This is a genomic window from Variovorax sp. KBW07 (assembly GCF_003852515.1).
Lineage (GTDB): Bacteria > Pseudomonadota > Gammaproteobacteria > Burkholderiales > Burkholderiaceae_C > Variovorax.
Genome location: NZ_QAJK01000024.1, coordinates 6,564 through 170,232, shown reverse-complemented (window position 1 = coordinate 170,232; position 163,669 = coordinate 6,564). Strand labels below are relative to the sequence as shown.

Annotated in this window: 153 protein-coding genes, 4 tRNA genes, 1 other RNA gene, 1 pseudogene and 1 riboswitch; of the genes and pseudogenes, 78 read left to right on the top strand and 81 right to left on the bottom strand. The window is 66.5% G+C overall.

Annotation, left to right across the window (positions count from 1 at the left end; genetic code table 11):
- Nucleotides 1-50: 50 nt before the first annotated feature.
- Nucleotides 51-1,151, bottom strand: a complete 1,101-nt coding sequence (locus tag DBV14_RS05345; RefSeq protein WP_260396821.1) for an acyltransferase — start codon at nt 1,149-1,151, stop codon at nt 51-53.
- A 314-nt stretch (nt 1,152-1,465) separates the two neighbouring features.
- On the opposite strand from DBV14_RS05345, the gene DBV14_RS05340 reads away from it, so the two are divergent.
- The 8 genes from DBV14_RS05340 to DBV14_RS05305 all read left to right on the top strand — a co-directional run bounded on the left by DBV14_RS05340 (nt 1,466) and on the right by DBV14_RS05305 (nt 10,882).
- Nucleotides 1,466-2,482 carry a MurR/RpiR family transcriptional regulator gene (locus tag DBV14_RS05340; protein WP_124458148.1) on the top strand — a complete coding sequence of 339 codons (1,017 nt, stop codon included), beginning with the start codon at nt 1,466-1,468 and terminating at the stop codon, nt 2,480-2,482.
- The gene (locus DBV14_RS05335) at nt 2,479-3,435 is read left to right on the top strand and encodes an isoaspartyl peptidase/L-asparaginase family protein (protein ID WP_124458147.1); all 957 of its coding nucleotides are present in this window, start codon (nt 2,479-2,481) and stop codon (nt 3,433-3,435) included. Before DBV14_RS05340 ends, DBV14_RS05335 begins: the two co-directional genes overlap by 4 nt.
- 47 nt (nt 3,436-3,482) lie before the next feature.
- Nucleotides 3,483-5,375 (top strand): dipeptide ABC transporter ATP-binding protein, encoded by a 1,893-nt coding sequence (locus DBV14_RS05330; protein WP_124458146.1) that lies wholly within the window; start codon nt 3,483-3,485, stop codon nt 5,373-5,375.
- Between the two features lie 71 nt (nt 5,376-5,446).
- Nucleotides 5,447-7,000, top strand: a complete 1,554-nt coding sequence (gene gsiB, locus DBV14_RS05325) for a glutathione ABC transporter substrate-binding protein GsiB (protein WP_124458145.1) — start codon at nt 5,447-5,449, stop codon at nt 6,998-7,000.
- 80 nt (nt 7,001-7,080) lie between these two features.
- On the top strand, nt 7,081-8,001 hold the full coding sequence (gsiC, locus tag DBV14_RS05320) for a glutathione ABC transporter permease GsiC (protein WP_124458144.1): 921 nt from the start codon (nt 7,081-7,083) through the stop codon (nt 7,999-8,001).
- A 10-nt stretch (nt 8,002-8,011) separates the two neighbouring features.
- Nucleotides 8,012-8,938 (top strand): glutathione ABC transporter permease GsiD, encoded by a 927-nt coding sequence (gsiD, locus tag DBV14_RS05315; protein WP_124458143.1) that lies wholly within the window; start codon nt 8,012-8,014, stop codon nt 8,936-8,938.
- Nucleotides 8,939-8,950: 12 nt separating this feature from the next.
- Nucleotides 8,951-10,051 carry a P1 family peptidase gene (locus tag DBV14_RS05310; RefSeq protein ID WP_124458142.1) on the top strand — a complete coding sequence of 367 codons (1,101 nt, stop codon included), beginning with the start codon at nt 8,951-8,953 and terminating at the stop codon, nt 10,049-10,051.
- A 12-nt stretch (nt 10,052-10,063) separates the two neighbouring features.
- Nucleotides 10,064-10,882 (top strand): M55 family metallopeptidase, encoded by an 819-nt coding sequence (locus DBV14_RS05305; RefSeq protein ID WP_124458141.1) that lies wholly within the window; start codon nt 10,064-10,066, stop codon nt 10,880-10,882.
- Nucleotides 10,883-10,910: 28 nt separating this feature from the next.
- On the opposite strand, the gene DBV14_RS05300 is transcribed toward DBV14_RS05305, so the two are convergent.
- Nucleotides 10,911-12,500, bottom strand: a complete 1,590-nt coding sequence (locus DBV14_RS05300; RefSeq protein ID WP_124458140.1) for a methyl-accepting chemotaxis protein — start codon at nt 12,498-12,500, stop codon at nt 10,911-10,913.
- A gap of 422 nt (nt 12,501-12,922) precedes the next feature.
- On the opposite strand from DBV14_RS05300, the gene DBV14_RS05295 reads away from it, so the two are divergent.
- Genes DBV14_RS05295 through DBV14_RS05265 form a run of 7 tightly spaced genes read left to right on the top strand, consistent with a single transcriptional unit; the run spans nt 12,923 to nt 19,500 of the window.
- Complete coding sequence (locus DBV14_RS05295) at nt 12,923-14,701, top strand: nitrite/sulfite reductase (RefSeq protein ID WP_124458139.1); 1,779 nt, start codon at nt 12,923-12,925, stop codon at nt 14,699-14,701.
- Complete coding sequence (locus tag DBV14_RS05290) at nt 14,698-15,096, top strand: DUF934 domain-containing protein (RefSeq protein WP_124458138.1); 399 nt, start codon at nt 14,698-14,700, stop codon at nt 15,094-15,096. The genes DBV14_RS05295 and DBV14_RS05290 overlap by 4 nt, the downstream gene beginning before the upstream one ends.
- Before the next feature lie 21 nt (nt 15,097-15,117).
- A complete protein-coding gene (locus DBV14_RS05285; protein WP_124458137.1) occupies nt 15,118-15,756 on the top strand; it encodes a phosphoadenosine phosphosulfate reductase family protein in 639 nt (212 codons plus the stop codon).
- A 42-nt stretch (nt 15,757-15,798) separates the two neighbouring features.
- Entirely contained in the window at nt 15,799-16,752 is a 954-nt protein-coding gene (cysD, locus tag DBV14_RS05280; protein ID WP_124458136.1) for a sulfate adenylyltransferase subunit CysD, read from the top strand.
- Nucleotides 16,752-18,101, top strand: coding sequence for a sulfate adenylyltransferase subunit 1 (locus DBV14_RS05275; RefSeq protein ID WP_124458135.1), 1,350 nt, complete (start codon nt 16,752-16,754; stop codon nt 18,099-18,101). Before cysD ends, DBV14_RS05275 begins: the two co-directional genes overlap by 1 nt.
- Before the next feature lie 41 nt (nt 18,102-18,142).
- The gene (fdxA, locus tag DBV14_RS05270) at nt 18,143-18,472 is read left to right on the top strand and encodes a ferredoxin FdxA (protein ID WP_093240594.1); all 330 of its coding nucleotides are present in this window, start codon (nt 18,143-18,145) and stop codon (nt 18,470-18,472) included.
- On the top strand, nt 18,430-19,500 hold the full coding sequence (locus DBV14_RS05265) for an NAD(P)/FAD-dependent oxidoreductase (RefSeq protein ID WP_124458134.1): 1,071 nt from the start codon (nt 18,430-18,432) through the stop codon (nt 19,498-19,500). Before fdxA ends, DBV14_RS05265 begins: the two co-directional genes overlap by 43 nt.
- On the opposite strand, the gene DBV14_RS05260 is transcribed toward DBV14_RS05265, so the two are convergent.
- Nucleotides 19,497-20,819 (bottom strand): aspartate aminotransferase family protein, encoded by a 1,323-nt coding sequence (locus DBV14_RS05260; RefSeq protein ID WP_124458133.1) that lies wholly within the window; start codon nt 20,817-20,819, stop codon nt 19,497-19,499. The genes DBV14_RS05265 and DBV14_RS05260 overlap by 4 nt on opposite strands.
- 115 nt (nt 20,820-20,934) lie before the next feature.
- Here DBV14_RS05260 and DBV14_RS05255 point away from each other — a divergent pair, with 115 nt between their 5' ends.
- Nucleotides 20,935-21,693, top strand: a complete 759-nt coding sequence (locus DBV14_RS05255; RefSeq protein ID WP_124458132.1) for a TetR/AcrR family transcriptional regulator — start codon at nt 20,935-20,937, stop codon at nt 21,691-21,693.
- On the opposite strand, the gene DBV14_RS05250 is transcribed toward DBV14_RS05255, so the two are convergent.
- Nucleotides 21,680-23,632, bottom strand: a complete 1,953-nt coding sequence (locus DBV14_RS05250) for an adenylate/guanylate cyclase domain-containing protein (RefSeq protein WP_124458131.1) — start codon at nt 23,630-23,632, stop codon at nt 21,680-21,682. The genes DBV14_RS05255 and DBV14_RS05250 overlap by 14 nt on opposite strands.
- Before the next feature lie 141 nt (nt 23,633-23,773).
- A riboswitch (TPP riboswitch) is annotated at nt 23,774-23,881 on the top strand.
- Nucleotides 23,882-23,957: 76 nt separating this feature from the next.
- Here DBV14_RS05250 and DBV14_RS05245 point away from each other — a divergent pair.
- Nucleotides 23,958-25,295 (top strand): cytosine permease, encoded by a 1,338-nt coding sequence (locus tag DBV14_RS05245; protein WP_124458130.1) that lies wholly within the window; start codon nt 23,958-23,960, stop codon nt 25,293-25,295.
- On the opposite strand, the gene thiD is transcribed toward DBV14_RS05245, so the two are convergent.
- Nucleotides 25,240-26,088 carry a bifunctional hydroxymethylpyrimidine kinase/phosphomethylpyrimidine kinase gene (thiD, locus tag DBV14_RS05240; protein ID WP_124458129.1) on the bottom strand — a complete coding sequence of 283 codons (849 nt, stop codon included), beginning with the start codon at nt 26,086-26,088 and terminating at the stop codon, nt 25,240-25,242. The genes DBV14_RS05245 and thiD overlap by 56 nt on opposite strands.
- 143 nt (nt 26,089-26,231) lie before the next feature.
- Between thiD and DBV14_RS05235 the strand changes: the two genes are divergently transcribed.
- From DBV14_RS05235 to DBV14_RS05205, 7 genes are all read left to right on the top strand, one after another.
- Nucleotides 26,232-27,326 (top strand): FAD-dependent oxidoreductase, encoded by a 1,095-nt coding sequence (locus DBV14_RS05235; protein ID WP_124458128.1) that lies wholly within the window; start codon nt 26,232-26,234, stop codon nt 27,324-27,326.
- Between the two features lie 5 nt (nt 27,327-27,331).
- Complete coding sequence (gene thiS / locus DBV14_RS05230) at nt 27,332-27,529, top strand: sulfur carrier protein ThiS (protein WP_185545925.1); 198 nt, start codon at nt 27,332-27,334, stop codon at nt 27,527-27,529.
- Between the two features lie 24 nt (nt 27,530-27,553).
- Complete coding sequence (locus tag DBV14_RS05225; RefSeq protein ID WP_124458126.1) at nt 27,554-28,363, top strand: thiazole synthase; 810 nt, start codon at nt 27,554-27,556, stop codon at nt 28,361-28,363.
- 5 nt (nt 28,364-28,368) lie between these two features.
- The gene (locus DBV14_RS05220; protein WP_124458125.1) at nt 28,369-29,298 is read left to right on the top strand and encodes a thiamine phosphate synthase; all 930 of its coding nucleotides are present in this window, start codon (nt 28,369-28,371) and stop codon (nt 29,296-29,298) included.
- A 5-nt stretch (nt 29,299-29,303) separates the two neighbouring features.
- On the top strand, nt 29,304-31,499 hold the full coding sequence (locus DBV14_RS05215) for a TonB-dependent siderophore receptor (protein WP_124458124.1): 2,196 nt from the start codon (nt 29,304-29,306) through the stop codon (nt 31,497-31,499).
- A 101-nt stretch (nt 31,500-31,600) separates the two neighbouring features.
- Nucleotides 31,601-31,676: transfer RNA gene (locus DBV14_RS05210), tRNA-Asn, on the top strand.
- Nucleotides 31,677-31,827: 151 nt separating this feature from the next.
- Nucleotides 31,828-31,903, top strand: a tRNA-Asn gene (locus DBV14_RS05205).
- 89 nt (nt 31,904-31,992) lie between these two features.
- On the opposite strand, the gene DBV14_RS05200 is transcribed toward DBV14_RS05205, so the two are convergent.
- Entirely contained in the window at nt 31,993-32,310 is a 318-nt protein-coding gene (locus tag DBV14_RS05200) for a YnfA family protein (RefSeq protein ID WP_124458123.1), read from the bottom strand.
- Nucleotides 32,311-32,697: 387 nt separating this feature from the next.
- Between DBV14_RS05200 and DBV14_RS05195 the strand changes: the two genes are divergently transcribed.
- Nucleotides 32,698-33,099: a GreA/GreB family elongation factor gene (locus DBV14_RS05195; protein WP_124458122.1), complete on the top strand. Its 402-nt coding sequence runs from the start codon at nt 32,698-32,700 to the stop codon at nt 33,097-33,099.
- A gap of 39 nt (nt 33,100-33,138) precedes the next feature.
- On the opposite strand, the gene DBV14_RS05190 is transcribed toward DBV14_RS05195, so the two are convergent.
- On the bottom strand, nt 33,139-33,381 hold the full coding sequence (locus DBV14_RS05190; protein ID WP_260396820.1) for a hypothetical protein: 243 nt from the start codon (nt 33,379-33,381) through the stop codon (nt 33,139-33,141).
- A 372-nt stretch (nt 33,382-33,753) separates the two neighbouring features.
- On the opposite strand from DBV14_RS05190, the gene DBV14_RS05185 reads away from it, so the two are divergent.
- Complete coding sequence (locus DBV14_RS05185; RefSeq protein ID WP_124458121.1) at nt 33,754-34,635, top strand: CsgG/HfaB family protein; 882 nt, start codon at nt 33,754-33,756, stop codon at nt 34,633-34,635.
- Between the two features lie 65 nt (nt 34,636-34,700).
- Here the strand turns inward: DBV14_RS05185 and DBV14_RS05180 are convergent, their stop codons facing one another.
- Nucleotides 34,701-35,105: a GFA family protein gene (locus tag DBV14_RS05180; protein ID WP_124458120.1), complete on the bottom strand. Its 405-nt coding sequence runs from the start codon at nt 35,103-35,105 to the stop codon at nt 34,701-34,703.
- An 87-nt stretch (nt 35,106-35,192) separates the two neighbouring features.
- On the opposite strand from DBV14_RS05180, the gene DBV14_RS05175 reads away from it, so the two are divergent.
- On the top strand, nt 35,193-36,197 hold the full coding sequence (locus DBV14_RS05175; protein ID WP_124458119.1) for a YafY family protein: 1,005 nt from the start codon (nt 35,193-35,195) through the stop codon (nt 36,195-36,197).
- 24 nt (nt 36,198-36,221) lie between these two features.
- Here the strand turns inward: DBV14_RS05175 and DBV14_RS05170 are convergent, their stop codons facing one another.
- The 5 genes from DBV14_RS05170 to DBV14_RS05150 all read right to left on the bottom strand — a co-directional run bounded on the left by DBV14_RS05170 (nt 36,222) and on the right by DBV14_RS05150 (nt 40,947).
- A complete protein-coding gene (locus tag DBV14_RS05170) occupies nt 36,222-36,524 on the bottom strand; it encodes a hypothetical protein (protein WP_124458118.1) in 303 nt (100 codons plus the stop codon).
- A 25-nt stretch (nt 36,525-36,549) separates the two neighbouring features.
- Nucleotides 36,550-38,037 carry a Do family serine endopeptidase gene (locus tag DBV14_RS05165; protein WP_124458117.1) on the bottom strand — a complete coding sequence of 496 codons (1,488 nt, stop codon included), beginning with the start codon at nt 38,035-38,037 and terminating at the stop codon, nt 36,550-36,552.
- A gap of 90 nt (nt 38,038-38,127) precedes the next feature.
- The gene (locus DBV14_RS05160) at nt 38,128-39,468 is read right to left on the bottom strand and encodes an ATP-binding protein (RefSeq protein ID WP_124458116.1); all 1,341 of its coding nucleotides are present in this window, start codon (nt 39,466-39,468) and stop codon (nt 38,128-38,130) included.
- Nucleotides 39,465-40,124 carry a response regulator gene (locus tag DBV14_RS05155; protein WP_124458115.1) on the bottom strand — a complete coding sequence of 220 codons (660 nt, stop codon included), beginning with the start codon at nt 40,122-40,124 and terminating at the stop codon, nt 39,465-39,467. The genes DBV14_RS05160 and DBV14_RS05155 overlap by 4 nt, the downstream gene beginning before the upstream one ends.
- 52 nt (nt 40,125-40,176) lie before the next feature.
- Nucleotides 40,177-40,947, bottom strand: a complete 771-nt coding sequence (locus DBV14_RS05150) for an IclR family transcriptional regulator C-terminal domain-containing protein (protein ID WP_124458114.1) — start codon at nt 40,945-40,947, stop codon at nt 40,177-40,179.
- Nucleotides 40,948-41,080: 133 nt separating this feature from the next.
- Here DBV14_RS05150 and pobA point away from each other — a divergent pair, with 133 nt between their 5' ends.
- Nucleotides 41,081-42,262, top strand: a complete 1,182-nt coding sequence (pobA, locus tag DBV14_RS05145; protein WP_124458113.1) for a 4-hydroxybenzoate 3-monooxygenase — start codon at nt 41,081-41,083, stop codon at nt 42,260-42,262.
- Here pobA and DBV14_RS05140 read toward each other — a convergent pair.
- Genes DBV14_RS05140 through DBV14_RS05120 form a run of 5 tightly spaced genes read right to left on the bottom strand, consistent with a single transcriptional unit; the run spans nt 42,232 to nt 46,698 of the window.
- Nucleotides 42,232-42,666, bottom strand: a complete 435-nt coding sequence (locus DBV14_RS05140; RefSeq protein WP_124458112.1) for a nuclear transport factor 2 family protein — start codon at nt 42,664-42,666, stop codon at nt 42,232-42,234. The genes pobA and DBV14_RS05140 overlap by 31 nt on opposite strands.
- Complete coding sequence (locus DBV14_RS05135; protein WP_124458111.1) at nt 42,663-43,067, bottom strand: SRPBCC family protein; 405 nt, start codon at nt 43,065-43,067, stop codon at nt 42,663-42,665. The genes DBV14_RS05140 and DBV14_RS05135 overlap by 4 nt, the downstream gene beginning before the upstream one ends.
- A gap of 16 nt (nt 43,068-43,083) precedes the next feature.
- Entirely contained in the window at nt 43,084-43,443 is a 360-nt protein-coding gene (locus DBV14_RS05130; protein ID WP_124458110.1) for a VOC family protein, read from the bottom strand.
- Entirely contained in the window at nt 43,422-44,333 is a 912-nt protein-coding gene (locus DBV14_RS05125; protein ID WP_124458109.1) for a helix-turn-helix transcriptional regulator, read from the bottom strand. Before DBV14_RS05125 ends, DBV14_RS05130 begins: the two co-directional genes overlap by 22 nt.
- 34 nt (nt 44,334-44,367) lie before the next feature.
- Complete coding sequence (locus DBV14_RS05120) at nt 44,368-46,698, bottom strand: xanthine dehydrogenase family protein molybdopterin-binding subunit (protein ID WP_124458108.1); 2,331 nt, start codon at nt 46,696-46,698, stop codon at nt 44,368-44,370.
- A gap of 207 nt (nt 46,699-46,905) precedes the next feature.
- Here DBV14_RS05120 and aat point away from each other — a divergent pair, with 207 nt between their 5' ends.
- Genes aat through DBV14_RS05105 form a run of 3 tightly spaced genes read left to right on the top strand, consistent with a single transcriptional unit; the run spans nt 46,906 to nt 49,269 of the window.
- Entirely contained in the window at nt 46,906-47,661 is a 756-nt protein-coding gene (aat, locus tag DBV14_RS05115; protein WP_124458107.1) for a leucyl/phenylalanyl-tRNA--protein transferase, read from the top strand.
- Entirely contained in the window at nt 47,658-48,407 is a 750-nt protein-coding gene (locus DBV14_RS05110; protein ID WP_124458106.1) for an arginyltransferase, read from the top strand. Before aat ends, DBV14_RS05110 begins: the two co-directional genes overlap by 4 nt.
- 31 nt (nt 48,408-48,438) lie before the next feature.
- Complete coding sequence (locus DBV14_RS05105; protein ID WP_124458105.1) at nt 48,439-49,269, top strand: IclR family transcriptional regulator; 831 nt, start codon at nt 48,439-48,441, stop codon at nt 49,267-49,269.
- Between the two features lie 96 nt (nt 49,270-49,365).
- Here the strand turns inward: DBV14_RS05105 and DBV14_RS05100 are convergent, their stop codons facing one another.
- The 8 genes from DBV14_RS05100 to DBV14_RS05065 all read right to left on the bottom strand — a co-directional run bounded on the left by DBV14_RS05100 (nt 49,366) and on the right by DBV14_RS05065 (nt 58,997).
- Nucleotides 49,366-50,586: a serine hydrolase gene (locus DBV14_RS05100; RefSeq protein WP_124458104.1), complete on the bottom strand. Its 1,221-nt coding sequence runs from the start codon at nt 50,584-50,586 to the stop codon at nt 49,366-49,368.
- 117 nt (nt 50,587-50,703) lie between these two features.
- Entirely contained in the window at nt 50,704-52,242 is a 1,539-nt protein-coding gene (locus DBV14_RS05095; protein ID WP_124458103.1) for a 2-isopropylmalate synthase, read from the bottom strand.
- A 50-nt stretch (nt 52,243-52,292) separates the two neighbouring features.
- Entirely contained in the window at nt 52,293-53,996 is a 1,704-nt protein-coding gene (gene leuA / locus DBV14_RS05090) for a 2-isopropylmalate synthase (RefSeq protein ID WP_124458102.1), read from the bottom strand.
- A gap of 212 nt (nt 53,997-54,208) precedes the next feature.
- A complete protein-coding gene (gene pssA / locus DBV14_RS05085; protein ID WP_124458101.1) occupies nt 54,209-55,033 on the bottom strand; it encodes a CDP-diacylglycerol--serine O-phosphatidyltransferase in 825 nt (274 codons plus the stop codon).
- A 182-nt stretch (nt 55,034-55,215) separates the two neighbouring features.
- The gene (ilvC, locus tag DBV14_RS05080) at nt 55,216-56,232 is read right to left on the bottom strand and encodes a ketol-acid reductoisomerase (protein ID WP_093240696.1); all 1,017 of its coding nucleotides are present in this window, start codon (nt 56,230-56,232) and stop codon (nt 55,216-55,218) included.
- 52 nt (nt 56,233-56,284) lie between these two features.
- Nucleotides 56,285-56,557, bottom strand: a complete 273-nt coding sequence (locus DBV14_RS05075) for a DUF4282 domain-containing protein (RefSeq protein ID WP_124458100.1) — start codon at nt 56,555-56,557, stop codon at nt 56,285-56,287.
- Between the two features lie 55 nt (nt 56,558-56,612).
- Nucleotides 56,613-57,104 (bottom strand): acetolactate synthase small subunit, encoded by a 492-nt coding sequence (ilvN, locus tag DBV14_RS05070; protein ID WP_124458099.1) that lies wholly within the window; start codon nt 57,102-57,104, stop codon nt 56,613-56,615.
- Between the two features lie 108 nt (nt 57,105-57,212).
- Nucleotides 57,213-58,997, bottom strand: coding sequence for an acetolactate synthase 3 catalytic subunit (locus DBV14_RS05065; protein ID WP_124458098.1), 1,785 nt, complete (start codon nt 58,995-58,997; stop codon nt 57,213-57,215).
- 281 nt (nt 58,998-59,278) lie between these two features.
- Here DBV14_RS05065 and DBV14_RS05060 point away from each other — a divergent pair, with 281 nt between their 5' ends.
- From DBV14_RS05060 to DBV14_RS05035, 6 genes are read left to right on the top strand one after another with little or no spacing between them, the layout of a single operon-like run.
- Nucleotides 59,279-59,845, top strand: a complete 567-nt coding sequence (locus DBV14_RS05060) for an RNA polymerase sigma factor (protein ID WP_124458097.1) — start codon at nt 59,279-59,281, stop codon at nt 59,843-59,845.
- Nucleotides 59,842-60,267, top strand: coding sequence for a DUF3619 family protein (locus DBV14_RS05055; protein WP_124458096.1), 426 nt, complete (start codon nt 59,842-59,844; stop codon nt 60,265-60,267). The genes DBV14_RS05060 and DBV14_RS05055 overlap by 4 nt, the downstream gene beginning before the upstream one ends.
- A gap of 58 nt (nt 60,268-60,325) precedes the next feature.
- Nucleotides 60,326-61,138 (top strand): DUF3106 domain-containing protein, encoded by an 813-nt coding sequence (locus DBV14_RS05050; protein ID WP_260396819.1) that lies wholly within the window; start codon nt 60,326-60,328, stop codon nt 61,136-61,138.
- Nucleotides 61,139-61,150: 12 nt separating this feature from the next.
- Entirely contained in the window at nt 61,151-61,717 is a 567-nt protein-coding gene (locus DBV14_RS05045; protein ID WP_124458094.1) for an RDD family protein, read from the top strand.
- A complete protein-coding gene (locus DBV14_RS05040; RefSeq protein WP_124458093.1) occupies nt 61,714-62,121 on the top strand; it encodes a diacylglycerol kinase in 408 nt (135 codons plus the stop codon). Before DBV14_RS05045 ends, DBV14_RS05040 begins: the two co-directional genes overlap by 4 nt.
- 31 nt (nt 62,122-62,152) lie before the next feature.
- Nucleotides 62,153-62,743 (top strand): TIGR00730 family Rossman fold protein, encoded by a 591-nt coding sequence (locus DBV14_RS05035; RefSeq protein ID WP_124458092.1) that lies wholly within the window; start codon nt 62,153-62,155, stop codon nt 62,741-62,743.
- A 52-nt stretch (nt 62,744-62,795) separates the two neighbouring features.
- Here DBV14_RS05035 and DBV14_RS05030 read toward each other — a convergent pair whose 3' ends face one another.
- Together DBV14_RS05030 and DBV14_RS05025 are read right to left on the bottom strand one after the other, a co-directional pair.
- Nucleotides 62,796-63,134: a P-II family nitrogen regulator gene (locus tag DBV14_RS05030; protein WP_019652991.1), complete on the bottom strand. Its 339-nt coding sequence runs from the start codon at nt 63,132-63,134 to the stop codon at nt 62,796-62,798.
- Complete coding sequence (locus DBV14_RS05025) at nt 63,131-64,828, bottom strand: NAD+ synthase (protein ID WP_124458091.1); 1,698 nt, start codon at nt 64,826-64,828, stop codon at nt 63,131-63,133. Before DBV14_RS05025 ends, DBV14_RS05030 begins: the two co-directional genes overlap by 4 nt.
- 19 nt (nt 64,829-64,847) lie before the next feature.
- On the opposite strand from DBV14_RS05025, the gene DBV14_RS05020 reads away from it, so the two are divergent.
- Together DBV14_RS05020 and DBV14_RS05015 are read left to right on the top strand one after the other, a co-directional pair.
- Nucleotides 64,848-66,002 (top strand): GNAT family N-acetyltransferase, encoded by a 1,155-nt coding sequence (locus DBV14_RS05020; RefSeq protein WP_124458090.1) that lies wholly within the window; start codon nt 64,848-64,850, stop codon nt 66,000-66,002.
- A 71-nt stretch (nt 66,003-66,073) separates the two neighbouring features.
- On the top strand, nt 66,074-66,826 hold the full coding sequence (locus DBV14_RS05015) for a hypothetical protein (RefSeq protein WP_124458089.1): 753 nt from the start codon (nt 66,074-66,076) through the stop codon (nt 66,824-66,826).
- Between the two features lie 39 nt (nt 66,827-66,865).
- On the opposite strand, the gene ppa is transcribed toward DBV14_RS05015, so the two are convergent.
- Nucleotides 66,866-67,393 (bottom strand): inorganic diphosphatase, encoded by a 528-nt coding sequence (gene ppa / locus DBV14_RS05010; RefSeq protein ID WP_007834256.1) that lies wholly within the window; start codon nt 67,391-67,393, stop codon nt 66,866-66,868.
- Nucleotides 67,394-67,648: 255 nt separating this feature from the next.
- Here ppa and DBV14_RS05005 point away from each other — a divergent pair, with 255 nt between their 5' ends.
- The 6 genes from DBV14_RS05005 to DBV14_RS04980 all read left to right on the top strand — a co-directional run bounded on the left by DBV14_RS05005 (nt 67,649) and on the right by DBV14_RS04980 (nt 75,401).
- On the top strand, nt 67,649-70,162 hold the full coding sequence (locus DBV14_RS05005) for a sodium-translocating pyrophosphatase (protein ID WP_124458088.1): 2,514 nt from the start codon (nt 67,649-67,651) through the stop codon (nt 70,160-70,162).
- 1 nt (nt 70,163) lies between these two features.
- Entirely contained in the window at nt 70,164-70,532 is a 369-nt protein-coding gene (locus DBV14_RS05000; RefSeq protein WP_124458087.1) for a nuclear transport factor 2 family protein, read from the top strand.
- Between the two features lie 118 nt (nt 70,533-70,650).
- Nucleotides 70,651-72,048 carry a TolC family protein gene (locus DBV14_RS04995; protein ID WP_260396818.1) on the top strand — a complete coding sequence of 466 codons (1,398 nt, stop codon included), beginning with the start codon at nt 70,651-70,653 and terminating at the stop codon, nt 72,046-72,048.
- Nucleotides 72,049-72,050: 2 nt separating this feature from the next.
- Entirely contained in the window at nt 72,051-73,034 is a 984-nt protein-coding gene (locus DBV14_RS04990; protein ID WP_185545924.1) for an HlyD family secretion protein, read from the top strand.
- 19 nt (nt 73,035-73,053) lie between these two features.
- Nucleotides 73,054-74,238 (top strand): ABC transporter permease, encoded by a 1,185-nt coding sequence (locus tag DBV14_RS04985; RefSeq protein ID WP_124458085.1) that lies wholly within the window; start codon nt 73,054-73,056, stop codon nt 74,236-74,238.
- Nucleotides 74,238-75,401 carry an ABC transporter permease gene (locus DBV14_RS04980; protein WP_260396817.1) on the top strand — a complete coding sequence of 388 codons (1,164 nt, stop codon included), beginning with the start codon at nt 74,238-74,240 and terminating at the stop codon, nt 75,399-75,401. The genes DBV14_RS04985 and DBV14_RS04980 overlap by 1 nt, the downstream gene beginning before the upstream one ends.
- 12 nt (nt 75,402-75,413) lie before the next feature.
- Here the strand turns inward: DBV14_RS04980 and DBV14_RS04975 are convergent, their stop codons facing one another.
- Nucleotides 75,414-76,061, bottom strand: a complete 648-nt coding sequence (locus tag DBV14_RS04975; RefSeq protein ID WP_124458084.1) for a TetR/AcrR family transcriptional regulator — start codon at nt 76,059-76,061, stop codon at nt 75,414-75,416.
- 129 nt (nt 76,062-76,190) lie between these two features.
- Between DBV14_RS04975 and DBV14_RS04970 the strand changes: the two genes are divergently transcribed.
- On the top strand, nt 76,191-77,036 hold the full coding sequence (locus tag DBV14_RS04970; protein WP_124458083.1) for a metal-dependent hydrolase: 846 nt from the start codon (nt 76,191-76,193) through the stop codon (nt 77,034-77,036).
- A 19-nt stretch (nt 77,037-77,055) separates the two neighbouring features.
- Here DBV14_RS04970 and DBV14_RS04965 read toward each other — a convergent pair whose 3' ends face one another.
- The 8 genes from DBV14_RS04965 to DBV14_RS04930 all read right to left on the bottom strand — a co-directional run bounded on the left by DBV14_RS04965 (nt 77,056) and on the right by DBV14_RS04930 (nt 84,637).
- Nucleotides 77,056-77,643 carry a hypothetical protein gene (locus DBV14_RS04965; RefSeq protein ID WP_124458082.1) on the bottom strand — a complete coding sequence of 196 codons (588 nt, stop codon included), beginning with the start codon at nt 77,641-77,643 and terminating at the stop codon, nt 77,056-77,058.
- 238 nt (nt 77,644-77,881) lie between these two features.
- On the bottom strand, nt 77,882-78,121 hold the full coding sequence (locus DBV14_RS04960; RefSeq protein ID WP_124458081.1) for a hypothetical protein: 240 nt from the start codon (nt 78,119-78,121) through the stop codon (nt 77,882-77,884).
- On the bottom strand, nt 78,108-78,482 hold the full coding sequence (locus tag DBV14_RS04955) for a hypothetical protein (protein ID WP_124458080.1): 375 nt from the start codon (nt 78,480-78,482) through the stop codon (nt 78,108-78,110). The genes DBV14_RS04960 and DBV14_RS04955 overlap by 14 nt, the downstream gene beginning before the upstream one ends.
- Before the next feature lie 17 nt (nt 78,483-78,499).
- Nucleotides 78,500-79,411: a hypothetical protein gene (locus tag DBV14_RS04950; RefSeq protein WP_124458079.1), complete on the bottom strand. Its 912-nt coding sequence runs from the start codon at nt 79,409-79,411 to the stop codon at nt 78,500-78,502.
- Nucleotides 79,395-81,323 carry a beta-ketoacyl-ACP synthase III gene (locus tag DBV14_RS04945; RefSeq protein ID WP_124458078.1) on the bottom strand — a complete coding sequence of 643 codons (1,929 nt, stop codon included), beginning with the start codon at nt 81,321-81,323 and terminating at the stop codon, nt 79,395-79,397. The genes DBV14_RS04950 and DBV14_RS04945 overlap by 17 nt, the downstream gene beginning before the upstream one ends.
- A 4-nt stretch (nt 81,324-81,327) precedes the next feature.
- On the bottom strand, nt 81,328-82,278 hold the full coding sequence (locus tag DBV14_RS04940; protein WP_124458077.1) for a fatty acid desaturase: 951 nt from the start codon (nt 82,276-82,278) through the stop codon (nt 81,328-81,330).
- Complete coding sequence (locus tag DBV14_RS04935) at nt 82,262-83,071, bottom strand: sterol desaturase family protein (RefSeq protein ID WP_124458076.1); 810 nt, start codon at nt 83,069-83,071, stop codon at nt 82,262-82,264. Before DBV14_RS04935 ends, DBV14_RS04940 begins: the two co-directional genes overlap by 17 nt.
- Before the next feature lie 9 nt (nt 83,072-83,080).
- Nucleotides 83,081-84,637, bottom strand: coding sequence for a phospholipase D family protein (locus tag DBV14_RS04930; RefSeq protein ID WP_124458075.1), 1,557 nt, complete (start codon nt 84,635-84,637; stop codon nt 83,081-83,083).
- Nucleotides 84,638-84,821: 184 nt separating this feature from the next.
- On the opposite strand from DBV14_RS04930, the gene DBV14_RS04925 reads away from it, so the two are divergent.
- Nucleotides 84,822-85,376, top strand: a complete 555-nt coding sequence (locus DBV14_RS04925) for a peroxiredoxin (RefSeq protein WP_124458074.1) — start codon at nt 84,822-84,824, stop codon at nt 85,374-85,376.
- A gap of 62 nt (nt 85,377-85,438) precedes the next feature.
- Complete coding sequence (locus DBV14_RS04920) at nt 85,439-86,872, top strand: aldehyde dehydrogenase family protein (RefSeq protein ID WP_124458073.1); 1,434 nt, start codon at nt 85,439-85,441, stop codon at nt 86,870-86,872.
- A gap of 25 nt (nt 86,873-86,897) precedes the next feature.
- Here the strand turns inward: DBV14_RS04920 and DBV14_RS04915 are convergent, their stop codons facing one another.
- A complete protein-coding gene (locus DBV14_RS04915) occupies nt 86,898-87,833 on the bottom strand; it encodes a ZIP family metal transporter (RefSeq protein ID WP_124458072.1) in 936 nt (311 codons plus the stop codon).
- 11 nt (nt 87,834-87,844) lie between these two features.
- A complete protein-coding gene (locus DBV14_RS04910) occupies nt 87,845-88,480 on the bottom strand; it encodes a superoxide dismutase (protein ID WP_221621874.1) in 636 nt (211 codons plus the stop codon).
- A gap of 272 nt (nt 88,481-88,752) precedes the next feature.
- Between DBV14_RS04910 and DBV14_RS04905 the strand changes: the two genes are divergently transcribed.
- From DBV14_RS04905 to glp, 4 genes are read left to right on the top strand one after another with little or no spacing between them, the layout of a single operon-like run.
- Nucleotides 88,753-90,036 (top strand): serine hydrolase, encoded by a 1,284-nt coding sequence (locus DBV14_RS04905; protein ID WP_124458070.1) that lies wholly within the window; start codon nt 88,753-88,755, stop codon nt 90,034-90,036.
- Between the two features lie 54 nt (nt 90,037-90,090).
- Nucleotides 90,091-91,257 (top strand): GTP 3',8-cyclase MoaA, encoded by a 1,167-nt coding sequence (gene moaA, locus DBV14_RS04900; protein WP_124458069.1) that lies wholly within the window; start codon nt 90,091-90,093, stop codon nt 91,255-91,257.
- Nucleotides 91,258-91,274: 17 nt separating this feature from the next.
- On the top strand, nt 91,275-91,916 hold the full coding sequence (gene mobA / locus DBV14_RS04895; RefSeq protein ID WP_124458163.1) for a molybdenum cofactor guanylyltransferase MobA: 642 nt from the start codon (nt 91,275-91,277) through the stop codon (nt 91,914-91,916).
- Nucleotides 91,913-93,235, top strand: coding sequence for a gephyrin-like molybdotransferase Glp (gene glp / locus DBV14_RS04890; protein WP_124458068.1), 1,323 nt, complete (start codon nt 91,913-91,915; stop codon nt 93,233-93,235). Before mobA ends, glp begins: the two co-directional genes overlap by 4 nt.
- Before the next feature lie 19 nt (nt 93,236-93,254).
- Here the strand turns inward: glp and rnhA are convergent, their stop codons facing one another.
- Both rnhA and DBV14_RS04880 read right to left on the bottom strand, forming a co-directional pair.
- On the bottom strand, nt 93,255-93,704 hold the full coding sequence (gene rnhA / locus DBV14_RS04885; protein ID WP_116907394.1) for a ribonuclease HI: 450 nt from the start codon (nt 93,702-93,704) through the stop codon (nt 93,255-93,257).
- Nucleotides 93,705-93,770: 66 nt separating this feature from the next.
- On the bottom strand, nt 93,771-94,541 hold the full coding sequence (locus DBV14_RS04880) for a class I SAM-dependent methyltransferase (RefSeq protein WP_260396816.1): 771 nt from the start codon (nt 94,539-94,541) through the stop codon (nt 93,771-93,773).
- Here DBV14_RS04880 and gloB point away from each other — a divergent pair.
- Both gloB and DBV14_RS04870 read left to right on the top strand, forming a co-directional pair.
- A complete protein-coding gene (gene gloB, locus DBV14_RS04875) occupies nt 94,540-95,325 on the top strand; it encodes a hydroxyacylglutathione hydrolase (protein WP_124458067.1) in 786 nt (261 codons plus the stop codon). The genes DBV14_RS04880 and gloB overlap by 2 nt on opposite strands.
- Nucleotides 95,322-96,932 (top strand): transglycosylase SLT domain-containing protein, encoded by a 1,611-nt coding sequence (locus DBV14_RS04870; protein WP_124458066.1) that lies wholly within the window; start codon nt 95,322-95,324, stop codon nt 96,930-96,932. Before gloB ends, DBV14_RS04870 begins: the two co-directional genes overlap by 4 nt.
- 64 nt (nt 96,933-96,996) lie before the next feature.
- On the opposite strand, the gene DBV14_RS04865 is transcribed toward DBV14_RS04870, so the two are convergent.
- The 8 genes from DBV14_RS04865 to dnaX all read right to left on the bottom strand — a co-directional run bounded on the left by DBV14_RS04865 (nt 96,997) and on the right by dnaX (nt 104,589).
- Complete coding sequence (locus DBV14_RS04865) at nt 96,997-98,208, bottom strand: low temperature requirement protein A (protein WP_124458065.1); 1,212 nt, start codon at nt 98,206-98,208, stop codon at nt 96,997-96,999.
- Nucleotides 98,209-98,296: 88 nt separating this feature from the next.
- Nucleotides 98,297-99,127, bottom strand: a complete 831-nt coding sequence (locus tag DBV14_RS04860) for an ABC transporter permease (RefSeq protein WP_124458161.1) — start codon at nt 99,125-99,127, stop codon at nt 98,297-98,299.
- Complete coding sequence (locus DBV14_RS04855; RefSeq protein ID WP_124458064.1) at nt 99,127-99,942, bottom strand: ABC transporter ATP-binding protein; 816 nt, start codon at nt 99,940-99,942, stop codon at nt 99,127-99,129. Before DBV14_RS04855 ends, DBV14_RS04860 begins: the two co-directional genes overlap by 1 nt.
- A gap of 60 nt (nt 99,943-100,002) precedes the next feature.
- On the bottom strand, nt 100,003-101,040 hold the full coding sequence (locus DBV14_RS04850; protein ID WP_124458063.1) for an ABC transporter substrate-binding protein: 1,038 nt from the start codon (nt 101,038-101,040) through the stop codon (nt 100,003-100,005).
- Between the two features lie 148 nt (nt 101,041-101,188).
- Nucleotides 101,189-101,581 carry an MAPEG family protein gene (locus DBV14_RS04845; protein ID WP_124458062.1) on the bottom strand — a complete coding sequence of 131 codons (393 nt, stop codon included), beginning with the start codon at nt 101,579-101,581 and terminating at the stop codon, nt 101,189-101,191.
- Nucleotides 101,582-101,675: 94 nt separating this feature from the next.
- On the bottom strand, nt 101,676-102,266 hold the full coding sequence (recR, locus tag DBV14_RS04840; RefSeq protein ID WP_124458061.1) for a recombination mediator RecR: 591 nt from the start codon (nt 102,264-102,266) through the stop codon (nt 101,676-101,678).
- Nucleotides 102,267-102,273: 7 nt separating this feature from the next.
- On the bottom strand, nt 102,274-102,606 hold the full coding sequence (locus DBV14_RS04835; RefSeq protein WP_007836669.1) for a YbaB/EbfC family nucleoid-associated protein: 333 nt from the start codon (nt 102,604-102,606) through the stop codon (nt 102,274-102,276).
- 102 nt (nt 102,607-102,708) lie between these two features.
- Nucleotides 102,709-104,589 carry a DNA polymerase III subunit gamma/tau gene (gene dnaX / locus DBV14_RS04830; protein ID WP_124458060.1) on the bottom strand — a complete coding sequence of 627 codons (1,881 nt, stop codon included), beginning with the start codon at nt 104,587-104,589 and terminating at the stop codon, nt 102,709-102,711.
- 178 nt (nt 104,590-104,767) lie between these two features.
- Here dnaX and ffs point away from each other — a divergent pair.
- An RNA gene (ffs, locus tag DBV14_RS04825) (signal recognition particle sRNA small type) lies at nt 104,768-104,864 on the top strand.
- A gap of 257 nt (nt 104,865-105,121) precedes the next feature.
- The gene (locus DBV14_RS04820; protein ID WP_124458059.1) at nt 105,122-105,454 is read left to right on the top strand and encodes a YegP family protein; all 333 of its coding nucleotides are present in this window, start codon (nt 105,122-105,124) and stop codon (nt 105,452-105,454) included.
- Between the two features lie 51 nt (nt 105,455-105,505).
- On the opposite strand, the gene DBV14_RS04815 is transcribed toward DBV14_RS04820, so the two are convergent.
- The 3 genes from DBV14_RS04815 to DBV14_RS04805 are packed head-to-tail and all read right to left on the bottom strand — an operon-like array spanning nt 105,506 to nt 112,613.
- Complete coding sequence (locus tag DBV14_RS04815) at nt 105,506-106,768, bottom strand: TIGR03862 family flavoprotein (RefSeq protein ID WP_124458058.1); 1,263 nt, start codon at nt 106,766-106,768, stop codon at nt 105,506-105,508.
- Nucleotides 106,765-110,025: an exodeoxyribonuclease V subunit beta gene (locus tag DBV14_RS04810; RefSeq protein ID WP_124458057.1), complete on the bottom strand. Its 3,261-nt coding sequence runs from the start codon at nt 110,023-110,025 to the stop codon at nt 106,765-106,767. Before DBV14_RS04810 ends, DBV14_RS04815 begins: the two co-directional genes overlap by 4 nt.
- Nucleotides 110,022-112,613 (bottom strand): PD-(D/E)XK nuclease family protein, encoded by a 2,592-nt coding sequence (locus tag DBV14_RS04805; RefSeq protein WP_124458056.1) that lies wholly within the window; start codon nt 112,611-112,613, stop codon nt 110,022-110,024. Before DBV14_RS04805 ends, DBV14_RS04810 begins: the two co-directional genes overlap by 4 nt.
- Before the next feature lie 181 nt (nt 112,614-112,794).
- Here DBV14_RS04805 and trxA point away from each other — a divergent pair, with 181 nt between their 5' ends.
- Nucleotides 112,795-113,127, top strand: a complete 333-nt coding sequence (trxA, locus tag DBV14_RS04800; RefSeq protein ID WP_042578306.1) for a thioredoxin TrxA — start codon at nt 112,795-112,797, stop codon at nt 113,125-113,127.
- A gap of 182 nt (nt 113,128-113,309) precedes the next feature.
- A complete protein-coding gene (gene rho, locus DBV14_RS04795) occupies nt 113,310-114,575 on the top strand; it encodes a transcription termination factor Rho (RefSeq protein WP_013540932.1) in 1,266 nt (421 codons plus the stop codon).
- 54 nt (nt 114,576-114,629) lie between these two features.
- Here rho and DBV14_RS04790 read toward each other — a convergent pair whose 3' ends face one another.
- Nucleotides 114,630-115,697: an oxidoreductase gene (locus DBV14_RS04790; protein ID WP_124458055.1), complete on the bottom strand. Its 1,068-nt coding sequence runs from the start codon at nt 115,695-115,697 to the stop codon at nt 114,630-114,632.
- A gap of 189 nt (nt 115,698-115,886) precedes the next feature.
- On the opposite strand from DBV14_RS04790, the gene DBV14_RS04785 reads away from it, so the two are divergent.
- The 3 genes from DBV14_RS04785 (at nt 115,887) to DBV14_RS04775 (ending at nt 119,311) form a co-directional block, all read left to right on the top strand.
- Nucleotides 115,887-116,156 carry a type B 50S ribosomal protein L31 gene (locus tag DBV14_RS04785; RefSeq protein WP_093240817.1) on the top strand — a complete coding sequence of 90 codons (270 nt, stop codon included), beginning with the start codon at nt 115,887-115,889 and terminating at the stop codon, nt 116,154-116,156.
- A gap of 81 nt (nt 116,157-116,237) precedes the next feature.
- Entirely contained in the window at nt 116,238-117,968 is a 1,731-nt protein-coding gene (locus tag DBV14_RS04780) for a hypothetical protein (protein ID WP_124458054.1), read from the top strand.
- Nucleotides 117,965-119,311 carry an MATE family efflux transporter gene (locus DBV14_RS04775; protein WP_124458053.1) on the top strand — a complete coding sequence of 449 codons (1,347 nt, stop codon included), beginning with the start codon at nt 117,965-117,967 and terminating at the stop codon, nt 119,309-119,311. Before DBV14_RS04780 ends, DBV14_RS04775 begins: the two co-directional genes overlap by 4 nt.
- A gap of 38 nt (nt 119,312-119,349) precedes the next feature.
- On the opposite strand, the gene phoR is transcribed toward DBV14_RS04775, so the two are convergent.
- From phoR to pstS, 7 genes are read right to left on the bottom strand one after another with little or no spacing between them, the layout of a single operon-like run.
- Nucleotides 119,350-120,687: a phosphate regulon sensor histidine kinase PhoR gene (gene phoR / locus DBV14_RS04770; RefSeq protein WP_185545923.1), complete on the bottom strand. Its 1,338-nt coding sequence runs from the start codon at nt 120,685-120,687 to the stop codon at nt 119,350-119,352.
- A 44-nt stretch (nt 120,688-120,731) separates the two neighbouring features.
- On the bottom strand, nt 120,732-121,424 hold the full coding sequence (phoB, locus tag DBV14_RS04765; RefSeq protein WP_007836652.1) for a phosphate regulon transcriptional regulator PhoB: 693 nt from the start codon (nt 121,422-121,424) through the stop codon (nt 120,732-120,734).
- Nucleotides 121,425-121,449: 25 nt separating this feature from the next.
- Nucleotides 121,450-122,151 carry a phosphate signaling complex protein PhoU gene (phoU, locus tag DBV14_RS04760; RefSeq protein WP_124458052.1) on the bottom strand — a complete coding sequence of 234 codons (702 nt, stop codon included), beginning with the start codon at nt 122,149-122,151 and terminating at the stop codon, nt 121,450-121,452.
- Nucleotides 122,152-122,166: 15 nt separating this feature from the next.
- Nucleotides 122,167-122,949 (bottom strand): phosphate ABC transporter ATP-binding protein PstB, encoded by a 783-nt coding sequence (pstB, locus tag DBV14_RS04755; RefSeq protein ID WP_124458051.1) that lies wholly within the window; start codon nt 122,947-122,949, stop codon nt 122,167-122,169.
- A 13-nt stretch (nt 122,950-122,962) separates the two neighbouring features.
- Nucleotides 122,963-123,847 (bottom strand): phosphate ABC transporter permease PstA, encoded by an 885-nt coding sequence (gene pstA, locus DBV14_RS04750; protein WP_124458050.1) that lies wholly within the window; start codon nt 123,845-123,847, stop codon nt 122,963-122,965.
- Nucleotides 123,844-124,929 carry a phosphate ABC transporter permease subunit PstC gene (gene pstC / locus DBV14_RS04745; RefSeq protein WP_124458049.1) on the bottom strand — a complete coding sequence of 362 codons (1,086 nt, stop codon included), beginning with the start codon at nt 124,927-124,929 and terminating at the stop codon, nt 123,844-123,846. The genes pstA and pstC overlap by 4 nt, the downstream gene beginning before the upstream one ends.
- A 33-nt stretch (nt 124,930-124,962) precedes the next feature.
- Nucleotides 124,963-126,000, bottom strand: a complete 1,038-nt coding sequence (gene pstS, locus DBV14_RS04740) for a phosphate ABC transporter substrate-binding protein PstS (RefSeq protein WP_124458048.1) — start codon at nt 125,998-126,000, stop codon at nt 124,963-124,965.
- A 248-nt stretch (nt 126,001-126,248) separates the two neighbouring features.
- Between pstS and DBV14_RS04735 the strand changes: the two genes are divergently transcribed.
- Entirely contained in the window at nt 126,249-127,769 is a 1,521-nt protein-coding gene (locus DBV14_RS04735) for a Ppx/GppA phosphatase family protein (RefSeq protein ID WP_124458047.1), read from the top strand.
- Nucleotides 127,770-127,818: 49 nt separating this feature from the next.
- Here the strand turns inward: DBV14_RS04735 and DBV14_RS04730 are convergent, their stop codons facing one another.
- From DBV14_RS04730 to DBV14_RS04720, 3 genes are all read right to left on the bottom strand, one after another.
- Nucleotides 127,819-128,280, bottom strand: a complete 462-nt coding sequence (locus DBV14_RS04730) for a histidine phosphatase family protein (protein ID WP_185545926.1) — start codon at nt 128,278-128,280, stop codon at nt 127,819-127,821.
- 19 nt (nt 128,281-128,299) lie between these two features.
- On the bottom strand, nt 128,300-130,438 hold the full coding sequence (gene ppk1 / locus DBV14_RS04725) for a polyphosphate kinase 1 (RefSeq protein ID WP_260396815.1): 2,139 nt from the start codon (nt 130,436-130,438) through the stop codon (nt 128,300-128,302).
- A 179-nt stretch (nt 130,439-130,617) separates the two neighbouring features.
- The gene (locus tag DBV14_RS04720; protein ID WP_124458044.1) at nt 130,618-131,526 is read right to left on the bottom strand and encodes a GNAT family N-acetyltransferase; all 909 of its coding nucleotides are present in this window, start codon (nt 131,524-131,526) and stop codon (nt 130,618-130,620) included.
- A 144-nt stretch (nt 131,527-131,670) separates the two neighbouring features.
- Between DBV14_RS04720 and DBV14_RS04715 the strand changes: the two genes are divergently transcribed.
- The 5 genes from DBV14_RS04715 to DBV14_RS33330 all read left to right on the top strand — a co-directional run bounded on the left by DBV14_RS04715 (nt 131,671) and on the right by DBV14_RS33330 (nt 135,290).
- Nucleotides 131,671-133,350, top strand: coding sequence for an FAD-dependent oxidoreductase (locus DBV14_RS04715; protein WP_124458043.1), 1,680 nt, complete (start codon nt 131,671-131,673; stop codon nt 133,348-133,350).
- 73 nt (nt 133,351-133,423) lie between these two features.
- Nucleotides 133,424-133,687 carry a UBP-type zinc finger domain-containing protein gene (locus tag DBV14_RS04710; RefSeq protein WP_124458042.1) on the top strand — a complete coding sequence of 88 codons (264 nt, stop codon included), beginning with the start codon at nt 133,424-133,426 and terminating at the stop codon, nt 133,685-133,687.
- A gap of 113 nt (nt 133,688-133,800) precedes the next feature.
- Entirely contained in the window at nt 133,801-134,505 is a 705-nt protein-coding gene (locus tag DBV14_RS04705) for a glutathione binding-like protein (RefSeq protein WP_124458041.1), read from the top strand.
- Nucleotides 134,506-134,541: 36 nt separating this feature from the next.
- Nucleotides 134,542-134,618, top strand: a tRNA-Pro gene (locus DBV14_RS04700).
- Nucleotides 134,619-134,864: 246 nt separating this feature from the next.
- Complete coding sequence (locus DBV14_RS33330) at nt 134,865-135,290, top strand: hypothetical protein (protein WP_185545922.1); 426 nt, start codon at nt 134,865-134,867, stop codon at nt 135,288-135,290.
- A 42-nt stretch (nt 135,291-135,332) separates the two neighbouring features.
- Here DBV14_RS33330 and DBV14_RS04690 read toward each other — a convergent pair whose 3' ends face one another.
- Entirely contained in the window at nt 135,333-135,884 is a 552-nt protein-coding gene (locus tag DBV14_RS04690) for a hypothetical protein (protein WP_260396814.1), read from the bottom strand.
- A gap of 457 nt (nt 135,885-136,341) precedes the next feature.
- On the opposite strand from DBV14_RS04690, the gene DBV14_RS04685 reads away from it, so the two are divergent.
- Nucleotides 136,342-136,418, top strand: a tRNA-Arg gene (locus tag DBV14_RS04685).
- A 285-nt stretch (nt 136,419-136,703) separates the two neighbouring features.
- On the opposite strand, the gene DBV14_RS04680 is transcribed toward DBV14_RS04685, so the two are convergent.
- The 4 genes from DBV14_RS04680 to DBV14_RS04665 form a co-directional block, all read right to left on the bottom strand.
- Entirely contained in the window at nt 136,704-139,250 is a 2,547-nt protein-coding gene (locus DBV14_RS04680) for a TonB-dependent receptor (RefSeq protein WP_124458040.1), read from the bottom strand.
- Nucleotides 139,251-139,350: 100 nt separating this feature from the next.
- Nucleotides 139,351-140,331 (bottom strand): FecR domain-containing protein, encoded by a 981-nt coding sequence (locus DBV14_RS04675; RefSeq protein ID WP_260396813.1) that lies wholly within the window; start codon nt 140,329-140,331, stop codon nt 139,351-139,353.
- On the bottom strand, nt 140,328-140,855 hold the full coding sequence (locus DBV14_RS04670) for a sigma-70 family RNA polymerase sigma factor (protein WP_124458039.1): 528 nt from the start codon (nt 140,853-140,855) through the stop codon (nt 140,328-140,330). The genes DBV14_RS04675 and DBV14_RS04670 overlap by 4 nt, the downstream gene beginning before the upstream one ends.
- 29 nt (nt 140,856-140,884) lie before the next feature.
- Nucleotides 140,885-141,643, bottom strand: coding sequence for a hypothetical protein (locus tag DBV14_RS04665; RefSeq protein ID WP_124458038.1), 759 nt, complete (start codon nt 141,641-141,643; stop codon nt 140,885-140,887).
- 162 nt (nt 141,644-141,805) lie between these two features.
- Between DBV14_RS04665 and DBV14_RS04660 the strand changes: the two genes are divergently transcribed.
- The 3 genes from DBV14_RS04660 to DBV14_RS04650 all read left to right on the top strand — a co-directional run bounded on the left by DBV14_RS04660 (nt 141,806) and on the right by DBV14_RS04650 (nt 145,212).
- On the top strand, nt 141,806-142,147 hold the full coding sequence (locus DBV14_RS04660) for a hypothetical protein (protein ID WP_124458037.1): 342 nt from the start codon (nt 141,806-141,808) through the stop codon (nt 142,145-142,147).
- Between the two features lie 298 nt (nt 142,148-142,445).
- Nucleotides 142,446-144,626 carry a TonB-dependent siderophore receptor gene (locus DBV14_RS04655; RefSeq protein WP_124458036.1) on the top strand — a complete coding sequence of 727 codons (2,181 nt, stop codon included), beginning with the start codon at nt 142,446-142,448 and terminating at the stop codon, nt 144,624-144,626.
- A 208-nt stretch (nt 144,627-144,834) separates the two neighbouring features.
- Complete coding sequence (locus DBV14_RS04650) at nt 144,835-145,212, top strand: transcriptional repressor (protein WP_185545921.1); 378 nt, start codon at nt 144,835-144,837, stop codon at nt 145,210-145,212.
- Here the strand turns inward: DBV14_RS04650 and DBV14_RS04645 are convergent.
- The 6 genes from DBV14_RS04645 to DBV14_RS04620 all read right to left on the bottom strand — a co-directional run bounded on the left by DBV14_RS04645 (nt 145,209) and on the right by DBV14_RS04620 (nt 151,034).
- Complete coding sequence (locus tag DBV14_RS04645; protein ID WP_124458034.1) at nt 145,209-145,481, bottom strand: hypothetical protein; 273 nt, start codon at nt 145,479-145,481, stop codon at nt 145,209-145,211. The two genes, DBV14_RS04650 and DBV14_RS04645, sit on opposite strands and share 4 nt — an antisense overlap.
- A 126-nt stretch (nt 145,482-145,607) precedes the next feature.
- Complete coding sequence (locus tag DBV14_RS04640; protein WP_124458033.1) at nt 145,608-145,823, bottom strand: hypothetical protein; 216 nt, start codon at nt 145,821-145,823, stop codon at nt 145,608-145,610.
- 45 nt (nt 145,824-145,868) lie between these two features.
- The gene (locus DBV14_RS04635) at nt 145,869-147,668 is read right to left on the bottom strand and encodes a hypothetical protein (protein ID WP_124458032.1); all 1,800 of its coding nucleotides are present in this window, start codon (nt 147,666-147,668) and stop codon (nt 145,869-145,871) included.
- Between the two features lie 272 nt (nt 147,669-147,940).
- Nucleotides 147,941-148,975 (bottom strand): sterol desaturase family protein, encoded by a 1,035-nt coding sequence (locus tag DBV14_RS04630; protein ID WP_124458031.1) that lies wholly within the window; start codon nt 148,973-148,975, stop codon nt 147,941-147,943.
- 8 nt (nt 148,976-148,983) lie between these two features.
- Entirely contained in the window at nt 148,984-150,363 is a 1,380-nt protein-coding gene (locus DBV14_RS04625; protein ID WP_124458030.1) for a sensor histidine kinase KdpD, read from the bottom strand.
- Nucleotides 150,360-151,034 carry a response regulator transcription factor gene (locus DBV14_RS04620; RefSeq protein ID WP_124458029.1) on the bottom strand — a complete coding sequence of 225 codons (675 nt, stop codon included), beginning with the start codon at nt 151,032-151,034 and terminating at the stop codon, nt 150,360-150,362. Before DBV14_RS04620 ends, DBV14_RS04625 begins: the two co-directional genes overlap by 4 nt.
- Before the next feature lie 185 nt (nt 151,035-151,219).
- Between DBV14_RS04620 and DBV14_RS04615 the strand changes: the two genes are divergently transcribed.
- Nucleotides 151,220-151,597 (top strand): hypothetical protein, encoded by a 378-nt coding sequence (locus tag DBV14_RS04615; protein ID WP_124458028.1) that lies wholly within the window; start codon nt 151,220-151,222, stop codon nt 151,595-151,597.
- Nucleotides 151,598-151,613: 16 nt separating this feature from the next.
- On the opposite strand, the gene DBV14_RS04610 is transcribed toward DBV14_RS04615, so the two are convergent.
- From DBV14_RS04610 to DBV14_RS04595, 4 genes are all read right to left on the bottom strand, one after another.
- The gene (locus tag DBV14_RS04610; protein ID WP_221621873.1) at nt 151,614-152,333 is read right to left on the bottom strand and encodes a DUF4198 domain-containing protein; all 720 of its coding nucleotides are present in this window, start codon (nt 152,331-152,333) and stop codon (nt 151,614-151,616) included.
- A 34-nt stretch (nt 152,334-152,367) separates the two neighbouring features.
- Nucleotides 152,368-154,815 (bottom strand): TonB-dependent receptor, encoded by a 2,448-nt coding sequence (locus DBV14_RS04605; RefSeq protein WP_124458026.1) that lies wholly within the window; start codon nt 154,813-154,815, stop codon nt 152,368-152,370.
- Between the two features lie 145 nt (nt 154,816-154,960).
- Nucleotides 154,961-155,998: a FecR domain-containing protein gene (locus DBV14_RS04600; protein WP_124458025.1), complete on the bottom strand. Its 1,038-nt coding sequence runs from the start codon at nt 155,996-155,998 to the stop codon at nt 154,961-154,963.
- Complete coding sequence (locus DBV14_RS04595) at nt 155,988-156,497, bottom strand: sigma-70 family RNA polymerase sigma factor (protein WP_124458024.1); 510 nt, start codon at nt 156,495-156,497, stop codon at nt 155,988-155,990. Before DBV14_RS04595 ends, DBV14_RS04600 begins: the two co-directional genes overlap by 11 nt.
- Before the next feature lie 379 nt (nt 156,498-156,876).
- On the opposite strand from DBV14_RS04595, the gene DBV14_RS04590 reads away from it, so the two are divergent.
- Nucleotides 156,877-159,243: a TonB-dependent siderophore receptor gene (locus DBV14_RS04590; RefSeq protein ID WP_124458023.1), complete on the top strand. Its 2,367-nt coding sequence runs from the start codon at nt 156,877-156,879 to the stop codon at nt 159,241-159,243.
- A gap of 120 nt (nt 159,244-159,363) precedes the next feature.
- Here the strand turns inward: DBV14_RS04590 and DBV14_RS04585 are convergent, their stop codons facing one another.
- The gene (locus tag DBV14_RS04585) at nt 159,364-159,747 is read right to left on the bottom strand and encodes a hypothetical protein (protein ID WP_124458022.1); all 384 of its coding nucleotides are present in this window, start codon (nt 159,745-159,747) and stop codon (nt 159,364-159,366) included.
- Between the two features lie 247 nt (nt 159,748-159,994).
- Here DBV14_RS04585 and DBV14_RS04580 point away from each other — a divergent pair, with 247 nt between their 5' ends.
- A complete protein-coding gene (locus tag DBV14_RS04580; RefSeq protein WP_124458021.1) occupies nt 159,995-160,441 on the top strand; it encodes an HIT family protein in 447 nt (148 codons plus the stop codon).
- A 136-nt stretch (nt 160,442-160,577) separates the two neighbouring features.
- A complete protein-coding gene (locus DBV14_RS04575; protein ID WP_124458020.1) occupies nt 160,578-161,231 on the top strand; it encodes a hypothetical protein in 654 nt (217 codons plus the stop codon).
- A 12-nt stretch (nt 161,232-161,243) separates the two neighbouring features.
- Here the strand turns inward: DBV14_RS04575 and DBV14_RS04570 are convergent, their stop codons facing one another.
- The gene (locus tag DBV14_RS04570; RefSeq protein ID WP_124458019.1) at nt 161,244-161,513 is read right to left on the bottom strand and encodes a hypothetical protein; all 270 of its coding nucleotides are present in this window, start codon (nt 161,511-161,513) and stop codon (nt 161,244-161,246) included.
- A gap of 127 nt (nt 161,514-161,640) precedes the next feature.
- Here DBV14_RS04570 and DBV14_RS04565 point away from each other — a divergent pair, with 127 nt between their 5' ends.
- The 3 genes and pseudogenes from DBV14_RS04565 to DBV14_RS33755 all read left to right on the top strand — a co-directional run.
- Nucleotides 161,641-161,928 (top strand): hypothetical protein, encoded by a 288-nt coding sequence (locus DBV14_RS04565; protein ID WP_124458018.1) that lies wholly within the window; start codon nt 161,641-161,643, stop codon nt 161,926-161,928.
- 129 nt (nt 161,929-162,057) lie between these two features.
- The gene (locus DBV14_RS04560) at nt 162,058-163,203 is read left to right on the top strand and encodes a DSD1 family PLP-dependent enzyme (protein WP_124458017.1); all 1,146 of its coding nucleotides are present in this window, start codon (nt 162,058-162,060) and stop codon (nt 163,201-163,203) included.
- Nucleotides 163,204-163,340: 137 nt separating this feature from the next.
- Nucleotides 163,341-163,669 (top strand): annotated as a pseudogene (locus DBV14_RS33755) (hypothetical protein); the annotation flags it as partial.

Below are 163,669 nucleotides of genomic sequence, written 5' to 3'. Positions count from 1 at the left end.
GAGGGGAGCACCCGGTGTCCTTCGCACGAGCCCCTGAAAGCCGCGCAAATTCAGCGCTCTTTACGCAGCAAAAATCCCCGAAGCCTCGCATTCACAGGCTCCGAATAAAACCGAGCAACACCCCAAGCCACCACCACCGAGACTGCGACAAAGAACGCCAGCGCCGGAAGCTTGTAGACCTCCCCCATCGCCCCGCGCGGCACGAAGCTGCGCATCAACCCCAGCACGATGATGTGGAACAGGTACAGCTCGTAGCTGTGCCGCCCCAGCCATCGCAGCCCTGCCAGCGCCCTGCTCCGCAACGCCCAGCCCGGCACACGCTCGTCGTGCGCGCCCACCAGCAGCACCGCCGTCCCTGCAGCGATGGCCGTGAAGCCCAACACCTCGTTGCCGTGAATCCCGCGCAGGTACGTCACCGCCACAAGGCATGCCGCCGCCAGCTGCAACTGCCGCCCGCCCCAGCCCCGCAGGCTTGCGCGCCGCGCCAGCAACGCCGCGCAGCACCCGAACGCCACGGCGTCGAAGCACGCCAGGTAGCCGTACATGAAGTAGATCTCGTCGTCCGCATGAAAGCCCCGATAGATCGGCCCTGCCACGATCGCCAGCACCCACACGGCCACGATGGCCCACGGCCGCTTCAGCCCGATGCACAGCAACGGGAACGCGAGGTAGAACACCTCTTCCACCGACAGCGACCAGTAGATGTTCATCGCATAGTTGAAGTACCACGCGTGCTGCATCAGCACGTTGTGCCAGAAGCCCAGCACCGACAGCACCGCCACCGGGTAGCCCACCTCGGGCCAGCCCGGCTTGGCGACGTTCATGAACGCAGGCTGCTTCAACACCAGCCCCAGCACGACGATCACCGCCAGCGCAACCACCAGGCACGGCACGATCCGCGCGAAGCGAAACGCATAGAAGCTGCGCAGGTCCACGTTGCCCAGGCTGCCATGGCGCCGCAGCGTGGTCGAGGTGATGAGGTAGCCCGAGACCACGAAGAACATGGTCACGCCGTAGTTGCCATTGCGCGCCACGGCCCTGATGAATTCGACCGGCAGTACGGCGGCCAGCGGACTGTCGACCAACGAATACGACAGGTGGAAGTGCAGCAACAGCACGAGCGAAATCGCGATCCCGCGGAGCACGTCGATCCTGAAATTCCGGCCCTGAACCAACGAGGCAAGTGCGGCAGATGCGGCGGCAGTACTGCCGTTGGCGGCCGTGGACGGCGGGCGAAGCGATGACATGGGGAAAACACCTAGGAAGCGAACGCCGACGAGCTTAAACGAGCGCGCCACGAGGGAAACCGCGCGCCTGTCGCCTCCGCGCGCCTCGCAAAAAGCCCCCTCGGCGCTGGCCCGCAATTTGCAATATCGACTCAAAATGACAGAAAATTTTCTTAACTGACTTATATTTGTAAACTAGTTTTCATAAACGCACCCTTCCGGGGTGCCCCACTCCACGCATGAGCACCAACGTCGACACCCCAGGCACCACCGTGGCCCAGCGCATCGCGCAGGCATTGCCACGGCTGACGCGATCGCACCGGCAGGTGGCCGACTACGTGCTGGAGCACCCGCTGCAGGTGGCCACGCTGCCCATCGACGAGCTCGCGGCTGCGGTGGGCGTGTCGGTGGCCACGGCCAACCGCTTCGCACGCGCGCTGGACTTCGACGGCTACGCCACTTTCCGCGCCGAGCTCGTGCGCGGTTTCGAATCGCTGGTGGCGCCAGTGGAGCGCCTGCGCGGCAACCTGGAGCACCCGACCACGGTGGCCGAGGTGTTCGCCACCGCGCTCGACGAGAGCCGCCGCAACATCGAAGCCACGCGACAGACGCTGGACTACACCGCCTGCGAAGCCGCGGTGGAACGCATCGGCAAGGCGCGCACGGTCTACATCGCGGGCTTCGGCGCCAGCGGCTGGCTCGCGGGCCTGCTGCAGCACGGGCTGGACAGCAGCTGCCGCGACGTTCGCCTGCTGCCCGGCGTGAGCGGCGTCACGCACGCGGCCCGCTCGCTGATGCACGCGGGCCCGAAGGACGTGTTCATCGGCCTGACTTTTCCGCGCTACCTGACCGACACCGTGATGCTCGCGCAGATCGCACGCGAGCAAGGCTGCGGCGTGATCGCGCTCACCGACCGCCCGACCTCGCCGATGGCGCCGCTGGCCGACGTGGCGCTGTATTGCCAGACCGAAACCAGCTACCGCCCGAACTGCGAGACCAGCGTGCTGGCGCTGGTCGAGGCGCTGACCAGCGCGGTGGCGCTGCGCGCGCCCGACCCGGTGCAATCGGCCCGCCGCACCTTGCAGGTGTTGCGCCCCTGGCTGCACGGCGCCAACGGGCTGCCGCGCATCGACGGCCCCTCCGCACGCTCGGCCGGCCTGTCCGGTACATCCGGCATGTACGGCACCTCCAGCACCTCCGCCGATGGCGCCGCCCTGAATGGCGCCAGCAAGAAAAAGAAGAAAGCTTCCCGATGAAGAACACCACGCCCGTTATCGCCATCCACGGCGGCGCCGGCACCATCAGCGCCTCGACGACCAGCCCCGAGCAGGCGCAGGCGTACCACGACGCCCTGAAGAACATCGTGAGCGCCGCGCAGGCCATGCTGCTGAAGGGCGCCTCCGCGCTCGACACCACCTGCCTGGCCGTTGAAATGCTCGAAGACTGCCCGCTCTTCAATGCGGGCTACGGCGCAGTGTTCACGCACGACGAAACCCACGAGCTCGATGCCGCCGTGATGGACGGCGCCACGCTGGCCGCCGGCGCCATTGCCGGCGTGTGGCACGTTCGCCGCCCGGTGCGCGCCGCGCGTGCCGTGCTCGAAGACGGCGCCCACGTGCTGCTGGCCGGCGCGGGCGCCGAAGCCTTTGCACGCGACCGCGGGCTGGAAATGGTCGAGCCCTTCTTCTTCTCGACCGAGGCGCGCCGCCAGCAGCTGTACCGCGTGCGCGACACCGGCCGCGTGGTCACCGACCACGAAGGCGCCGCCATGACGCCGCCGCTCGACGAAGACAAGAAGTTCGGCACCGTGGGCGCCGTGGCGCTCGACATGCACGGCCACCTGGCCGCCGCCACCTCGACCGGCGGCATGACCAACAAGCGCGTCGGCCGCGTCGGCGACACGCCGCTCATCGGCGCCGGCACCTATGCCGACGACCGCACCGCCGCCGTGTCGTGCACCGGCAGCGGCGAAATGTTCATCCGCGTTGCCGCGGCCCACGACGTCTGCGCCCGCATGGCCTACGGCGGTGCCACGCTCGAAGCCGCCACGCATGCCGTGGTGCAGCAGTCGCTGCCCGCCATCGGCGGCACCGGCGGGCTGATCGCCATCGACCGCCACGGCAACCTGAGCCTCGCCTTCAACACCGAAGGCATGTACCGCGGCCACGCACGCGGCAACGAAGCGCCGCACACGGCCATCTTCGCCTGACGCCGCACAGCACGCACGCCGCAGCCCCCTCTTTTCCTCGCACTCCCATGTCCACCCCTGCCCTCGCCCTGCCGGACGGCCGCGTTCTCGCCGTCGACGACCTTACCGTTCGCTTCTCGACTTCCGAGCGCACGGTCGATGCCGTCAAGAAACTGTCTTTCCACGTCGACCATGGCGAAACGCTCGCGGTGGTGGGCGAATCGGGTTCGGGCAAGTCCGTTACCTCGCTCGCGCTGATGCGGCTGGTGGAGCATGGCGGCGGCCGCATCCTGGGCGGCAGCATGGCGTTTCGCCGCCGCAACGGCGAAGTGCTCGACCTGGCGCAGGCACGCGACGGCACCATGCGCGGCATTCGCGGTGCCGACATCGCGATGATTTTCCAGGAGCCGATGACCTCGCTGAACCCGGTGTTCACCGCCGGCGACCAGATTGCCGAAGCCATCCGCATCCACCAGGGCAAGAGCAACGCGGCCGCGCGCGCCGAGGCGCTGCGCATGCTGGAGCTGGTGCGCATTCCCGAAGCGCGCAACGTGCTCGACCGCTTTCCGCACCAGCTGTCGGGCGGCATGCGCCAGCGCGTGATGATCGCGATGGCGCTGTCGTGCAAGCCGCAGCTGCTGATTGCCGACGAGCCCACCACCGCACTCGACGTGACCATCCAGGCGCAGATTCTCCAGCTCATTCGCGAGCTGCAGAAAGAGATGCGCATGGGCGTGCTCTTCATCACGCACGACATGGGCGTGGTCGCTGAAATTGCCGACCGCGTGCTGGTCATGTACCGCGGCGACAAGGTCGAAGCCGGTACGTCGGACCAGGTGTTCGCCTCGCCGCAGCACCCCTACACGAAGGCGCTGCTGTCGGCCGTGCCGAAGCTCGGTGCCATGCAGGGCACCGACCTGCCCGCCAAGTTCGAGCTGCTGCGCACCGAAGGCAACACCGGGACCGAAACCGAAACCGTGCCCTCCGGCACCGACACCGCGCCGCAGACCACCGTGCGCGACGAAGCCGGCCCCATCCTGCGCGTGCGCGACCTGGTGACGCGCTTCGACGTGCGCAGCGGCATCTTCGGCCGCGTGAAGCGGCGCGTGCATGCGGTCGAAAAAATCAGCTTCGACCTGTACCCCGGCGAAACGCTGGCGCTGGTCGGTGAGTCGGGCTGCGGCAAGTCGACCACCGGCCGCTCGCTGCTGCGCCTGGTCGAAAGCCAGAGCGGTGCCATCGAGTTCGGCGGCCAGAACATCCGCGAGCTGCCCACGCGCGAGCTGCAAGCGCTGCGCCGCAACATCCAGTTCATTTTCCAGGACCCGTTCGCATCGCTCGACCCGCGCGTGACGGTCGGCTTCTCGATCATGGAGCCGCTGCTCATCCACAACATCGCCAAGGGTGCCGAGGCGCAGAAGCGCGTCGACTGGCTGCTGCAGAAGGTCGGCCTGCCGCCCGAAGTGGCGCAGCGCTATCCGCACGAGTTCTCGGGTGGCCAGCGCCAGCGCATCGCAATTGCGCGCGCACTGGCCCTGAACCCGAAGGTGGTGGTGGCCGACGAATCGGTGTCGGCGCTCGACGTGTCGATCCAGGCGCAGATCGTCAACCTCATGCTCGACCTGCAGCGCGAGCTGGGCGTGGCTTTTCTTTTCATCTCGCACGACATGGCGGTGGTCGAACGCATCAGCCACCGCGTGGCCGTGATGTACCTGGGCCAGATCGTCGAGATCGGCCCGCGCCGCGCGGTGTTCGAGGCACCGCAGCACGCCTACACCCGCAAGCTGATGGCGGCCGTGCCGGTGGCCGACCCGTCGCGCCGCCACAAGCCGCGCGCGCTGCTCGAAGGCGAGATTCCCAGCCCCATTCGCGCGGTGGGCGACGAGCCCGACGTGCCGCCGCTGGTGCAGGTCGCGCCCGGCCATTTCGTTGCACGCCACGCCATCGGCGGGGCTTTCTGAAGCCAAGTTTTTCTCAACCCGCAGGCGTTTCCTTCTCCTGCTTTTTTCCACGAACCGACTGGAGTTCTTCCATGAAGCAATCTTCTTCCTCCCTGCGATGGGCATCCGCACTGCTGGGCCTGGCCGCCATTGCCGCTTCGGGCACGGCGCTGGCCGCGAAAGACGTGGTGCTGGCCATCGGCTACCAGCCGGAAACGCTGGACCCGTACAACACCAACACCACCATCACCACCGCAGTGACCAAGACCTTCTATGAAGGCCTGTTCCAGTTCGACAAGGACCTGAAGGTGCAGAACGTGCTCGCCGAGAGCTACGACGTGTCGAAGGACGGCCTGGTCTACACCATCAAGCTGCGCACCGGCGTCAAGTTCCACGACGGCACCGACTTCAACGCCGAAGCCGTGAAGGTCACGCTCGACCGCGTGCTCAACCAGGACAACAAGCTGCTGCGCTACAACCAGTTCAACCGCGTGGGCAAGGTCGAGGCCGTCAACGCCAGCACCGTGCGCATCACGCTGAAGGAGCCCTTCGGCCCCTTCATCAACTCGCTGGCCCACGCATCGGCCGCGATGATCTCGCCCACCGCGCTGAAGAAGTGGGGCAACAAGGACATCGCCTTCCACCCCGTGGGCACCGGCCCCTTCGAGTTCGTCGAGTGGAAGCAGACCGACGCCGTCAAGGCCAAGAAGTTCGACGGCTACTGGAAGAAGGGCTTCCCCAAGATCGACAACCTGCAATGGAAGCCGGTGCTCGAGAACAACACGCGCGCCGCCATGCTGCAGACCGGCGAAGCCGACTTTGCCTTCCCCATTCCCTACGAGCAGGCCGAGCTGCTGAAGAAGAGCGACAAGCTCGAAGTGGTGGCATCGCCCTCGATCATCACGCGCTTCCTGGCATTCAACATGCTGCAAAAGCCGTACGACAACCCGAAGGTGCGCGAAGCCATCGGCTACGCCATCAACAAGGAAGCGCTGTCGAAGGTGGCCTTCGGCGGCTATGCCTTCCCCGCGCAAGGCGTGATGCCCCAGGGCGTGAAGTTCGCCGAGAAGATGGCGCCCATTCCCTACGACGTGAAGAAGGCCAAGGAACTGCTGGCCGAAGCCGGCTACCCGAACGGTTTCGAGTCGGTGCTGTGGAGCGCCTACAACAACACGACCAGCCAGAAGACCATCCAGTTCGTGCAGCAGCAGCTCGCGCAAGTGGGCATCAAGCTGCAGGTGCAGGCGCTCGAAGTGGGCCAGCGCACCGAGCAGGTCGATGCATGGCCCGATCCCAAGACGGCCAAGGTCCGCATGTACTACACGGGCTGGTCGTCGTCGACCGGTGAAGCCGACTGGGGCCTGCGTCCGCTGTTCGCTTCCGAGTCGTGGGCACCGAAGCTCAACAACATGTCGTTCTACAAGAGCGACGTGGTCGACACGGCACTCGCCAAGGCGCTGGTGACGGTGGACGACAAGGAAAAGGCTGCGCTCTACAAGACCGCGCAGGACGAGATCCGCAAGGACCTGCCGCGCGTGCCGCTGGTCACCGAGCAGAACCTGTCGGCGCACGCCAAGCGCCTGTCGGGCGTGTTCGTGATGCCCGACGCCAACATCAACATCGACGCGATGTCGGTGTCGAACTGATCGAGCGCTCTTCGTTTCCTGACTGACTGTCCCGCGGGCGGCGGCCTCCTGCCGCCGCCCGCCCGAGACAACCGTACCCCATGCTGAATTACTTCCTCAAACGACTGTTGGGCCTGATCCCGACACTGCTCATCGTGGCAGTGCTGGTGTTCCTGTTCGTCCACATGCTCCCCGGCGACCCGGCGCGCCTTGCCGCCGGACAGGACGCCGACGAGCAGACCGTGGCCATGGTGCGCCAGGAGCTGGGCCTCGACAAGCCGCTGCCACAGCAGTTCGTGAGCTTCTTCACCCACATGGTGCAAGGCGACTTCGGCACATCGATCCGCACGCGGCGGCCGGTGTCGACGGAAATTGCCGAGCGCTTTTTCCCGACGGTGATGCTGACCATCACCAGCATGGTGTGGGCGGTGATCTTCGGCATGGGGATCGGCATCGTTTCCGCGGTGTACCGCAACAAATGGCCAGACCGGCTGGGCATGACGCTCGCCGTGTCGGGCATCTCATTTCCCGCATTTGCCCTGGGCATGCTGCTGATGCAGATCTTCTCGGTCCAGCTCGGCTGGCTGCCCACCGTGGGCGCCGCCACCTGGAAGCACTACATCCTGCCCTCGATCACGCTGGGAGCGGCCGTCGCGGCCGTGATGGCGCGCTTTACGCGTGCGTCGTTCGTCGAAGTGATCCAGGAAGACTTCGTGCGCACCGCGCGTGCCAAGGGCGTGCACGAAACCAGCGTGGTGTTCAAGCACACGCTGCGCAACGCGCTGATTCCGGTGGTCACCATGATGGGCCTGCAGTTCGGCTTCCTGCTGGGCGGCTCCATTCTTGTGGAGGCGGTCTTCAACTGGCCGGGCCTGGGCCGCCTGCTGGTGGACGCGGTGCAGATGCGCGACTACCCCGTCATCCAGACGCTGGTGCTGCTGTTCTCGCTCGAATTCATCCTGATCAACCTCGTGGTCGATGTGCTGTACGGCTACATCAACCCGACCATCCGCTACAAGTGAGCAAGCAGCCATGACGCAAGCTACCGGCGTGCCTGCCGAATCCATAGTTCCACTGTCCCCCGTTGCCGTTGCGCTGACCGCCGGCAAGGTCCGCACGCCCTGGGGCGAATGCTGGCGCCGCTTCAAGAAACAGCCCGTGGGCATCGTGGCGGCCATCTTCGTGCTGCTGCTGGTGTTCGTCGCGGTGTTCTCGCCGTGGATCGTGCCCTTCGACCCCGAGAACTTCTTCGACTACGACATGCTGAACAGCGGGCCTTCGGCCACGCACTGGTTCGGCGTCGATCCGCTGGGCCGCGACATCTTCAGCCGCATCCTGGCGGGCACGCGCATTTCGCTGGCGGCCGGCTTCCTGTCGGTGCTGGTGGGCGGCTTCATCGGCACCACCTTCGGCCTGCTCGCGGGCTACTACGAAGGCTGGTGGGACCGCATCGTGATGCGCGTCTCCGATGTGCTGTTCGCCTTCCCCGGCATCCTGCTGGCGCTGGGCGTGGTGGCCATCCTGGGCAGCAGCATGACCAACGTGGTGGTGGCCGTGTCGGTGTTCAGCGTGCCGGCCTTTGCGCGCCTGGTGCGCGGCAACACGCTGGTGCTGAAGCAGCAGACCTACATCGAGGCCGAGCGCAGCATCGGCGCGTCGGACTGGACCATCATCGTGCGGCACATCCTGCCGGGCACCATCTCGTCGATCGTGGTGTATTTCTCGATGCGCGTGGGCACCTCGATCATCACGGCGGCCAGCCTGTCGTTCCTGGGCATGGGCGCGCAACCGCCAACGCCCGAGTGGGGCGCCATGCTGAACGAAGCGCGCGCCGACATGGTCACGTCGCCGCACGTGGCGCTGTTCCCGAGCCTGGCCATCTTCTTCACCGTGCTCGCCTTCAACCTGCTGGGCGATGCACTGCGCGACGCGCTCGATCCGAAGATCGACCGCGAGTAAATTCTCTCTTTCATGCCCTCCACTCCGCAGATCACGCAGCCAGCCACCCTGCCCTTCATCGGCCACCTGCTCCAGGGCGAACGCAACACCATCACCGACGTCGCGGGCGTCACGGTCGGCCACAAGACGCTGGACGACGGTGGCGTGCAGACCGGCGTGACGGTCATCCGGCCGCATGCCGGCGACACCTTCCGCGACAAGGTGCCGGCCGCCGCCGTGGTGCTGAACGGTTTCGGCAAGAGCGTGGGGCTGGTGCAGCTCGCCGAGCTGGGCGTGCTCGAAACGCCGATCGCGCTGACCAACACTTTCTCGGTCGGCACGGTGGGCACGGCGCAGATCCGCCAGTGCGCGGCGGCCAACCCCGAGACGGGCCGGGCGCTGCCCACGGTGAATCCGCTGGTCTTCGAGTGCAACGACGGTTTCCTGAACGACATCCAGCGGTTGGCCGTGACCGAGGCCGACTACCTGCAGGCCTTCGACAGCGCCTCCACCGATTTCGCGCAGGGCTCGGTCGGCGCGGGGCGCGGCATGTCGAGCTTCCAGCTGAAGGGCGGCATCGGCAGCGCATCGCGCCGCGTGTCGTCGCGCGACGGCGGGCTGCACACGGTCGGCACGCTGGTGCTGGCCAACTACGGCCGCCAGCCGCAGATGCTGCTGGCGGGCCATGCGGTGGGCGAACGGCTGGCGGCGCTGCAGGCCGCGCGCGGCATTCCGCCCTCGGCCGCTTCGAACGAGCCCGAGAAGGGCTCGATCATCATCGTCGTCGCCACCGACGCACCGCTCGATGCGCGGCAGCTGCGCCGGCTGGCGCTGCGCGCGGGCGCGGGGCTGGCCCGCACGGGCTCGGTCTTCGGCCATGGCAGCGGCGACATCGTGCTGGCTTTTTCGACCGCCTACACCGTGCCCGACCGCGTCGAGCGGCCGATGCCGGCCGTGGCGATGCTGCACGACGGGCTGCTCGACGGGCTGTTCCAGGCCGCGGCCGACAGCACCGAGCAGGCCATTCTTCATGCGCTGTGGCGCGCCACGCCCGTCACCGGGCGCGACGGCAACCACCGCGCCGCGCTCGGCGAACTGCTGCCGGCGTCTTCCCTTCTTTCACCTCTCGCCTGACACTTCGCGCCCATGAAAGTCCTGATCTCCACCGACATCGAAGGCGTTGCCGGCGTCTACCACCCCGAGCAAACGCGCCAGGGCAATCCGGAATACGAGCGCGCCCGCCTGCTGATGGCACACGAGGCCAACGCGGCCATCTCGGGCGCCTTCGACGCCGGTGCCACCGAGGTGCTGGTGAACGACTCGCACGGCGGCTTTCGCAACATGCCGCCCGACGTGCTCGATGCGCGTGCGCGCGTGGTGCAGGGCAAGCCGCGCTACCTGAGCATGGTGGCGGGTGTCGAAGAAGGCGTGGACGCGGTCTGCATGGTGGGCTACCACTCGCGCGCGCAGGGGCGCGGCATCCTGGCGCACACCATCAACGGCTTTGCCTTTGCCGGCATCTGGTTCGGCGGGCAGGAACTGGGCGAAGCCGGGGTGTACGGCGCGCTGGCCGGCGAATACGGTGCCCCGGTGGTCATGGGCAGCGGCGACGACGTGTTCATCGCCGAGAACCGGCCGCTCTTTCCGCACGCGACCTTCGTGCAGACCAAGCGCGCCACGGGCAACACCAGCGGCGTGTCGCTGTCGCCCGAGCAGTCGCGCCATGCGATTCGCGCGGGCGTCGAAGAAGCGCTGGCCGCGCGCGCCGGGGCCACGCCCCTGGTGTTCAGGGGCCCGCAGGTGGTCACGCTGCGTTGCCAGACGCCCGCGCTGGCCGACCTGTTCTGCCAGTGGCCGAGCTTCGAACGCATCGACGGCGTGACCCTGCGCTTCACAGCCGACAAGGTGGAATCGGCCGTGCGCATGCTGAACTGCTGCTCGGCCATGTCGACGATGCTGCGCTGAAGCGCCTCGCCGACCCCTTCTCTCGTATTTATCCCGCGTAGCCCAGGGCCGGCGCCGTGCTGCGGCCACCCTGTTCCAGCTTGAACTCGCCGACGATCTTCGACAGGCTGCCCGCCTGCTCCTGAAGCGACTGGGCGGCGGCCGAAGCCTCTTCGACCAGCGCCGCGTTCTGCTGTGTCGCCTGGTCCATCTGCGTGATGGCCTGGTTGATCTGCTCGATGCCCGAGGTCTGCTCCTGGCTGGCCGCGCTGATCTCGCCCATGATGTCCGTCACGCGCTTCACGCTGCCGACGATCTCGTCCATGGTGCGGCCCGCATCGGCCACCTGCCGGCTGCCCTCCTCGACCTTTTCGACGGAGTTGCCGATCAGCGTCTTGATCTCCTTGGCCGCGGCGGCCGAGCGTTGCGCCAGGCTGCGCACTTCGGAAGCCACCACCGCAAAGCCGCGGCCCTGATCGCCCGCACGCGCGGCTTCGACGGCCGCGTTCAGCGCCAGGATGTTGGTCTGGAAGGCAATGCCGTCGATGACGCCGATGATGTCGACGATCTTCTTGGACGACGCATTGATCGAGCCCATCGTGTCGACCACTTGCGACACCACGCTGCCGCCCTTCACCGCCACTTCCGACGCCGACGTGGCCAGCTGGTTGGCCTGCCGCGCGTTGTCGGCGTTCTGCTTCACGGTGGACGTGAGCTCTTCGATGGACGCTGCCGTCTGCTCCAGCGAACTGGCCTGCGCTTCGGTGCGCGACGACAGGTCGTGGTTGCCCATGGCGATCTGCGTGCTGGCCGTCGAGACGTTCATCACCACGCCATGCACCTGCATCAGCGAGCCTTGCAGGGCCGAGCGCATCAGGTCCAGCGCGTGCAGCAGGCGGCCGGTTTCGTCCTTGGCGTAGCTCGATTGCGGGCTGCCCGTCAGGTCCATGTCGGCAATCGACTGGGCAATGGTTTCGGCGCTGCGCAGCGGCTGCGTGATGCTGCGGGCCAGCAGCCAGGCCAGCAGCGCGCCCAGCACCAGGCTCACGGCGGAGCAGACGATCAGCAGCGTGCGGGTCTGCGCCTGCAGGTCGTTGGCGCGGGCGGCGGCGGCGTCGAGCTGCTCGCGCTGCATGTCCACCACCTGCTGCACGCCGGCCAGGTAGCTGGTCGAGGTGGGCTGGAACTGGGCGTCGAAGGCGCGATTGGCGCCCGCCAGGTCGCCCGCCAGCTTGAGCTTGCTCACTTCTTCCCGCGAGGCCAGGTAGGCCTTGCGCAGGTTGCCGACCTTCTCGAACAGCTCGCGCTCCGCGGGCTTGACCAGCTTGGTCTCGATGAATTTCTGCAGCTCGTTGGTGTCCTTGATCGACTTGGCCGTGGCCGGCGCGAAGTAGTCGATCAGGCTGGCGTCGCTGCTCTTGGCAATGGCCGCCGCGCGCTGCACGCCCGAGGTGGTGTGGCGCAGCCAGTCGGAGCCCGCGCGCTCGGTCTTCACGTTGTCCTGGATCATGGTGTCGATCTCCAGGCTCAGTTGCTGCAGCTTCAGCACCGCGGCGACGCTGGTGGCGAGAAAGAGCGCCAGGATGGCGCCCAGCACGATGGCGAGGCGCTTGCCAATTGAGACGTTGCTCAAGAACATGATCTGACTCCAGAAACTCAAGGGGGACGGAACGACGGGCGCAAGGCAGGGGCAGCGCCGCCGGAATCGGGACAAGGAGCGGCACGATGGCCGCTCTCCATGGCTGGATATCGGCAGCCCGGGTGAAAACTTTAGGCAACGTCGGCCATGGCTTGCCGCGGCTCACCCCACGCCAGCCGGAACGCCGCCCTGTTCCTAGAATTCCCGGGTCGGCCGGCGCCGTTCCGGCGTCCGCGCCTTATCCGGAATAAGCATCCAACCGCCCGGAAACCCGCATGGATGCTGGTGAATATGCTTATCCGCATAAGGCGCGAACCAAAAAATAGTTTGCTTCCATAAGGGGCGCTTTCAGAATCTCGGCTTCTTGCTGGGGCGCCCCGTTTCACGATCGGCACCGCACTTCTCCAAGACACACACGCACGATGTACCAATACACAGAATTCGATCGCCAGTTCGTTCACCAACGGGCCGCCCAGTTCAGAGACCAGCTCGAGCGCTGGCAAAAGGGCCGCCTGCACGAGGACGAGTTCCGCCCGCTGCGGCTGCAAAACGGCTGGTATGTCCAGCGCTACGCGCCGATGCTGCGCGTGGCCGTGCCCTACGGCGAGCTTTCGAGCCGCCAGCTGCGCGTGCTGGCAAAGATCGCCCGCGAATACGACGAGCCCGAAGCCGAGGTCTACAAGAAGGCCATCGAGACGCAGGGCCTGCTGGGCAGCCACAAGCTGCCGACCCACTACGCCCACTTCTCGACGCGCCAGAACGTCCAGTACAACTGGATTCCGCTGTCGAAGTCGGCCGACGTGATGGACCTGCTGGCTTCGGTCGACATGCACGGCATCCAGACCAGCGGCAACTGCATCCGCAACATCACCAGCGACGAACGCGCCGGCATTGCCGTCGACGAAATTGCCGATCCGCGCCCGTTCGCGGAAATCATGCGCCAGTGGAGCACGCTGCACCCCGAGTTCGCGTTCCTGCCGCGCAAGTTCAAGATTGCCATCACCGGTGCCACCGAAGACCGCGCCGCCACCGGCTGGCACGACGTGGGCTTGCACGTGGTGAAGAACGAGGCCGGCGAAATCGGCTTCCGCGTGCAGGTGGGCGGCGGCATGGGCCGCACGCCGATCATCGGCACCGTGCTGCGCGAGTTCCTGCCCTGGCAGCAGATCATGAATTACCTCGAAGCGGTGATTCGCGTCTACAACCGCTATGGCCGCCGCGACAACATCTACAAGGCGCGCATCAAGATCCTGGTGAAGGCCGAGGGCCAGCGCTACATCGACGACGTGGATGCCGAGTACAAGCAGATCCTGGAGCACGACGGCGCACCGCACACCATCACGCAGGAAGAGTACGACCGCGTGGCCGCCTCCTTCGTGCCGCCGACGCTGGCCACCCGCGTGCTGCAGAGCGCCGAGAAGACCGATGCCGAGCTGCGCACCCACGCCGCCGAAGACGTGCAGTTCGCGCGCTGGCTGGCCCGCAACGTGGCACCGCACAAGAACCCCGCGCTGCGCGCCGTCACGCTGTCGTTCAAGCGCCTGAAGCAGGCGCCCGGCGATGCCTCGGCCGACCAGCTCGACACGCTCGCGCTGCTGGCCGACCGCTTCTCGGCCGGTGAAGCCCGCGTGACGCACGACCAGAACGTGGTGCTGCCCTGGGTGCATGCCGAAGACCTGCACGCGCTGTGGCTCGCCGCCCGCGCGGCCGGCTTTGCCAGCGCCAACGTGCACCTGCTGACCGACATGATCGCCTGCCCCGGCGGCGACTTCTGCGCGCTGGCCAATGCGCGCTCGATTCCCATCGCCGAAGCCATCACCGAGCGCTACCAGGACCTCGACGAGCTCGACGACCTCGGCGAGATCGACCTGCACATCAGCGGCTGCATCAACTCCTGCGGCCACCACCACAGCGGCCACATCGGCATCCTGGGCGTCGACAAGGACGGCAAGGAGTGGTACCAGGTCACGCTGGCCGGCTCCGATGGCTCCGCGCTCAGCGGTCCGTCGCAGGCCGGCAAGGCGGTCGGCCCCTCGTTCTCGGCAGCCGAAGTGCCGGGCGTGATCGAGGCCGTGCTCACGACCTACCGCGACACCCGCACCTCGGGCGAGACCTTCATCGACACGCTGCGCCGTGTCGGGCACGACCCGTTCAAGGCCGCGGCCAACGGTGCGCGATTCAAGGTGGAGGAGGCAGCATGAACAAGACGCTCAATATTCTTTCCGCCGAAGAACACATCGACGACGGCGACCCGAAGGTCCTGCAGCTGGCCAACGATGCCGACCCGCTCGCCATCGAGGTGTGCCTGGCGGACATCGAGCGCATCGACCTGAACTTTCCGAAGTTCACCGATGGCCGCGCCTACAGCCAGGCCTTCCTGCTGCGCCGCCGGCTGGGCTTTACCGGCGACATCCGCGCCACGGGCGACGTGCTGATCGACCAGCTGGTGCAGATGGAACGCACCGGTTTCTCCAGCGCCGTGCTGAAGGAAGGTGTGGACGCCTCCGACGCGCAGCGCCAGTTCGACCGGTTCAACGCCTTCTACCAAGGCGATGCGGTGAAGACGGCACCGCACTTCGTGACCGCCGGCAACTGAGACCGCACCGGAGCCTTCGACATGAGCATCGCCACGGACATCGACACCGACTTCGCACGCATCAACACCGACCTCGGCCGCAATGCCGAGGGCCTGGTGGACTGGGCCATCGGCCTGGGCCAGCCCGCGATCATCACGACCAATTTCCGCCCTTACGAGGCGGTGATCCTGCACATGGTCACGCGTGCCAGGCGCGATGTTCCCGTGGTCTGGATGGACAACGGCTACAACACCGAAGCCACCTACCGCTTTGCCGACGAGGTGACGAAGCAGTTGGGCCTCGACCTTCACATCTACCTGCCGCGCCGTTCGCGCGCGCATCGCGAAGCGGTGGAAGGCCCGACGCCCGCGCTCGACGATCCGCGCCATGCCGCCTTCACGGAAGAAGTGAAGCTGGAGCCCTTTGCCCGTGCGCTGCGCGAAACGGCGCCCAAGGTGTGGTTCACCGCACTGCGGGCCACCGACACGGCCGTGCGCGCGCAGATGGACCCGGTCAGCGTCAACCCCGACGGGCTGATCAAGGTCGCGCCGCTGTTGCACTGGTCGTCCAAGGACCTGTACGAATACTGCGAGAAGCACGGCCTGCCGAACAACTTCGACTACGTGGACCCGACCAAAGGCGAAGACAACCGCGAGTGCGGACTGCATCTCGCGCACTGAGCGCCAACGCTTCACCGCTTCTTCGCATTCAGCACACACCCCATGAACGCCCGAACCGAAACCGAACTGCTGCTGCCGCCCATGCACTCTCCCGCGCGCCTGTCCAACACGCACCTCGATGCGCTGGAAGAAGAAACCGTCTTCATCCTGCGCGAAGTGGCGGCCGCCTTCGAGCGCCCCACCCTGCTGTTCTCGGGCGGAAAAGATTCGCTGGTGCTGCTGAAGTGCGCGGAAAAAGCGTTCGGCGCGGGCCGCATTCCGTATCCGCTGCTGATGATCGACACCGGCCACAACTTCCCTGAAGTGACGGCCTACCGCGACCAGCGCGCCAAGGAACTGGGTGCCGAGCTGATCGTGCGTAACGTCGAAGATTCGATGAAGCGTGGCACCGTGCGCCTGGCCCACCCCGGCGAATCGCGCAACGCGCACCAGTCGGTCACGCTGCTCGAAGCGATTGAAGAATTCCGCTTCGACGCGCTCATCGGCGGCGCCCGCCGCGACGAAGAAAAGGCGCGCGCCAAGGAACGCATCTTTTCGCACCGCGACTCGTTCGGCCAATGGCAGCCGAAAGACCAGCGGCCCGAGTTGTGGACGCTGTTCAACACGCGCCTGGCTCCGGGCGAGCACTTCCGCGTGTTCCCGATCTCGAACTGGACCGAACTCGACGTGTGGCAATACATCGAGCGCGAGCACGTGGGCCTGCCGTCGATCTACTACACGCACAAGCGCGAAGTGGTCGAGCGCCGCGGCCTGCTGGTGCCGGTGACCGAACTCACCCCGCCGCGCGACGGCGAAACCGTGCAGGTGCGCGACGTGCGCTTTCGCACCGTGGGCGACATCACGACCACCTGCCCGGTCGAAAGCCTGGCGGCCGACGCGGGCGACGTGGTGCTGGAAACGCTGTCGGTCGATGTCAGCGAACGCGGCGCCACCCGCATGGACGACATGACGTCCGAAGCATCCATGGAAAAACGCAAGAAAGACGGTTACTTCTGATGAGCGCGACGACTGCTGCTACCCCTGTGAACACCGCCGCCGCCAATGCGCACGGCGACACCGGCACCGCCCTGCGCTTCATCACCTGCGGCTCGGTCGACGACGGCAAGAGCACGCTCATCGGCCGACTGCTGGTCGACAGCAAGACGGTGCTGCAAGACCAGCTCGCCGGCGTTCAGCGCGGCGGCGAAACCGACCTGGCCCTGCTGACCGATGGCCTCTCGGCCGAGCGCGAACAGGGCATCACCATCGATGTGGCCTACCGCTACTTCTCGACCGCCAAGCGCAAGTTCATCATCGGCGACGCGCCGGGCCATGAGCAGTACACGCGCAACATGGTCACCGCCGCCTCGGCCGCCGATGCCGCCGTGGTGCTGGTCGATGCGACCAAGCTGGCCTGGGCCGCCGAGGTGGAAGACGGCACCGTGGTCAAGCGCGAGCTGCTGCCGCAGACGCGCCGCCACACGCTGCTGGCGCATCTGCTGCGCGTGCAGTCGATCGTGTTCGCGGTCAACAAGCTCGATGCCATCGACGACGCGGCCCTGGCCTTCGAGCGCATCTCGACCGCGCTGAACGCCTTTGCCGAAGCGGCCGGCGTGCAGGTGGCCGGCATCGTGCCGATCTCGGCGCTCAAGGGCTGGAACGTGGCCACGCGCCATGCCGACTGGGTCGGCTACGAAGGCCCGAGCCTGCTCTCGCTGCTCGAAGACCTGCCCGTGACCGCGCAGGACGAGGCCGTGCCCTTCGCCTTCCCGGTGCAGTGGGTCGAGAAGTTCTCGGCCTCCGCCGACACCTCGCAGGGCCGCCGCGTGTTCTGGGGCCGTGTCGCCTCGGGCCATGTGGAACCCGGCCAGCGCGTGACCGTGCTGCCGAGCAACCAGACCGCCACCGTCGCCCAGGTGCTGAGCCATACGCGCCAGCCGAAGACGGTGCATGCGGGCCACAGCGCCGGCATCGTGCTCGACCGCGAGGTCGACGTGTCGCGCGGCGACTGGCTGCTGGCGCCCGGCGCCTTCGAGCCGGTGCGCGAAATTACCGCCACCGTGGCCTGGCTCGACGACGAGCCGCTGGTCGCGGGCCGCGTGTACTGGGCGCTGCAGGGCCATCGCTGGGTCAAGGCCAAGGTGGCGCGCATCGTCGACCGCGTGAACATCACCACGCTCGAATCCGAACCCGCCACGCAGCTGGAAGCCAATTCCATCGGCGACGTGGTGCTTGCATTGCAGCAGCCGCTGGCGGTGCTTCCCTTCACGCAATCGCGCGCGCTGGGCTCTCTTGTGCTGGTCGATACGGCCTCCCACAAGACCGCTGCGGCCGTGCTCGTGCAGCCCGCCGCCGCAAGGGCCTAAAATCAGGGGTTTTCCCCGACCAAACTGACGTTAAAAAACAAATGACCCACGTCGTCTCCGAAGCCTGCATCCGTTGCAAATACACCGACTGCGTGGACGTTTGCCCCGTCGACTGCTTCCGCGAAGGTCCCAACATGCTGGTGATCGACCCGGACGAGTGCATCGATTGCGCGGTCTGCATCCCCGAATGCCCGGTCAACGCGATCTACGCCGAAGAAGACCTGCCGGCCAACCAGATCGCCTTCATCAAGATCAATGCCGAGCTGGCCGTGGCCGACGGCTGGAAGAGCATCACCAAGCGCAAGCCCGCGCTGCCCGATGCCGAAGAGTGGAAAGACAAGACCGACAAGGTCGGGGAGCTGGTGCGCTGAACCAGCCCACCGCGCCCATCGAAACCGACGCGCTGATCGTCGGCGCCGGCCCTGTCGGGTTGTTCCTGGCCTTCCAGCTGGGCCTGCTTGAAATTTCCTGCCACATCGTCGATGCACTGCCCGCCGCGGGCGGCCAGTGCGTGGCGCTGTATGGCCACAAGCCGATCTACGACATTCCCGGCACGCCGGTGACCAGCGGGCGTGAACTCGCGCAATCGCTGCTGCAGCAGGTGGCGCCGTTCAAGCCGCAGTTTCACTTCGGAGAACAGGTGGCCACGATGGCGCGGCAAGACGACGGGCGGCTGCTGATGACCACGTCGGCGGGCACATCTTTTCTTGCGAAAACCGTCTTCATCGCCGCGGGTGTCGGGGCCTTCGTGCCCAAGCGCATCGCCATCGAGGACATCGGCCGCTTCGAGGGCCAATCGCTCTTCTACCACCCCGATTCGCTGGACCGCTTCGCCGGTCAGGCGGTGGTGGTGAACGGTGGCGACGACATCGCGTTGGAAACCGCCATTGCCCTCGTTGCAACGGCCAGGCAGGTCACGCTGGTTCACCGGCGCGACGGCTTCCAGGCCGACGAAGCCATCGTGGCATCGATGCGCGCCTTGGTCGCGGCCGGCAAGCTGGCCTTCAGGGTCGGGCAGCCGACCGCCTTCGACGGCAAGCAGCTGCAAATCACCACGCCCGACGCCACCACCGTCGACCTGCCGCTCGACGCGCTGGTCGCCTGCCTCGGCATTTCGCCGCGCCTGGGCCCGATCGCCGACTGGGGCCTGGAGCTCGAACGCAAGCAGGTGCCTGTCGACACCGAAAAATACGAGACGCGCGAGCGCGGCGTGTTTGCCGTGGGCGACATCAACACCTACCCGGGCAAGAAGAAGCTCATCGTCTGCGGCTTCCACGAAGCCACGCTGGCCGCCTGGGGCGCCACGGCCATCGTGTTCCCCGGCAAGGCCGTGCCGCTGCAGTACACGACCACCAGCACCCGCCTGCACGAGTTGCTGGGCGTGACCGTTCCGCGCTAGGCAGCTGCAGCGGCGTTCGCGGCGGCCGGCAACAGCGCCCGGTATTCGCCGATGAAGCTGCCGATGGCGGCAACGAAGCGGTCGATGTCCTCGTCCGTCACCGGCAGCGACAGCACCACGAAACCGCGTGGCGAGGTGTAGATGCCCTGCCCTATCAGGTGAAAGAACAGCAACTGTCGCAGCCGCCCGTCGACCGCCGCCAGGTCGTCGGACCGCAGCACTTCGCCCTGCACGAAATGCGCGTTCATCAGCGAGCCCACGCCGGTGAACTGCATGGCCACGCCCTCTTTGGCGCACAGCGCGTTCAAACGCGTGCGCATGGCGTCGCCCCGGTCGGCCAGTGCGCCCGCCGCCTCGGGCGTGAACAGCTTCGTCAGGCCCGCATGGCCGGCCGCCATCGTCATCACGTTGTTGTTGAAGGTGCCCGAGTGCGCGAGCGGCCCCGTGCGCGGGTCGAACAGCGCCATCACGTCGCGGCGGCCACCGAATGCGCCGAACGACATGCCACCGCCGATGTACTTGCCCAGCGTCGTCAGGTCGGAGCGGATGCCCAGCTTGTTGGCTAAACCATGCGGCGCGAGCCGCGAGGTCATGACTTCGTCGAAGACCAGCAATGCACCAACGCGCGTGGCCCCGTCGCGCAACGCCTGCAGAAAGTCGAGCCGCCCCGGAATGCAGCCGCCCGCGCCCTGCATCGGCTCCACCAAAACGGCGGCGATCTCCGGGCCGTGCCTGTCGATCTGCTCACGCGCGGCCTGCACGTCGTTGTAGGGCAGCACCAGGAAGTCGAAGGGCACGGTCGTCGGCGACGGCTTGGCGCCAAAGCCCAGCACGCCGCCGTGATAGCCGCCCGAGAACACCACGATCTTGCGGCGCCCCGTGAAATGCAGCGCCGCTGTGAGCGCCATCAGGTTCGCCTCGGTGCCCGAGTTGGTGAAGCGCAGTTGCTCGACCTGCGGAAAGCGCTCGCAGATGGTCTGGGCCAGACGCCCTTCGAGCAGGTTGTGGCCCGTGAGATTGATGCCACTCTTCATCGCCTCGATGACGGCATCGCGGATCTCGGGCGCCGAGTGGCCGTAGACACCGGCCGTGTACTCGGCGATGAAGTCCGCATAGCGATGCCCGTCGGCGTCCCACAGCGCGGCGCCCTCGCCTTTGGCGATGGTCAGCGGAAACGGTGCGTAGAACAGCACCGAGCGGCTGTTGGCGCCAGGCATGTAGCGCGCCTGTTCTTCGAACTGGCGCAGGCTGGTCGGGTTGCTGTCGGTAAAGCGCCGGTGTGCTGCGGCAAGGGCCTGGTCGATCGCGGTGTCGGTCATGGGAAGTGTCCTCTCGATGATGGCGTGCCCAAGCGCTTGCGGCACGATTAATTGATCAATGCTCAATTAATATTGTTTATACGATCAATTGATCGACTGCACAATGGCGGCTTCCATGAAGAAAACACCCGCCACGCCAGCCAAGCCCACCAAGCCCCCGCCCAGGACGGCCGGCCGCCCCGTTGGCGGCGGCGCGCTGACGAAGCAGCGCATTGCCGAAGCGGCGCTCGAGCACATCGACGAATTCGGCCTCGGGGCTTTCAGCATGCGCGAGATCGCGGCACGGCTGGGCGTGTATCCGGCCACGGTGCACTGGCACGTGAGCACGCGCGAAGCGCTGCTGGCCGAAGTGGCCGCCACGGTCATGGCCGAAGTCACGCCGCCAGCGGGAAAACTGAGCTGGCAGGCATGGATCGCCGAGCTGTTCCGCCGCTGCCGCGCCACCGTGCGGCGTCATCCGAATGTGGCGCAGTTGCTGGGCGCGCAGCTGGTGTCCAACGGCAGCCTGCCGACGGAGCTGGTCGAGGGCGTGCTCGCGGCGCTGGTCGAAGCAGGCTTCGAAGACGAATCGCTGCTGGAGGCCTACAACTGCGTGATCGCGGCAATGCTGGGTTTCGTGACGATGGAGTTCTCGCCCCTGCCCTCCGACAACACGCAGGCCTGGGCCGAAGAGCTGCGTGAGCGCGTCCACACGATTCGTCCGCTCGACCACCCGGTGCTCACGCGCCACCTGCCGCTGCTGGCCAACAAGGCCTTCATCGTGCGCTGGGACAACGGCAGCACGGTGCCGCTGGACAGCAGCTTCGAGCGGCACGTGCAGATCACCATCGACGGGCTGGAAGCCTTCGCCCGCAGGATCGTCAAGGCAGCGTAGGTTCCGTCAGTTCGTAGAGCACCATCCGCGTCTGCCGCCCGCGCAGCTCGACCAGTTCCTCGATGCGGCGCGCCGGCAGCCGCCCTTGCAGCCCCGCGAACGTGGCCTCGGAAATCAGCGTGCGCGTGCCCAGCTGCTTGTTGATGCCTTCGATGCGGCTGGCCACGTTGATCACGTCGCCGAGCGCGGTGTACGACAGCCGGTCGCTGGAGCCGAGCACGCCCGCGATCACCATGCCCGTGTGGATGCCGATGCGCGTGCTGAACTCGTTCAACCCTTCACCCCGCCACTTGCGGTTGAGCGCGCCCATCTCGGCATGCAGTTCGAGCGACGCCACGCAGGCGTGGTACTCCGCATCGGGCAGGTCGGCCGGCGCGCCCCACAGCACCATGATGCCGTCGCCCATGAACTTGTCGACCACGCCGCCGTGCCGTGCGAACACGCGCGTGGCAAGGTTGAAGTACTCGGTCAGCTGCCGCATCAGCACGTCGGCCTCCATCGACTCCGAGATGCTGGTGAAGCCTTCCACGTCGGTGAACATCGCGGTGATGCGGCGCGGCGAACCGCTGGGCGCGAGCGTGTGGCCCTCGGCGATGAGCTGCTTGATGACGTCGACCGGCACGAACTTGCTGAAGGCCTTCAGGCTGCGCGCGGAATCGTCGAGCGCCTGGTTGAGGTGCTGGATCTCGAGCACCCGGCTCTTTTCGAGCGGGAGGTTGTCCAGCTCCAGCCGGCCGATGCGGCGGGCGGTGCGCGAGAGGTTTTCGATGGGCGCGGTGACCAGCTTCGACAGGCGCAGCGAAATGAAGAGCGCCATGGCCAGGAAGCTCAGCGTCAGGATCAGCGACCACAGCACGTTGCGGTGCAGCACGCCGAGCAATGCGTCTTCGGGCTCCCAGCTGACGAGCCGCCAGCCCGTGCCCGCGATGACCGACGTCTGCACGCGGTAGCGCTCCCCGTCGTGGTCGAGCGTGAAGGCCGTGTCTTCGGTCCAGCCCCTGCTGCCGTTGGCCAGCATGTGCGCATGCAGCGCGCCGAGCACGCCGCCTTCGGGGTCTTCCAGCACGCGGACCGCGTGGGGCTGGTCGCCGCGTGCGATCACGTGGTGGTCGGCGCTCAGCATTGCGCTGTTGCCGTGGCCGGTGCCGCCGAACATCCGCACCAGGTTCGAGAGATGCCCCAACGACACGTCGGCCGCCACCACCAGCGTCTGGGGCCGGCCTTCGTCGTCGCGCCGGTGGCTGGGCCGCGCGTGGCTCACGCCCAGTTCCTTCTCGGCGGGCAGCAGGAAAGGCGCGGTCCACACCGCGTGCCCGGCCTTCTCGGCCTGCACGTATTCGTCGTCCTGCGTCGGGTCGTCGTCGCTGCGAAAGGCCTCGATGCGGGTCGTTGCATAGCGCTGCCTCGGGTCGCCGTCGTTGCCCTCGGCATCGGGCGGCTGCTTGTATTCCCACGTCTCGGTGCTGAAGGTGGCGTCGCGCAGCACCTGCCGCACAGCGGGGACGGGCTGGCGCAGCGCCTCCAGTTCGTGGCCGTCGTCGCTGGTCACGCCGATGCTGTCGATCTCGGGCGTCTGCTCCAGTGCGGTCCAGAGCAGCTCGGCGGTCTGGTCGCCGTCATCGCCCGCGGGATGCAGGCTGGGCGTGTGGGCAATGGCCCGCACCAGCGCTTCGGTCTTGGCGAGGAAGGCCAGCACGTTGTCTTCGACCCGGTCATGGTTGACCTTGTGCGCCGACTCGCCGACCCTGGACACCAGTTGCTCCGCGCCCCAGTAGCCGAAGGCCACCAGCAGCAGCGACTGCAGCAGCGCGACGGCGCAGATGATGGTGCCTACGTCGACCCTGAAGCGGCGCAGGCGCGCGCGCGGGGTATCGGGACCGGCCGGCGCGGCGCCCGCTGCCGCCGTCACTGTGGCGGGGTGCCTGAAATCATCTGCCATGGGGTTCCTCTCTCACGCATCCGGAAAAATGCGCCCTCGTTGTTCGCCGCGATTTTCCTCCTGCGGCCGCATGCAATGACATGGTTGGCAGTGCGCTTTCCGGCAGGGGATAAAATCCGGCCCGCGCCGCGGTTCGCCGTGGCGCATTGCTAGGGGTGTCGAGCCGGAATCCGTTCCGGGGCTGACTGAGAGAGTCCCTTTGAACCTGACTGAGGTAATCCTCGCGCAGGGAAGCTGGTCCGGCGGCCTGTCGCGTTGTCTCGCGCGACGGCCGAGCCGCTGGAGCCTCGCCCACCTGCCAAACCTTTTGCACTGGAGCAAACGGATGGCACACGACGACAACAACGAATCTTCCCGCGCCAACGAGGCGCTGACGCCGCTGCACGCCTCCAAGCGCGTCTTCGGCTGGCACGACCACGCCTCGCTGTGGTTCAGCCTGGGCGTCGGGCTGCTGGTGATGCAGATCGGCGCCTACCTGGTGCCCGCGGTGGGCACGCGCGACGCGGCCATCGCGATCGTGCTGGGCTCGTGCCTCGGCGCCGGCCTGCTGGCCTGGACCGCGCGGCTGGGCTGCGAAAGCGGGCTTGCCAGCGCGGGCCTGATGCATGCCACCTACGGCAGCGCCTTCGCGCGGCTGCCGGTGCTGCTCAACATCGTGCAACTGGTGGGCTGGACCACCTTCGAACTGGTGATCATGCGCGAGGGCACGCAGGCCATCGGCCAGGTGGCGTTCGGCGCGTCGCTCGGCTCGTTCTGGGGCGGCGTGCTGACCACGCTGCTCTGGGGCGCGGTGCTGCTGGCGCTGCTCGCGGGCTCGATGGTCAAGCTGGTGCGGCGCTTCGTCAGCCGCTTCGGGTTGCCGCTGGTGGTGCTGTCGCTGCTCTGGCTGACGTGGCAGTTCGCGACGCGGCTGCAGGCCAAGGGGCTGGACGCCTTCTGGGCACGGCCGGGCGACGGCAGCATGGGGATGTTCGGCGCGCTCGACCTGGTGATCGCGATGCCCGTGTCATGGCTGCCGCTGGTGGCCGACTACGCGCGGCACGGCAAGCGCAGCGCGGCCGGCGGCTTGGGCAGCGCGTTCAGCGGCACCTGGATCGGCTACGCGCTGGCCAACATCTGGTGCTATGCGCTGGGCGTGATGGTGGTGAGCGTGGCCGAGCCGGGCGTGAGCCTGGTCACCGCGCTGCTGCTGGCCCAGGGCGGGTTGGTGGCGCTGGGCCTGATCCTCATCGACGAGCTGGACAACGCGTACGGCGATGTCTATTCGGGCTCGGTTTCCACCCACAGCCTGCTGCCGCGCTGGAGCGTGCGGCGCTGGGGACTGCTGCTGGCCACGCTGTGCATTGCGCTGGCGCTGGTGCTGCCGATGCACACGCTCGAACCCTTCCTGCTGCTGCTGAGCTCGGTGTTCGTGCCGCTGTATGGCGTGATTCTCGGGCGGCTTGGGAGCGGCCAGGCGGTGGTGTCGGTCGGCGGGCGCCAGGTCGATTTCGGCGCGGCGCTGATCTGGATCGCGGGCATTGCCGCGTACCACGCGCTGGCCAAGTGGGCGCCGCAGTTCGGCTCTGCCCTGCCGACGCTGGCCGCAACCTTCGTGCTGGCCTGGCTCAGCCGCCCGTCGCGGGCAGGCGGTGCGTCGGCACTGGCGCAAAGCCGTGGTTGAGCGGACCATGGCCCGTGCCGACCTGCACGTTCGCACCGGCGGCCATGGCGCCGAGGATGTACGCGCGCGCCTTCTCGACCGCCTCGGGCAAGGCCAGGCCCAGTGCCAGGTGCGCCGCAATGGCGGACGACAGCGTGCAGCCCGTGCCATGCAGGTTGCGGCTGGCGATGCGTTGCGACGCCAGCCGCTTGCGCGTGCCATCGCGCTGCAGCAGCACGTCGACCACGTCGTCGCCCGGCAGGTGCCCACCCTTGAGCAACACGGCCTGTGCGCCGAGCGCCAGCAGTTCGTCGGCGGCGCCATCGAGTGCATCGATACCCTCGATGGCGTGGCCGATCAGCAAGGCCGCCTCGTCCAGGTTAGGCGTGACGACCAGCGCGCGCGGGAACAGTTCGCGCACCAGCACCTGCACCGTTTCGGCGGCGATCAGCCGGTCGCCGCTGGTGGCGACCATGACCGGATCGAGCACCACGTTCTTCAGCTGGTAGCGGTCGATGGCCCAGGCCACCACCTGCACCACTTCGGGCGAATGCAGCATGCCGAGCTTGACGGCATCGACGCCGATGTCTTCGATCACGGCCTGGATCTGGGCTTTCAGGAAATCGGGCGGCACGCCGTGAATGCCCGAAACGCCCAGCGTGTTCTGCGCGGTGAGCGCGGTGATGGCCGTCATGCCATAGCAGCCGAGGGCTGCGAAGGTCTTGAGGTCGGCCTGGATGCCGGCGCCACCGCCGCTGTCGGAACCGGCGATGGAGAGCACGCGTGCGTAGCGCTGGGGAAGTCCTTGGGTCATGCTGAAAATTATCGGCGACTGGCCTTGCCTTGTTTCTCTCGCCCCTTCCGGGGGAGGGTCGGGGTGGGGGCACGCGGCGTGTCTATTGGACGCTCTGGCTGCCCCCATCCCAGCCTTCCCCCAGGGGGGGAAGGAGCAAGACCATGAGCCTGCCATTTCAATCGGCCGTCGTTCTTGGCGCGGGCCTCATGGGGCGGCTGCTGGCGGTCACGCTGGCGCGGGCCGGCTGCAAGGTCGCGCTGTTCGAAGCAGGCAGTGCCGATGCGGAAGGCGCGGCCGCGCGCGTGGCCGCGGCCATGCTCGCGCCGTTGGCCGAATCGGCCGTGGCGCCGGTGTCGGTGGTGCGCATGGGGCAGCACGCGCTCGGGCGCTGGCCCGAGCTGCTGGCCTCGCTGGCGCAGCCGGTGTTCTTCCAGCGCGAAGGCACGCTGGTGCTGTGGCACCGGCAGGACGCCGCCGAAGCCTCGCGGCTCGCGCGCGTGCTGGCCAACACCGGCGCGCAAGTGCCGGAGCTCACGCCGATGCAGACGCTCGACGCGGCGGCCATCGCCACGCTGGAGCCTTCGCTGGGCCAGCGTTTCGCGCAGGGACTGTTCCTGCCGGGCGAAGGCCAGCTCGACAACCGCGCGCTGCTGGCGTCGCTGCTCGCCACCTTGCAGGCCAGCGCGAACGTCAGCCTGCACTGGCAATCGCCTCGCGCACCGGCGGACTTTTCGCCCGGCACGCCCGGCCAACCCGATTGGGTGATCGACTGCCGCGGCCTCGGCGCCAAGCCCCAGTGGAATGCACTGCGCGGCGTGCGCGGCGAAGTCATTCGCGTGCACGCGCCCGACGTGACGCTGCAACGCCCCACCCGCCTCGTGCATCCGCGCTACCCGCTGTACATCGCGCCCAAGCCCGGCAACCTCTTCGTGATCGGCGCAACCGAGATCGAATCGGACGACATGTCGCCCGCCAGCGTGCGTTCCACGCTCGAACTGCTGAGCGCGGCCTATGCCGTGCACAGCAGTTTTGCCGAAGCACGCATCGTGGAGATCGCCGTGCAATGCCGCCCCACGCTGCCCGACAACCTGCCGGCCATCCGCCAGGTGCAGCCGCGCGTGCTGCAGGTCAACGGCCTGTACCGGCACGGCTTCATGATCGCGCCCGCCCTGCTCGACGCCACCATGGAGCTGCTTGCGCACGGCCATGCCGCACTCGCGCGCAGCTTCGGCATGGCGACTTCCGACAACGCATGACGACGATGAACATCCTGATCAACGACAAGCCCTTCACGCTGCCCGACAGCGCGACGCTCACCGACGCGCTGGCCGCGCTGGAGGCCACGCCGCCGTTCGCGGTGGCGGTGAACCGCGAGTTCGTGCCGCGCTCGGCCTATGCGGCGCGCACGCTGCAACCCGACGACCGCATCGAGGTGATTCGCCCGGTGACGGGCGGCTGATTGAAAACGATGGAGACAGACAACATGACCACGAACGACCCCCTGGTGCTCTACGGCGAGACTTTCCAGAGCCGCCTGTTGCTGGGCACCGCGCGCTATCCCTCGCCTGATCTGCTCGAAGCTGCGGTGAAACGCGCCAGGCCCGCGATGCTGACGGCCTCGCTGCGCCGTCAGACGGCCAGCCAGGGCTCAGGCAACAGCGAACTGGGCAACGGCTTCTGGGAGCTGCTGCGCCGCCTCGGCGTGCCGGTGCTGCCCAACACCGCCGGCTGCCACAGCGTGCAGGAGGTGGTCGCCACCGCGCAGATGGCACGTGAGCTGTTCGACACGCCGTGGATCAAGCTCGAGCTGATCGGCGACGACTACACGCTGCAGCCCGACACGCTGAACCTCGTCGATGCCGCATCGCAGCTGATTCGCGACGGCTTCAAGGTGCTGCCCTATTGCACGGAAGACCTGGTGCTGTGCCAGCGGCTGGTCGATGTCGGCTGCCAGGCCGTGATGCCCTGGGCCGCGCCCATCGGCACCGGCCGCGGGCCGATCAACCCCTATGCGCTGCAGGTGCTGCGCGACCGGCTCAAGGTGCCGATGCTGGTCGATGCCGGCCTGGGCCTTCCGTCGCACGCCTGCCAGGTGATGGAGTGGGGCTACGACGGCGTGCTGCTCAACACTGCCGTGGCCCTGGCCCAGGACCCGGTGGCCATGGCCGGCGCTTTCGCCGATGCGGTGCAAGCCGGCCGCACGGCGTACCGCGCCGGCGCCATGGCCGCGCAGGACGCCGCCCAGCCCAGCACGCCCGTGCTCGGCACCCCCTTCTGGCACCACGCACCGTGAGCACCATGAGCAACACGACCACCATCGCGCACGCCATCGTTGCGGCGCACGGGTTGCGCTTCGGCGCCATCACCGCGGCGCCCGTCAGCGCGGCACCGAACTTTTCTTCGGACGACCCGGTCTATCGCGGTGCCAGGCAGGCCTGCACGGCGCTGGGCTTCATCGAGATCGACGCCGAATGCCTGGCGCGTGCCTGGCGCGCACAGACCGAACGCCTGAGCCAGTTCGACGCCGCGCTATGGCCCGACAACCCGGCCGACTTCGGCATGCGGCCGTTTCCGCCTGCCGTGCGCGACGACGCGTTTCCGCCCTGCCCCGAACGCCTCGGCCTGTATGCGGTGCTGCCCGATGCAGCGTGGGTCGGCCGCATGGCGCGCGCCAGCGTGCCGACCGTGCAGTTGCGCTTCAAGTCCGACGACGCTGCGGCCATCGAGCGCGAGGTGCAAGCGGCCGTCGAGGCCGTGCAAGGCACCGGCGCCCTGCTCTTCATCAACGACCACTGGCAAGTGGCCATTGCGGCTGGCGCCTACGGCATTCACCTGGGCCAGGAAGACCTCGATGCGCTCTCGCCCGAACAGCTGCAGCAGCTTCGCGCTTCGGGCCTGCGCCTGGGTGTCAGCACGCACGGCTACGCCGAGATGGTGCGCGCCGATGCCGTGAGCCCGAGCTACATCGCGATGGGCGCGGTGTACCCGACAACGCTCAAGAAGATGGCGACCGCGCCGCAAGGCGTGGCACGGCTCGCCGCGTATGCGCGCCTGCTGCGCGGCTACCCGCAGGTCGGCATCGGCGGCATCGATGCCGTGCGGCTGCCCGAGGTGCTGGCCACCGGCGTCGGCTCTGTCGCCGTGGTGCGCGCGCTGGTCGCGGCCGAAAACCCCGAGGCCACGGCCGCGCAATGGATGGCCGCGCTGGGCGCCGCCGCAGGCAACTGAACAGAATGAACCAACGACACGCTTCCCTTTCTCCTTCGCTCACGCGGCCTCTCTTTCCCGATTCGCCAGCCTCACCTGTCTCGTCCGTTTCGCGCGCGATTGCCGTCGTGCTGCTGGCGGCGGCTTGCAGCGCGCACGCGCAACAAGCCGCGCTGCCCGAAGTCACCATCAATGAAGGCGCAGCGGCACCGCAGGCGGATGTCAGCGGCTTCGGCGACGTGCCGCTGCGCGAGCTGCCGATCTCGGCCACGGTGATCGACAGCAAGCAGCTGCGTGCCAGCGGTGCGCGCCGGCTCGCGGACCTCACGCAGTTCGACGCCTCGGTCACCGACGCCTACAACTCCGCAGGCTATTGGGACTACCTGACGGTGCGCGGCTTCGTGCTCGACAACCGCTTCAACTACCGCCGCGAAGGCCTGCCGATCAGCGCCGAAACGTCGATACCGCTCGACAACAAGGAACGCGTCGAAATCTTGCGCGGCACCAGCGGCATCCAGGCCGGCACCAGTGCGCCGGGCGGGCTGGTCAACTACGTCGTCAAGCGCCCGACCGAGCAAGACCTGCGCACGGTGCGCATCGAGACCACCAGCCGCGGCAGCGTGCTCGGCGCGCTCGACCTCGGCGGCCGCTTCGGCGAGAACCGCCAGTTCGGCTACCGGCTCAACGTGGCGAGCGAAAACCTCAAGCCGCTGGCCCACAACCTCGACGGCAACCGCAACATGTTCTCGCTGGCCGCCGACTGGCGCATCACGCGCGACTCGGTGCTGGAGTTCGAGGTCGAGCAAAGCCGCAAGACGCAACCGAGCCAGAACGGCTTCAGCCTGCTGGGCAACGTGCTGCCCGCGCCGGTCGATCCGCGCATCAACCTGAACAACCAGCCGTGGTCGCAGCCCTCGGTGTTCAAGGCGCTCACGGGCACGGTGCGCTTCAGCCAGGCGATCAACACCGACTGGCGCTGGAGCGCGCAGATCGGCCAGCAACGCCTGAAGACCGACGACCGGCTGGCTTATGCCTTCGGCTGCGGCGCCGAGGGCAACTACGACCGCTATTGCTCGGACGGCACCTTCGACGTGTATGACTTTCGCAGCGAGAACGAGCACCGCACGCAGACCGCGGGCAGCCTCAACCTGAAGGGCAACGTGATGACCGGCAGCGTGCGGCACGAACTGGGCTTCGGCCTGCTGCAAAGCCGCGTGCGCAACCGCTTCCAGGACCAGGCCTACAACTACGTGGGCACGGGCAACATCTGGGCGACCGCCGTGCTACCGGCCGACCCACGGCTGACCGATGTCAACACCAACCGCGACGAGCGCTCGACCGAGCTGTCGGTGCAAGACGCCATTCGCTGGAACGACCGCTTCACGACCTGGGTCGGCGTGCGCCACACGCGGCTGGACCGCGACAGCGTTCGCACCGACGGCTCCCGCCCCACGGGCTACAAGGACGGCATCACCACGCCGTGGATCGCGGCCAGCTACGCCATCCAGCCCGGACTGCTCGCCTATGCGAGCTGGGGCAAGGGCGTCGAATCGCAGGTGGTGCCGAACAAGAGCTCGCAATACAGCAACGCGGGCGACGCGCTGCCCGCGCTGAGCTCGAAGCAATGGGAGCTGGGCATCAAGGGCGGCAACGACAAGTTCAACTGGCAGCTTGCATGGTTCGACATCTCGCGGCCCATGACCAACATCGATGCCTGCAACCGCCTGGGCATCACGCCCTGCGATGCACGCTATGACGGCCGCGCGGTGCACCGAGGCCTGGAGGCCGGCGCGCAGTGGAGCGAAGGGCCCTGGCGGCTGGGCGGCAGCGTGACGCTGATCGACGCCAAGCGCAGGGGCAGCCTGGTCGAGCCGACGTCGAACGGCCAGTCGCCCACCAACGTTCCCAAGCAGGTGCTGCGCGCGCAGGCGGGCTATCGCATCGCGGCCATTCCGGGCCTCGAAGTGGCGGGCCAGCTGTCGCACGAAGGCCGGCGCAACGTGCTGTCCGATGGCTCGGTCACGCTGCCTTCGTGGACGCGTGTCGATGCGGTGCTGCGCTACGACACCAAGCTGCGCGGCGTGAACACCAGTTGGACGCTGGCCGTCGACAACCTGTTCGACCGGCGCTACTGGAAAGAGTCGCCCTACCAGTTCGGGCACGTCTATCTGTTCCCGGGTGCGCCGCGCACGTTGCGGCTGGGGTTGAGCGTGGCGCTTTGATCGGAGCCGACGGCCGTACGGTCATGTGCGCCAGAAATTTATTGGCGCCGTGGCGCGCGGTTGAGAAGGCTCAAAAAATCACGCTATAATCTAAGGCTTGTTCCTCGATAGCTCAGTTGGTAGAGCGCCGGACTGTTAATCCGTAGGTCCCTGGTTCGAGCCCAGGTCGAGGAGCCAAAACAAGCCGCAAGGCAACTGAAGGCCCGCTACTCACAAGGTAGCGGGCCTTTTCATTTGCAGCTTCACCACGAACATCGCTTCGCCTCTTAAAAAATGAAGTGGTCGAGTGAAGAATCGCCAAATCCATTGCATATAATTTAAGGCTTGTTCCTCGATAGCTCAGTTGGTAGAGCGCCGGACTGTTAATCCGTAGGTCCCTGGTTCGAGCCCAGGTCGAGGAGCCAAAAAACAAGCCGCAAGGCAACCGAATGCCTCGCTACTCACAAGGTAGCGAGGCATTTTCTTTGGTGCCTTCGTAAATCCCGGGCCCGGCCTATCGCGGCTGGAATGCGATGAGCCCCATGCCCGCCAGGCACACCGCGACACCCGCCACGTCCCACGGCGTGGGGCGTATGCCGTCCACTGCCCAGAGCCACGCAATCGCCACGCCGATGTACACGCCGCCATACGCCGCGTAGACACGGCCGGCCGCTGCTTCGTGCAGCGTGAGCAGCCACGCGAAGGCCGCGAGGCTGAGGGCCGCGGGCACCAGCAACCACGCCGAACGATCCTGCTTGAGCCAGAGGTACGGCAGGTAGCAGCCGACGATTTCGGCAAGCGCCGTTGCAACGTAGAGAAGAAAAGTCCGCATCCGCCGATTGTGCGGGGCCGCCGCATGCGAGCACTGCTCACGCTGCTCGCGCTCGCTGGCAAGGCTTATCGGCAAGGCACGTGAGGCCATTGCTTGATGGCCTCCGCCGGCACACCTACACTCGTTCGAATGGTCCTTCCGTCCTCGTCCCGCAAACACCCTGCCTTCGCAGCCCTGCCCCTGGCAGTGGCCGGTCGTCGCGCGGGTGCTGCCGCCGCGGCGACCACGGCGGTCTTCCGACGCACCTCCGCACTTTCCTGAGCCCGGCGGTCCGCTACTTTTCTTCTTGTTGCGCGAACCATTGACCGCCGGGCACCCTCCGCGCGGTAGCGACTTCGCCTGTTCCATCGAACCACGGGGCGGCGTCGCATTCAATTGGAGTGCTACATGCTTGCAACCATTCACGGGGAGCGCACGCTCACCGAACTCGACGCCGCACGCCTGAACAAGCTGAGCGTCAACCAGTTGCCTTCGGGGCTGGCCGATCTGCTGGACATCGCGGAGGTCCTGCCTTCGCGCGAGGTGCCGGCGAACATCGTGACGATGTACTCGCAGATCGAGATCGAAGACCCGGCCACGCAACAGGTCCAGAAGATCACCTTGTGCTACCCCGGCGACGCGGAGCCGACGGCCGGATTCATCTCGGTGCTGTCGCCCGTGGGCATCGGCCTGCTCGGCGTGAAGGCCGGCACCCTGGCCCGCTGGCAGATGCCCAACGGCGCGGAAGGCGCGGCGCGCGTGGTCGCCATTCTTTTCCAGCCGGAAGCCAGCGGCGACTACACGACCTGAGCACGCCCCCCAAGCCCCCAGCCACGGGCACGCGCTTTTTCAGTGCTGCATGACGGCGTTGGTGCGGCTCTTCGCGTTGTCGATGGTCGCGCTGACCGAACTCGTGTTGACCGCCAGTGCCACCAGCACGGAGCCGACGAAGGCCGGATCGGCCGCGCCGCTGAAGCCCGAGGCACCGGCGATGGCCAGGGCCTGCTGCACCTGTTGGCGGGTCAGTTCCGCAGCCGCTTCTCCCACCAGATTCTTCTTGGTCGCCACGCCGAACTCCTGAAGTGAAGGCAAGACTGTAACTTTCGGGACAGCGTCGGCAAGCCCTCGCACAGGGAAGCGGCACGCCATTGTTACGTGACTGTTTGCAAAAGTTTCCTGAGTAATAATCGCCACGCTCCATCTGCCGCCGCCCTCCGGGCAACTCCGCGTGTCCGGCTTCGACGGCTGGAGCGATCGAGGACCGGGTTGCCGGCAACCCGTGCGCACGCGCATGCACCCATGACTTTTGGCACTGGCGTGCCGATCCGCGGAGCCCTATCGTCGCGCGGCCGCAAGCGGCGCGACGGATCGGGAGGACCACAAGCCATGCAATTGCAGCTTCGATCTTCGACACGAGACGCCCGCCGCGGCGCTCCGTATTGTTTTCACTTGATAGATCGGGACATGGCTTTTTCTAAACTCTCTCTCGCAAGCGCACTCGCCGGCCTGCTGGTCCTCTCGGGCTGCCAGACCATGGACATGCAAATGGGCAACCAGTCGGCCAAGACCGTGGCCACCGGCAGCGCAGCCGGTGCGGCCACCTCCGGCGAAAGCAGCGCACTCGAGCGCTGCGACTCCCCACTCGGTACGGTCTCGCTGGTCGAGAACGTCAATGCCGGCTGGTACACCGTGCTCACCGGCGAATACAAGCTGCCCCCCACCGCCAACCTGCTGCGCCTGCTGGTGCAGCAATCGAACTGCTTCGTGGTGGTCGAGCGCGGCGCGGCCGGCATGAACGCCATGACGCGTGAACGCGCGCTGATGCAGTCGGGCGAAATGCGCGGCGGCAGCAACTTCGGCCGCGGCCAGATGGTGGCTTCCGACTACGGCCTGTCGCCCGAGATCGTGTTCAGCAACAGCGACGCGGGCGGCCTGGGCGGCGCGCTCGGCGGGCTGGTGGGTGGCGGCCGCGGCCGTGCCATTGCCAACATCGGCGCGAGCCTGCAGACCAAGGAAGCCAGCGCACTGCTGACCCTGGTGGACAACCGCTCGGGCGTGCAGGTCGCGGCGGCCGAAGGCAGCGCTTCCAAGACCGACTTCGCGGGCTTTGCCGGCCTGGGTGGCCTCTCGGCCGCCGGCGGCATCGGCGGCTACACGCGCACTCCGCAAGGCAAGGTGATTGCCGCTGCGTTCATGGACGCCTTCAACCAGATGGTCCGTTCGCTGCGCAACTACAAGGCACAGACCGTGCGCGGCCAAGGCCTTGGTGGCGGTGGCCGCCTGGGCGTGGACGGCGCGGCACCGCCGTCGCAGACCTCGGCTCCGCAACCGCGTCGCCGCAAGTAAGAAGAGAAAAGAAGGGACGCCGAAGGCCTGCCGCAGCAGCGGGCCTCGGCTCTGTTCTTCAGCGCTCAGAGGTAGCGGGTTTCGGCCGGCGGCTGGAACCAGTTGTTGTTGCGCCCGTCCATGTACATGACGGGCGCCGTTGCCCACTCCTGCACCGTCGCGTCGTCCAGGCAGGCCACGTTCACACTGACATAGGCTCCGCCGATCTCCGGCACGTTGCCCCGGCCGAACGACCGTATGCCGCAATGCCGGCAGAAGAGGTGCTCGGCGACGCCGGTATTGAACCGGTAGCTCGTCAGCTCTTCTTCGCCCGACAGCAGCGTGAAGGCCTCCGGCTTCACGATGGCGCCCCATCCCCGGGACTTGGTACAGATCGAGCAATTGCATTTGCCGGTGCCTTCGGCAAGGTCGATCAGCGCCTGGAAGCGCACCTTGCCGCAGTGGCAGCTGCCGTTGTATGTCTTCTTCATGGGTCGTGTCCGTGTGATTGAAAGAAGCGCCAAGGCTACGGGCCATTGCGGACAGATACTGTCCTCGATCACCGGCATCATGCGCACATGCTGTCTGCTTCCGCACGCCTGATCCGGCTGCTTTCGTTGTTCCAGGCCCAACGCGCCTGGACCGGCTCCGCGTTGGCCACGCGGCTCGAAATCACCGAACGCACCCTGCGCCGCGACGTCGACCGCCTGCGCAGCCTGGGCTACACCGTCGATTCCACATCGGGCGTGGCCGGCGGCTACCGCCTGGGCGCCGGCACCGCCCTGCCCCCGCTGCTGCTGGAAGACGAAGAAGCCATCGCCGTAGCACTGGGCCTGGGCAATCCGGCGGGCACGCCCGGCGACATCGAGAACGCATCGATGCGCGCGCTGGCCAAGCTCGAACAGCTGATGCCGCAGCGCCTGCGCCGCCGACTCGACAGCGTGCGTGCCTCCGTGGTGCCGATCGTTCGCGACAAGTCACCGGTGCGCCTGAAGGCCGTCACCCTGCTGGCCGAAGCCTGCACCGACCGCCTCGTGCTGCGCTTCGGCTACCGCGACCACAACGACGCCGCCACCGCGCGCACGGTGGAGCCGCATCGCGTGGTGCAGACGGGCCATCGCTGGTATCTGCTGGCCTGGGACACGGCGCGCGAAGACTGGCGCACCTTTCGCCTCGACCGCATCGTCGAGCCCGTGCCCACGGGCGAGCGCTTCACGCCGCGCAGGCTGCCGCACGGCGACGTGGCCGCCTACATGGCCCATGCGCTCGACGTCTCGCCCTACCTGCACCATGCGAGCGTCGTGGTGCACGCAACGCCGCAGGCGCTCGAAGCGCACATGCGCTGGATCGGGGGCACACCGGAGGCCGTCGGCGAGGGCGCCACGCGCATCGCGACAAGCGCCAATTCGCTCGACGCGCTGGCGGTGTGGCTCGGCTGCCTGGAATACGACTTCGAAGTCGAATCGCCACCGGAACTGGTCGGGCACCTGTCGCGCGTTGCCGCACGGCTTGGCGAGGCGGCGCGCAAGAGCAGTACTGGCAGCCTCGATGGCAGCAAGGTGCGAAAGAAAAAAGCGTCCTGATCAGTGGCCGTCGCCGTCGCTGCGTCAGCGCAGTGCAAACGCCAGCGTGACCGCGCCCAGGGCCAGCAGCGCGAGCCCGGCAATGAAGACCATCTCGCCCCAGGCCTCCAGCCGCAGGCCCGACCGGCGTGCGCGCATGGAGATGAAAGACAACAACGCGCTGGCCAGGAAGACCAGCGCATCGACGGCAAGCAAGCGGTCGATCAGCAGCCGCATGTCGTCGCGTGGCCCGAGGTGGCCGATCGACATCACGGTCATGCACACGCCGATCATCGTGGCCGACGTGGGCAGGATGTGGGCCGAGAGGCCGCCGGCGGACGACGTCATGCTGCGCGAAGCCCGGGAGCCAGCCTTATCCAATTCGGACCGGCACGAAGATCTTGTCTTCGCCGCGCTGGATCAGCAGCGCCACCGACTTGTTGGTCGCCTTCGCCACCACCTCGCGCACCTGCTCCAGGCTCTGCGCGGGCGTGCCGTTGATGGCCAGCAGCACGTCGCCCGCCTGCACGCCGGCCTGGGCCGAGGGGCCCGCCGCGTCTTCGATCAACAGGCCGCTGTCGACGCCGGCCTCGCGCTTCTCCTGCGGCTGCAACGGACGCAGCGCCAGGCCCAGCTTGCCCTGGCCCACCGAGGCGTCGGCCTTCGCGACCTGCGCCGGCTTGTCGCTGGCATCGCCGAGCTTGGCCTGCAACTCCTGCCGCTCGCCCTGGCGCCACACTTCGAGCGTGACCTTCTTGCCTGGGGCCTGCTGGCCGATGACCGCCGGCAGGTCGCCGGACGACACGATGCTCTGCCCGTCGACCTTGCGGATCACGTCGCCCGCCTTCAGGCCGGCCTTGTCGCCGGGGCCGCCCTTCTCGATGTTCGAGACCAGCGCGCCTTCGGGCTTGTCGAGCTTGAACGAATCGGCAAAGGCCTGGTTCACTTCCTGCACGGCCACGCCGAGCCGCGCGTGCGTGGCCTTGCCGGTGGCGACGATCTGGTCTTTCACCTGCACCGCCACGTCGATGGGAATGGCGAACGACACGCCCTGGTAGCCACCGCTGCGGCTGTAGATCTGCGAGTTGATGCCGACCACCTCGCCGCGCGTGTTCAGCAGCGGGCCACCCGAGTTGCCGGGGTTCACGGCCACGTCGGTCTGGATGAAAGGCACGTAGCTGTCGTCGGGCAGCGAGCGGCCCTTGGCGCTCACCACGCCGGCCGTGACCGTGTTCTCGAAGCCGAAGGGCGAGCCGATGGCCAGCACCCATTCGCCGACCTTCAGGTCCTTGGTGTTGCCGAGCGCGAGCACCGGCAGGTTCTTGGCGTCGATCTTCAACACGGCGATGTCGGTCTTGGCATCGGCGCCCAGCACCTTGGCGCGGAACTCGCGGCGGTCGGTCAGCTTGACGGTGACCTCCTTCGCGTCTTTCACGACGTGGGCGTTGGTGATGATGATGCCGCTGGGGTCGACGATGAAGCCCGAGCCCTGCGCGCGCACCGGCACGTCGCGTTGCTGTTGTTGCTGGCCGCGCGGCCCCATCTGGCCCTGGAAACGGCGGAAGAACTGGAACATCGGGTCGTCCGGGTCCATGCCTTCGATCTCCGCGGCGGCCTGGTCGTCCGAGGCCTTCATGGTGCCTGTCACGCTGATGTTGACCACGGCCGGACCGTCGCGCGAGGTGATGGTCGAGAAGTCGGGCAGCGTGACCATGGCCGCGGGCGCCACAGCCGTGGCGTTGGTGGTCGGCGCATTCACGGCACGGGCGCTGGTGTAGGCACCGGCACCGACGGCGCCGATCACACCTGCGCTGGCCAGTGCGATTGCCAGGGCGCGGGGGGAAGTCAGACGGGTGTTCATGGGTCGGTTCCTTTCAATGCGTATCAACGCAAACACGATGAAAGGAATGTCGTTGCGCTGACTTAAGCGCCGCTTAAACGGACCCGGGTTCTACGCTCCTTCCTTGGGAGAGGGAGCAAACACCACCCGCACTCGCAAGCCACCCAGGCTGGGCGATGCATCGAGCACCACCGTGGCGCCATGCAGCTCGGCAATCGACTTCACGATGGCAAGGCCCAGCCCGCTGCCCGGCGCCTGCGTTTCGCCGGAGCGGTAGAAGCGGTCGAGCACGCGCTCGCGCTCGGACTCGGGCAGGCCGGGGCCGCTGTCGTCCACGCTGAGCTCGATGGCGCCCTCGCGCCGGGTGATGCCGATGTCGACCCGCCCTTCGATGGGCGTGTACTTGACCGCGTTCTCGAGCAGGTTGCGCAACATCATGCGCAAGGCCTCGGGCTGGCCGCTGACCACTGCCGCATCGTCGTGCGAAATGCCGATGTCGATGCCCCGCGCCTGCGCCGCCGCCACGGCGTCGGACACGGCCAGGCGCGCGATCTCGGCCAGGTCGACATGCTCGGGCCTGGCACCGGCGGCCATGCTGGCTTCATGCCGGGCCAGTGCCAGCATCTGCTCGACCAGCCGCGTGGCGCGGTCGATGCCCGCGACCAGCCGGCTCACCGCGACGTCGCGCGATGCGCCGTCGGGCGCGCGCTGCAGGCCCTGCACCTGCAGCTTCAACGCCGCGAGCGGCGAGCGCAGTTCGTGCGCCGCATCGGCGACGAAGTGCTTCTGCGCATCGAAGGCATGGCGCACCCGGTCGAACAGCAGGTTCAGCTCCTGCACCAGCGGGCGCACCTCCTCGGGCAGATCTTCTTCGCTCACCGGCGAAAGGTCGTCGGCCTGCCGCGAGGCCACCTGCTTGCGCACGCGCGCCACCGGCGCCAGCGAACGGCTCACGACCCACCACACCACCAGCATCAGCAATGGCGCCATCAGCGCCACCGGTGCGATGGTGCGCAGCGCCAGCGTGCCGGCCATGCTGCGCCGCGCCGCCATGTCCTGCGCCACCTGGATCACCAGCCCGCGCGTCTGCATCGAGAACACGCGGTAGGTGGTGCCGCGCGCACGCACGTCGGCAAAGCCCAGCACCGCGAGCTGCGGCAGCGCGGCCTGCTCGGCGGACTCGAAGATGCGCACGCCGTCGGCGGTCCACACCTGCACCACGAAGTCGAAATTCTGTTCACCGCTGCCGATGCCACCGACCGCCGCGCTCGGCGGCAGGCCGGCGCGCAAAGACATCGCCATCTGCTGCATGTGGTAGTCGAAGATGTCGTCGGCCTCGCTGAGCACGGTGCGGTACGCCACCAGCGCCTGAGCGCCCGCCGCCAGCACGATGGCCGCGAGCAGAAACCACAGCAGCCGTGCGCGCAGCGACCCGGTCAGGCTGCGCCTCATACCTTCGGCACCATGTAGCCCACGCCGCGCACATTGCGGATGAACTCGGCGCCGAGCTTCTTGCGCAGGCCGTGCACATACACCTCGACAGCGTTGCTGCTGATCTCGTCCTTCCAGCTGTAGAGTTTTTCTTCGAGCTGGGCACGCGACAGCACCATGCCGGGACGCGCCAGCAGCGGCTCCAGCACAGCCCATTCGCGCGCCGAGAGCACCACGGGCTGGCCGCCCACTGACACCTCGCGCGTGGCCGGGTTGATGCTCACGCCCATGTGCTCGTACACCGGCTCGGCACGCCCGGCCGCGCGGCGCAGCAAGGCGCGGATGCGGGCCAGCAGTTCGTCGAGGTCGTAAGGCTTGAGCACGTAGTCGTCGGCGCCGGCATCGAGCCCTTCGATGCGCTGCTGCACCGAGTCGCGTGCGGTGGCAATCAGCACCGGCATGCGCTGCTTGCGGGCGCGCAGGTTGCGCAGCACCTCGAGGCCGTCGCGCCGGGGCACGCCCAGGTCGAGCATCACCAGGTCGTATTGCTGCGTGCGCAGGGCGGACTCGGCGGCCTCGCCGTCTTTCACCCAATCGACCGCGTACTGCTCTGCGCGCAGCAGGTCGAGCACGGCTTCGCCGATCATCACGTCGTCTTCCAGGAGCAGGAGTCGCATGGTTGTGTTCCGTTGTCAGGCTTCGAGGCAGGGGCGGCCGCGGAAGTTCAGTTCAGAGCAGCGAGCGGACTTCGCGCGCCGCCTCGAACAGCAGCGGCAGCATGTCGCGCAGCAGGGCCTCTTCCTGGTAGCGCGTGCCCGACAGCACCACGTTGAGCGCGGCCACCGTGTGGCCCTGCATGTCGCGCAACGGCACCGCCAGCGCCTGCACGCCCAGCTCGTGTTCTTCGCTGGCAAAGCAATGGTCGTCCTTGCGTGCGCGCGCGACAAGCTGGCGCAGGCCGCGCGCCTGGGTCACGGTGTGCGGCGTGAGCCGTGCGAGATGGCGGCCCTTGAGCCACTGCGTGAACTGGGTGGGCGGCAACGCGGCCAGCAGCACGCGGCCGGTGGAAGTGGCGTGGGCCGGCAGCCGCGCGCCCAGGTGCAGGCCGTAGGCCAGCACGCGCGTCGGCGTGCCGTAGCTGCCGCTGCGCGCAACGATGACCACCTCTTCGCCATCGAGCACCACTGCGGAGAACGATTCGCCGGTCTGCGCCGCCAGCCGGTTCAGCGTGGGCTGCAATGCGCGCGGCAGCCGCGACGACGCCAGGTAGCTGCCCGAAAAGCGCAGCACCTTCGGTGCCATCCAGAAATAGCTGCCGTCGGTTTCCAGGTAGCCCAGGTGGGCCAGCGTGAGCAGGTGCCGGCGGGCCGCGGCCCGCGTGAGGCCGGCGCGCTCGGCGGCCAGGGTGGCATTGAGGCGCTGGCGTTCGGTGTCGAAGCTTTCCAGCACCGCCATTCCCTTGGCGATGCCTTCGATGAAATCGGCTTTGGCGATGGTCATTCGTGGCTGTGTCGAAGTGTTTGCGCGATCATCGCGCACGCGTTCGCATGATCGCACAGAGCCTCGCGGTTTGCCGCCCCAAGAAGCCGGGCGCGCCCTACGCTCGGCCAAACCCTTTCGGAGACACGAACCCATGCGCACCCAGGTCGCCATCATCGGCGCAGGCCCCGCCGGCCTTCTGCTCGGACAGCTGCTGCACAAGGCAGGCATCGACAACGTCATCGTCGAACGCCAGAGCGGCGACTATGTGCTGGGACGCATCCGCGCCGGCGTGCTGGAACAGGTCACCATGGACCTGCTGGCACGTGCCGGCGTAGACACCCGCGCCAGGGCCGAAGGCCTGCCGCACGAAGGCATCGAACTGCTGTTCAAGGGCGCGCGCCATCGCATCGACATGCACGGCCTCACGGGCGGCAAGCAGGTCACGGTGTATGGCCAGACCGAGGTGACGCGCGACCTGATGGAGGCGCGAGAAGCAGAGGGCCTGGCCACGGTCTACAGCGCAGCCAACGTGAGCCTGCACGATTTCGATTCGGCCAGGCCGCGCGTGCGCTACGAGAAAGACGGCCAGGCGCACGAGATCGAATGCGACTTCATTGCCGGCTGCGACGGCTACCACGGCGTAAGCCGCGCCAGCGTGCCGGCCGATGCGATCCAGACCTACGAGAAGGTCTACCCCTTCGGCTGGCTCGGCGTGCTGGCCGACGTGCCGCCGGTGTCGCACGAACTGATCTACGCCAACACGGAGCGCGGCTTTGCGTTGTGCAGCATGCGCAGCGCCACCCGCAGCCGCTACTACGTGCAGGTGCCGACCGAAGAGCGCGTGGAAAACTGGAGCGACGAAGCCTTCTGGAACGAACTGCGCTCACGCCTGGACCCCGAGGCCCGCGAGCGCCTGGTGACGGGCCCTTCGCTCGAAAAGAGCATTGCGCCGCTGCGCAGCTTCGTCGCCGAGCCGATGCGCTTCGGCTCGCTGTTCCTGGCGGGCGACGCCGCGCACATCGTGCCGCCGACCGGCGCCAAGGGACTGAACCTTGCGACCGCCGATGTGGGCTATCTCTCGCGTGCGCTCGAGATTTTCTACAGCGAGAAATCGGCCTCCGCGCTCGACCGCTATTCCGATCTGTGCCTGCGCCGCGTCTGGAAGGCCGAGCGCTTCTCGTGGTGGTTCACGTCGCTGATGCACCGTTTTCCCGAGACCGGCGCCTTTGGCCAGAAGATCCAGGAAGCCGAGCTCGACTACCTGGTGCATTCGAAGGCGGCGGCCACCGCGCTGGCGGAAAACTACGTGGGGCTGCCGCTCGAAGACTTCTGAGGCTGCGCCGCCAGCACTTCGTCGACGAGGCGTTGGTCTTCGTCGTAGATCCAGCATTCGGAGAGCCTGTCGTCTCTCACCGCGTAGCGCAGCAGGCGCTCCAGCTCGATCGCCCTGCCCCCATGTTCGAACTGCTCGACGGCGACGATCAGCCCGAAGTGCTCGCCGGCCAGCACATCGCGAATCGACAGCAACCGGCGGTTCGTTCGCTCCTTCACCTGCTTGAGCACGGCAAGGCAGGCCGCCTTGCCGCGGTGTGTGCCGGCCAGTGGACTCCGGCCGAAGTAGTGGAAGACGACTTCGTCGTGGTAGCAGTCGAAGATGGCCTTCAGGTCGTTGGCGACCCAGGCATCCGCGTAGCGTTGCACGACGGCATGGATCGCGCGCGAGGCTGATGTGCTCATCCGGCCTGCGTCTCCAGCGTCTTCTTCATCGCAGCGCCGCCCTGCGCCATCATCGGCTCGATATAAGCGGCAAGCCCGTCGGGCAGCACGTCGGTGATCCACACGAAGCGCGAGCGGCCCTCGCCATGCGCGAACACCTGGGCCGACGCGTGGTGGTGGCTGGCCTTGCCGTCGGTCACCGTATAGGCCAGGCGGTGGTTCGCTTCATCGATGCCCACCAGCAGTTCGCGTGCCACGAGGCCGTTGGCAAAGTGGACGATGCGTGCGCCCTGCCCGTCCAGCTGGCAGCCGGTCAGGAAGCCGGGCGCCAGGCGGGTGTGCACGGCGCCGAAGTCGCGCAGCGCGTCCCAGACCTGCCGTGCATCGGCCTCGACGATGAATTCCTTGTAGATGGTTGCCATGGTGCTTCTCCGTGCCTCAGGGGCAGACGGCCTCCACGTTGTTGCCGTCGGGGTCGATCAGGAAGGCCGCGTAGTAGGTCGGGCTGTAGTCGGCGCGTGGACCGGCGCCACCGTTGTCGGTGCCGCCGGCTTTCAGGCCCGCCTTGTGGAAGGCGGCAACGGCCTTGTGATCTGCCGCGCGGAAGGCGATGTGCGTGCCAGGGCCCTTCGCATCCTTGGCCGCATAGAGCCACAGCGCGGGCGCATCCGCCGGGCCGATGCCGGCATAGCTGTCGTCGTGGGAGCCCAGCACGTGGCCGAGCGGTGCGAGCGCCGCTTCGAAGAAGCGCCGGCTCGCGGCGAGGTCTTTGACTTTCAGTCCGATGTGGTCGTACATGGCGATGACTTTCTGCTCGATGAATGGATCAGGCGGTCATCATCGAGAAGGGCCGTCATGCGGTCTTGGAGAATCTTGCGGTCGCCCTTGGCGGCCTGCCGGAAGCCACGCGGCGACACCCCCGCGGCGCGATGGAAAGTGCGCACGAAGTTGCTCAGGTCGGCAAAGCCCACGTCGAAGGCCACGTCGGTCACGTGCCGGTCGCCATCGGCCAGCAGGCGCGCGGCATGGCGCAACCGGGAGCGCACCAGGTACTGGTGCGGCGTGACGCCGAGCACCTGCGAAAACAGGCGCAGGAAATGGAACGAGCTCAAGCCGGCGTCGGAGGCCGCGCCGTCGAGCCCGATGTCGTCGTGCGAGTGAGCGTCGATCCACATGGCGGCATCGACCGCACGGCGGCGGTCGCGCGCTCCGGCCAGTTGCGGCACCGGCTTGCCGCGCCCTGCCACCACTTCGACGAAGCGGCTGGCAAACCACATGCCCAGCTCGTCCAGCCCGACGTCGCTCTGGCCTTCGGCCGCAACCTGAGCGAGTTCGCCGAGCACCATGAGTTCGGGGAGCGGCGGCAGGCCCGCGGTGCGCCACGTTCGCTGGTCGCCGCCGATCAGGTCGACAAAGCCCGGCGACAGGTGAAACGCCAGGCACTCGTCGCCGCAGATGTGGTGGTCGTGCGTGCACACGTATTCATCGCCCGGGCAGCCCACCAGCACCGAGCCGGCGACCAGCTCGTACGCGTTGCCGCGTGTGCGATAGCCGAAGCTGCCCTTGCGTACGTAAGAGACCGAGTAGCCCTCATGCAGCTCGGTGAAGGGCTTGGCGCCAGGCCCCGCGTCGCAGCGATAGCTGGACACGCGGATCGGGTCGGTCTGCAGTTCGGTGGTGACGAGCATGGCGCGCCCCCTTCGGACACCAGGTCGTTGAAACTCAGTCGACAGTCTGCATGGCTTGCCATACCCGCGACGGGCTCAGCGGCATGTGCAGGCGTGGGGCGCGCGTGGCCAGGCCGTTGCGCGCGAAGGCATCGGCCACCGCATTCACGATGGCCGGCGTGGCGCCGATGGTGCCGAGTTCGCCCACGCCCTTCACGCCCAGCGGGTTGTTGGCGCACGGCGTCGATTCGTCCATTTCCATGTTGAACATGGTGTTGACGATGTCGGCACGCGGAGCGGCGTAGTCCATCAGGCTGCCGGTGACGGGCTGGCCGGTTTCGTGGTCGTACACGACCTGCTCGTACAGTGCCTGCCCAATGCCCTGCACCGCGCCGCCTTCGAGCTGGCCGCGCACGATCATGGGGTTGATCACGCGGCCCACGTCGTTGACGGAGCTGTAGGCCACCACGCTGATCTCGCCGGTGGGCGGATCGATCTCGATCTCGCAGATGTGGCAGCCGTTGGGCCAGGTCGGGCCGGCCACGGTGCTGGTGGAGTCGATGAAGATCTCGCGCTCGGGCTGCTTGCCGGCCAGCGTGAAGAGATCGAGTTCGAGGTCGGTGCCGGCCACGGTGAACACGCCGCGGCTGTAGGTGATGTCGTCGAGCGCGGCCTCGAATTCCTGCGCGGCAAGCTCGCGTGCCTTGTCGATGGTGCGCTCGGCACCGATGCGCACGGCCGAGCCGCCTGTGAAGAGCGAGCGCGAGCCGGCACTGCCGAAGCCGTCGCCGCGGTCGGTGTCGCCGAGCACCACGCGCACCTTGTCGATCGGCACGCCGAAGGCATCGACCGCCAGCTGCGCCAGCGAGGTGGCAATGCCCTGCCCCATGGCATTGACGGCGGAGAACACCTCGATCACGCCGTCGGCCTGCACCGAGACCGTGACGCGTTCTTCGAACACGTTGCCGCCGGTCCATTCGAGAAAGGTGGCGATGCCAAGGCCGCGGTGCTTGCCATGACTCGCTGATTCGGCCGCGCGGGCCTCGAAGCCCTGCCAGTCGGCCAGCGTGAGCGCCTGGTCCATCACCGACTCGAAGTTGCCGGTGTCGTAGGTCTGCGCCATCGGGTTCTTGTACGGCATCTGCTCGGGGCGGATGAAGTTGCGGCGGCGCAGCGCGACGCGGTCGATGCCGGTCTGGCGCGCAGCTTCGTCCATCAGGCGTTCGATGGTGAAGATGGCTTCGGGACGGCCCGCACCGCGGTAGGCGCCTGTGGGCGCCGTGTTGGTGAGCACGGCCTTGAAGTGGAAGTCGATGGTCTGGATGTCGTACACACTGGTCTGCACCCAGGGGCCGATCAGCAACTGGATGGCCACGCCGGTGCCGGTGGCGTAGGCGCCCACGTTGGCCAGCGTCTTGATGCGCAGCGCGAGGATCTTGCCGTCGGCATCGAGCGCCATTTCGGCGCGCGCCTCGATGTCGCGGCCATGCGCGCTCGAGAGGAATTCTTCGCTGCGGTCGGCCACCCACTTGACCGGGCGCTTGACCTGCAGGGCCGCGAACGCGACCGCGATGTCTTCGGGGTAGGCGCCGGTCTTCATGCCGAAACCGCCGCCCACGTCCCCCACCACCACGCGCACCTTGTCCTTGGGCAGGCCAATGGCCGCGCACACGGAATCACGCACGCCGGAAGGCATCTGGGTGCTCATGCGAATGGTGAGGCGACCCGTCTCGCCGTCGTGCGCCGCAAGCACGGAGCGCGGCTCGATGGTGAGCGCGACCACGCGCTGGTTGTTCACGTCGAGCGCAACCACGTGGCTGGCCTTTGCAAAGGCGGCCGTTGCGGCTTCGCTGCTGCCATGACGCATCTCTGCTGCAATATTGCCGGAGGCCTCTTCGCACAGTTGCGGCGCGCCTTCGGCGGTGGCGCTGGCCAGGTCGACCACCATGGGAAGGTCTTCGTAGTCGATCACGATAGCTTCGGTGGCATCGCGCGCCTGCTGGATGGTGTCGGCTATGACCGCTGCCACGGCCTCGCCGACGAAGCGCGTGCGCTCGTGGGCAATGGCATGGCGCGGTGGGCTGGCGCTGTCGGAGCCGTCCGCGCGCTTGAAGCCCGCGGCGCCCGGCAAGGGCTTGACACCCGCCTCGGCAAGGTCGGCGCCGGTGATCACTCGCAGCACACCGGGCATGGCCGCGGCCGCGCTCGTGTCGATCGAGAGGATGCGTGCGTGCGGGTACGAGGAACGCAGAAAAACGAGGTGCGCCTGTTCGGGGAGCGTGACGTCGTCGGTGTAGTGTCCGGCGCCTGCCAGCAGGCTTTCGTCTTCGAGACGGCGCACCGCCTGGCCGCTGCCGAAGCGCGTGGGATTGGGTTCAGTGGTCAACGTGGTCCTCTTGTGCTGATCCCCGGCGTGTGCGTGGGCCTGCCTGATCTGCGTGGGTACTGCTGCGAATGCAAGCCGTGCACTATAGAGTTTTCGGCGGGTTTTGTGGTGCCGTGTCGTGTGGGCCGAACCCTCGTGGCGGTGTCGGCCATATGAGATTTTCGCCCAACCGGATAGGGGTTGGCGAAGCCGTGTATACCTACGCCCATGCGACAACTGCCTTGGCTCGAACCCGGAGACGCCCTGCCCGATCCCGCTTCCGCGTGGGGTGTGGCCGACCCTGTACCGGGCTTGCTGGCGGCCGGCGGCGCACTCGATGTCGATACTCTGATGCAGGCTTACGGCAACTGCGTCTTTCCGTGGTTCAGCGAAGACCAGCCCATCCTGTGGTGGAGCCCGGACCCGCGCATGGTGCTGCAGGTGGCGCAGTTCAAGCTGCACCGATCGCTTCGCAAGACCTTGATCCGATTTACGGAAACGCCGGGTTGCGAGGTGCGCATCGACCACGATTTTTCGTCGGTCATCGATGCCTGTTCGCGCTCGCCCCGCGTGGGCCAGTCGGGCACCTGGATCGTGCCCGACATGGTGAAGGCCTATACGAATTTGCACGAAGCCGGCCACGCCCACAGCGTCGAGACATGGATCGACGGCAAGCTCGCGGGCGGCCTGTATTGCGTGGCGCTGGGCCGCGCGGTGTTCGGCGAATCAATGTTCACGCGCCAGCCCGACGCCTCGAAGATTGCCCTTGCCGCGCTGGTGTCGCTATGCCGCCACTTCGGCGTGCAGATGATCGACTGCCAGCAGAACACCGCGCACCTGGCCAGCCTCGGCGCCCACGAGATGGCGCGCAAGCGCTTCGTCGCGCATGTGGCAACGGCACGCAAACAAGAGGCTCCACGCTGGCGATTCGAGCCCGTATACTGGACCGAACTCCTGTCCGCGCGACCTCCTTTTTCGACGTGACGCACCTCAAGGACCTCCCGCTTCACACGCTGCAGTTCTATGCGACGGCGCCCTATCCCTGCAGCTACCTGCCGGATCGCCAGGCCCGGTCGCAGGTGGCCACGCCCAGCCACCTGATCCACAACGACGCCTATTCCGACCTCGTGCTCAGCGGCTTCCGGCGCAGCGGCATGTTCACCTACCGCCCCTACTGCGACGGCTGCCGCGCGTGTATTCCGCTGCGGGTGCTGGCGAACGAATTTCGCCCCACGCGCAGCCAGCGGCGGGCCGTGAAGCAGCATGCCAACCTGCAGGCGCGCGTGCTCAAGCTGTGCTTCATGCCCGAGCACTACCAGCTCTACCTGCGCTACCAGAACGGTCGCCACGCGGGCGGCGGCATGGACCACGACAGCATCGACCAGTACACCCAGTTCCTGCTGCAAAGCCGCGTCAATTCGCGGCTGGTGGAGTTTCGCGAAACGCTGCCCGACGGCAGCGCGGGCGCGCTGCGGATGGTGTCGATCCTCGACGTGCTGAACGACGGCATCTCGGCCGTCTACACCTTCTATGAGCCGGACACGAGCGCCGGCTACGGCACGTACAGCGTGCTCTGGCAGATCGAGCAGGCGCGCAAGCTGGGCCTGCCGCATGTCTACCTGGGCTACTGGATCGAGCACAGCGCCAAGATGAACTACAAGGCGCGCTTTTCCCCCCACGAAGTGTTGGTGGATGGTCACTGGCAGGCACCGGGCGATTTCACAAGGTAAAATTGGCGCCCGGTCATCACCGCACAGCGCCATGAGAAAAAACCAATCCGACGTTCCCGCCGTTCCCGTGATCCAGGTGATCGAGCGGATGTTCTCGCTGATCGATGTCCTGGCATCGCGCGAGGAAGCTATTTCGCTGAAGGAGATCAGCGAAAAGACCGGGCTCCACCCCTCGACCACGCACCGCATCCTCAACGACCTCGCGGTCGGCCGCTTTGTCGACCGGCCCGAGGCCGGCAGCTACCGGCTCGGCATGCGCCTGCTGGAACTGGGCAACCTTGTGAAGGGCCGGCTCAACGTGCGCGACGCCGCCCTGGGCCCGATGCGCGAACTGCACAAGCTCACCCAGCAGCCGGTCAACCTGAGCATGCGCCAGGGCGATGAAATCGTGTACATCGAGCGTTCGTACAGCGAACGCTCGGGCATGCAGGTGGTGCGCGCCATCGGCGGGCGGGCCGCCCTGCACCTCACCTCGACCGGCAAGCTGTTCCTGGCCGCCGACGACCCGCAGCGGGTGCGCAGCTACGCCACGCGCACGGGCCTGGCCGGCCACACGCGCAACAGCATCACGCAGCTGCCGGCGCTCGAACGCGAGCTGTCGAAGGCGCGGCAGTACGGCATTGCCCGCGACAACGAAGAGCTGGAGCTGGGCGTGCGCTGCATGGCCGCCGGCATCTACGACGACCAGGGCAAGCTGGTGGCGGGGCTGTCGATTTCTGCCCCGGCCGACCGACTGGACGAAGGCTGGTTGCCCAAGCTGCAGGCCACGGCCAACGAGATCTCGGGGGCGCTCGGGTTCAAGGATGGGGCACCGGTCACGCCGCCGCCCGCGAACGGCGGTGCTTCGACGACGGGCACCTGATCGGCGCGCCGACCAGGCCATCAAACCCGATCGGCTCCGCCAAATGAAAAGGCCCGCGTTGCGGGCCTTTTCTGTTTGTCCTTCCCGGTGGCTCTCTCAGCCGGCAACCTGGTAGCTGGCCGCACGGGAAGCCGCCGGCGAACCGATGGAATGCGTGGCTTCGACCCAGCGGCGCACGCGCTCCGCATCGGCAATGCGGCTGAACTTGCCGGCCGAATCCAGGAACACCATGATCAGCTTGCGTCCGGCGACCTTCGCCTGCATCACGAGGCACTGGCCGGCTTCGGAGATGTAGCCCGTCTTCTGCACGCCGATTTCCCAATCGGGGCTCTTCACGAGGCGGTTGGTGGTGTTGAACTGCAGCACGCGGTTGCCGACTTCGACCTGGTATTCAGGCGAGGTGGAAAGCGAACGCACGGTGGCGTCGGAGTAAGCGGCATTGACCAGCAGCGCCAGGTCTTGCGCGCTCGACTGGTTGCGGCTCGACAGGCCGGTGGGCTCGACGTAGCGTGTGTCCTTCATGCCGAGCATCTTGGCCTTGGCATTCATGATGCTCACGAACGTGGTCAGGCCACCCGGGTAGGTGCGGCCCAGCGCGTGCGCGGCGCGGTTTTCGCTCGACATCAGCGCCAGGTGCAGCAGTTCGCCGCGCGACAGCGTGGAGCCGACCGTCAGCCGCGAACGGCTGCCCTTTTCGGTGTCGACGTCGTCCTGGGTGATGGTGATGAGCTCGTCGTTCGGCAGATGGGCTTCGCTGATCAGCAGGCCGGTCATGAGCTTGGTGAGCGAGGCAATCGGCAGCACAGCGTGGTCGTTCTTGCTGAACAGCACTTCGTGCGTGTCCTGGTCGATGACCAGCGCCACGCTCGACTTCAGGTCGAGCACGTCCTCGGTGCCATGCAGGCCGGCCATCTGGCCGAAGGACTGGCGCGCGGGCGCCTCGACGCGAACCACCGAGCGGCGCTGCACGGCCACCACGGTCTTGCCGTTCTTCTTGCGGATGGTGGCAACCACGTTGCGCCCCCCGCGAACGACCTTTTCTACTTTTTCATTTTTCTCGGCCCGGCCGCCGCGCTGGGCGACGGCAGCAGTGCGCGCACCCTTGGCGGACGCGTTGCGCTTGACCTCGACCGGCACCGGACCCTTCGCCTTCTTGGAGGCGGCGGCGTTGGCGGTCTTGGCGGCAGCGGGCTTTTCTTTCTTTGCGGCCTGGGCGCCAGGCAGCAAAAACGCCGTGGCGCACAGCGCGACGGCGATGAATTTGAACGCGGGTAGAAACCGCTGGCTGGAAACTCGGCGGAGACGGGCTTCAGGCATTAATAAATCTCCAGCGGCGACAAACGAGGACCGCAGTGTATCGAAATCAAAAAAGACACGCAATATCAGTTACTTGCATCCTCTTCTTCAATCGAATACCAAGGAACGCCTGAAAACCTAACCTTGCGCTGCCACTCTCTCAGCTTGGCTCTGTAACTTGTTGAGCGCACTCAAATAAGCCTTTGCCGAGGCGACCACGATGTCTGGGTCTGCACCCACACCGTTGACCACCCGCCCTGCGTTTTGTAACCGGACTGTAACTTCTCCCTGGCTTTCCGTCGAGCCACTGATGGCGTTTACAGAGTAAAGAACCATTTCGGCGCCGCTCTTGACGTGCGACTCGATGGCCTTGAGGGAAGCATCCACCGGGCCATTCCCGTCGGACTCGCCGGTCACTTCCTTGCCCTGGACGGTGAACACGACTGTCGCCTGGGGGCGCTCGCCGGTTTCGCTGTGCTGGGAGAGAGAGACGAAAGCAAACTGCTCACCAACGTTCGACACCTCTTCCGCGCTGACGAGCGCGAGGATGTCTTCGTCGAAAATTTCAGACTTGCGGTCGGCCAGCTCCTTGAAGCGGGAAAACGCGGCATTGATGTCGGCTTCGCTGGCCATGGTCACGCCCAGGTCGTTCAGGCGCTGCTTGAAGGCATTGCGGCCGCTGAGCTTGCCCAGCACGATCTTGTTGGCCGTCCAGCCCACGTCTTCGGCCCGCATGATCTCGTAGGTGTCGCGCGCCTTGAGCACGCCGTCCTGGTGAATGCCGGAGGCATGCGCAAAGGCATTGGCGCCCACCACCGCCTTGTTGGGCTGCACCACGAAACCGGTGGTCTGGCTCACCATGCGGCTCGCGGCCACGATGTGCTGGGTGTCGATACGCAGGTCGAGCCCGAAGTAGTCCTTGCGGGTCTTGACCGCCATGACCACCTCTTCGAGCGAGCAATTGCCCGCGCGTTCGCCCAGACCGTTGATGGTGCATTCGACCTGGCGGGCGCCGCCGATCTTCACGCCGGCCAGCGAATTGGCCACGGCCATGCCGAGGTCGTTGTGGCAATGCACCGACCAGATCGCCTTGTCGCTGTTGGGCACGCGCTCGCGCAGCATCTTGATGAAGTTGCCGTACAGCTCGGGAATGGCGTAGCCGACGGTGTCGGGCACGTTGATGGTGGTGGCGCCTTCGTTGATGACGGTTTCGATCACGCGGCACAGGAAGTCGGGGTCGCTGCGGTATCCGTCTTCGGGGCTGAACTCGACGTCGGCCACCAGGTTGCGCGCAAAGCGCACGGCCAGCTTGGCCTGCTCATGCACCTCGTCGGGCGACATGCGCAGCTTCTTTTCCATGTGCAGCGGCGACGTGGCGATGAAGGTGTGGATGCGGCCACGCGCCGCGCCCTTCAGAGCCTCGGCAGCGCGCGAGATGTCGCGGTCGTTGGCGCGAGAGAGGCCGCACACCGACGCATCCTTGATGGCATCGGCAATCGCCTTGACGGCCTCGAAGTCGCCGTTCGAGCTGGCAGGGAAGCCGGCTTCGATGACGTCGACCTTGAGCCGCTCCAGCTGCTTGGCGATGCGCATCTTTTCGTCGCGCGTCATCGAGGCGCCGGGCGATTGCTCGCCATCGCGCAAGGTGGTGTCGAAAATTATGAGTTGGTCAGCCATCGTGAATCTCCTTTGTTCGTTTCCACCTTGCGCACCCCGTGGAGGGAGCGTCAGGCGACTTCAACCGCCGATTGTGCGCTGCGCGCGCCCCGGCTCCGCGCCCGCTCCACGCCCGAGACGATGGCCTTCAGAGACGCAGAGATCACGTTGGCATCGATGCCGACGCCGAACAGGGTCTGCGATTCGTCGACGCGCAGCTCGAGGTACGCCACCGACTTCGCATCGGCGCCGGCGCCGATGGCGTGCTGGTGGTAGTCCATCACGCGCACCGTGTGGCCGGTGGCCTTGCTCAGCGCCTGCGTGAAGGCATCGATGGGCCCGTTGCCGCGGCCTTCGATGGCGCGGATCTCGCCGTCCCATGGCAGGTCGCCACGCAGCACCACGGAGGCATTGGCGCCCTCGCCTTCTTCCTCGATCACGCGGTGCTGCAGCGAATGGGCGGTCTCGATGCCGTATTCGCGCACGAACAGGTCCCAGAGGTCGGCCGCGGTGAGTTCCTTGCCGGCCACGTCCATCACGCGCTGCACGGTCTGCATGAATTCCATCTGCAGGCGGCGCGGCATCTCGATGCCGTACTCGCTTTCGAGCAGGTAGGCCATGCCGCCCTTGCCCGACTGGCTGTTGACGCGGATCACGGCTTCGTAGCTGCGGCCCACGTCCTTCGGATCGATCGGGAGGTAGGGCATGTCCCAGATGTCGCCTTCCTTGCGCGCAGCAAAGGCCTTCTTGATCGCATCCTGGTGCGAGCCCGAGAACGAGGTGTAGACCAGGTCGCCCACGTACGGATGGCGCGGGTGCACGGGAATCTGGTTGCAGTGCTCGACCGTGGCACGGATCTCGTCGATGTTCGAGAAATCGAGTTCCGGCGACACGCCTTGCGTATAGAGGTTGAGCGCGACGTTCACGAGGTCGAGGTTGCCGGTGCGCTCGCCGTTGCCGAAGAGGCAGCCTTCGATGCGCTCTGCGCCGGCCATCAACGCCAGCTCGCCCGCGGCCGTGCCGGTGCCGCGGTCGTTGTGCGGGTGCACGCACAGAATGATCGAATCGCGGCGCGCCAGGTTGCGGTGCATCCACTCGATCATGTCGGCAAAGATGTTCGGCGTGGAATGCTCGACCGTCGTGGGCAGGTTGACGATGCACTTGTGCTCGGGCGTCGGCGCCCAGACTTCGGTGACCGCATCGACCACGCGCTTGGAAAACACGACATCGGTGCCCGAGAACATTTCAGGCGAATACTGGAAGGTCCACTTCGTGGCCGGCTGCTTGGCAGCGAAGTCGTTGAACATGCGCGCATGGCTGCTGGCGAGCTCGACGATCTGGTCTTCGTTCATGCCGAGCACCACGCGGCGCATCACCGGGGCCACTGCGTTGTACAGGTGCACGATGGCACGCGGTGCGCCCTGCAAAGATTCGAAAGTGCGTGCAATGAGGTGGTCGCGTGCCTGCGTCAACACCTGGATCGTCACGTCGTCGGGAATGCGGTCTTCTTCGATGAGCTTGCGCACGAAGTCGAATTCGACCTGCGAAGCGGAAGGAAAGCCGACTTCGATTTCCTTGAAGCCGATGGCCACGAGCGTCTCGAACATGCGCATCTTGCGGGCGATGTCCATGGGCTCCACCAGCGCCTGGTTGCCATCACGCAGATCGGTCGACAGCCAGATCGGGGCCTTGGTCAGCACGGCATCGGGCCAGGTACGGTCCTTGAGGCCGATCGGGGCGAATGCGCGGTATTTGGCTTGAGGTTGCTTGAGCATGTCGATTTCTCTGTAATGGTTGGTAATCAACCAGCAACCCCAAAAAACAAACGGCCCGTTGCTGGTGCGAACGGGCCGTGGTGAGGGATTTGCGCGTGCGCTACCGTCTCCGCCCGTGAGGGAGGGCTAGTAGGGCCAGCAGCGAAATCTTGGTCATGAGGGTTGCGAATGTAGCACAGCCTTTGCGGGCTTGTGAAGGCCCGCGGGCTCGCTCAGTTATGCAGGCCGCGTTCGTCGGGCTCTTCGGTCGACGTGCTGATCACGCTGGCCGGCTGGCCCTTGGCCTTGCGCCATCCGTAGACCACATAGCCGCTCAGGCCGTAGATGACGAAGAGACCGAACAGCACCGTCGGCGGATGGATGTTGATGACCGCGATGCCCAGCGCGATCAGCACGATCGCGGCAAAGGGCACGCTCTTCTTCATCTGGATGTCCTTGAAGCTGTAGAACGGCGCGTTGGTGACCATCGTCAGGCCCGCATACAGCGTGAACGCGAAAGTGACCCAGGTGATCTGCGTCCACGAGAGATACAGCACCTCGCCGCCGCGCTTGCCCCACTCGTCCACCAGCCAGATGAAGCCAGCCACCAGCGCTGCCGCCGCGGGCGAAGGCAGGCCCTGAAACCAGCGCTTGTCGACCACGCCGGTGTTGACGTTGAAGCGCGCCAGCCGCAGTGCCGCGCAGGCGCAGTACACGAAGGCCGCGATCCAGCCCCAGCGGCCCAGGCCCTTGAGCGACCACTCGTAGGCGATCAGCGCGGGCGCGGCACCGAACGACACCATGTCGGACAGCGAATCCATCTGCTCGCCGAACGCGCTTTGCGTGTTGGTCATGCGCGCGACGCGGCCATCGAGGCTGTCGAGAATCATCGCGGCGAACACGCCGAGCGCCGCGAGATCGAAGCGCGCGTTCATGGCCATCACGACCGAATAGAAACCGCCGAACAACGCCGCCAGCGTGAACAGGTTCGGCAGGATGTAGATGCCTTTGCGGCGTTTGCGCGGCTGCACCTCGTCGGGAACCGTATCGTCATGCATTGAATTTGCCTCCGTCCCTCGTGGGCACTGCGCGGTCAGCTATCCATTCGATAGCGTCTTGGTCTGTGGGTCGCATGGTTCGCAGTGTAGTTCAGGGGATGCTTTGCCCCCGTCAAACAAAAGGGCCACCGCGACGGGTGGCCCTTGGGAAACGGGTGCCGAAGCACCCTTTGCCAGCAAGATCAGTTGCGGGTCTGGTCGACCAGCTTGTTCTTCTTGATCCAGGGCATCATCGCGCGCAGCTTTTCACCGACAACTTCGATCTGGTGCTCTGCACCCAGGCGACGGCGGCTGATCAGCGTGGGCTGGCCGGCGGCGGCTTCGAGCACGAAGCTCTTTGCGTATTCGCCGGTCTGGATGTCCTTCAGCACTTGCTTCATGACCTTCTTGGTCTCGTCGGTCACGATGCGCGGGCCCGTGACGTACTCGCCGTATTCGGCGTTGTTCGAGATCGAGTAGTTCATGTTGGCGATGCCGCCTTCATAGATCAGGTCGACGATCAGCTTGAGCTCATGCAGGCATTCGAAGTACGCCATTTCGGGCGCATAGCCAGCTTCCACCAGCGTTTCGAAACCAGCCTTGATCAGCTCGACCGTACCGCCGCACAGAACCGCTTGTTCGCCGAACAGGTCGGTTTCGGTTTCTTCGCGGAAGTTGGTCTCGATGATGCCGGCCTTGCCGCCGCCGTTGGCGGTGGCGTAGCTCAGCGCGAGGTCACGCGCCTTGCCGGTCTTGTCCTGGTGCACGGCCACGAGGTGAGGCACGCCGCCACCTTGCGTGTACGTGCTGCGCACCGTGTGGCCCGGAGCCTTGGGAGCGACCATCCACACGTCGAGGTCGGCGCGCGGCTGCACGAAACCATAGTGCACGTTGAAGCCGTGCGCGAAGACGAGCGAAGCGCCTTCCTTGATGTGCGGGGCCACGTCGTTCTTGTAGACGTTGGCGATCTGCTCGTCGGGCAGCAGGATCATGACCACGTCGGCCGACTTCACTGCGTCAGCGACTTCGGCGACCTGCAGGCCGGCCTTGCCGACCTTGTCCCACGAAGCGCCGCCCTTGCGCAGGCCGACCACGACCTTGACGCCGCTGTCGTTCAGGTTCTGCGCGTGCGCATGGCCTTGCGACCCATAACCGATGATTGCGACCGTCTTGCCCTTGATGAGGCTGAGATCCGCGTCCTTGTCGTAGTAAACCTTCATATGCGTCTTTCCTATTTAATCTCTGGCACCCCCTCGCGGGGGTGCCGTTCACTCACAGTTGGCCGGAAGAATTCCGGTCCTTCATTTGCTGGTTGATGGACACGAGGTTGTCGTGAATGCGGAACAGCAGGATCAGCAATTCGCTGTAGACGCGAACCATGATCGCGCCGAAGACCAGAATGGCGAGGCCGGCAAGCACCCCTCTGAGGCCGCCGCTGAAAAGCGTGCCGACCCCGGTAATCAATACCCCGATCAATCCCAGGAAATACAGTACCCGGATGACGATAGGGGTCACCATCTTGTCGAAGCCCAGCAAGTCTTGCATTACCTTCTCCTCATGTCGTGTTGATAAACGATGAAACTGAGGGGATCTTCACCCCCTACACGCGCAGGATGCGCTCGCCGCGCCCGATGCCGCTGGCACCGGTGCGGACAGTCTCGAGGATAGCGCTACGGTCGATCGCTTCAAGAAAAGCGTCGTTTTTACCGTGATCGCCGGTGAGTTCGATGGTGTAGCTCTTGTCCGTCACGTCGATGATGCGGCCGCGAAAAATCTCGGCCATGCGCATCATTTCCTCGCGCTCCTTGCCCACCGCGCGCACCTTCACCATCATGAGCTCGCGCTCGGTGTAGGCGCCTTCGGTGAGATCGACGACCTTCACGACTTCGATCAGGCGGTTCAGGTGCTTGGTGATCTGCTCGATCACGTCATCGGAACCGGTCGTGACGATGGTCATGCGCGAGAGGCTCGGGTCCTCGGTCGGCGCGACGGTCAGCGATTCGATGTTGTAGCCACGGGCCGAAAAAAGGCCCACCACGCGGGAAAGAGCACCCGGCTCGTTTTCCAGCAGCACTGCAATGATGTGTTTCATGTTTGCGTGACTCCTCTTTTCGCCGCCCTCCCCCGCGCACGGTAATGCGCGGGCTTGGCGGGCAATAGATTCGTCAGTGAAGAGTTAAGCGAATGCGCCGAAGATCGGTCAGAGATCTTCGGAACCCAACAGCATCTCGGTGATGCCCATGCCGGCCTTCACCATCGGGAACACGTTCTCGGTGGGGTCGGTACGGAAGTCCATGAACACCGTGCGGTCCTTGAGCTTGCGTGCTTCGCGCAACGCGGGCTCCACGTCTTGTGGACGCTCGATCAGCATGCCGACGTGGCCATAGGCCTCGGCGAGCTTCACGAAGTTCGGCAGTGCATCCATGTAGCTGTGGCTGTAGCGGCCGGAGTATTCGATCTCCTGCCACTGGCGCACCATGCCCAGGTAGCGGTTGTTGAGCGAGCAAATCTTGATCGGCGTGTTGTATTGCAGGCAGGTGGAGAGTTCCTGGATGCACATCTGCACCGAGCCTTCGCCGGTGATGGTGAACACTTCCGAATCGGGCTTTGCCAGCTTGATGCCCATGGCGTACGGAATGCCGACGCCCATGGTGCCCAGGCCACCCGAATTGATCCAGCGGCGCGGCTCGTCGAAGCGGTAGTACTGCGCGGCCCACATCTGGTGCTGGCCCACGTCCGACGTGATGTACGCGTCGGCGTCCTTGGTCATGTTCCAGAGGGTCTCGACCACGTACTGCGGCTTGATGACGTCCTTGTTGTCGCGGTCGTACTTGAGGCAGTCGCGCGAACGCCAGGCCTCGATGGTCTTCCACCAGTCGGCCAGCGCACCGGCGTCGGGCTTGGTGGTGCTCTCGCGGATCATCGAGATCAGCTCGGTGAGCACGTCCTTCACGTCGCCGACGATCGGGATGTCGACCTTCACGCGCTTGGAGATGCTCGACGGATCGATGTCGACGTGAATGATCTTGCGTTCGTTCTGCGCGAAATGCTTGGGGTTGCCGATCACGCGGTCATCGAAGCGCGCGCCCACGGCCAGCAGCACGTCGCAGTTCTGCATCGCGTTGTTGGCTTCGATGGTGCCGTGCATGCCCAGCATGCCGAGGAACTTGCGGTCGCTCGCCGGGTAGGCGCCCAGGCCCATCAGCGTGTTGGTGACCGGATAGCCCAGCATGTCGACCAGCGTGCGCAGTTCGTTGCAGGCATTGCCCAGCAGCACGCCGCCGCCGGTGTAGATGTACGGACGCTTGGCCGCCAGCAGCAGCTGCAGCGCCTTGCGGATCTGGCCGCCGTGGCCCTTGCGCACCGGGTTGTACGAGCGCATCTCGACCTTGTCGGGATAGCCGGCGTAGGGCACCTTCTTGAAGGAAACGTCCTTGGGCACGTCCACCACCACCGGGCCCGGACGGCCGCTGCGTGCGATGTGGAAGGCCTTCTTCATCGTCATGGCCAGATCCTTCGGATCCTTGACGAGGAAGTTGTGCTTGACGATGGGACGGGTGATGCCGACCGTGTCGCATTCCTGGAAAGCATCGAGGCCGATGGCTGCCGTCGGCACCTGGCCCGAGATGATCACCATCGGGATCGAGTCCATGTACGCCGTGGCGATGCCGGTGACCGCATTGGTCAGGCCGGGGCCGGAAGTGACCAGCGCCACGCCCACTTCGCCGGTGGCGCGCGCATAGCCGTCGGCCGCATGAACGGCGGCCTGCTCGTGGCGCACCAGCACGTGCTGGATGGTGTCCTGCTTGTAGAACGCGTCGTAGATGTAGAGAACCGCGCCGCCGGGATAGCCCCAGACGTACTGAACGCCTTCGGCCTGCAGTGCCTTGATCAGCACTTCAGCGCCCATGAGCTCTTGCGTGGTGTTGCCGGCGCCTGAGGACGCAGCGGCTGCGGAAATGATTTCCGCCTTGGAGATTTCCATGATCAACCTTTGTTTATTTCGGGAACGAAATACCTTGGGTGCCCCTTGCCAACCCTTGTGAGGCCGCGCCAGGACTTGAGGCCATGGCCATGAGCGGACTGATGTTCCGCCGGACCTTGACCCGTTTGCCTTTTGACTTGCAGGGCGGATTATGACATTTCCGGGCGTTCAGATTCGCTTCAGCTGTCGTGTAAAGACACAAAGGCATAATCCCCGGCGGTAAACATACGCGATCGCCAGACACATCTTCCCCACGCGGCGCCCCTTGCGCCCCTTCTCGCTTGGCCACTGAACAAGAACTCTCCGACTTCCTGAAAAGCGTCGAACGGCGCGCTTTCAAGCGCTCGGTCTATCACGTGCGGGACGAAGAAGCGGCGCTCGACATCGTGCAGGACAGCATGATGAAGCTGGCGCAGCACTACGGCGACAAGCCGACCAACGAGCTGCCGATGCTGTTCCAGCGCATCCTGTCGAACTGCACGCTCGACTGGTTCCGCCGCCAGAAAACCCGCCGCGCCCTGTTCTCGAACCTCAGCGACTTCGATTCCGTCGACGACGACGGAGATTTCGACCTGCTGGAGAACTTCGTCTCGCCCACCGACTCTAGGGAAACGGAGAGCGCCGAAGACACGACCCGCCGCGCCCAGGTCTTCCACGAGATCGAGGAGCAGATCGCCGCATTGCCGGGCCGTCAACGCGAGGCTTTCCTGATGCGTTACTGGGAGGAAATGGACGTCGCAGAGACGGCCGCCGCGATGGGCTGCTCCGAAGGCAGTGTCAAAACCCATTGTTCGCGAGCCGTTCACGCTCTGAGCAAGGCGCTCAAGGCCAAGGGAATATCGCTATGAACACTAAGGTTCCAACCTCATCGTCAACCGCCGCCGAAGACCAGTTCGGACAGCGCCTGGCTGCCCGCCTGTCGAGCGGCAACAGCGAGCTGCCGCACGACATCGGCGAACGCCTGCGCGTGGCGCGCGCCCAGGCCGTGGCCGCGCGCAAGCTGCCGCCGCAGTTGCGAACTGCGCCCGTCGTGGTGCAGTCGGGCCATACCGCCGTGCTGGGTGGCAGCTGGTGGACCCGCATCGGTTCGGTGGTGCCGCTGATCGCGCTCGTGGCCGGACTCATCACCATCAGCGTGATGCAGGACGACGACCGCGCCAGCGAACTGGCCGAAGTCGATTCCGCGCTCCTGACCGGCGACTTGCCGCCTGCCGCCTATACCGACCCTGGTTTTGCCCAATTCCTGAAGGCCGACAGCGCCTCCGACTGAACTTCTCACCGAACGAATGCGACGCCGCTCCACCCCCAGCGCGAACACCCCCCGCCCGTTGCGCCCGCTCCCGGCGGGCGCAGTCGTTTGGGCGGGCGCGCTTGCAGTCGCCGCCTTCGGCCTCACGCTGGCCCAGGCCCACGCCCAGATCCATCCCGAGGCATCGGCAAAGGCCACTGGCGCAGCGGCATCGGCAACCTCTTCCGCGGCGGCCACGAGCCCCAAGGCCGTGTCGCCCACCAAGCCGCTCTGGAGCGAGCTCACCGCCGAGCAGCAGCAAGCGCTGAAGCCGCTAATTCCGCACTGGAACACCCTGAACTCGGGGCAAAAACGCAAGTGGCTGGTGCTGTCGCGCAACTACGCGAGCATGTCGGCCGAAGACCAGGTCACCCTGCACAGCCGCATGATCGAATGGGCGGCCCTGAGCAACCAGCAGCGCGCCCAGGCTCGCCTGAACTTCGCCGAGGTCAAGCGCATTCCCGCCGACGAGCGCAAGGTCAAATGGGAGCAGTACCAGGCCTTGAGCGAAGAAGAAAAGCGCAAGCTCGCCGAGAGCGCCCCGGCAAAGCCCCGCGGCGCGGCCATTCCGGTGCGCCCAGTTTCCGCGCAAAAGCTCGTTCCCGTGCCAGCCGTCACGCCGAGCGGGCAGCACACGCCAAGAAACCTGCTGGCACCGCCGCCGGCCCCGACAACGGCACCGGCGACGATCATGGTGGCCTCGCCCCCGGAGCGCGCCCCCGCAAGCACAACAAGCGCCACGATGCCTCCGGCGCCCTCCCCGGCGGCGAGCGTCACACCCCAGCCGGTGCCGGCCGAAGCCCAGGTGCCAGCGCCTTCCTCGGCGACCGAGCCGTCTTCCTCCGCCCCCTGACCCAAGGCTTCGATGGTTTCCAGTACGCCCGAGGCTTCGGGACCAGATCAGCCCGCTCCCGCCTCCATCACGAGCAGCACCTTTGCTTCAACGGTGCCCGGCCTCTGGCGCCGCATGGCCTGCTGGCTCTACGAGGGCATGCTGCTGTTCGCCGTGGCCATGACGGCCGGTTGGCTTTTCAGTGCGCTCAGCCAGATGCGCAATGCCGTCGATGAAACACGCCGCCCGCTGCTGCTGGCCTACCTGTTCGTGGTGTTCGGCGTGTACTTCATCTGGTTCTGGAGCAAGGGCCAGACGCTGGGCATGAAAACCTGGAACATCCGCATCGTCGACACGCAAGGCCGCCCGGTCACCCAGTTGCGCGCCTTTTTCCGCTACGTGCTGAGCTGGATCTGGCTGCTGCCGCCCCTAGCACTTCACCCCCTGATGGGCGTGCCCGTGGTCGAAACGCTGGTCCTGCTGCTCGGCTGGATCGCCGTCTGGGCCCTGCTCGCACGTTTTCACCCCGACCGCCAGTTCTGGCACGACGCCTGGGCCGGTACGCGGCTCATCACCTCCAAACCGATGAGCCGCCGATGAGTGCCTTGCCCGACCTGCCCGATCCCGCCGTCAACCCGCAGAAGGCCCGCAAGGGTTTCGAGCGCGTCTGGCATGCCACGCTGATCTCGCTGCACGGCCTGCGTGCCGGTTGGAGCGAACCCGCCTTTCGCCAGGAAGCCATCCTGTCGATGGTGATGATTCCGGCGGCCTTCTGGCTCGGGCGCAGCTGGGTCGAAGTGGCACTGCTCGCGGGCAGCGCCATCCTGGTGATGATCGTCGAGCTGCTCAACACCGCCGTGGAAGCCGCCATCGACCGCATCGGTCCCGAATGGCACGACCTTTCCAAGCGCGCCAAGGACATGGGCAGCGCCGCCGTGCTGCTGTCGCTCACGCTGTGCGGGGGCATCTGGGTCGCCGCGCTGTGGCAACGCTTCATGTCATGAGAAGGCCCGCGGGCTGCGGCATGATGGCGGGATGAATCCTGAATTTTCGATCTGTGTGTATTGCGGCTCGCGCCCCGGCGAGCGCCCCGAGTTTTCCCAGGCCGCGCAAGCGGTCGGCCAATGGATCGGCCAGCACGGCGGCCAACTGGTCTACGGCGGCGGCCGCACCGGCCTGATGGGCACGGTGGCCGAGGCCACACGCACCGCCGGCGGCCGCGTCGTCGGCATCATTCCCAAGGCACTGGTCGACAAGGAGCTTGCCAACCCGCTGTGCGACGAGCTGCACGTGGTCGACACCATGCACGAGCGCAAGGCCATGATGGGCGAACGCGCCGACGCCTTCGTGGCGCTGCCGGGCGGCATCGGCACCTTCGAGGAACTGTTCGAGATCTGGACCTGGCGCCAGCTCGGCTACCACGACAAGCCGACCGGCATCCTCAACACCGCCGGCTACTACGACGGACTGCTGGGCTTCCTGGCGCACAGCGTGCGCGAGGGCTTCATGGGCGAATGGCAGATGGAACTGATTCGCACCGGCACCGATGCGACCGAACTGCTGACGGCCCTGCGCGCCGAGGTGCCGCTCCATCCGCGCGAAGACAGGCTGTCGGAAAACCTCTGACGCCTGCCTTCAACGAACGACAAAGCCCCCCGCGAGGGGGCTTTGTGCCTTGTCAGACTGCGTTTTCGTTTTCTTCGCCCGTGCGGATGCGCACGATGCGCTCCACGGCCGTGACAAAGATCTTTCCGTCGCCGATCTTCCCGGTGCGCGCGGAATTCACGATGGCTTCGATGCAGCGCTCCACGTCGGCCTCGTTGACGACCACTTCGACCTTCATCTTGGGCAAAAAGTCGACCACGTATTCAGCGCCGCGGTAGAGCTCGGTGTGCCCCTTCTGGCGGCCGAAGCCCTTGACTTCGGTCACGGTCAGGCCGGTGACGCCCACTTCGGCCAAGGCCTCGCGCACGTCCTCGAGCTTGAAGGGTTTGACGATGGCGGTGATCTGCTTCATGGGTTTTGTGCTCCGGCGGTTTCGTTGAATTTGCTGGTGATAGGGTAACGCCAATCCTTGCCGAAGCTTCGATGGGTGACCCGGATGCCTACCGGCGCCTGGCGCCGCTTGTATTCGTTGACCTTGATGAGCCGCGCAACCCGTTCGACCACCGCGCGGTCGTAGCCCGCGGCAATGATCTCGTCGATGCTTTCATCGTCCTGCATGTAGCGTGCCAGGATGCCGTCGAGGATGTCGTAGGGCGGCAGGCTGTCTTGATCGGTCTGGTCCGGCCGAAGCTCGGCGCTGGGAGGGCGCGTGATGATCCGCTCGGGAATCGGCTCGGTGCCGGTGCCGTAGGGGTCATGGGCATTGCGCCAGCGCGCCAGGGCGAACACCGTGGTCTTCAGCAGATCCTTGATGACCGCGAAGCCACCCGCCATGTCGCCATAGAGCGTGCAGTAGCCGGTGGCCATTTCGCTCTTGTTGCCGGTGGTGAGCACGATCGATCCGAACTTGTTCGACAGCCCCATCAGCAGCGTGCCGCGAATGCGGGCCTGGAGGTTTTCCTCGGCGGTGTCCTCGGGCAGGCCCTTGAATTCCTCGGCCAGCGCGCCCTTGAACGACTCGAAGGTGTGCCTGATCGAAATTTCGTCGTAGCGCACGCCCAGCCGCCCTGCCATGTCGCGCGCATCGATCCAGCTGATGTCGGCGGTGTAAGGCGAAGGCATCATCACCGCGCGCACCTTGTCCTTGCCCAGTGCATCGACGGCAATGGCAAGCACCAAGGCGGAGTCGATACCGCCCGAGAGCCCCAGGATGGCGCCCGGAAAACCGTTCTTGCCGATGTAGTCGCGCACGCCGAGCACCAGCGCGTCCCAGAGCTGCGCTTCGGCGTCGCGCGGGGCCGCGATGGCGCCGGGCTCGGCCACGAAGCCGATGCCGCCTTGCGGTGCGCGCCCCAACTGCGCAAAGACCACGCCCTCCTTGAAGCTCTGGGCCTGCATGGCGACCGCGCCATCGGCCTGCAGCGCGAACGAGGCGCCATCGAACACCACCTCGTCCTGCCCGCCGACCAGGTGCGCGTAGACCAGCGGCAGGCCCACCGCACGGGCCCGGTCGGCCATGCGCGCCACCCGCTCGCCTTCCTTGCCCACGTGATAAGGCGACGCATTGATCACCGCGAGCACCTCGGCGCCGCTCTCGCGGGCCAGCTCGGCCGGCTGGTCGAACCAGGCGTCTTCGCAGATCAGCAGGCCGACCGAAACGCCGCCCGCCTCGAACACGCAGGTGCCCTGCCCCGGCGTGAAGTAGCGGCGCTCGTCGAACACCTGGTAATTCGGCAGCTCGCGCTTGGCGTAGGTTTCGAGGATGCGGCCCTCCTTGATGACGCTGGCCGCGTTGTGCCGCATCTGCACCGCCACCGAGCGGCTGCGCAGGCTGCCGCCCGTTGGATGCCCCACCACCACGACCATGTCTTTGAGGTCGGCCAAAGCAGCGGCAATGCCTTTCACGGCATCATCACAGGCTTCGGTGAAAGCGGGACGCAGGAACAGGTCCTCGGCCGCGTAGCCGGCAATCGAGAGTTCCGGCGTCAGCAGCAGGCGCGCGCCTTGCGCATGCGCCAGCCGCGCGGCATCGACGATCTTTTTCGCGTTGCCGACGAGGTCGCCCACCACAAAATTGAGTTGCGCGATGGCAAGCTTGAGCGTCATACAGAAGGAAGAAAAAGGCTTGAACGATTATGTCATTCGGGTTCTGGCGTCGCCGTCGGACGTGAGCCCGCAAGCCTGGAACGCGCTGCTGGCCGGCGAGGCCGAGCCCTCGCCTTTCATGCGCCACGAATACCTGTCGGCGCTGCACGAAAGCGGCAGCGCCTCGCCCGCGAGCGGATGGACGCCGCAGTTCGTCACGCTGTGGCGCGGCGAGCAGCTGGCAGCCGCCTGCCCGTTCTACATCAAGGACCATTCGTACGGCGAATACGTCTTCGACTGGGCCTGGGCCAACGCCTACGAACAGCACGGCCTGGCCTACTACCCCAAGGCCGTGGTCGCCGTGCCCTTCACCCCGGTGCCCGGCACGCGCCTGCTGGCGCGCGATGCGCAGAGCCGCACGCTGCTGGTGCAGGCGCTGGTCGCGCTGTGCAAGCAGGAAGAACTGTCGTCGCTGCACCTGCTGTTCGGCGCCGACGCAGACATTGCAGCCTGCACCGAGGCCGGGCTGATGCTGCGCAACACAGTTCAATTCCACTGGACGAACGCAGCCTACCCCGACTTCGACGCCTTCCTCGCCAGCCTGGCCCACGACAAGCGCAAGAAGATCCGCCAGGAGCGCCGCAAGGTGGCCGATGCCGGCGTGAGTTTTCGCTGGTCGCGCGGCGCCGATATCTCGAAGGCCGACTGGGACTTCTTCTACCGCTGCTACGAGCGCACCTACCGCGAGCACGGCAATCCGCCCTACCTCACGCGCGACTTCTTCCAGCGCATGGCCGACACGCTGCCCGAGGCCTGGCTGCTGTTCATTGCCGAACGCGACGGCAAGCCCATGGCCGCCAGCCTGATCGCACTGTCGACGCAGGCGGACGAGCCGCTCGTCGCCTACGGCCGCTACTGGGGCGCCCTGGAACGCGTCGATTGCCTGCACTTCGAGGCCTGCTACTACCAGCCGCTGGCCTGGTGCATCGCGCACGGCGCCAAGCGCTTCGAGGGCGGCGCCCAGGGCGAGCACAAGATGGCGCGCGCCTTGATGCCCGTGAAGACCACCAGCGCCCATTGGCTCGCGCATCCGGCGTTCTCCGATGCGGTCGAGCGCTTTCTCGAACGCGAAGGCGCGGGCATCCAAAACTACATGGACCACCTGGGCGAGCGCAGCCCGTTCAAGGCAGCCTGATCGGGCCGCCAAATCGCCTCCCGGGGCTGCTATAAACGCGCCCAATATCAAGACAACAAGGAGGGATTTCGATGCCATTCGTCGGACTGGGGCTGCACGTCCTCATCGCACTGTTCTTCGCCGTGCACGCCATGCGCCACGGCAAGCAGATCTACTGGCTGATCATTCTTTTCAGCTTCCCGCTGCTCGGCAGCATCGTGTACTTCGTGGTCGAGTACCTGCCGGCCTCGCGCATGCAGCGCACCGCGGGCAAGGTGGCCAACGCGGCCATCGGCTTCCTCGACCCCGAGCGTGAATACCGCGCCGCCGCCGATGCCTACGACCTGGCCCCCACGGCACAGAACAAGCTGCGGCTCGCCAAAGCGGCCCTGGATCGCGGCCAGGCAGCCGATGCCGTCGGGCACTACCGCGACGCGCTGAAAGGCCCCTTCGCTTCCGACCCCGAACTGCAGTTCGGCCTGGCCAGTGCGCTGATCGCCGAGGGCGGCCCGGCCTCGGCCCGCGAGGCGCAGCAGGCGTTGCAAAGCCTGCGTGCGGTGCGCGACGACTACCGCAAGGACGAAGTCGCCGTGCTGAACGCCCGCGCGCTCGCCGCCGAGGGCCGCACGCCGGAAGCGCGCGAAGCCTTCGAGGCTGCGCTGAACAGCTACAACACCGTGGAAATACGTGCCCGCTTCATTGCGTGGCTGGCCCAACAAGGCGACACCGCTGGCGCGCAGCGCCAGTGGAGCGAGCTCCAGCAGGCGGCGCGCCATTGGAACTCGCATGCGCGAGACGTCAACCGCGAATGGATGCGGCTGGCCGCAGAAGCGGTCCGGGCCTGACAGCCCGGAGCATCCGGGCCGTCCTTCAAGCGAAGAAAGTTACTTCTTGTACGCGGCGATGCCATCGAGCACTTCCTTCTTGGCGGCATCGATGCCTTCCCAGCCCAGCACCTTGACCCACTTGCCTGCTTCCAGGTCCTTGTAGTGCTCGAAGAAGTGGCTGATGGCCTTCAGGCGCATCGGGTTCACGTCGTCGACCGACTTCCAGTGGCTGTAGATCGGCAGCACCTTGTCGGTGGGCACGGCCAGCACCTTGCCGTCGACGCCGGCTTCGTCTTCCATCATCAGGATGCCCAGGGGGCGGCACGGCACCACCACGCCCGGCAGCAGCGGGTACGGGGCGATCACCAGCACGTCGACCGGGTCGCCGTCGCCCGACAGCGTCTGCGGCACGTAGCCGTAGTTGGCCGGGTAGTACATGGCCGTCGTCATGAAACGGTCGACGAAGATCGCGCCCGATTCCTTGTCGACTTCGTACTTGATCGGGTCGGCGTTCATGGGGATTTCGATCACGACATTGAAGGCGTCGGGAACGTTCTTGCCGGGGGAGACTTTGTCGAAGGACATGACGTTTTTCGAGTAGTTGAAAAGTATGAGGGGGACGGGGACAAACCCTGAGTTTACTTTCCGTGTCACCGGGCGGTCGCACACGCCCGCGTTTTTGCCTGTAAATTGCAACCGTTGGCCAATCGGCTCCTCACCTTCGGGTGCAGCGAGCTTCGAGGAAGCAACGCGGCGGAGAACATGGTCCCGTACGCGTTGTGCGCAGGGCCCATGCTGTCCGTCTCCACAAGTCACAACGAACGAATGGAGAAGCAAAGCATGATCGGCAACACCCCCCTGATACTCGCCATCGTCTGCGGCCTCGTGGCCGTCGGCTACGGTTTCTGGGCCCGAAGTTGGATTCTCGCCAAGGACCCGGGCAACGCCCGGATGCAGGAAATTGCCGCCGCCATCCAGGCCGGCGCCTCGGCCTACCTTGCCAAGCAGTACACCACCATCGCGGTGGTCGGCGTCATCCTGGCGGTGCTCATCGCCCTCTTCCTCGACCTGACCACGGCGGTGGGTTTCGTGGTCGGCGCGGTGCTCTCGGGCGCCTGCGGCTTCATCGGCATGAACGTGTCGGTGCGCGCCAACGTGCGCACCGCGCAGGCGGCCACCAAGGGCATCGGCCCGGCGCTCGACGTGGCGTTCCGCGGCGGCGCCATCACCGGCATGCTGGTGGTCGGCCTGGGCCTGCTGGGCGTGACCGGCTTCTACTGGTTCCTGGCCGGCAGCGCACCCAAGGCTGACCACGGCCTGGCCGCCATCCTCAACCCGCTGATCGGCTTTGCCTTCGGCTCGTCGCTGATCTCGATCTTCGCGCGGCTGGGCGGCGGCATCTTCACCAAGGGCGCGGACGTCGGCGCCGACCTGGTGGGCAAGGTCGAGGCCGGCATTCCTGAAGACGATCCGCGCAACCCGGCGGTGATCGCCGACAACGTGGGCGACAACGTCGGCGACTGCGCCGGCATGGCGGCCGACCTGTTCGAGACCTATGCGGTCACGCTCATCGCCACCATGGTGCTGGGTGCACTGATGGTCACTGCGGCGCCGCTGAACGCGGTGCTGTACCCGCTCGCACTGGGCGGCGTGTCGATCATCGCGTCGATCATCGGCTGCTTCTTCGTGAAGGCTTCGCCGGGCATGGTCAACGTGATGCCGGCGCTCTACAAGGGCCTGGCCGTCGCGGGCATCCTGTCGCTGATCGCGTTCTGGTTCGTCACGAGCTGGATCATTCCCGACAACGCCATCGCCGCGAGCGGCAGCCAGCTCAAGCTGTTCGGCGCCTGCTTCGTGGGCCTGGCGCTCACGGCCGCGCTGGTGTGGGTGACCGAGTACTACACCGGCACGCAATACAAGCCGGTGCAGCACATCGCGCAGGCCTCGACCACGGGCCACGGCACCAACATCATCGCGGGCCTGGGCGTCTCGATGCGCTCGACGGCCTGGCCGGTGATCTTCGTGTGCATCGCGATCCTGGCTTCCTATTCGCTGGCCGGCCTGTTCGGTATTGCGGTGGCTGCAACGTCCATGCTGAGCATGGCCGGCATCGTGGTCGCGCTTGACGCCTACGGCCCCATCACCGACAACGCCGGCGGCATCGCCGAGATGAGCGAGCTACCCGACAGCGTGCGCGCCGTGACCGATCCGCTCGACGCGGTCGGCAACACGACGAAAGCCGTGACCAAGGGCTACGCCATCGGCTCGGCCGGCCTCGCCTCGCTGGTGCTCTTTGCCGACTACACCCACAAGCTGGAGAGCTTCGGGCTGAACATCAGCTTCAACCTGAGCGATCCGATGGTGATCGTCGGCCTCTTCATCGGCGGCCTGATCCCCTACCTGTTCGGCGCGATGGCGATGGAAGCCGTGGGCCGCGCGGCCGGTGCGGTGGTGGAAGAAGTGCGCCGCCAGTTCCGCGAGATCCCCGGGATCATGGAAGGCACCGGCAAGCCCGAGTACGGCAAGGCCGTGGGCATGCTGACCGGCGCGGCCATCAAGGAAATGATGATCCCCTCGCTGCTGCCGGTGGTGGTGCCGATTCTTGTCGGCCTGCTGCTCGGGCCGAAGGCGCTGGGCGGCCTGCTGATGGGCACCATCGTTACCGGCCTCTTCGTCGCGATCTCGATGTGCACGGGCGGCGGTGCATGGGACAACGCCAAGAAGTACATCGAAGACGGCCACCACGGCGGCAAGGGCTCCGAGGCGCACAAGGCAGCCGTCACCGGCGACACCGTGGGCGACCCCTACAAGGACACCGCCGGCCCGGCCGTCAACCCGCTGATCAAGATCATCAACATCGTGGCGCTGCTGATCGTGCCGCTGGTGGTGAAATTCCACGCCGGCGATGCGGCGGCGGCCGTGCCGGCCAAGGTGGAGATGCCACCGGCCGTGAGCGCTCCGGCGGCAACCGCACCGGCCACGCCGGCCGCTGCCGTCGCGGCGGCCGGGGTCGCAGCGGCCGAAGCCGCCGCGGTGAAGGTCGAGAACGGCGTGGTGAAGTTCTACTTCGCCAGCGCCAGCGCCGAGGTGGCGCCCAACGCCAAGGAGGCGCTGGCCGACGTCATCAAGGCGGTGCAGAGCGGCAGCACCGTGCTGGTGAGCGGCTACCACGATGCCAGTGGCGACCCCGCGAAAAATGCCGAGCTGGCCAAGCAGCGCGCCATGGCCGTCAGCGACGCGCTGAAGGCCGCCGGTGCGCCCGAAGACAAGATCGAGCTCGCCAAGCCCGAGCAGTCGCAGGCCGACGGCCCGGCCTCCGAGGCCCGCCGCGTGGAGGTCAAGGTAAAGTCCTGAAATGCCCACACCCGAACGACTCGAATCCTTCATCGCCGCCGTCGAAGGCGGCGCGCATGCCAAAGTCATCGAGGACTACTACACCGAAGACGCCACCATGCGCGAAAACCAGGCCGAGCCGCGGCGCGGCCGCAGCACGCTGGTGGCACAGGAATCGGCTGTGCTCGACCGCACCGAAACGGTGGTTTCCACCTGCGTGCGGCCGGTGCTGGTGAACGGGGACCACGTGGCCATCCACTGGATCTTCGAATTCACCTTCAAGGGAGGCGCCCGCATGCGCATGGAAGAAATTGCCTGGCAGCGCTGGGAGGGCGAGCGCATTGCCGAAGAGCAGTTCTTCTACGACCCGGCACAGAGAAAGCCGGCCTGACCCGCGGATGATCGAGCTGACCATGCCGCAAAGAGACTCCTCCTTGGCGGCCGCGGCGACCCGCCCTGTCGCCCATTCTTTTTCTTTCTTCGTCCGCCCTCTTCTCTTTCCCTTGCTGGTGTCGCTGCTGCCCCTGGCAGTGGGCGGCGCCAGCGCCTTCGCCCAGGCGCGCACTGACAACAACGCGCTGGCGCTGAGCTTCGATGCGGCCCGCGCCCGCATGGTCGACCGCTCCGACAAGCTGGCCGCCGCGCGCGCCGCGGTCGAGTCGAAGGAACTGCAGAGCGAAGGCGTCAAGGGCCTGGGCGGTCCGTCGGTCAGCATCTCTGGGCTGGCCTATGCCTACAACGCCAACCTGAACCTCGACCTCGACCCGCTCAACCAGAAGCTCGGGCAGATCGGCTCGTCGCTGCCGCCGTCGATCCAGGGCTTCATCTCGCGCGTGCCGATTCCGCAGTTGCCCAACAGCTACACGCTCAACCGGCACGACACCGGCGCCAATGCGTCGATCTCGGCGGTCTGGCCGATCTACGTGGGCGGCGCGACCGACGCGGTGCGCGGCTTCGTGTCGGCGCAGGCGCGCGAAGCGCAGGCCGATGCCGAGCAGGCCGGCCACGAGGTCGACACGCTGCTGGTGCAGCGCTATTTCGGCGCCCAGCTCGCGCAGCGCGCGGCCACGCTGCGCGCCCAGGCCGAGCGCACCATCGCGCAACACGATTCGGCGGCGCAGAAGATGCTCGCGGCCGGCGTCATTTCGCGCGTCGAGCGCCTGCAGGCCAGCGCCGCGTACGAAGAAGCCCGGCGCAACGCGCGCAAGGCCGAGAACGACGCGGAACTGGCTGCCGTGGCACTGGCGCGCACGGTGCGCGCCGAGGGCAGCGTGGCGCCGCAGACGCCGTTGTTTCTCATCAGCACGCCCATCGAGCCGCTCGGCTACTTCATCGATTCGGCGCTCACGCGGCACCCGGGCCTGGGCAAGGTCGCGGCCAAGAAGTCGCAGGCCGAGCAACTGCATGAAGGCGAGGAAGCCTTGCGCCGCCCGCAGGTCATTGCCTTCGGCACGCGCGAACTCAAGAGCGGCAACGCCGACTGGGTGGCCGGCGTGGGCGTGCGCTGGACCCTCTACGACTCCATCGACCGCAACGCCCTCTCTGCCTCTTCGCTGAAGCAGATCGAGCAGGCCGAACGCACCGATGCGCAGGCGCGCAGCGACATCTCGCTGCTGGTCGAGCGCAACTGGCGCGCGCTGGAAAACGCGCGCCGCCAGTACCTGGAAATGAAGGCCTCGGTCGAGCTGGCGCAGGAAGTCGTCAAGCTGCGCACCGCCGGCCTGCGCGAAGGCACGAGCACCACGCTCGACCTGATCGACGCCGAAACCAACCAGGCCAAGGTGCTGACCGAGCGCGCGCAAGCCGCCAACGACTACGTGCAGGCGCTTGCGCAACTGCTCGAAAGCGCGGGCCTTTCCGACAAGTTTTCCGAGTACATCGCGCGCGCCGACGTGAGGGTGAATTGATGATGAGTGCCAAGACCCGAAAACTGATTGCGATCTTCGTCGCCCTGCTGGTGCTGGCGCTGCTGGTCTGGGGCTTCTGGCGCGCGTCGCAGCCCGCGCCCGAAGTGTTCCAGGGCCAGATGGAGGCACGCGAAACCGACGTGGCCGGCAAGGTCACCGCGCGCATCGCCGAAGTGGCCGTGAAGGAAGGCGACCGCATCCAGGCCGGCGCGGTGCTGGTCCGCATGGACAGCCCCGAAGTGCGGGCCAAGCTCGCGCAGGCCACCGCCGCGGAACAAGCCGCGCAGGCCGTGGCCGACAAGGCGCAGAACGGCGCCCGGCCGCAAGAGGTCGAGATGGCGCGCATGCAATGGCAACGCGCGGAAACCGCGGCGCAACTGGCGCAGACCTCGTTCCGCCGTGTCGACGGACTGGCCCGCGAAGGCCTGGTGGCCGACCAGAAGCGCGACGAAGCCGAGGCCAACTGGAAAGCCTCGCGCGATGCCGCCATTGCGGCGCGGGCGCAGTACGACATGGCGCGCAGCGGTGCCCGCCCCGAAGACAAGGCCGCGGCCAGCGCGCAGGCGCGCCAGGTCGCCGGCGTGGTGGCCGAAGCGGAAGCCGCCAAGGCCGAGACCGAATTGCGCAGCCCCGTGGGCGGCGAAGTGGCCAAGGTGCTGGCCAAGGTCGGCGAGCTGTCGCCGCAGGGCGTGGCCGTGGTCACCGTGGTCGACCTGAGCGACCAGTGGGTGGTGCTGAACGTGCGCGAAGACCGGCTCGCCCGCTTCGCGCTCGGCAACGAGTTCGACGCGCGCCTGCCCGCGCTGGCCGAAGACAAGCGCACGGCGCGCTTCAAGGTCTACTACAGCGCCGTGATGCCCGACTTCGCGACCTGGCGTGCCACGCGCGGTGGCGCCGGTTTCGACGTGCGCACCTTCGAGGTTCGCGCGCGGCCGCTGAAGCCCATCGAGGGCGCGCGGCCCGGCATGAGCGTGCTGGTCGACTGAGCTTGCACGGGACCGCCCGATGAGCCTCAGAGGCTTTTCCGCAGCCAGTGCACGGCGCGAGTTCGCGCTGCTGCGCACGCGTCCGTGGGATCTGGCCATGATCTCCTGGGTGCCGCTGCTCGCGGTCTTTCTGATCTGGTGGATTTTTTCCGCCGGCCTGCCCGAGCGACTGCCCATCGGCGTGCTCGACCAGGATCATTCGGCCCTCTCGCGCCAGCTGGTGCGCTTTCTCGATGCCACGCCCGGCCTGCGCGTGGTGCAGCAGTACAGCGACGAAGGCGCGATGGCACGCGCGTTGACCAGCGGCGACGTCGACGCCGCCGTGCAGCTGCCGCGCGACCTGAGCCGCGACGTCAAGCAGGGCCGCGTCGGCCAGGTCGTGCTGCTGCACAACGCGCAGCTGGGCACGCACTCGAGCCTGATCCAGCGCGACGTGCGCACCGCCGTCGCCACGGTGTCGGCCGGCGTCGAGCTCACGGTGCGCAACAAGCGCGGCGAATCGATGAAGTCCGCGCGCGTGAGCATGGACCCGATCAAGGCGAGCATGGTGGCGCTGTTCAACACATCGACCGATTACGAGCAGTTTCTGGGTGCGGCGCTGATTCCGGCGCTGCTGCACATCCTCGCGATGACGGCGGGTGCATGGGCGGTGGGCCGCGAACTGCGCGACCGCAGCCTTGCCGAGTGGCTGGGCACCGCGCCGCGCTGGCACGAGGCGCTGGCCGCGCTGGCGGGCAAGCTGGTGCTGCCCTTCACCAGCCTGTCCGTGGTGGCCGTCACGGCCATGCTGTGGATCACGGCCGGACGCGGCTGGCACCCGGTCGGCTCGGTGGGCTGGACGCTGTTCGCGCTGGTGGTGTTCCTTGCGCTGTCGATTGCGCTCGGTGCTTTCGTCTCCAGCCTCACGCGGTCGTTGCGCACCGCGCTGTCGGCCACGGGCTTCATCACGGCGCCGGCCTTCGCATTCGGCGGCGTGGGCTTCCCTCTCGTCGCCATGCCCTTCTTCGCGCAGGCCTGGGCCACCCTGCTGCCCTACACGCACTACATCCGCGTGCAGATGGAACAGTTCCAGATGGGTGCGCCGCTGGCCTATTCGGCGGCCACGCCGCTGTGGATGGTGCTGGGCACCGCCGTGCTGCTGGCCGCGTCGGCTGGCGCGCTGGTGCGTGCAGCGGCGGCGCCCGACTCGTGGGGTGGCCGCTGATGGCGACGACAACAACGACCGACGCGAGCCGCACCCGGCTGGGCGCAGCCTGGCGCGACACCGCGCTCGCGGTCCTGCGCGACAAGGGCGTGCTGCTGATCATGCTGCTCGCACCCATCATCTACGGCTTCTTCTACCCGTGGCCCTATGGCACGCAGGCGGTGACGCGCGTGCCGGTGGCCGTGGTCGACCAGGACCACAGCGGGCTGTCGCGGCAGATCGCGCGCTTTGCCATGGCCAATCCGCGCCTCGACGTGCGGATGGTCACGGCCGACGTGCGCGAGGCGCAGCAGGCGCTGTGGCGCGGCGAGATCGAGGGTTATGCGCTGCTGCCGGCCGAACTCAAGCGCAACGTGCTGCGCGGCACCTCTGCGGTGGTCACCATCGAGGGCAACGGCGCCTACGCGCTGCTGAACAAGGCGGTGCTGTATGGCTTCTCGGAAGCGGTCGGCACGGTCTCGGCGGGTGTCGAGATTCGCAAGCTGCAGGCCGGTGGACAAAGCGCCGTCCAGGCGGCGCGCAGCCGCAGCCCGCTCAACACGCAGCTGGTTGCGCTGTTCAACCCGACCGAGGGCTATGGCAGCTACGTGGTGCCGGCGGTGGCGCTGCTGATCCTGCAGCAGACGCTGCTGATGGGCGTAGCCATGCTGGCCGGCACATGGGCCGAAGCCGGCCGGCTGCGCGCCTCCGCGAGCGCCTGGCTGGGGCGACTGGGCGCACTCTCGGCCTTCGGTTTCCTGAGCGGCCTTTTCTACTTCGGCTGGGTGTTCTTCCTGCAGGACTACCCGCGCGGCGGCAATCCGTGGGGAGCGCTGGTGCTGCTCGCGTTCTACGTGCCCGCGATCTGCACGCTCGGCCTGCTGCTGGGCTGCTGGTTCCGCGACCGCGAGCGGGCCTTGCAGGTGCTGCTGTTCACTGCATTGCCCATGGCGTTTCTCTCGGGCTTCTCATGGCCGGTCGAGGCCTTGCCGGGGCCGTTGCAGGCGCTGAGGTGGCTCTTTCCGAGCACGGCGGGCATCCAGGCCTCGCTGCGGCTCAACCAGATGGGCGCGCCGCTGCATGACGTGCTGCCCTACCTGGGCGTGTTGCTGGCGCTGGCGCTCGCGGGGCTGCTCACGCTGTGGCTTGCGGCCACGCCACGCGCTGCCGCCAAGCGCTCTTAGGCTCTTAGCCGCTCAGCGCCGGCTCTCGTCGGCCACCGCGCGCACCAGCCGCGTGGCGGGCCCGACCAGTTCGCGCAGGTCGCCCGCGCGGTCCTGCTCGATGGACTGCAGCACCAGTTCGTTGATGCCGCCGACCACCGTCATCGCCATTTCGTTCGTCAGGTGTGCGGCGGGGCCTTCGGCGTTGCTGTTACCGCCGCTGCTGTTGATCGCCATCTGGATGAAGCTCGCAATCTCGTCGTTCACCCGGCGCCGCACCACGAGGCCGGGCATGCCCAGCCCGAGAATTTCGACGAAGAGCGTGCGCAGCAACACTGGGTCTTGCGCCAGATAGTCGAAATACGCGGTCATCGCCTGCTCGACCTGCGCATGCCAGGGCTGCACCGGGTCGAAGGCCTCGCTCACGGCCTGCAGTGCGAGCCGGCTCGCGGTTTCGTACAGCGCGATCAGGCACTCGGTCTTGGTGCTGAAGTGTTCGTAGAAAGTGCGGCGCGACACGGCGGCTTCGCGCACGATGTCGGCAATGGTGGTCTCGGCGTAGCCCTTGACCGCCACGGCATGCGCCATGCCCTGCAGCAGCCTGGCGTAATGCTCGTTCGCGGCGCCTTCAGCGGGCTTGGGCGGCTTGGCGATGGCGGTCTTTTCGATGATGGCGCTCATGAACGGCACATTTTCCTACGTTTCGGTACTTGACAGTACCAACTCGCGATTGCACCATGGAGGCACTCGGTACGCAGTTGTACCAACCATTCATCCCACGCATCCCGTGTTTTTTCGAGGATTGTTTTCATGACTGAACTCGTTGTCCGCCGCCTTCTGATCGATCTGCAATCGCCGTTTGCCCGCGACTGGTGCGGCGGCGATGCATTCTCGACCGCTTTCTTCAACGCCCTGTCGATGAGCTTTCCTTTCGGCGAGCAGTTTTTCATCGATGCCGTGCGCGACGCCGTGGCCACGCTGCCGCCCGAGGTGCAGGAAAAGTACCGCGCCGACGTGCGCGGCTTCATCGGCCAGGAAGCCACGCACCGCCGCATTCATTCGCTGTTCAACGCGCACCTCGAAAACCAGGGCCTGATCGACAGCTGGAGCGCACGTGCCAGCAAGCGCCTGACCTTGATGGAAGGCGCCGACCCGCGCCACGCGCTGGCGGTCACGGCAGCCACCGAGCACTTCACGGCGATGTTCGCCGAATGGCTGCTGGCCCGCCCCGAAGTGCTGGACGGTGCCGAGCCACGGCTGCGCACCATGTGGCTGTGGCACAGCGCCGAAGAGCTGGAGCACAAGTCGGTCGCCTTCGATGTCTACAAGGCGGCGGATGGCTCCGAAGCGTGGCGCACGCGCTGGTTCCGCCGCGTGACGCTCATGTTCCTCGGCGACCTGATGCGCCAGACCGTCGACAACCTGCGGCACGAAAAGCAATTGTGGAAATGGTCGACCTGGAAGAGCGCCGCGCGCATCTTGCTGGCCCGCGACGGCCTGCTGCGCGGCAACCTGGCCGGCTGGCGCAGCTACCTGCGGGCGGACTTCCACCCGGCGCAGCAAGACAGCAGCCTGTCGGCGCGCTGGCTGGTGGAGAACCGCGCGCAGTACACGCCCGTGGGCGCGGCACCCGAGGCGGCCGCAGCCGCCCGGTAAGCCCGACAAATTCAGGAGTTCAGAAGAAGGTGGCGCGCGCCGGGCCGCCGTTGCCGGCTTGCTGGTGCTCGGGGCGCAGCGTGAGGTCGTGCAGCGTGTCGAAGTCCGACGGAGCGTCGGGCACGCGCATCACCACTTCGAGCTCGTGCATCGACGTGACCCAGCGGCCAGCCGGCGATTCAGCAGGCTCGTCGTTCGCGAACACGCCGTCGCGGATGTAGAGCGTCTCGCCTTCCGGGCGCTCGCCATGCAACTCGATCAAGCGCGCGATCGAGAAGTTGTACGTCACGAGTTTTTCGCGCGTCTTGCGGTCCTTGCCACCGCAATTGAACGAGCCCTCGGCGGCAATGACGATGCAGGAGCCGTCCACGCCACCGTCGATGTCGATCTCGTTGCCCGAACGCCAGATGGCGTTGGGCAGGCGCACCCGCACCTTGTCGATCACCAGATCGCGCTGTTTGTTGAGGCTGCCCAAGGGCGGAACCAGCGAGCGCAGTTGTCGCAAGCGCTCGGCAAAGTTGTCGTCCATCAGGAATTCGACATGGTGGGTGGCGCTGCCGGACGAGCGCTTGACCACCTGCATGACAACATGGCGCGGCTTGCTCATGGCTGAACCCCTTTGCGAGCGTTGAGATCCGCGCCCATTACGAGGCGCCAATGGCTTTGCTGCAAATTCATTGGAAATCGACTACAGATTAGTACTTTTCAATACATGCAAGTGCATGCATCATTTGTGTCTAACTGTATATCTATTGGCGCGGATGTGGAAGCCAATCAGCGACAAGCCCGCGAGGAAATGTCTCCAAAACGTCTCCCTGCCGTGGTAGCAAGGAGCGCATGGTTTTTTATTCCGCCGCGGCCAGTGCTTCGTCGAGCGCCTTGCACGAAGGCGCGCAGACGGTCTGCGACTTTCCGAGCACCTGGCGCGTGCGCAGTTGCGAGCGAACGCGGTGCTTGCCGCACATGAAGCAGGACATGGTCGCGCCACTGAACGATGCCGAGGCGCGGAAAGGCGACCCCGGGGTCTTGGTCTTGTAGCGCAGGCCGTCGGCCACCACTGCTGTCTTCACTTCACCCTTCGCCATGCGTCTTGTCCTTGCTGTTCGGTTCGGCACTGCGCGTCATCGCGCGTGCAATGGCTTCCCTGGCGCTGACTTCAGCCGCGAGAGAAGCGTCCAACGCCGAGCGGCACAGCCCGGCGTGTTGATAGTTGATATTTTCGTAGACCTCGGAGGCAGCCGGATAGGCATCGAGCAAGCGGCCCAGATCGGCGCCGGGCGCGACATCTTCGAACTCGTGCACCAGGTGCTCGACCACCGAGCGGTATTGCTCGGCACCGACGGGCACGGCGCTGTGTTCGAGCCTTTCAAGCAGTTGAGCCAGCACCTGGGTCACTGCCAGATCGGTCTTTGGAGACGGATTTCGGGTCGTGTTCATGGTTTGCATCTGGGGGCAGCATACGCCTATGCAAGTGGCTGCTCGTACAGGGATGTCTCGGTCTCCCCTTCTTTCTGGGCCGCCTGCATCCGCTGGAGCAGGCTGTGGAGCATTTCGGTAGACAGCCCGTGGATCACAAGGCGGTGCCCCGCGCGCAGGGTCGACAGCGGCACCAGCGGGTGCTTGTTGTTGACCAGGATCAGGTGTTCTGGCGCATTCAGCAGCGTCGCCGTGTAGATGCCGATGGTTTCGTCCAGTTGCAAGGAATTGGCCGCGCGCCAGAAATCGTTGTCGGTCAGCATCAGCTGGTAGAGCGGCGTGAAGAGCTCGATGGCGCTTTGCAGGTCCAGGAAGTTGAGCTTGCCGTGCGGCATGTCTTCCAGCCGCAGGCCCGGCTCCTTGATCATCGAGAAATCGACCTTCTCGGCCTTGCACAGCGTCAGCCCCTTGTCGCGCAGCGCCGTGTTCAGGCGAATCACGAAATTGAAGAGGTTCAGGTCGTGCTTGAGGAACATCTCGTCCTTCAGCGCGTCGATGTCCGCCGGCTCCAGCGGATTCGTGGCAATGGGCGCGGGCGAATTGCGCCCGATGAAAGCCAGCACCTGCGAGCCCAGGTGAAAGTGCCGCAGGATCAGCCAGTTGGCCTCGGGCGACACGAAGCGCGTCAGCCCCCAGGCCAGGAAGCGGTGCAGCAGCTTCGAGTGCGACCAGTTGCGCGGCACGAACACCTTGACGATCTGGATCAGGATGATCGTCAGCCGAGCCAGGGGCCGCAGGAACGGCAGCAGGTACTGCCGCGAGCCCGAGCTCGAATCGGCCAGCCACGCCGACTTGACGTTGTCGGGCAGCGGCGTGCTCTGGTCGAGGTAGAGCGCCAGCCATGGGCTGGGGTCGCGTTCGTCGTGTTCCTGCGTCAGAAATTCAGGCGTTCGGCTCATGAGACATTCGTTCGGTGATGTGCTGGAACTGCATCAAATACAGCGCGGCCGTGTTGCGCGCCGTGTCGATGATCTGACGGGCCGCGCGGGCCTGCCCTTCCACGGCCATGACCATCTCGACCGCCACGAGCCAGCGGCTCAGGTGATTTTCGTCGTTGTGGCCGTGGTACTCGAGAAAGCGGAAGGCATCGGGCGGCAGCTTCAGGCCCGCCTTGATGAGCGGCAACAGCGCCGGCACGATGCGCTGGCCCGTTCCCTCGATGATGTAGATGGCGCCCAGCAGGCCGATCGGGTCGCGCGTGGCGGCCAGTCCGTGCAGGTACGCGTTGAGCGCCTCGCCGCCCGGGTTGCGGCGCAATTCGCCGATCTGCCGGACGGTGCCGCCGGCCTTCCTGTAGTCGTCGAACAGGATGTTGAAGTCGTTCTGCTCCTCGCCCGCATGCACGTCGATCAGCGACGCGAGCATTTGGTAGGGCTCGCTCAGCGAAGCCGCGCCCTCGCGCATCCACAGGCTGCCTTCGCGCACCTGCGGCACCCACTGCTCCATCCAGTTCAGGTAGTCGGGCAAGGCGAAGCGGCGCTCGCGGATCTGGCGGATCAGCGGCGTGCGCCAGACGCGCGAGCGGTAGTCGTGCCAGATGGCGGCCAGTTCTGTCAGCAAGGCGCCGAGGCCCTCGGGCGCGGCGGCCGGATCGTGCGGGGGCGCGATGACGAGGTCGTCGTCGGGCATTGCCGCCGCAACCACCGTTGCGCGGGGCGCCACGGCTGTCGGCACCGCATCCACCGCTTCGACTTCGAGCAGCATGTACGCCGCCATGAAGCGGCCCGACTCCGGCACGTAGCAGAAGATCTGCTCGCCCGGCTTCAGCGCCTTGGTGTGCAGGAACTCGGCCAGCATCACGAGGATCGACGCGGCGCCGGTGTTGCCGCGCCACGCCAGGTTGCTCCACCAGCGCTCACGCGGAATCGACAGGTCGGCCTTCGCCATCAGGTCTTCGACCACCGGGATGAATTTTTCCGAAGAGTAGTGGCACAGGAAGTGATCGATGCGCTTCGGATCGACCCAGCCGTCGCGCACCAGCCCCGCGTATTCGTGGATACCGATGTCGAACAGGTGCGGCAGCAGTCGAATGTCCTGCCGCAGCGACAACGCGCCGGCCGCTTCGGCCTCGGCCCAAGAGCCGAAATCGAGGTGGCCGCGCGAGCGGTCTTCGGTCAGGCCGAGCTGCATGCAGACCGGGTAGTCGCCCGAGAAGGCACGCTGGTGCACCCACTTCAGTTTCAGGCGCAGCCCCGGCACGCCGGCCAGTGCCGGCGAACCGTCGGACAGCAGCAGTGCGCCCGCGCCATCGGACAGCATCCAGCGCAGGAAGTGCGAGTCGAAATCTGTCTCGTAGCCGCGCGCCGCAAAACGCGAGCGCTTGAACAGGCGCGACGGCATCTCGCTCGCCACCGCCAGGGCCGTGCGGTGCGCGCCCAGCTCGATGCCCTGCGCCGCCGTCTGGATGGCCGACACGCCGGCCGCGCAGATGCCATGCACCGAGTGCGTTTCCATCGGCTGCGCCGCGAGCTCGCCCTGGATCATGTTGGCGAAGCCTGGCATCAGCGTGTCGCCGCCCGACGATCCGCTGGCCAGCAGCGAAACGCGCGACAGGTCGGTTGCGCCGCGCTGCAGGCAATCGCGGATGGCACCGGCGGCCAGCTGCGCGTTGGTGTGCTGCGTCACGCCTTCGGCATCGATGGCGTAGTGCCGCGTGAGGATCCCGTTTTCAGCCAGGATGCGCCGCTTGATGCGCTCCGACATGCGGTTGAGCGGCGCGATGTACGCGTCCATGCGCTCGTTGGGAATGGGTTCGCCCGGCATGAAATAGCCGGCGCTTTCAAGGTAGACGCGTTGGAATGAAACGGGCATGGGTTCAGGTGATTGAAGAATCGGGAGGCATCAGCGAGCGGCTGCGAAAGCGCGGCCACACGGCCCCCAGCACGAAGACCCGCACCATGTACGGCACCAGCCCGCCCTCGTTGAGCACAGGGGCAACCTGCGCGCGGTAGCGCGTGTGATGCAGGTGCGTGAGCTCGGACCAATGGGCATGCGGGTTCTCGTGGTGTGCGGTGTGCAGGCCGATGTTGAACAGCAAGGGGTTCACCAGCCCCTCGAAATTGCGCGCGTAGTTCAGTCCGCTCCCCGGGGTATCGCCCGGCGCCCCTTTGCGCGGCGTCTTGCGGCCGTCGGCGTGCGCGTGCTGCAGGTAGTTGGTCGCCAGCAGCCAGTGCAGGCCATGCAGCTGCGGCACGATGACGAACAGCAAGGCCTTGCGCCAGTCGAGCGCCAACAGCACCGCCCAACTGGCCAGCCACAGCGCGTACTGCGCCACGCAATAGCGCCAGGCACCGCGGTGATGAATGCGCAGCCGGGCCAGCCATGAAAAAAACACCGGCACCAGCACCCACACCGCCTGGAACGGATGCAGCAGGTAGCCCCACAAGTGGTTGGTGTCGCCGCCGAAACGGTAGGTGCGCGCCACGTCTTTCGGCCCGTGCCGGTGCCGATGGTGGTTGGCCACGTGCGCGGGCCAGAACACGAAGGTCGGGTGCCCCTGCAGCAGCGTGATCCAGAAGTCGGTCAGCCGGTTCATTCGCCGGCCGCGCCACATGCGCAGGTGCACGTGGTTGTGGTGAATCACGCCGATGCCGAGCGTAAGAAACAGCACCAGCGCATACAGCCACGGGTTGAAGCCATGCACCCATTGCCACGCCACGAGCGCGGGCAGCAGCACCAGGTAGGCCAGGCTCTGCCAGTCGCGCCAACGGCGCAAGCGAGGCAGACGCGGCGGCAAGCGGCGGCGCGCGTCAGGCGGTCGCGCCATGCTGCCCGGGTTGGGGTTGCTGTTGTTGTTGCCGCTGCTGCTTTTCGCGGAAGGCCTGGAAAAGCGGCTCGGCCGCATCGGCCGCGATGCGGGTGCGAAATAGCCGGTCCATGAAGGTGAACTGGAAGCCGTAGTTGCCGTTGTGCACGGCATGGTGCAGATGGTGCCGGCGGCTCGCGGCGAACCAGTGGCTGTACGACACGCGCGTGAAGAAGTCGTAGTTCGAATGCCCGATGCAGTTGAAGAACAGACTGAACACCGGCACCGCCGCCAGCGACCAGAAGCTGAAGTCGTGCACCACCATCGGCAGCAGGATCACGTTGCCGAGCATCAGCGCCTCGACGGGATGAAAGCTGTACGTGGCCCACGGCGTGGTCACGAAGGAACGATGGTGCGGCCCATGAAAACGCCGCAGCCAGCGCGTGTGCAGCAGCCGGTGGTTGACCCAGAAATGCACGTCGTTCCATACCGCGAGCACGAGGATTTCAACCGCGATCTGCCGCCAGCCCGCATCGGGATCGAGCCGCGCCCAGCCCAGCTGCAGCAAGCCCCACGGAAACACCATGCCCAAACCGAAGATCAACACCGAGACGATCGACTGTCCCAGTTCACGCCGCAGTTGCCCCGGCTGCAGCGGCCGCGGATCGAGCGCGCGCCCGATGCCGAGCGCCGGAAGCACCCGCCGGGTCAGCAGCCATGTGAGGCCGCCGAAACCGAAGTAGATGCCGCCAAAAAAAAGCACGCCCCACAGCATGACCTGGAGGGCGGGCAACGAAGTGAAAGTCTGCGCCATCCCCCGAGGCTACAACAGCATCTCAGGAACGATGGGCGAAATGAGCCGGTTGTAGAAGCGCTGGAAGAATCCCGACTCGGGTTCGGAGGTCAGGATCACCTCTCTCTCGCCGTCGTTGGTGAGCCATTGCAGCGTGCCGTTGTCCTTGGCCAGCCGCAACCGGTACGAGTTCTGCAGCTTGCTGATGTTGATGATGCGCAGCATCTCGCGCGCCAGCTGCGGGCTGTCGACCACCAGCCCCATCTCGGTGTTCTGGCTGGCCGAGCGCGGGTCGAGGTTCATCGAGCCGATGAAGATGCGCGTGCGGTCGATGGCCGCCGTCTTGGCATGCAGCCGCCCGAGCGACTTGCCGAACATGCCGAAGCGCTCGCCCGCGCTGGTGCGCTGCGGGCTCAGCTCGTACAGGTCGGCGCCGCTTTGCAGCAGCCGCTCGCGGTAGCGCGCGTAGCCGGTGTGCACCAGCGGCTCGTCGTTGGCGGCCAGCGAGTTGGTCAGCAGCGTGAGCTTGACCTTGCGCTTGGCCAGGTCCTCGAACGCCGCCATGCCGCGCTCGCCCGGCACGAGGTACGGCGAGGTCAGGTCGACCTCTGTCTTGGCGTCGAGCAGCAGGGCCCAGACCTTCATCGTGACGCTGGTGGCAATGGCCTCGTCGGCCGTCATGGTCGCGGGCTTGGTGGGCGGATCGGCAATGGCGCGGGCCTCGCCCCACAGCAGGCCCATGCGGCCGCCATCGAGCTCTTCGGCAATGGGGCCGTAGCCCAGGATGTCGGACGGCGGCAGCACGATCTTCGGCGGCGGCGCGGCCATGCCGACCCAGCTGTCGAACTCGGCGCCACCGGGCATGCGGCCGCCCTCGCCCGTCACGATCTCGGCAATGGGCCAGACCTGCACGCTGTTCCAGTAGGCATCGAAGATCGATTCGAGCTGCGGCACCACCTTGCCGACCACCAGCGCGTCCATGTCGATGAAGTTCTGCGCCTCGCTCAGCACGAAATACTCGTCGGCGATGTTGCGCCCGCCCACCACGGCCATCACGCCATCGGCAATGAAGAGCTTGTTGTGCATGCGGTGGTTGAGCCGGTTGATCTCCCACGGCGAGGCCACGAAGCGCGAGAGAAATCCGTTGCGGCCGCAACAGAACGGGTTGAACAGCCGCACCTCGACATTCGGCGTTTCGGACAGTGCCAGCAGCAGTTGCTGGCTCTTGGCGGTGTACAGGTCGTCCACCAGCACCCGCACCTTCACGCCGCGCTGGGCCGCCTCGCGCAGCGAGCGCAGCAGCAGCCGGCCCACCGCGTCGTTTTCCAACTGGTAGTACTGCACCACCAGCGAGCGCTGGGCCCGCTCGGCAAGCTGGATGCGCGCATCCAGCGAATACACCCCCAGCGGCATCAGCCTGAAACCCGAATGCTCGTCGGGCGGCGTGGAGGCCGCGGCAATCCTGGCGAGCTTGGTCGAGGGGTCGGCCGTGGTGGCAAATTCAGCGGGCCGCTCCCGCGCCGGCGGCAGCGAACCGCAGGCGCCGAGCAGCGCGATCAGGAAGCCCGAAAAAGCGATGCGCGCCATGCATGCGATTCGTGGCAGTGAAAGCGAGGCGTTCATGACGATGGTTCCGATGGTGCGATGGTGCAGTGGGTCAGCCGTTGATTCAAGTACGCTGGCTGGCAGGTGCTGGTTTCAGCCGGTTTCAGATACCCCTGGCGACAGATGCCGAGCCTAGAATTCGCCCTTAACGTTCCGGAGTTGCATCATGGCCCGATCGATCCTCTCGCGCATCGCCCTGATGACTGTTTTTACAGCCCTCGCCCATCCGGCCTGGGCCGCCCTGGACATCGGCGACCCCGTGCCCCGCTTCACCGCCAACGCCGCGCTGGGCGGCAAGACCTTCCGCTACTCGCTGGCCGATGCGCTGGCCAAGGGCCCGGTGGTGGTGTATTTCTTTCCGGCCGCCGATTCGAACGACTGCTCCATCGAAGCCCACGCCTTCGCCGAGGCGGTCGACAAGTTCGCCGCACTGGGCGCCACGGTGATCGGCGTGTCGGCCGACGACATCGACACCCTGTCGAAGTTCTCGGTCAAGTCGTGCCAGAGCCGGTTTCCGGTGGCGTCCGACGAAGCCAAGACCGTGATCAACGGCTTCGACGCGCTGATGCAGACCCGGCCGGACTTTGCCAACCGCCTGTCCTACGTGATCGCGCCCGACGGCAAGGTCGCCTACTACTACCAGAACCTGAACCCCGACAAGCACGTGGAACGCATGCTGAACGCGGTACGGGCGCTGCCGAAAGCCACGGCGGCCAAATAAGGGCAGAAAGACGGCCGGCCCCGCGGCCACGGGTTTGGCGTGCTTCGCGCAAAATCTGGCCCATGCAGCTCAACTACATCGCCAACGCGGACGTTCCGTCCGCCTCCGGCCGCACCCTGCCGGTCATCGACCCGTCGGACGGCCAAGCCTTCGACGAAATCCAGCGCAGCAATGCCGCCGACATCGACTCCGCCGTGCGCGCCGCGCGCGACTGCTTCGAGGGTGTCTGGCACAAGGTCAGCGCCGCCGACCGCGGCCGCCTGCTCTACAAGCTTTCGCAAAAGATCGCCGAGCACGTCGACGAGCTCGCGCTGATCGAGCAACGCGACTGCGGCAAGCCCGTGAAGCAGGCGCGCGCCGACGCAGTGGCGCTGGTGCGCTACTTCGAGTTCTATGCCGGCGCCTGCGACAAGCTGCACGGCGAAACCATTCCGTATCAAGACGGCTACAGCGTCTTCACCTGGCGAGAGCCGCACGGCGTTACGGGCCACATCATTCCGTGGAACTACCCGATGCAGATCTTCGGGCGCAGCGTGGGCGGCGCGCTGGCGGCGGGCAACGTGTGCGTGGTCAAGCCGGCCGAAGACGCCTGCCTTTCGCTCATTCGCGTGGCGCAACTGGCGGCCGAGGTCGGGTTTCCGGCCGGCGCGCTGAACATCGTGACGGGCTACGGCCATGAAGTGGGCGACGCGCTCGCGCGGCACGAAGGCATCGACCACATCAGCTTTACCGGCAGCCCGAAGATCGGCACGCTGATCCAGCAGGTGGCGGCCGAGCGGCACTGCCCGGTCACCCTGGAGCTGGGCGGCAAGAGCCCGCAGATCATCTTTGCCGACGCCGACCTGGACGCGGCCATTCCGGTGATCATCAATGCCATCGTGCAGAACGCCGGCCAGACCTGTTCGGCAGGCTCGCGCGTGCTGATCCAGCGCGACATCTACGAGCCGCTGCTCGAGCGCCTGGGCCATGCCTTCGAGGCCCTGCGCGTCGGCCCCGCCGCGATGGACCTCGACGTGGGCCCGCTGATCCGCCAGACGCAGCAGCAGCGCGTGTGGGATTTCCTGAGCGATGCGCAGCATGCCGGCATCCCGATGGTGGCGCAGGGTGTCGTGGTCGAGGAAGCGCCCGAAACCGGCTTCTACCAGGCGCCCACGCTGCTGCGCGACGTGCCGGTGAACCACCGGCTGGCACAGGAAGAAGTGTTCGGCCCGGTGCTGGCGGCCATGCAGTTCGCCGATGAAGACGAAGCGGTGGCGCTCGCCAATGCCACGCAATTCGGGCTGGTGGCCGGCGTGTGGACTACGGACGGTTCGCGCCAGTTCCGCATGGCCAGGCGGGTGCGCAGCGGACAGGTGTTCATCAACAACTACGGCGCTGGTGGCGGCGTCGAGCTGCCCTTTGGCGGCGTGAAGTCGTCGGGCTACGGCCGCGAAAAGGGCTTCGAGGCGCTGTACGGCTTCACCACGCTGAAAACCGTCGCCATCAAGCACGGCTGAGCCTGAACCCCGGCGCGCGCCGGGGTCAGCCCAATGCCGTGTCCAGCAGCATCATCAGCACGAAGCCCAGCATCAGCCCGCTGGTGGCAAAGGATTCGTGCCCCTTGCGATGCGATTCGGGAATGATCTCGTGGCTGATCACGAACAGCATCGCGCCAGCGGCAAAGCCCAGCCCCCAGGGCAACAGCATCACCGATTGGCCAACCACGGCCGCGCCCAGCACGGCGCCCAGCGGCTCGACCAGCCCCGAGGCCATGCCGATCAGCACGGCAAACACCCGGCTGTAGCCGGCGGCCAGCAGTGCCACCGCCACCACCAGGCCTTCGGGCACGTCCTGGATGGCGATGCCGGTGGCCAGCGCATCGGCCCGCAAGCCGTTGTTGGCCGCATAGCCGACGCCGATGGCCAGCCCCTCGGGCACGTTGTGCAACGCGATCGCGAATACGAAGAGCCAGGTGCGGCGCAGCTGCCTGGCCGACTGCCCTTCGCGCCCCTTGATGAAATGCTCGTGCGGCAGCACGCGGTCCATGGCCATGAGCACGATGCCGCCCAGCAGAATGGCCGAGCCGATCACACCACCCGCCGCCCAGGGGCCGCCGCCGAACACACCCACGTTTTTCGCAGCCTCCAGCCCCGGGATGATCAGCGAGAAGGCACTGGCCGCCAGCATGACGCCGGCACCGAAGCCGAACAGCGTGTCCTGCAGCCGCTCGGGCAGCTTCTGCGAGAACACCACGGGCAGCGTGCCGAGCGCGGTGGCCAGCGCCGCCACCGAGCCACCGAGCAAGGCGTTCCACACCATCGGGTCGGCGCGCACGAACTGCCAGAACTGCGACACCAGCACCAGCACGCCGGCGGCGACTATGGCCAGGCCGACCGCTTCGCGCACCGGCCGGGCCGGCTTCGGCCGTGCCGCCGCGGCCAGGGCCTGCACCTGCTGCTGTTGCGGCTCGTCATTCATGGTGCCGTCCTTCAGCCGCCGGTGGCCGCGGCGTAGCGCCGGGCCACCTCGGCCCAGTTCACGACGTTGTAGAAGGCCGCGATGTATTCGGGGCGACGGTTCTGGTACTTGAGGTAGTAGGCGTGCTCCCACACGTCCAGCCCCAGGATCGGCGTGTTGCCGGAGCCGATGCCCAGCATCAGCGGGCTGTCCTGGTTGCCGCTGCTTTCCACGGCCAGCTTGCCGTCTTTGGCGACCGACAGCCAGGCCCAGCCGCTGCCGAAGCGCGTGAGCGCGGCCTTGGTGAAGGCTTCCTTGAAAGCGTCGAAGCCGCCCAGGTCGGTGTCGATGGCCTTGGCCAGCGCGCCGGTGGGTGCGCCGCCGCCGCCCTGCCCGGCCGGCGCCATCACGGTCCAGAACAGGCCATGGTTGGCGTGGCCGCCGCCGTTGTTGCGCACCGGCGCGCGCAGCGCTTCAGGCAGCTTTTCGACGCCGGCGATCAGCTCCTCGACCGACAGGCCCTCGTGCGGCGTGTCTTTCAGGGCCGCATTCAGGTTGTTGACATAGGTCTGGTGGTGCTTGCTGTGATGGATTTCCATCGTCTGCGCGTCGATGTGGGGTTCGAGCGCATCGAAGGCATAGGGCAAGGCTGGCAGGGTGTACGGCACGGTTCGGAAGCTCCTTGGTTGGAAGAGCCCTTTGCGTCGTCGACGTGCTGCGTACTCAGGCACCCAGATGATAGTAATTCGCATTGGCGGCGTCAAGACATCCACCATGGCGATGACGCAAACCAGCCAGTTCCTCCCCCGAATCCGTCATCGGCCGATACACTGCCTCGCGCCTCCGGCTGCCAGCCGCGCACCCGAGGCAAGCAGATCCCCAGGCGGCGCCAAGACCGTCGTGCCGACTTTCCATCAACGACAGGACGGAGACAAACACCATGAAGTTCTTCAAGCGCACCCTGCGCACGGCCGTGCTCGGCCTGAGCCTTGCGGGCCCCCTGCTGGCCGCGGCGCAATCGCTGCCGACCGCCAAGCCGGAACAGGTCGGCCTTTCCAGCGAGCGCCTGCAGATGCTCACCGACGTGCTCAAGGCCGACGTGGCCGCCGGCAAGATTCCCGGCGCGGTGCTGCTGGTGGCGCGCCAGGGCAAGGTGGCGTGGTTCGAGCCCATCGGCAAGCTCGACCCGGGCACCGGCGCGCCGATGCAGCGCGACGGCATCTTCCGCATCTATTCGATGAGCAAGCCCATCACCACCGTGGCCGCGATGATGCTGGTGGAAGACGGCCGCCTGAAGCTGGACGACCCGATCGCCACCTACCTGCCCGAATACGCCAGGATGACGGTCGGCGTCGAGAAGCCCGGCGCCGACGGCAAGCCGGTGCTCGACACCGTGCCCGCGCGCCGCCCGATCACCGTGCAAGACCTGATGCGCCACACCTCGGGCCTGACCTACGGCTTCTTCGGCCCGGGCCTCGTCAAGCAGGCCTACAACGCCGCCAACCTGGGCGTGGGCGATCCGACCAATGCCGAGTTCTCGCAGCGGCTCGCCAAGCTGCCGCTGGCCTACCAGCCGGGCACGACCTGGGAGTACAGCCACTCCACCGACATCCTCGGCAGCGTGGTCGAGGCGGCATCGGGCCAGTCGCTCTACCAGTTCGAGAAAACCCGCCTGCTCGACCCGCTGGGCATGAAGGACACCAGCTACTACGTGCCCGAGCCGGCGCGCCAGCAGCGCATTGCCGAGCCGCTGCCCACCGACCGCAGCTTCGGCGTGGGGGCCGACCTGAACGATCCGCGCGTGGTGCGCAAGCTCGAATCGGGCGGCGGCGGGCTGGTGTCGACGGCCGCCGACTACGCGCGCTTCCTGCAGATGCTGCTGAACGGCGGCACGCTGGACGGCAAGCGCTACCTGGGCCCGCGCACGCTGGCGCTGATGACGGCCGACCATTCGAACGCAGGCGCCGGCATCGTGCCCGGCCCGCTCTACCTGCCCGGCGCCGGCTACGGTTTCGGCCTGGGCTTTGCCGTGCGCCGCAACGACGGCGAAGCGCCCTACCCGGCCGCGGGTGGCGAATACAACTGGGGCGGCGCCGGCGGCACCTACATGTGGGTCGATCCGAAGAACGAAATGTTCGTCGTGCTGATGCTGCAGTCGCCCAAGTACCGCGTGCACTACCGCAGCCTGGCGCGCAACATGGTTTACGCGGCGGTACTGAAGTAGCCTGCACCCGATGGGCCCTTGGTCGATGGCGCAAAATCGGCCTTGGCCCCCACCATGAAGAACAGCAGCCACAGCACCGTCATTCCGATCGCCGAGGTCGGCCACCAGCGCCCCGCCGTCGCGGTGCCCGACGTGGCCGTGCCCGCCACCGGGCTGTTGCTCGACCGGCTCGGCCGGCCCCTGACCGACCTGCGCATCAGCGTGACCGACCGCTGCAACTTCCGCTGCAGCTACTGCATGCCGAAGGACGTGTTCGACAAGGACTACAAGTACCTGCCGCACAGCGCGCTGCTGAGCTTCGAGGAAATGACGCGGCTGGCCCGCCTGTTCGCGGCGCACGGCGTGCGCAAGATCCGACTGACCGGCGGCGAGCCGCTGCTGCGCAAGAACATCGAAGGGCTGATCGGCCAGCTCGCCGAGATCCGCACGCCCGGCGGCGATCCGCTCGAGCTGACGCTCACCACCAACGGCTCGCTGCTGGCACGCAAGGCCGCCGCGCTCAAGGCCGCGGGCCTGCAGCGCGTGACGGTGAGCCTCGACAGCCTGGACGACGCGGTGTTCCGCCACATGAACGACGTCGATTTTCCGGTGGCCGACGTGCTGGCCGGCATCGACGCCGCGCGGGCCGCGGGCCTGGGCCCGATCAAGGTCAACATGGTGGTCAAGCGCGGCACCAACGAGCAGGAGATCCTGCCGATGGCGCGCTACTTCCGCACGCACCACGGCGGCAGCGTGGTGTTGCGCTTCATCGAATACATGGACGTGGGCGCCACCAACGGCTGGCGCATGGACGAGGTAATGCCCTCGGCCGACGTCATTGCGCGCATCGCCGGCGAATTTCCGCTGGTGCCGCTCGAAGCCACCACGCCCGGCGAAACCGCCCAGCGCTGGGCCTATGCGGACGGCGGTGGCGAGATCGGCGTGATCAGCAGCGTGACCCAGGCTTTCTGCCACGACTGCAGCCGCGCGCGCCTGTCGACCGAAGGCAAGCTGTACCTCTGCCTCTTCGCCAGCGCCGGCCACGACCTGCGGCCGCTGCTGCGCGGCACCGCGAGCGATGACGACATCGCCTCGGCCATCGGCCACATCTGGCAGGGCCGCGCCGACCGCTACTCCGAGCTTCGCGCACTGCGCAGCCCCGGCGACCCACACCAAGACAACAACGGCAATGCCAACGACAAGGCGCCGCGCCGCGTCGAGATGAGCTACATCGGCGGATGACGCAGGCGACGAACGCCATGCCCGCGCATGCCATCGCCCCTGCCGACATCACCGGCCTGCTGCTGGCCGGCGGACGCGGCTCGCGCATGGGCGGCGTCGACAAGGGCCTGCAGCGCTGCAACGGCGAGCCGCTGGCGCTGCAAGCGTTGCGGCGGCTGGCGCCGCAGGTCGGCACGGTGATGGTCAATGCCAACCGCAACCTGCCAGAGTACGAAGCCTTCGGCGTGCCAGTGTGGCCCGACAGCCTGCCCGACTACCCGGGGCCGCTCGCCGGCTTCCTGACCGGCCTGGCGCACTGCAGCACGCGCTGGCTGCTCACCGTGCCCTGCGACACGCCGCTGTTCCCGCTCGACCTGGCCGCGCGGCTCGCCGGAGCGGCGGCGGCGAGCGATGCCGAGATCGCCATGGCCAGCGCGCCGGAAGCCATGGCCGGCAGCGACGCGTCACCCGTATTGCGCGCCCAGCCCGTCTTCTGCCTGCTGCGCATCGACCTGCACGACAGCCTGCGCCGCTTCACCGAGTCAGGCGGCCGCAAGGTCCACGCATGGACTGCGCAGCACCGCTGCGTGACCGTGCCCTTCGACCGCCCCGGCGACGCACCCGACGCCTTCTTCAATGCGAACACACTGGCCGAACTGCAGGCCCTCGAAAACCGATGAGCCGCATCGCCGACATTGCCGCCGCCCTCTCGGGCTATGACGCCGGCGACCTGGGCGTCGACGCCGTCCATGCCTTTCTCTCGCAACTGACTGCCTCGGCCGTGGTGACGCAGCGCGAGAGCGTCTCGCTGTGCGACGCCCTGGGCCGCGTGCTGGCCGAAGACATCGTCTCGCCCATCAGCGTGCCGCCCCACGACAACTCGGCGATGGACGGCTACGCCTTCGACGGTGCCGTGCTGCCGGCCGACGCGCCCATCGACCAGTCGATCGACCTGCGCGTGGCGGGCACGGCGCTGGCCGGCTCGGCCTGGCGCGGCGCGCTGGGCGCTGGCGATGCGGTCCGCATCATGACCGGCGCGATGATGCCGGCCGGGCTCGACACCGTGATCCCGCAGGAGTTCTGCAAGGTCGATGGCGACCGCGTGAGCTTCCCGGCCGGGGTGCTGCGCCGCGGCGACAACCGTCGCTTTGCCGGCGAAGACCTGATGAAGGGCCAGCCCGCGCTGCGCCGCGGCGAACGCATGTCGCCCGCCGCGCTCGGCATGGTCGCCAGCCTGGGCCTGCCGGGCGTGCCCGCGCTGCGGCGGCTGCGCGTGGCGTACTTTTCGACCGGCGACGAAATCCTGAGCCTGGGCGATGCACCGCGCGAAGGCGCCGTGTACGACAGCAACCGCTACACCGTGTTCGGCCTGCTCACGCGGCTGGGCTGCGAAGTCATCGACCTCGGCCTGGTGCGCGACGACCCCGCCACGCTGGCGGCCACGCTGCAACGCGCCGCGCGCGAAGCCGATGCCATCGTCACCAGCGGCGGCGTGAGCGCGGGCGCGGCCGACCACACCCGTGACGTGATGCAGCAGCTGGGCGACATGGCGTTCTGGCGCGTGGCGATGCGCCCCGGCCGGCCGCTGGCGGTGGGCCTGATCCCGCGCGATGCCGCGTCATCACCCGGCGCTCAACCGGCCGTGCTGTTCGGCCTGCCGGGCAATCCGGTGGCGGTGATGGTCACGTTCCTGGCCTTCGTGCGGCCGGCGCTGCTGCGCATGATGGGTTGCCACGAGGCCGCCTCGGCGCCGCCGCCACTGCTGCGGGCCCGCAGCGCCGGGGCGATCCGCAAGAAGCCGGGCCGCACCGAATACCAGCGCGGTTTCGTCAAGTCCGTGATGGGCGCGCTGCCCGAGGTGTGCGTGGCGGGCAACCAGGGCTCGGGCGTGCTGAGCTCGATGCTCGACGCCAACGGCCTCGTGGTGCTGCATCACGACCAGGGCCCCGTCGCGGCAGGCGACGAGGTGGACGTGATGATGTTCGAAGGCGTGATCTAACCAGCCGGTCGGACGCGCCTCAGATCCGGCCGAGCGCCTTGTCGACGCCCTTGTTGGCGAGCATGTCCGCGCGCTCGTTGCCCGGGTCGCCCGAGTGGCCCTTGACCCAGCGCCATTCGATCTGGTGGCCGCCCTCGGCCACCAGCTTGTCGAGCCGCTGCCAGAGCTCGACGTTCTTCACCGGCTGCTTGCTGGCGGTCATCCAGCCCTTGGCCTTCCAGCCGCGAATCCATTCGGTGATGCCCTTGCGCACGTACTGGCTGTCGAGGTAAAGCAGCACCTTGCAGGGCCGCTTGAGCGCGGCCAGGCCTTCGATGACGGCCGTGAGTTCCATGCGGTTGTTGGTGGTGTTGAGTTCACCGCCGAACAGGTCTTTCTCGGTAGCGCCCGACTTGAGCCACGCGCCCCAGCCACCCGGGCCCGGGTTGCCCTTGCACGCGCCATCGGTGTAGATCACGACTTCATTCAAACTGGCTTTTCCTTCTGCTTTCGATTCGGTCATTCAATTCAATCAATTCGTTCTTTTGTTCGTTCTTCAATTCTTGCCGGCTTCGCTGCGATGCACCTTGCCGGCAATGGGCACGGGCGCCGTGGCACGGGCGCCCGCGCGGCGCCAGTCGGCACTCAGCAGCCGCATGCCGCGCACCCGCTTCACCGCGACCAGGAAATAGGCCGCGCCAAAAATGGGCCACCAGCGCTCGCCGGCCGCGTCCATCCAGCGCGAGCGCTCCAGCCAGGCCTCGCTGCGCACCGAGGGCCGGTAGATGCCGAAGCGCCCAGACTCCACCTCGAAGCTCAGCAGCCGCAGCCAGTCGCGCATGCGCCAGTAGCCGATGAACTCCCCGCCCTCGGGCAGGAACAGGTCGCCGATGCCCAGCTTGCGGTAGATGTGCGCACGGCGCTGCCGCATGCCCCAGAGGCTGGTCGGGTTGAGCCCGCAGATCACCACGCGGCCCTCGGGCACCAGCACCCGCTCCACCTCGCGCAGCGTGGCGTGCGGGTCGGGGCTCAGCTCCAGCGCATGCGGCATCACCACCAGGTCGAGGCTGTTGGCCGCGAACGGCAGCGCCGCGAAGTCGGTCAGGAGCGTCGCCTTGCCGGCCCGGGCCGGGTCGTCCAGCGCCAGCCAGCGATGCGGCATGCGGTTGGCACGCAGCCCGTCGACCTCGGCCGCGCCCAGCTGCAGCGCGTGGTAGCCGAAGACATCGGCCACCGCCTGGTCGAACTGGGCCTGCTCCCACGCCAGCAGGTAGCGGCCGGGGGGGGTCGCGAACCAATCCTGCAAACCTATAATTTGACCGCTCATGACCCTCGTTCCGCTGCCCGCCTTTGCTGACAACTACATCTGGATGCTGCACGACGGGTCCAACGCGATCGTGGTGGACCCGGGCGATGCCCAACCGGTGTTCGACGCGCTGGCGCGCCACAAGCTGCAGCTGGCCGCGATTCTAGTCACGCACCATCACGCCGATCACACCGGCGGCGTGGCCGCGCTCCATGCGGCCACCGGCGCCCCGGTGTGGGGTCCGGCGAGCGAGCGCATTCCCGAGCCTTTCACGCCGATGTCGCAGGGCGACACCGCTGAAATCGAAGTGCTCGGCCTACGCTTCCAGGTCATCGACGTGCCGGGCCATACCGCCGGGCACATCGCGTACTTCCTGCCCACAACGGCCGCACAGGCACCGCTGCTGTTCTGCGGCGACACGCTGTTCTCGGGCGGCTGCGGCCGCCTGTTCGAAGGCACGCCCGCGCAGATGCTGGCCTCGCTCGACGCGCTCGCGGCGCTGCCCGGCGACACGCGCGTATGTTGCGCCCACGAATACACACTTGCTAACCTGCGTTTCGCCCGAGCGGTGGAACCCGGCAACGACGATCTGACTCACTACAACGCGCGCTGCGAAAGCCTGCGCGCACAGGGGCAGCCCACGCTGCCGTCGCAACTGGCGACCGAACGCCAGATCAACCCCTTTCTTCGCAGCCGCGAAGCCACTGTCCTTAGAGCGGTGCGTGCCCACGCCGAGCTTTCCGCCGATGCAGGCGAAGCCGACGTGTTTGCCGCACTGCGCCAATGGAAAAACGACTTCCGATGAAATTTATCGCTGCCACCTGCCTTGCAGGTTCACTGGTGCTTGCGGGCTGCGCAAGCACGAACAACAGCTCTTCTCCCTCCTCCACCTCCCCCCAAGCCGCAACCGGCACCCGAGCCGCCGGCAGCGCCTCCCCGGTCTACCCGCGCGACGCGCTCTCCCCCCTCTCCAGCGGCCAGGCCCATTCGCAGAGCGTCGTCACGCTCGCACCGCCCACCGACATGTGGGACCGCATCCGCCGCGGATTCAAGATGCCCAACCTCGAGAGCGACCTGGTGCGCGACCGCGAGCAGTGGTATGCCAGCCGGCCCGACTACATCCAGCGCATGACGGAGCGCTCGAACAAGTACATGTTCCACATCGTCGAGGAACTCGAGCGCCGCAACATGCCGACCGAGCTGGCGCTGCTGCCGTACATCGAGAGCGCGTTCAACCCGCAGGCCGTGTCCAGTGCACGCGCCGCGGGCATGTGGCAGTTCATGCCGGCCACCGGCACCGATTTCGACCTGAAGCAGAACATCTTCCGCGACGACCGCCGCGACGTGCTGGCCTCGACCCGCGCCGCGCTCGACTACCTGCAGAAGCTCTACGGCATGTTCGGCGACTGGCAGCTCGCCCTGGCCGCCTACAACTGGGGTGAAGGCAGCGTGAGCCGCGCCATCGCCAAGAACCAGCGGCTGGGCCTGCCCACCACCTACAGCGACCTGACGATGCCGGCCGAAACGCGCCTGTACGTGCCCAAGCTGCAGGCCGTGAAGAACATCGTGGCGAATCCGCAGGCCTTCAATGCCGAACTGCCGCTGATTGCCAACCACCCCTACTTCCAGACCGTCACGCTCACGCGCGACCTCGACGTGGAGCTGGCGGCCAAGCTGGCCGACGTGCGGCTCGACGACTTTCGCGCGCTCAATCCCGCCGCCCACAAGCCGGTGCTGATCGCGGCCGGCACGCCGCAAATCCTGCTGCCGTGGGACAACGCGGCCGTGTTCCAGCGCAACTTCGACGCCTACTCGCAAGGCCAGTACGCCAGCTGGACCGCCTGGGTGGTGCCCAGCACCATGACGGTGGCCGACGCAGCCCAGCGCTCGGGCATGAGCGAAGCCGACCTGCGCGCGCTCAACAACGTGCCGCCGCGCATGCTCATCAAGGCCGGCTCGACGCTCATCGTGCCGCGCGGCGCCCGCGTCAAGGAAGACGTGGCGGCCGTGGTGGCCGATGGCGGCCACCTGAGCTTCCAGCCCGAGATCGTCAACCGCCGCACCACCGTGAAGGCCGGTCGCAACGACAGCGTGGCCACCATCGCGCACCGCTACAAGCTCGCGCCCGCCAGCGTGGCCGAGTGGAACGACGTGAAGCCCAACCACGCGTTCAAGCGTGGCTACAGCGTGGTGGTGTACCTGCCGATTCGCGCCGCGGCGGCCACCCGTGTCGGTGCCGGCGTGAGCGTGGCCGCGCGAGCCCGTCCGGTGACGCCGGGCAAGCGTGGCGGCGCCCCCGTGAAGGCGGCGGCGGCACCGCGTGGCAACAACATTGCGAAGGTGCCGGCCAGCAGCAAGCAGCAGGTCGTGCGCGAGAAGCGCGGCGGCACGCCGGCAAAGAAGAAACGCTAGAACGCTGAAGCGCTGAAAGGCGAAGAAAGAAAAGCCTGCCGGGCATGGCCTCGGCAGGCGGCTTTCAGTGCGGGTGCGGCTTCGAGGAGGCTTCAGTGGCCTGAGCCGCCCATGCCCTGCGGCGCACCACGGCCTCCAGCGTTGCCACGGCGATCATCACCACGGTCGTGAGCGTGCCCACCACCAGCACCGACAGGTGCGACGCAAAGACCGCCAGCACCGCGAGCAGGCCCAGCCCGTACAGGTGCGATTGCGGCAGGAAGCCGCGCACCACGCGCTTGAACAGCGCATTGCCGAACAGGTAGAGCGCAGGCCCGCCGAGCAAGGGCCCGAGGTACTTCCACTGCGCGTGGTGCGAGCCTTCGCCGATCACCAGTTCGTCGGCCACCGCCGACACGATGATGCCGGCCACCAGAATCACGTGGGTGTAGTGGAACTTGGCGCCCACGCCGCCGGGGTCGCTCGAATGCTCGATGACGTGCGTGGCCTCCTTGGCGCTGGTGTCGAAGTACATCCACCACATGGCAAGGCTGCCGGCAAAGCTCACGAGCAGCGCGAACAGGTCCACCGCATGCCATTCGGCGTGGTGCCCGAAAGCAATACCGGTGGCCAGCACCGATTCGCCCAGCGCCACGATCACGAACAGCTGGCAGCGCTCGGCCAGGTGGCCACCGTCGATGGTCCACTCGGCAGTCGACGAACGGCCCAGCCCTGGAAACCGCAGGCCGATCATCGGCGCGATGTATTCGCACAGCACGCCGCCGAACCAGAGCAGCAGGCGCGTCTGCCCTTCCGCAAAGCCGCCGCCGATCCAGAACACCGCGGCCACGCAGTTCCAGGCCAGCAGGCGCCGGAAGTTGGGCGCCAGCGCATGGTCGCGCCCCACCGCCACCAGCATGCAGAAGGTGCGCCCGACCTGTATACCCGCGAAGCACAGTGCAAACACCAGGCCGCGCTCGGCAAAGGCGCCGGGCAAGGCCGAGGCCATGACCAGCGCCAGCAGCATGATCCCGAACAGCATGCCCCGGATGCGCAGCGCGCCGGGGTTGAACCAGTTGGTGGCCCACGCCGTGTATTGCCAGCCGAGCCAGACCGCGAACCACATCACCAGCGTCTGGAGCGCGCCCAGCAGGGTGAGATGGTCCAGCAGGTAGTGGGACAGTTGCGTGACTGAAAACGCGTAGACCAGGTCGAAGAAAAGCTCTTCGTTCAAGACCCTGGCCGACTCGCCACGCGTGCGCAAGGTGCTCGCGTGCTGGTTCTTGTTGTGGTTCAAGATTCACCCCCGTAAGTCGTTGTCGCGCCTCCCAGCGCACGGGCGCGATCATCGCACGATGGGCAACTCGAGCCGATACGCCCAGGCGCTAGAGCTTTTCGGTTTCGCCGCTCTTGGGCTGCCACTTCATCAAGCGCTTTTCGACCACGCCCACGATGGCGTCGAGCACCAGCGCAAAGGCCGTGAGCACCACGATGCCGGCGAACACGGTGTTGACGTCGAAGGTGCCCTCGGCCTGCAAGATGAGGTAGCCCACGCCGCGCGCCGAGCCCAGGTACTCGCCCACCACCGCGCCCACGAAGGCCAGCCCGACCGATGTGTGCAGGCTTGAAAACACCCAGCTCGTCGCGCTCGGCAGGTACACGGTGCGCAGCAGCTGCCGCTGGTTGGCGCCCAGCATCTTCGCGTTGGCCAGCACCACCGGACTCACTTCGCGCACGCCCTGGTACACGTTGAAGAACACGATGAAGAACACCAGCGTGACGGCCAGTGCCACCTTGCTCCAGATGCCCAGGCCGAACCACAGCGCGAAGATAGGCGCCAAGATCACGCGCGGCATCGAGTTGGCCGCCTTGATGTACGGGTCAAGGATCATGCTGGCCGTGGGGGCCAGCGCCAGCCAGAGCCCGCAGGCCAGGCCCAGCACGGTGCCGATGCCGAAGGCCAGCACCGTCTCCAGCAGCGTGGTGCCCAGGTGCAGGTAGATGTCGGCGTTGCCCTTCAACCCTTCGGGAAACAGCGCGTTCGGCGGCACCTCGAACGGCAGGAACCAGCTCCAGATGCGCCCCGCCACCTGGATCGGCTCGCCGACGAAGAAGGCGAACTGCTGGTTGCGCGACGCCAGGTGCCAGCCCACAAGAATGAGCACCAGCAGCGCCAGTTGCCAGAAGCGCGCGTTGCGTTCGTTCAGGCGCGGCATCATGCGGCCTTCTTCAGTTGCTGCGCGTAGCCCTTGAGCACCTCGTCGCGCAGTACTTCCCAGATCTGGGTGTGCAGCTCCACGAAGCGCGGCTGCGTGCGCACCTCGGCCACGTCGCGCGGACGCGCAAGATCGATGGCGAACTCGCCGATGGGGTGCGTGGCCGGGCCGGCCGACAGCACCACCACGCGGTCGCTCATTGCAATGGCCTCGTCGAGGTCGTGCGTGATGAAGAGCACGGCTTTTTTCTTCGCGCTCCAGAGCTCGAGCACCTCGTTCTCCATCAACTGGCGCGTCTGGATGTCGAGCGCACTGAAGGGCTCGTCCATGAGGATGACGTCGGGGTCGAGCACCAGCGTCTGCGCCAGCGCCACGCGCTTGCGCATGCCGCCCGAGAGCTGGTGCGGATAGCGGTCGCCAAAGCCCGAGAGCCCCACGCGGGCGAGCCACGCCTCGGCCTGTTTGCGCGCCTCGGCGTCGGGCACGCCGCGGTACTGCAGGCCCACCATCACGTTGTCGATGGCGCTGCGCCAGGGCATCAGCGCTTCGGTCTGGAACATGTAGCCGGCACGCGCATTGACGCCCGAAAGCGTCTGCCCGAAAACCTTGACCGTCCCCGACGAAGGCTCCAGCAGGCCCGCGCCCACGTTCAGCAGCGTCGACTTGCCGCACCCCGTGGGGCCGACCACCGAGACGAATTCGCCGGCCTTGATGCGCAGCGTGGTGTCGGCCACCGCGGTGTAGCGCTGGCCCGGGTCATCCTTCGAGTGGAAGGTGCAGCTTATGGAAAGGAGTTCGAGTGCGTAGTCGGACATCGGACATCGGACAGGGCATTAAAAAACCCGGCCTGAGCCGGGTCGCGGGGACGTTCGGAATCAGGCTTTGAACCTGTCTTTCGCGCGCCTTGCAAAATCGTTGGTGTAGGTCTTGGTCAGGTCGATCTTGTCGGCCTTCACGGAAGTGTCGAAGCTCGCGATGGCGGCAAGGGCGGTCTTGGGACCGTCGGTCGGCACCATGCCATCGGTGGCAATGGCTTCGCGCACCTTGTCGAAAGACGCAAGGTACAGCGCGCGGTCGCCGAGCAGATAGGTTTCGGGCACCGTCTTGATGATGTCGCCCGGCCCTGCCGTCTGCAGCCACTTGAGCCCGTGCACGATGGCATTGGCCAGCGCCTGGCAGGTGTTGGGGTTCTTCTGGATGAACTCGCTCGACGCGTAGAGGCAGGCTGCCGGCATGGTGCCGCCGAACACCTGTTGCGTGCCCTTGAGCGTGCGCGTGTCGGTGATGATCTTCACGTCGCCCTTCTGCTCGAGCATGGTCATCACGGGGTCGGTGTTGCTGATGGCATCGATCTGGCCCGAGCGCAATGCTGTGAGCGCGCCGGCCGCCACGCCCACGCCGATGAAGCTCACGTCGTTGGCCTTCAGGCCGCCGCGCGAGAGCATCAGGTTGGCCACCATGTTGGTCGACGAGCCCGGTGCCGAGACGCCGATCTTCTTGCCCTTGAGATCCTGGATGCCGGTGTAGCCCGGCATGTTCTTGGTCGACACGCCCACCGCGATCTGCGGCGCGCGGCCCTGCAGAACGAAGGCCTGGAAGAACTGGTTCTTGGCCTGCAGGTTGATGGTGTGTTCGTAGGCGCCCGAGCACACATCGGCCGAACCACCGACCACGGCCTGCAGCGCACGCGCACCGCCGGCGAAGTCGGAAATCTCGACGTCGAGGCCTTCGGCCTTGAAGTAGCCGAGCTGTTCGGAGATGGTGAGCGGCAGGTAATAAAACGCCGCCTTGCCGCCGACCGCGATGGAGACCTTTGTCTTTTCCAGCTTCGCCTGTTGCGCAAAGACACGCGGCAAGGCGATCGTTGCGGCAGCGATGGCGGAAGCGGAAATGAGGGTACGGCGGTGAAGCATGAAACGGTGCCTGTAACGGGGCTTGTTGGCTCTGTGATTCCTGTGAACTGAATCGAGCTTAGGGGCGCCCTCACCTACCTGCATCGGGGTGATCCCGTGCGGGTTTTCACGTAAGCACGAAGGCCTCCCGCGGGCCCTCTGCATGCGCCTATCGCGCGATGAAAAAGATCGCGATGTTGACGAGAAACGCGAGCGCCCAGACCGCGCTGCGCGCAGCGGGAATGCCCTTGATGTACAGCGCCAGGTAGATCACGCGCAGCACCACGTAGGCCACCGCGAGCATGTCGAGCCGCGCCTGTGCCGCGCCGAGCTGATGCGCAATGACCACCGCGCCGATGAAGAACGGCAGGCCCTCGAAGCTGTTGGCCTGCGCGCTGTTGGCACGCGCGCGCCAACCGCTCTGCTTCGCAGCCCAGTCGCGCGGGTGCATGTTGTCGCGCGGGCCGAAGCTGCCGGCCTTGGCGATCCATGCGGCCAGGTACGGCAGGCCGCAGGCAATGAACACGCACCAGTAGGCTACCGTGAGCAATGAAAAAGTCATGTCGAAGTGTCTCCGTTGCGCGGCGGGCGCGATGCCATTTGTGATGCCCTTTTCCGATGCCTTTCAGGGCATTGCGGGGCACTGCGGAGCAGGTCTATCGGCGGTCCACCAGCGCGTGCGCGATGGTGCCGAGGTCGACATATTCCAGCTCGCTGCCGGCCGGCACGCCGCGCGCAAGGCGCGTGACGTTGAGCCCGCGCTGCTTGAGCGTTTCGCCGATCACGTGCGCGGTGGCTTCGCCTTCCGCCGTGAAGTTGGTGGCCAGGATCACTTCGCTTACCGTGCCGTCGAGCGCGCGGTTGAAGAGCTTCTGCAGCCCGATGTCCTTGGGCCCGATGCCGTCGAGCGGGCTGAGCTTGCCCATCAGCACGAAGTAGTAGCCGCGGAATGCGCCGGTGCGTTCGAGCGCGGCCTGGTCGGCCGGCGTCTCGACCACGCAGAGCTTGCTGCCGTCGCGCCGCGAGTCCATGCAGACACTGCAGATCCGCGCTTCGGTGAAGGTGTTGCACAGCTCGCAATGCTGCACGTTGCCGGCCGCCTGCTGCAACGCGCGCGCCAGCAACTGCGCGCCGTCGCGGTCGTGCTGCAGCAAATGAAACGCCATGCGCGAGGCCGACTTGATGCCGACACCGGGCAAGCGGCGCAGCGCATCGACCAATGCGTCGAGCGAACTGGCGTCGGCCATCAATGGCTCAGAACGGCAGCTTCATGCCGGGCGGAAGGCCTGGCATGCCGGCTGTGAGCTTGCCCATCTTCTGCTCGCTGGTTTCCTCGGCCTTGCGCACGGCGGCGTTGAAGGCGGCGGCCACCAGGTCTTCGAGCATGTCCTTGTCGTCGGCCAGCAGGCTCGGATCGATGGTGATGCGCTTGACGTCGTGCTTGCAGGTCATGACGACCTTGACCAGGCCAGCGCCGGATTCGCCTTCGACCTCGATGTGCGCCAGTTCTTCCTGCGCCTTCTTGAGGTTGTCCTGCATTGCCTGCGCCTGCTTCATGAGGCCGGCCAGTTGTCCTTTGTTGAACATCGTTGGTCCTGTATTTGGTTGGAAAGTGGAGGAAGGATAAGAGAGATGGCGGTCGCACCGAACAGCCACAAGGGCTGGCATGGGATTGTTGCCTTGGTCGGGTCAGGCCGGTTTCAGCGTTCCGGGCACGATCTTCGCATCGAAGTCGCGCATCAGCGCCTGCACTTCGGGGTCGTTGTGAATGGCCTCCTCGGCCACGCGCTGGCGCTCGTCGGCGGCCTGCTTGTTCCGGCGCGCCGGGCTGTCGGTCACGCCACCGATCTCGATGACCAGCTTGACCTCATGGCCGAGGCCATTCAGCGCGGCGGTGAGTTTTTCGCGGCTGGAAGGCTGGTTGAGCGTTTCGCGCTCGATGCGCAGCATCCACTGGTCGGTGTCGCGCGCCACCAGTTGCGACTGCAGGGCCAGCTCGCGTGCCAGCGCCGCAATGGCTTCGGCGGCAATCAGCTGCGTGACCGTGGCGTACCAGAAGTCGCCGTCTTCGCTGGTCTGGATGGGGGTGAAGGTTGCACGCGCCTCTTCGGCGCGGGGCGCATCGCGCGCGCCGGGCGGCGGTTGCACGCGAATCGGCACGCCGACGACCTTGGCTGCGGACGACGAATCGCCGGCCTCGTTGCGGGGCGCGGCCTGCCGCATGGGTTCGTCGACGACCGACAGGCGCTGCCCGGCCGGAACCGGGGCGGATTGAGCGGCTGCCGGGGCGGGCACCGGTGGCGTCGGAGCTGGCGCTGCGGGGTGCTCGGCCGCGGGGCGAACCGCTGCTGGTGCAGGCGCTGGAACGGGCTGAGCGACGCGCGCCGGGGGGGCCGGCGCCGCGACCGCAGCTTCATTCAGAGTTTTTTTTTCCGGGGTGGCCGTCGAAGCAGCCGCGTTGGAAGGCTTGAAGGCCAGGAGCCGCAACAGCACCATGGTCAGCGCGGCGTATTCGTCGGGCGCCAGGCCCAGCTCGCCACGGCCGTGCAGGCACAGGCTGTAGAGCAGTTGCGTTTCGTCGGCCGGCATGAGTGCGGCCAGGCGCGCGGTGTCCGCCGCGTCGGGGTCGGTCGCCGAATCGGCAGATTCGGCCCGCGAAGGCACGGCCTGGAGCACCGCCATGGCCTGCAGCACCGCCGTCATCTCTTCGAGCGTGGAAGCGGCGGACATGCCGTCGCGGCGCAGCGCCTCGGAGGTGTCGACCACCGTCTTGCCGTCGCCCTGCGCCAGCGCTTCGATCAGGCGGAACACGTGGCCGCGATCGACGCTGCCGAGCATCTGGCGCACGCCGGTTTCGATCAGTTCGCCGTTACCGAATGCAATCGCCTGGTCGGTGAGCGACAGCGCGTCGCGCATCGAGCCGCGCGCGGCGCGTGCCAGCAGGCGCAGTGCCTGCGGCTCCGCCGGTACCTGCTCGGTCTGCAGCACGCTGGTCAGGTGTTCGAGCACCGTCTCGGGCGCCATGGGCCGCAGGTTGAACTGCAGGCAGCGCGACAGCACCGTGACCGGCACCTTCTGCGGGTCGGTCGTGGCCAGCACGAACTTGAGGTATTCGGGCGGCTCTTCGAGCGTCTTCAGCATCGCGTTGAACGCGGTGTTGGTGAGCATGTGCACTTCGTCGATCATGAAGACCTTGAAGCGCCCCTGCACCGGCTTGTAGACGGCTTGTTCGAGCAGCGACTGCACTTCGTCGACGCCGCGGTTCGAGGCTGCGTCGAGCTCGGTGTAATCGACGAAGCGGCCGGAATCGATGTCGCGGCAGGCCTGGCATACGCCGCACGGCGTGGCCGTGATGCCGCCCTGCCCGTCCGGGCCCTGGCAGTTGAGCGACTTCGCCAGGATGCGCGAAACCGTGGTCTTACCCACGCCCCGCGTGCCGGTGAAAAGGTAGGCGTGGTGCAGGCGCTGCGTGGTCAACGCGTTCTCGAGCGCCTGGACCACATGCCCCTGGCCGACCATCTCACCGAAGGTTTTCGGACGGAACTTGCGAGCGAGCACGAGATAAGACATTGCGGGCATTCTAAAAGGCGCAGCGGCCCTCTCCGGGCCGACCCTGCAATCAAAAGAGCTTGTCTTTTTCGTGAGACGGTGGAGGCAGGCCTTGCCTGGGCCCCGATGCCGCTCCCCCTGAAAGGGATTGGCGAAGCGGCACGAAAGTGCGCGCGGCGTGCGGGTTAGAATGCAGGCTGACGGGCCTCCCTGCATGGTGAAGTGGCCAACCGGGTCAGGTGGGGAACCAAGCAGCCCTAACTGCGTAGTCAGTGCCAGGGGTAAGGCTCGTCAACCTAACATCAAAAGCCGCGAGTTCCCGGGAACTCGCGCGCATCAAGTGCGGCAAGCACCGCTCTGCAGAACCTCGCTAGATCGTCGCGACCCGCGAGTTCTGCCGTTCGTGAACAAATTCGTCGTCCTTCCAGATTCCTCGAGGCCAGGCTTGTCCACTGCGCCCTCACGGAATAGGCTCTGCGCGGATTCGATTTTGAATCTGGCAGGAGAACCGGCGGCGTCGACGCTGCGCTCTCCATCACAGGAGCATCCAAAAATGGCAGGCTGGTTTGAATTGAGCAAAAGCACCAACGGTCAGTACTTTTTCGTTCTCAAGGCAGGCAATGGCGAGAGCATCTTGACCAGCGAACAGTACGTCGCCAAGGGCTCGGCGGAAAACGGCATTGCCTCCGTACAGGCCAACTGCTCGGCCGACGACCGCTATGAAAAAAAGACTGCCACCAACGGAAAGTTGTTCTTCAACCTCAGGGCTGCGAACCATCAGGTCATCGGCACGAGCCAGATGTATGCCTCGGAGCAGTCGCGCGAAACGGGCATTGCCTCGGTCAAGGCAAACGGCACGACGAAGACCGTCAAGGACAACACCTGACAGGGACATGCAAGCCCGGACAGGGCTTGCAACGTTTCTCCCGGCCGAAGATCAGTCGGCCCGGGGCGCCCGGAGGCCCAGCCGATCGACAACCCCGCGCGCAGCCGCCGCGCCACTCGCCATCGACGCCGTCAGCAGATAGCCGCCGGTCGGCGCCTCCCAGTCCAGCATCTCCCCTGCCGCGAACACGCCGGGCAAGGCGCTCGCCATGAGTTGCGCGTCGAGCGCCTCGAAGCGCACGCCGCCCGCCGTGCTGATTGCTTCGTCAACCGGCCGCGTCGCGACCAGCTTCAGCGGCACCGCCTTGATCGTGGCCGCCAGTTGCGCCGGGTCTTGCATGGCCTCGCGGCTGAGCGCCTCGTGCAGCACGCCGGCCTTGATGCCTTCGAGCCCGAGCCGGCTCTTGAGGTGGCTGCTCAAGGAGCGTGCGCCGCGTGGGTGCTTCACAGCGGCCAGAACCTGTTCGGCCGTCCGGTCGGGCAACAGGTCCAGCAACAGCGTCGCGCTGCCCTGTGCGGCAATCTCGTCGCGCAACAGCGCCGACGCCGCATAGATCAGGCTCCCCTCGATGCCCGTGGCAGTCGCCACGAACTCGCCCTTGCGCGCAAAGCGGCGCCCCTGGCTGTCGGTGAACGAAATGGCGACCGATTTGAAAGGCTGGCCCGCGAAGCGGCTGGAGAAATGCTCGCTCCAGCCACTGCCATCGAAGCCGCAATTGGCGGGCAGCAACGGCGCGATATCCACGCCCTGCGCCTCCAGCCACGGCGCCCAAGCACCGTCCGACCCCAGACGCGCCCAGCTTGCGCCGCCCAGTGCCAGCACCACGGCATCGGCCTTCACCGCGACTTCGCCCGCCGGCGTCGCGAACCGCAAGGCAGCGGCATCGAACGCCCCATCCCCAGCACCCAGCCAGCGATGGCGCATATGAAACCGCACACCCGCCGCACGCAGCCGCTGCAGCCACGCGCGCAGCAGCGGCGCAGCCTTCATGTCGGTCGGAAACACGCGGCCCGAGGTGCCGACGAACGTCTCGATGCCGAGGCCGGTCGCCCATTCGCGCACCTGCTGCGGGCCGAACTGCACGAGCATCGGCTCGAGCTGCGCGCGGCGCTCGCCGAAGCGGCTCATGAACACGTCGAAGGGCTCGGAATGCGTGAGGTTCAGGCCGCCGCGGCCGGCCAGCAGGAACTTGCGGCCCACGGAGGGCATGGCGTCGTACAGGTGCACTTGCGCGCCGGACGCGCTCAATACTTCGGCCGCCATCAGGCCGGCGGGTCCGCCGCCGATCACGGCGACGACAGGAGAAACAGTCATTCGAGATTTACCAGTTCGCCCTGCCCGGTGAGGAACGCGACGCGCACCGTGGCACCGGGGTAGGCATGTTGCACTGCCGCGCGGTAGCGCTGCATCTGTGCGATCAGCGCCGCGTCCCGTTCGGGGCGCGCGGCAGATTTGTAGTCGAGGATCCACCAGGCACCGCTGGCGCGCTCGCGCACCAGGCGGTCGATGCGCAAGGTCTCTCCTTCATGGACCAGCGTGACTTCGTTGCCATGCCAGTCGACCCTGCGATCGTCCCACACCCAGGCACCGGCGCCGGCGCGGATGCGTTCGGCCAGCGTCGCGGCACCGCGCGCCTGCTGGGCATCGAGCATGAATTCGCGGGCCGCGGCGCGCACATGGGCCGGCGGCAGCGGCTCGCCCGGCACCGCCCATTCGAGCAGCCGGTGCATGGCCTGGCCAAAGGCCGCGGCGCGCGCATCGACCGTGGCATCGGCTGCTTTCTTGGCGGAAGGCTGCTCGGTGGCGGACTCGGGCAGCACAGGCATCCGCTTCATCGCGAAGCTGGCCACACCCGTCTCGATGGGCGGCGCGACCAGCGGCTCATCGGCCTCGGTGGGCTCGCACAGCGGCTCCAGCCGCGTCCACCAACTGCCTTCGTTGGCACCACGCGCCGGCCGAACCGACGACAGCACCAGCCGTTCGCGCGCCCGCGTTGTCGCGACGTACAGGCCGTTGAGTTCTTCGCGATGGCGCGCGCGCTGCTCTTCTTCGAGCAACGGCGCCGCGCAGAGGGGCGGCGTTTTCTCGCTCGCGAGAAAGACGAAGCGCGTGGGCGCGCTGTCGCTGCCCTTCCATTCGACCAGCACGCCCATGGTCTGCGCACGCGGCGGCGCGGCATCGCAATCGAGCATCAGCACGGTGTCGGCTTCCAGGCCCTTGGCGCCGTGCACGGTCAGCAGTTGAACGGCATCGGGCGCGGCCACGGAGGGCGCACGCACGCCACCAGCACGCAGGGCTCGCACCAGCGCATAAGGCGTGGCAAAACGCGCGCCGTCGATATCGAGCGATGCCGAGAGCAAGCCGCGCAGATTGGCCAGCGCGCCCTGCCGCATGGAGGCAGGCACGGCGGCGCCGAATTTCGCGAGCACGTCGCCATCGTGAAAGATGGCGTCGAGCGCATCGTGAGGCGGTATGGCCATCAGCCAGCGCTGCCATTTCTTGAGCTTGACCCCGGCGTCGACCAGCACCGGCGGCAGGCCTTCACCCTTCTGGATCAAGCCGAACCAGCTGGCCGACGGCCGCTCGCGTTGGCGCAGCGCCAGTTGCACCAGCGCCTCGTCGTCGATGCCGAACAGCGGCGACTTGAGCGCCTGCGCCAAAGACAGGTCGTGCGCGGGCGACACCAGCGCATCGATCAGCGCGACCATGTCCTGCACTTCGGGGGCGTCGTGCAACTCGTTCTTCTCGGGCTGCTGCACGGGAATGTGGCGCTGCCGCAATGCGTCCTGCATGGCGGACAGGCGGCTGCGGCGGCGCGCGAGCACCATGATCTGCCGTGGCGGCGTGCCGTCGGCAATGCGTTGCACCACCCAGCGCGCGGCCTGCTCGCACTCTTTCTGCAGCAGCTGTTCTTCAGGCAGCACGCGCGGCGTGACGAGGCTGTCGCGCCAGTGCAGCATGCCGTCGTCGGCAGGCGCCGCTTCCACGGCAGAGCCGAGCGCGTCGCGGTCGATGGCGGGCAGCTTGAGCAGTTCGCCCTCGTCGCCACGCTCGGTGGTGTGGGCGCGATAGCCGTCGAACTCACCGGCCTCCTGCGCGGCCAGCATCGCCTGGTTGACCAGGCCGACGACCGCGCGTGCATTGCGGTGCGTGTGGTCGCAGTTGAGCAGCTCGCCGTCGAGCCCTTCGCGCACGAATTTCTTGGCGGCAATGAACACCTGCGGCTCGGCGCGGCGGAAGCGGTAGATGCTCTGCTTCGGATCGCCCACGATGAAGACGCGCGGCGCCCGGCCCTGCGCGCCGGTGTACGCGCTGAGCCAGCCATACAGCGCCTGCCATTGCAGCGGATTGGTGTCCTGGAACTCGTCGATCAGCAGATGGGCGATGCGTGCGTCGAGCCGCTCCTGCACCCAGCCCGACAGGGCCGACTGGCCCAGCAGCAGTTGCGCGGCCTGCTCGACATCGTTCATGTCGACCCAGCCATGCGCGCGCTTCACCTCGGCGAAGGTTGCGATCAGGATGCGCGTGAGCCGCGCCATGCGCTGCTGAAAAAGCCATGACGCGTGCTGGGCCTGTGCGGCACCGTGCTCGATGGCATGGCCCTGCGCGATGCGCACCTGTTCCAGCCCGGCGAGCTTTTCGCTGAACTTGCGCGCCTCGCCCTTTTGCGTCAGCAGCGCATCGAGCACGCCCTGCGCATGGCGCGCGCTGATGGCCTGCTCCAGCTCGCTGCCCTTGGCCGAGAAAGTCGGCGCGCTGGCACGGCCCAATGCCCGCGCGGCAGCCCAGAGGGCGTCGCAGATGGCCGGCGTATCGAACAGCACCTCGGCCGGATCGGCCGCATCGGCATACGCGGGGAACAGCAGGCCGGCGGGCTGCACGCCGCTGTCGACGACGTCGTTGGCATCGGCGAGCAGGAACTCGACGCGCTTCGACAGCGCTTCGCCGAGTGCCTTGGCGGTCTGTGAACGGCCATGCGTGGCGACGACGGCGTAGTAGTCGGCCAGCGCGTTCTTGTCGGCGGTGACCGCCTCGAAGAAGGGCCGCCAGGTGTGGCTGCGCGCCTCGGCATCGTCTTCGAGCAGTTCGTAGTTTGACGGCAGGCCCAGCTCGCGCAGCACCGCCAGCGGTGCATTGCGCAGCAGGCCCGCAAACCAAGCGTGGAAGGTGCGGAACTGCACCGGCCGGCCGCCTTCGAGCAGGCGCCTGTAGAGCCCCTTCAGGCGCGGCACCGCGGCGAGCGCGGCAGCGGGATCGACACCGCGCATCACCAACTGCTTCACCAGTTCTTCGGGCGGTTGTTCGGCGAACTGCTCCAGCCACTGGTCGAGCCGCTCGCGCATTTCGCCGGCCGCCTTCTTGGTGAAGGTGATGGCCAGTATCTCGTGCGGCTCGCAGGCCGATTCGCCTTCTTCGAGCAGCGCGCGCAGGATGCGCGACACCAGCATCCAGGTCTTGCCCGCGCCGGCGCAGGCCTCGACGGCGACCGAGCGGCGCGGGTCGCAGGCGACGGTGTAGAAGGCTTCGCGCGCGACGTGCTTGCCGTTGTGTTCGTAGGCTGCGCCGCTCATTTCGTTTCGCCTCCACCTGCCGGGCCACCCCGGGGAGCCTCATCGCTCCAGAAATCCTTGCGGCACAGGCCGCGTGCGGCGCAGTAGTCGCAGACCCCGCCCTCCCCCAGCGGCGGCAGCGGCGCGCCCTGCGCGATGCGGGTGAAGTCGCTGATGATGCCTGCCACCAGCGCGTCCCGTGCCTCCACCACCGCGGGCTGCTCGACGGTCTGCGTGCCGGAGGATTTTTCGCCCACGTTCACATAGGCCGCGCGCAAGGTGTCGTCGGCCACCAGGGCCGCGTAGAAGGCGAGCTGCGTGTCTTCGGTCGGGTCTTTCACTCGCTCCTTGGAGACGGTGGCGGACTCAGTCTTGTAGTCGATCACGAAGGCCTTGCCATCGGCGGTGCGATCGACGCGGTCGAGCCGGCCGATCAGGCGCAGCTCGCCCAGCGGCTGCTCTTTCCAGGGCTCGGCTTCGACGAAGACCGCGCCGCCCGCCTCGTGCCGCACGAGCCATTCGAGGTAACCGTCGCGCACCGCCGGCCACGCAGCGGCGAACGGCAGGAATTCGGCGTCCGACAGGCCGAGTTCGCGCGTCGCACGCTGGGCGGCGTCCTCGATGCGTGCGATGCGCTCCTGCGCATCTTGCGTCGGGGTTTCGAGCAGCGCCTCCTGGAAATGCCCCAGCACGGCGTGCAGCCAGTTGCCGAAGTCGCGCTTGTCGATCTCGGCATCGAGCTCGTCGGCGCTGCGCAGGCCCAGTTGCCGCAACGCGAAGAAGCGATAGGGGCAACGGCGCAGGTCTTCGTAGACGCTGGTCGAGATGTTCTGCAAAGGCAGCAATGCGCCCGAAGGCGTCGGGTAGGCGGTGGGCTGCACCGGAACCTCGCGCGGCGTGCGCGGGTCGGCGGTGGGCTGCAGGGCATGGTCCAGGTGCAGCGCCTGCACCAGGGGGCTCGGGCTTACCGGCTCGCCGGTGGCGTCGGACTGGCGCCACAAGATTTCGCAAGAAGGGTTGTGCAGCGCCGCGGCCCAGGCAGCGCGCTGCGCAGCTTCGAGCACCTCGCGCGAAGGCAGGCCCAGGTCGGCGCGTTGGGCTGCGCTCCAGTTGCCGGGCGGCTCGGGCGATGCGGGCAGGCGCCGATCGTCGCACCCGGGAATGACCACGGCGCCGAATGCGCGCCCCAGCAGTTGATAGAGCGGCAAGACCACGACCTTCGGTGCCTGGTCACCCGCGGGCGGCACGAAGCTCGCGTCTTCGAGCACGTCGCGCACCCAGGCCGTGAACTCGGCGAGCGTGTGACGGCCGCCGGGAAAATCGCCGTCGTCGCCATGGGCGTCGGCATCGAGCCACAGCGCGCCGATCACCTTGCCGCCGGCGAGGTCGTCCGCGAGCGGCTCCCATTGCTCGCCGGCCTCCAGCAGTTCGCGCAGCGCGCGAAGCCATTCGGCCAGCGGCCGGGAACGGATCATGGGCGCGCGGCGCGCCTCGATGGCCTCGGTGAAGGACAGCAGCGCCACGTCTTGCGGCTTCTCGCTGCGTGCCGCCAGTGCGCACCAGGCCGACCACTCGCGCACGCCCTCTCGGCGAAGGCGAACTTCGAGCGATTGCACGGCCATCGCATCGCCGCCGGCGCTGCTCTTGAGCCATTCGAGCACCTGGTCGCTGCCGGCGTCGTGCGTGCAGGCGCGCAGCGCGCTCATCAGCGTGGCAGCGGCACGGGTGGTGGAAAGCTTCCAGCCGGTTTCGTCGTGCGTGACGATGCCCTGGGCCTTCAGCTGGGCGCTGATGCGGCGCGTGAGCGCGCGGTCGGTCGCGATCAGCGCGACCGGCGCGCGCCCTTCGGCAAGGTGCTGCAGCACGCAGGCTGCGGCCAGTTCGGCCTCGTCTTCGGGGTCGAGCGCAACGTGCGAAGCCGCGGGCTCCGCCGGTGCATTCGAGGGCACCAGGGACAGGTGAAAGGCGCGGTCGCCCCACAGGTTGCAGAGCGATTGCGTCAGGGGATCGGTCTGGAAGCCTTCGAGCACGATCAGCGCATCGACCTGATCGCGCGTGGACTCGCGCATCAGCACATCGGTGGCAAAGCCCGAGTTCGCGACCCAGGCGACGGCGATGCGGATCAGTGCGCTTTCGGTGCGAAACCACTCGGACTCGCTGCCGGCATCGGCCACCTGAGACGCGCGCTGCGCCCATTCGGCACCGCGTTCTTCGGGCGAGACGGCTGCCGCGAGCGGCGCCAGTTGGTAGGCCAGCTCGACCAGCCGGCCAGCCAGGGCGAAGCGCTCGGCGTTGAAGCCGGACTGCGACAGCAGGGCCTGGGCCGTGACGAGGTCGCGCGCCATGTCGTGCGCAATGTCGTAGCCGGTCGGAACGAACCCGCCCGCGCTGCGTGCCCAGTTGTGGGTGGTTTCGAAGCGCGGCACGAAGCCGGGGCTGCCGCAACGCGCCCACATGCCCCGCGCCACGCCCATCAGCTGCGCATAGGGCACCAGCACGACGGTGCGGGCGGCGTGCAACTGGCGCTCGGCGAGCGCGCGGACGATCCGCGCGACAACGCCGTCGGCGGGATCGCACCACAGGGCCTGTACAGGGTGGCCTTCGTTCATGTTCTATCGAGGGGTTGGAGAGCGCGCGTGGAGGTGACCGGCAAGGGGCTTTGGTGAAGCTTCGTGAGGCTTTGGCTATCGTCGCCATAGCGTCCGCGCATGGCACCCCGCCCCTTGGTTTCTGTCACAATGACCTGCACTTTAGCTGCACCGAAACTCCCTGCGCACAAGGACCCATTACATGGCCAGCGAACTCATCAAACACATCTCCGATTCCTCTTTCGAGGCCGACGTGCTCAAGTCCAGCCAGCCCGTGCTGGTCGACTACTGGGCCGAATGGTGCGGCCCCTGCAAGATGATCGCCCCGATCCTCGACGAAGTCTCGGCCACCTACGAAGGCAAGCTGCAGATCGCCAAGCTGAACGTCGACGAGAACCGCGACATCCCCGCCAAGTTCGGCATCCGTGGCATCCCCACGCTGATGCTGTTCAAGGACGGCCAGCTGGCCGCCACCAAGGTCGGCGCAATGAGCAAGGCGCAACTCACGGCCTTCATCGACCAGCAACTCGCCTGAGCGACATTTGATCCGGCCGACGCGCAATGCGTTGGCCGGAGCGTTTTTTACTGTCATAATCTCCCACAGATCACCGGCCCTTACTGGCAACCGGTTCGAGTTCCCCGGTTAGTGAAGCAGTTCTCGCTTCACATCAAACCTCCCCCCGTTTTCCGTTCGATTACCCCGCGAGGGGTCATTCCATGCACTTAAACGAACTCAAGGCACTCCACGTGTCTGAAGTCCTCAAGCAAGCTGAAGCGCTTGAGATCGAAAACGTCGGCCGCATGCGCAAGCAGGAGCTGATGTTCGCGATCATCAAGAAGCGCGCAAAGGCTGGCGAACAGGTCTTTGCCGACGGTGTGCTCGAAATCCTGCCCGACGGCTTCGGCTTTCTGCGCAGTCCCGACACCAGCTTCACGGCCAGCACCGACGACATCTACATCTCGCCCAGCCAGGTGCGGCGCTTCAACCTGCACACCGGCGACATGATCGAAGGTGAAGTGCGCACGCCCAAGGACGGCGAGCGCTACTTCGCGCTGACCAAGCTCGACAAGGTCAACGACGGCCCGCCCGAGCAGAACAAGCACAAGGTGATGTTCGAAAACCTGACGCCGCTGTTCCCCAAGGAACAGATGAAGCTTGAACGCGATGGCGTCAAGGGCGAAGAGAACATCACGGGCCGCATCATCGACATCATCGCCCCCATCGGCAAAGGCCAGCGCGCCCTGCTCGTGGCGCCGCCCAAGAGCGGCAAGACGGTGATGATGCAGCACATCGCCCACGCGATCAGCGCCAACTACCCCGACGTCCACATGATGGTGCTGCTCGTCGACGAGCGCCCTGAAGAAGTGACCGAAATGCAGCGCACGGTGAAGGGCGAAGTCATTGCTTCGACCTTCGACGAGCCTGCCGCCCGCCACGTGCACGTCGCCGAAATGGTGATCGAGCGCGCCAAGCGCCTGGTCGAACTCAAGAAGGACGTGGTGATCCTGCTGGACTCGATCACCCGCCTTGCCCGCGCCTACAACAACGTCGTGCCCTCGTCGGGCAAGGTGCTCACCGGCGGCGTCGATTCCAACGCGCTGCAGCGCCCCAAGCGCTTCCTGGGCGCCGCGCGCAACGTGGAAGAAGGCGGCTCGCTGACCATCATCGGCACCGCGCTGATCGACACCGGCAGCCGCATGGACGAAGTGATCTTCGAAGAGTTCAAGGGCACCGGCAACTCCGAAATCCACCTCGACCGCCGCCTGTACGAAAAGCGCGTGTTCCCGTCGATCCAGCTCAACCGCAGCGGCACGCGCCGTGAAGAATTACTGCTGGCCCCCGAGATCCTGCAGAAGACCCGCATCCTGCGCCAGCTCATGTACAACATGGACGAGATCGAGTCGATGGAGCTGATGCTCAAGAACATGAAGGCGACGAAAACGAATGTCGAGTTCTTCGACATGATGCGTCGCGGCGGCTGAGCTTCAGGCTCTCCCGCAAAAGCGCGTCGGCCCCCACGGGCCGACGCGCTTTTTTCATGGGCGCGAGGTTTGAATGGCGCGGCCTTCGAGGGCACTCTGGCGGCCGATGTCGAGCAACTCCATCAGCGCGACAGCCTGCTCGGGCGGCACGGGGTTCGGGCCTGTGCCAAGAATGGCGTCGCGCACGGCGGCGTAGTAATCGACGTAGTTGCCGGCCCGCGTTGGCACAGCGCGAAAGTGCGGTGCCCCGTCGCTGCCGATCAGCGTGAGTTCGCCATCGAGCGGATCGGCGCCCCACCCTGCCGCCGGTGGCCGCTGGCCTGCACGCAGCGCGTCTTCCTGTGTATCGACGCCATGCTTGACGTAGCTGCCGCGCGTGCCGTGCACGATGTAGCGCGGCGCCGCATGGGCGGCCAGTGTGGTGGCATGCAAGACCACCCGCAGCGGTGCGTGCGGGCCGCTTTCGTAGCGCAGCACGGCATGGAAATAGTCTTCGACCAGCGCGCCATCACGCAGCACCGCCGTGTCGAGCTGCAGCGTGTCGGGCCGGCCGAACAACTGCACCGCCTGGTCGACCAGATGGGCGCCCAGGTCGACCCACAGCCCCGATCCCGGCACCGCCTGCTCACGCCAGCGCTCCCGCACCTCAGGGCGGAAACGGTCGAAATGCGACTCCAGATACACAGGGCGGCCCAACTCGCCGCTGGCGAGCACATCCTTGAGCGTCAGGAAATCGGCGTCGAAGCGCCGGTTCTGGTAGACCGCCAGCACGCGATTGTTGCGCTTAGCCAACAATTCAAGCTCCCTGGCTTCGGCCACATCGAGCGTGAAAGGCTTGTCGACCACGACATGCTTGCCCGCCTCCAACGCGGCCTTGGCAACCGGATGGTGCTGGGCATTCGGCGTGGCGACCACGACCAGGTCGATGTCGGAACGGGCCACGAGCGCCGCCACATCGGGCACCACGGCCACGCCCGGCCGATCGGCATGGACCTTGTGCGGCTGCGAACTCGCCACCGCCGCCAGCTCGAGCCCTGGAACGGCCGAAAGCACCGGCGCGTGGAAGGTCTGACCGGCAAAACCGTAGCCGACGAGGCCGGCGCGCAAGGGGTTGGAAGTCATCTGGAGGGGTGGGTTTGCTCGAAAATGGGGCAGTATGCGATAATCGAGGGCTCCGCGAAAAGTGCGGCTGGGCAACGTCGCCCGGCTTCCTGCAGACATCGCTCTGCGGGACGGCGCGCCAGAATGCTGGCACACCGGTGGCTCTCGCATCGACCGCGCATTGATTCCAAAAGCGCAAAAGGAAAGACCATGGCAAAAGAAGGCATCCACCCCAATTACCGCGAAATCCTGTTCGTCGACATGTCGAACGGCTTCAAGTTCGTGACCCGTTCGTGCGCGAACACCAAGGAAATGGGCACGACCGATGACGGTCGCGAGCTGCCCCTTTTCAAGCTCGACACCACGAGCGAATCGCACCCGTTCTACACCGGCACGCAAAAGTCGGTCGACAACATGGGCGGTCGCGTCGAGAAGTTCCGCAACCGCTTCGGCAAGACCACCGGCGCTGCTTCGAAGTAAAGCAAGCGCTTTTGCGTCGAGGGCAGCCCGGTTTACCGCGCTGCCCTTTTTCTTTCCGAATCCTGCCTTTCGCCTCGCCTCTTGAACCAACCGACCCCTGCAATCGTTGCCCAGAACGCCGTGCGCCGGCTGCCGCGCATCGCGCTGCTGCTGCTGTGTGCGGCCTATCTGCTGCCGGGCCTGGTCGGTCGGGGCCCCTGGAAGAGTGCGGACATCACGGCCTTCGGCTACATGGCCGAGCTGGCCCGCAGCACCGAAGGCATTGCGCGCTGGTTCGACCCGCTGCTGCTGGGCATGCGCCCGGAAACGCCCGCGCTGATCCCCTACTGGATCGGCGCCCTGGCCATCAAGATTTCTCCGTCGTGGCTGAACCCCGACCTGGCCGTGCGCATTGCCTTTGCGCTGCTGCTGTGGGGCACGTTCACCGCCACGTGGTACGCCGTCTACTACCTTGCCCGCACGGCCCGCGCCCAACCCGTGGCGTTTGCCTTTGGCGGTGAAGCCCGCCCGACCGACTACGCACGCGCCATTGCCGATGGCGGCCTGCTGGCGCTGATCGCCTGCCTCGGGCTGGCCCAGCTCGGCCACGAAACCACGCCGGCGCTGGCCCAGCTGTACTTCGCCTCGCACCTGTTCTACGGCGTGGCCGCGCTGCCCTATCGGCGCGTCGGTCCGGTGATCGGGCTGGTCGTGGGCACGCTCGGCATCACCTTGAGCGGCGCGCCCACCGTCGGCCTGGCATTGGCCGCAGGCAGCGTGCTCTACATCGCCTACGAGCGTCGGCGCACGGCGAAGCTGGGTGCCGACACCAGTGCCGACGACGGCCCCGGCTATACCGGCGCCGCGCTGGCCACCATGGCGGGCGTCACCGTGCTTGCCGCAGTGCTGGTCTTCGCCCTGGGCTTGCCGCAATGGAAGATCACGGTGGATGGCAACTCGCTGTTCAACGAGATCCGCAGCCAGGGCAAGCTGCTGCTGTGGTTCACCTGGCCGGTCTGGCCTTTTGCGATCTGGACGCTCTGGCGCTGGCGCCGGCAGCTTTCCGCGCGCCACGTGGCGCTGCCGCTCTGGTTCGCGCTGGTGCCGCTGGCCGCCACCTGGACCACCGACTATTCCGACCGCTCGCTGTTGCTGGCTCTGCCCGCCTTCGCGACGCTGGCCGCCTTTGCCCTGCCGACCTTCCGCCGCAGCGCACTGGCACTCATCGACTGGTTCAACGTACTTCTTTTCAGCACGCTCGCCGCGCTGGGCTGGATGTACTGGATCGCCATGATGACCGGCAAGCCGCCCAAGCCCGCAGCCAGCGTGGCCCGGCTGGTGCCGGGCTTCGTGCCCGAGTTCTCGGCCATCGCGTTCGTGCTCGCGTTGGCCGCGACCATCGCCTGGTGCTGGCTGGTGCGCTGGCGCACCGGGCGGCACCGCGCCGCGCTCTGGAAGACGCTGGTGCTGCCCGCCGGCGGCACCGCGCTGTGCTGGATGCTGCTCATGACGCTGTGGCTGCCGCCCATCGACTACGCGCGCAGCTACGTGCCGCAGGTGCACGCGGTGGCCGAACGCGTCGGCCAGCCGAGCTGCATCGCCGAGCTGGCGCTGAGCCGGCCGCACATCGCGGCGCTCCGCCACCATGGCAACTTCAACGTGCAACCGCTGCTGCTGGGCACCAATTGCCCCTGGCTGCTGGTGAGCCCCGACACCATCGAACGCCTGCACACCATCATTCCGTTCGACCAGTGGCGTTTCAGCGGCACCCTGCGCCGCCCCAGCAGCCCGGCCGACGATCTGCTGCTCTACCAGAAGATCACGCCCCAGTGAGCAGGGGCGAACGGAGCCTGATCGCGCGGCACGCGGGCACGGTGCTGGTCGGGCAGCTCGCCGTGATGGCCTTCGGCGTGACCGACACCATCATCGCGGGCCGCTATTCCGAAAACGCGCTGGCAGCCCTCTCGGTCGGCGCCGCGATCTTCGTCAGCGTGTACGTCTCGCTGATGGGCGTGCTGCAGGCGCTGCTGCCGGTCTGGGCCGAGTTGCACGGCGGTGGCCGGAGCAGCGAAATCGGCCGCTCGGTGCGGCAATCGCTCTACCTCGCGGGCATCGCCATCGTGGTCGGCATGGCGGCATTGCTGTCACCCGGCGCGTTGCTGCGGTTGACGCAGGTGCCCGCGGAAATGCGCGGCGAGGTCGAGATGTACCTCACGGTGCTGGCCTTCGCCCTGGCGCCGTCCCTGTTGTTTCGCCTTTTCAGCACGCTCAGCCAGAGCCTGGGCAAGCCCCAACTCGTGACCTGGCTGCAATTGGGATCGCTGGTCGTGAAGCTGCCGCTGTCGATCTGGTTCACCTTCGGCGGTGCGGGCCTGCCGGCAATGGGGCTGGTGGGTTGCGGCTGGGCGACGCTGTGCGTGAACTGGGCCATGCTCGCCTGCGCGGTCTGGTTGTTGCGCAGCAGTCCCTTCTATCGAGGTTATCGGCTCTGGGAGCGCATCGAGAAGCCCGACTGGCGACAGATCAGGCAATTCGCGCGGTTGGGCGTCCCTGGCGGCCTCGCGGTGCTGGTGGAAGTGACCTCGTTCACGCTGATGGCGCTGTTCATCGCGCGCCTGGGCACGGTCTCGGCAGCCGCGCACCAGATCGCCGCGAACCTGATGGCCGTGGCCTACATGATCCCGCTGTCGCTCTCCATAGCGACCAGCGCCCGCGTGAGCTTCTGGCTCGGCGCAGGCGACGCCGCCAAGGCCCGGCACACCTGCCGGCTGGGATTCGAGCTGGCAGTGCTGTGCGCCCTGCTCTTCGCGACGGCGCTGGTCACCCTGCGCTTCCCGCTGGCCAATGTGTACTCGGACAACCCGGCTGTCATCGCGATGGCTGCGGCGCTGATGCTGCCGGTGGCCGCATTCCATATGGCCGATGCAATGCAGACGCTCTGCGTGTTCGTGCTGCGCTGCTACCGGGTCACGATGGCACCGCTGGTCATCTATTGCACGATGCTGTGGGGCCTGGGCCTGGGCGGCAGCTATTTGCTGGCGTACCACGGACTGGGCCCGTGGGAGGCCATGCAATCGCCACGGGCGTTCTGGATCATGAGTTCTTTGGCGCTGGCAGTGACCGCCTTGCTGTTCATCACGCTGCTGCGCTGGACGATGGCCAAGCGGGCCACCTGACCCGCCCAGCGGGCCGACCTGCGTCGCCAACTCCGCGTTTACTTCGCCAGCACCCGCGCTTCGCGCACCCGCGCAGCCGGAAACAGCAGCGCAAAGCGCGAGCCCTTGCCCACCGTGCTTTCGATGCGCAGCTCGGCACCGTGGCGCTGCGCGATGTGCTTGACGATCGCCAGGCCCAGCCCCGTTCCGCCCGTCTCGCGCGAGCGGCTGCGGTCGATGCGATAGAAGCGCTCGGTCAGCCGCGGAATGTGCTCGGCCGCAATGCCCGGCCCCGTATCGCGCACGGCGTATTCGCCACGCCCGTCGGGCAGCACCTTCCAGCTGACGGCCACTTCGCCGCCACCGGGCGTGTAGCGGATTGCGTTGCTCAGCAGGTTCGACATCGCGCTTTGCAGCTCGGTCGGCGCGCCCGACATTTCAGACTCGGCATCGATGGTGAACGACAGCCGATGGCCCAGAGGCGCCAGCCGGCCCGAGAGCCCGCGCCCTTCGTCCTCGCACTGCGCCAGCAAGGCGCGTGTGCGAATCCACTGGTTGCCCGAAGGCGCCGCGCTGCCTTCGAGCCGTGACAGCGTGAGCAGATCGTTCACCAGCGTCTCCATGCGGTGCGACTGCTGCCCCATCAGCGCGAGGTAGCGCGTGCGCTCGTTCGCATCGAGCGGCAGGTTCTGCAGGGTTTCGACAAAGCCGGCCAGCACCGTCAGCGGCGTGCGGATTTCATGCGACACGTTGGCCACGAAATCGCGCCGCATCGCCTCGGCCTGCTCGAGCGCGGTGATGTCGCGGGTCAGCAGCATCCGGCGGTTGCCCGCGTAGGGGTGCACCTGCACCGACAACCGCACCGGATGGCTGCGCTGGTGCGCATGGCCGGGCCCGGAGGCATCGATGACCACGTCGCGGCTGTAGTTCCACGAAGCCAGGTAGGCCACGAAGGCCGGATCGCGCACCAGGTTCGCCAGGTGCTGCAGCAGGTCGCGCTCGGCGTCGATGCCGAACTGGCTGGCCGCCGTCTGGTTGCACCATTCGATGCGGCCCTGCTCGTCGAGCAGGATCACGCCGTTCGGCGACGCCTGGATGGCGGCCAGGAATTCCTGCAGCCGGTCTTCGGCCTGCCGGGTCTGCTGCTCGCGGTCGCGCAGCAGCTTGCGGATGCGTTCGGAGAGTTCGCCCCACACGCCCGGCCCGCGCGTCGGCAGGCCCGCGGCGTCGTTGCGCAGCACCCGCAGCAGCCGTTCGGCGCGCCAGGCATCGAGCCCCAGCCACAGCACGGCGCCCAGCCAGGCACCGAGCCAGCCGAACTTCCAGCCGAAAAGGCCAACAGCGCCCGCCGCCACTGCGAGGGACGCTATTAAAAAAGTAGCAATTCGGAAGGGCATGGCGGGCGATTATCCGCGCCCGCCGCCAAGGGATGCCACGGCGCTCAAACCGTGACTTGGGCGGTCAGGCGGTAGCCCGCTCCCCGGACGGTTTCCACCATCGGCGCGGCTGCGCCCAGCGACTCGCGCAGGCGCTTGACGTGCACGTCGACCGTGCGCTCTTCGATGTAGACGTGGTCGCCCCACACCTTGTCGAGCAGTTGCGCCCGGCTGTGCACGCGCTCGGCGTGCTGCATCAGGTAGGCCAGCAGCTTGAACTCGGTCGGGCCGACCTTCAGCGCCCCGCCCTGCCACGTCACGCGGTGGGTGGAGGTGTCGAGCGCCAGTTCGCCGATTTCGACGCGTTCGGTCACCACTTCGGGTGCCCGGCGGCGCAGCACCGCACGGATGCGGGCCAGCATTTCCTGGGTGGAGAACGGCTTGGTGATGTAGTCGTCGGCACCGGCGTCCAGGCCAGCCACCTTGTCGGGCTCGTCGCCGCGCGCGGTCAGCATCAGGATCGGAATGGCCTTGGTGCGCGGGTCCTTGCGCCATTGGCGCGCAAGCTGCAGGCCGCTCTGGCCCGGCAGCATCCAGTCGAGCAGGATCAGGTCCGGCAGGAAGGCATCGATCTCGCGTTGGGCTGCAGCGCCATCTTCCGACCAGATCGGCTCGAAGCCGTTGTGGCGCAGGTTGACGGCGATCAGCTCGGCGATCGACGACTCGTCTTCGACGATCAGGACTCGGGGTTTCTTCATGCTTTCTTTGAGTCTTTTGCCGCGCTTACTGCAGCGCGGATTCGATTTCTTGCATCGAAGTGTGCCGCACATCGGCACCCTTGACGATGTAGATGATGAACTCGGCGATGTTCTTGGCGTGGTCGCCGATGCGTTCGATGGCCTTGGCCAGGAACAGCAGGTCGAGGCTGGCGGAGATGGTGCGCGGGTCTTCCATCATGTAGGTGACCAGCTTGCGCACAAAGCCGTCGAACTCCTTGTCGATCAGGTCGTCGTCCTTCAGGATCGACAGCGCAGCGGCCGTGTCCAGGCGCGCGAACGCGTCGAGCGCGGTGCGCAGCAGGCCCGAGGCCAGGTCGGCGGCAATGCGCAGCTCGGTGGTGGGCAGCGCGCGGGCCGAACCGCTCTCGATGATCGACTTGACCATGCGCGCGATCTTGTTGGCTTCGTCGCCCACGCGCTCCAGGTTGGCGGTGGTCTTGGAAATAGCGATCAGCAGGCGCAGGTCGCGAGCGGTCGGCTGGCGGCGCGCGATGATCGACGAGAGTTCGCGGTCGATGTCGATTTCCATCGCATTGACGCGGTGCTCGGTTTCCATCACGCGGTCGGCGGCTTCGGGGTCGAACTGCAGCAGCGCATACACCGCCGTGTGGATCTGCGACTCGACCATGCCGCCGAGTTCCATCACGCGCGACGAAACGCCGTTGAGTTCGCTGTCGAACTGGCTGGAGAGGTGTTTTTCAGTCATGGTGTCTCCTGGGGATCAACCGAAACGGCCGGTGATGTAGTCCTCGGTCTCCTTGCGCTGCGGCTTGAAGAACATCTGCTCGGTGGCGCCGAACTCGATCAGGTCGCCGAGGTACATGTACGCGGTGTAGTCGCTGCAACGAGCGGCCTGCTGCATGTTGTGGGTCACGATGACCACGGTGTACTCGCTTTTCAGTTCGGCGATGAGCTCTTCGATCTTCGCGGTCGAGATCGGATCCAGGGCCGAACACGGTTCGTCGAGCAGCAGCACTTCGGGCTTGATCGCGATGCCGCGTGCAATGCACAGGCGCTGCTGCTGGCCGCCGGAGAGGCCGGAGCCGCTTTGCTGCAGCTTGTCGCGCACTTCGGTCCACAGGGCGGCCTTCTTCAGGGCCCATTCGACACGGTCGTCCATTTCGCTGGCGCTGAGGCTTTCGAACAGCTTCACGCCGAAGGCGATGTTGTCGTAGATCGACATCGGGAACGGCGTGGGCTTCTGGAACACCATGCCGACCTTGGCGCGGATCAGCGCCACGTCCTGCTTGGACGTGAGCAGGTTCTCGCCGTCCAGGGCAATGGTGCCCTCGGCGCGCTGCTCGGGGTAGAGCTCGAACATGCGGTTGAAGGTGCGCAGCAGGGTCGACTTGCCGCAGCCCGACGGGCCAATGAAGGCCGTGACCTTGTTCTCGGGAATCTCGAGGTTGATGCCCTTGAGCGCGTGGAACTTGCCGTAGTAGAAGTTCAGGTCCTTGACCGAGATCTTCGAGCGCGACGGTTGTTGTGCGACGGTGTTTGGCATGTTGGCTTCTTCTTTAGTGTTTGGTGCGCGTCAGGACCCGCGCCAGGATATTGAGGGCAAGCACGGCGACGGTGATCAGGAACACGCCGGCCCATGCCAGCTGTTGCCAGTTCTCGTACGGGCTCATCGCAAACTTGAAAATCGTGACCGGCAGGCTGGCCATGGGCTGGCTCACGTCAGCGGTCCAGAACTGGTTGTTCAGCGCGGTGAAAAGCAGCGGCGCGGTTTCGCCGGCAATGCGCGCCACGGCCAGCAGCACACCCGTGACCACACCGGCGCGCGCGGCACGCAGCGTGATGCTCAGGATAACCTTCCACTTGGGCGTGCCCAGTGCATAGGCCGCTTCGCGCAGGCCCGGCGGCACCAGCTGCAGCATGTTCTCGGTGGTTCGAATGACCACCGGAATCACGATCAGCGCCAGCGACAGTGCGCCGGCCAGGCCCGAGAAGGTCTTGAAGTAGGCCACCACCACGGCATAGACGAACAGGCCGATCACGATCGACGGCGCCGACAGCAGGATGTCGTTGACGAAGCGCGTGACCGATGCGAGCCAGCCCTTGGGGTTGTACTCGGCCAGGTAGATGCCGGCCATGATGCCGATGGGCGTGCCCACGAAAGTGGCCAGCATCACCATCACGAACGAGCCGAAGATGGCGTTGGCAATGCCGCCCGCCTCGTTCGGCGGCGGCGTCATTTCGGTGAACGTGGCGAGCGCCAGGCCGCCGAGGCCCAGGCGCAGCGTTTCCCACAGGATCCACACCAGCCAGAACACGCCGAACACCATCGCGGCGAGCGACAGCGTGAGCGCGATCTTGTTGACGCGGTTGCGCGAGGCGAACCGGGCCTGGCGCGTTTCGGCGAGCGCCTTGGCGCTCAGCAGGTTTTGAGCGGTACTCACGATTTCGTTCCTTCGCTCTTCTTCATCTGCGCCAGCAGCACCTTCGAGAGCGTCAGCACGACGAAGGTGATGAAGAACAGCACGAGGCCGAGGTACATCAGCGCGGCCTGGTGCAGGCCCGCGCCGGCTTCGGCGAATTCATTGGCCAGGGCCGAGGTGATGCTGTTGGCAGCCTCGAACACCGACAGCGAGTTGAGCTGGTTCATGTTGCCGATCACGAAGGTGACGGCCATGGTTTCGCCCAGCGCCCGGCCAAGGCCGAGCATGATGCCGCCGATCACGCCGGCCTTGGTGTACGGCAGCACCACCTTGGAAACGACTTCCCAGGTGGTGGAACCCAGGCCATAGGCCGATTCCTTGAGCAGCGGCGGCGTGACTTCGAACACGTCGCGCATCACCGAGGCGATGAACGGAATGATCATGATCGCCAGGATGATGCCGGCCGACAGAATGCCGATGCCGACGGGCGGGCCGGACACCAGGGCGCCAAGGTACGGCACGCCGGCGAGCAGCTTCTGCAGCGGCTGCTGCACCCAGGTCGAGAGGATGGGTCCGAAGACCAGCAGGCCCCACATGCCGTACACGATGGACGGCACGGCGGCGAGAAGTTCAATGGCGGTGCCCAGCGGGCGCTTGAGCCAGTTGGGCGACAGCTCGGTAAGGAACAGCGCAATGCCGAAGCTCACCGGCACGGCGATCACCAGCGCGATGATCGATGTGGCCAGCGTGCCGTAGATCATGACCAGGCCGCCGTACTCGTCCTTGACCGGGTCCCACACGCTGCTCGTGAGGAAGCCGAGGCCGTACTTGGAAATGGCGGGCCAGGCACCGGCGATCAGCGACAGCAGGATGCCGATGAGCATCGCCAGGGTCAGCAGCGCGGCACCCTTGGCGGCCCAGCCGAAGATTCGGTCGGCCATGGGGCCGGAACGCGGCGACTTGGCCGGAGGCGGAGGGGCGGCAGTGGTGCGGCCACGCTCGGCCGCAAGGTCAAGCGTCGCGGCGGCGGCAGGAAAAGTGGATGACACGGGTCGCTCCGGCAAAGACGAAAGCGGCGCGTCCTCGAGCGAAGTATTGCTCATGGGCGCGCCGTCCTGGACAGGTGGGTAAGTGGCTTACTTGAACGCGACGGGCTTGCCCGATGCATCCTTCACTTCACCCCACGACTTGGCGATGGTGGCCTTCACGGCGTCGGGCATCGGCACGTAGTCGAGCTCGTCGGCCGTCTTGTCGCCGCCCTTGTAGGCCCAGTCGAAGAACTTCAGCACGGTGGTGGCGTTGGCGGGCTTGTCCTGCACCTTGTGCATCAGGATGAAGGTGGCGCCGGTGATGGGCCACGAATCCTTGCCGGCCTGGTTGGTCAGCACCTGGTAGAAGCTCTTGTTCCAGTCGGCACCGGCGGCAGCGGCCTTGAAGGCGGAGTCGTCGGGCGAGACGAACGTCCCAGCTGCGTTCTGCAGTTGGGCGAAGGTCATCTTGTTCTGCTTCACGTAGGCGTACTCGACGTAGCCGATCGAGTTGGGCAGGCGGTTCACGAAAGCGGCGACGCCTTCATTGCCCTTGCCACCCGCGCCGGTGGGCCAGTTGACGGCCGTGCCTTCGCCGACCTTCGACTTCCACTCGGCGTTGACCTTGCTCAGGTAGTTGGTGAACAGGAAGCTGGTGCCCGAACCGTCGGCGCGGCGAACCGGGGCGATGGCAGCGTCGGGCAGGTTCAGCGAACCGTTCAGTGCCTTGATGGCGGGGTCGTTCCACTTGGTGATCTTGCCCAGGTAGATGTCGCCCAGGACCTGGCCGTTGAGCTTCAGCTCGCCGGGCTTGATGCCGGGGATGTTGACCACGGGGATCACGCCGCCGATGACGGTGGGGAACTGCATCAGGCCCTTGGCTTGCAGTTCGTCGTCCTTCAGGGGAGCGTCGGACGCGCCGAAATCGACGGTCTTGGCTTCGATCTGCTTGAGGCCAGCGCCCGAACCGACCGACTGGTAGTTGATCTTGACGCCGGTGGCCTTGTTGAAATCGGAGGCCCACTTGGCGTACAGCGGTGCGGGGAAGCTGGCACCGGCGCCGGTCACATCTTGCGCGAAGGCGGGAACTTGAGCGAAAGCAGCGGCGATCAGGCCGGCTGCTGCAAATTTGAACGTCGTTTTCACAAAGCTTCCTTTAGAGGTAAGAAGTAGTCCCTTTCGGGCTTGAGACGGACTCTAAAAAGCTTGTGTGACATGAATATGACACCCCTCTGTCGAGTGAAAATGCCTCTGTTTGCCCGATGGCTTGTGTGACGCTGTCACATAACCGTCATGCACTGCGCCTAGCCTCGACCCTCCCCGTGATGACACTTGGGCGATGGGCGCGTTCTGTCACGGCGCTACGATCAGAGAACCGCCCTCTTCACTACACAATGCAAAACGGCACCCGCCTCGCAGCGGTCGATCTGGGTTCGAACAGCTTCAGGCTGGAAATCGGACAGGTCGACCATGGTCAGATTCACCGCACCGAGTACCTCAAGGAAACCGTGCGCCAGGGCAACGGCCTGGACAGCGCGCGCAACCTCACGACCGAGGCCATGCAGCGCGGCTGGGACGCGCTCGCGCGTTTCGGCGAGCGGCTGGCCGGCTTCAAGCGCTCGCAGGTGCGTGCCGTGGCCACGCAAACGCTGCGCGAAGCGCGCAACCGCGAAGAATTCCTGTTGCGTGCGCGCACCATCCTGGGGTTTGGCATCGACGTGATCCCGGGCCGGGAAGAAGCCCGCCTGATCTACCAGGGCGTGGCGCACATGCTGCCGCACACCGACGCCTCCGACCGCGAACGCCGGCTGGTGATCGACATCGGCGGCCGCTCCACCGAAATGATCATCGGGCAGGCCCTGGTGGCCGAGCGGACCGAGTCGTACCGCGTGGGCAGCGTCGCCTGGTCCATGAAGCACTTTGCCGAAGGCCAGTTCACCCCCGCCGCCTTCCGAGCCGCCGAAGTAGCCGCCAAGGCCGTGCTCGACGACGCGCTGGCCAGCTACACGCGCGACCAGTGGGATGTGGCCTATGGCGCCTCGGGCACCATCGGCGCGGTGGGCGACGTGCTGGCCGCGGCCGGCGCCGAATCTGGCCTGGTCACCCGCGAAGGCCTCGACTGGCTGCTCGACCGCCTTCTCAAGGCCGGCAGCGCCGACAAGCTGCGCATCGACGGCATGCGCGAAGACCGCAAGGCCGTGATCGGCGGCGGCGTGAGCGTGCTGCGCGCGGTGTTCGACCTGCTCGGCATCACCGAAATGAAAGTGGCCCAGGGCGCGCTGCGCCATGGCGTGCTGTACGAACTGCTGGAACGCGACGAGAGCGTGGCCGACATGCGCACCGCCACGGTGGCACGGCTGGCCAACCGCTTTGCCGTGGATGCGGCGCAGGCCAAGCGCGTCGGCGAAACCGCCGCCGCCCTGTTCGTGCAACTCGCGCCGGCGGCACGTGGCGGCAACACATCGAGCCGCGCCGGCCGCGCGCTGCGCAAGCTGGGCTGGGCCGCGCAACTGCACGAAATCGGCACGCAGATTTCGCACAGCGACTATCACAAGCACGGCGCCTACATTCTCGACAACACCGACGCTCCCGGCTTCGCGGTCAACGAGATGCATGCGCTCGGCCAGCTGGTGCTGGGCCAGCGCGGCAAGCTGCGCAAGCTCGACGCGGCGCTGGATGACGAAACCTTCGTGATGCAGCTGCTTTCGCTGCGGCTGGCCTTGATCCTGTGCCATGCCCGCCGCGATCCCGACCCCGAAGCCCTGCACCTTGCGGCGCTGGGCGCCCGGGCTTTCACGATCGCCTGCGCGCCGGACTGGGCCGAGGCCTATCCGCAGTCGGCGCATCTGCTGCGCGAAGAAGTGCTGGCCTGGCAGAAGACCAGCAACTGGCGCGTGGAACTCAGCGAAGGCTGATCGACCGGTCTGCGCTTCGGCGCAGCGCAGTGCTCATCAGCGACGAAAGCTAGAGCAACTCGGGCGACTGCACCGTCACCACGACGGTCTGCACGTCGCCATCGCGCTCGCGCGTGCGAATCCACCACAGCGCGCCCTTGCGCACCGGGCAGCTGTCCTGCTTGAGGCCGAGCAGCAACGAAATGGCCTGCCCCGTCGAGGGCTGGTGGCCGATCATCAACACCACCGACTTGCCGTTGGGCCAGCCGGCCGCGCCGAGCATGGCTTCGGCCGTGGTCTCCGGCGACAGCTCGGAGCGCACCTTGTACTTGCGGCCCAGTGCCAGCGCCGTCTGCTCGCAGCGCCGCGCGGGGCTGCAGATGATGCGCGTGCCATCAGGCAGTTGGCGGTCGAGCCAGCTGGCCATGCGCTTGGCCTGCTTCTCGCCGCGTGCGGTGAGCGAGCGCTGCATGTCGTCGCAACCCTCGGTCCAGTCCTCGGCTTCGGCATGGCGCCAGAAGATCAAGTCCATGGTCATCGTCTTTCGGTCTTCAGTTATTGGCTGCATCGCGGTGATGCCCTCGCGATGCGTATCGGTTCATGAGCGCGGCCTGGGCACCGTGCGCCTCGATGGCGCGCGAGCCGCCCTCCTCGCCCGGGTGCGTGTCGCGGTCGACGCGGGTGTAGATGCCGTCGCCGCCCAGGTCCCAGGCGTCGCGCCCGTCGTGCAGGTAGGCCACCAGGCATTCGTCGATCAGGCGCTGGCGCAGGCCGGGGTCGGTCACGGGCCAGGCGAGTTCGATGCGCCGCATCATGTTGCGGTTCATCCAGTCGGCGCTCGACAGGTAGAGCGACTCGTCCTCGCCGTTGCGGAAATAGAAGACCCGCGAATGCTCCAGGAAGCGCCCGATCACCGAGCGCACGCGCACGTTGTCGGTCAGCCCCGGCACCTGCGCCGGCAGCGTGCAGGCACCGCGCACGATGAGGTCGATCTTCACGCCCTTCTGCCCCGCGCGGATCAGCGCACCGATGATCTCTTCATCGGTCAGCGCATTCATCTTCGCGACGATGCGGGTCGGCTGGCCGCTCGCGGCGGCAAGGCCCAGCGCATCGATCTGCGTGACCAGGTTCTTGTGCAGGTCGAACGGTGCAAGCCACATGCGGTTGAGCTTGGGCAGGCGGCTCTGGCTGGCAAGGTGGACGAACACCGCTTCCATGTCGGCCGTGAGCATCGGGTCGGCCGTGAGGTGGCTGATGTCGGTGTACAGCCTGGCGGTGCGCGGGTTGTAGTTGCCCGTGGACAGGTGGCCGTAGCGGCGAAGCTGCTTGCCCTCGCGGCGCGTCACCAGCAGCATCTTGGCGTGGGTCTTCAGGCCCACCACGCCGTACACCACCTGCGCGCCGATCGACTCGAGCATTTCGGCCCAGTTGATGTTGGCCTCTTCGTCGAAGCGCGCCTTCAGCTCCACCACCACCGTCACTTCCTTGCCGCGGCGCACGGCTTCGCGCAGCAGGTCCATCAGCTCGGAATCGGCGCCTGTGCGGTAGATGGTCTGCTTGATGGCCAGCACCTGGGGGTCGAGCACGGCTTCGCGCAGGAAGGCCAGCACGCCGTCGAAACTCTCGAAGGGCTGGTGAATGAGCACGTCGCCGCGCTGCAGCCGTTCGAAGAACGACTGGGCCGGCGACAGCGTGACGGGATACGACGCCGAGTACGGCGGAAAGCGCAGCTGCGGCTCGTCGATCAAGTCGATCAGCTGCGTGAGCCGCGCCAGGTTCACCGGCCCATGCACGCGGTACAGCGCTTGCGGCGGCAGGTTGAACTGCGCCAGCAAAAAGCTGGCGAGCGATTCGGCACAGCTCGCCGACACCTCCAGGCGCACGGCCTGGCCATAGTGGCGGTGCTGCAGGCCCTGGCGCAACGCGGTGCGCAGGTTCTTCACGTCTTCTTCGTCGACCGCGAGGTCGGAATGACGCGTCACGCGGAACTGCGAGAAGTCACCCACCTCGCGGCCCGGGAACATGCTCGACAGATGCGCCCGCACAACGCTCGACAGCGCCACGAACAGCGTCTTGCCGTCCGACACCTTGGCCGGCATGCGGATCAGGCGCGGCAGCACGCGCGGCAGCTTGACGATCTGGATCGGGTTCTCGCGCCCGAAGGCATCCTTGCCGCCCAGCCGCACGATGAAGTTGAGCGACTTGTTGGCCACCTGCGGGAACGGGTGCGCCGGGTCCAGCCCGACCGGAATCAGCAGCGGGCGCACTTCGCGCTCGAAATACTCGCTGACCCACTTGCGTTGCGCCGGGTTGCGCTCGCCGTGTGAAATGATGTGGATGCCATGCTTGGCAAACGTCGGCATCAGCTCGTCGTTGTACAGCGCGTACTGGCGTGCCACCAGCGTGTGGGCCGCCTCGGCCAGCCGCTCGAACGAATCGACGGTGTAGGTGCCCTTCTGGTCGCCGGCGCTGCCTGCAATGAGGTGCGGCGCGGCGCGCACTTCGAAGAACTCGTCGAGATTCGACGAAACGATGCACAAATAGCGCAGGCGCTCGATCAGCGGCACCGACGGGCGATGCGCCCAGTCGAGCACCCGCTCATTGAATGACAGGATGCTGTGGTCGCGGTCCAGCAGCGTGAACGTGGGCGCCGCGGTACCGAGCGACGGATCTGCGGGGACGGATGGCATGGGCACTGATTCTGGAGCAAGCGGCACGGGAGAACACGTAGGCTGAAATATGACAGTGTCAGCCTCGTTCGTGACAGTTGCATGACATTCCCGTGACGCCTCCGTGCCCGCCTCGGAGGAACCGGCAGCACCCGGCGAAGCAGCGAGCGGCCCGGTTTCGGGCCGGGCGGCCGCTGGTTTCATGCGCCGAGGAAGTGCTTGCGGTAGCGCGCCGGCAGGTCGTCGATGCGCATCAGCATCGGCAGGTCGGCGGCGTTGAAGTCCGGGTCCCAGGCGGGCGCGCCCAGCACCTTGGCGCCCAGGCGCAGGTAGCCCTTGATGAGCGCCGGCGGCTCGACGTCGAGCGTGCTGTCGAGCCGTTCGACCGGCAGCGGCAGGCGGGGCTGCACCTGGTATTGAATCGGGGCCATGTGCTTGGCCGACACCTGGCGCCAGATGCTGGCCGCTGCGTCGCCGCTGGTCACGCCGTTGTGTGACATCGGGATGCTGGCGCAACCGATCATCGTGTCCAGCTTGTTGCGGTGCATGAAACCGGCCAGCGCGCCCCACAGCGCCAGGATCACGCCGCCCTGGCGGTGCTCGGGGTGCACGCAGCTGCGGCCCAGCTCGACCATGCGCTCGCGCAGGTCGCGCAGGCGGGTCAGGTCGAATTCGGTGTCGCTGTAGGTGCTGCCGACGCGGCGCGCCTGTGCCGGCGTGAGCACGCGGTAGGTGCCGATCACCTGTTGCGTGAGTTCGTCGCGCACCAGCAGGTGTTCGCAGAAATCGTCGAACAGGTCGATGTCGTGGCCGGCCAGCGGCGACGAGACCCGGGCGCCCATTTCGCCGACGAACACGTCGTAGCGCAGGCGCTGGGCGGCGCGCACATCGTCGAGGTGGCGGGCCCAGCCCACCGTGATGCCTTGTTTGGATTCGACGGCCGGCGGGAGAATGGCGGCAGCGGGTGCGGCCGGCACCGAAGTGCGCACGGCGGCAACTGCGGCAACAGAGGCGGCAGCGGCGACGGTTCCTGTCGCGGGAGCGGGCCACAAGGCCGCGCGCAGCCCGATCTGCGAAAACGGAAACGTCGGGTTGGGCAGTTCTTTCATGGGGAACCCTTTCTGCCGAGGGAGTCTCCGCACCTGCGATGAAGCCGGCATGTCAGGAACATTGCAAGCGCATGACGGTGTTACAGCCCGCGGACACGCCTTCGGCGTCTAATGCGGTGGATTCGCGAAACGGAGCTCGAAGACATGCCCATCGACACCAGCGGCACCGGCAACAGCCGCCTTCACCAGACCTTTCCCGTCCTCAGTGACACCGAGATTGCGCGCATTGCACGCTTCGGCAGCGTGCAACAGTTTGCACGCGGCACGCGCCTCTTTACGGCCGGCGAAACCGGCCCCGGCATGTTCGTGCTGCTCAAAGGCGTCGTGGCTGTGACGCAACGCGATGGCCTCGGCCACGTGGTGCCGATCGTGCGGCAAGGGCCGGGCGAATTCCTGGCCGAAGTCGGCCAGCTGAGCGGCCGCCCTGCCCTGGTCGACGGCCACGCCGACGAAGACGTCGAAGCGCTGCTCGTGTCGCCCGCGCAACTGCGTGCGCTGCTGGTGGCCGAAGCCGACCTGGGCGAGCGCATCACGCGGGCGCTCATCTTGCGGCGCGTGGCGCTGATCGAATCGGGCGCCAGCGGCCCGGTGCTGATCGGTCCGCCGCAATCGCCGGACATGGCGCGGCTCGAGAATTTCCTGCGCCGCAACGGCTACCCCTACCACCTGGTGGATGCGGTCGAAGACCCCGACGCCGCCGCGCTGCTCGCGCAATACGGCGCAAGCCAGTTGCTGGCCGTCTGCCCTGACGGCTCGGTGCTCGTCAACCCGAGCGACGATGCACTGGCGCGCTGCCTCGGCATGGTCGACACCGTCGAGCACGACGAGTTGTTCGACGTGGCCGTGGTCGGCGCCGGCCCGGCCGGGCTGGCAACCGCCGTCTACGCCGCCTCCGAAGGCTTGCGCGTGATCGTGCTCGACTGCCGCGCCTTCGGCGGCCAGGCAGGCGCCAGCGCGCGCATCGAGAACTACCTGGGCTTTCCGACCGGCATCTCGGGGCAGGCACTGGCGGGGCGTGCCTTCGTGCAGGCACAGAAATTCGGCGTCGAGATGCTGATACCCGCCAAGGTCGTGTCGCTGGACTGTTCGCGCAACAACGCGCTCGGCAGCCTGGCCATCGCTCTGGCCGACGGCCGCACCATCCACGCGCGCACCGTGGTCATTGCCAGCGGCGCGCGCTACCGGCGCCCGAGCGTGCCGCGGCTGGCCGAGTTCGAAGGACGCGGCATCTGGTACTGGGCCTCGGCCATCGAAGCCAAGATCTGCTCGCAGCAGGAAGTGGCGCTGGTCGGCGGCGGCAACTCGGCCGGCCAGGCGGCGGTGTTCCTGTCGCACCACGCGGCCAAGGTCAATGTGCTGGTGCGCGGGCCTTCGCTGGCGGCCAGCATGTCGCGTTATCTGATCGACCGCATCGAGGCCACGCCCAACATCTCGCTGCAACCGCACACCGAACTCGTGCGCCTGCATGGCGGCTCCGACGAAGGCCTTACAGGCGCGACGTGGCGCTGCCACACGACCGGCAACGAACATGACTGCCCAGCCCGCAATATCTTTTTGTTCGTCGGCGCGGAGCCTGAAACCTCGTGGCTCGAAGGCTGCGGCGTGTCGGTCGACAAGCATGGCTTTGTGCTGACCGGCACCGCCGCCAGCAGCGGCTTTCCGGCCCGGCCCTCCACCGCGCTCGAATCGAGCGTATCGGGCGTGTTCGCCGTCGGTGACGTGCGCTCCGGCTCGGTCAAGCGCGTGGGCGGCGCCATCGGCGAAGGGGCTGCGGCGGTGGCGCTGATTCACCAGCACCTGTCGTCGGCATCGGCCGTCGCCTGACGCCTGATGCATTTCGCGCGAACACCGCATCGAAAAACCGACAACAACTCACCCCACGACAAGGAGCTTCCCGGTGCCCATCAAAGCCTGCGACCACGTGCCCTCGACCATCGCGCCACCTCATACCCTGAAGGGCTGCGAAGACTGCCTGAAGACGGGCGACAGCTGGGTCCACCTTCGCCTGTGCGTGCACTGCGGCCACGTGGGCTGCTGCGATTCGTCGAAGAACCGCCACGCCACCCGGCACTCGAAGGCCGAAGGGCATCCGGTGATCCAGTCCATCGAGCCCGGCGAAGCCTGGATGTGGTGCAACACGCACGAGAAACAGGTCGGCTGAAAGCGCGAAGCGGCAGGCCTGCATTCATCGAATTCCCAGGCCTGCACGCGGTTGGATTCGCGCGTATATCCTGCGCCCTCGCATCACATTCACCCCACACGGAGCCCAGCGACATGCCCGCATCGCCCATCGAGGTCTATTCATGGCCCACGCCGAACGGCCACAAGATTCACATCATGCTGGAGGAGTGCGGCCTGCCGTACCACGCGCATCCGGTGAACATCGGCAAGGGCGACCAGTTCGCGCCCGAGTTCCTGCGGATCAGCCCCAACAACAAGATTCCCGCCATCACCGACCCCGACGGTCCGGACGGCAAGCCGATCTCGCTCTTCGAGTCGGGCGCCATCCTCGTGTACCTCGCGGGCAAGACCGGCAAGCTGCTGCCCACCGGTGATCGCGAGCGCTACGACGTGCTGCAGTGGCTCATGTTCCAGATGGGCGGGGTCGGCCCGATGCTCGGCCAGGCGCACCACTTCCGCCTGTACGCGCCCGAGAAGATCGCCTATGCCATTGACCGCTACACCAACGAAGCCAAGCGCATCTACGGCGTGATCGACAAGCAACTGTCGAAGAACAAGTTCATTGCCGGCAAGAGCTATTCGATTGCCGACATCGCCATCTTCCCGTGGCTGCGCAGCTGGGAAAACCAGGGCATCACGCTCACCGATTTCCCGCACCTGAAGGCCTGGTTCGACGGCATCGCCGCCCGCCCCGCCGTGCAGCGCGGCGTGAAAGTGCTGGCCGATTTGCGCCAGCCGATCACCGGCGACAAGGAGCGAGAAGTACTTTTCGGCAAGACGCAGTACGAGAAGCGCTGAAACCGGTCAATATCCGGGCTAGAATAGAAGGCTTGTCGGGGTGTAGCGCAGCCTGGTAGCGCATCTGGTTTGGGACCAGAGGGTCGAAGGTTCGAATCCTTTCGCCCCGACCATAAAAAGTGAATGCCTGCAATGACTTACGTCGTTGCAGGCATTTTGCTTTGGCTAGCCGGTTTCTAACCGGCAGCAGGCTTTCTAACGGCCAGCGCGTTTTGATACCTCGATTTTCGCGACGATTCGCCGCGCGCCGAGCGCGTCAATAGAGGGAGATTTCCCATTGCTGGGCCAGCAAGCTTTCTTCACCTCGCCCTACGTGGCCAACCCCAGTGCCCGCCCGTTCGACCTAGCCTGAATCGGGTATGGAATCAGGTGCAATTTCGCAGTTCACTTGTCGCTTGCGAGAACAAGGGCAAGAAAAAGGAACGCAAATGGGAAAGAAGGCATTTCACCTGGCCACCATCACGCTGAAGCTGCCGCGCGACATGAGTGCCGAGGAAGAAATCGCAGCGCTGCGCGCCGCGGGCATTCCTGTCGACTCGAAGTGCAATGCGGAATGGGGCTTTCTCTTTATCCGATCGACGCGGACAGGAGAAGCCAATTTCTTCCGATGGTTTGCCGAAGACATCAGCGACGGCAGAGCGGCTTCATCGGTGAGGCCCTCGCCCCCACCAGCGATGCCGGGATCGGCGTCGGGGTGGACCGCTCAGATGGAACAACAGTCCACGGGCTCTTCGCGTGCGCAGCGCGCTGCAAGCGACTCCGCTGCGCCCATGCACATGGTGTGAGCATCGGCCAGCGAACCGCCGGACCCGCCGATTGCATCGTCTTCAGAAGACGTGGTTGTACGTGAACAGCAACGCCGCAGTGCCGAGCGGTGCGATCTGAACTGAATCCTGCTTCGTGATGCGGTAGCCCAGCGCCGGAATCACCAGCGGCGAAAAACCGCCGTGGTTCAACGGCACCTTGTTCTTGTATTCGCCCACGTAGCCGTACATCAGGCCGACGGTCAGCTTGGCATAGAGCGCGGGCTGGTCGAACAGGTTGTCCCAGCGATAGCCGTAGTAGGCATAGACGCTGGGCTGGCCGAAGGAGTTGCTGAAAAAGCCCGTGCCCCACAGCCAGTTGTCCGGCAGGTGGCGCTCGACGCCGATCAGATAGACGCTACGGTGCTCCGGGCTGTGGGTCCAGTGATAGGCAAACGGCGAGATCGTCAACTCCCACTTGTCCGCGCTGTCGACGCTGCCGACATGACCGCCATCACTGCCGCTCCGCGTGAGTGACGACTGGGCGAAAGCTTGCGGTGCGTGCAACGTCTGCAGTGCCACGAAGCCGATCAACGCAAGCGAGGGCAGATGGCGATGGCCCATGGAGATATTCATGTTTGATTCCTTGTTTCACCTCCCGATGGGTCGGTGGCCAACGCGCCCCTCGAAGCCCGAGGCAAAAAGAGGCCCTCCACAAACGGGAAGGCCCCTCACGGGGCTCTCGAAACATGGTCGGTGACGACCGCACTTCACTCCACAGCGTTACGCGTTTGGCGTTGGTGACTTTAGAGCGCGAAACGCATGGCTTCCTGAGTCCATCCTGAAGCTTCTCTCGCAGAAGAAACTTTCTGCACAGACTCGCGGAGCTTGTCGTCTCTGCGGCGCGAGGTCACGAGGAAGAAGTGACTGGCCGCGCGAAGGTCTCAAGACGCGGATGTGGGTAGAATTCGGCCTTCCCGGTTAGAAGCAGAAGCGTCCAAGTCGTTGATTTATTTGGTTTCTCGCCCTGCTTTTGCAATCAACGGCCCGAAGGCTCGAAGCCTTCAGTCCCGACACAGTTTTTGCCCGGAATCTGCCCGTAGCTCAGTTGGATAGAGCACCTGCCTTCTAAGCAGGTTGTCGGGGGTTCGATCCCCTCCGGGCAGGCCAGATAAGTTGTTGATTTTGTTAGGTTTTTCCAAAAACCCGCAAAATCCTACTGGCCTGAAAACCTCTCAAAGCGTCCTCCCGCTACGCAAAAGGTAGCAGCGCTACCTGGCATTTCTCGTACTCTTCTGCGTATGGCGCAGAACATCCAAGAGTGAGGCGGCCGCTTCCAACTACGCATCAAGCACAAGCTGCTTGGTCAGCTCGTCTCCGTGCAGACCTGCCTTGCAACGGAGCGCCACCGCCCCCGAAATGCCCCCGAGCGACAGGCCCCGGGGCAAAAGCAATCTACCAACGGTGCGAGTAGCTGACCTTCAGCACCGCTCCCGCAGCCGGCAAGCGGCTCGTGTTGTTGCTGTTGCGCAGCAGCTGGCTGTACAGCGGGAAGTAGTGGCGGTTGAGCAGGTTCTCGACACCCACGACAAGGGTGTTCCTGTCGTCGATCTTGAAGCGGCTCACGAGGTCGACGGTGGTATAGCCGCGGACATCGCGGCGCCCGAAGCTGTCGACGCCATCGAGCCGGTAGTCCTTCGATCCATACGACACGGCCTGCAGCCGATGGCTCCAGCGCGAGCTGGGCTTGTATTCGACATAGGCGGTCAACTTGAGCGGCGGAATGCGATATCCCCACATGTCCTGGTAGCGGGCACCGCCCTGCGGCAGCTCGCGCCCTTTCATCCAGGTGAAGGAGCCGCCCACGCCCCAGCGATCGTTGCTGCCGGCGTAGTCGATGGCGCCTTCGATGCCGTGAATGCGCTCCTTGGTGCGCGTCATGATCAGGCCGTTGAACGAACTCTGGACCGCGCCCAGCGCCGATTGCGATTGGAAGACGCTCAGGTTGGTCACGGCGTTGTCGAAGCGGCCGCGCCAGCCGAACTCCACCGTGTCGGTCTTCACCGGCTGCAGGTTGGACCCTCGGATGTTGAAGCTGGGGCTTGCATTGCGGACCTGCAGGCCGATGTCGGGCAGCTCGAACCCCTGGCTGTACGACGCGTAGATGTCATGGTGCCGGCTCGGATTGAACACCACGCCGGCGTTGTAGGTCCACGCACCGTAGTCCAATGCGCCTCCCGCCACCTGGCCGGGATTGCGCGCGCGCAGTTGCGACAACGGCCTGAAGCTGTCGAAGCGCGCACTGGCCTTGTCGTAGCGCGCACCACCTTCGACCGACCAGCTGTCGTTGAAGCGATGCTGCAACTGGGCAAAACCGCCCAGGCTGCGCGTGGTGATGGGCGGCATGAAGATCAGCGTGCCGGTCTTGCTGAAGCGCAGGCCCCGGCTCGCGTCGTAGAGTTTCGGATCGAACACGTCGAGCGGCATGTCGGTGCGCTCCTCGTTGAAGTCGGCACCCCAGGTCAGTTGCGTCTTCTTGTCGGCGCCGAACGGCGTCTTGACGGTCAAGCGCCCGCCGAACACCCGCGAGTTTTGCGTCACCTGGTCGACGTTGGCGCCACGCGCCGCGACCGCACGGGCATCGAAGGGCGCGAAGCGCGTGAAGAAGTCCCTGTAGTACAGCTGCGCGGCCAGCGTGCTGCCCGCGATGTCGCGGTTCGTGTAGTCGAGGCCAAGCAGCGAATTGGTCACGCGGTTCTGCTTGTCGAGCTGCAGGCCCTTGAGCGACCGTGCGGCGACGCTGCCGGCGGGCAGCTTGGCTACGGATGCGTCGGAGGCGTAGTCGGTGTCCTGCTTTGCGTCGTAGTGGCTCGCGGAGAACTGCAGCCGCTGGTCGGCATCGATGCGGTAGCCGATCTTCGCGGAGGCGTTGTAGATGTTCGAGTCGAACAGGTCGCCCTGGCTGGGCTCCGGCGCGAGACGATCGCCACGCGCGTCGAAAGAGCCGCCCACGCGCCGCGCGCCCAGGCTCACCGCGTAGTCGAAGACCTCGCCGCCGCCAGAAATGTAGTGCTGCACCTCGCCACCCAATCCCGCGGAGCCCAGCCGCGAGAGTGGCGCAACGCCGGTGATGGTGGTCTCGGCACGCGGCTCGCCGCTGGGCTGGCGTGTGCGGATGGAAACGATGCCCCCGGCCGCCCCGCTGCCATAGATCGCGCTGCTGCCCCGCAGCACTTCGATCTGGTCGACGTCGGCTGGATTGATGTTGGCGAGGTTGCGCGACGAATCACGGTTGGTGTTGAGCGGGATGCCATCGACCAGCACCAGCATGTTGCGCCCGCGCAAGGTCTGGCCGAAATCGGTGATGGTGTGGCTGGAGTCCGCCATGCCGGGCACGACCTTGCTCAGCAAGGTGGCCACGCTGTCCGAGCCCTGGCGCAACGTGTCCAGTTCCTCGCGCTCGAGTACCGTCACCTGCCGCGTCGGCGCCATCAGGTCGCTTTGCGTGCGCGCTGTCACGGTGACCGCGGGCAACGCCGCGCCGGGAGCCTCGGTGCCAGCCACGGTGGACACAGGCGCCTGGGTCGCAGCGGCGCCAAGCGCCGCGGGTTGAGTGACCGTGTCCAGCGTGAAATTGCCATCGCCGAGCCGCCGCGTACGCAGACCGCTGCCGGCCAGCAACCGGCCGAAGCCCTCTTCCACCGAAAACTCGCCGGAGAGGCCCGGCGTCGTCAGGTTGCGCGTGCGGGACAGGTCGATGCTCAGGTTGACGCCGGCCTGCCCCGCGAAGCTCAGCAAGGCCGGGCCGAGCGGGCCGGCCGGGATGTTGTATGCCCTGCGTGCCTGAGCCGCGCTGGTATCGGCCCCCCAGGCCTGCGTTGTGGCGAGGCTGGCGGCAGTGAGGCCAAGAGCGCACAGCGCGCTGTGGATAGCGCGCACGATCTGGCGCTGCGGGTTCGCTTGCAACGCAAGCTTGGGGGAAACGGGGAGCCGGTCGGTCATGAAAGAGGTCCTTGTCGCAAGTCAGGCAAATCGGTCGATTGGGTTTCAACCGACATGACAGGCGAAGCGTCAGAACCGGACACGCATCGGCAAAAATAATTTATGCAGCGGTCAGGGTCACCCAATAGCGGGTGCGGGAATCGACGCGCACCGGCAAGGTTTGCGCAAGGATGTCGAGGATGCGGTCGGTGTTGTCGAGCTGGAACGCGCCCGACACGCGCAGGTCCGCGATGGCTGGATCACAGCGCAGAACCCCGCTTCTGTAGCGCGCGAGTTCGGCGATGAAATCGCCCAGGCGCATTTCCTGCGCGTACAGCACGCCCTGGGCCCAGGCATCGGCCCCGGTGCTGGCGGGCGATACGGCGCCAACGGCGTCGGCGGTGAATGCGAGTTGCTGCCCAGCGCTCACGACGACCGATGCGTCGGGCGCCCGCGACGGACGCACTTCCACCGCGCCAGCCAGCACGGTCAGGCGGCTGTGGCCTTCGTCACGGCGCACGATGAAGCGCGTGCCCAGGGCCTGCAGGCGGCCTTCGGGGGTTTCCACGAGAAAGGGTCGGTGCGGCCCAGGGCTCGGGTCCGAGGCGGTCTCGATCAGGATTTCGCCCTCGCGTTGCCGGACTAGGCGCCTCGTGGCATCGAAGGCCACGTCGATGGCGGTCGCGGTGTTGATGCTGATGCGGCTGCCGTCGTCCAGTACGATGTCGCGCCGCTCGCCGGTGGCGGTGCGGTACTCGGCACCCAACGTCTGCCAGGGCACCGCGCGATAGCCGATCCACGCCACCGAAGGCGCCGCGAGCAGCACGGCCACGGTTCGGAGCAGCGCACGACGGTTCGCGGTGGCGCGGCCGCGATCGAGCACCGGCATGCCCACGGCAGGCGGTACCGCGCCGAACTTGCGACTGAGTTGTTCCGCGCTTTGCCACACGCGCTGGTGGTCGGGGCTCTGGTTGCGCCAGCGCTCGCAACGTTGCGCATCGGCTTCGGTGAAATGGCCCGCATGCATGCGGGCGAGCCACTGCGCGGCCTCGTCCACCAGGCGCGCATCGACCGGACCGTCGGCAGCGTGCGGCGTCGTCACGCCTGTTGCGTCAGCATCAGGTGCAGACACTGCCTGAATCCCTGCGCCATGTAGCGAGTGACGGTTCGCACGCTGACCTGCAACTGCGCCGCGATGTCCTCGTAGGCAAGGCCTTCGAGCTGCGACATGAGAAAGGCGGTGCGCGCCTTGGCCGGCAGTTCGTCCAGCAGCGCATCGAGTTCGTGCAGGGTCTCCAGCAGGATCGCGCGCTCCTCGACCGAGGGCACGAGTGCTTGCGGCAACAGCGCGAGCGATGCCTGGTACGCGCGCTCGAGCGACTGTCGCTCGTAGTGGTTCACCACCAGCCGCCGCGCGACCGTGGTCAGGTACGCGCGCGGCTCTCGCAGTGCGGGAATGGCATCTGCCTGGCAACCGACCCACACACGCATGAAGGTGTCGTGGGCAATGTCCGCGGCGTCGAAGCTGTTGCCCAGCTTCTTGCGCAGCCAGCCGTACAGCCAACCATGGTGGTCGCTGTAGAGGTTGTGGACGTCCTGTTCGAGAAGTGATCCGCGGGCAAGCATGTGTCGTCGTTTCGTTGGCGCAACCGATGTCACCCGGTTGTTGCTTTGCCCGTGCCTGCCCACCATCCGCGAACCATGTGCAACAACGGGACGAGCATCAGCGCAGCGCACACCCAGAAGTACTGCGAGCCGCCCTCGAGGAATGGCTCGATCGCGGATGACAGGGGTGCACCGCTTGCAGCCGTGCCGTGCAATCTCAGGAGTTTGCTGACGCCATGCAGCAACATCTGGATCGACAGCAGCGACAGGAGCAATGCCGAGATCCTGAAAAGCGCCAGCAGCCCGGAACGGATGCGCAGCCACTTCCAGATCGGCACCAGAAGCCCGGCTGCAACCATGCCGAAGAGCATTCCGATCACCGCATCTGCCGCCCCCGAACGGGCGCTGATCGAGCGCATGAACACCGCGACTTCAAGCGATTCACGAAAGGCCGCAAGTGCCACGAATCCGACGACGACCGCGGCGGCACCTCGCCGCTCCAGCCACGACTCGAGAAAAAGCTGAACACGGCTTCGGATGCTTCCCGCGGAGGCCGCCATGCTCATGGCGACAAGCAGGACACCCAGGCCCATCACTGCCGAGAGGGCCGCCTCCACGACGCCGTCGAAGGTCGCGTCCATCAGGATCACGGCAAGACCTGCTGCTGGCACCAGGCCAAGCACCAGCCCCCAGGCGATGTATGGCACCAGCCGCAGTCGGCGCGCCTGGAACAGGCAAGCGCCCAGCGAGCCGACGATCAACATCAGCTCCGCCAGCTCGCGCAGCGTGACGGCAAAAGCATCAAACATGGGAGAAGAGCTCGCTGCCAGAATCGGAGACGATGACAATGATTCGCATTCTCCAAAGTATCGCATGATCGCCCTTTCTTTTCGGCGTGCGACACTTCTCCCAGCCGCTCCGCTTTCATCCAACACACCGCCAGCGCCAACGTAAAAAACATGCCCTCGCCCATGAGCGATCAGGAAATCCTCAGCATCGTGGACCGCGCCGTGGACGACTTCAACGGCGACCTCGACGACCTCGAGAGTGCCGTCGGCATGCTGATGCTCGGGCGGCACTACGGGTGGCGCGTGATCCTGCTCATTCACAGCCCGACCACGGTGCGCAAGTACCTGAAGATCCTTGGCCTGAAGAACCTGCGGGATGTCCTGCCGGAAGTCGGTGTGCTGGCGCACCGCTCCAACGCCTGGCGCTTGCTCGACGGCACCAAGAACTTCTGGAAAGTCGTGCGTGGCCAGATCAGCGGCGTGAGGTCGCCTCGCGTCGAAAAGACGCCCAGCAAGCCGTCCTGAAACGGCACCGCGAGCGCGGTCCCCTTCCCTTTCGCTGTACTGTCGTAGTCGTCCTGGCAACCACCAGGCGCTGGCGCATACGCACCTCTTCTTCGCTGATACCAGACAAGTCGCGCATTCGACACAAAAAACAGTAGCACTTGACAGTACTACTTCACGCTTCTACATTTCTTCGAAATTGCGAATCGTTCGTATTTCTGGCTTTTCCGTGCAGCTGTACGGGGAACGTCGGGAAGGTCGGCGCTCGCCTTTGAGACGGTGCACAGGCGCCGACCTTTCCCCTCCCATCCGTTTCAACATGAACATGCCATCCAGCCCGCGACGCCACGTCGTGGCCCCCCGCTTCGCCCAGCCATCGATCGTGAAAGCCATCCAGTTGCTGGCCGCCGGGGCGACTGTCGCCATCTGCACGACGCCTGCGTGGTCGCAGAGCGGCGGCTCGCTGCCGCCGGTGACGGTGACCAGTGAAGGCGACCAGGGCTATTCGGCCAAGCGCGCCACCACGGCCACCAAGACCGACACGCTGTTGCGCGACACGCCGCAGTCCATCAGCGTGATCACCGCCGACGAGATGCGCGACCGTGCGGTACAGAGCATTGCGGAAGCCGCGCGCTATGTGCCCGGCGTGGGCTTCGCCCAAGGCGAGGGCAACCGCGAAACACCGATCTTCCGCGGCATCAGCACCACTGGCGACTTCTTCATCGACGGCATCCGCGACGACGTCCAGTACTACCGCGACCTGTACAACATCGAGCGCGTGGAAATCTTCAAGGGCCCCAACGCCATGGTCTTCGGCCGCGGCGCCACCGGCGGGCTGATCAATCGCGTGAGCAAGCAAGCGGAGTGGACGCCCTTCTACGCAGGGTCGGTGACGCTCGGTTCGAACAGCAACCGCCGCCTCACGGTCGACCTGAACCAGCCCATCAACGACCAGCTGTCGTTCCGGCTCAACGGCCTCTACGAAAATTCCAAGAGCTACCGCGACGGCGTCTGGCTGGAGCGCTCGGGCATCAACCCGACCATCAGCTGGCGCCCCAGCGCGAAGACGCTCGTCACGCTGGGCTATGAGCACTTCAAGGACAGCCGCATCGCGGACCGCGGCATCACGTCGTACCGCGGGGTCCCGGTGGTCACCGATCCATCGACCTTCTTCGGCAACGCCGCAGGCAGCCCCACGGGCTCGACGCTCGACGCCTTCAACGCCCTGGTCGAACACGAATTCGACAACGGCGTGCTGCTGCGCAACCGCACGCGCTGGTCCAACCAGGACAAGTTCTATCAGAACGTTTTTCCTGGTGCGGTGAACAACGCAGGCACGAGCGTGGCGCTCAGCGCCTACAACAACGCCACCTCGCGCAAGAGCATCTTCAACCAGACGGACCTGACCTTTTCGCTGAACACCGGCGCGGTGAAGCACAAGCTGCTCGTGGGCGCCGAACTCGGCCAGCAGGACACCGACAACTTCCGCAACACAGGCTTCTTCAACAACACCGCCACCAGCGTGACGGTGCCGCTTGCGTTCCCCACCACCTATGCGCCGGTCGTGTACCGACAGGCCGCGACGGACGCCAACAACAGCGGCAAGGCGACCGTTGCAGCACTCTATGTGCAGGACCAGATCGAACTGAGTCCTCAGTTCCAGGTGATCGCCGGCCTGCGCTATGACCAGTTCAAGGTCGACTTCCGCAACAACCGCAGCGGTGACCGCTTCAAGACCACCGACGACCTCGTCTCCCCGCGCCTGGGCGTGATCTACAAGCCGGTCGAACAGCTTTCGCTGTACGCCAACTACAGCATCGCCTACCAGCCACGCGCAGGCGACCAGCTTTCGTCGCTGAGCCTGAGCACGCAAGCGCTCAAGCCCGAGAAGTTCAAGAACTACGAAATCGGCGCCAAGTGGGACGTGCTGCCCAACCTGGCAGCCACCGCCGCCCTGTACCGCCTGGACCGCTCGAACGTCGTCGTGTTGGACCCGACCGACCCCACCAACACCCGCACCATCCTGAGCGACGGCCAGCGCACGCAAGGCTTCGAGCTGGGCTTGAGCGGCAACATCACGCCGGCATGGAGCGTGGCGGGCGGCTACTCGTACACCGATTCGAAGTTCAAGGCCGACACCTCAGCCACCATCCGTGCGGGAGCCACCGTGGGCCAGGTGCCGAAGCACACCTTCGCGCTGTGGAACCGCTATGACTTCACGCCGATGTGGGGTGCGGGCCTGGGGGTGATTCACCAGACCCGGATGTTCGCGTCGAGCGAGCAGATCGTGACGGCCGCTGCGCCATTCCCGAACGTGGTGCTGCCCGGCTACACCCGCGTGGACGCGGCGCTGTTCTTCACGCTCAGCAAGAAGCTGCAGATGCAGGTGAATGTCGAGAACCTGTTCAACCGCAGGTATTTCCTCAACGCGAACAGCAACACGAACATCACGCCGGGCTCGCCGCGCGCATTCCGTGTTTCGTTGAACGCGAAGTTCTAAGGCACGCGCCGGTGAGCCCTTCGGCTCACCGGCCGGCGCCAACGCGATGGAGGTTCCATTGGCAACTGCTCGTGCTCCTGTAGACCCACGCATCGTCGGGCCGGCAACGCCACCGCCCTATCTCAGCAAGAGGTCGTATGCAAGGCATTCGGCCTTCACCGCCCGCTACGCCCCAAGCCCCCGGGTGCAAAGCCGGCACGACCTGATCGTGCGAATCCTGGTCGATGAAAACGGCGCGAGCCTCAACGCGATCGAGATCAATCAGCGCATCGCAAAGTATCAACCGCCCTTCGCGATGGTGGCCCTCTACAGGGACCTGAAGCAGCTGGCCGCCTCCGGTCGAGTGCATCACGAATGGTCGCTGCGAAACGGGCGGGTGTCCTCGGCCTACAGGTCAATCGACCACCCTGTCGTCAAGGCCCGCCTGGTCTGCAAATCCTGCGAGAAGGCGGTCGAGTTGCACAACGCAGACGCGCTGACCCGGCTTGTAGCGCAAGCCTGCGAGAAGGAAGGCATGGTGCTTTCGGAAGCGCCCGTTGAGTTTCGAGTGCTGTGCCAGCGATGCCAGGCGGCGAAGGACTCCTAGTTCCTTGAGAGCGGATCGTTCCCTTGTGCGCAAGTGATGGGAAGACTTTCCTTGGTACTGCAGCTAGCGCCGCGCCAGAACGTCCGTTTCTGTTTGATGAGTTGCGAGGTCTCGGCCTCCTCGCGTTCGATGCGATAGATTTCAAAGTCCTGGCCACCCAGCAGCACGACCACGTCGGCGGCGTAGTGACCGGTGACGGCGAGCAAGTGCATGACCCGATGCCTCATGTACGCCGGGACGCCGTGAGCCCACAGGGGCACGATGTCCATGCCAACACCATTTCCCTTGGACACCTGCAGGAGAGGTCAACCGGTGGTCGTAGTGCATGGGTAGAGGGCCGTCGTTCCTGGTGGCAGGAATGTGGGCCTACGTGGCCGCGGAGTTTGGCCCCTCCATCACCGCCTGAACGGCGCAGCGCCGCCCCCACTGTCGATTTCCTTTTTCGCCGCAGCCATCGCAGCGAGCACTGCAGACGCTGAACTGCGCGAAACGAAGTCGTCCTTTCGCACCGGCGTGCCACCTTCGATCATGTAGGAGTACTCGAATTGCCCTTCCTGCTCCAGAACCTCAACGTCGACACGCTTCCCCTTGTGCGAAAAACTGTGGTTCATCGTTCCTTCTCTTTTGAACGCCGTAGCGTGAGCCAATCAACTGCTTTAGTTCAATGGCTTGTAGAGCTTGTAGTTTTTTTCGCCAGCAGCGACATTGCCAACCAACTCATAGCCCGTTGGGAAGGTCAGGCCAGCCGATCCTAGAAGGTGACCAAGCTCTTCATGATGTGCGTCGACATCGAGCAGCACCAAGGAGCGCGCCAAACGCGACTTGTCGGCGAAACCCAGCGCCATCTTGCTGTAGGCAAGATAGCCCGGCGTGCCCAGCAGGAAGGTCGGATGCCCAGGCGATCGTCCTCCCATCGCATAAACCAAGCCCGGTAGGTAGCTCACTGCCACGATGTCATCGCCTGGCTTGAAGCCAGCGCGCACCGCCGAAGCCCGCAACTGCTCGATCACCGCGTGCGACTGGCTGTCCAGCTTCATCCAGTGCGAGGGGAATCCCACCTCAGTCAGCACCGTCTGCTGTTGCAGCCCCGTCGAAATCTGCGCTGGCGCCTGGACGCTGCCCTGCACAACCTGGCTGCAAGTCACACCGCCCATTACAGCCATCGCACCAAGCAGCAGTGCCGGCCGAGCGTTGTATCGTGTGATCAGCGCGATGCCGAGCAGGAACACCAGCCCGAACCACGGAACGGCATAGAACGAGATGACGTTGTACAGCGGGTTGGCGGTGCCGACTGACCCTGCAATGGGCAGGCCCAGCAGGAACAGCACCAGACCACGGCATTGCATCGCTGTCGGATCGCAGCGCGGTCGCGCATTGGCAGGCTGCATCGCGAAGAGCGCGTACACAGCGACCAGCAACAGAATCCACGCGCTGTAGAACGACAGGTAGACAGACACGCCGCCAGCGAATGCCGAGGCAGGCAGGCGACTGGCCAGTACATTCGCGCCGACACCCCACGAAAGCACAGCCGCGACTGAGATCACGACCACGGCGACAGTTGACGGACGCAAGATCTTCAGCGTTGCGATGCGCTCGCGTGCAACCCGCGACGCCAGCAATGCAAGGGCGATCAGCACGTGGCATGGCCAGAAGACCAGGAAGGCGGAGAAGCCAAGAGCGAGCAGATCGCGCGGGTAGGCGAAGATTTTTGCGCCCGGCGAGTGCGTGCCGATGGCTTGGTACAACTGCCAGCCATGGGTAAACATCTCCCACTGCCGTACAGGCCCCTGCACCGCGATGAAGTGGAAGCCCGACCACACCACCATCCCAAGGCCCACCGTGAGAAGCAGCCGAACCCTGCGCAAGCGGCCGACGCCGGGCCAATACCAGAGGAGCGCGAACAGGCAGCCCAGCACCAGCAAGGCGGAGGTGAATCGGACGAAGACCCCAGAGCCCAAAGCGAGCCCCGCCACACCGAAGAGAAACGTCGTGCACACGTTGCCCGGCGCCTTCGTCTCGCGCGCCAGAGCCCACATGACACACCCTGCAAACACGTTGAGCGCGACAGCCGTCAAGGTGTAGTAGTTGGGCGTTGCAAAGGCCCATTGGTAGTACAGAATTCCACCGATCTGGATGAACAGAAGCGAGTTCAAGCGCACATGCTGTGTCGCCTTGGCATCGGGGAACATGACGAGCAGCAACTTCTGGAAGCCCGCCCAGAATGCGAGCGCCGACAGCATGATCGCGACGAGACCTGCAAGCCGGAAGAGTTGCGGGTCGTAGCCCACGAGCCTGAAGATCGCGCCGGTGTAGTCGAAGACGGCCGAAACGTTCTGCTCAATCTCGTTGGGATAGCGAGCGGCCAGCAGATAGACGCCCTCATCGGCCAACCCCAACCCTCGGGCGGTGCCCCACACAATCACCGCAGTCGCCCCAGCGAGCATCAGCGCAAGCACAGCTCCAATGCCGCGCGCAGCGAGGCATGCGCCCCGTCTTGTTGTCGTTTCTTTCAGATGCCCCTCGCCCAAAGAGATTTGGCCGCATCCTATCGATCCAAGATGACAGACGGAATCGGGGTGGACCACTAGACAGTGGCGCCAACGCTGGGAGCCCCTGCTTCGTGGACTGCTCCGCGATCTTGCGCATCGAGTCGCCAGCGTGCCGCGTGATAGCCGCGCCGTATGCGCCCTTCATCTGCTGCCTCGCTTTCTTGGCATCGGCATGTTCCTCAACGCGCACGCGGGCAACCTGTCGAGACATCAGTGCTCGTGGTCGGGCGCTCAAGTGCCTCCTGCAACGCCATCGGTTGCGGGGCACTCGATGAGCACTCGTGCCGATGAGCCAGTGACACGCCCATGATCTGCCGCACCCCCTCTGCCGTGAGCGGTTGCAGCAACTGGCCCACGAAACCACTGGCAATGTGGCCGTCGATGCCGATGTCAGACGGCGGCCTGCGCGGGGAGTGAAAGTAGGTGCCGAACAGTTGGTCCCACAGCACGATGTTCTCGCCGTAGTTGCGATTGCCTTCGTCCAGCACCTTGGAGTGATGCCAGCGGTGCAGCGCCGGCGTGCTGAAGATGCGGTCGAGCCAGCCGGTGCGCAGCTCGATGTTGCAGTGGGTCAGCAGGCCGGTGATGACCGTGACAGCCCCGACCCACGCGAACACCGCGAGCGGCGCGCCCAACAGGTACAGCGGAAGCTGGCCGAGCACCGCCTTGAACGCGCTGTCGATCACGTGGAAGCGCCCGGTGTTCAGCACCCACAGCCGCCGCACGCTGTGATGCAGCGCATGAAAACGCCACAGCGGCGACCACTCGTGCGCCGACCGGTGCGCCACGTAGAGGCCAAGCTCGGCGATCACCAGCGCCAGCACCACCTGCGCCCACAGCGGCCAGTGCGTGGGCCAGATGCCGAGCGATATGCGCAGCGACGGCTGGGCCACCGTAGCCACGGCAATGGGAAAGCTCGCGGCCAGCGCCGCCGCGAGTTGCGCCGAGCCCTTGGTGAGCAGGGTGTGGGCCAGGTTGCAGGGTGTCTCGCCGTCATCCGCCAGCCAGCGAGGCTCATGCGGCATCCAGCGCTCGAACACGGCGATGGCCAGCGCCACCGACAGGTACACAAGGTTGAACCACAGCAGCGGCGCCTGGCTGGCAAAGGCCATCCCCGCGCCGAGCAAGCCCAGGCCATAGAGCCCCGGCCACAGCATCCATGACAGTGCGGCGCGCAGCCAATGCCGCCGGTTGTCGCCAGCCGATGTTTTCATGCGAGCACTCAATGAAGAGAAGAAACGGAGCGCTTCGCCGCGTGCAGCGGCAGGCGCATGCGGAACAGCGTGCCGCCCTCGGGACCGTCGTGCACCGAGACCTCGCCACCGTGCAGGCGCACGATCTCCTGCACCAGGCTCAAGCCAAGGCCGGCACCGGGGCCGGTGGCATGCACGCGGTAGAAGGGCTTGAAGACATGCGCGCGCTGCGCTGCGGGAATGCCCGGCCCGTCGTCGATCACGTCGACATTGCCGGCGGCATCGACCCGCACCACCACGCTGCCCTGCCCTCCTGCATGGTCGATCGCGTTCTGCACGAGGTTGGTCAGCGCGCGCACCAGCGCGTCGCGGTCACCTTCCGTTTCGACGCGGGCGGCCTGTGGCTCGAAAGAAATCTCGTAGCCCGCCGCGAGTGCCAGAGGCGCCATCTCCGCGACCACGTCGCGTGCCATCTCCACCAGATCGATGGGTTGCCGCCGGTCCGAATTGCCCTTCATGCGCTGCAGGTCCAGCAGTTGGCCCGCCAGCACCGACAGGCGCGCGGTGTCGGCCAGCAGGCGCTGCCTGTCGGGACTGTCCGGCAGGTTCTCGAGCCGCGTGTTCAAGATGGCGAGCGGCGTGCGCAGTTCGTGCGCGGCATCGGCCAGGAAGCGCTCGTGGCGCGCATGGCCGTCGTCCAGGCGCTGCAGTGCGTCGTTGAAGGCGCCCACCAGTGTCGCGATCTCGCCCGGCACGCCGGACAGCGGCAGCCGCACGCCGCGCTGGTCGGCATCGATCTGGCCGGCGCGCGCCGCGGCGGCGTTGAGTCCGGCCAGGGTCCGCTTCACCACGAAGTGCGTGGCCAGCAGCGTCGCCGCGACGGTGATGGCCATGATCGGCAGCACCAGTTGCACCAGGAGCAGCAACAGCGCAAGACCCAGGTTGCGCCAGGTGACGGGGCTGTCGGGCCCGGTGAGGATCTGCACGTCGCCCGCGGCGGAGTCCACCCAGCGCATGCGCGCGGCCTGCCTCGGCGGATCGCCTATGTTCCAGCCCAGCCGTGCCTGGCGCACCGCGTCGAGCGTGTCGCCGATGCTTGCGAACTCGGGCGGTATCAGGCCTTCCACCACCTGGCCGCCCTGGTGGTCGCGGATGGAGAACCAGAGATGCGGCACGGTTTCGCGCAAGGCAACCAGGCGTTGCGTCGGCCGCATGACGAGCTTGCCGGCGGCATCGCGCGCCACAGCCTCCTGCAGGATCTCGACAGTGTTCTCCGATGAGCTGAAGTCGATCAGGTAGCCCGATGCGGCCAGAGCGCCGATCACCAGCAATTGGATGGCAACCTGCAGCAGCACCAGCTGGCGAATCAGCCGGCGCTTCAGGGTGGGCTGTTGTGCCGGCGGTTTCATGGCGTCTGCCGCAGCAGATAGCCGACGCCGCGGATGCTGCAGATCTCCACGCCGGCGCCGGTGTCCGCGAGCTTCTTGCGCAGGCGCGATACGTGCGTGTCGAGCGCGTTCGACTGGATCTCCGCATCGAAGCCGAACACCGCGCGCTCCAGTGCACCGCGCAGCACGGTGCGGCCCGCGCGGCGCACCAGGGTTTCGAGCGCCAGCAGCTCACGGCGCGGCAGTTCCAGCCGCCTGCCGGCGACGCTGGCTTCGCAATGCGCGAAGTCGAACGACAGCGCGGCAATGTCCAGGGCATCCGCCTGAGTGGCGGCAGGCCGCCGGAGCAGCGCACGAAGGCGGGCCAGCAGTTCCTCGACCGCGAAGGGCTTGCCCAGGTAATCGTCGGCGCCCGCGTCGAGCCCCGCCACGCGATCGTCCAGGGCATCGCGCGCCGTGAGCATCAGCACCGGAACCTGGTTGCCGGCGGCGCGCAGGTTCGACACCAGCGACAGGCCGTCGCCATCAGGCAGCCTGCGGTCGAGCACCAGCGCGTTGTACGGCGTGGCGTCGACATGGCGTGCACCGGCGGCCAGGGTGTCCGCGTGGTCCACCAGCAGGCCGCGCTTGTGCAGCGCGATGCACAGCACCGACGCCATTTCGGGTTCGTCTTCCACAAGCAGGATGCGCACGGTGCATGCCCTTTCAAAAAAAGCCGCGATGCCGGAGCCCGGCGTGCCGCACTTTAGGCAGGCCGCATTGCATCAGTATTGCGTGCGCGGAAACGGTGTCGGCGCCATGTTCGCGCCATGTTCAGGGCAGAAGCTCTTCGGCATCGCCAACGAACGGCGCCCATGCGGCGCAGGGAACAGACGCCATGCGCAGTTTTTTTCATACGGTCGGGCTTGCCGAGGTCGTGGTGCTGGCGCTCGTGATTCTGTTCGCCTCCACGGCGGCGGCGGAAGTGGTCTCGGGCTTCGACGGAGGCGCGCCTGCCTACGATCCCTGCCGCGACGGCCGCAACAGCTACGGCCGGCCCATGAGCTGCGATGAACTTCTGCGGCATCTGGACCGCGAGGAAGAGCAGCGCCGCCTCGACGCACGCGATCGCCCGGCCTACGACCCCTGCCAGGACGGGCGCTACAGCAATGGCCGTCCCATGACCTGCGGCGAACTGCGCGAGCGGCTGGACCGGCGCCGGTGGCGCGAGCACAGGGAATGGAGAGAGTGGCGCCGCGCCGAGCGGCCGCAGTGAACTCGAGAGGCGCCGCTCAGTCGCCCGCCTTGGGCAACGCAAATGCCAGCGTGGCTTCGAGCCCGTCCTCGTCGGCCTCCGTCCTGTCGGCGCGGGGCCGTGTGAGCGACACCGCGATCACATTCAAGCCGCTGCTGCCCAGAACGATCGTCGCGCGCCCCGCGCGGTCGGTCTTGACGCGCGGCCCGGAGACGTTGCCGATGAAGTCGCCGATGACGGCCACGCCCGCCACCGGCTGCCCTTTCGACAGCACCCGGATTGCCAGCCGCTGGCCGCGGCGCAGCGCCATCGGATCGGCCAGCGGCACGATCTCCAGGTCCATGCCCAGCGGCTTGAACGGCATGGCCACCGGCTTGAGCAGGGTCGTGCCGAACTTGATGTAGTAGCCCGCCTTGCGCGCTGCGGGCACTTGGACGCGCGAGCCGCTGACCCACTTTCCATCCGCGCCTTGCGACCAGAAGCCGTCTTCGACCGCCATGGACAAAGCGGCGGCATCGGCGTCAGGCTCGACGACGATATTGCGGGTGCGCGGCTGCAGCTTGACGCCCGTCGCCGCGCCCTGGGCGGTGAACGCCTTCACCGTTTGTACCTGCCGCGCTTCATAGCTTTCGTCGAGGGCGCCCTCGCCCAGGACCAGTGCCAGCTCGCTGGCACGTTGCGTGATCCACACGCCGTGGGCGAATGCGGTGCCGCTGCCGAGGGCAGCCACAAGAAATGCCGCGCGGACGGCGTTCATCGAAACGTGGGACATGTTCATGTGCTTCCCGCTTTCAGAAGTTCACCGTCGTTGCCAGGCGGACGATGCGCGGGTTGCCCTGCGTCACACCGCCGTAGTTGACCGAGCTCCAGTAGCGCCGGTTGGCAACGTTCTCGATCGACAGGCGTATCACCGACGACTTGCCCATCAGCTTCGTCACGTAGGCGGCGCCAAGGTCCCAGCGCGTGAAGCCGGGAACGATCATCGTGTTGGCACGGTCCAGCGGCCTGTTGCCCACGTGGTAGATGCCGGTGTTGAAGGACAGCCCCGGCACCGACGTCAGCCGGTAGTCGAGGAACACATTCGCCTGGAAGCGGGCAACGTTGCTGGGTCGACGGCCCTCGAGCGTTGCGTCGCCGGTGTCGCGCTGTTCGGCATCGAGCCACGACACGCCGGCGATGCCGCTCAGTTGGGGCGTGATCTCGCCATTGGCCGTGAACTCCACACCGCGGTGGCGCTGCCGCCCCTGCTGGCGAAAGATGTTGTCGGAGGGCGTCACGGCCTGCAGCGGCTTGTCCATGTCGAAGGCCGCGGCCGTGACCATCAGGCCGTCGAGCACGCGGCTCTTCACACCGATCTCGTACTGGCGGCTCTTGATGGGGCCGAGCTTCTGCAGGGCATTTTCTGCATAGCTCGGTGCATAGGCGCCCTGCTCGAAGCCTTCGCCGTAAGTGGCGTAGACGGTGGTGCGCTCCGACGGCTTGTACATGGCGCTCAGCGTGGGCACGGTGACGCGCGTCGTGTACTTGGGCGTGCCGTCGTACTTGCTGCCGATGTCGCTGGCATAGCTGATGTGGCGCGCGCCCACCAGCAGTTGCCATTGCGGCGTGAAGCTGAGTGTGTCGCTCACGAACACGCTGCTCTGTCGCGCGGTGCTTGCGGGCAGGTGGGTGTTGTCGGACAGGTAGGGTTGCAGGTAGGGCAGCGGCCGGAAGACGTTGCCGATGAGCTGCGGAAAACGCTGGTAGTCGCCATCGGGCGATTGCAGGCTGGAATAGGAGTAGCCGATGACCGCCTCATGCCCGACCGTTCCCGTCTTGAAGCGGCCTGTCGTGAACACTTGCCCGGCTGCGGTGGGGTACGGCTCGGCTTCGTAGCGCGTGTTGCCCTTCAGCACGTCGCCATTCGGCGCGATCTGCGAGGCATTGAAGAAGAGCGCGTTGCGCTTGCTGCGGCTGAAGCCCAGTTGGGCGGTCAGGTCCCAGTTGCTGTTCAGCGCGTAGTCCAGGCGCGCGCCGATGTTCCAGGCGTCGGTCTTGTACTGGCCCCACGGCTGGCCGACCAGCGTGCGCGGATCGAAGCGCGACGCCGCCAGCACGGTGCCGTCGCTGCGCGGCCCGATCATGCCGCTGGCGGCGAGCGATTTCTTCTGCCAGTCGAAGTCGAGCTGCAGCAGTGCGTCGCGATTGATCTTGATGTCCACGGCGCCGCTCAGGAAGTCGCGCTTCAGGTCGCCGAAATGCGTGAAGTCGCCGACCTTTTCGGTCGCGGCATTGAAGCGGTAGCCCACGGTGCCGCCTTCGTTCAACGGCCCGCCGGCATCGACGGCCGCGTAGCGTCCGCCGTAGCTGCGCACTTCGGCGGTGACGCTTGCAAAGCGCTCACGCGTCGGCCGCTTCACCACGTAATTGACGATGCCGCTGGGCTCGCCCACGCCGTACAGAAAGCCCGACAGGCCCTTGAGCACATCGACGCGCTCCTTGTTCTCCAACGGCACGTCGCTGTAGACGTTGGCCAGCAGGCCGTCGCGCCGCACGTTGTTGAAAGAGTTCGCCGAGAAGCCGCGCACGGCCACGCCATCGAACGACGAGAAGCCCGAAGTCGGCGTGACCGATGGGTCGTTGCGCAGCACGTCGAGCGCCGTGCGGGCGCGCTGGGCCTCGATGGTGTCGACGGTGTAGGAGCCGACGGCGAACGGCAGGTCCTGAAGCGAGCGGATGCCCAGGGCGCCGGCATTGACGTCCTGCACGTCGTAGAGCCGTTCGCGCCGGGCGCTCACGATGACGGGCGCCAGCGCCGGTCCGGTGGCCGCCTCGGCGCCCTGGGGCGTTGGCGCCTGCGCGCCGGCCGCCGTTCCCGTTGCCTTGCGCAGCCGCCAGCCGCCGCTGGCGCCGGGCAGCGCTTCGAGGCCGCTTCCGGCGAGCAGCCTGCCCAGCCCCTCGGGCACGCTGAAGCTGCCTTGCAGGCCGGGGCTTTCGAGGCCCTGCGTCAGCGTCGGGTCAATCGCGATCATCACGTTGGCCTCTCGGCCGAAGCGCCCCAGCACGCTGTCGAGCGAGCCCGCGGCGATGGCGTAGGGCCGGCTCGGGCCCGTCGGCTGGACGGCCGGCGCGGTCTGCGCCCAGGCCGGGCCGATGCCCGCGGCAGCCGCGCCCAATGCCGCGGCGAGGCAACCGGCGCGTGCCAGCGCAGCCGACGGAGAAGGCCTGAAACGTCGTCCGGGCCGTGCGATGAATGCCATGTGAAAAGCTCTCTGTGATCGATGGAAAGAAAGGTCGCACCGCTCTTTGTTTTTCGCGGTACCTGTCTTCGTTGATGCACGAGATTCCGAAACCTGCCACTTTCCGGCAGGTTTTTTTTCAGCATGCCTCGTTGAAGCCTCTTTCCTATCGGGCCGAGACCGTGACCCAGTAGCGGCTCAGGGATGTGCGCCTGACGGGCAGCGTTTCTTCCAGCATGGCGAGCACCGCATCGGTGTCGGCCAGCGGAAAGGACCCGCTCACGAGCACGCCGGCTACCGCGGGGTCGCAGCGCAGCACGCCGCCGCGATAGCGGCCCAGCTCGGCAAGGAAATCGGCCAGCCTCATGCGCTCGACCACCAGGCTGCCGTCAGCCCAGGCCGCGGCGCTTTCGTCCAGACGCGCCGGGGTGCCGACGCTGGCCGCGCCGTAGCGGACACGGCTGCCAGCGGACACGCGGGTGACCTGCGAACGCTCGCCCGCGCTGACGTCCACCGCGCCTTCGAGGACGGTCACTTCGGTGCTTTCGCCAGCGTGGCCACCGAGGCCATCGCCATCGAACTCGCGCACGACGAAGCGCGTACCGATGGGCACGATGCGGCCGTCGCGTCCGAGCACGACGAACGGGCGCTGCGCGGCATCCCTGGCGGTGGTCACCATGATCTCGCCGCCCAGCAGCCGCAGCGTGCGCGTTGACGCGTCGATGCGCACGTCGATCGCCGTGCGCGTGTTCAGCATGACCTGCGTGCCATCGGCCAGCACGACAAGTCGCCGCTCGCCGGCCACGGTGCGGTGGTCGGCGCGCAACGAGGCGATGTCGTGCCGCATCGACCAGGCGGCCCATGCGCCGACACCCAGGCCGGCGACGGCCTTGAGCGCCCACCGGCGTTGCTGGCGGTCCACGCCGCGCAAGGTCGAGCGGGCGATTTGCGGTGCCACGGCGCTGGTGCCTTCGCGCAGATCGCGGCCCAGTCCGCACAGGCGCAGCCACGCGCGCTCGTGGTCTGGGTGCAACTGGCGCCAACAGTCGCAGGCATCGCTGTCGCAGGCCGACGCGCTGCCGGACTGGATCTTCACCAGCCAGGCCAGCGCCTGGTCGACGATGGCGGGATCGATCGGTCGGGGTGCGTCGGCGGCCGGCCGGAACACCAGGCGTTCGACGCGGGTGCCGGATTCAATCCCCATACACGGCGTCGTAGCAGTGGCGGTACGCCTTCACCATCGCCTTCTGCACGACGTTGACGGACACCTCGAGCTGCGAAGCGATCTGCGGGTAGGTCAGGCCGTCGAGTTGCGCCATCAGGAAGATCTCTCGCACGTGCGGCTTGAGGCCGTCGAGCACGCGACTCACCGCTGCCAGGGCCTCGAGCACCAGCAGGCGCGTTTCGGGCGACGGGCTGACGGCTTCAGGAAGATGCGCAATGGCTTCGAGGTACGTGCGCTCCAGGGCGAGGCGGCGGAAATACTGGGCGGCGATACGCCCGGCCACCGTCGTCAGGTAGGCGCGCGGCTCGCGCAGCGGTCCCGCTTCATTGGAAGAAAGGATGCGCGCGAACGTGTCCTGCGCCAGATCGGCCGCGTTGTCCACATTGCCGAGCTTGCGGCGCAGCATGTCCAGCAGCCATGGCTGGTGGTCGCTGTAAAGCGTGTTCACGAGGCGGATGGAAGCTTCGGAAGAGGGCATGAGAACGTGCTGCGCGACCGCCAAACTGATTGCGAATCGTTCTCATTGTAAGCCAATGGTTTCGAAATGCGCAGAAGCTGCTCGAAGCTCCGGCACGGTCACCCTCCCCCTGCACGCCATCTCTGGCAGCGAGCGCTTCGCAGCGAGCTTGCGCGAATTTCCGCCCGCGCAAGCCGCGCGCCATGTGTCGCCCCGCCGCGACAAAGTTCCAAAGTCTTTGCAAACGAACTGTAAAGCTGATCAATACATTGATTGCGAGTCATTATCATTCGTGCTGCGTCGTTAATACATTCGTAACAGTCACCGAACTGTCTTGTACGAGCAATCGGCGCAAAAAAGAAACCGCCTTGGAACGGTTCATTCAGCAATCCGGAGCACCATGACCCACATCAAAAGTCGCAAGCACTCGCCTGCGCGATACTTTTCCAGCCGCACGGCTACCACCGCCGCACTGGTCGCGCTCGGCGCCTCCATGACGGCTCAAGCCCAAAGCACCCTGAACGAAGTTCGCGTCGAAGCCACGACCGACTTCAAGGTCGAGAAGTCCTCCTCACCGAAGTTCACCGCCCCGCTGCTGGACACGCCCAAGTCGGTCACGGTCATTCCCCAGGAAGTCATTCGCCAGACCGGCGCGACCACGCTGGTCGATGCGCTGCGCACCACGCCCGGCATCACCTTCGGCGCCGGCGAAGGCGGCAACCCCGTCGGCGACCGCCCCTTCATTCGCGGCTTCGACTCGCAAAGCGACACCTACGTGGACGGCGTGCGCGATGGCGCCGCGCAGACGCGCGAAATCTTCAACGTCGAATCGGTCGAGGTCGTCAAGGGCCCCAGTTCAGCGTTCGGCGGCCGCGGCTCGGCCGGCGGCTCGGTCAACATCATCAGCAAGGCACCGCAGGCCGAGAACTTCTTCAGCGGCAGCATCGGCCTGGGCACCGATTCCTACCAGCGCCAGACGCTGGACATCAACCGCAAGCTCTCCGACAGCGTCGCGGCCCGCCTGAACGTGATGAACTTCAAGTCGGACGTCGCCGGCCGCGGTCCGGTCAACGTCAAGCGCTGGGGCGTGGCACCGAGCGTGACCATCGGCATGGGCACGCCGACCCAGGTCACGCTGAGCTACTACCACTACGAATCGGACGACCTGCCCGACTCGGGCATCCCGTACAACAACCCGTTCAGCTCCGGCGTCAACCAGTTGCTCAACGGTGACGGCCAGCCCATCGTGGTGCCGCGTGGCACCTACTACGGCGTGGTCAATCGCGACTTCCAGCGCACCAAGGTCGATGCCGGCACGGTCGACGTGAAGCACGACTTCGGCGGTGGCCTGGTGCTGCGCAACGTCACGCGCTCCAGCAAGTCGACCAACGACTACATCTGGACGCAGCCGGACGACAGCCGCGGCAACTTCCTGCTGAACGGTACCGTCTGGCGCCGGCCCAACAGCCGCGTGTCCGACTCCGAATCGCTGGTCAACCAGACCAGCCTGGCGGGCAAGTTCGAAACCGCCGGCATCAAGCACAGCTTTGTCGCCGGCCTCGAACTCGGCAAGGAAGCCACCACCAAGGCCAGCTACCTGTTCCAGCAGAACGCCAAGACAGGCTTCGAGAGCTATCCGCGCGCCACCGTCGCCGGAGCACCGGCCGGCGCACTCAACTGCGCGGTGGGCTCGGGCATTCGCAGCGACTTCAATTGCACCTCGGCCTTTGCGCCGACGCCGTACGACCCGTGGACGGGCAGCATCACGCCCTCCCCTGCCGTGACCAGCGTGAAGACGCGGACCACCTCGCTCTACGCGTTCGACACGATCGAATTCAACCCGCAGTGGTCGCTGAACCTCGGCCTGCGCTGGGACGACTACAAGACCAGCGCGCTCACGCCCGCGTACTTCACGCCGATCGCCACCACGGCAGCCGTGCCGAGCCTGGCGCCCACCGGCTCGACCAGCCTGGCGGTGCCGGTGCGCGGCCTCGTGCCCAGCATCGAACTGGCGAACAAGGCATCGTTCGTGAACTACCAGGTCGGCCTGGTCTACAAGCCGGCGCCCAACGGCAGCATCTACGTGTCGTACGGCACCTCGTCGACGCCGCCCGGCACCGACGGTGGCGACGGCGCGGACGGCATCTCCGCCGCCATCCGCAACCTGAAGCCGCAAGACAGCCGCAGCTTCGAGGTCGGCACCAAGTGGGAAGTGCTGGACCGCCGCCTGGTCCTGACCTCGGCGATCTTCCGCACGGACATGAACAATGCCCGCACCACCGCCGCCGACGGCACGACGCAGAACATCGGCAAGAAGCGCGTGGAAGGCATCGAGTTCGGCGCGGCCGGCAGCATCACGCGCGACTGGCAGGTCTTCGGCGGCTTCACGCACCTGAACGCCAAGGTCACGGACAACGGCTACACGGCCACCGGCGCCCCGTCGCCGTTCAACGGCAACTTCTTCCCGAACACGCCGAAGAACAGCGCAACGCTCTGGACCACCTACACCGTCATGCCGGGCCTGACGATCGGCGGCGGCGCGACGTACATGGGCAAGCAGTACGGCAACGTCAACAACACCAAGTGGATCCCGTCGTACGTGAAGTACGACGCCATGGTGAGCTATGTGGTCAACAAGAACTTCAGCCTGCAACTGAACATCCAGAACCTGACCAACAAGTACTACTTCGACAAGGCGTACGCGTCGCACTACGCGACCGTGGGCGCCGGCCGCTCGGCTTCGTTGACGGGCAGCTTCACGTTCTGACGCCGCACCGGGCATCGCACCATCGCGATGCCCTTCGACGGCTTGTGCAGTACCCGCCTCGGCGGGTATTTTTTCGTCCCGGCGGCGCAAGCGCATTGCCATCGCAGGGCCTGGTCCGTTTCAGTTGCCCTGCCCAGCCAACAGCGACTCGCCCTTCCGGATCGCCTCGTCCTCGCTGGACACGAACGCCACCGTGAAGCCGAAAGCCTTGCTTGCGGTGGCTGCCGCCAGCCGCATTGGCGCAGGGGTGGACTTGTCCCCTTCGAGAACGATCATGCCCCGGCACAACACGCGCATCTGGTCCTTGACCCTCTTGAAGAAGAGCGCCTTCTGCTTTCGCTCCCCGGGCGTCTCGTCGTGGTGATCGTCCTGCGAGTGGTCGGTGATCAGCACGAACCGCTGCCCTTTGTCGAGGAGTTGCTGAAGCTGCTCCTCCACGGAAATATTGGATTGCCCCTGCGTCCTGAGAAACACGAGCGGTGAACGTGATGCATCGATCAGCATTGCCGACTTCCTGATGAGAAAAAGCGATGGAAAGGTGTGTGGCGGCGAGCTGTCCGTGGACAGTTGCTCGCCCCTTTTCCAGCATCTCACCGGCGTGGATTCAGCGCTTCTGCGTACACGCCAAGTTGTAGCGCGCAGCCGCCACCCCGGTCGCTTGCGTCCGTCCCACAGGCATGGCAACTGGTCCGTATCATGAACACACCAGCGCCCCACATCAGCGCCAAACCATCTGCAGGAGACTCCGCCCATGCCCATGTTCGTCGACACCTCCCCGCCTGGACAGTGCATCTTCTGCCGGCTGGTGGCGGGCGACATTCCCGCCGCGCGCGTGCATGAAGACGAACTGACCATCGCCTTCATGGACATCGGCCAGGTCAACCCTGGCCACGTGCTGGTGGCCACCAGGCGGCATGCGGCCACGTTCTTCGACATCACGCCTGAGGAAGCCGCCGCCGTGGCGCAGACGGCGCAGGAAGTGGCGCGCGCGGTGCGCGACACCTTCGATCCTCCGGGCCTCACGCTGTTCCAGGCCAATGGCCGCGAGGGCGACCAGACCGTGTTTCACTTTCACATGCACGTGGTGCCGCGCCACGCGAACGACGGCATCGCGCTCACCTGGCCACGCAAGGAGCCTGCGGCGGATGTGCTGCAAGGCTATGCGCAGCGCCTGCGCGCGGCCATGTCGGCGACCTGAGGCAAGGCCCCGATGGCGCCCTGTGGCGCCCTGTCGAGGTCATTCGCCATCCACGAAGCGCCCTTCCATCCGTGCGCCCTTTGAACAGGCTAGGTACGGCAAACGGTCTAGACTCTGGCTCCCAACGGAGCCCCGCATGATCGTGCTATCTCGCCTGCAAAAAGAACAAGCCCTACGGGCAGCCGGGGTCGCGATGCGCCCTTACCCCACGTCGCCTGCCGATTCGGGGAACGTGGAAGACCAGCGCGCGGCGGACCTGGCGCTGCTGCAGGCGGGCACGGCGTGGGAACACGAACTGGAGCGGCTCTACCTGCAACTCGTCACCCGCCAGGAAGACGCCGCGCCAAGCGAGGCCGCACTGGCGTTCGCGGACCTGTGCAAGCGCGAGGGATTGACGGCCGCGCTCGAGCAGCTCAACCGGCGCGTCACCCATCGCTACACGGCGGTGTATCGCCTCGAAGGCGAACTGCTGCGCAACGTCGCGCTCGCGGACAAGGCAGGTGAAACCCGCCCCGAATACCTCATGGAAGTCCCGATCGGCACGAGCTTCTGCCAGTTCGTTCTTCGCGATGGCATGTTCCTGACCAGCAACTCCGGCAACGACGACCGGCTGAACGGCCACCCGTACAAGGGGGTGATGGTCGCCTATCACGGCGTGCCGGTCCCTGGAGAAAACGGTTCCCTGCTGGGCACGCTATGCCATTTCGATGTGCAGGAGCAGCCTTTGAGCGACGTGGAGTTCGCGCACCTGAAGGCCATCGCCCAGGTGATTCCGCCCTACCTGAAGTAGCGCGCGAAAGCCTCAGTCGGCGTCGCCCACGCCGCTCTCTTCGGTCATTGCGACCGGGTCTTCGTCTTCTTCGCGAGGGCCCACCTTCAGGTCGTCCGACAACCCTCGCAGCACGACATAGCCGGCCTGCAGGGCATCCACATAGGTGGCAAAGCCGGTGGCCGCTTCCATGAGCGGCTCGAACTCCATGGAGTTGTCGAACGACTCCAGCAGCACCCAGAAATAGTCCCCGGCATCGTGTTGCTCGACAGTCAGGGCGATAGAGATAAGTTGACCAGCCATCCGCGCATGGTGGCCGCCTCGCGTTACAGGCTCAAGAAAGAGCCGTGACGCAACACTCGGCAAAAAATTACGCGCTGATGGGCTCTGCGCCTTCATCGGTTGGGCCGCATTCAGCCATGATGACCGCATGCACACCGCGCATCCACGGCCGCTCTTTCCGTCCAGATGGCACGCGGCTGCGCTCGTGTACACGGTCACCGGCGTGGCCTGCCTGCTGGCCTGCATCGCCGCACCGGAAAGCGAAGCGGCGATGGTGCTCGCCATCCTCGGCGGGCTTCCGTGGTCGCTGGGCTTGTTGACGCTCGACCTGGCGCCGGGTGTCGCGCAAACAGCCCTGCTGGTGCTGACAGGCGGCTGGGCCGTCAACGCCGCGGTGCTCTGGTGGGTCGCCTTGCGCCGACGCGGCACCCGCTAGCCGAACGGCACGGCGCCTTCGAAGCGCATCCGCGGCTTCGGGCCGGCGACGCCAGTTCAATGCGATCATTTCGCCATTCCGCGCGTCCTGCGCCGCACCTTCATTCCCAAAGAACCAAGGCTCTTTTTCATGCCCACTGAATCGCAAGTCAACGCGCCGCTGATCGGCGTTCCCGGCGGCCGCCAGCTGCTCGACACGCCCGCCCTCCTGATCGACCTGCCCGCGATGACGCGCAACATCGAACGCATGGCCGCCTTCGCCAAGGCGCGCGGCATCGGGCTGCGCCCGCACGTGAAGACGCACAAGTCGGTAGAGATCGCGCGGCGCCAGGTGGCGGCCGGTGCGATCGGCGTGAGCTGCGTCACGCTGGGCGAAGCGGAAATCATGGTCGAAGGCGGCATCCCCGGCGTGCTGATCACCTCGCCGGCCGTCACGCCGAGCAAGATCGCGCGGCTGGTGAAGCTCGCGCAGCGCGCCCGCCCCGGCGACGTGATGGTGGTGGTCGACCACCCGCGCAACCTGGCCGACCTGGCGCAGGCCGCCGGCGCGCTGTCGCATCCGCTCGACGTGCTGGTCGACTACGGCGCCGGCTACAACCGCACCGGTGCCGCCACCCAGGCACAGGTGCTCGAACTGGTGGCGCTGGTGATGGCCGAGCCCCGCCTTCGGTTGCGCGGCCTGCAGGCCTATGCGGGCAACCTGCAGCACATCGTCGAGCGCGACAAGCGTAGCGCGGCGGCAGCGGGCCTGCGCGAGACGGTGGCGGGCATCGTCGCCGCCGCCAAGGCGCAAGGCATCGACTTCGAGATCGTCACCGGCGCCGGCACCGGCACGCACGACCTCGACTCGCAGGAGAACGCATTCACCGAACTGCAGGCCGGCTCGTATGTGTTCATGGACGCCGAATATTCGCGCGTGCTCGCCAACGGCGACCAGCCCTCGCCCTTCGAGGTTTCGCTGCGGGTGCAGACGGCCGTGGTCAGCACCAACGCCGCGGACTGGGTAACGGTCGATGGCGGCAGCAAGTGCTTTTCGACCGACGCGGGCGTGCCGCTGGTGGCGGATGGCGTCGATCCCGCGAGCCGCTACGCCTTCTTCGGCGACGAGCACGGCAAGCTGATGCTGCCGACGGGGCCGCGGCCCGCGCTTGGCGCACGCGTCGAGTTCGTCACGCCGCATTGCGACCCGACGGTCAACCTGCACGACAGCTACCACGTGGTCGAGGGCGACACGCTGGTCGCGATCTGGCCGGTGGACGCGCGCGGCAAGCGATAGGTGGCGGGCCGCGCCACGCGCATGCGTCGCGCGGCATAAGAAAACTCGAAAAGCGTATTTCACAAGGCAGGCGCCTCGGGGGCACAGTCGGCGCCTGTCCCTCTTTTTTCGGGCGGCTCTTCAGCTGCCCGGTTTCCATGGCATCCATTCAAGACACGCCTGATGTCGCAGCGCCTGCTGCAAGGCCGCGTCCTCTTACGGCCCCGGCCCCGGCGCCCCTGGCCCCCTTCTCCTCGCAGCAGCTCGCCGAGCGTTTTCGTCCGGTCTTCCATCGCATCGCCGAACACGCCGCGCAGCGCGAGAACGATCGCGAGCTGGCCTATGAGCCCGTTGCCTGGCTCAACGCCGAACGCTTCGGCGCACTGCGCGTGCCAGCCCGGTACGGCGGGCTCGGTGCCTCGGTCGAGCAGCTGTACGACCTGCTCATCGAACTCGGCGAGGCCGACTCCAACCTGCCGCAGATATT

Bases quoted from the DNA above. Each gene is read 5' to 3' on its own strand.
- DBV14_RS05105 (WP_124458105.1), top strand. From the start codon at position 48,439: ATGAGAAAAAACCAATCCGACGTTCCCGCCGTTCCCGTGATCCAGGTG.
- DBV14_RS04690 (WP_260396814.1), bottom strand. From the start codon at position 135,884: ATGAATATCTCCATGGGCCATCGCCATCTGCCCTCGCTTGCGTTGATC.
- DBV14_RS04565 (WP_124458018.1), top strand. From the start codon at position 161,641: ATGCACACCGCGCATCCACGGCCGCTCTTTCCGTCCAGATGGCACGCG.
- DBV14_RS04835 (WP_007836669.1), bottom strand. From the start codon at position 102,606: ATGTTCAACAAAGGACAACTGGCCGGCCTCATGAAGCAGGCGCAGGCA.
- DBV14_RS04790 (WP_124458055.1), bottom strand. From the start codon at position 115,697: ATGACTTCCAACCCCTTGCGCGCCGGCCTCGTCGGCTACGGTTTTGCC.
- DBV14_RS05015 (WP_124458089.1), top strand. From the start codon at position 66,074: ATGCCATTCGTCGGACTGGGGCTGCACGTCCTCATCGCACTGTTCTTC.
- phoR (WP_185545923.1), bottom strand. From the start codon at position 120,687: ATGCCCTTCCGAATTGCTACTTTTTTAATAGCGTCCCTCGCAGTGGCG.
- DBV14_RS04735 (WP_124458047.1), top strand. From the start codon at position 126,249: ATGCAAAACGGCACCCGCCTCGCAGCGGTCGATCTGGGTTCGAACAGC.
- DBV14_RS04570 (WP_124458019.1), bottom strand. From the start codon at position 161,513: ATGGCTGGTCAACTTATCTCTATCGCCCTGACTGTCGAGCAACACGAT.
- DBV14_RS05250 (WP_124458131.1), bottom strand. From the start codon at position 23,632: ATGGCAGATGATTTCAGGCACCCCGCCACAGTGACGGCGGCAGCGGGC.
- ppa (WP_007834256.1), bottom strand. From the start codon at position 67,393: ATGTCCTTCGACAAAGTCTCCCCCGGCAAGAACGTTCCCGACGCCTTC.
- cysD (WP_124458136.1), top strand. From the start codon at position 15,799: ATGAACGCCCGAACCGAAACCGAACTGCTGCTGCCGCCCATGCACTCT.
- DBV14_RS04720 (WP_124458044.1), bottom strand. From the start codon at position 131,526: ATGAAAGAACTGCCCAACCCGACGTTTCCGTTTTCGCAGATCGGGCTG.
- DBV14_RS05235 (WP_124458128.1), top strand. From the start codon at position 26,232: ATGAGCCTGCCATTTCAATCGGCCGTCGTTCTTGGCGCGGGCCTCATG.
- DBV14_RS04560 (WP_124458017.1), top strand. From the start codon at position 162,058: ATGCCCACTGAATCGCAAGTCAACGCGCCGCTGATCGGCGTTCCCGGC.
- DBV14_RS05095 (WP_124458103.1), bottom strand. From the start codon at position 52,242: ATGGCTGACCAACTCATAATTTTCGACACCACCTTGCGCGATGGCGAG.
- DBV14_RS04960 (WP_124458081.1), bottom strand. From the start codon at position 78,121: ATGGCGAAGGGTGAAGTGAAGACAGCAGTGGTGGCCGACGGCCTGCGC.
- DBV14_RS04585 (WP_124458022.1), bottom strand. From the start codon at position 159,747: ATGCTGATCGATGCATCACGTTCACCGCTCGTGTTTCTCAGGACGCAG.
- DBV14_RS04905 (WP_124458070.1), top strand. From the start codon at position 88,753: ATGAAGTTCTTCAAGCGCACCCTGCGCACGGCCGTGCTCGGCCTGAGC.
- DBV14_RS33330 (WP_185545922.1), top strand. From the start codon at position 134,865: ATGGAATCAGGTGCAATTTCGCAGTTCACTTGTCGCTTGCGAGAACAA.
- pobA (WP_124458113.1), top strand. From the start codon at position 41,081: ATGCGCACCCAGGTCGCCATCATCGGCGCAGGCCCCGCCGGCCTTCTG.
- DBV14_RS05275 (WP_124458135.1), top strand. From the start codon at position 16,752: ATGAGCGCGACGACTGCTGCTACCCCTGTGAACACCGCCGCCGCCAAT.
- pstC (WP_124458049.1), bottom strand. From the start codon at position 124,929: ATGAGCAATACTTCGCTCGAGGACGCGCCGCTTTCGTCTTTGCCGGAG.
- recR (WP_124458061.1), bottom strand. From the start codon at position 102,266: ATGGCCGACGCCAGTTCGCTCGACGCATTGGTCGATGCGCTGCGCCGC.
- gsiD (WP_124458143.1), top strand. From the start codon at position 8,012: ATGACGCAAGCTACCGGCGTGCCTGCCGAATCCATAGTTCCACTGTCC.
- DBV14_RS04935 (WP_124458076.1), bottom strand. From the start codon at position 83,071: ATGGCGCAGACTTTCACTTCGTTGCCCGCCCTCCAGGTCATGCTGTGG.
- DBV14_RS05185 (WP_124458121.1), top strand. From the start codon at position 33,754: ATGGCTTTTTCTAAACTCTCTCTCGCAAGCGCACTCGCCGGCCTGCTG.
- pssA (WP_124458101.1), bottom strand. From the start codon at position 55,033: ATGCATGACGATACGGTTCCCGACGAGGTGCAGCCGCGCAAACGCCGC.
- DBV14_RS04855 (WP_124458064.1), bottom strand. From the start codon at position 99,942: ATGTCCGACTACGCACTCGAACTCCTTTCCATAAGCTGCACCTTCCAC.
- DBV14_RS05150 (WP_124458114.1), bottom strand. From the start codon at position 40,947: ATGACCATCGCCAAAGCCGATTTCATCGAAGGCATCGCCAAGGGAATG.
- DBV14_RS05180 (WP_124458120.1), bottom strand. From the start codon at position 35,105: ATGAAGAAGACATACAACGGCAGCTGCCACTGCGGCAAGGTGCGCTTC.
- DBV14_RS05340 (WP_124458148.1), top strand. From the start codon at position 1,466: ATGAGCACCAACGTCGACACCCCAGGCACCACCGTGGCCCAGCGCATC.
- DBV14_RS05305 (WP_124458141.1), top strand. From the start codon at position 10,064: ATGAAAGTCCTGATCTCCACCGACATCGAAGGCGTTGCCGGCGTCTAC.
- DBV14_RS04920 (WP_124458073.1), top strand. From the start codon at position 85,439: ATGCAGCTCAACTACATCGCCAACGCGGACGTTCCGTCCGCCTCCGGC.
- phoB (WP_007836652.1), bottom strand. From the start codon at position 121,424: ATGAAGAAACCCCGAGTCCTGATCGTCGAAGACGAGTCGTCGATCGCC.
- DBV14_RS04705 (WP_124458041.1), top strand. From the start codon at position 133,801: ATGCCCGCATCGCCCATCGAGGTCTATTCATGGCCCACGCCGAACGGC.
- DBV14_RS05125 (WP_124458109.1), bottom strand. From the start codon at position 44,333: ATGCTCGTCACCACCGAACTGCAGACCGACCCGATCCGCGTGTCCAGC.
- DBV14_RS04805 (WP_124458056.1), bottom strand. From the start codon at position 112,613: ATGAACGAAGGCCACCCTGTACAGGCCCTGTGGTGCGATCCCGCCGAC.
- DBV14_RS04990 (WP_185545924.1), top strand. From the start codon at position 72,051: ATGAGTGCCAAGACCCGAAAACTGATTGCGATCTTCGTCGCCCTGCTG.
- trxA (WP_042578306.1), top strand. From the start codon at position 112,795: ATGGCCAGCGAACTCATCAAACACATCTCCGATTCCTCTTTCGAGGCC.
- DBV14_RS05220 (WP_124458125.1), top strand. From the start codon at position 28,369: ATGAGCAACACGACCACCATCGCGCACGCCATCGTTGCGGCGCACGGG.
- DBV14_RS04975 (WP_124458084.1), bottom strand. From the start codon at position 76,061: ATGAGCGCCATCATCGAAAAGACCGCCATCGCCAAGCCGCCCAAGCCC.
- DBV14_RS05260 (WP_124458133.1), bottom strand. From the start codon at position 20,819: ATGACCGACACCGCGATCGACCAGGCCCTTGCCGCAGCACACCGGCGC.
- DBV14_RS04655 (WP_124458036.1), top strand. From the start codon at position 142,446: ATGAACATGCCATCCAGCCCGCGACGCCACGTCGTGGCCCCCCGCTTC.
- DBV14_RS04980 (WP_260396817.1), top strand. From the start codon at position 74,238: ATGGCGACGACAACAACGACCGACGCGAGCCGCACCCGGCTGGGCGCA.
- DBV14_RS05300 (WP_124458140.1), bottom strand. From the start codon at position 12,500: ATGTTCTTGAGCAACGTCTCAATTGGCAAGCGCCTCGCCATCGTGCTG.
- DBV14_RS05245 (WP_124458130.1), top strand. From the start codon at position 23,958: ATGGCACACGACGACAACAACGAATCTTCCCGCGCCAACGAGGCGCTG.
- DBV14_RS04820 (WP_124458059.1), top strand. From the start codon at position 105,122: ATGGCAGGCTGGTTTGAATTGAGCAAAAGCACCAACGGTCAGTACTTT.
- dnaX (WP_124458060.1), bottom strand. From the start codon at position 104,589: ATGTCTTATCTCGTGCTCGCTCGCAAGTTCCGTCCGAAAACCTTCGGT.
- DBV14_RS05140 (WP_124458112.1), bottom strand. From the start codon at position 42,666: ATGAGCACATCAGCCTCGCGCGCGATCCATGCCGTCGTGCAACGCTAC.
- aat (WP_124458107.1), top strand. From the start codon at position 46,906: ATGCGACAACTGCCTTGGCTCGAACCCGGAGACGCCCTGCCCGATCCC.
- DBV14_RS04640 (WP_124458033.1), bottom strand. From the start codon at position 145,823: ATGAACCACAGTTTTTCGCACAAGGGGAAGCGTGTCGACGTTGAGGTT.
- moaA (WP_124458069.1), top strand. From the start codon at position 90,091: ATGAAGAACAGCAGCCACAGCACCGTCATTCCGATCGCCGAGGTCGGC.
- DBV14_RS04600 (WP_124458025.1), bottom strand. From the start codon at position 155,998: ATGGGGATTGAATCCGGCACCCGCGTCGAACGCCTGGTGTTCCGGCCG.
- ppk1 (WP_260396815.1), bottom strand. From the start codon at position 130,438: ATGCCATCCGTCCCCGCAGATCCGTCGCTCGGTACCGCGGCGCCCACG.
- DBV14_RS04590 (WP_124458023.1), top strand. From the start codon at position 156,877: ATGACCCACATCAAAAGTCGCAAGCACTCGCCTGCGCGATACTTTTCC.
- DBV14_RS05000 (WP_124458087.1), top strand. From the start codon at position 70,164: ATGCCCACACCCGAACGACTCGAATCCTTCATCGCCGCCGTCGAAGGC.
- gloB (WP_124458067.1), top strand. From the start codon at position 94,540: ATGACCCTCGTTCCGCTGCCCGCCTTTGCTGACAACTACATCTGGATG.
- DBV14_RS04660 (WP_124458037.1), top strand. From the start codon at position 141,806: ATGAGCGATCAGGAAATCCTCAGCATCGTGGACCGCGCCGTGGACGAC.
- DBV14_RS04630 (WP_124458031.1), bottom strand. From the start codon at position 148,975: ATGAAAACATCGGCTGGCGACAACCGGCGGCATTGGCTGCGCGCCGCA.
- DBV14_RS05310 (WP_124458142.1), top strand. From the start codon at position 8,951: ATGCCCTCCACTCCGCAGATCACGCAGCCAGCCACCCTGCCCTTCATC.
- DBV14_RS04575 (WP_124458020.1), top strand. From the start codon at position 160,578: ATGATCGTGCTATCTCGCCTGCAAAAAGAACAAGCCCTACGGGCAGCC.
- DBV14_RS05100 (WP_124458104.1), bottom strand. From the start codon at position 50,586: ATGCCTGAAGCCCGTCTCCGCCGAGTTTCCAGCCAGCGGTTTCTACCC.
- DBV14_RS04940 (WP_124458077.1), bottom strand. From the start codon at position 82,278: ATGGCGCGACCGCCTGACGCGCGCCGCCGCTTGCCGCCGCGTCTGCCT.
- DBV14_RS04605 (WP_124458026.1), bottom strand. From the start codon at position 154,815: ATGGCATTCATCGCACGGCCCGGACGACGTTTCAGGCCTTCTCCGTCG.
- DBV14_RS05130 (WP_124458110.1), bottom strand. From the start codon at position 43,443: ATGTACGACCACATCGGACTGAAAGTCAAAGACCTCGCCGCGAGCCGG.
- DBV14_RS04625 (WP_124458030.1), bottom strand. From the start codon at position 150,363: ATGAAACCGCCGGCACAACAGCCCACCCTGAAGCGCCGGCTGATTCGC.
- DBV14_RS04930 (WP_124458075.1), bottom strand. From the start codon at position 84,637: ATGGCGCGCATCGCTTTTTCGGGCTTCCTGATCGCGCTGCTCGGCGCC.
- DBV14_RS05035 (WP_124458092.1), top strand. From the start codon at position 62,153: ATGAATCCTGAATTTTCGATCTGTGTGTATTGCGGCTCGCGCCCCGGC.
- DBV14_RS04860 (WP_124458161.1), bottom strand. From the start codon at position 99,127: ATGCCGCGCCTGAACGAACGCAACGCGCGCTTCTGGCAACTGGCGCTG.
- thiS (WP_185545925.1), top strand. From the start codon at position 27,332: ATGAACATCCTGATCAACGACAAGCCCTTCACGCTGCCCGACAGCGCG.
- DBV14_RS04810 (WP_124458057.1), bottom strand. From the start codon at position 110,025: ATGAGCGGCGCAGCCTACGAACACAACGGCAAGCACGTCGCGCGCGAA.
- pstB (WP_124458051.1), bottom strand. From the start codon at position 122,949: ATGCCAAACACCGTCGCACAACAACCGTCGCGCTCGAAGATCTCGGTC.
- DBV14_RS05135 (WP_124458111.1), bottom strand. From the start codon at position 43,067: ATGGCAACCATCTACAAGGAATTCATCGTCGAGGCCGATGCACGGCAG.
- DBV14_RS04785 (WP_093240817.1), top strand. From the start codon at position 115,887: ATGGCAAAAGAAGGCATCCACCCCAATTACCGCGAAATCCTGTTCGTC.
- DBV14_RS05165 (WP_124458117.1), bottom strand. From the start codon at position 38,037: ATGAACACCCGTCTGACTTCCCCCCGCGCCCTGGCAATCGCACTGGCC.
- DBV14_RS05040 (WP_124458093.1), top strand. From the start codon at position 61,714: ATGAGTGCCTTGCCCGACCTGCCCGATCCCGCCGTCAACCCGCAGAAG.
- DBV14_RS05255 (WP_124458132.1), top strand. From the start codon at position 20,935: ATGAAGAAAACACCCGCCACGCCAGCCAAGCCCACCAAGCCCCCGCCC.
- DBV14_RS04680 (WP_124458040.1), bottom strand. From the start codon at position 139,250: ATGACCGACCGGCTCCCCGTTTCCCCCAAGCTTGCGTTGCAAGCGAAC.
- DBV14_RS04985 (WP_124458085.1), top strand. From the start codon at position 73,054: ATGAGCCTCAGAGGCTTTTCCGCAGCCAGTGCACGGCGCGAGTTCGCG.
- DBV14_RS05045 (WP_124458094.1), top strand. From the start codon at position 61,151: ATGGTTTCCAGTACGCCCGAGGCTTCGGGACCAGATCAGCCCGCTCCC.
- DBV14_RS04715 (WP_124458043.1), top strand. From the start codon at position 131,671: ATGCCCATCGACACCAGCGGCACCGGCAACAGCCGCCTTCACCAGACC.
- DBV14_RS04965 (WP_124458082.1), bottom strand. From the start codon at position 77,643: ATGAGCAAGCCGCGCCATGTTGTCATGCAGGTGGTCAAGCGCTCGTCC.
- DBV14_RS05335 (WP_124458147.1), top strand. From the start codon at position 2,479: ATGAAGAACACCACGCCCGTTATCGCCATCCACGGCGGCGCCGGCACC.
- DBV14_RS05290 (WP_124458138.1), top strand. From the start codon at position 14,698: ATGAACAAGACGCTCAATATTCTTTCCGCCGAAGAACACATCGACGAC.
- DBV14_RS05215 (WP_124458124.1), top strand. From the start codon at position 29,304: ATGAACCAACGACACGCTTCCCTTTCTCCTTCGCTCACGCGGCCTCTC.
- DBV14_RS05295 (WP_124458139.1), top strand. From the start codon at position 12,923: ATGTACCAATACACAGAATTCGATCGCCAGTTCGTTCACCAACGGGCC.
- DBV14_RS05170 (WP_124458118.1), bottom strand. From the start codon at position 36,524: ATGACGTCGTCCGCCGGCGGCCTCTCGGCCCACATCCTGCCCACGTCG.
- DBV14_RS04665 (WP_124458038.1), bottom strand. From the start codon at position 141,643: ATGTTTGATGCTTTTGCCGTCACGCTGCGCGAGCTGGCGGAGCTGATG.
- glp (WP_124458068.1), top strand. From the start codon at position 91,913: ATGAGCCGCATCGCCGACATTGCCGCCGCCCTCTCGGGCTATGACGCC.
- DBV14_RS05075 (WP_124458100.1), bottom strand. From the start codon at position 56,557: ATGCAAGACTTGCTGGGCTTCGACAAGATGGTGACCCCTATCGTCATC.
- DBV14_RS04845 (WP_124458062.1), bottom strand. From the start codon at position 101,581: ATGACTTTTTCATTGCTCACGGTAGCCTACTGGTGCGTGTTCATTGCC.
- DBV14_RS05065 (WP_124458098.1), bottom strand. From the start codon at position 58,997: ATGGAAATCTCCAAGGCGGAAATCATTTCCGCAGCCGCTGCGTCCTCA.
- DBV14_RS05225 (WP_124458126.1), top strand. From the start codon at position 27,554: ATGACCACGAACGACCCCCTGGTGCTCTACGGCGAGACTTTCCAGAGC.
- DBV14_RS04730 (WP_185545926.1), bottom strand. From the start codon at position 128,280: ATGGACTTGATCTTCTGGCGCCATGCCGAAGCCGAGGACTGGACCGAG.
- DBV14_RS04970 (WP_124458083.1), top strand. From the start codon at position 76,191: ATGACTGAACTCGTTGTCCGCCGCCTTCTGATCGATCTGCAATCGCCG.
- DBV14_RS04645 (WP_124458034.1), bottom strand. From the start codon at position 145,481: ATGGACATCGTGCCCCTGTGGGCTCACGGCGTCCCGGCGTACATGAGG.
- DBV14_RS04925 (WP_124458074.1), top strand. From the start codon at position 84,822: ATGGCCCGATCGATCCTCTCGCGCATCGCCCTGATGACTGTTTTTACA.
- DBV14_RS04945 (WP_124458078.1), bottom strand. From the start codon at position 81,323: ATGCCCGTTTCATTCCAACGCGTCTACCTTGAAAGCGCCGGCTATTTC.
- thiD (WP_124458129.1), bottom strand. From the start codon at position 26,088: ATGACCCAAGGACTTCCCCAGCGCTACGCACGCGTGCTCTCCATCGCC.
- DBV14_RS04595 (WP_124458024.1), bottom strand. From the start codon at position 156,497: ATGCCCTCTTCCGAAGCTTCCATCCGCCTCGTGAACACGCTTTACAGC.
- DBV14_RS04850 (WP_124458063.1), bottom strand. From the start codon at position 101,040: ATGCTTCACCGCCGTACCCTCATTTCCGCTTCCGCCATCGCTGCCGCA.
- DBV14_RS04880 (WP_260396816.1), bottom strand. From the start codon at position 94,541: ATGAGCGGTCAAATTATAGGTTTGCAGGATTGGTTCGCGACCCCCCCC.
- fdxA (WP_093240594.1), top strand. From the start codon at position 18,143: ATGACCCACGTCGTCTCCGAAGCCTGCATCCGTTGCAAATACACCGAC.
- DBV14_RS04915 (WP_124458072.1), bottom strand. From the start codon at position 87,833: ATGAATGACGAGCCGCAACAGCAGCAGGTGCAGGCCCTGGCCGCGGCG.
- DBV14_RS05285 (WP_124458137.1), top strand. From the start codon at position 15,118: ATGAGCATCGCCACGGACATCGACACCGACTTCGCACGCATCAACACC.
- DBV14_RS05030 (WP_019652991.1), bottom strand. From the start codon at position 63,134: ATGAAGCAGATCACCGCCATCGTCAAACCCTTCAAGCTCGAGGACGTG.
- gsiB (WP_124458145.1), top strand. From the start codon at position 5,447: ATGAAGCAATCTTCTTCCTCCCTGCGATGGGCATCCGCACTGCTGGGC.
- gsiC (WP_124458144.1), top strand. From the start codon at position 7,081: ATGCTGAATTACTTCCTCAAACGACTGTTGGGCCTGATCCCGACACTG.
- DBV14_RS04615 (WP_124458028.1), top strand. From the start codon at position 151,220: ATGCGCAGTTTTTTTCATACGGTCGGGCTTGCCGAGGTCGTGGTGCTG.
- DBV14_RS05025 (WP_124458091.1), bottom strand. From the start codon at position 64,828: ATGACGCTCAAGCTTGCCATCGCGCAACTCAATTTTGTGGTGGGCGAC.
- DBV14_RS04610 (WP_221621873.1), bottom strand. From the start codon at position 152,333: ATGAACGCCGTCCGCGCGGCATTTCTTGTGGCTGCCCTCGGCAGCGGC.
- DBV14_RS05160 (WP_124458116.1), bottom strand. From the start codon at position 39,468: ATGAGGCGCAGCCTGACCGGGTCGCTGCGCGCACGGCTGCTGTGGTTT.
- DBV14_RS05155 (WP_124458115.1), bottom strand. From the start codon at position 40,124: ATGCGACTCCTGCTCCTGGAAGACGACGTGATGATCGGCGAAGCCGTG.
- DBV14_RS04580 (WP_124458021.1), top strand. From the start codon at position 159,995: ATGCCCATGTTCGTCGACACCTCCCCGCCTGGACAGTGCATCTTCTGC.
- leuA (WP_124458102.1), bottom strand. From the start codon at position 53,996: ATGCTCAAGCAACCTCAAGCCAAATACCGCGCATTCGCCCCGATCGGC.
- DBV14_RS05195 (WP_124458122.1), top strand. From the start codon at position 32,698: ATGCTTGCAACCATTCACGGGGAGCGCACGCTCACCGAACTCGACGCC.
- rho (WP_013540932.1), top strand. From the start codon at position 113,310: ATGCACTTAAACGAACTCAAGGCACTCCACGTGTCTGAAGTCCTCAAG.
- DBV14_RS05330 (WP_124458146.1), top strand. From the start codon at position 3,483: ATGTCCACCCCTGCCCTCGCCCTGCCGGACGGCCGCGTTCTCGCCGTC.
- ilvC (WP_093240696.1), bottom strand. From the start codon at position 56,232: ATGAAGGTTTACTACGACAAGGACGCGGATCTCAGCCTCATCAAGGGC.
- DBV14_RS04670 (WP_124458039.1), bottom strand. From the start codon at position 140,855: ATGCTTGCCCGCGGATCACTTCTCGAACAGGACGTCCACAACCTCTAC.
- DBV14_RS05175 (WP_124458119.1), top strand. From the start codon at position 35,193: ATGCTGTCTGCTTCCGCACGCCTGATCCGGCTGCTTTCGTTGTTCCAG.
- DBV14_RS04955 (WP_124458080.1), bottom strand. From the start codon at position 78,482: ATGCAAACCATGAACACGACCCGAAATCCGTCTCCAAAGACCGATCTG.
- DBV14_RS04950 (WP_124458079.1), bottom strand. From the start codon at position 79,411: ATGAGCCGAACGCCTGAATTTCTGACGCAGGAACACGACGAACGCGAC.
- DBV14_RS05055 (WP_124458096.1), top strand. From the start codon at position 59,842: ATGAACACTAAGGTTCCAACCTCATCGTCAACCGCCGCCGAAGACCAG.
- DBV14_RS05200 (WP_124458123.1), bottom strand. From the start codon at position 32,310: ATGCGGACTTTTCTTCTCTACGTTGCAACGGCGCTTGCCGAAATCGTC.
- ilvN (WP_124458099.1), bottom strand. From the start codon at position 57,104: ATGAAACACATCATTGCAGTGCTGCTGGAAAACGAGCCGGGTGCTCTT.
- DBV14_RS04815 (WP_124458058.1), bottom strand. From the start codon at position 106,768: ATGACTGTTTCTCCTGTCGTCGCCGTGATCGGCGGCGGACCCGCCGGC.
- phoU (WP_124458052.1), bottom strand. From the start codon at position 122,151: ATGACTGAAAAACACCTCTCCAGCCAGTTCGACAGCGAACTCAACGGC.
- DBV14_RS04870 (WP_124458066.1), top strand. From the start codon at position 95,322: ATGAAATTTATCGCTGCCACCTGCCTTGCAGGTTCACTGGTGCTTGCG.
- DBV14_RS05005 (WP_124458088.1), top strand. From the start codon at position 67,649: ATGATCGGCAACACCCCCCTGATACTCGCCATCGTCTGCGGCCTCGTG.
- mobA (WP_124458163.1), top strand. From the start codon at position 91,275: ATGCCCGCGCATGCCATCGCCCCTGCCGACATCACCGGCCTGCTGCTG.